Annotated in this window: 212 protein-coding genes, 3 rRNA genes and 4 pseudogenes (2 of these 219 cut by a window edge); 99 read left to right on the top strand and 120 right to left on the bottom strand. The window is 68.5% G+C overall.

Going from position 1 to position 224,968, the window contains the following annotated elements; all coding sequences use genetic code 11:
- Positions 1-114: the start of an alcohol dehydrogenase catalytic domain-containing protein gene (locus ACFMRZ_RS29395; protein ID WP_400181557.1), read on the bottom strand. The gene continues 1,089 nt to the left of window position 1, outside the view; 114 of the gene's 1,203 nt are visible here — the first part of the coding sequence; the start codon lies at positions 112-114; the stop codon falls past the left edge of the window.
- 198 nt (positions 115-312) lie between these two features.
- Here ACFMRZ_RS29395 and ACFMRZ_RS29390 point away from each other — a divergent pair, with 198 nt between their 5' ends.
- Positions 313-774 carry an SRPBCC family protein gene (locus tag ACFMRZ_RS29390; protein ID WP_280277033.1) on the top strand — a complete coding sequence of 154 codons (462 nt, stop codon included), beginning with the start codon at positions 313-315 and terminating at the stop codon, positions 772-774.
- Positions 775-822: 48 nt separating this feature from the next.
- On the opposite strand, the gene ACFMRZ_RS29385 is transcribed toward ACFMRZ_RS29390, so the two are convergent.
- The 3 genes and pseudogenes from ACFMRZ_RS29385 to ACFMRZ_RS29375 form a co-directional block, all read right to left on the bottom strand.
- Positions 823-1,560 (bottom strand): ATP-grasp domain-containing protein, encoded by a 738-nt coding sequence (locus ACFMRZ_RS29385; protein ID WP_400181556.1) that lies wholly within the window; start codon positions 1,558-1,560, stop codon positions 823-825.
- A gap of 7 nt (positions 1,561-1,567) precedes the next feature.
- Positions 1,568-1,888: pseudogene (locus tag ACFMRZ_RS29380) on the bottom strand (CocE/NonD family hydrolase); the annotation flags it as partial.
- Between the two features lie 286 nt (positions 1,889-2,174).
- The gene (locus tag ACFMRZ_RS29375) at positions 2,175-2,633 is read right to left on the bottom strand and encodes a MarR family winged helix-turn-helix transcriptional regulator (RefSeq protein ID WP_280365278.1); all 459 of its coding nucleotides are present in this window, start codon (positions 2,631-2,633) and stop codon (positions 2,175-2,177) included.
- A gap of 219 nt (positions 2,634-2,852) precedes the next feature.
- Between ACFMRZ_RS29375 and ACFMRZ_RS29370 the strand changes: the two genes are divergently transcribed.
- From ACFMRZ_RS29370 to ACFMRZ_RS29330, 9 genes are read left to right on the top strand one after another with little or no spacing between them, the layout of a single operon-like run.
- Positions 2,853-3,683, top strand: a complete 831-nt coding sequence (locus ACFMRZ_RS29370; protein WP_400181555.1) for an MlaE family ABC transporter permease — start codon at positions 2,853-2,855, stop codon at positions 3,681-3,683.
- Positions 3,683-4,546, top strand: a complete 864-nt coding sequence (locus tag ACFMRZ_RS29365) for an MlaE family ABC transporter permease (RefSeq protein WP_400181554.1) — start codon at positions 3,683-3,685, stop codon at positions 4,544-4,546. Before ACFMRZ_RS29370 ends, ACFMRZ_RS29365 begins: the two co-directional genes overlap by 1 nt.
- A gap of 4 nt (positions 4,547-4,550) precedes the next feature.
- Entirely contained in the window at positions 4,551-5,597 is a 1,047-nt protein-coding gene (locus ACFMRZ_RS29360) for an MlaD family protein (RefSeq protein ID WP_400181553.1), read from the top strand.
- On the top strand, positions 5,594-6,598 hold the full coding sequence (locus ACFMRZ_RS29355) for an MlaD family protein (protein ID WP_400181552.1): 1,005 nt from the start codon (positions 5,594-5,596) through the stop codon (positions 6,596-6,598). Before ACFMRZ_RS29360 ends, ACFMRZ_RS29355 begins: the two co-directional genes overlap by 4 nt.
- Entirely contained in the window at positions 6,586-7,623 is a 1,038-nt protein-coding gene (locus ACFMRZ_RS29350; protein ID WP_400181551.1) for an MlaD family protein, read from the top strand. The genes ACFMRZ_RS29355 and ACFMRZ_RS29350 overlap by 13 nt, the downstream gene beginning before the upstream one ends.
- A complete protein-coding gene (locus ACFMRZ_RS29345) occupies positions 7,623-8,726 on the top strand; it encodes an MlaD family protein (RefSeq protein ID WP_400181550.1) in 1,104 nt (367 codons plus the stop codon). Before ACFMRZ_RS29350 ends, ACFMRZ_RS29345 begins: the two co-directional genes overlap by 1 nt.
- Positions 8,723-9,754, top strand: coding sequence for an MlaD family protein (locus ACFMRZ_RS29340; RefSeq protein ID WP_400181549.1), 1,032 nt, complete (start codon positions 8,723-8,725; stop codon positions 9,752-9,754). The genes ACFMRZ_RS29345 and ACFMRZ_RS29340 overlap by 4 nt, the downstream gene beginning before the upstream one ends.
- The gene (locus tag ACFMRZ_RS29335; RefSeq protein WP_400181548.1) at positions 9,751-10,707 is read left to right on the top strand and encodes an MlaD family protein; all 957 of its coding nucleotides are present in this window, start codon (positions 9,751-9,753) and stop codon (positions 10,705-10,707) included. The genes ACFMRZ_RS29340 and ACFMRZ_RS29335 overlap by 4 nt, the downstream gene beginning before the upstream one ends.
- A 9-nt stretch (positions 10,708-10,716) precedes the next feature.
- Positions 10,717-11,313: a hypothetical protein gene (locus tag ACFMRZ_RS29330; RefSeq protein WP_280277045.1), complete on the top strand. Its 597-nt coding sequence runs from the start codon at positions 10,717-10,719 to the stop codon at positions 11,311-11,313.
- Between the two features lie 10 nt (positions 11,314-11,323).
- Here ACFMRZ_RS29330 and ACFMRZ_RS29325 read toward each other — a convergent pair whose 3' ends face one another.
- Both ACFMRZ_RS29325 and ACFMRZ_RS29320 read right to left on the bottom strand, forming a co-directional pair.
- Positions 11,324-12,244 carry an alpha/beta hydrolase gene (locus ACFMRZ_RS29325; RefSeq protein ID WP_400181547.1) on the bottom strand — a complete coding sequence of 307 codons (921 nt, stop codon included), beginning with the start codon at positions 12,242-12,244 and terminating at the stop codon, positions 11,324-11,326.
- A complete protein-coding gene (locus ACFMRZ_RS29320; protein ID WP_400181546.1) occupies positions 12,241-13,617 on the bottom strand; it encodes a flavin-containing monooxygenase in 1,377 nt (458 codons plus the stop codon). Before ACFMRZ_RS29320 ends, ACFMRZ_RS29325 begins: the two co-directional genes overlap by 4 nt.
- A 133-nt stretch (positions 13,618-13,750) precedes the next feature.
- Here ACFMRZ_RS29320 and ACFMRZ_RS29315 point away from each other — a divergent pair, with 133 nt between their 5' ends.
- Positions 13,751-14,353: a helix-turn-helix domain-containing protein gene (locus ACFMRZ_RS29315; protein ID WP_280277048.1), complete on the top strand. Its 603-nt coding sequence runs from the start codon at positions 13,751-13,753 to the stop codon at positions 14,351-14,353.
- 11 nt (positions 14,354-14,364) lie between these two features.
- On the opposite strand, the gene ACFMRZ_RS29310 is transcribed toward ACFMRZ_RS29315, so the two are convergent.
- Together ACFMRZ_RS29310 and ACFMRZ_RS29305 are read right to left on the bottom strand one after the other, a co-directional pair.
- The gene (locus ACFMRZ_RS29310; RefSeq protein WP_400181545.1) at positions 14,365-15,420 is read right to left on the bottom strand and encodes a phosphotransferase; all 1,056 of its coding nucleotides are present in this window, start codon (positions 15,418-15,420) and stop codon (positions 14,365-14,367) included.
- Between the two features lie 2 nt (positions 15,421-15,422).
- Positions 15,423-16,526, bottom strand: coding sequence for a TIGR03857 family LLM class F420-dependent oxidoreductase (locus ACFMRZ_RS29305; RefSeq protein WP_400181544.1), 1,104 nt, complete (start codon positions 16,524-16,526; stop codon positions 15,423-15,425).
- 74 nt (positions 16,527-16,600) lie between these two features.
- On the opposite strand from ACFMRZ_RS29305, the gene ACFMRZ_RS29300 reads away from it, so the two are divergent.
- Both ACFMRZ_RS29300 and ACFMRZ_RS29295 read left to right on the top strand, forming a co-directional pair.
- Positions 16,601-17,986: an FAD-dependent oxidoreductase gene (locus ACFMRZ_RS29300; RefSeq protein ID WP_400181543.1), complete on the top strand. Its 1,386-nt coding sequence runs from the start codon at positions 16,601-16,603 to the stop codon at positions 17,984-17,986.
- Positions 17,987-18,019: 33 nt separating this feature from the next.
- Complete coding sequence (locus ACFMRZ_RS29295; protein ID WP_400181542.1) at positions 18,020-18,934, top strand: universal stress protein; 915 nt, start codon at positions 18,020-18,022, stop codon at positions 18,932-18,934.
- Positions 18,935-18,941: 7 nt separating this feature from the next.
- Here the strand turns inward: ACFMRZ_RS29295 and ACFMRZ_RS29290 are convergent, their stop codons facing one another.
- Positions 18,942-19,751 (bottom strand): RES domain-containing protein, encoded by an 810-nt coding sequence (locus ACFMRZ_RS29290; RefSeq protein WP_280364499.1) that lies wholly within the window; start codon positions 19,749-19,751, stop codon positions 18,942-18,944.
- 78 nt (positions 19,752-19,829) lie between these two features.
- On the bottom strand, positions 19,830-20,213 hold the full coding sequence (locus ACFMRZ_RS29285) for a hypothetical protein (protein ID WP_280277054.1): 384 nt from the start codon (positions 20,211-20,213) through the stop codon (positions 19,830-19,832).
- Positions 20,214-20,359: 146 nt separating this feature from the next.
- Between ACFMRZ_RS29285 and ACFMRZ_RS29280 the strand changes: the two genes are divergently transcribed.
- Positions 20,360-20,905, top strand: a complete 546-nt coding sequence (locus tag ACFMRZ_RS29280; RefSeq protein ID WP_400181541.1) for an SLATT domain-containing protein — start codon at positions 20,360-20,362, stop codon at positions 20,903-20,905.
- Between the two features lie 21 nt (positions 20,906-20,926).
- Here ACFMRZ_RS29280 and ACFMRZ_RS29275 read toward each other — a convergent pair whose 3' ends face one another.
- A complete protein-coding gene (locus tag ACFMRZ_RS29275) occupies positions 20,927-21,865 on the bottom strand; it encodes a M48 family metalloprotease (protein WP_400181540.1) in 939 nt (312 codons plus the stop codon).
- Positions 21,866-22,008: 143 nt separating this feature from the next.
- Positions 22,009-22,533 (bottom strand): hypothetical protein, encoded by a 525-nt coding sequence (locus tag ACFMRZ_RS29270; protein WP_280277057.1) that lies wholly within the window; start codon positions 22,531-22,533, stop codon positions 22,009-22,011.
- A gap of 178 nt (positions 22,534-22,711) precedes the next feature.
- Here ACFMRZ_RS29270 and ACFMRZ_RS29265 point away from each other — a divergent pair, with 178 nt between their 5' ends.
- Positions 22,712-24,565 (top strand): VWA domain-containing protein, encoded by a 1,854-nt coding sequence (locus ACFMRZ_RS29265; protein ID WP_400181539.1) that lies wholly within the window; start codon positions 22,712-22,714, stop codon positions 24,563-24,565.
- Positions 24,566-24,579: 14 nt separating this feature from the next.
- On the opposite strand, the gene ACFMRZ_RS29260 is transcribed toward ACFMRZ_RS29265, so the two are convergent.
- From ACFMRZ_RS29260 to ACFMRZ_RS29245, 4 genes are read right to left on the bottom strand one after another with little or no spacing between them, the layout of a single operon-like run.
- On the bottom strand, positions 24,580-26,961 hold the full coding sequence (locus tag ACFMRZ_RS29260; protein ID WP_400181538.1) for an acetyl-CoA acetyltransferase: 2,382 nt from the start codon (positions 26,959-26,961) through the stop codon (positions 24,580-24,582).
- Between the two features lie 40 nt (positions 26,962-27,001).
- Positions 27,002-28,726 (bottom strand): DUF3556 domain-containing protein, encoded by a 1,725-nt coding sequence (locus ACFMRZ_RS29255; RefSeq protein ID WP_400181537.1) that lies wholly within the window; start codon positions 28,724-28,726, stop codon positions 27,002-27,004.
- A 60-nt stretch (positions 28,727-28,786) separates the two neighbouring features.
- Positions 28,787-29,818: an LLM class flavin-dependent oxidoreductase gene (locus ACFMRZ_RS29250; protein WP_400181536.1), complete on the bottom strand. Its 1,032-nt coding sequence runs from the start codon at positions 29,816-29,818 to the stop codon at positions 28,787-28,789.
- 37 nt (positions 29,819-29,855) lie between these two features.
- Positions 29,856-30,149, bottom strand: a complete 294-nt coding sequence (locus ACFMRZ_RS29245) for an ArsR/SmtB family transcription factor (protein WP_400181535.1) — start codon at positions 30,147-30,149, stop codon at positions 29,856-29,858.
- Between the two features lie 127 nt (positions 30,150-30,276).
- On the opposite strand from ACFMRZ_RS29245, the pseudogene ACFMRZ_RS29240 reads away from it, so the two are divergent.
- Positions 30,277-30,768 (top strand): annotated as a pseudogene (locus ACFMRZ_RS29240) (protein kinase); the annotation flags it as partial.
- 67 nt (positions 30,769-30,835) lie between these two features.
- The gene (locus tag ACFMRZ_RS29235) at positions 30,836-31,201 is read left to right on the top strand and encodes a hypothetical protein (RefSeq protein ID WP_400181534.1); all 366 of its coding nucleotides are present in this window, start codon (positions 30,836-30,838) and stop codon (positions 31,199-31,201) included.
- A gap of 15 nt (positions 31,202-31,216) precedes the next feature.
- Here the strand turns inward: ACFMRZ_RS29235 and ACFMRZ_RS29230 are convergent, their stop codons facing one another.
- The 3 genes from ACFMRZ_RS29230 to ACFMRZ_RS29220 form a co-directional block, all read right to left on the bottom strand.
- On the bottom strand, positions 31,217-31,858 hold the full coding sequence (locus ACFMRZ_RS29230; RefSeq protein WP_400181533.1) for a dihydrofolate reductase family protein: 642 nt from the start codon (positions 31,856-31,858) through the stop codon (positions 31,217-31,219).
- 68 nt (positions 31,859-31,926) lie between these two features.
- Positions 31,927-32,817 (bottom strand): NmrA/HSCARG family protein, encoded by an 891-nt coding sequence (locus tag ACFMRZ_RS29225; RefSeq protein WP_400181532.1) that lies wholly within the window; start codon positions 32,815-32,817, stop codon positions 31,927-31,929.
- A gap of 118 nt (positions 32,818-32,935) precedes the next feature.
- Complete coding sequence (locus tag ACFMRZ_RS29220) at positions 32,936-33,409, bottom strand: MarR family winged helix-turn-helix transcriptional regulator (RefSeq protein ID WP_400181531.1); 474 nt, start codon at positions 33,407-33,409, stop codon at positions 32,936-32,938.
- A gap of 431 nt (positions 33,410-33,840) precedes the next feature.
- On the opposite strand from ACFMRZ_RS29220, the gene ACFMRZ_RS29215 reads away from it, so the two are divergent.
- Positions 33,841-34,203, top strand: coding sequence for a hypothetical protein (locus tag ACFMRZ_RS29215; RefSeq protein WP_400181530.1), 363 nt, complete (start codon positions 33,841-33,843; stop codon positions 34,201-34,203).
- A gap of 94 nt (positions 34,204-34,297) precedes the next feature.
- On the opposite strand, the gene ACFMRZ_RS29210 is transcribed toward ACFMRZ_RS29215, so the two are convergent.
- Positions 34,298-34,996: a hypothetical protein gene (locus ACFMRZ_RS29210; RefSeq protein ID WP_400181529.1), complete on the bottom strand. Its 699-nt coding sequence runs from the start codon at positions 34,994-34,996 to the stop codon at positions 34,298-34,300.
- Positions 34,997-35,026: 30 nt separating this feature from the next.
- Here ACFMRZ_RS29210 and ACFMRZ_RS29205 point away from each other — a divergent pair, with 30 nt between their 5' ends.
- The gene (locus ACFMRZ_RS29205; protein ID WP_400181528.1) at positions 35,027-35,281 is read left to right on the top strand and encodes a hypothetical protein; all 255 of its coding nucleotides are present in this window, start codon (positions 35,027-35,029) and stop codon (positions 35,279-35,281) included.
- A 58-nt stretch (positions 35,282-35,339) separates the two neighbouring features.
- Here ACFMRZ_RS29205 and ACFMRZ_RS29200 read toward each other — a convergent pair whose 3' ends face one another.
- Positions 35,340-35,816 (bottom strand): hypothetical protein, encoded by a 477-nt coding sequence (locus ACFMRZ_RS29200; RefSeq protein ID WP_400181527.1) that lies wholly within the window; start codon positions 35,814-35,816, stop codon positions 35,340-35,342.
- 246 nt (positions 35,817-36,062) lie between these two features.
- On the bottom strand, positions 36,063-36,329 hold the full coding sequence (locus ACFMRZ_RS29195) for a hypothetical protein (RefSeq protein WP_400181526.1): 267 nt from the start codon (positions 36,327-36,329) through the stop codon (positions 36,063-36,065).
- A gap of 182 nt (positions 36,330-36,511) precedes the next feature.
- Between ACFMRZ_RS29195 and ACFMRZ_RS29190 the strand changes: the two genes are divergently transcribed.
- From ACFMRZ_RS29190 to ACFMRZ_RS29180, 3 genes are all read left to right on the top strand, one after another.
- Positions 36,512-37,624: a helix-turn-helix domain-containing protein gene (locus ACFMRZ_RS29190; RefSeq protein WP_400181525.1), complete on the top strand. Its 1,113-nt coding sequence runs from the start codon at positions 36,512-36,514 to the stop codon at positions 37,622-37,624.
- Between the two features lie 121 nt (positions 37,625-37,745).
- Positions 37,746-38,471, top strand: a complete 726-nt coding sequence (locus ACFMRZ_RS29185; protein ID WP_400181524.1) for a phosphodiesterase — start codon at positions 37,746-37,748, stop codon at positions 38,469-38,471.
- A gap of 61 nt (positions 38,472-38,532) precedes the next feature.
- Complete coding sequence (locus tag ACFMRZ_RS29180; RefSeq protein WP_400181523.1) at positions 38,533-39,000, top strand: hypothetical protein; 468 nt, start codon at positions 38,533-38,535, stop codon at positions 38,998-39,000.
- Between the two features lie 9 nt (positions 39,001-39,009).
- On the opposite strand, the gene ACFMRZ_RS29175 is transcribed toward ACFMRZ_RS29180, so the two are convergent.
- Both ACFMRZ_RS29175 and ACFMRZ_RS29170 read right to left on the bottom strand, forming a co-directional pair.
- Positions 39,010-39,627, bottom strand: coding sequence for a TetR/AcrR family transcriptional regulator (locus ACFMRZ_RS29175; RefSeq protein ID WP_400181522.1), 618 nt, complete (start codon positions 39,625-39,627; stop codon positions 39,010-39,012).
- Entirely contained in the window at positions 39,624-40,970 is a 1,347-nt protein-coding gene (locus ACFMRZ_RS29170; RefSeq protein WP_400181521.1) for a cytochrome P450, read from the bottom strand. The genes ACFMRZ_RS29175 and ACFMRZ_RS29170 overlap by 4 nt, the downstream gene beginning before the upstream one ends.
- A gap of 174 nt (positions 40,971-41,144) precedes the next feature.
- Here ACFMRZ_RS29170 and ACFMRZ_RS29165 point away from each other — a divergent pair, with 174 nt between their 5' ends.
- The 4 genes from ACFMRZ_RS29165 to ACFMRZ_RS29150 are packed head-to-tail and all read left to right on the top strand — an operon-like array spanning position 41,145 to position 45,137.
- The gene (locus ACFMRZ_RS29165) at positions 41,145-42,233 is read left to right on the top strand and encodes an ABC transporter substrate-binding protein (protein ID WP_400181520.1); all 1,089 of its coding nucleotides are present in this window, start codon (positions 41,145-41,147) and stop codon (positions 42,231-42,233) included.
- Positions 42,233-43,048: an ABC transporter permease gene (locus ACFMRZ_RS29160; protein ID WP_280277074.1), complete on the top strand. Its 816-nt coding sequence runs from the start codon at positions 42,233-42,235 to the stop codon at positions 43,046-43,048. The genes ACFMRZ_RS29165 and ACFMRZ_RS29160 overlap by 1 nt, the downstream gene beginning before the upstream one ends.
- A complete protein-coding gene (locus ACFMRZ_RS29155; protein ID WP_400181519.1) occupies positions 43,024-43,794 on the top strand; it encodes an ABC transporter ATP-binding protein in 771 nt (256 codons plus the stop codon). The genes ACFMRZ_RS29160 and ACFMRZ_RS29155 overlap by 25 nt, the downstream gene beginning before the upstream one ends.
- The gene (locus tag ACFMRZ_RS29150) at positions 43,791-45,137 is read left to right on the top strand and encodes an LLM class flavin-dependent oxidoreductase (protein WP_280277076.1); all 1,347 of its coding nucleotides are present in this window, start codon (positions 43,791-43,793) and stop codon (positions 45,135-45,137) included. Before ACFMRZ_RS29155 ends, ACFMRZ_RS29150 begins: the two co-directional genes overlap by 4 nt.
- Before the next feature lie 18 nt (positions 45,138-45,155).
- On the opposite strand, the gene ACFMRZ_RS29145 is transcribed toward ACFMRZ_RS29150, so the two are convergent.
- Positions 45,156-46,403, bottom strand: coding sequence for a TIGR03618 family F420-dependent PPOX class oxidoreductase (locus ACFMRZ_RS29145; protein WP_400181518.1), 1,248 nt, complete (start codon positions 46,401-46,403; stop codon positions 45,156-45,158).
- A gap of 55 nt (positions 46,404-46,458) precedes the next feature.
- Positions 46,459-47,040, bottom strand: a complete 582-nt coding sequence (locus tag ACFMRZ_RS29140) for a TetR/AcrR family transcriptional regulator (RefSeq protein WP_400181517.1) — start codon at positions 47,038-47,040, stop codon at positions 46,459-46,461.
- A 72-nt stretch (positions 47,041-47,112) separates the two neighbouring features.
- On the opposite strand from ACFMRZ_RS29140, the gene ACFMRZ_RS29135 reads away from it, so the two are divergent.
- Positions 47,113-47,997, top strand: coding sequence for an NAD(P)H-binding protein (locus tag ACFMRZ_RS29135; RefSeq protein WP_400181516.1), 885 nt, complete (start codon positions 47,113-47,115; stop codon positions 47,995-47,997).
- 33 nt (positions 47,998-48,030) lie between these two features.
- Here the strand turns inward: ACFMRZ_RS29135 and ACFMRZ_RS29130 are convergent, their stop codons facing one another.
- From ACFMRZ_RS29130 to ACFMRZ_RS29115, 4 genes are all read right to left on the bottom strand, one after another.
- Positions 48,031-48,390 carry a 4Fe-4S dicluster domain-containing protein gene (locus tag ACFMRZ_RS29130; RefSeq protein WP_400181515.1) on the bottom strand — a complete coding sequence of 120 codons (360 nt, stop codon included), beginning with the start codon at positions 48,388-48,390 and terminating at the stop codon, positions 48,031-48,033.
- Positions 48,387-49,982: an FAD-binding protein gene (locus ACFMRZ_RS29125; RefSeq protein ID WP_400181514.1), complete on the bottom strand. Its 1,596-nt coding sequence runs from the start codon at positions 49,980-49,982 to the stop codon at positions 48,387-48,389. Before ACFMRZ_RS29125 ends, ACFMRZ_RS29130 begins: the two co-directional genes overlap by 4 nt.
- Before the next feature lie 33 nt (positions 49,983-50,015).
- Positions 50,016-50,957 (bottom strand): TauD/TfdA dioxygenase family protein, encoded by a 942-nt coding sequence (locus tag ACFMRZ_RS29120; protein ID WP_400181513.1) that lies wholly within the window; start codon positions 50,955-50,957, stop codon positions 50,016-50,018.
- Positions 50,958-51,088: 131 nt separating this feature from the next.
- Complete coding sequence (locus ACFMRZ_RS29115; RefSeq protein WP_280277082.1) at positions 51,089-52,303, bottom strand: cation:proton antiporter; 1,215 nt, start codon at positions 52,301-52,303, stop codon at positions 51,089-51,091.
- 343 nt (positions 52,304-52,646) lie between these two features.
- On the opposite strand from ACFMRZ_RS29115, the gene ACFMRZ_RS29110 reads away from it, so the two are divergent.
- Positions 52,647-53,579, top strand: coding sequence for a helix-turn-helix domain-containing protein (locus tag ACFMRZ_RS29110; protein ID WP_400181512.1), 933 nt, complete (start codon positions 52,647-52,649; stop codon positions 53,577-53,579).
- Positions 53,576-53,785, top strand: a complete 210-nt coding sequence (locus ACFMRZ_RS29105; protein WP_400181511.1) for a DUF397 domain-containing protein — start codon at positions 53,576-53,578, stop codon at positions 53,783-53,785. The genes ACFMRZ_RS29110 and ACFMRZ_RS29105 overlap by 4 nt, the downstream gene beginning before the upstream one ends.
- A 90-nt stretch (positions 53,786-53,875) precedes the next feature.
- Here ACFMRZ_RS29105 and ACFMRZ_RS29100 read toward each other — a convergent pair whose 3' ends face one another.
- The gene (locus ACFMRZ_RS29100; protein WP_400181510.1) at positions 53,876-54,781 is read right to left on the bottom strand and encodes a LysR family transcriptional regulator; all 906 of its coding nucleotides are present in this window, start codon (positions 54,779-54,781) and stop codon (positions 53,876-53,878) included.
- 182 nt (positions 54,782-54,963) lie between these two features.
- Here ACFMRZ_RS29100 and ACFMRZ_RS29095 point away from each other — a divergent pair, with 182 nt between their 5' ends.
- The 3 genes from ACFMRZ_RS29095 to ACFMRZ_RS29085 are packed head-to-tail and all read left to right on the top strand — an operon-like array spanning position 54,964 to position 57,750.
- Complete coding sequence (locus tag ACFMRZ_RS29095) at positions 54,964-56,049, top strand: ABC transporter substrate-binding protein (RefSeq protein WP_400183000.1); 1,086 nt, start codon at positions 54,964-54,966, stop codon at positions 56,047-56,049.
- Positions 56,046-56,885, top strand: coding sequence for an ABC transporter ATP-binding protein (locus tag ACFMRZ_RS29090; protein WP_280277087.1), 840 nt, complete (start codon positions 56,046-56,048; stop codon positions 56,883-56,885). Before ACFMRZ_RS29095 ends, ACFMRZ_RS29090 begins: the two co-directional genes overlap by 4 nt.
- A complete protein-coding gene (locus ACFMRZ_RS29085; RefSeq protein ID WP_400181509.1) occupies positions 56,878-57,750 on the top strand; it encodes an ABC transporter permease in 873 nt (290 codons plus the stop codon). The genes ACFMRZ_RS29090 and ACFMRZ_RS29085 overlap by 8 nt, the downstream gene beginning before the upstream one ends.
- On the opposite strand, the gene ACFMRZ_RS29080 is transcribed toward ACFMRZ_RS29085, so the two are convergent.
- On the bottom strand, positions 57,701-58,018 hold the full coding sequence (locus ACFMRZ_RS29080; RefSeq protein ID WP_400181508.1) for a hypothetical protein: 318 nt from the start codon (positions 58,016-58,018) through the stop codon (positions 57,701-57,703). The two genes, ACFMRZ_RS29085 and ACFMRZ_RS29080, sit on opposite strands and share 50 nt — an antisense overlap.
- A 322-nt stretch (positions 58,019-58,340) precedes the next feature.
- Between ACFMRZ_RS29080 and ACFMRZ_RS29075 the strand changes: the two genes are divergently transcribed.
- From ACFMRZ_RS29075 to ACFMRZ_RS29055, 5 genes are read left to right on the top strand one after another with little or no spacing between them, the layout of a single operon-like run.
- Complete coding sequence (locus ACFMRZ_RS29075; protein WP_280277090.1) at positions 58,341-58,745, top strand: AMP-binding protein; 405 nt, start codon at positions 58,341-58,343, stop codon at positions 58,743-58,745.
- A 23-nt stretch (positions 58,746-58,768) separates the two neighbouring features.
- A complete protein-coding gene (locus ACFMRZ_RS29070) occupies positions 58,769-71,977 on the top strand; it encodes an amino acid adenylation domain-containing protein (RefSeq protein WP_400181507.1) in 13,209 nt (4,402 codons plus the stop codon).
- Positions 71,974-72,942, top strand: a complete 969-nt coding sequence (locus tag ACFMRZ_RS29065) for an ATP-binding cassette domain-containing protein (protein ID WP_280277092.1) — start codon at positions 71,974-71,976, stop codon at positions 72,940-72,942. Before ACFMRZ_RS29070 ends, ACFMRZ_RS29065 begins: the two co-directional genes overlap by 4 nt.
- Positions 72,939-73,748: an antibiotic transporter gene (locus tag ACFMRZ_RS29060; RefSeq protein WP_400181506.1), complete on the top strand. Its 810-nt coding sequence runs from the start codon at positions 72,939-72,941 to the stop codon at positions 73,746-73,748. Before ACFMRZ_RS29065 ends, ACFMRZ_RS29060 begins: the two co-directional genes overlap by 4 nt.
- Complete coding sequence (locus ACFMRZ_RS29055) at positions 73,745-74,563, top strand: ABC transporter permease (RefSeq protein WP_400181505.1); 819 nt, start codon at positions 73,745-73,747, stop codon at positions 74,561-74,563. The genes ACFMRZ_RS29060 and ACFMRZ_RS29055 overlap by 4 nt, the downstream gene beginning before the upstream one ends.
- A gap of 4 nt (positions 74,564-74,567) precedes the next feature.
- Here the strand turns inward: ACFMRZ_RS29055 and ACFMRZ_RS29050 are convergent, their stop codons facing one another.
- From ACFMRZ_RS29050 to ACFMRZ_RS29040, 3 genes are all read right to left on the bottom strand, one after another.
- Positions 74,568-75,770: a cation:proton antiporter gene (locus tag ACFMRZ_RS29050; protein ID WP_280271006.1), complete on the bottom strand. Its 1,203-nt coding sequence runs from the start codon at positions 75,768-75,770 to the stop codon at positions 74,568-74,570.
- Positions 75,771-75,774: 4 nt separating this feature from the next.
- Positions 75,775-76,257, bottom strand: a complete 483-nt coding sequence (locus tag ACFMRZ_RS29045; RefSeq protein WP_280271005.1) for a cation:proton antiporter regulatory subunit — start codon at positions 76,255-76,257, stop codon at positions 75,775-75,777.
- A gap of 132 nt (positions 76,258-76,389) precedes the next feature.
- Positions 76,390-77,307 carry a helix-turn-helix domain-containing protein gene (locus ACFMRZ_RS29040; protein ID WP_400181504.1) on the bottom strand — a complete coding sequence of 306 codons (918 nt, stop codon included), beginning with the start codon at positions 77,305-77,307 and terminating at the stop codon, positions 76,390-76,392.
- Positions 77,308-77,461: 154 nt separating this feature from the next.
- Here ACFMRZ_RS29040 and ACFMRZ_RS29035 point away from each other — a divergent pair, with 154 nt between their 5' ends.
- The gene (locus ACFMRZ_RS29035; RefSeq protein ID WP_280371455.1) at positions 77,462-77,668 is read left to right on the top strand and encodes a hypothetical protein; all 207 of its coding nucleotides are present in this window, start codon (positions 77,462-77,464) and stop codon (positions 77,666-77,668) included.
- Positions 77,669-77,732: 64 nt separating this feature from the next.
- The gene (locus ACFMRZ_RS29030) at positions 77,733-78,536 is read left to right on the top strand and encodes an SAM-dependent methyltransferase (protein WP_400181503.1); all 804 of its coding nucleotides are present in this window, start codon (positions 77,733-77,735) and stop codon (positions 78,534-78,536) included.
- A gap of 42 nt (positions 78,537-78,578) precedes the next feature.
- On the opposite strand, the gene ACFMRZ_RS29025 is transcribed toward ACFMRZ_RS29030, so the two are convergent.
- The 3 genes from ACFMRZ_RS29025 to ACFMRZ_RS29015 form a co-directional block, all read right to left on the bottom strand.
- Positions 78,579-79,250: a hypothetical protein gene (locus ACFMRZ_RS29025; protein ID WP_280271000.1), complete on the bottom strand. Its 672-nt coding sequence runs from the start codon at positions 79,248-79,250 to the stop codon at positions 78,579-78,581.
- A gap of 99 nt (positions 79,251-79,349) precedes the next feature.
- The gene (locus tag ACFMRZ_RS29020) at positions 79,350-80,696 is read right to left on the bottom strand and encodes a lipase family protein (RefSeq protein WP_400181502.1); all 1,347 of its coding nucleotides are present in this window, start codon (positions 80,694-80,696) and stop codon (positions 79,350-79,352) included.
- 150 nt (positions 80,697-80,846) lie between these two features.
- Positions 80,847-81,782 (bottom strand): oxygenase MpaB family protein, encoded by a 936-nt coding sequence (locus ACFMRZ_RS29015; protein ID WP_400181501.1) that lies wholly within the window; start codon positions 81,780-81,782, stop codon positions 80,847-80,849.
- Between the two features lie 160 nt (positions 81,783-81,942).
- Here ACFMRZ_RS29015 and ACFMRZ_RS29010 point away from each other — a divergent pair, with 160 nt between their 5' ends.
- The 6 genes from ACFMRZ_RS29010 to ACFMRZ_RS28985 all read left to right on the top strand — a co-directional run bounded on the left by ACFMRZ_RS29010 (position 81,943) and on the right by ACFMRZ_RS28985 (position 86,800).
- Positions 81,943-82,590 (top strand): TetR/AcrR family transcriptional regulator, encoded by a 648-nt coding sequence (locus tag ACFMRZ_RS29010; RefSeq protein WP_280270997.1) that lies wholly within the window; start codon positions 81,943-81,945, stop codon positions 82,588-82,590.
- Between the two features lie 173 nt (positions 82,591-82,763).
- Positions 82,764-84,194 (top strand): hypothetical protein, encoded by a 1,431-nt coding sequence (locus tag ACFMRZ_RS29005; RefSeq protein ID WP_400181500.1) that lies wholly within the window; start codon positions 82,764-82,766, stop codon positions 84,192-84,194.
- Positions 84,191-84,610 carry a FixH family protein gene (locus tag ACFMRZ_RS29000; protein WP_400181499.1) on the top strand — a complete coding sequence of 140 codons (420 nt, stop codon included), beginning with the start codon at positions 84,191-84,193 and terminating at the stop codon, positions 84,608-84,610. The genes ACFMRZ_RS29005 and ACFMRZ_RS29000 overlap by 4 nt, the downstream gene beginning before the upstream one ends.
- 40 nt (positions 84,611-84,650) lie before the next feature.
- A complete protein-coding gene (locus tag ACFMRZ_RS28995; RefSeq protein WP_400181498.1) occupies positions 84,651-85,766 on the top strand; it encodes a hypothetical protein in 1,116 nt (371 codons plus the stop codon).
- On the top strand, positions 85,766-86,314 hold the full coding sequence (locus ACFMRZ_RS28990) for a hypothetical protein (RefSeq protein ID WP_400182999.1): 549 nt from the start codon (positions 85,766-85,768) through the stop codon (positions 86,312-86,314). Before ACFMRZ_RS28995 ends, ACFMRZ_RS28990 begins: the two co-directional genes overlap by 1 nt.
- 33 nt (positions 86,315-86,347) lie before the next feature.
- Positions 86,348-86,800: a MarR family winged helix-turn-helix transcriptional regulator gene (locus ACFMRZ_RS28985; protein ID WP_400181497.1), complete on the top strand. Its 453-nt coding sequence runs from the start codon at positions 86,348-86,350 to the stop codon at positions 86,798-86,800.
- Positions 86,801-86,807: 7 nt separating this feature from the next.
- Here ACFMRZ_RS28985 and ACFMRZ_RS28980 read toward each other — a convergent pair whose 3' ends face one another.
- Positions 86,808-87,938, bottom strand: coding sequence for a lipase family protein (locus ACFMRZ_RS28980; RefSeq protein WP_400181496.1), 1,131 nt, complete (start codon positions 87,936-87,938; stop codon positions 86,808-86,810).
- Between the two features lie 366 nt (positions 87,939-88,304).
- Here ACFMRZ_RS28980 and ACFMRZ_RS28975 point away from each other — a divergent pair, with 366 nt between their 5' ends.
- Positions 88,305-90,047, top strand: coding sequence for a BCCT family transporter (locus ACFMRZ_RS28975; protein ID WP_400181495.1), 1,743 nt, complete (start codon positions 88,305-88,307; stop codon positions 90,045-90,047).
- Positions 90,048-90,063: 16 nt separating this feature from the next.
- Here the strand turns inward: ACFMRZ_RS28975 and ACFMRZ_RS28970 are convergent, their stop codons facing one another.
- Positions 90,064-90,894, bottom strand: a complete 831-nt coding sequence (locus ACFMRZ_RS28970; protein ID WP_280270990.1) for an SAM-dependent methyltransferase — start codon at positions 90,892-90,894, stop codon at positions 90,064-90,066.
- 158 nt (positions 90,895-91,052) lie between these two features.
- On the opposite strand from ACFMRZ_RS28970, the gene ACFMRZ_RS28965 reads away from it, so the two are divergent.
- From ACFMRZ_RS28965 to ACFMRZ_RS28955, 3 genes are all read left to right on the top strand, one after another.
- Positions 91,053-92,672: a DUF885 domain-containing protein gene (locus ACFMRZ_RS28965; RefSeq protein WP_400181494.1), complete on the top strand. Its 1,620-nt coding sequence runs from the start codon at positions 91,053-91,055 to the stop codon at positions 92,670-92,672.
- A gap of 119 nt (positions 92,673-92,791) precedes the next feature.
- The gene (locus tag ACFMRZ_RS28960; RefSeq protein ID WP_280270988.1) at positions 92,792-93,412 is read left to right on the top strand and encodes a transglycosylase SLT domain-containing protein; all 621 of its coding nucleotides are present in this window, start codon (positions 92,792-92,794) and stop codon (positions 93,410-93,412) included.
- A 171-nt stretch (positions 93,413-93,583) separates the two neighbouring features.
- Positions 93,584-94,711, top strand: coding sequence for a DUF475 domain-containing protein (locus ACFMRZ_RS28955; protein ID WP_280270987.1), 1,128 nt, complete (start codon positions 93,584-93,586; stop codon positions 94,709-94,711).
- Here ACFMRZ_RS28955 and ACFMRZ_RS28950 read toward each other — a convergent pair.
- Positions 94,692-95,201, bottom strand: a complete 510-nt coding sequence (locus ACFMRZ_RS28950; protein WP_400181493.1) for a DUF664 domain-containing protein — start codon at positions 95,199-95,201, stop codon at positions 94,692-94,694. The two genes, ACFMRZ_RS28955 and ACFMRZ_RS28950, sit on opposite strands and share 20 nt — an antisense overlap.
- 154 nt (positions 95,202-95,355) lie before the next feature.
- On the opposite strand from ACFMRZ_RS28950, the gene ACFMRZ_RS28945 reads away from it, so the two are divergent.
- Positions 95,356-95,703, top strand: a complete 348-nt coding sequence (locus ACFMRZ_RS28945; protein WP_280270985.1) for a DoxX family protein — start codon at positions 95,356-95,358, stop codon at positions 95,701-95,703.
- Positions 95,704-95,722: 19 nt separating this feature from the next.
- Positions 95,723-96,358, top strand: a complete 636-nt coding sequence (lipB, locus tag ACFMRZ_RS28940; RefSeq protein ID WP_280371486.1) for a lipoyl(octanoyl) transferase LipB — start codon at positions 95,723-95,725, stop codon at positions 96,356-96,358.
- 7 nt (positions 96,359-96,365) lie between these two features.
- Here the strand turns inward: lipB and ACFMRZ_RS28935 are convergent, their stop codons facing one another.
- The 3 genes from ACFMRZ_RS28935 to ACFMRZ_RS28925 all read right to left on the bottom strand — a co-directional run bounded on the left by ACFMRZ_RS28935 (position 96,366) and on the right by ACFMRZ_RS28925 (position 101,407).
- Complete coding sequence (locus ACFMRZ_RS28935; RefSeq protein WP_400181492.1) at positions 96,366-98,774, bottom strand: MFS transporter; 2,409 nt, start codon at positions 98,772-98,774, stop codon at positions 96,366-96,368.
- 256 nt (positions 98,775-99,030) lie between these two features.
- A complete protein-coding gene (locus ACFMRZ_RS28930; protein ID WP_400181491.1) occupies positions 99,031-99,870 on the bottom strand; it encodes a DUF72 domain-containing protein in 840 nt (279 codons plus the stop codon).
- Between the two features lie 31 nt (positions 99,871-99,901).
- On the bottom strand, positions 99,902-101,407 hold the full coding sequence (locus ACFMRZ_RS28925) for a hypothetical protein (protein WP_400181490.1): 1,506 nt from the start codon (positions 101,405-101,407) through the stop codon (positions 99,902-99,904).
- Between the two features lie 217 nt (positions 101,408-101,624).
- Between ACFMRZ_RS28925 and ACFMRZ_RS28920 the strand changes: the two genes are divergently transcribed.
- A complete protein-coding gene (locus ACFMRZ_RS28920) occupies positions 101,625-102,791 on the top strand; it encodes a thiolase family protein (protein WP_400181489.1) in 1,167 nt (388 codons plus the stop codon).
- Between the two features lie 71 nt (positions 102,792-102,862).
- A complete protein-coding gene (locus ACFMRZ_RS28915) occupies positions 102,863-103,192 on the top strand; it encodes a cupin domain-containing protein (RefSeq protein ID WP_280270979.1) in 330 nt (109 codons plus the stop codon).
- A 1-nt stretch (position 103,193) separates the two neighbouring features.
- On the opposite strand, the gene ACFMRZ_RS28910 is transcribed toward ACFMRZ_RS28915, so the two are convergent.
- The 3 genes from ACFMRZ_RS28910 to ACFMRZ_RS28900 form a co-directional block, all read right to left on the bottom strand.
- Positions 103,194-103,808: a hypothetical protein gene (locus ACFMRZ_RS28910; RefSeq protein ID WP_280270978.1), complete on the bottom strand. Its 615-nt coding sequence runs from the start codon at positions 103,806-103,808 to the stop codon at positions 103,194-103,196.
- 25 nt (positions 103,809-103,833) lie between these two features.
- Positions 103,834-105,702 carry a long-chain-fatty-acid--AMP ligase FadD32 gene (gene fadD32 / locus ACFMRZ_RS28905; RefSeq protein ID WP_400181488.1) on the bottom strand — a complete coding sequence of 623 codons (1,869 nt, stop codon included), beginning with the start codon at positions 105,700-105,702 and terminating at the stop codon, positions 103,834-103,836.
- A 103-nt stretch (positions 105,703-105,805) separates the two neighbouring features.
- A complete protein-coding gene (locus ACFMRZ_RS28900; protein WP_280270977.1) occupies positions 105,806-107,047 on the bottom strand; it encodes a KasA/KasB family beta-ketoacyl-ACP synthase in 1,242 nt (413 codons plus the stop codon).
- Between the two features lie 220 nt (positions 107,048-107,267).
- On the opposite strand from ACFMRZ_RS28900, the gene ACFMRZ_RS28895 reads away from it, so the two are divergent.
- The 3 genes from ACFMRZ_RS28895 (at position 107,268) to ACFMRZ_RS28885 (ending at position 109,559) form a co-directional block, all read left to right on the top strand.
- Positions 107,268-108,266 carry an acyl-ACP desaturase gene (locus ACFMRZ_RS28895; RefSeq protein ID WP_400181487.1) on the top strand — a complete coding sequence of 333 codons (999 nt, stop codon included), beginning with the start codon at positions 107,268-107,270 and terminating at the stop codon, positions 108,264-108,266.
- A gap of 334 nt (positions 108,267-108,600) precedes the next feature.
- Positions 108,601-108,762: a hypothetical protein gene (locus ACFMRZ_RS28890; protein ID WP_280270975.1), complete on the top strand. Its 162-nt coding sequence runs from the start codon at positions 108,601-108,603 to the stop codon at positions 108,760-108,762.
- Between the two features lie 299 nt (positions 108,763-109,061).
- Positions 109,062-109,559, top strand: coding sequence for an excalibur calcium-binding domain-containing protein (locus tag ACFMRZ_RS28885; protein ID WP_400181486.1), 498 nt, complete (start codon positions 109,062-109,064; stop codon positions 109,557-109,559).
- Positions 109,560-109,575: 16 nt separating this feature from the next.
- Here ACFMRZ_RS28885 and ACFMRZ_RS28880 read toward each other — a convergent pair whose 3' ends face one another.
- A complete protein-coding gene (locus tag ACFMRZ_RS28880; RefSeq protein ID WP_400181485.1) occupies positions 109,576-110,208 on the bottom strand; it encodes a TetR/AcrR family transcriptional regulator in 633 nt (210 codons plus the stop codon).
- A 98-nt stretch (positions 110,209-110,306) separates the two neighbouring features.
- On the opposite strand from ACFMRZ_RS28880, the gene ACFMRZ_RS28875 reads away from it, so the two are divergent.
- The 11 genes and pseudogenes from ACFMRZ_RS28875 to ACFMRZ_RS28825 all read left to right on the top strand — a co-directional run bounded on the left by ACFMRZ_RS28875 (position 110,307) and on the right by ACFMRZ_RS28825 (position 122,454).
- Entirely contained in the window at positions 110,307-111,200 is an 894-nt protein-coding gene (locus tag ACFMRZ_RS28875) for a metal-dependent hydrolase (RefSeq protein WP_280270973.1), read from the top strand.
- Entirely contained in the window at positions 111,200-112,240 is a 1,041-nt protein-coding gene (locus ACFMRZ_RS28870; protein ID WP_400181484.1) for a PDR/VanB family oxidoreductase, read from the top strand. Before ACFMRZ_RS28875 ends, ACFMRZ_RS28870 begins: the two co-directional genes overlap by 1 nt.
- A 41-nt stretch (positions 112,241-112,281) precedes the next feature.
- Positions 112,282-113,775 (top strand): aldehyde dehydrogenase family protein, encoded by a 1,494-nt coding sequence (locus ACFMRZ_RS28865; RefSeq protein WP_400181483.1) that lies wholly within the window; start codon positions 112,282-112,284, stop codon positions 113,773-113,775.
- Entirely contained in the window at positions 113,772-115,229 is a 1,458-nt protein-coding gene (locus ACFMRZ_RS28860; RefSeq protein ID WP_400181482.1) for a flavin-containing monooxygenase, read from the top strand. The genes ACFMRZ_RS28865 and ACFMRZ_RS28860 overlap by 4 nt, the downstream gene beginning before the upstream one ends.
- Positions 115,226-116,146, top strand: a complete 921-nt coding sequence (locus tag ACFMRZ_RS28855; RefSeq protein ID WP_400181481.1) for a short-chain dehydrogenase/reductase — start codon at positions 115,226-115,228, stop codon at positions 116,144-116,146. Before ACFMRZ_RS28860 ends, ACFMRZ_RS28855 begins: the two co-directional genes overlap by 4 nt.
- 7 nt (positions 116,147-116,153) lie before the next feature.
- Positions 116,154-117,920 carry a fatty acid--CoA ligase FadD11 gene (gene fadD11, locus ACFMRZ_RS28850; RefSeq protein ID WP_400181480.1) on the top strand — a complete coding sequence of 589 codons (1,767 nt, stop codon included), beginning with the start codon at positions 116,154-116,156 and terminating at the stop codon, positions 117,918-117,920.
- The gene (locus ACFMRZ_RS28845; protein ID WP_400181479.1) at positions 117,917-118,711 is read left to right on the top strand and encodes an inositol monophosphatase family protein; all 795 of its coding nucleotides are present in this window, start codon (positions 117,917-117,919) and stop codon (positions 118,709-118,711) included. The genes fadD11 and ACFMRZ_RS28845 overlap by 4 nt, the downstream gene beginning before the upstream one ends.
- A gap of 113 nt (positions 118,712-118,824) precedes the next feature.
- Positions 118,825-119,262, top strand: a complete 438-nt coding sequence (locus ACFMRZ_RS28840; RefSeq protein ID WP_400181478.1) for an excalibur calcium-binding domain-containing protein — start codon at positions 118,825-118,827, stop codon at positions 119,260-119,262.
- A gap of 179 nt (positions 119,263-119,441) precedes the next feature.
- Positions 119,442-120,345: pseudogene (locus tag ACFMRZ_RS28835) on the top strand (IS5 family transposase).
- Between the two features lie 177 nt (positions 120,346-120,522).
- Positions 120,523-121,704: a type I restriction endonuclease gene (locus ACFMRZ_RS28830; protein ID WP_400181477.1), complete on the top strand. Its 1,182-nt coding sequence runs from the start codon at positions 120,523-120,525 to the stop codon at positions 121,702-121,704.
- A 423-nt stretch (positions 121,705-122,127) separates the two neighbouring features.
- Positions 122,128-122,454, top strand: coding sequence for a DUF732 domain-containing protein (locus ACFMRZ_RS28825; protein WP_400181476.1), 327 nt, complete (start codon positions 122,128-122,130; stop codon positions 122,452-122,454).
- A gap of 16 nt (positions 122,455-122,470) precedes the next feature.
- On the opposite strand, the gene ACFMRZ_RS28820 is transcribed toward ACFMRZ_RS28825, so the two are convergent.
- On the bottom strand, positions 122,471-123,355 hold the full coding sequence (locus ACFMRZ_RS28820) for a DUF5995 family protein (RefSeq protein ID WP_400181475.1): 885 nt from the start codon (positions 123,353-123,355) through the stop codon (positions 122,471-122,473).
- A gap of 114 nt (positions 123,356-123,469) precedes the next feature.
- Between ACFMRZ_RS28820 and ACFMRZ_RS28815 the strand changes: the two genes are divergently transcribed.
- The 3 genes from ACFMRZ_RS28815 (at position 123,470) to ACFMRZ_RS28805 (ending at position 125,973) form a co-directional block, all read left to right on the top strand.
- Positions 123,470-124,387, top strand: coding sequence for a helix-turn-helix domain-containing protein (locus ACFMRZ_RS28815; protein ID WP_400181474.1), 918 nt, complete (start codon positions 123,470-123,472; stop codon positions 124,385-124,387).
- A gap of 2 nt (positions 124,388-124,389) precedes the next feature.
- Complete coding sequence (locus ACFMRZ_RS28810) at positions 124,390-124,917, top strand: dihydrofolate reductase family protein (protein ID WP_400181473.1); 528 nt, start codon at positions 124,390-124,392, stop codon at positions 124,915-124,917.
- Between the two features lie 90 nt (positions 124,918-125,007).
- Positions 125,008-125,973 carry an alpha/beta hydrolase gene (locus ACFMRZ_RS28805; protein WP_400181472.1) on the top strand — a complete coding sequence of 322 codons (966 nt, stop codon included), beginning with the start codon at positions 125,008-125,010 and terminating at the stop codon, positions 125,971-125,973.
- A gap of 6 nt (positions 125,974-125,979) precedes the next feature.
- On the opposite strand, the gene ACFMRZ_RS28800 is transcribed toward ACFMRZ_RS28805, so the two are convergent.
- The 3 genes from ACFMRZ_RS28800 to ACFMRZ_RS28790 are packed head-to-tail and all read right to left on the bottom strand — an operon-like array spanning position 125,980 to position 129,917.
- Positions 125,980-126,801, bottom strand: a complete 822-nt coding sequence (locus tag ACFMRZ_RS28800) for a YceI family protein (RefSeq protein WP_400181471.1) — start codon at positions 126,799-126,801, stop codon at positions 125,980-125,982.
- Positions 126,798-129,413 (bottom strand): MFS transporter, encoded by a 2,616-nt coding sequence (locus tag ACFMRZ_RS28795; RefSeq protein WP_400181470.1) that lies wholly within the window; start codon positions 129,411-129,413, stop codon positions 126,798-126,800. The genes ACFMRZ_RS28800 and ACFMRZ_RS28795 overlap by 4 nt, the downstream gene beginning before the upstream one ends.
- 3 nt (positions 129,414-129,416) lie before the next feature.
- Positions 129,417-129,917 (bottom strand): MarR family winged helix-turn-helix transcriptional regulator, encoded by a 501-nt coding sequence (locus ACFMRZ_RS28790; RefSeq protein ID WP_400181469.1) that lies wholly within the window; start codon positions 129,915-129,917, stop codon positions 129,417-129,419.
- Between the two features lie 367 nt (positions 129,918-130,284).
- On the opposite strand from ACFMRZ_RS28790, the gene ACFMRZ_RS28785 reads away from it, so the two are divergent.
- Together ACFMRZ_RS28785 and ACFMRZ_RS28780 are read left to right on the top strand one after the other, a co-directional pair.
- The gene (locus tag ACFMRZ_RS28785) at positions 130,285-130,665 is read left to right on the top strand and encodes a hypothetical protein (RefSeq protein WP_280272163.1); all 381 of its coding nucleotides are present in this window, start codon (positions 130,285-130,287) and stop codon (positions 130,663-130,665) included.
- Between the two features lie 27 nt (positions 130,666-130,692).
- The gene (locus ACFMRZ_RS28780) at positions 130,693-131,067 is read left to right on the top strand and encodes an ACT domain-containing protein (protein ID WP_400181468.1); all 375 of its coding nucleotides are present in this window, start codon (positions 130,693-130,695) and stop codon (positions 131,065-131,067) included.
- Positions 131,068-131,071: 4 nt separating this feature from the next.
- On the opposite strand, the gene ACFMRZ_RS28775 is transcribed toward ACFMRZ_RS28780, so the two are convergent.
- The 3 genes and pseudogenes from ACFMRZ_RS28775 to ACFMRZ_RS28765 form a co-directional block, all read right to left on the bottom strand.
- Positions 131,072-131,329: an Ada metal-binding domain-containing protein gene (locus ACFMRZ_RS28775; RefSeq protein ID WP_280371533.1), complete on the bottom strand. Its 258-nt coding sequence runs from the start codon at positions 131,327-131,329 to the stop codon at positions 131,072-131,074.
- Positions 131,329-132,051 carry a 2OG-Fe(II) oxygenase gene (locus ACFMRZ_RS28770; protein ID WP_400182998.1) on the bottom strand — a complete coding sequence of 241 codons (723 nt, stop codon included), beginning with the start codon at positions 132,049-132,051 and terminating at the stop codon, positions 131,329-131,331. Before ACFMRZ_RS28770 ends, ACFMRZ_RS28775 begins: the two co-directional genes overlap by 1 nt.
- A gap of 27 nt (positions 132,052-132,078) precedes the next feature.
- A pseudogene (locus tag ACFMRZ_RS28765) lies at positions 132,079-132,546 on the bottom strand (methylated-DNA--[protein]-cysteine S-methyltransferase); the annotation flags it as partial.
- 124 nt (positions 132,547-132,670) lie between these two features.
- Here ACFMRZ_RS28765 and ACFMRZ_RS28760 point away from each other — a divergent pair.
- Positions 132,671-133,276: a short chain dehydrogenase gene (locus ACFMRZ_RS28760; protein WP_400181467.1), complete on the top strand. Its 606-nt coding sequence runs from the start codon at positions 132,671-132,673 to the stop codon at positions 133,274-133,276.
- Here the strand turns inward: ACFMRZ_RS28760 and ACFMRZ_RS28755 are convergent, their stop codons facing one another.
- A complete protein-coding gene (locus ACFMRZ_RS28755) occupies positions 133,277-134,755 on the bottom strand; it encodes a flavin-containing monooxygenase (RefSeq protein ID WP_400181466.1) in 1,479 nt (492 codons plus the stop codon).
- A gap of 33 nt (positions 134,756-134,788) precedes the next feature.
- Here ACFMRZ_RS28755 and ACFMRZ_RS28750 point away from each other — a divergent pair, with 33 nt between their 5' ends.
- Positions 134,789-135,850, top strand: a complete 1,062-nt coding sequence (locus tag ACFMRZ_RS28750) for an AraC family transcriptional regulator (RefSeq protein ID WP_400181465.1) — start codon at positions 134,789-134,791, stop codon at positions 135,848-135,850.
- A 39-nt stretch (positions 135,851-135,889) separates the two neighbouring features.
- Here the strand turns inward: ACFMRZ_RS28750 and ACFMRZ_RS28745 are convergent, their stop codons facing one another.
- Together ACFMRZ_RS28745 and ACFMRZ_RS28740 are read right to left on the bottom strand one after the other, a co-directional pair.
- Positions 135,890-136,366, bottom strand: a complete 477-nt coding sequence (locus ACFMRZ_RS28745; RefSeq protein WP_400181464.1) for a nuclear transport factor 2 family protein — start codon at positions 136,364-136,366, stop codon at positions 135,890-135,892.
- A 45-nt stretch (positions 136,367-136,411) separates the two neighbouring features.
- Positions 136,412-138,895 (bottom strand): ATP-dependent Clp protease ATP-binding subunit, encoded by a 2,484-nt coding sequence (locus tag ACFMRZ_RS28740; protein ID WP_400181463.1) that lies wholly within the window; start codon positions 138,893-138,895, stop codon positions 136,412-136,414.
- Between the two features lie 246 nt (positions 138,896-139,141).
- On the opposite strand from ACFMRZ_RS28740, the gene ctaD reads away from it, so the two are divergent.
- From ctaD to ACFMRZ_RS28720, 4 genes are all read left to right on the top strand, one after another.
- Complete coding sequence (gene ctaD, locus ACFMRZ_RS28735) at positions 139,142-140,842, top strand: cytochrome c oxidase subunit I (protein WP_400181462.1); 1,701 nt, start codon at positions 139,142-139,144, stop codon at positions 140,840-140,842.
- A 48-nt stretch (positions 140,843-140,890) separates the two neighbouring features.
- Complete coding sequence (locus tag ACFMRZ_RS28730; protein ID WP_400182997.1) at positions 140,891-141,415, top strand: YdcF family protein; 525 nt, start codon at positions 140,891-140,893, stop codon at positions 141,413-141,415.
- Positions 141,416-141,478: 63 nt separating this feature from the next.
- A complete protein-coding gene (locus ACFMRZ_RS28725) occupies positions 141,479-143,104 on the top strand; it encodes a GMC oxidoreductase (RefSeq protein ID WP_400181461.1) in 1,626 nt (541 codons plus the stop codon).
- A gap of 95 nt (positions 143,105-143,199) precedes the next feature.
- A complete protein-coding gene (locus ACFMRZ_RS28720; RefSeq protein WP_400181460.1) occupies positions 143,200-143,721 on the top strand; it encodes a hypothetical protein in 522 nt (173 codons plus the stop codon).
- Positions 143,722-143,933: 212 nt separating this feature from the next.
- Here ACFMRZ_RS28720 and yidC read toward each other — a convergent pair whose 3' ends face one another.
- From yidC to ACFMRZ_RS28650, 14 genes are all read right to left on the bottom strand, one after another.
- A complete protein-coding gene (gene yidC, locus ACFMRZ_RS28715) occupies positions 143,934-144,776 on the bottom strand; it encodes a membrane protein insertase YidC (RefSeq protein ID WP_400181459.1) in 843 nt (280 codons plus the stop codon).
- 86 nt (positions 144,777-144,862) lie between these two features.
- The gene (locus ACFMRZ_RS28710; protein WP_400181458.1) at positions 144,863-145,159 is read right to left on the bottom strand and encodes a DUF6412 domain-containing protein; all 297 of its coding nucleotides are present in this window, start codon (positions 145,157-145,159) and stop codon (positions 144,863-144,865) included.
- A 50-nt stretch (positions 145,160-145,209) separates the two neighbouring features.
- A complete protein-coding gene (locus ACFMRZ_RS28705) occupies positions 145,210-145,761 on the bottom strand; it encodes a hypothetical protein (protein WP_400181457.1) in 552 nt (183 codons plus the stop codon).
- Positions 145,762-145,771: 10 nt separating this feature from the next.
- Entirely contained in the window at positions 145,772-146,728 is a 957-nt protein-coding gene (locus ACFMRZ_RS28700) for an MlaD family protein (RefSeq protein WP_400181456.1), read from the bottom strand.
- Positions 146,725-147,786: an MlaD family protein gene (locus ACFMRZ_RS28695; protein WP_400181455.1), complete on the bottom strand. Its 1,062-nt coding sequence runs from the start codon at positions 147,784-147,786 to the stop codon at positions 146,725-146,727. The genes ACFMRZ_RS28700 and ACFMRZ_RS28695 overlap by 4 nt, the downstream gene beginning before the upstream one ends.
- A gap of 44 nt (positions 147,787-147,830) precedes the next feature.
- Positions 147,831-148,916, bottom strand: coding sequence for an MlaD family protein (locus tag ACFMRZ_RS28690; RefSeq protein WP_400181454.1), 1,086 nt, complete (start codon positions 148,914-148,916; stop codon positions 147,831-147,833).
- Entirely contained in the window at positions 148,916-149,959 is a 1,044-nt protein-coding gene (locus ACFMRZ_RS28685; protein ID WP_400181453.1) for an MlaD family protein, read from the bottom strand. Before ACFMRZ_RS28685 ends, ACFMRZ_RS28690 begins: the two co-directional genes overlap by 1 nt.
- Entirely contained in the window at positions 149,947-150,945 is a 999-nt protein-coding gene (locus ACFMRZ_RS28680) for an MlaD family protein (RefSeq protein ID WP_400181452.1), read from the bottom strand. Before ACFMRZ_RS28680 ends, ACFMRZ_RS28685 begins: the two co-directional genes overlap by 13 nt.
- Positions 150,942-151,967 (bottom strand): MlaD family protein, encoded by a 1,026-nt coding sequence (locus ACFMRZ_RS28675; protein ID WP_400181451.1) that lies wholly within the window; start codon positions 151,965-151,967, stop codon positions 150,942-150,944. The genes ACFMRZ_RS28680 and ACFMRZ_RS28675 overlap by 4 nt, the downstream gene beginning before the upstream one ends.
- 3 nt (positions 151,968-151,970) lie before the next feature.
- Positions 151,971-152,837, bottom strand: coding sequence for an ABC transporter permease (locus tag ACFMRZ_RS28670; RefSeq protein ID WP_400181450.1), 867 nt, complete (start codon positions 152,835-152,837; stop codon positions 151,971-151,973).
- Complete coding sequence (locus tag ACFMRZ_RS28665) at positions 152,837-153,697, bottom strand: ABC transporter permease (RefSeq protein ID WP_280272140.1); 861 nt, start codon at positions 153,695-153,697, stop codon at positions 152,837-152,839. The genes ACFMRZ_RS28670 and ACFMRZ_RS28665 overlap by 1 nt, the downstream gene beginning before the upstream one ends.
- Positions 153,698-153,970: 273 nt before the next feature.
- Entirely contained in the window at positions 153,971-155,062 is a 1,092-nt protein-coding gene (locus ACFMRZ_RS28660; protein ID WP_400182996.1) for a calcium:proton antiporter, read from the bottom strand.
- Between the two features lie 59 nt (positions 155,063-155,121).
- Complete coding sequence (locus ACFMRZ_RS28655) at positions 155,122-156,084, bottom strand: DUF389 domain-containing protein (RefSeq protein ID WP_400181449.1); 963 nt, start codon at positions 156,082-156,084, stop codon at positions 155,122-155,124.
- Between the two features lie 75 nt (positions 156,085-156,159).
- Positions 156,160-157,065 carry a LysR family transcriptional regulator gene (locus ACFMRZ_RS28650; protein ID WP_400181448.1) on the bottom strand — a complete coding sequence of 302 codons (906 nt, stop codon included), beginning with the start codon at positions 157,063-157,065 and terminating at the stop codon, positions 156,160-156,162.
- A gap of 69 nt (positions 157,066-157,134) precedes the next feature.
- Here ACFMRZ_RS28650 and ACFMRZ_RS28645 point away from each other — a divergent pair, with 69 nt between their 5' ends.
- The gene (locus tag ACFMRZ_RS28645; RefSeq protein WP_400181447.1) at positions 157,135-157,641 is read left to right on the top strand and encodes a GNAT family N-acetyltransferase; all 507 of its coding nucleotides are present in this window, start codon (positions 157,135-157,137) and stop codon (positions 157,639-157,641) included.
- On the opposite strand, the gene ACFMRZ_RS28640 is transcribed toward ACFMRZ_RS28645, so the two are convergent.
- The 3 genes from ACFMRZ_RS28640 to ACFMRZ_RS28630 form a co-directional block, all read right to left on the bottom strand.
- On the bottom strand, positions 157,619-158,413 hold the full coding sequence (locus tag ACFMRZ_RS28640) for an alpha/beta fold hydrolase (RefSeq protein ID WP_400181446.1): 795 nt from the start codon (positions 158,411-158,413) through the stop codon (positions 157,619-157,621). The two genes, ACFMRZ_RS28645 and ACFMRZ_RS28640, sit on opposite strands and share 23 nt — an antisense overlap.
- Positions 158,414-158,475: 62 nt before the next feature.
- The gene (locus tag ACFMRZ_RS28635) at positions 158,476-159,411 is read right to left on the bottom strand and encodes a phosphotransferase family protein (RefSeq protein WP_400181445.1); all 936 of its coding nucleotides are present in this window, start codon (positions 159,409-159,411) and stop codon (positions 158,476-158,478) included.
- A gap of 32 nt (positions 159,412-159,443) precedes the next feature.
- Entirely contained in the window at positions 159,444-160,091 is a 648-nt protein-coding gene (locus ACFMRZ_RS28630) for a class I SAM-dependent methyltransferase (protein WP_400181444.1), read from the bottom strand.
- Between the two features lie 51 nt (positions 160,092-160,142).
- On the opposite strand from ACFMRZ_RS28630, the gene ACFMRZ_RS28625 reads away from it, so the two are divergent.
- Genes ACFMRZ_RS28625 through ACFMRZ_RS28615 form a run of 3 tightly spaced genes read left to right on the top strand, consistent with a single transcriptional unit; the run spans position 160,143 to position 161,776 of the window.
- Positions 160,143-160,538, top strand: a complete 396-nt coding sequence (locus tag ACFMRZ_RS28625) for a MerR family transcriptional regulator (protein ID WP_280272132.1) — start codon at positions 160,143-160,145, stop codon at positions 160,536-160,538.
- Between the two features lie 48 nt (positions 160,539-160,586).
- On the top strand, positions 160,587-161,303 hold the full coding sequence (locus ACFMRZ_RS28620; protein ID WP_280369839.1) for a VIT family protein: 717 nt from the start codon (positions 160,587-160,589) through the stop codon (positions 161,301-161,303).
- 41 nt (positions 161,304-161,344) lie between these two features.
- Positions 161,345-161,776, top strand: a complete 432-nt coding sequence (locus ACFMRZ_RS28615; protein ID WP_400181443.1) for a PaaI family thioesterase — start codon at positions 161,345-161,347, stop codon at positions 161,774-161,776.
- 23 nt (positions 161,777-161,799) lie between these two features.
- Here the strand turns inward: ACFMRZ_RS28615 and ACFMRZ_RS28610 are convergent, their stop codons facing one another.
- Entirely contained in the window at positions 161,800-161,964 is a 165-nt protein-coding gene (locus ACFMRZ_RS28610) for a hypothetical protein (protein ID WP_400181442.1), read from the bottom strand.
- A gap of 524 nt (positions 161,965-162,488) precedes the next feature.
- On the opposite strand from ACFMRZ_RS28610, the gene ACFMRZ_RS28605 reads away from it, so the two are divergent.
- Positions 162,489-163,175, top strand: coding sequence for a YitT family protein (locus ACFMRZ_RS28605; protein WP_400181441.1), 687 nt, complete (start codon positions 162,489-162,491; stop codon positions 163,173-163,175).
- On the opposite strand, the gene ACFMRZ_RS28600 is transcribed toward ACFMRZ_RS28605, so the two are convergent.
- Positions 163,086-163,733: a pentapeptide repeat-containing protein gene (locus ACFMRZ_RS28600; protein ID WP_400181440.1), complete on the bottom strand. Its 648-nt coding sequence runs from the start codon at positions 163,731-163,733 to the stop codon at positions 163,086-163,088. The two genes, ACFMRZ_RS28605 and ACFMRZ_RS28600, sit on opposite strands and share 90 nt — an antisense overlap.
- 32 nt (positions 163,734-163,765) lie before the next feature.
- Positions 163,766-164,158: a nitroreductase/quinone reductase family protein gene (locus tag ACFMRZ_RS28595; RefSeq protein ID WP_280272127.1), complete on the bottom strand. Its 393-nt coding sequence runs from the start codon at positions 164,156-164,158 to the stop codon at positions 163,766-163,768.
- A gap of 210 nt (positions 164,159-164,368) precedes the next feature.
- Between ACFMRZ_RS28595 and ACFMRZ_RS28590 the strand changes: the two genes are divergently transcribed.
- The gene (locus ACFMRZ_RS28590) at positions 164,369-165,196 is read left to right on the top strand and encodes a helix-turn-helix domain-containing protein (protein WP_400181439.1); all 828 of its coding nucleotides are present in this window, start codon (positions 164,369-164,371) and stop codon (positions 165,194-165,196) included.
- Positions 165,197-165,203: 7 nt separating this feature from the next.
- Here ACFMRZ_RS28590 and ACFMRZ_RS28585 read toward each other — a convergent pair whose 3' ends face one another.
- Positions 165,204-166,568, bottom strand: coding sequence for a cytochrome P450 (locus tag ACFMRZ_RS28585; protein ID WP_400181438.1), 1,365 nt, complete (start codon positions 166,566-166,568; stop codon positions 165,204-165,206).
- 371 nt (positions 166,569-166,939) lie between these two features.
- Between ACFMRZ_RS28585 and ACFMRZ_RS28580 the strand changes: the two genes are divergently transcribed.
- On the top strand, positions 166,940-167,413 hold the full coding sequence (locus ACFMRZ_RS28580) for a hypothetical protein (RefSeq protein ID WP_400181437.1): 474 nt from the start codon (positions 166,940-166,942) through the stop codon (positions 167,411-167,413).
- Positions 167,414-167,471: 58 nt separating this feature from the next.
- Here ACFMRZ_RS28580 and ACFMRZ_RS28575 read toward each other — a convergent pair whose 3' ends face one another.
- The 3 genes from ACFMRZ_RS28575 to ACFMRZ_RS28565 are packed head-to-tail and all read right to left on the bottom strand — an operon-like array spanning position 167,472 to position 169,498.
- On the bottom strand, positions 167,472-168,086 hold the full coding sequence (locus ACFMRZ_RS28575; RefSeq protein ID WP_280369854.1) for an NAD(P)H-binding protein: 615 nt from the start codon (positions 168,084-168,086) through the stop codon (positions 167,472-167,474).
- 37 nt (positions 168,087-168,123) lie between these two features.
- Positions 168,124-169,074 carry a M48 family metalloprotease gene (locus ACFMRZ_RS28570; protein WP_280272122.1) on the bottom strand — a complete coding sequence of 317 codons (951 nt, stop codon included), beginning with the start codon at positions 169,072-169,074 and terminating at the stop codon, positions 168,124-168,126.
- 52 nt (positions 169,075-169,126) lie between these two features.
- Entirely contained in the window at positions 169,127-169,498 is a 372-nt protein-coding gene (locus ACFMRZ_RS28565) for a BlaI/MecI/CopY family transcriptional regulator (RefSeq protein WP_187684930.1), read from the bottom strand.
- Positions 169,499-169,939: 441 nt separating this feature from the next.
- On the opposite strand from ACFMRZ_RS28565, the gene ACFMRZ_RS28560 reads away from it, so the two are divergent.
- On the top strand, positions 169,940-170,731 hold the full coding sequence (locus tag ACFMRZ_RS28560) for a helix-turn-helix domain-containing protein (protein ID WP_400181436.1): 792 nt from the start codon (positions 169,940-169,942) through the stop codon (positions 170,729-170,731).
- 22 nt (positions 170,732-170,753) lie between these two features.
- Here ACFMRZ_RS28560 and ACFMRZ_RS28555 read toward each other — a convergent pair whose 3' ends face one another.
- Positions 170,754-171,446 carry a class I SAM-dependent methyltransferase gene (locus ACFMRZ_RS28555; protein ID WP_400181435.1) on the bottom strand — a complete coding sequence of 231 codons (693 nt, stop codon included), beginning with the start codon at positions 171,444-171,446 and terminating at the stop codon, positions 170,754-170,756.
- 108 nt (positions 171,447-171,554) lie between these two features.
- Between ACFMRZ_RS28555 and ACFMRZ_RS28550 the strand changes: the two genes are divergently transcribed.
- From ACFMRZ_RS28550 to ACFMRZ_RS28540, 3 genes are all read left to right on the top strand, one after another.
- Positions 171,555-172,100, top strand: a complete 546-nt coding sequence (locus ACFMRZ_RS28550) for a TetR/AcrR family transcriptional regulator (RefSeq protein WP_400181434.1) — start codon at positions 171,555-171,557, stop codon at positions 172,098-172,100.
- Between the two features lie 59 nt (positions 172,101-172,159).
- Positions 172,160-172,819, top strand: coding sequence for a PadR family transcriptional regulator (locus ACFMRZ_RS28545; RefSeq protein ID WP_400181433.1), 660 nt, complete (start codon positions 172,160-172,162; stop codon positions 172,817-172,819).
- 183 nt (positions 172,820-173,002) lie between these two features.
- Complete coding sequence (locus ACFMRZ_RS28540) at positions 173,003-174,208, top strand: FAD-dependent oxidoreductase (RefSeq protein ID WP_400181432.1); 1,206 nt, start codon at positions 173,003-173,005, stop codon at positions 174,206-174,208.
- A gap of 48 nt (positions 174,209-174,256) precedes the next feature.
- Here the strand turns inward: ACFMRZ_RS28540 and ACFMRZ_RS28535 are convergent, their stop codons facing one another.
- Complete coding sequence (locus ACFMRZ_RS28535) at positions 174,257-176,296, bottom strand: MDR family MFS transporter (RefSeq protein WP_400181431.1); 2,040 nt, start codon at positions 176,294-176,296, stop codon at positions 174,257-174,259.
- Positions 176,297-176,497: 201 nt separating this feature from the next.
- Between ACFMRZ_RS28535 and ACFMRZ_RS28530 the strand changes: the two genes are divergently transcribed.
- The 3 genes from ACFMRZ_RS28530 (at position 176,498) to ACFMRZ_RS28520 (ending at position 178,404) form a co-directional block, all read left to right on the top strand.
- On the top strand, positions 176,498-177,373 hold the full coding sequence (locus ACFMRZ_RS28530) for an oxidoreductase (RefSeq protein ID WP_400181430.1): 876 nt from the start codon (positions 176,498-176,500) through the stop codon (positions 177,371-177,373).
- Positions 177,374-177,436: 63 nt separating this feature from the next.
- On the top strand, positions 177,437-177,916 hold the full coding sequence (locus ACFMRZ_RS28525; RefSeq protein WP_400181429.1) for a transcriptional regulator: 480 nt from the start codon (positions 177,437-177,439) through the stop codon (positions 177,914-177,916).
- A gap of 170 nt (positions 177,917-178,086) precedes the next feature.
- Positions 178,087-178,404 carry a DUF3817 domain-containing protein gene (locus ACFMRZ_RS28520; protein ID WP_400182995.1) on the top strand — a complete coding sequence of 106 codons (318 nt, stop codon included), beginning with the start codon at positions 178,087-178,089 and terminating at the stop codon, positions 178,402-178,404.
- 72 nt (positions 178,405-178,476) lie between these two features.
- Here ACFMRZ_RS28520 and rdgB read toward each other — a convergent pair whose 3' ends face one another.
- The 9 genes from rdgB to clpS form a co-directional block, all read right to left on the bottom strand.
- The gene (gene rdgB / locus ACFMRZ_RS28515) at positions 178,477-179,091 is read right to left on the bottom strand and encodes an RdgB/HAM1 family non-canonical purine NTP pyrophosphatase (protein ID WP_400181428.1); all 615 of its coding nucleotides are present in this window, start codon (positions 179,089-179,091) and stop codon (positions 178,477-178,479) included.
- On the bottom strand, positions 179,088-179,852 hold the full coding sequence (gene rph, locus ACFMRZ_RS28510; protein WP_280272112.1) for a ribonuclease PH: 765 nt from the start codon (positions 179,850-179,852) through the stop codon (positions 179,088-179,090). The genes rdgB and rph overlap by 4 nt, the downstream gene beginning before the upstream one ends.
- 22 nt (positions 179,853-179,874) lie before the next feature.
- Entirely contained in the window at positions 179,875-180,639 is a 765-nt protein-coding gene (locus ACFMRZ_RS28505) for a cyclic nucleotide-degrading phosphodiesterase (RefSeq protein WP_400181427.1), read from the bottom strand.
- Between the two features lie 68 nt (positions 180,640-180,707).
- A complete protein-coding gene (locus ACFMRZ_RS28500) occupies positions 180,708-181,400 on the bottom strand; it encodes a rhomboid family intramembrane serine protease (protein ID WP_400182994.1) in 693 nt (230 codons plus the stop codon).
- Positions 181,401-181,545: 145 nt separating this feature from the next.
- A complete protein-coding gene (locus tag ACFMRZ_RS28495; RefSeq protein ID WP_400181426.1) occupies positions 181,546-182,508 on the bottom strand; it encodes a PLP-dependent cysteine synthase family protein in 963 nt (320 codons plus the stop codon).
- Positions 182,509-182,514: 6 nt separating this feature from the next.
- Positions 182,515-182,787: a MoaD/ThiS family protein gene (locus ACFMRZ_RS28490; protein ID WP_280272108.1), complete on the bottom strand. Its 273-nt coding sequence runs from the start codon at positions 182,785-182,787 to the stop codon at positions 182,515-182,517.
- A gap of 49 nt (positions 182,788-182,836) precedes the next feature.
- Positions 182,837-183,259 carry a Mov34/MPN/PAD-1 family protein gene (locus tag ACFMRZ_RS28485; protein WP_400181425.1) on the bottom strand — a complete coding sequence of 141 codons (423 nt, stop codon included), beginning with the start codon at positions 183,257-183,259 and terminating at the stop codon, positions 182,837-182,839.
- Between the two features lie 186 nt (positions 183,260-183,445).
- Entirely contained in the window at positions 183,446-184,015 is a 570-nt protein-coding gene (locus tag ACFMRZ_RS28480) for a DUF2017 domain-containing protein (RefSeq protein ID WP_280272106.1), read from the bottom strand.
- Positions 184,016-184,037: 22 nt separating this feature from the next.
- Entirely contained in the window at positions 184,038-184,424 is a 387-nt protein-coding gene (gene clpS / locus ACFMRZ_RS28475; RefSeq protein ID WP_280272105.1) for an ATP-dependent Clp protease adapter ClpS, read from the bottom strand.
- Between the two features lie 129 nt (positions 184,425-184,553).
- On the opposite strand from clpS, the gene ACFMRZ_RS28470 reads away from it, so the two are divergent.
- Entirely contained in the window at positions 184,554-185,864 is a 1,311-nt protein-coding gene (locus tag ACFMRZ_RS28470; protein ID WP_400181424.1) for a nicotinate phosphoribosyltransferase, read from the top strand.
- 25 nt (positions 185,865-185,889) lie between these two features.
- Complete coding sequence (locus ACFMRZ_RS28465; protein WP_400181423.1) at positions 185,890-186,456, top strand: nicotinamidase; 567 nt, start codon at positions 185,890-185,892, stop codon at positions 186,454-186,456.
- Between the two features lie 4 nt (positions 186,457-186,460).
- Here ACFMRZ_RS28465 and ACFMRZ_RS28460 read toward each other — a convergent pair whose 3' ends face one another.
- Both ACFMRZ_RS28460 and ACFMRZ_RS28455 read right to left on the bottom strand, forming a co-directional pair.
- Positions 186,461-187,579 (bottom strand): epoxide hydrolase family protein, encoded by a 1,119-nt coding sequence (locus ACFMRZ_RS28460; protein WP_400181422.1) that lies wholly within the window; start codon positions 187,577-187,579, stop codon positions 186,461-186,463.
- Between the two features lie 150 nt (positions 187,580-187,729).
- Entirely contained in the window at positions 187,730-188,590 is an 861-nt protein-coding gene (locus ACFMRZ_RS28455; protein WP_400181421.1) for an alpha/beta fold hydrolase, read from the bottom strand.
- Positions 188,591-188,739: 149 nt separating this feature from the next.
- Here ACFMRZ_RS28455 and ACFMRZ_RS28450 point away from each other — a divergent pair, with 149 nt between their 5' ends.
- Positions 188,740-190,800 carry an ATP-dependent DNA helicase gene (locus tag ACFMRZ_RS28450; RefSeq protein WP_400181420.1) on the top strand — a complete coding sequence of 687 codons (2,061 nt, stop codon included), beginning with the start codon at positions 188,740-188,742 and terminating at the stop codon, positions 190,798-190,800.
- 171 nt (positions 190,801-190,971) lie between these two features.
- Here ACFMRZ_RS28450 and ACFMRZ_RS28445 read toward each other — a convergent pair whose 3' ends face one another.
- Positions 190,972-191,520 carry a DoxX family protein gene (locus tag ACFMRZ_RS28445; RefSeq protein ID WP_400181419.1) on the bottom strand — a complete coding sequence of 183 codons (549 nt, stop codon included), beginning with the start codon at positions 191,518-191,520 and terminating at the stop codon, positions 190,972-190,974.
- A gap of 117 nt (positions 191,521-191,637) precedes the next feature.
- A complete protein-coding gene (locus ACFMRZ_RS28440) occupies positions 191,638-192,999 on the bottom strand; it encodes an NCS2 family permease (protein ID WP_400181418.1) in 1,362 nt (453 codons plus the stop codon).
- Between the two features lie 267 nt (positions 193,000-193,266).
- Here ACFMRZ_RS28440 and ACFMRZ_RS28435 point away from each other — a divergent pair, with 267 nt between their 5' ends.
- A complete protein-coding gene (locus ACFMRZ_RS28435; RefSeq protein WP_400181417.1) occupies positions 193,267-195,321 on the top strand; it encodes an AMP-binding protein in 2,055 nt (684 codons plus the stop codon).
- 21 nt (positions 195,322-195,342) lie between these two features.
- On the opposite strand, the gene glgP is transcribed toward ACFMRZ_RS28435, so the two are convergent.
- The 3 genes from glgP to ACFMRZ_RS28420 all read right to left on the bottom strand — a co-directional run bounded on the left by glgP (position 195,343) and on the right by ACFMRZ_RS28420 (position 202,169).
- A complete protein-coding gene (glgP, locus tag ACFMRZ_RS28430) occupies positions 195,343-197,928 on the bottom strand; it encodes an alpha-glucan family phosphorylase (protein WP_400181416.1) in 2,586 nt (861 codons plus the stop codon).
- 76 nt (positions 197,929-198,004) lie between these two features.
- Positions 198,005-200,158 (bottom strand): 1,4-alpha-glucan branching protein GlgB, encoded by a 2,154-nt coding sequence (gene glgB / locus ACFMRZ_RS28425; RefSeq protein WP_400181415.1) that lies wholly within the window; start codon positions 200,156-200,158, stop codon positions 198,005-198,007.
- Between the two features lie 7 nt (positions 200,159-200,165).
- Entirely contained in the window at positions 200,166-202,169 is a 2,004-nt protein-coding gene (locus ACFMRZ_RS28420; protein ID WP_400181414.1) for an alpha-1,4-glucan--maltose-1-phosphate maltosyltransferase, read from the bottom strand.
- A 155-nt stretch (positions 202,170-202,324) separates the two neighbouring features.
- Between ACFMRZ_RS28420 and ACFMRZ_RS28415 the strand changes: the two genes are divergently transcribed.
- Positions 202,325-203,092, top strand: coding sequence for a dienelactone hydrolase family protein (locus tag ACFMRZ_RS28415; RefSeq protein WP_400181413.1), 768 nt, complete (start codon positions 202,325-202,327; stop codon positions 203,090-203,092).
- 79 nt (positions 203,093-203,171) lie between these two features.
- Here the strand turns inward: ACFMRZ_RS28415 and ACFMRZ_RS28410 are convergent, their stop codons facing one another.
- The 4 genes from ACFMRZ_RS28410 to ACFMRZ_RS28395 all read right to left on the bottom strand — a co-directional run bounded on the left by ACFMRZ_RS28410 (position 203,172) and on the right by ACFMRZ_RS28395 (position 206,211).
- The gene (locus ACFMRZ_RS28410) at positions 203,172-203,552 is read right to left on the bottom strand and encodes an SSI family serine proteinase inhibitor (protein WP_400181412.1); all 381 of its coding nucleotides are present in this window, start codon (positions 203,550-203,552) and stop codon (positions 203,172-203,174) included.
- Positions 203,553-203,688: 136 nt separating this feature from the next.
- Positions 203,689-204,540 carry a tetratricopeptide repeat protein gene (locus ACFMRZ_RS28405; protein ID WP_400182993.1) on the bottom strand — a complete coding sequence of 284 codons (852 nt, stop codon included), beginning with the start codon at positions 204,538-204,540 and terminating at the stop codon, positions 203,689-203,691.
- Between the two features lie 61 nt (positions 204,541-204,601).
- The gene (locus ACFMRZ_RS28400; protein ID WP_280272579.1) at positions 204,602-204,955 is read right to left on the bottom strand and encodes a DUF3817 domain-containing protein; all 354 of its coding nucleotides are present in this window, start codon (positions 204,953-204,955) and stop codon (positions 204,602-204,604) included.
- Positions 204,956-205,029: 74 nt separating this feature from the next.
- Positions 205,030-206,211 (bottom strand): acetyl-CoA C-acetyltransferase, encoded by a 1,182-nt coding sequence (locus ACFMRZ_RS28395; protein ID WP_400181411.1) that lies wholly within the window; start codon positions 206,209-206,211, stop codon positions 205,030-205,032.
- Between the two features lie 93 nt (positions 206,212-206,304).
- On the opposite strand from ACFMRZ_RS28395, the gene mce reads away from it, so the two are divergent.
- Positions 206,305-206,775 (top strand): methylmalonyl-CoA epimerase, encoded by a 471-nt coding sequence (gene mce / locus ACFMRZ_RS28390; RefSeq protein WP_280272577.1) that lies wholly within the window; start codon positions 206,305-206,307, stop codon positions 206,773-206,775.
- Positions 206,776-206,861: 86 nt separating this feature from the next.
- Positions 206,862-207,857 (top strand): hypothetical protein, encoded by a 996-nt coding sequence (locus tag ACFMRZ_RS28385; RefSeq protein WP_280370287.1) that lies wholly within the window; start codon positions 206,862-206,864, stop codon positions 207,855-207,857.
- A gap of 328 nt (positions 207,858-208,185) precedes the next feature.
- Here the strand turns inward: ACFMRZ_RS28385 and ACFMRZ_RS28380 are convergent, their stop codons facing one another.
- From ACFMRZ_RS28380 to ACFMRZ_RS28305, 16 genes are all read right to left on the bottom strand, one after another.
- A complete protein-coding gene (locus tag ACFMRZ_RS28380; protein ID WP_280276634.1) occupies positions 208,186-208,491 on the bottom strand; it encodes an ATP/GTP-binding protein in 306 nt (101 codons plus the stop codon).
- A 9-nt stretch (positions 208,492-208,500) separates the two neighbouring features.
- Positions 208,501-209,178 carry an endonuclease NucS gene (gene nucS / locus ACFMRZ_RS28375; RefSeq protein ID WP_400181410.1) on the bottom strand — a complete coding sequence of 226 codons (678 nt, stop codon included), beginning with the start codon at positions 209,176-209,178 and terminating at the stop codon, positions 208,501-208,503.
- Positions 209,179-209,216: 38 nt separating this feature from the next.
- Positions 209,217-209,948 carry a rhomboid-like protein gene (locus ACFMRZ_RS28370; RefSeq protein ID WP_280276636.1) on the bottom strand — a complete coding sequence of 244 codons (732 nt, stop codon included), beginning with the start codon at positions 209,946-209,948 and terminating at the stop codon, positions 209,217-209,219.
- A gap of 247 nt (positions 209,949-210,195) precedes the next feature.
- Positions 210,196-210,312, bottom strand: a 5S ribosomal RNA gene (gene rrf, locus ACFMRZ_RS28365).
- Positions 210,313-210,425: 113 nt separating this feature from the next.
- Positions 210,426-213,536 (bottom strand): 23S ribosomal RNA (locus ACFMRZ_RS28360).
- 304 nt (positions 213,537-213,840) lie between these two features.
- Positions 213,841-215,359: ribosomal RNA gene (locus tag ACFMRZ_RS28355) — 16S ribosomal RNA — on the bottom strand.
- The 16S, 23S and 5S rRNA genes sit together here, the layout of an rRNA operon.
- A gap of 452 nt (positions 215,360-215,811) precedes the next feature.
- The gene (murA, locus tag ACFMRZ_RS28350; protein ID WP_280276018.1) at positions 215,812-217,065 is read right to left on the bottom strand and encodes a UDP-N-acetylglucosamine 1-carboxyvinyltransferase; all 1,254 of its coding nucleotides are present in this window, start codon (positions 217,063-217,065) and stop codon (positions 215,812-215,814) included.
- 52 nt (positions 217,066-217,117) lie between these two features.
- Complete coding sequence (locus ACFMRZ_RS28345) at positions 217,118-217,702, bottom strand: cob(I)yrinic acid a,c-diamide adenosyltransferase (RefSeq protein WP_280363992.1); 585 nt, start codon at positions 217,700-217,702, stop codon at positions 217,118-217,120.
- Between the two features lie 26 nt (positions 217,703-217,728).
- A complete protein-coding gene (locus ACFMRZ_RS28340; RefSeq protein ID WP_280276020.1) occupies positions 217,729-218,145 on the bottom strand; it encodes a DUF2550 domain-containing protein in 417 nt (138 codons plus the stop codon).
- Positions 218,146-218,349: 204 nt separating this feature from the next.
- Entirely contained in the window at positions 218,350-219,033 is a 684-nt protein-coding gene (locus ACFMRZ_RS28335) for an MspA family porin (RefSeq protein WP_400181409.1), read from the bottom strand.
- 11 nt (positions 219,034-219,044) lie between these two features.
- Positions 219,045-219,704, bottom strand: a complete 660-nt coding sequence (locus ACFMRZ_RS28330; protein ID WP_400181408.1) for an MspA family porin — start codon at positions 219,702-219,704, stop codon at positions 219,045-219,047.
- A gap of 296 nt (positions 219,705-220,000) precedes the next feature.
- Positions 220,001-220,375 (bottom strand): F0F1 ATP synthase subunit epsilon, encoded by a 375-nt coding sequence (locus ACFMRZ_RS28325; protein WP_400181407.1) that lies wholly within the window; start codon positions 220,373-220,375, stop codon positions 220,001-220,003.
- Positions 220,376-220,381: 6 nt separating this feature from the next.
- Entirely contained in the window at positions 220,382-221,830 is a 1,449-nt protein-coding gene (gene atpD, locus ACFMRZ_RS28320) for a F0F1 ATP synthase subunit beta (protein WP_280276083.1), read from the bottom strand.
- Between the two features lie 27 nt (positions 221,831-221,857).
- On the bottom strand, positions 221,858-222,823 hold the full coding sequence (locus ACFMRZ_RS28315; RefSeq protein WP_400181406.1) for a F0F1 ATP synthase subunit gamma: 966 nt from the start codon (positions 222,821-222,823) through the stop codon (positions 221,858-221,860).
- A gap of 49 nt (positions 222,824-222,872) precedes the next feature.
- Positions 222,873-224,510: a F0F1 ATP synthase subunit alpha gene (atpA, locus tag ACFMRZ_RS28310; protein ID WP_400181405.1), complete on the bottom strand. Its 1,638-nt coding sequence runs from the start codon at positions 224,508-224,510 to the stop codon at positions 222,873-222,875.
- A gap of 58 nt (positions 224,511-224,568) precedes the next feature.
- Positions 224,569-224,968, bottom strand: the end of a protein-coding gene (locus ACFMRZ_RS28305; protein WP_400181404.1) for a F0F1 ATP synthase subunit delta. It continues 410 nt past the right edge of the window; only the last 400 of its 810 coding nucleotides appear in the window; its start codon lies off the right edge, out of view; its stop codon occupies positions 224,569-224,571.

The raw sequence follows: 224,968 nt of genomic DNA, 5'->3' as shown, positions 1-224,968 counted from the left end.
GCAGATCGCGGTCGAGGTGACCTCCACGATCGCGTCCGTGGGCTGCTCGATACGGGGATCGGGCACGTTCTCTACGGCGACATTGCGGCGTCCCTGCCAGGTCACGGCTCTCATCTGCGCTCCTCACCGAGATCGTTCGAGTCCTTCCCGCGCTACCCGCCTCCGGGCCGCGCAAACTGCGGAACGGCCCGCATACCCCGGCGACAGCCGGGTAGTGCCGCAGACGTGGTCGCAACCGCGCCACCTCGTCGAGCCGGAGCGCTCGCCGAGCCACACGGCCGCCGAGGCGCCCGAACACGAAGGAGAGCAATCATGGGTACCGTGACAGCCGCCGTGGACGTCGAAGTCCCGATCCGGACCGCCTACGACCAGTGGACCCAGTTCGAGACGTTCCCCGAGTTCATGGAGGGCGTCGAACGGATCGAGCAGCGCGACGACACACATACGCACTGGAAGGTGCAGGTCGGCCCGGCCACCCGGGAATTCGACGCCACCATCAGCGAACAGCATCCCGACGAGCGGATCGCGTGGCATTCGGATTCCGGGCCGACGCATGCCGGTGTGGTCACCTTCCACCGCCTCGACCCGAACACCACCCGCGTCACCGCGCAGATGGACATCGATCCCGACGGGTTCGTGGAGAACGTCGGCGACAAACTCGGCGTGATCGATCGCCGGGTGCACGGCGACCTGAAGCGCTTCAAGAACTTCATCGAGCAGCGCGGGGCGGAGACCGGGCAGTGGCGTGGCGACGTCCCCCGCTCGCAACCCTGACCCGGAAGTACAGTGAGGCCCCCACGGAATCCCGTGGGGGCCTTGCCCTCAGCCCTGTTCCTCCTCGTCGAATTCGAAACGCAGGGCTTCGACGCAGCGCTCGTATTTGCGGGTCATCTCGGCTTCGCTGTCCGCGCCGATGAAGATGTCCGCCAGTTCGAAACTGTAGCTGTCCTGGGCGGGCGCATCCGATAGCCGGGCGCCCTCGGTGGCGACGACTTCGATTGTGACGCCGGGTATCTCGTTCTGCAGCGCCTCGATCTCGGCGTCGGTCGGCACCCGGGTGACGACGGCGTCGGAGAATCGGCGGTAGTACCACTTGGCGGCGATGTCGTACGGTCCCTCGTTGCGGGGCAGGCTCGGGTCCATGCCCAGACCCAACCGGACCATGCAGTGGTGATTGGGAATGCCGTCCACGGCCATGAACATGTCCGCGTGCGATTGCGAGTGCCGCGCGTTGATCTCCAGCACCGAGACCCGCCCGGTATCCAGATCGCAGAAGAACTCGATGCTGAACGTCGAATTCGTCAGGCCCACCTGCTTGATCACCCGCTCGGAGATGTCGGTCATCCGGGCGACGATCTCGCGCGGCAGCTGGGACGGATACTGATGGCGCAGGAAACTCGACGTATCGGGGTAATTGATGGAGTCGAGCGCGCCGTTGACGGTGACCTTGCCCTGGTACACATACCCTTCGGTCGCCGCCTGCACCCCAGTGAGCGCCTCCTCGGCCAGGCACGCCTGCCCGCCGATCCCCGCGATTTCCGGCGGCAATTTGGAGCGCATTGAATCCGCCCCAGGAAATTCCCATCATGCCGATTTTCCCATTGCACCAAGGCTGTTCGGCCATCCATTTCAGGACATCTTCGGCATCGAGATGTTCCTGCTCGAGATATTCATCGGCGAGGATGCCCTCCGATTCTCCGGTACCACGCAGATCGACCCGGACACAGGCGTAACCGTGCCCGGCCAGATAGGGATGGTGGATCGAATCCCGCACCGCGGTGAGATCCCGCTTGCGATAGGGAATGTATTCCAGAATCCCGGGCACGGGCTCGTCGTCGGCGGCGGTCGGCCGCCAGATCTTCGCCGCCAGCCGGGTGCCGTCCGACATCGGGATCCACACGTGTTCCGCCACGGTGATCTGCTGGGGAAACGAGGTCACCGTCCGCATGCCAGGTCCTTTCTCTCGCCGTCCGCGACCGCATTGGCAGCGCTACCCGTTTGCACCTCGACTACACGGTGCGACGGGCCACGGACGGTCCCGGAGAGGAGTCGACCTGCCGGTCATCGCCGAAAACGCTTGCCCTGGACCCTCGACTGAAATAGTATCCAGACACATGTCCGAGAGTGTGTCCACAACTGCCGACGCGGCTGCCCGCCGGGTCGGTGGCGACGGCTCACCAGGTGTCGCGCGCGGAATCGAGAAAGTTCTCCCACTTCGTGACCAGCCGCAGGTAGCTGTCCAGTTCCGCCCGCGAGGTGCGGAAGAGTTCGGCGGCCATCCGGCGGCCGTAGTCGTCGGCCACAGCCGCCGCCCGCTGCCCCGGCGCGGTGACGAAAAGTTTCTTACGCTTGCTATCGGAGGGATCCGGCAATTCGGAAACAAGACCTTTTTGCTTCAGCTTTGCAATGTTCTGCGACATCGCCGAACGCGTGACGCCGAGGCGCTGCGCGAGCTCGCTGCCGGTAATGCCGGAATGATGCGAGATCAGAAAGCACATCTCGGCCTCCAACATGGTCAGCGGCGGCCCCTCGCCATAACGGCGCGGCGTCCTGCGGCCCTGGTTGATTTTGTTGACGACACGCAGGAGGCCGACGGCGATCTCCCGCGCGATGTCGGCATCGCTTTCGGCCACGGCGCACCTCTCCTGGTATTTCCGTCGAAGTCGTTGACAGCCCGGAACGCCGAGTGTACCTTGCCTGTTAAGTTGCTTAACAAGCGACCACCATCCGATTCTCGGTCCCGAACGCATCAGTAATAGCGCACCCAGCCTCGGCAGACGAAGAATAAGCGGTGCCGAACTCTGAACAATCGGCCCGCGTAATGCGGCACTTTCGTCGAACAAGGAGGTTCGGTGTCGACGACAGACCTGGCCATTCGCACGGCACTCCGCCGCAATTTCTCCGAGACGGTGCTGTCCAGCCTCGCCACGCTCGGACGGGCGATCCACATGGGCGCGCAGGCGCTGCGCATCGGCGTGCTGGACGTGGTGCGGCTGCGCTTCCAGGTCCACGAGACGCTCGCGCAGGCCTGGTTTCTGATCAAGGTCACCGCGATCCCCAGCATTCTGATGGCCATCCCGTTCGGCGTCATCGTCTCGGCCCAGGTCGGCAATATCGTGTCGCAGCTCGGCGCGGATTCGATGATCGGCGCGGCCGGCGGGCTGGGGGTGATCAAGCAGGGGGCGCCGATGGCGGCCGCGATGCTGCTCGGCGGCGCGGGCTCGGCGGCCATCGCGGCCGACCTCGGCGCCCGCACCATCCGGGAGGAGGTCGACGCCATGCGGGTCATGGGCGTCGATCCGGTGCAGCGCCTGGTGGTTCCGCGCATCGCCGCCATGATGCTGGTGGCGCCGATGCTCACCAGCCTGATCATCGTCGTCGGCATCGCCTCCGGATTCGCGGTCGCGGTCACCGCGCTGGATGTGACCCCGGGCAGCTACTGGGATTCGTTCGGCTCGTTCACCACTCCGATCAATCTCTGGGTGGCGGTGCTCAAGTCGTTCGTGTTCGGCTTCCTGGTCGTCGTCATCGCCTGCCAGCGCGGGCTCGAGGCCAAGGGTGGCCCGCGCGGCGTGGCCGACGGGGTCAACGCCGCGGTCGTCATGTCGATCGCCGCCGTCACCGTCCTCAACACCGCGATCACTCAGGTGGTCACCATGTTCATCCCGGTGAGGATGGCGTGATGACCGCGACGCCGTACCTGCCGGCCGGACTGCGGTGGGCCAACCGGTTGCGCGGCCGGATACATCCGCTGGGCCCGATCGAGTCGATCGGCTTCGCGATCGGGTTCGGCTGGCAGGTCTTCGCTTCGCTGCCCTACACGCTGCGGCGGTACCGGCGCGAGACGATCACGGTGATCACCGACATGACCTGGGGCCGCGGCTCGGTCATCATCGGCGGCGGGGTGGTGCCGCTGATGCTGCTGCTGGGCGCGGCGATGGGCGCGTCCATCGGCATCGAGGCCTACAGCGCGCTCAATCTGCTCTCGCTCGGACAGCTCAGCGGCCTCATCTCGGCCTTCGGCGTCACCCGGGAACTGGCGCCGATCGCGGCGGGGGTGGGATTCGCCGCGCAGGCCGGGTGCCGAATGACGGCCGAGATCGGCTCCATGCGCATCTCCGAGGAGATCGACGCCCTCGAATCGCTCGGCATCCGGTCGGTGCCGTTCGTCGTGACGACCCGGGTCGTCGCCGGAATCGTCGCGGTCGCACCGGCTTTCGTGGTGGCGCTGATCCTCAGCTACCTGTCCTGCGAGGTGATCGTGACGACCATCCACGGCACCCCCACCGGCACCTACGACCACTACTTCGACCAGTTCGTGCTGGGCTGGGACGTGATCGCCGCGACGGTCAAGGTGATGATCTTCGCCATCGCCGTCGTGCTGATCCATTGCTACCAGGGCTATTTCGCGACGGGCGGCCCCGAGGGCGTCGGCATCGGTTCCGGCCGCGCGATCCGCGCCAGCCTGGTGTCGATCATCGCGCTCGACATGTTCGCCACCATCGTCCTGTGGGGCTTCCAGTCCCCCATCACGTTCACCGGGTGACCGCATGCCTCCCTACATCCTGCCCGGCACCGAGGTCGGACCGCGCCGCGCCCGCATCCTCGGCGCCTGCGCCGTGCTGCTGGCGCTGGCCCTCCTCATCGGCTGGCGCGTGCAGCCGGATCGCCGGCCGGCCGACGAGATCCGGGTCGCACTGCTCACCGGCCACGTCGGCGAGGGCATCGAACCGGGCACCGATGTCCGGCTCGACGGCGTGCGGATCGGGTCGGTCACCTCGATCGACACCGCGGCGCCGGGTCGCCAGCGCGTCGAATTGGGGCTGCTGCGGTCGCAGCTGTTCGGCCTGTCCGACACGCTGACCGTCGACTACGCACCCGGCAATCTCTTCGGAATCAGTGCGGTGCAACTACATTCGCGCGGCGGCGGGGCGATCCTGGCCGACGGGTCCACGGTCGACCTGACCGGCCGCAACGCCGACCGCGTGCAGGACGCCACGCTCTCGGCGCTGCTGCGCTCGACCGGACAGCTCACCAACGACGTCCTCACCCCGCAGCTGTCCGAACTGCTGCACAAGACCTCACAGGACCTCACGGCCTTCACCCCACTGCTGCAGGCGATGGGCACGACGATCCGTTCGTACACCGAGACGCGGCAGTTGCCGGCGTCGCTGCTGTTCGACCGGTACGGCTCGGTGCTGACCGGCCTGCCGCCCATGCTGACCGGCGCGATCACCCTGCTCTACGGCGACCTGACCAACGCCTACCTCGCGAATCCGGACAACCTGACCCGGTACGGCAACCTGTGGACCAACGTGCAGAACCTGTTGCTGCCCGCGGCGACTCGAACGCTCAGCACCGCCCGGGGATACTTCGGTGAGTTGCTGCCCATCGCCCCGCTGATTCTCGACCGGCTGTCCGCGTCGGTCAGCACACCGGACCGTTCCGCGGGACAGCTGAGCGAACTGCTCGACCGGCTCGACACGGCGTTCCACGATTCGCCCACGGGCCCGGTACTGCACGCCGGCGTCGAATTCGATTCCATACCAGGGCTTTCCGCGCCGCTGTCGGCGACGCTCGGCGGAGGGCAGCGATGACGAGCCGATCCCTGCTGCTCCGCCTCGCCGTGGCCGCGGCGCTCACGATCGTGGTGCTGATCGGGGTGCTACGGGTGATCGAACGGCCGGTCCGGGGCGACACCGACACCTACACGGCGATGTTCACCGACGCCAACGGCCTCCGCACCGGCGACGACGTGCGCCTCTACGGCGTCCAGGTCGGCAAGGTCCGCGATGTCGAGCTGGCCGGAGCGCTCGCTCGCGTGCACTTCACCGTGACCCGCGATCATCCGCTGTTCGACGGCGGCAAGGTCGCCATCCGATATCAAAACCTCACCGGCTTCCGCTATCTGGACATCCAGCAGCCCGAACGACCCGAGCGCCACCGCGATCCGAAGACCGTCTTCGAGATCGCCGACACCATCCCGGCTTTCGACATCACCACCCTGTTCAAGGGCTTGCAGCCGGTGCTGGCCGAGCTGTCCCCCGTCGAGATCAATCAATTCGCGACCAGCATGCTCGCGGTCATCCAGGGCGACGGCACGGGCCTGGGCCCGGCGCTGGACGCCGTCGACAAGCTGAGCCGTCACGTCTCGGACCGCCAGGCGGTGGTGTCGACGCTGGTGTCGAACCTCGCCACCATCTCCGATCACCTCGGCGGCAAGTCGGGAAACACCATGGAGCTGATGGCGAATCTGACCAACCTGTTCGTCAACATCACCGACAAGCTCCCGGGACTGGTCCAGTTCTCCCGCACCATCCCGCCGATCTTGAAACCGCTCCGGAGCACGCTGGCCACCCTGGGCGTGAGCGGTGACCGCGGTCAGGACCTGGATGCCTTGTTGCAGAACGCGATTCCCGATCCGCACGAGGCCGCGGTGGTGTTCGGGCGGCTGCCCGGCCTGCTCCAGACGATGGCGGCGGCGGTCCCGCCCAGCGGCCCCGACGCCGCGCTCACCTGTTCGCGCGGCACCGCCGCGGCGCCCGAGCCGCTGCAACTGCTCATCTCCGGACAGAGGATCACGCTATGCAACAGGTGAGTTTCGCTTCCCTGCGCGCGGCGCTCCGGGGCAAGGGCCGGGCCGTTGATCCGCGCGGCACCGAACTACGCTGGGGCATAGCGGGTTTGGTCGCGGCAGTGCTGCTGATCATCGCGATCGGCGCGGTCTACGTCACCGGCACCACCCCCGAGCGGGAGTATTCCGCCGATCTGGCGCAGGCCGGTTCGATCCGGACCGGCGACGACGTGCGGGTCGCGGGGATTCCGGTCGGCAAGGTGAAATCGCTGACGCTGCTGCCGGATCGGGTCCGGATGAAGTTCACGGTCGACGACAAGGTCTTCGTCGGGGACCAGACCGCGCTCGGCATCCGCATGCTGACCGTGGTCGGCGGCTACTACCTCGCCGTGCAGCCCGCGGGCACCCGGCCGCTGGGCTCGGCGATCATCCCGCGGGAACGAGTCACGCTGCCGTACAACCTCACTCAGGTCTTCCAGGATGCCGTGCAACCGGTCCGGGACATCGACGGCAACGTGCTCCGCGAGACACTCTCCTCGCTGTCCACCGCGGTCGACGGCGGCCCGGATTCCTTCCGCGCGGCGCTCCGGGCGGTCGGTGACCTGACCGGGATCATGGACCGGCAGAACGCCGACATCTCGCGCACGCTCGCGCTGGCCGACGAATATCTGACGGCCCTGCGCGAGAACGCCGACGTGCTGGTGCGCCTGATCACCGCGCTGGCGGGCATGGAGGATGTCATCCGCAACAACAAGACGGAGATCTCGGAGGCGCTGGACGACCTGGGGACGGTCCTGCACGGCCTGTCCCCCTTGGGCCGCGCGTGGGACACGAAGCTGAAGGAGCGGGCCCAGCCACTCGCCGACGAGGCGATCCCGAAGCTCCAGGAACTCGGCGCCCGCCTGGGCACACTGCTCGATGCCGTGCGCGATCTGGAGCAGCGGCTGCTGCCCCTGCTGCCCGGTGGCGGCGGCGTAACCGTCGACCAGTCCGCGGCGACGATCGCGCTGCCGGCCGTCTGCGTTCCCGTTCCGGGCGGAGGTTGTTGATGCTCGCGAAGATTCTCGGCTCGCGGGGGCTGATGTCGGCGGCGGTGGTGATCGTCCTCGTCGCGGCGGCCGCGGCGGCTCTGCAACTGACCCGATCCGGCCCCGGCTCGCGCGCCTACTGCGCGGAGCTGCCCGACAGCATCGGCCTGTACGAGGGCAGCGCCGTCACCGTCATGGGCGTGCAGGTCGGCGAGGTCACCGATATCCGGCCCGACGGCGCCCGGACCCGCGTCGGGTTCACCGTGCGATCCGACCGCAAGCTCCCGCCCGATGTCGGGGCGGTGACCGTGAGCGAGAACCTGATCGCCGACCGGAATCTGGCGCTCATCGGCGCCGAACCCGCCGGGCCGGGCTGGGATCCCGGCGCCTGCATCACCAGAACCCTGACGCCCAAGAGCCTTTCGGAAACCTTCGACGCCCTCGCCGGGCTCGCCGACAAACTCAACGGCGCGGGAGATCCCGCGCAGCACAACGCGTTCGGCGCCGGACTCGACGCGGTCGATCGCGCGACCGCGGGCACCGGGGATCAACTCAACGCCGTCATCCAGCAGCTCGGCAAGGCGCTCGCCGCGCCCGACGCGGCCATCGGGCACATCGGGCAGTTGCTCGACGCCCTCAGCGAACTCGCGCACCGCGCCGTCGGCGGCTGGGCACAGGTGAAGGACACGGTGATTCGGCTGCCGCAGGCCTTCAACGACATCAACGTCCTCGCGTTCCCGCCGGTCGTGGAGATCGTCGCGGCCCTCGCCGACGTGCTCCCGCAGCTCAACGACGTGTTCATGATGTTCGGTACCCCGGCGGTGCGCGCGCTCGACGCCACTCCCGGTCTGCCCCAGCTGCTCGCGGCCGGGGTCGGCTCCCTCACCGATCTCATCCGCATGACCCCGGCCGTCGCCACGGGCTTCGCCGGTGCCGTGGACCCGGTCAGCGGCCGCCTGACGATCGGCTACGCGCCGCCGAAACTCGCTCTGCCGCAACACGATGCCGATCGGGTCTGTACCGCCGTACAGGCCGTCACCGGACAGCGTTGTGCCGCAACGGAGAACGGCACGGTCGCCGTGCCCGCCCTGCCCGCGCTGCTTGCGGGGGTGAGTGCGCGATGAGGCGCCTGGTCGCCCGGGCGGCGTTCGGTCTCGCGGTGGTGCTGGCCGCCGCGGGCTGCGATGTCCAGCCCGCCGACGTCCCGGTGCCGGGGGTCGGCGTCGACGGCCCGACCTACCGTCTGCGCATCGAGTTCGCCGATGTGCTCAATCTTCCGCAGGGCGCCAAGGTCATCGCCGATGGTGTCCGGGTGGGGCAGCTGCGCGGAGTCACCGTCGTGGACCCGGACCCGTCCCGGAGCAAGGGGTACGTGGTCGCCGACGTCGACATCCGCGACTCGGTGCGGCTGCCGATCGGCACCACTGCCGAACTGCGCCAGGAGACTCCGCTCGGCGACGTGCACATCGCCCTCACCGAACCCGCCGCACCCGCGGCGGACCGGCTGCGACCGGGCGCGACCATCCCGCTCGCCGACACCACCCAGTCACCGCCCATCGAGGACATCCTGGCCGGACTGTCCACCTTCGTCGGCAGCGGCGCCGTCACCGATGTGCAGGACATCGTCCGCAAGATGAACGGCATCCTCCCGAAGGACCCCCGCGACACCACCCGGATCGCGGCCACGCTCGGCGCCGACCTCACCGGCCTGGGAGCCGACCTCGACTCCGTCGACCATGTCCTGGACGGCCTGCAGGCCACCGTGACCGACGGATTGGCCGCCAACACACCGTATTTCGACGAACTGCTCACCCCCTACGGCGTCGAGCAGACCACCGCGTCGGTGAATGCCCAGATCGGCGTCATTCTCGTGCTGACCGCGCTGGGCCCGATCGGGCCCGCCTCCGCCTGGCTGGGCCCGCTGCTGCAGTCGGTCGACGGCACCGCCCGCGCCGTGGTGCCCATGCTGTTCGGCAACCACCCCTTCGACACCGGTTCGCCGTCGAACATGAAAAAGCTGCTCGACCTGATCAACACCAAGATCATTCCGTTCGCCGACCACGGACCGAAGGTCGACCTGGTGGAACTGAACCCGCAGGAGCAGACCGGCCGCATCGTCGACAGCCTCCGCATGATCGGAGTGGTGCGATGAATATCCGTGCGGCCGTGTCACTTTCGGCGATCGCGGCGGTGCTGATCCTCGGCATCACCTATATGACGGTCGGTGTGCTGCACCTGGATCCGCGTCGCTCGCACATCACGGCCGAGATGCGGCTCGCCGATTCGGGCGGGCTCGGGCCGAATGCCCCGGTACTGCTGCGCGGCGTGCAGGTCGGCCTCACGAAGGAGGTGCGCAAACAGGCCACCGGTGTGCTCGTGCGGCTCGAGATCGATGACCGATACCGGATTCCGGTCGCCAGCGATGTCGTCATCGAACAGTTGTCGGCACTCGGCGAGCCCTATATCGAATTCGAGCCGGCCGACGGCGGCGGACCGTACCTGGAGAACGGCCAGACCGTGCCGACCGACCGGATCCGCACGCCGATGACGATCACGGCGCTGTCGTCGCGGCTGGTCGAACTCATGAACCAGATTCATCCGGAGGTGATGGGCCGCCTGGTCGACACCTTCGGCCGCGCGCTGTCCGGCACGGATACCACGATGCAGACCCTGCAACGGTCGACCACGCTGCTGGCCACCACCCTGCTCAGCCGCACACCCACCATCCGCCGGCTGTTCAGCGATATCCAGGCGATGGGCGGCGACATCGACTGGCTCGGGCCCTCGCTCGCCGCGGCCGGTCCCGAATTCGGCGAGTTCGGCCGCTACCTGAACCGGATCGTCGAACAGGGGTCGGGGCTGGTCGATGCCCGGCCGACCTCGGTGTACTTCACCGGCGACGGGGTGGTGCCCTTCCTCGACAACACCACCGCGCTGCTGAACAAGATCGGCCCGAGCATCGCCCCGCTGGGTCCGGTCCTGCAGCCCGTGGTCGCCGACGCGGTCCACCGCACACCACACATCAATATCAGCACCTTGATCGATCAGGCGCTCTCCAGCGTCGACACCGACGGGACGGTACGTTTCCGAATCAACGTCAAATAGGGACAGAGCATGACCACAGCAACAGACGAAGACACCACCCGCACCACGCCGGAGGACCGGCCCGAACCGTCCGCGCCGCAACCACGCACGCTCTCGATCCGGCTGTCGACGGTGCTGCTCACCGCGGCGATCGCCGGGCTCCTCATCGCCACGGTGGTGTTCGCGGGACTCTACTGGTCGGCGCGGTCCACCCTCGCCGACCGCGACGCCCGCGCCGCCGACGACCGCCGCGCCGAGCAGATCGCCACCGACTACGCGGTCGGCGCGTCCACCATCGACTTCCACGACGTCAAGGGCTGGATCACGCGGTTGCAGGCCGGGACCACACCGCAGCTCTCCGCCAAATTCGACGCCACCGCACCGCAATTGGAGCAGATCCTGCTGCCGCTGCAATGGACCTCGAAGGCGACGCCGCTGTCGGCGGCCGTGACCTCCGAATCGGGCGGCATCTACAAGGTCAACGCCTACCTCAACGTGAATTCGACCAGCGCGCAGACGCCCGACGGCGCGCAGACCACCGTCACCTACTCGCTCACCATCGACCGCAACGACGGCTGGAAGATCACCGACGTCGGCGGCCTGCAGAACGCGCTACCGACGAAGTAGGGGCGCGTCCTCATCGGGTATCGGCGAGATGCCTTCGGAGGAAACGGGTCTGGTGCTCGACCGCCGCGGCGAAGCACGGCCGGTCCGGAAAGAGATCGAAGTGGTCGCCGGGATAGTGCCGGACCTCCGCGCGCGCCTTGAACGCCACCTTCGCCGCGGCGTGCGGCGGCGCCACTCGATCGAAATCGGCGATCTGCACCAGCACGGGGGCCGTGATGCGACCGGCGTGCCTGCCGACCCGATAGCCGCCGAGTTCCAGGGCGACCGCGGCGTCCACCTCGTTGCGCCAGGTCGGTCCCGCCAGGGCGAGATAACTCTCCCGGTAGCCGTCGGCGGTCAGCGCGGCGCGGTCCCCGGGGTTGCCGACCAGTGGCATGGTCACGGGCTCGCGGCCCAGCCGGGCGGACAGCGCGCTGCGCACGGCGGTGACCGTGGACCCGGCAATCGCCTTGGCTCCCAGCTCTTTCCAAGCCAGCACCCCGGCAGCGGGTCCAGAGACCAACGGGACCATCGCGATGACCGCGCACACGTCGGACCGGTCCGCGGCCAGGGTCAGCGCGTGGCCGCCCGACATCGACACACCCCACAGCACCACGCGCCCGGGGTCCACGCCCGGTTGCCGCCCGGCCGCCTCGATCGCGGCGCGGTAGTCCGCCAGTTGCGCCGCCATCGACACCCGCTGCCGCGGCTGTCCGCCGGATGCGCCGAAACCCCGGTAGTCGAAGGCGAAGACGGCCAGTCCCAGCTCGCGCAGCGCGTCCGCGAACGGCATCAGCCCGGAATCCTTGGTGCCGCCGAAACCGTGCGCCATCACCACGACGGGGCAGCGCCCGGACCGTTCCAGCGGCCCGCCCGCGCCCGGATCGAAAAACCAAGCGTCGCAGTCGGTTCCGTGCGAGTCGAAACGAACGCGCCGATGGTCCGCGGTCATCGGACCACCTCCTGCCCGATCGGCCGCTCCCCCACCCGCGACCAGCGCGGCGGGCCCGCGCTCGCGGCCCGGCGGGCCCCTTCCGGTAGCTCGCGCACGCGCATGTCGTGCTCGTAGAGGAAGTAGTCCACCTGCTGGGTGTGCCGCGGGCGGTCGAGCATGTGCCCGGTGTAGCGCTGCTGGTCGGTCACGATCACCCGGCGCATCTCGGCCTCGGCGGGCAGCCGGTAGCGGCCGACCGCGTAGGCGCCGACGAGCCGGGCCTGGCATTCCACGAACGGGAACAGTGTCGGCGTCGCCTGCGCGAATCCGGCGAACACCAGATCCTCGAGGCCCGGCAGGAACATTCGCTTGTACAGGTCGATCCGGTTGCCCGGGGCGCTGATGAACTCGGGATCGAAGAACGGGAACGTGATGTTGTAGCCGGTGGCGTAGATGATCACATCGAAGTCGTCGCTGCTGCCGTCCCGGAAATGTACGGTGCGGCCGTCGAGCCGGGCGATATCCGGTTTGGGCAGCACGTCGCCGGAACCCAGCCGCAACGGCAGTTCCACCGATTGGGTCGGATGCGCCTCGAAGAACTTGTGATTGGGCGTCGGCAGGCCGTAGTTCTCCGGCCTTCCCGCCGTCAGCGGCTGGCCCCACTGGACCACCTTGCGCTGCCACGACGCAGGGATATACGGGAAGGTGCGGAAATACTTGTCGGCCGGGCGCCCGGCGATGTACTTCGGCACGATCCAGGCGCCCGAACGGGTCGACAGCGTGAGCCGGTTGCCCAGCGCCTTCGACGACAGCTCCACCGCGATGTCGGCCGCGCTGTTACCCAGGCCCACCACCAGGATTCGCTGGTCCCGGAAGTCCAGCGGGGTGCGGGGATCGATGTAGTGGTGCGCGTGCAGCGTCTCGCCGGTGAACTCGCCCGGGAAGTCGGGGTAGCGCGGATCCCAGTGGTGCCCGTTGGCCACCACCAGCAGATCGAACCGGCGCGACTCGCCGCGCTCGGTCTCGAGTTCCCAGCCGCCCCCGGGCAGCCGCCGCGCCGCGGTGACGCCGTTGCGGAACTCGATCGCCGCCGCGAGATCGAAAGCGGCGCAATAGTCGTCGAGATACCGCTTGATCTGCGTGTGGTGCGGGAAGTCCGGATAATCCGCAGGCATCGGGAAGTCCCGGAACGACAACTGATGCTTGGAGGTGTCGATGTGCAGCGACCGGTAGGCGCTGCTGTGGCCGTTCGGATTGCCGAACGCCCAGTTGCCGCCGACCCGGTCGGACGATTCGAAGCAGACGTAGGGCACGCCGTAGTCGGCGAGCATCTTGCCGGCCGTCAGCCCGCTGATGCCGGCGCCGATGACGGCCGTCCGCGGTAGATACATCGTCGGTCCCTTCCGAGGGTGTAGACAGTTTGAGAATTATGTCTACTGATGGACAGAATCTCAGATCTGTCCATAGGTTGCTATGGTTTTCGCGGAACCGGTGGCGATGGACCTTCGAGGGAGAGCGGGGCGTGTGACCGAGGCACCGACTACGCAGGTGGTGGACCGGCTGCTCGACGCCGCCCAGACGTTGCTGGCGCGCAAGGGGATTCGCGCCACCACCGTCATCGAGGTCGCCGAGGAAGCGGGGGTGTCGCGGGCCTGGCTGTACCGGCACTTCCCGGACAAGTCGGCGCTGCTGGGCGCGGCGATCGTCCGGCTGAGCGACTCGTTCTGGAACGACGCGCGCGCCCAGCTCGACACCTTCGAGACCTTCACCGAACAGCTCGTGGCGGGGGTGCGCATCGGCCGCCACGCCTACGAGGATCCGGGCGCCCTGCCCCTGCGGCTGCGCGTCACCGAGCCGGAGGAATTCGCCGCGTGCGCCGGCGCGGGGGTGTCGGGGCTGGTCCCGGATCTCGGGGCGTTCTGGCTGCCCTATGTCGAAGCGGCGGTCCGCCGGGGCGAGATCCATCGCGATCACGATCCCCGCGAGGTGTCGGAGTGGGTGGCGCGGGTGCTGATCAGCCTGGGCACCATGCCCGGCGAGACGGTCGACGCGGACGACCCCGCCGCCGTGCTGCGCCAGGTGCGCCGCTTCGTGATGCCCGCGCTGCGAACCGATCCCGGACGCTGACCGCCGACCGGTCAGCGCAGCCCGCCGGGGGCCAGATCGTCGATCGCGGCGGCGCTGCGGGTCAGCATGGTGTGGAACATCCGGTCCCCGCGTTCGGTGGATTGCGCCGCGCCGCAACCGAAGACGATGATCAGCGGGGCCTGGATCAGCTCGGTGGTGTAGTCGTGCCAGCACTGTTCGAGGGAGTAGTCCGTGACGCCGTGCCGCAGCAGCGCGGCGTGGTAGTCGCCGACGATCGCGCGTTCGTGCGCGCGGCGGTCCGCGACGGGCAGGCTGGTGGCGAGCAGAAAGCCGATGTCGCGCAACGGTTGTCCGGGTGTGATGGCCTGCCAGTCGATGAACGTCACCGACCCGTCGGGCCCGAACATCACATTGTCCACGCGCAGATCGCCGTGCAGTAGCGCGAAGTGCCGCACCGGGGTGACCAGCCAGTCCCCGGCCGTCGCCACGAGCCAGTCGAGGGCGGCCAGTTCCAGCGTGCTCAACCGGTCGGCGAAGCGGTCCCGGAAGGCGTCGGTCATCGGGGCGAGCACCGAATCCATCAGTTCGCGATCCGCTTGCGTCGGCAGCGCCAGGCCCGGCTCGGCGAACAGGGTGTCGTCGCACCAGCGCGGTCCGTGCAGGCCCGCCGCCGCGACGGCGATGGTCCGCGCCTGGTCGACGCCGCAACCGGCGATCTGATCGCCCTGCGTGGCGGGCGCGAGATCATCGAGCAGCAGCACGAATTCGGCGCCCGAGTCCGACAGCACCGAGCCGTAGCAGCGCGGCAGCGGTACCCGCACCGTGGCGGCGAGGTTGCGGTAGAACCGCACCTCGTTGCGGAACGCGCCGCTGCCGAAACTGCGCTGATCCGCCGAACCGGTGGCGAGCTTGGCGACCATCGTGGACGGCAGCGCGGTAGCGTCGCGGTAGCGCAGCGCCAGCCGGTAGCTGCCCGCCATCTGGCCGGAACCCACCGGTGTCGACGCGACACCCTCGACGGTCACGTCGTGGCCGTGCGACCGCAGCAGCGCGGTCAGCCACTTCGGGGTGAGTTCGGTTGCGCTGGTGGGGATATCGAGCGACATGGTCACCTCACTGCTGCGGCGGTGGCGCCGGGGTTCACGGGCGGACGGCGATCGGCCGGGCGGACGGCCCGGTAGGCGGCCACCACCGGAGCGAGTTCGGCGGGCGTGGCGCCGTGCAGGATGACCGAGTCGACGCCGAGGGTGAACTGCCGGGTCACGGCCGCGGCGCAGTCGGCGGCGGATCCGGTGGCGCAGTCGCGCACCCAGGCGTCCGGTATCACCGCGGCCAGTTCGCGCAGTTCGGCCGGTGTCGCGGTGGCGTCGATCGCGCCGCGCGCCCCGGAGAACGCGGCACTCGCCCGGACACGGTCGAGATCGCTTGCCCGCCAACGGTTCGCGCGCATCAGAGCGTCCGGGTAGCCCTGCAGGTAGGTGGCCAGCCGACCGTACAGGCGGCGCAGCCGTTCCATCTCGGCGTGCTGCTCGTCGACGGTCGCCAGCACCGCCCAGATCCGCACCGACGCCGGATCGCGCCCCGCGCGTTCGGCCGCCGCGCGCACGGCGCCGACCGCCGCCGCGGTCGCCTCGTCGCCGAGAAATGTGTGCAGGACCACCGCGTCGGCGATCCGACCGGCGAGAGCGAGCGTACGAGAACCCATGGTGGCCAACAGGATCGGCGGCGGCGTAGCCAGGGTGACACCGAGATGCAGCGCCGGGTACGCGCCGATCAGGCCGTCGTGCCCGATCACCGTCTCGCCGCGCCACAGGCGGCGCAGCAGGTCCGCGAATTCGGCCAGCTGCGCCCCGGTCACCGTGGGCAGGCCGAGCACCTGCCACTGAGCGGCGATCCCCCGCCCCAGCCCCAACGCGAACCGGCCGCCGGACAGCTCGGCGAGCGTCGCCCCCATCGTGGCCGTCACCAGCGGATGGCGGGTGTGGTGATTGGTCGCGGCGGTGGCGACCCCGAGCCGGGGCGCGGCCACGGCGAGCGCCCCCGACAGCACGGCGGCGTCCTTGACATTGAATCGCTCGGAGACGAACGCCGCCCCCAGCCCGATCCGCTCCGCCTCGGCCGCCTCCGCGACGAGTTCGGCGGGCCGCACCGGATGCCGCGACAGCGTGTAATACCCCAGCTCGGTGAGCAACTCGGGCCCGGGATCGATCATGCCCCAAATCTAGAACGAGCCCCGGGACTCGGTATACAGATTCGAAAAATTGTCTACTGCGTAACGTGACCCGCATGAGCGAACGTGTGGTGATCGTCGGCGCGGACGCGGCCGGGATGTCGGCGGCGTCGCAGGCCCGCAGGCTGCGGACGGCGAGCGAGTTGGACATCGTGGTGTTCGAGCGCGGGCACTTCACCTCCTACTCGGCGTGCGGTATCCCCTACTGGGTCGGCGGCGACGTGGACGACCGCGACGACCTGATCGCCCGCACGCCCGAGGAGCACCGGGCCCGCGAGATCGACCTGCGGCTGCGGACCGAGGTGCGCGAGATCGACGTGCCCGGTCGCCGGGTCCGTACACACGACCTCGAGACCGGCGCCGAAACCTGGACGGACTTCGACAAACTCGTGCTCGCCACCGGCGCGAGCCCGATCCGGCCGCCGCTGCCCGGCATCGACGCCGCCGGGGTGCACGGCGTGCAGACGCTCGACGACGGCCAGGCCCTCATCGACACGCTCGACTCCACCCGGGGCCGCCGCGCGGTGGTGGTGGGCGCCGGGTACATCGGCGTCGAGATGTCGGAGGCGCTGATCAACCGCGGCTACCAGGTGACGATGCTCAACCGCGGCGCCGAGCCCATGTCCACCCTCGACCCCGACATGGGCGTCCTGATCCGGAAAGCCATGCAGGGCCTGGGGATTCACGTCGTCGACGACACGGAGGTGACCGCCATCCACACCGACGCGCAGGGCCGGGTCCGCGCGGTCGCCGCCGACGACGCCGAATATCCGGCGGACGTCGTGGTACTCGGCCTCGGCGTCCGCCCCGCCACCGAACTGGCCCGCGCCGCGGGGCTGCCGCTGGGCGCATCCGGCGGGCTGCTGACCGACCTGGCGATGCGCGTACGTGGGCACGAGAACATCTGGGCCGGTGGCGATTGCGTGGAGGTACTGGATCTGGTGTCCGGCTCGCAGCGGCACATCCCGCTCGGCACCCACGCCAACAAGCACGGCCAGGTCATCGGCGCGGGTGTCGGCGGCGACTACGCCATCTTCCCCGGCGTGGTCGGCACCGCCGTCAGCAAGGTCTGCGATCTGGAGGTCGCGCGTACCGGCCTGCGCGAGAAGGACGCTCGCGCGGTCGGGCTGCAGTACGTCACCGTGGTCATCGAATCCACCAGCCGCGCAGGGTATTTCCCGGGCGCCGCGCCCATGACGGTGAAGATGCTCGCGGAGCGGCGCACCGGCCGGTTGCTCGGCGTGCAGATCGTGGGCCGGGAAGGCGCGGGCAAACGCATCAATATCGCCGCCGTGGCCCTGACCGCCCGGATGACCGTCGAACAGATGACCGCCCTCGATCTCGGCTACGCCCCGCCGTTCTCCCCGGTCTGGGATCCGGTGCTGGTGGCCGCCCGCAAGGCCGTGTCCGCGGTGCGGAAGGACGCAATTCCGATACCGTGAGCATACTTCTGGCAATCACAGGGAGGGATGCTCATGACGCACGGCACGAACCCCGCGGCGGATCCCCGGCCACCCGGAGACATCGTGGTCGGGGTGGACGGTTCCAGAGCGTCCGACAGCGCCGTCCGGTGGGCGGCCCGGACCGCCGCCGAGCGTGGACGACCGCTGCGCATCCTGCACGGACTCGGCCTCACGACGGCCGGGCTGCTCCTGGGATCGGATCGGATCGGCGCCTCCGACGCCCTCGAGAAGCTGCGGCGCAAGGCCGACGAGTGCGTGGCCGGCGCGGTCGCCCTGGCCCGCGAGACCGCCCCGGAACTGGATATCGACACCGAAGTCTCCGATCTGGGCCCGGCCCGGTTCCTGATCGAGCGGTCCGGGTCGGCCCATCTGGTGGTGCTCGGCGTCTCCGGCACCGGCGGCGCGCTGACCCGGCTGGGTTCCACGCTCATGGCAGTCGTCGCGCACGGGCACGGCGCGATCGTGGTCGTGCGCGGCACCGACGAAGAGGACCCGGACATGTCCGCGCGGCCGGTGGTGGTCGGCGTGGACGGGAATCCGGCCGGGCAGGCGGCGACACGGGTCGCCTTCGCCGAGGCCGCCGCCCTGGGCGTGCCGCTGGTGGCCGTGCACACCTGGAGCGATCTTCCCGTCGGCGGGCTGCCGGGCGCCCCGCCGGAACTCGACCCGATGACCGAGGCCGAGGCGCAACGCACCCTCCAGGAGCAGTTGGGCCGGTGTCAGGAGCAGTATCCGGACGTCGTGATCGTCCGCAAGGTCTATCTGTCCGGCCCGCGAGATCGCCTGATCGGGTGGTCGCGCTCGGCGCAGCTGCTGGTGGTCGGCAGTCGCGGGCGCGGCGGATTCCGCGGCCTGCTACTCGGCTCGACCAGCCAGACGCTGGTCCAGCAGTCGCACTGCCCGGTCATGGTCGTGCACCAGCGCTGAGGCCGGGCTACCAGGTACCCGTCAGGTCGTAGGTGGTCAGGATCGCCTCCAAGGGCGGATTGACAGCGGGCGGCAGTACCTCGACGCCGGGATCGGCGGCGGGAATGAGCCCCTTGGTCGCGCGGCCACTTCTGGTGCGGCGCAACCAGATCGCCCAGCAGCTCCATTCGCTGCCGTGCCGGGAGCCATACATGATGCCGTGCGCCAGGCTGTCGTCGTCGAGGGTGATCGGCCACAGCCGGGTGGCTATCGCCGTGGTGAGAGCGCGGTCGCTGCCGCGCAATTCGGCGACGGTGACCTCCGTGACGCCGCGCTCGATCAGACTCGGCGGCGGGTACTTGGCGATCGCCGACAGGCTCGACGCGGCCTCGACATCGATGAACCATCCCATGGTGGGCAACGTGATTCGGTACAGCCGGTATTCGGTCAGCCACGTCAGATCGATCTCGCGCGGCGCGCGGAAACCGGCGTTCTCCCATTCCTCCCTGATCAGGGAGTCCAATTCGGCATCGGGACCGACATCGTCGAAGTAGGTCGACGCGGCGACGGGCAGCCGCGGCTTGAGCGGTGCGAGCAGTTCGCCGTAGGCGCCCTCCTCGGTATCGGCGGCATAGACCGTCTGCTGCCCCGCCACGTCGTACCGATTCCAGGCCGCCGGGGAACTCTCACCGGCCAGCCCGCGCAGCAGCGGATTGAGCGGGCCGTAGGACGGTTTCGCCAGCCGGTACACCTCGCGGCTGGCCGACGGGACGAGCACCAGGCCGGTTTTCGAACAGGTCCGCCGGGCACTGGAGCGCCTGACATCCCTGATAGACACGAAGAATTCCCCTCACACCGCCGGCTCGGATCCGCATGCGAGAGTAGAGCTTAGTGGAGGGGAGGATCTCGGGGCTATTCAGTTGTCGCCGGAGCCATCGACGAAAGCGACTGCGGCAGCGATCACTTCGGGAAAACGACCCTCACGGATGGCCACCGCCGGCGACTCCTCGCCCAGCCGTGGATTGGCGCCGATGAACCAGGACCGGGCCACATCCTCACTCTCGGAGGTGGCGAGCAGGATCCAACAGCGGTGCGCGACCTGCAGCCGCGCCAGCGCCGCGTCACGCGGGCGGGGTCCGTCGGCATGAGCCCACTTGTGCGGCAGCTTGCGGTCGCGCACGCCGGCGACCAGCGCCACCATGGTGGGACCGAGGTGCTGCACCAACTGCCGGGCCAGCTCGGACGGCCGCAGCCGGGCCGTCTCCACGTGACTGGTGATCGCTCCGTTGAGGACTGCCATGACTGTCACCACTTCCGCTGCACCGAAGAACGGATCCATTGGAGCCGACCCGGTCAGCCTAACCAGAATGCCACCTCAATGCAACCACTGTGCTACCGTAACGCCCGCTGAATTCCGCACATCCCCTCGTCGAACGGCTGTTTTCCATGTGGCGATGGCTCCGCAGCGAGCAGACACCGGCGCACTCCACCGGCCTGCACAGCCCCCAGTCACCCCCGGCGGACGCCGATCCGCTCGGCGTCAGCCTGCACTACCTGCACCTTTTCCGCGACGAGTACGAGCGATCGCGGTTCGTGGTGAAGACCCGCGCCAAGCACGTCGTGGTGTGGACGGCCGTGGCCAACGGCCTCATCGCCGTGCTCGGCACCGCCATCGCCGTGGCCGACGCGCCGTGGCTCGGCCTGTTCAGCACCGGCCTGGCCGCCTCGATCGGCGTCATCACCGCGTGGGACGGCCTGTACCGGCATCGCGAGATGTGGGTGCAGCGCAGCGTGATCCTGGGCCAGCTGCAAACCCTGCTCCGCACCACCGAACTGCGGCAGGCGTCCGGCGAGGACCGCGACCTGCTGGCCCGCGAGACCATGCGGGAACTGAACGAGATCCTCGAGGAGGACCTCGAGGCGTGGACATCGCTGCGCCGCACGCAATCATCTGTTCGCGAACGGGGCGAGGACCCCGGGGACGCGTCGTAACGGGCGGCGCTCGGGTCGATGTCAGTCGGGCGGGCCACTGCGACCGGAATCGCCGTGACCATGCTGGGTTCGCAACGCGCGCAACCGATCGGCGATCGGCGGATGACCGCCGTACCAGCGCAACCGCACGGCGAGCAGGCCGGTCGGCGGCGAGTAGTCCCGTTGCCATCGGCGCAGGGCCACCGCGAGGTCGCGACCGTACCCGAGATCCGCGGCGAATCGGTCGGCGGCGAATTCCGCGCGGCGGGACCGCGCCGCGGCGGTGAGCGGCTCGACGGCGAACAGCGCGCACAGCGAGAGGGCGACCGGCCGGCCCGTGGTATCGGCCAGGACGAAATACAGCGCCGCCAGTAATCCCAGGGCGAGCACGAATCTGATCACGATCGCGGCGCGCCCCAGCGCACCGAACGGTCGACCCGCCGCGGCCGCAAGGCGTTTCACCACGGTGCCCGGAATCGCGCTCCAGGCGGCGAGCAATCGCAGACGCTGGTCGCCGGCGACATGATGGCCGAGTTCATGGGCGAGAACGGCTTCCAGCCGGCGCGGGCGCAGCGTCACGATCGCCCAGCTGGTCACGGCGACGATCCGGGTCGGTGCGGCATAGGCGTTCAGCGACGCGGACTGCTGCACCCACAGCGAATACGGCCAGCCGTCCAGGCCCGGTGCGCGGGTCACGTTTTCCCATGCGGCAGTGAGGATTTCCGACTCCCGCCCGATCGCCTTGCGGAATCCGTAGAAGGCGGCCCACGACTGCCGGTTCGGGGTGAACCACGCCGCGTCGAACAGTACGACGCCCGCGAACACCCAGATTCCGCCGAGCACGGCCGCCACCCACAGCCCGGCGCACCGCTCGACGACGAACACCAGCAGCGCACTCAACGCCACCGTCGGGACCGCGAGTACGGCGGTTACCCACCGCGACAGCGCATTTCGGAAGCGGTCATCGGATGTCGCGGACATCTCTCCCCCTGATCCCGTGCCCTCGGCCGCGCGCCCTGGGGTGGGCGGCGACCGGAACCGACGGCGCGGGGCGCCGCCGGTCGTCGGTCACGGTAGCCGAACAGGACGCTGTCGCCATGGGCGATAAGCGTCGGGGCCGAGACTTACGGCACGAAGACCTCGGCCGAGGCCGGGATATTCGGCTTGTCGGTCCGGAGGGTGAGCTGAACCCGGCCCGGACCGGTGTCCGCCACCAGGATGGCCGCGGTCAGGCGCTGCCCGGCCGGGACGAAACGGCTCACGCTGCCCGCCGCACCGGAGTCGAGATTGCGCCAGTCGAGAATCGCCGTCACGTCGCAGGCCAGCAACTGCGGTCCCCATTCCCCCACCGGCGAGAAGCCCTGGGTAATACGCAGTACCACCGAATGCTCGGCGCCGGGCGCCTCGGAATACTGGTAGAGCGGGCCGTCGAAGGCGGTGCCGCCGGCGTTCATCAGACCCGCGCACACACCGTTTCCGAGGGTGAACACCGGGCTGAGCTGGAAGTCGGTTTTCGCGCAGGTACGCGGCCCGACATTCGACCATCCGAGCTGACACGGCTCGCCGCCATCGGCCATGGCGGGCGCGGCGACGGCGACTCCCGCACCGAGAAATGCGGCGACCGCGGCGGCCGAAACCATACGTTTCATCGTCGAAACTCCCTAGTCTGGAAAAACTCCCGTTCGGAAAGTATTGCGATCCTAGCCATATCGACGGGTTGCGCGTGGTTGTCTCGCCGGCGAATGCAGTAGAGTCCGGCAACGCCGTTTCGCGACATACGCGACAAACACGGCAGCAGTGGAACGGAGTTCGGTCATCGTGTCGCGAGTGGCGAAAATCGTCGGACTAACCACCGCGGGGCTGATCGGCCTACTTCCCGCGGCCGCACCGGCGACGGCACAGCAGCCCGACTACGCGCCGACCATGCTGGTGCTCGACGCGTCCGGATCGATGCTGGCCGCAGACCCCGGCGGCGGCACGAAGATGGATGCCGCCAAGGACGCGGTGCGCGGCTTCGTCACCGCGGCGCCCGCGGCGTCGAAGGTCGGGCTGTCGGTGTACGGCACGGCGACCGGTTCCTCGGCCGCCGAGCAGGCCGCGGGCTGCCGCGATGTGCGGGTGCTGCGCGCGCCGGAGACCATCGACAAACCGGCGCTGATCGAGGCGGTCGATCGGATCGTCCCGAGCGGGTACACCCCCATCGGCGTCTCCCTCCGCGCGGCCGCGCAGGCCCTGCCCGCCTCGGGACCGCGGTCGATCGTGCTGGTCTCCGACGGCATCGACACCTGCGCGCCGCCGGATCCGTGCGAGGTCGCCCGCGAGCTGAGCCGCCAGGGCACGCGAATCGTCGTGCACGCCATCGGTTTCGGTGTCGACGAGGCCGCGCGGGCGCAGCTCGCCTGCATTGCGCAGACCACTGGCGGCACCTACACCGACGCGGCCGACGGCAAGATCCTCGAACAGGTGCTGCCTCGCGTCAGCGCCGCGGCCCTGCGCAACTACGCACCGGCGGGCGCGCGCATCACGGGCACGCCCACCTATCGCGACGCACCGGCGGCCGTGCCCGGACAGTATCTCGACACCATCGGCCGGAAGACGCCGCGCTACTACGCGGTCGATGTGCCGCAGGGCGCCACCGCCTATTTCAGCGGCACCGTGTCGTTCCCGCGCGGGGGCGAGGGGGCGTTGTCCAACAACCGCCTCGATCTGCGCGTCTACGGCGCCGAAGGGCAGGACTGCCACGTCTACGAGAACGAGTTGGCCACCCGCTCCTCCGACGGCGTGACGCTGACCGTGGCCGAGGTGTGGAAAGGCGCGACCGAAACGGCGACGGGCGGCAAGCGCAATTGCACGGGCGGCGGCCGCTACTACTTCAGCCTGGAATGGGCGCACGTCGCGGACAACGCGCCCGAAACGCTGCCACTGGAGATGAATGTCGGTGTGGAGCCGCCGGTTTCGGACGCCGGGCCCGCGGCCGCGGCGACGGAAATCGCATTCCACGACCCGGGCGGGACGGCCGTCCCGGTGACGGGTGGCGGCTCGTTCAACGTGGCGGCCCCGCTGGCGGGTTCCGGCAGCTATTCCGATACCTTGCAGCGCGGCGAATTCGTTTTCTACCGTGTGAAATTGGAGTGGGGTCAAGGCCTGGCGTACCGCGTGCGCTACGCCGCCACGCAGGGGCACGGCGTCGAATACATCTCGAATATCAATACCACCCTGTATGCCCCGTACCGCAAGGAAATCGCCTCGGACACCACCTCCTACGGCGGCGCGGAGAATGTCCTCCCGACCGGTAGACCGGCGCTCGCGACGGCGCCGGTGCGCTATGCCAATCGCACGGCGAACGACAACAAGCTCCGGGATCAGGCCCTCGCCGGCTGGTATTACATCGCGGTCGCGGTGGGCCCGCCGATCCACGACGAGGGCAAGGCCGGTCCGGTCCCGATCCGGCTGGAGCTGAACGTCACCGGCGAGCGGGAGCCGGGACCGTCCTACGGCGGCGCCGCGCAGCAGGAGACCTTCGGCTCCGAGGACCGCGCGCCCGGCGACAGCGCCGCACCGCTCACGGCATCCGACGACGCAATGCCGCTGGTGTGGATCCTGGCCGCGGCGCTCGGCGGCGTCGTCGTCGCGGGCGCGCTTGTCGCGGTGCTGCTGCGGAGGCGCACCCGCCGGTCCTGAGCGGAGCCCGCCGATCAGGGGTTGTGCCAGTGCGGAATTCGGCCCTCGCGTAGCGCGGCGAGTCCTTCGACCGGGTCGCGGTGGGCGATGAGCTTGTCCAGCAGCGGGGCGGGCTCCCCGATGGCGGCGAGCGGGTCGGCGGTCCGGTCGGCGTGCGCCATGAACGCCAGCGCGGCGCGGATGGCGACCGGTGAGCGGGCGGCGATATCGGCGGCGAGCTGGCGGGCCACGGTCCGGGCCTTGCCGGTCGGGGCCGTGCGCGCCACCAGTCCGGCGGCGACGGCCTCGGCCGCGTCGATGCGGCGGCCGGTGACGATCATGTCGTGCGCCAGCGCCCGGCCGACGATCCGGGGCAGACGCACCAGCACGCCGGGTCCCGGCGCCTGCCCGATCCCGGTGTCGGGCAACGCGAACGAGGCCGACTCGTCGGCGACGACGAGGTGACAGGCGAGCACGAGTTCCAGCCCGCCGCTGTCCGCGCGGCCGTTGACCGCCGCGATCACCGGCTTCGCCGACTCCCGCGCCGACAGTCCGCCGAACCCGCTGCGCGGCTGCGCCAGCAGTTGCAACGGCGACATGAGGTCGCTCAGATCGGTTCCGGTGCAGAAGGTTTCGTCACCCGCGCCGCTGAGAACCGCGACCCACAGCTCGTCGTCGTGCTGGAACGCGGTGAAGATCTCGTCGAGTTCGCGCTGCGCCTGGGCGTTCAGCGCGTTGCCCGCCTCGGGACGGTCGATCATCACCTCGAGCACATGCTCCGATCGCGTGACGACGACGTGCGTGTAGGACTCCCGCAGCACCGGCACCCGCGGCCCCAGGTGTGCGTCGAGCAGTTCCCGGGTGGACGCGACCCGGTTGCCGTCGGGGGTCGATCGGACGAAAACGTGTCCCCCGATGGGCTCGCTATCTCCGGTCAGCGCGTCGACCAGCTCCGTATCCTGTTCGAGCACATTGGCGATGAACCGGCTGCCGTCGTCGAGCCTGCCCACCACGATGGCGACGGCCGAACCCTCGCGTTCGAACCGCACGGCGCAGCTTTCCACGGTCGCCCGGCCGTCGGCGTGGTACACCGATCGCACACCCGGCACCGCGTCCAGTTCGGCCCGCGCCGCGGCGATACGCGCGGGACGCCAGGCACTCGGTGTCGTCGTGTAGACGCCCACCGAATGCTTGCTGAGCACTCCCCCGTTGGCGGCCACCATCCCGTAGCTGCCGGGCCGATCGCGCACGCGCGCAACGATTTCCGCGATGGCATGGGTGGTGTAGTTGTTGCCGGGACCACCGAAGTACGGCAGGCCGCCGGTGACCGTGAGACCACGCGGATCGTCGGGCGCCAGGCCCAGACCGTCGCAGAGATTGAACACCGCGATCGGGAAGCAGCTGTACAAGTCCAGCGCCGACAGCTGGTCGAGTTCGACCCCGGCCAGCTCCAGCGCGCAGCGGACGGCGGCGACGGCCGCGGGGCTGCGGCTCAGATCCGGCCGTGCGAGCAGCGGCCGCTCGGTCAGGTCGGCGTGCCCCGGCATGAACACCATGCGCGACTGGGGAATACCGAGCCGCCGCGCCGCCGCCAGCGACACGATCAGGACCGCTGCGGCCTGATTCACCTGTTCGCGAGCGACCAGCAGCCGGGTGTAGGCGTCGGTGATGCGGCGATTGCGGTCGTCCACCGCGATCAGCTCCTCGGCGTCGCGCGCGCTGGGCGCCGCCGCGTGCGGGTTACCGGCGGCGACCGCGCTGAACCGGCTGAACAGCTCGCCCATGGCCCGCGCGTACTCCCGCGGCAAGAGGCCCGAGCGCGCCCGGCGGGCATTCTCCAGCACCGTGTACGACACCGCCGGCTCCACCATCCGATGCAGCACACCCTGCGAGGGCGTCATCCCCTCGATGCCGTAACCGCGATCCTCCAGCGAACCGTCCACTCGCTCGGCGAAATCGGGACGCTCCGCGCGCGGCCGGGTCGCGAGGTCGCGGACCGTGGAGATCGCCTCGGCGCCGAAGACCACGGCGACCTCCGAGTTGCCCGCGGCTATCTCGCCGCACAACTCGGTGACCACTTGCTGCGGCGTCTGCCCGCCGGTCGGTGCGAGGATCGCCCGGCGCGGCCGGGCGCCGATCCGGCCTGCCACGGCGCGCGGCACATTGTCCGGAGCGCCCAGAGCGGCGCGGGCGAACGCGCTCGAATCGTCGAACGCGCGGATCGCGGCGACCGTATCCAGTTCCGCGACAATCCTTTCGGTCTCGCCTCCGGAATCGGCCACGGCGGCGCGCACCGCCGCGGCCGCCAGCTCGGCGGCGGACAAGCCGCGATAACCCGGCTCACCGATGCGCTCGGAGATCTGGCCGACGCCGACGATCACCGGTGTGTGCGGCGGCAAGCCCGCATCCGACCCCATGGAAGACACCTCACTGGACACTCGTCCGAACCTAACAGGATCACTTCGCGCCGTCGACGTGCACCGGCAGGTCGTCCGCCCACGGCTGCCGGGTCACCATGTCGGCCACCCGCACCACGCCGCGCTCGAATTCTCCGGTGGCCGCGTCGACCAAGCGGTACGCCTGCTCCTGCCGATGGATCGGCTGCGCGTCGAGCAGGATGACCCGCACCTCGCCGGGCTCGAATCGGCACCGGCGCTGCAGGGCCGCGATGAGCTGCTCGTTGTGCATGTGGCCGTCGCCGAAGTTCCAGCCGACGGCCGTGCTGCAGATGCGTTCGCCGTCGGTGATCGTGTACTCGTCCTCGCGGCCCTCCGGCAGGGCGCGGTGCACCAGGGTGAACAACGCGCGGCCGTGCGTGTTCATGGCGCGGAACGCGTAGCCGAGATAGAGCGGGATCTGCGCGCGGTCCTTGCCGTAGTACCGCTCCAGCTGAGCCTGCGGCATGCTGGCGATCGCGACGACGCCGGTCCCGATCTTCGCCGCGGCCGACGGTTTCACGCACCACAGGGTGGTGTCCCAGTTGCCGGCGTAGTACCGCATGCCCGGCAGGAAGGAAACCTTGCGCGGGAACAGGTTTCCGGCGGCGACGGTCCCCGCGAGCACCGCGAACAACACCGCCACCGGCACCGGATCGCCCAGATCGCCGAGCCCGATATCGGCGTGCGCGACGAACAGCGATCCCATGCCGAAGATCATGAAGACGTTCCACTCCAGCGGGACACCCATCGGGATGGCGGTCAGGATTCCCAGGTGGAACAGCAGCATGACCACCGCGGCCACCGTCGTGGGCCAGCCGCCGCCGGAGCAGAACAGCACCAGCGGCACCAGCATCTCCACCGCCGTGCTGGTGTGCGCCACGATTCGCGACCACCGCCCCGGTCGCAGGTCGTCGGGGAAGTTCTCGAAGAACTTCCGCTTGATCCACCGCGGCCGCATCACCGGACTGTTGGACATCATCGTGGACACCACGAACGGGAAGTGGTGGTTGAGCTTCGAGGTCGCCGCACCCATCCAGATGACCAGGAACACGACCTTGGACCCGACGAGCACATCGGCCCCGGCGAACAGGAAGGTAACCGCCAGCGTGGCGTACACCTCGCCGCGCGCCGCCAGGAAGATGACCTTGTCGCGCAGCCCGAGCACGGCCAGCACACCGAGGATCGCCACGATATGCCAGACCGGCAGCAGGCCGACGGTGGTGTCCAGCTCCGGTACCGGCCCGGTGCCGTCGGCCAGCAGCGCCCACACCAGCAGCGCCAGCAGCGCCGCGTAGAGGGCGACGTCCACCGGCGTCCGGGTGTCGCCCTCGGTCAACGGGATTCGGCCCGGCCAGGGCGGCAGCCGAATCGTCTTGGGGCGCAACCAATACAGGACCGACCCCATGGGCGGGAAGAACCGGTTGTTCAGCGGTCCGAAGCCGCAGCCGAGCCCGATCACCTCGAACAGCAGCGTGTACAGCACGACCTTCTCGAAGACGATCGGCTCCGACCACCACGAGCCCACCCGGGTGAATCCGTCGATGCCGCTGGTGGTCAGCGCGAACAACCACCCGCCGAGGATGTAGAGGCAGATCTTGCCGACATAGAACAGGTGCAGCACGACCGGAGTGCCGAAGCCCACCTCGGCCCAGTGCCGGGCCATCGGCCTGATTCGTTCGCTGCGACTGCCCCGGCTCCACTGCGCCATGTCGACCACGGGCAGATCGGGCTCGACAAACCCCATCGGACCCTCCGTTCCATCCTGCGGACGGGCGGTCACGCTATCACAGCGAACTAGAACTTGTTATAGAAATGCCTCGCGTTGCTGACCGGAACCGTGCACCGCCGCCGCGCCGTCGGCCGCCCCGGTCAATTCGACCGACCGCACGCGGTCGTCGATCCCGGTGGCGCCGTGGGCCAGGATGAGTTCGTCGGCCCGGATGGACGCGGCGAACTCGCCCAGGAACTCGTGCACCTCGGCGGGCGTGCCGACGGCGGTGTACCGGGTCATCGACGCGAGCGACTGCCCGTTGGGAGAGGCGAGGAACGCATCGATCTCGGCGTCGCTGAAATCGGGGCCGGCCGCGCCGCGCCGGATCATCATGCGGGCGCGGGCACGGTAGGCGATCGTCTTCTGCTCGACGGCCGCGTCGTGGTCCTCGGCGGCGAACACGTTGGCGCCGGCCATCACGTAGGGCTCGGCCAGTTGCCGCGACGGCCGGAAGGTATCCCGGTAGACCTCGACCGCCTGATGCAGCGCGTCGGGGGCGAAGTGGGAGGCGAAGGCGTAGGGCAGGCCCAGATGCGCCGCGAGCTGGGCGCCGAACAGCGACGATCCCAGAATGTAGAGCGGCACAACGCCTTCGGCGCGCGGCACCGCCTGCACGCCCGGCACCCGCGTCTCGCCCGTCAGGTAGCCCTGCAGTTCCAGCACGTCCTGGGGGAACGAATCCGCCGAGGAGGGATTGCGGCGCAGCGCCAGCATCGTCTTCTGATCACTGCCCGGCGCCCGGCCGAGGCCCAGATCTATCCGGCCGGGGAACAGGGTCTCCAAGGTGCCGAACTGTTCCGCGATCACCAGCGGCGAATGATTGGGCAGCATGATGCCGCCCGCGCCGAGCCGGATGGTGTCGGTATGCGCCGCGACGTAGCCGATGAGCACGCTGGTGGCGCTGGACGCGATCGAGCCCATGTTGTGGTGCTCGGCGTACCAGACCCGCCGGTACCCGCTGCGCTCACCGGCGCGTGCCAGCGCCACGCTGTTGGCGAAGCTGTCGCGAGCGGTGCGGCCGGGTTCTATCGATGCCAGGTCGAGAAGGGACAGGGCGGTGGCCATCGGACGCTGCCTTTCCTGTGGTCGGGGCACGCGCGGTTCAGAGCGCGTGGTGGAGTTGCTCGGTGAAGGCCCGGATTCGGGCCTCGTCGCGGCGGTAGTAGGTCCACTGCCCGCGCCGGGTGGCGGACAGGAATCCGGCGCGCTGCAGGATCGCCAGGTGCGCCGACATGGTCGACGCCGAGGTCCCCGCCTTCTGCTGGAGGAGGCCGACGCACACGCCGAGACCCGCCGTATCCGCGCCGCGCGCCGGGAAGTTCGCGTCCGGGTCCTTGAGCCACTCCAGGATGCGCAGCCGAGTCTCGTTCGACAGGGCCTTGCACTCGTCGAGCATCGTCACCACCGTTCGCTATTTCGCTAATAAACGAAATTACGCCCCCGGCGGCCATCGAGCACCATGACGATGCTCACTGCCCGACAGCTTTACCTGATGCGAAGGTCGAGGCCTGTCGACCCGGGGGGTGGCGGACTATGGTGAGGGTGTGGTACCGGAGCCAGGCGAGCGTTTCGCGGGATTTCTGCTGCGAACCCGGCTGGGCCGCGGCGGCAGCAGCGAGGTGTTCCTCGCCGAGGACATCGAACGGTCGCGCCCGGTGTCACTGAAGATTCTGGGGCCCGAGGCCAGCCGTTCCGCGTCGGCGCGGGCGCGGTTCGTGCACGAGTTCGACATCCTGTCGGCCTTGCGCCATCCCCATATCGTGCGCATGTACAACCACGGCGAAACCGCCGGGCGGCTCTGGTCGGCACACGAATACGTCGCGGGCACAACGGGTTTGGAACTCGTGCGGATGCCGCATCAGAATCCGCACCTGGCCCGGGTGCTACCGCTGCTGACCCGGGTGGCGGCGGGTCTGGACTTCGCGCACGCCAACGGCGTGGTTCATCTCGACGTCAAACCGGCGAACGTGCTCGTCGGCACGAATCGTCCTGCGACGGTGAAGATTTCCGACTTCGACCAGTCCCCGCTGGCTGGATCGGCCCGAGCCGCCGCTGGCCACCGACGGCTTCGTCGTCGTCTCGGTGCCGTATGCCGCACCCGAACTGCTGAAGGCGGGCACGGTCTCGCCCGCGACCGATCAGTATGCCCTGGCCTGTTCCGCGATCGAACTGCTCACCGGGAGACCGCCGTTCCCGCGCGGGGACCTGATGACCACCGCGCAGGCCCAGCTCCACGACGCGCCGCCCGACCTGTCCGAGCGCAAGCACTGGATTCCGCCCGAGGTCGACGCCGTTCTGCACCGCGCACTCGCCAAGGACCCCGCCGACCGCTATCCCACGTGCGCCGAACCGATCCGGCTGCTCACCGAGGCCCTCCGCGACATCGACCCGCGCCCCCTCGCTCCGCTGCGAAACCGCGTGACGGCCGCGTTCAGCCGAGTGGGCTAGGAGTATTTCGAAGGCTCAGCGGCGGACGCGATAGCGGATATGAGTAGCCGCGGGCGTATTGATCACCTCGACAACTTCCAGTTCGATCTCCGACGGCAACACATCGAACAAGCGATGCCCACGACCGAGCAACACCGGAATCAAATGGATCTGCACTTCATCCAGCACCCCGGCCGCCAACGCCTCCCGCACGGTGTACGCGCCGCCACGTATCTGCACATCCCGCTGCCCCGCAGCGGCTTTCGCCTGTGCCATCGCGCTTTCGATCCCGTCTCGCACGTAGGTCACCAGCGGATAGCCCCAGCGAGCCGCCGGCGAAGGCGGCCGGTGGCTGGGCACAAAGATCGGGCTACCGTTGTGATCACCACCCCAGTGATCCATCAGTTCGGCAGTCCGCCGGCCCGACAGAACCGCACCCGCAGCGTTCCACTCCTCCTGAAAACGCCCGACCGGCCCGGACACATCGGTCTCATCGGCCCACCGGTGCAACCGCTCACCGTCCTCGCCGCCGAGGAAGTCATCGGAATCTGCGATATACCCGTCGAGCGACATCGACATATCCAGCACTGATACAGACATAGTTGGCTCTTTCGTGTTCGGACTCGCACAGTCCACGCGGATGTATTCGATATGACGACGTCGCGCAGTCGAATTCATCGCCGCGCCTGGTACTCCAGCCGTCCGGGACCGCCACGCCGGCAAGATCACGGCCTACGGCTGGAGTGCTAGGAACGGACCCGGTCCGCGGGCGCGGTCCAGCCGGTGGAGCGGATCCACTCGGGCAGGTCCCGGGTGGTCGGCTCGATCGCCTTCACTGCTGCCAGGTCCGACGGGTTTTCGGACGCCTCGGCGAACTGACGGAACATCGCCTTGTCGAGGTCGTTGCCGAGGACGCTCAGTGGCAGGGTCTCGTAGCGTGACGGTAGCCCGGCTCGCGCGCCGAACGCGGCGGCGATCTGGGGGCCCGTCGGCTCGTCGCCGATGAGGTCGATGGCTCCGCCGGGCACGTCCGCGGTGTCGAGCAGGATCGCGGCGGCGACCTGGCCGATGTCCTTGATCGAGATCATCTTCAGGGGGATGTCGTTCGGCAGCGGCATCCTCACCACGATCGTTCCGTCCTCCAGGCTCGGCGCCATCACGGTCGCGAAGTTCTCCATGAAGGCGGTCGGGCGAACCATCGTGGCCCTCAGGCCGGAAAGCTTCAGGTATTCCTCGATCCGGTGCTTCGAGTCGTGGTGCGGCACACCCGTTTCGCGATCCGCTCCGAAGACCGAGTTGAACACGACGTGAGGCACGCGCGCTGCGGCCGCCGCATCGACGAGGGCGGTGCCCACTCGGACCTCCTCCTCGATCTCCTCGAGGCTGTTCGCCTCCGGGGTCATGAAGTAGAACGCGTCGACCGCCTCCAGCGCGGCGACCGTTGACGCCGGGTCGTCGATCCAGACGGTCGCCAGCTCGACGCCGCGGGCGGCCAGCGCCTGCGCTCGATCGGACTCGGGGGTGCGGACGAGGGCCCGCACCCGCGCTCCTCGGGCCAGGAGCGCGTCGACGACCGCCCCGCCCTGCTGTCCCGTCGCACCGAAGACCGCGATCGCACCGTTTTCCCGCGTGACCATGTCGTCACCTCTCGCTAGGGCATGGCATGAACCCAACTAGTTCATGCCATGAACAATACTAGTTCATGGCATGAACTGATGCCAAGCATGAGGGTGCCCAGGAGGACTGCGCGGTATGTCAGGACGAGGTGGACGCCGAGACATCCGACCTGTCCACGATGGCCGTGGCCAGGCGTTCGAGGTCGCGCTGGTCGTCGGCGTCGAGGTTCTCCGCGACGTCGGGCAGGCGCTTGGTGGTCTCGGCGAACACCGCCTCGGCGAGCACCTTCCCCGCGGGCGTCACGCTGAGCATGATGACCCGCCGGTCCTGCTCCGAACTCGCTCGGCTGACCAGGTCGCGCCGCTCGGTGCGATCGACGAGCTGGCTCAGCGCGTTCTTGGTCATGCCGAGCGCGGCGGCGAGGTACGCCATCTGCCGCGGCTCGTCCTTGATCGCGCACAGCAGCGTGGCCTGTAAGGAAGTCAGGTCGTACTCGGCGCAGATCTGCGCGTACCTCCGCTGGATCAGGACCGAGAGCCAGAAGAGCTTGTCGCCGTAGTCCACTCCCGCCGCCCCTCGTCTGGTGCCGAACGGCCAGTATACCGACGCCATGACACTGCGCAGCGGCGCCACCCGTCGTCAGCACCCGCCTCCCCGGCCCGGACGGTGCGGTCGCCCGTGGATAGCTGTGCGCGCTCTGATCGCCTCCGCGGCGTCGGCTACCGTTCGCCACGCCGCCGAAATCGTAACTCTACCGGTACCTTTCGCAAGGAATTGGTCGTTGTTGTCCGGTATTCTCGATCCAGCAAAAGACACGCCGAACGACTCGCCAGAGATTTGCTGAAAGTGGTTGCGGTGGCTCTAGAGTGCGTATGCGCCGCTGTGCACGGGTGTCTCCGGGGTGGAGTCGGCGAACTGCCCACCCGGGGTCGGTGGCGCCGCGTGCGGTGGGGAGGCCCCCGAGGAAGGCGGCTTCCCCACCGGCACCGAAGCTTTCGCGAAAGTCGTTGTGCGAGGCGGTAAACAGCTGGAGGAGTGGTGGTATGGGGTCGCAATCGGGTGCATTGGATTTCGTAGAGGAGGTGACCGCCCGCTACGGGTCGGTGGAGGCATACTTCGCCCAGTTACGCGCCGAGGTAGACGAGCCGGACGAGGAGCCCACCGAACAACTCCCGGTAATCGAACGACTACCCCGATCATCGAACGCAGCGACGCAACAGCAACCCGACATCGCCGCGCAACCCACTCCCCGGCAAGCGACGCAACCCACGGACCGGACAGCGTATTCGCAGCTACAGAACGCGCGAGTGCGGCAGGCGGCGCCTCCACAGCAGGCGGTGGCTGATTCAGGCCGGAAACGCAACGCGGCCGCGGCGGTATGGCGGCGCTTGACCGGTCGCGGTTGACACAACGCGCGGCCGCGCATGGGATTCGCCGCTCGCCGGCGGCCAATCGGGTGAGTCGACAGGGTGGGACGTTGGCCGGTGGAGAGTCATCGGCTCAGTCGCGGGTACGTTCTCGTCCACCGCGCTCTCGTTCCCGCCCTTCTCTGCCGCCGCGAGTCCTGCCCGCTTGCGGTGGTTCTCGGTGCGGCGATTCGATTCCGGGTGTCGGCTGACCGACCCGCATTATGTCTGCTACCTCACGGACCATCTCGCCAGGTTCTCTGTTAGTCGCCGCATCGCGTGCTCGCGTCGCGTGCTCCGCGAGCCGATCGGCCGCCTCACGCTGCTCCTGCCGCGCCTTCTCGTCGGCCCGGTCCCGTTCCCTCTGCTTCAATTTCTCGGCGGCGTCGGCTTCTTCGCGTGCCCTTGCCGGACTGTCTACGTTCGACTCCCGGCCGCGAGACAACAAAGCTCTGTACTTTTCCGCGAACTCCCGCGCCACTCGTTCGGCCACTTCCCTTTGGACTCGTGCCCGCTCCTCGCGGGCTTCTCGCTCACGCTCCGCCCTTTCCCTCTCGTCTCTCGCCTTGGCTTCCCTCTGGCGTACGATCTCCCGGATATTCGCGAGTCGTTTCCGGGCGCGGTCCGCACGATCCAGCTCATAGGCTCGTACCAATTCGAGCTGCTTGGAGACGAGCGACCGGCCTATTTCGATCGCTCGGAGTGCATCCGCGCGAGAAATTACTTCATGGCGGAATCTACCGGGGAAATCCCGCTGCATGGCGCGTAGATCCGCAAGTACCGTGGCGGGCATCCTCTCACCTGCCACAGTTTCCCAACCGCTGTGCGTAAGCTGACCAGTTTCGAGCGCTGTACGCTCTATACGGAGCTGCTTTCTGGTTTCAACTTCATTTATTCGTCCGGACTTTCGTTCGACGCTTCTCGTTCCCCGGCCCTCGGTGCGCGCCGAGTCGAGTCGTCGCCGTTCCTGGTCTGGACCGACTCGGATTTCAAACTGTCTGACCCAGCCTTTTTCGGCCGTCTCTCCGCGAATATGTGCGCGACCAAGCTCAAAATAAAGGCCGCGTTCATAATTTGATAGATCCCGTCGCGCGGCGTCGTACTCGTCCGACACAGTCCCCCCAGGCTGGGTTGAATCAGGCGGGCTTGCCCGCCGTTCGAATCTCATATTCGATCATTCGGATGCCGTCGTCATCGAATAGCCATTCGACAATGCGCTTCAATGACGCTCCGTTGTCGGTTTCGGGATAGTGCAGCGACGGGCCGAAACCGTTGTATATCGGCCAGTCGGACCCTGGCCTGTTCGTCCACGCCATACCTGCGTGGAGACGGATGCAACATTCGCCGATGAACCTGACGAACCCGTCGGCGCTCTCCCGGTTCTCCGGCGCGATAAAACCGGACCAGTCGCCGAACACCTGTTTCGATGCTTCGAGAAGACGAGTCAACAAGGGGCGTTTCCACCATTCATCCGAGTAGTCCGCGATGCCCGGAACGGTCTGGGTCAGGAATGCTCGAATCTGCGACTCCATGAGCTCGGGCGTAGCCCACTCCAAGAACGCCTGTGTCTTGTCATCGAATTGGATATCGAAACCGATTTGTTCGTCGCTCATTGTTTCCCCTCGCGTCGGCTGTACCGGTGTGCGGAGCCTATCGGGTGCGGCCTGAGTCCGGTTTGATCCGTCCGGCTTCGACCAACGACTGGAACGCGGCACGCTTGCGGGGGCAGTCGTCCACGCGGCACTCCACATGCATCTGCATAATCGCGTGGGCGCGATCAGGTGTCAGCGGACCCACCGGTGCGTCGTGTGTCCACCAGAGCGCGGACAGTTCCCGCCTGGACGCCGCAGGGTCGTTCGTCATGCGAATACCCCTTCACGGATCGGCGTCCAGCGAGCGAAACTCATTCGTGGAGAGATAGTTTCGATCTCCGCGACGTACAGAATCCCATTCACCTCGAGCGGGCTCAGGTGCTGCGGTGACGGCGTGATCACCACGTCCACGTCAGCGGCACGCACCTGATCGGCAAGTGGGATGAACGACGGCTCGGGCCAGATGACCAGGTATCCGAGATGCCGCGCCAAACGCTGCACCTGAGCGCGGTCCCACATCAGCGCATCGGACACCTCCGTATCTACCCATCCCAGCGCGGTCGGCCGGAATCTCATGATCGGTACCCCCTCCCGTTGTCAGCGTTGGTTTGTCGGCTACAACCCTCTACGGCGCGTCTTCGAGACTCGTCGCAATCCGGCTGTAACGACAGCGTTTTCGCATCTACAAGCGTCTACAACTGACCTACGCTTGGGCTGTGGACGACATCGCTGGTAGCCGCCTACGCGCGGCGCGGGAAGCCGCAGGACTCAGCTTGTCCGCGCTTGCGGCGCGTACGCACTACTCCAGAGCGCTACTCGGCTTGCTGGAGACCGGACAGCGACACATCACACCCGAACACGTCGCCGCGTACTCGAGGGCTCTCGGTGTCAGCGTCCGAACATTGGAATCACCCCCGGACGATCCCTTGCGCATCGCTCACGAATGGCTTGTGCTCGACACACCTTCGAAGGTTCACACCAGATCCGGACGACGGGTAGGCCACACCCTCGCAGCCGAGCTCGAGCGGCGCGTGATCGAACTTCGGCGACTGGATGATTCGATCGGCGGCCGTGACTTACACCCTGTCGTGTCCAAAGAACTGCGAGACGCGGAGGAAATAGTTCGGAACGGCAGTTACAGCACCGAGGTAGGCCGGAGGCTGCTGACTGTGGTCGGAGAGCTGGCACAACTTGCCGGGTGGGTCGCCTCCGATGCGGGTCGCTTCGAAGAAGCACGACGCATCTATCTGGACGGGCACCGGGCGGCGGCAGCGGCCGGTGCCCGCGCGCTTGCCGGACAACTGTTGTCGACGCTGGCCTATCAGGAGGCGAACGTCGGTAGCGCGGCCGACGCCGTTCTCATCGCCCGATCGGCGGTGGCAGGTGCCACGGATGCCACACCTACAGCTCGCGCTCTCCTACTGGAACGTGTGGCGTGGTCGAGTGCACGGGCACGAGACACAGACACCGTGCGGCGAACTCTGGACGCCGTGGACGACGCGTACGAAAACCGGTCGGACGGCGTTGTCGAGCCTGATTGGGTCTACTGGTTCAACCGCGACGAGATCGACGTGATGGCAGGCCGGTGCTTCGTGGAGCTCGGAGACGGCCGGAACGCACAACCGTTGTTGTCCCGCGCAATCGACGCATATCCATCCGACCATGCGCGGGAGGTAGCGCTCTACCGGACTTGGCTGGCGGAGGCGTACGCCAAAGGGGGACAGTTCGACGCCGCTGAACACACGCTAGCTCTGATAGACGGCGATGCAGGGTCCGATCGTGTCGACCGACGCGTGCGGGAAGTCACGCGCCTCATGAATCGTCGTTGATCCGCCGCGAAGGTCGCCCGGTGCGGGGTGGGATCGGTTCGAACACCGGGTACGGCTGCTGGTTGAGGTGTGGGCGGGCGGGTATTACGGGGGTGGATATTGCGGCGATGGGGGTGATGGCATGGTTTTCGATCGGGTGGTGAGTGGTGCGTTCGGTGCTGCGGCGTGGGTTCGGCGGGGCCGGGTGTTTCATCCGGTCGGTATGCCGTTGACCGGGGCGTTGCATGCGGTGGATGCCGATTACGCCCGTCTGGTCGGGGCGGCGGAGCGGCCGGTGCTGGCGCGGCTGTCCAAGGGGGTTGGTCTGCCGGGGCCGCTGCCCGATGTGCTCGGGTTGGCGGTGCGCGTGCTCGACCATCGCGAACGGCCCTGGGATCTGGCATTGGCTACGACCGGTGGCGGTCCGCTCGGTCGCCTGGTCGTCGTGCCCGCGCGCGGCTGGGCGCATGCCTGCTACGGCAGTCTCATGCCCTACCGTTTCCCGGGCCACGAAGCAGAATGGATTGTGGCCCAACCGCTTCCGGGGCAGCCGGGCACCGCCTCCGTGGACGATCTGAACACCCACCTGGAACACCATCGGCTCGATTTCGTGCTACGAGCGGTTCCGTGGCGGGGGCCGGCTCGCACGCTGGCCGAGATCACCTTGTCGAGGTGCGAGATAGGCGAGCACGCCGGACCGGGTTTCTACGACCCGGTGACCAACCGGCCCGAGGGCGTGGAACTGCTCCCCCGCCAAGTGGCCGAGATCCGCGAGCGCGCCTACGCGGGCAGCCGCCACGGCCGCGGCGAGCCGGACGATATCGCCACGGCGGGCACCTCGGCCCTGCAAGGCGCTACCGAGCCGTAGCGGCCGCCCCGGACATGCGGTGGGCCTTGCCCTATGACACGGGATCACCCATGATTCACTCATGAGTAAGGTAACCCTAACCACCGAGCTGCCGATCGCGGCCGAGACGGCGTGCAAGTTGGCGCGGACCCCGGAGCTGTTCGCCTATGTTGTGCGCCCGATCCTTTCGGTCCCCGGCCTGCTCGTCCCGGATCGTGTCGAGCCCGGCATGGAGACCTCCGCACGGCTCTGGTGGTTCGGCGTACTCCCCACCTGGCGCCATCACCTGCGCCTGATCCATCTCGCGCCGACGGAGATCTACACCAACGAGTGGGGCGGCCCGGTCCGCACCTGGAACCATCGACTCACCTTCACACCACTCACCGAGTCGAGCTGCCGCTACACCGACGAGGTCGAAATCGACGACGGCATAACCGGTTTCGGTACCCGCCTGTTCGTGCGCCTGATGTTCGCGCACCGTCAGCGCCGCTGGCGCGAACTCACGAGACTGCTGGCGAGCAGCGAACTCCTCGGCCCCCGGCCGCGGTGAGCGGCGGGCCTACCCGTCGCCCGATGCCCGCCGCGGACCGATCAGCGCGATCGCCGTTTCCACTGCGACATCGACTATTTCACCGAGATCACCACCGTCCTCGAACGTCGAGGCGATCAGCTCGCGGTAGCCGCCGTAGAGGATGGTCGCCACCTGCCGTGAGGGCGGATGCAGCTCGCCGGACTGGAATTCCGGTGTCGCGGTGAGGTTCTGGATCAAGGTCACGAAGGCCTCGCCGGTGTCGCGATGCAACTGCCGTCCGCTGTCCCCGAGCGCCGGGGTGTCGCGAATCCAGGCGAGCGTGATCGAGCTGTCGCGCTGCGACGCCACGATCCAGGCCTCGATCGCCTGACGCACCTGCGTACGCCAGGGCGCCGCGGGATCCACCGCCGCGTAGATCTGCCGGATGGTGTCGGCGTTGCGCTCGGCCAGCAGCGCGATGAAACAGTCCTGCTTCCCGCTGAAGTGCTCGTAGAACGTCCGGCGCGAGGTGCGGGCGTGCCGCACCACGTCGGCGACGGTGAGGTCCCGATAGCCCTGCCGGCGCACCGCTTCGGCCATGCCGTCGAGCAGGCGACGCCGGAACCCCGACTCCGGCTCGGCCGGGTCGTCGCGTAGCCCGCTCACCCGGGCATTTCCGCGGAACGGGCGGCACTGTCCGCGGCGGGTCGCGCGGTGCGACGGTGCACCACGGCGCGGCCCTTACCGGCGGGCACCAAGGCGACGCCGCGAAAGTGCGTGCGCTCGTCCGGCGCGGCGGTGGGCTCCAGCGTGAAATCCCTTAGCAGCGTGCGCAGCACGACGTTCATCTCCATGGTCGCGAACGCCGCACCGATGCAGCGACGCGCCCCGCCGCCGAACGGGATCCACGTGAACGTACCGGGCCGCGCGCCCAGGAACCGGTCCGGGTCGAACGCGCGCGCGTGGGGATACAGCTTCTCGTTGTCGTGCATCAGCCGGATATTGACCAGCACACTCTGCCCCTTCGGCAGCGTCCAGCGCCCCAGCGACAACGACTCGGCGTGCACCATGCGCCCGGTGATGTCGACGACCGGACGGACCCGCTGCACCTCCAGCAGCGTCGCCTCGCGCAGTGCGGAACCACCCGCGTCGACCTCGGAGACCAAGCGCCGCAACACCTCCGGATGCCGCCGCAACCGCTCGACGGTCCACGCGAGAGTCGCCGCGGTGGTCTCGTGCCCGGCGGTGAGCAGGGCCAGCAGTTCGTCGGCGATCTCGCCGCGCGTCATCGCCGACCCGTCGTCGTAGCGGGTCTGCAGCAGCATCGACAGCACGTCGTCCCGCTCGGCGAGGGCGTCGTCGGCCTGTGCGCGATCGATGAGCCGGCCGACGAGCGCGTCGTACTCACCGCGATAACGCGCGAACCTGGCCCAGGGACCGAAGCGGCCCAAGAACTTTCGCGGCACCGGGACCGCGGCCAGGGCCGAGGCGACGAGTACCAGCTTGGGCAGCAGCTCGCGCAACCGGTCGAATTCCACGCCCTCCGCGCCGAATACCGCCCGCAGGATCACGTTCAGGGTGATCCGCATCATCGAATCCATGGTCGCGAATTCCTGCCCGGTCGGCCACGACGCCATCTCCCGGACGGTCTCCTCCTCGATCAGCGCCTCGTACACCGGCAGCCGCCGACCGTGGAACGGCGGGGAGAGCAGCTTGCGGTGGCGGCGGTGCGCCGAACCGGTCAGGGCGAACAGGGAATTCGGACCCAGGAAATCGCCGAGGTTCACATCGCCGTTGTCCGCCACGTCGGGCCCGGCGGTGAACAGCGCCTTCACCTCCGCCGGATCGGACAGCACCACCATCCGGCCGAATCTGGGCACGTAGACGGTGAACGCCGAGCCGTAGCGGTCGTGCAGACGCCGCCACGCCCGGGTTCTCCCCGCGAGGATCTCCATGCCCTGGACGAGGACGGGCGACCTCGGCCCGTCCGGCAGCTTCACAGTGGTCATGCGCGCCTCCCACTCGGTACGGCCATGTACCACCGTACGGTACGCCGCCGTACCGACTGTGGCAAGGGTCACTCCCGAGACCTGCCGAGAATGGCCCGGTGATCGCGCGCGAGGGTTGAAATCATGCCGCGCACTAAGGTTTTCGTGCCCGTTTCGCCCTGATTCAATGACGCCATGTTTCGCCTGCGCACGGTCAAGGTTCGGTTCGGCCGGACAACGGCGCTACTGCTCGCCGCGTCGGTTGTCGCGGGCGCGGCCCTGACCGGCTGCGCGAACAACGACACCACGGTGAGCCGCGCGCCCGACGGCCCGCTCCCCGCCGAGATACCGCCGGGCACCAAACTCGTCGTCGCGGACCAGCAGGAACGCGTGCAAACCTGGCTGCGCGCCTCCGGTGAGCTGGACAAGCTGCCGTTCACCGTGGAGTTCGCCAATTTCGTCGGCGGCCCGGCCGTGCTCGAGGCGTTCCGCGCCGGTGCGGCCGACGTGGCACAGGTCGGTGACGTGCCGCCCATTCACGCCCTCGCCGCCAAGCAGGACGTGCCGATCGTCGCGGCCTATCAGAGCAATCCGCTGGCGATGAAACTCGCTGTCGCGCCGGGCCGTTCGATCACGCGGCTGGCGGATCTGAAGGGTAAGAAGATCGCGTACGCCGAGGGCACCGCGCAGCAGGCGGGGGTGCTGCGGGCGGTCGCCAAGGCCGGGCTGAAAACCTCCGACGTGCAACTGATCCGCCTGCAACTGAGCGATTTCCTCGACGCGGTGCGCACCGGGCAGGTGGACGTCGCGCCCCTCATCGAACCGAATGTGACTCGGCTGCTGCGTACTCCGGGCGCGTCGGTGCTCCCCGACTCCGAAGTCACCGGGATCTACGGCGGACTGGGGTACCTGTACGCGCGCCGGGCCGTCGTACAGGACCCGGCCAAGGCGGCGGCGACCCGCGCCCTGGTCGCCGCGTTCATCCGGGCGCAGCAGTGGTCGAACCTCCATCAGGACGAGTGGGCGCGCAAGTACTACATCGACAGCCAGAAGGTCAGCGCCGACGACGCGAAACGCATCATCGACTCACTGGGCGTGTACACCTTCCCGCACCTCGATCAGCAACTGGTGGACCGCCAGCAGGCCACCATCGACGTCATCGACGACGCCGGTGAGCTGCCCGCGAAGATTCGCGCCGCGGACGGTTTCGACCTGCGCTTCGACCAGGTTGTCACGCAGACGGTCACCGAGATCGGCGCGTCGTTCGGAACGGGAACCAACTGATGGCCGTCCTCGCCACGACCCGCCCGCACCGGGCGAAGCGCCCGAAACTCGGTCCGGGCAAACCGATTCCGTACGGCATCGCGCTCGGCCCGCTACTGCTCGTGGCCGTCTGGGTGATCGGCTCGGCCCTCGGCCGGATCGATCCGAATACGCTGCCCGCGCCGTGGACGGTCGCCGAGACCGCCGCAGACCTGCTGTCGGACGGCCGTTTGCAGTCGAACCTGCTCACCTCGCTGCGGCGCGCCGTGCTCGGCTTGGCCATCGGGGTGGTGGCCGGGCTGATCCTGGCCCTGTTCGCGGGCCTGAGCCGGATCGGGGAGGCACTGGTGGACGGGCCGATCCAGATCAAGCGCGCCATCCCCACGCTCGCGCTGATCCCGCTGTTCATCGTCTGGTTCGGCATCGGCGAACAGATGAAGATCCTCTGCATCGTCCTCAGCGTGCTGATCCCGATCTACATCAACACGCACGCGCACCTGCGCGGCGTCGACGCCCGCTACGTCGAGCTGGCGCAGACCGTGGGGCTGTCCCGCTGGGAGTTCATCCGGCGCGTGGCGCTACCCGGTTCGCTGCCCGGCTTCTTCACCGGATTGCGGCTGGCGGTGACGATCTCGTGGATCGCGCTCGTGGTGGTGGAGCAGGTCAATGCCACCAGCGGCATCGGCTACCTGATGACCCAGGCGCGCACCTACGGGCAGATCGACGTCATCGTCGTCGGCCTGGTGATCTACGGACTGCTCGGCCTGTTCGGCGACGTGGCGGTGCGACTGGTGGAACGGAGGGCCCTGACATGGCGGCAGACACTGGCGGACTGACGGTCGTGCACACCCGCGACCTGAGCCGCCGCTTCGGCGACCGGATCGTGCTGCGCGGCATAGATATCGAGATCGCCCGCGGCGAGTTCGTCGCGCTGCTGGGGCGCAGCGGTTCCGGTAAGAGCACATTGCTGCGCGCCCTCGCCGAACTCGACTACGGCGTCGAGGGCTCGGGCGAGCTGGCGGTACCGGTGAATCGGGCTGTCGTCTTCCAGGATTCGCGGCTGCTGCCGTGGATTCGCGTGCTGGACAACGTCATTCTCGGTCTGCGCGGAAACGGAGCCCGGGACCGGGGCCGCGCCGCGCTGGCGGAGGTGGGCCTGGCCGGGCGCGAAAAGGCTTGGCCCAAGGAGCTTTCCGGCGGCGAACAGCAGCGCGTGGCATTGGCCCGCTCGCTGGTGCGGGAACCGGCGCTGCTGCTGGCCGACGAGCCCTTCGGCGCCCTGGACGCGCTGACCCGCATCCGCATGCACGGCCTGCTACAGGACCTGTGCGCCCGGCACACGCCCGGCGTGCTGCTGGTCACCCACGACGTCGACGAGGCGGTGTTGCTGGCGGACCGGGTACTGGTGCTCGACGACGGCCGCATCGCGGTCGACCGGCGCATCGATCTGCCGCGGCCGCGCCGCCACAGCGACGCCGGGTTCGCCCGCCACCGGGAGTCCCTGCTGCACGACCTCGGCGTCACCCGCTCGGCGGGAACGGACAACCACATCGACATCACGAAGGCGGGCATACCGGCATGACCGAACGACAGCTACACCTCAACGCGTTCATCTACCCCGCCGGCCATCACGAGGCGGCCTGGCGGCACCCGGACAGCGGGCCGGACCGCATCTACGACGTCACCTACTACCAGGAGATCGGCCGGACCGCGGAGGCCGCGAAACTCGACGCCGTCTTCTTCGCCGACGGCCCGGCGTTGCGCACCAATGTGGAATACAACGCCGCGCCGGGGTTGGAGCCGATCACCCTGCTCACCGCGATCGCCTCCGCCACAACGCATCTAGGCCTGATCGCCACCGCTTCCACCACCTACTACGAGCCCTATAACCTGGCCCGGCTGTTCTCCTCGCTCGACCACATCTCCGGCGGCCGTGCCGGGTGGAACATCGTGACGACCGGAACCGACCTCGCCGCGGCGAATTTCGGCCTGGACCGCCACCCCGACCACGCCGCACGCTATGCCCGCGCCCGGGAATTCGTGGATGCCGTGGTCGCGCTGTGGGACAGCTGGGAGGACGACGCGATCCTGCTCGACCGGGCCGCCGGGCGGTACGCCGACCCGGACAAGATCCACCGCATCGACTTCGCGGGCGACCACCTGCGCGTGCGCGGCCCGTTCCAATCCGCCCGCACCCCACAGGGTTACCCCGTGCTCGTGCAGGCGGGCGCCTCCAACGACGGCCGGGCCTTCGCGGCCCGATACGCCGAGGCGATCTTCACCGCGCATCAGCGCCTCGCCGACGCCCAGGCGTTCTACTCCGATATCAAACGCCGCGCCCACGGCTTCGGGCGCAATCCCGACCACGTGCAGATCCTGCCCGGCATCAGCCCGTTCATCGGGGATACCGAGTCCGCAGCCAAGCGCCTGGAACGCGAATTCAACGAACTCACCGTGCCCGCATACGGGCTCGGGCAGCTCGAGGACCTCGCCGGAGAGAATCTGCGGCACCTGAAGCTGGACGAGCCGGTGCCGGTCGAATTGTTCGCCGGCGCGGGCGATGTCACCGACAATGCCGCCAGCCGCCGCCAGGTGGTGGCCGGGATCGTGCAGCGGGACCGGCCTACGCTGCGGGGTTTGCTGCACCGCCTGGCGGGCGCCCGCGGGCACCGGGTGTTCACAGGCACTCCCGAACAGGTCGCCGACACCATCGAGGAGTGGTTCCGCTCCGGTGCGGCCGACGGATTCAATGTCATGCCGCCCTACTACCCCGGCGGGCTCGAGGTCTTCGCCGAGACCGTGGTCCCGATCCTGCAGCAGCGCAAGCTGTTCCGCACCGAGTACACCGGCACGACCCTGCGGGACCACTTCGGCCTCCCCCGCCCGCAGAGCCGTTTCGCCCGAGAGCCCGAACCGGCGGTGTGAACTGCCCCGGACGATTGCTCAGAGTCGGCCGACCACGCGTTCGGGTGTGACGCGGACAGTCACCATCTCGACGTCGCCGTACCGCTCGGCGACGTCGGGGTTGTGCTCGGTGTAGGTCTGGCCGGTGTATTTCAGCGAGAGGCGGTCGCGTAGTTCGTGGCCGCCCTCGGCCACCAAGGTCGCGCGGCCGTGGAGGGCCGCGTAGGTGTAGGGCGCCTCGGGGGGATTGAGCAGCACGCTCACGCGCGGGTCGCGCCGGAGGTTGCGTTCCTTGCGACTCCCGGCCGCGACGGCGAACAGCACATCGTCACCGTCGCGGAGCACCCACACCACCGACTGGTGCGGGCCGCCGTCCGGCTGGACCGTCGCGACGGTGGCGAACACCGGGGTGTCGAGCACCTGCCGCAACCGGTTCGGATCGACGCCCCATGCCGCCGACTGGAGCCGTCCGAGTAATCGCACTGTCTCCGTGTGCAATCGGTCGGCGGCCTCGGGGTCGAAGGCGGGCCCGTGCACATCCAGGGGCCGTCCCTCCACGATCGCGGTGAGCGGTTCGGCGGGCGGATGGTCGAGTACGTCCAGGATCGGAACGATCGCCTCGTCGATCGACCGGGCACCGCGACGCATGCGCTCGATGTGCTCGGCGGTCGGCGCGTCGTAGTCGCCGGACAGCGCGGTGTTCACCACCCCGGGATGCAACAGCACGTACCGCGTCCTGGCCGATACCCGGGCGCTCGCGAACCGCACCCCGAGCAGGTCGTTGAGCTGGCCGCCCTGTGCGAGCGCGTGTCCGCCGTCGTACCCCCGCTCGCCCTCGAGGTCGTCCCAGCGGATCGCCCCCGTCCCACTCCCCGGCCCCGCCACGTTCACGATGACCGGATGCTCGGCACGGTCCAGCAGGTCGATCAGGTTGTGGCTGAACACGAATCGGCTCAGATAGAACAGCGCGAAGTTGTACTCGAACCCCTCCTCGGTAACCAGCCGCTCGGACCGGAAATGCCTGGCGCACAACAGTAATGCGTCGAGCGTGTCGAACCGTTCGCGGATCTCCGCGATGGCGGCGCGCGTGGCGACGATCGAACTCAGGTCGGCCGCGACGAAATGCGCGCGTCCTTCGGCCCCGAGCCCCGCGGCGTCCGCGAGGAACGCCTGTCCCTTCGCCGGGTCCCGCCCGACGACCACCACCGCGTCACCCTCGGCCAGTCGCCGCAGCGCCACGGCGCGGCCCATTCCGTCGGTGCCACCCGCCACAACAAGGTTCTTCATGGGCTCGATTTAACCAGCCAGTTCAATCAAATTGCAATGCTGGTTAAAATTCAGCTCAGTCACCGGACGCGCGCAGGCCGTTGAGGGCGTAGGTGAGCAGCCGGTCCGCCTGCGCGGAAGTGGCGTGTTCGCGAGTCCATGCCGCCGCGTTGACGAGGGTGAAGATGTCGGTGGCGGTGGTATCCGGGGCGAGTGCGCCGGCGCGGGTGGCTCCGGCGACGATTTGTTCGCCGATCTCGTTCATGCGCAGGCAGGAGGCGTGCAGTTCGCTGTCGTCGTCGTCCAGACTCCGCACGAGTACGGCCGCGAGCCCTCGATAGGTGGCGGCGTGCTCGACGACCGCGCGCACCCATTGGGCGACGATGTCGAGCGTGGGGGGCGCGTCGAGCAACCGGTCGCCGCGCTCGAACAGAGCCTCGTTGCGGTCGGCCAGCAGCGCGGCGATCAGCGCGCGACGAGTCGGGAAGTGCCCGTACAAGGTACCGACGCCGACACCGGCCCGCCGGGCCACGTGCTCCAGCGGGGCGTCCGCGCCGCCGGTGGCGAACACCTCGTCGGCCGCCGCCAGCAGCGCTTCCCGATTGCGCCGGGCGTCGGCGCGGGGACGACGGCGGCCCGGAGTTTCGCTCTCGCCCATCACAAACCCTTCTAAGTCGAGGCACCCTCGAGATATATTTCGAGGGTGCCTCGATTTTAGAAGGAGTGGGCGATGATCCTGGTGACGGGTGCGACCGGTTCGATCGGCCGCCATCTGGTGGGTGACTTGCGGCGGCGCGATCTGCCGTTTCGGGCGCTCGTGCGCGACCCCGTGCGGGGGCGAGCGCTGGGCTGTGATCTGGTGGTCGGCGATTTCGATGATCCGGACTCGATGGCGGCCGCCGTGTCCGGTGTCGATCAAGTGTTCCTCTGTTCCCCGGGCGCGGGACCCACGCCCGGACCGCAGCCGATGATCGCGCACCAGACCGCGGTGATCGACGCGGCCGCGCGGGCCGGAGTGCGGCGGGTGGTCAAGGTGTCGGTCTGGGGCGCGCGGCCCGGCGGTTTGCTCGCCGAAGGCGCGCACGCCGAGATCGAGGCGCACCTGGAGGCGTCCGGGCTGGACTGGTCGATCCTGCGGCCGAGCGGGTTCATGCAGAACTTCCGCACCGGCGCGGGCTCGTTCAGCGCCGACGGCAACCTGCTCGGGGCCTATGGGCAGGCGCGGGTGTCCTACATCGACTGCGCCGACATCGCGGCCTGCGCCGCGGTCCTGCTCGCCACCGAGCGCGGTAGCGGCGAACGATATGTGCTGACCGGGCCGGAGGCGCTGACCCACGCCGAGATCGCCGAGCAACTGTCCGCGGCGATCGGCCGCCCGATCTCGTATATCGACCTGCCACCAGGCGAATTCGCCGACAAGCTGGTCGCGCAGGGGATCCCCGCAGCCTTCGCCGCCGATGTGGCCGCGCTCTACGCCGAGGTGGCTGGCGGCTCGTTGGCCGAAACCACCTCGGCCGTACGCGATCTCACCGGCCGACCAGCTACCACGTTCGCCGAGTTCCTCACGCGGGAACGAGACCTGTTGCCGCAGTGGCCACCTCAGCTCTACGAATGACTCCCCGCGCCTCGTGCCTCGGAGCACGCCATGTCATCCCGACATGCCTCGAACCACCTGAGGTAACCGTGGCGGAGGTGCGCCGTGCGGCAGCGGCGGGCCGACCGCGAGCAGACTGCCCGGCGTGCGACCCCGGCCCCAGCCCAGCTTTTCGCGGTATCGGCCGATGTGCTCCTGCGGGATCGCGTCGTGGTCGGTCAGTGGGGTCGCTTCCGGGGCCACGTACAAGGCGTCGGTCGGGCAGTACGCCTCGCACATGAAGCACGTCTGGCAGTCGGATTGCCTTGCGATGACCGGAATTCCGTCCGGGGCGCGGTCGAAGACGTTGGTGGGGCAGACGTCGACGCACTTGTCGCAGCCGATGCAGTCGCCGGCACGCAGCAGTTCGATCACGACGCCACCGCCAGGGCGCTGTGCCGCGCGGGCGCGGTGGCCGTCCACACCTCGTCGAGCCCGCCGGACAGGATGTGATGGTGCTGGGCGGGATCCAGGTCGGGATGGTCGGCCCGCTTGCTCATACCGCGAGTCTCCGTGCGCGCCAAGGCGGATCGGTACATGAGTCGACCCACCGCGGTGATGGCGGCGGCCTCCCGGGCGCGCACCCGCTCCGCACCGCTGTCGCCACACAGTGCCTCGGAAGCCGTGTGCCACAACGTGTCCAGACTCGCCAGCGCCGGGCGGATCCGGTCACCGTGGCGCAGATAGTTCTTCTCGAACGGGATCAGTTCACGCTGGGCGGCGGCCAGCACATCGGCGGGCCGCACCCCCGCCGTGCCGTCCGGTCGCAATCCGGTGCGCCCGGCGCCCCGCAGATCGGTCACCGCGGGACGACCCGACCGCAGGGCGAAGCGAGCGGCGCCACCGCCTGCCCAGGTGCCCGACGACATCGCCCACGCCGAGTTGTGGCTGCCGCCGCCGGTGAACCCGCCGCAGATGCGCTCGCGCGTCGCGGCGTCGCCCGCGGCGTACAGCCCGGGAACCGTGGTGGCGCACTCGTCGTCGATCACGTCGATCCCGCCGGTGCCGCGCACCGTCCCCTCCGCGAGCAGGTCGACCTCGAACCGATCGGTGAACGGGTCGATGCCGCGCCGATCGAACTGGAGGAAGAAGTTCGGCTGCCCCAGTCGCATCTGCGCCCGGACCGTGGCGTCCGCGCGATCCAGCTGCGCGAAGACCTTCTCGTGCAACAGTGTTCGCGCGATCACCGAGCGGCCCTTGGTCGACCCCGCGCCCTCGAGCACGCGGCCGTCCTCGTGGAAGAAGGTGGCGTAGCCGTAATAGGCGGTCTTGGTGACGGTGGCGCCCTTCGGCACGATCGCGTACGCGTTGGAGAATTCCATGCCGGAGAAGCTCGCGCCGACCTCGGCGGCCATCAGGGCGCCGTCGCCGGTATCGACGTTGGTGCCCAGCGCCCTCGACAGGAACGCGCAGCCCCCGCTGGCGAGCACCACGGCTCCGGCGGCGATGCGGTAGTCCCCGTCGGCCTGCCGTCGATACCCGGCCGCGCCGCGCACCACGCCGTCGGCGTCGACCAGCAATTCCAGTGCGGGCGAGTGGTCGAGGATCCGCACTCCGGCGCGCCGCACCCACGCGCGCATCCGGCGCATGTACTCCGGCCCCTGCACGCCGGTGCGGATCTGCCGCCCGGTGCCGGGGTCGACCGGGAAGGGGTATCTGCCCTCGGTCGCAAGGCGATTCATGTTGGCGTAGGTCTGGTCGAGGACCCGGTCCATCCAGTAGTGGTCGGCGAGATATCCGCCCAGCGCCTCGCGACCGGCCTTGGCCTGTGCGCGGGCCGCCGGGTCGGGCGCGACGTACCAGACGCCGGTACCGGCCGGTGCGGTCGCGCCGCTGGTCCCGCAGTATCCCTTGTCGACGAGGATCACCTCGGCGCCCGCCGCCCGGGCGTGGATCGCCGCCCAGCAGGCGGCCGGGCCGCCGCCGATCACCAGCACATCGGTGTCGATCTGCCACGTTTCGGTCACGTCTCTGCTCCTGACATTCTCGGAAAGCACGAATCAGGAGCCGTGGAAGGGCTCGCCCTCCACCGATTCGGACCGGCGCCCGTCCACCCCCTGCGGGACGTCGCCCTCGATGGTGACCCGGTACAGCACTCGGTCGTGCCCGAGATGTCCGGCGTCGGGGATGGCGAGATGCGCGGTGGCCCGGTTGTCCCAGAACGCGACACTGCCCGGCTGCCAGCGGAAGCGGACGGTGTATTCGGTCCGGGTCGCCTCTTCCCACAGCGCGTCGAGCAGATACGAACTCAGCCGCGGACCCAGACCACGCAGGTTCTTGGCCGCTCGGGTGAATCCCGGGCTGACGAACAGCGCGCGCTCACCGGTCTCGGGATGGGCCCGGACCACCGGGTGGAAACTGCGCAGCGGCTTGCGGGCCACCGCGTTCGCTCGCGTACCGCCTTGTGCCGCACGCGATTCGAAGGTGTGCTCGGCATCGAGGGCGTCCACGAGGTCACGCACCGGGGCCGGCAGATTCTCGTACGCGGCGACCAGATTCGTCCACGCCGTATCGCCGCCGTACGGCGGCAGGATGTCCGCGCGCAGGATGGAGAAGGCCGGCGGGTTCACCAGCGCGGTCACATCGGTGTGCCAGCTGCTGTCGTAGGAGGTGCGCTTGCGGCCGTACTGCTCGCCGTAGCGCCTGCTGTCGATCGGGAAGATCTCCGGGAAACCCGGCGGCGGATTGTCCTCGTAGGGATGAGCCGGGGTGACCTTACCGAACCGCCGGGCGAACGCCACCTGCTCGGCGTGCCCGATGGTCTGGTCGCGGAAGAACACGACCTTCCATTTCAGCAGGGCCTGCCGGATCTCGGCGATGACCCGATCGGGCAGGTCCTCCGCCAGGTCCACGCCGGAGATCTCGGCTCCGGTGTAGCCGGACTGCGGGTGAATCGTAATCGTAGACTCGGACGAAAGAGACTGCGCTGCAACAGTTGTCATCGTGACCATCCATTCCCTCGGCACGACAATGTTCCCGTCACGGTACGTCGCGCGCCGCGGTATGCCACCGGTTGCGATCGGCAAGATTACCTGCACGATCGCTACAGCCGACCTTGATATCGAGAGAGCCGCTACGTAGAGACGCGGCTGGGTTCGGCGGGAACGGTTTCCGGTGACGATTTCAGCAGGGTGAGCAGCGGCGCCGTGAGCGCGGTGGTGATCAGGGCCATGACGACCAGCAGCGAGTACAGGTCCGGGCCGATGATGCCGGTGGACAAGCCCACGTCCAACAGGATCAGTTCGGTGAGGCCGCGCGTGTTCAGCAGGGCCGCGAGGACTCTGGCCGGGTGCTTGTCGATCCCCGCCAGCCGGGCGGAGAGATAGGTGCCGATTACCTTGCCCGCGACCGCGACCGCGATCACGACGACGAGTTCGAGGACGCCTGCCCGATCGATGCTGGAGAGGTCCACGCGGAGCCCGGCGATCACGAAGAAGCACGGCATGAACAGCGCTCCGAGCGGCTGGACCGCGGCCGTGACCTGCTCTCGGCCACCACGCGGAAATACCACGCCGAAAAGGAACGCGCCGAAGATCAGGTGCAGCCCCGACCATTCGGTCATCGCGCCCCACAGCAGCGCGCCGCACACCGCGACCAGCGTGAGGGACCGTTCGGTCGACATACCGCCGACGACGCGACCGAGCAGCGGCCGCACGAGCCACCACGTCCCCGCCGCCAGGGGCACCAGCAGCAGCAAGCGCCACGTCTGGCCCGCCTCGGTCCGGGTGGAGGCGATGACGCCCGCCAGCACCACCCATGCCAGCACGTCACCGACGGCCGCGCACCCGAGCGCCAGCTGCCCGACGGGAGTGCTGAACATTCCCCGGTCGTGCAGAATCCGCGCCAGCACCGGGAACGCGGTCACCGCCAGCGAGCAGCCGATGAACAGCACGAACGCGATCCGGCTGCCGGTCTGATGGCGCGCCAGAATCGTCAGGGCGGCAACGGAACCCAGCACGAACGGCAGCACGTACGCCGACAGCGACACCACCGGCACGGCACTGCGATTCTTGGCGAACCGCCCGAGATCGGTCTCCATGCCCGCGACGAACATGAACAGCGCGATTCCCACATTCGCCAGCGCGGTCAACGCCGGCCTCGTATCCATCGGAAAGACGAGAGTCGACAGGTGATGCCCGAGCACCGTCGGCCCGGCCAGAATCCCGGCCGCGATCTCGCCGACCACGGGCGGCTGCCCCACCTTCTCGGCCAACCACCCCAGCACCCGCGCCGCGGCCAGAATCAGAACAAGATCAATAAGAAGCATGGTGACGACGTGGCTGGGCACAAGCCCACCTCCTACCTTCCCGAACCCCGGCATCGGCGACACGAACCGATCCGGCCGAATAACCCTACCGGTGTCGGTCGCCGAAGTCGCCGCTTCAAATGTTTGCTCTCGTATCGCTCGTAAGTGAATGTCCATCCCGTTGTGGCAGTTGAGATCTCGGGCTTCCGCTACAGTTGAGGGGCATTTCGGGTTGCGCCGCAACGGCATCGGGTTCTACCGGCCGTTGTAAAGAACAGCAGGTGAGCAGCGGGGAGCGGCTCGATCACGGCGGATTGCGGCAGAAGAATCCGAAGTCCGCGGAGACGACCCACCACCGCCGCAGCGTCCGACCCACTTTCACAGGTTGATCCGACCCACATTTGCAGGGGGTATGCGCATGACCAATAACGGCGAACCGTCGACACTCGCCCGGCGGCAACTCGGCCGGATGCTCCGCGAGGCCCGCCAGGCGCTCGGCCTGACGATCGAAAGGGCCGCCCCGCTAGCGTCACTCAGCAAATCCGGACTGCAACGCCTCGAAGCGGGCGACGTGGTCAAGATCCGCACCCAGGACATCGAGCTGCTGTGCGAGCTGTACGAGCTGACACCCGACCAGACCGCGCGGCTGGTGGAACTCGCCAACCAAGCTCAGGAAAAGAGCTGGGTCACGGCGTTCGGCGGACTGTACAGCGACTCGACGTTCAATATGGTTGTCGGGCTGACGGAATCGGCGGCGCAGCTGTTCGTCTACGCCGAGATCGTTCCGGGGCTGCTACAGACCGCGGCCTATGCGCGCACGCTCATCAGCGCCTACTTCGCCAGCGATGAGCCCGACGACATCGAACGCCGCGTAGCGCTGAGAATGCAGCGGCAGAAGATCATCACACGCAAGGCCGATCCGGTGAAGCTCGATGTCCTACTTCACGAGTCCGCCCTCTATCGCGCCGTCGGGACGCCGCGAATCATGGCCCGCCAGCTCCACCACCTCGCGGAGATGAGCAAGCTGCCACACGTCTCCCTGCGCATCCAGCCGTTCTCATCCGGTTACCCGCAAGGCGCCTTCCTCCCGAACCTCTTCATGATCCTGGACTTCGGGACAGACGCCAAGGGACGACCGGTTGAACCACCGCTCGTCTACCTGGAAGGATCAGCAGGTATCAACGATCTGTTCTTGGAGAAGACCGACGACGTCGAGCGCTACCGTTCCCTCACCGCGGCAGTCCGAGCCGTCTCGCTCGACGACACGAATTCACGAGACCTGCTTCGCCAGGTGGCGACTAGGAGATACGAAACGTGAACACTGATCTATCCGTGGCGAATTGGTTCAAGAGTAGCTACAGCAGTGGCAAGACGGACTGCGTCGAAGTCGCCTGGCTCGATGGTGGGGCGGTGGGTGTCCGGGACTCGAAGAACCCCTCCGGTCCCGCGCTGATCTTCGCCCCCGGCGAGTGGGATGCGTTTACCGACAGCGTGCGCGGCGGGAGTTTCGGCCCGGTTCAGTAGGTTTCGGCCTGGGCGGACACAGATCGGGCCGGGATGGCAGTTTTCGCCGTCTCGGGCGGGATTGTGGATGCTCAGGCCGGGTCCAAGACTTCACGACGCGAGCCGCTCCGGACCCGCGACCGTCCGTAGTGCACCGATAGCCGCGGCGACGGCCGGGCGGTCCAGGGACGCCTGGCGGTAGGTCACGCCGATATGCCGGAAACCGCCCGGGACGGGCGAGGCGACCAGGTGGCGGTGGCGGTCGTCGACCGACATCTCCGGGACGACCGTCACGCCCAAGCCGTGATCCACCATTTCCGCCATCGCCGCGAAGCTGCCGCCGCGATGTTCGATTCGCGGCGCGAAACCCGCTTCGCGGCAAGCGAATACCACCGACACGATGGACGGCGCACCGTCGCGGGCGGCGATCCAGTCGGCGTCGCGGACGACGCTCAACCCGTGCTGGCGCACCCGGTCCCGCAGCGGCGGCGGGGCGAGCAGCACGAGGGGGTCGCTCAGGAGGGATTCCGAGGCCAGACCGAGCGGCAGATCCTGGGTGCGGAACGAATACGAGTACGTCACGGCGAGATCCACGTCCTGCTGGCGCACGGCCTGGACCGAATCCACCGGCACCATGTTCACCAGCCGGACGCGCAATCCCGGATACTCCGCCCGTAACCGCGCCGCCGCGGGCAGCGCCAGCTGCGAGAGCGCGGTGCGGAAGGTGGCCACGGTAAGCACCCCGGTGACGGCCGCGTCCGTAGCGGCCACCGCGCTCTCGGCCTCCTCCAGCGCCGCGATAATCCGCACCGTGTGGTCCACGAGCACCCGGCCGGCGTGGGTCAGCCGCAGCACCCGGCCCTCCCGCCGGGTCAGCGCCGCGCCCACCTCGTCCTCGAGAATCCGCAACTGCTGGGACACGGCCGAGGTCGTGATGCCGTGCAGTTCCGAGACGGCCGTCATGGTGGTGTGCTCCGCCAGGTCGCGCAGCAGGATCAGACGTCGAATGTCGTACATGCGTCCTCATTTCGACCGTCCCCGCACCGTCACCGGCGACCCACGGGCACGGTCATCGCCGAAACATTACGGCGCGGTGCGCTCGATGGTCGACCGATAAAAACTGCGTGATCGCAACAGCAGAGCCGGAGAATGCCGCCGGGCACACTCGACCACAATCCCCCCACTTCGCGAAAGATCGAATGATGTTGTCCCGCAGTAGAAGATTCATGCCGCTTCGCGTCCTCGCCGCAGCGCTCGCCCTCCCCGCCGCCGTCTCGCTGTCGGCCGGGTGCGGCAGCTCCGATCCCGGGCTCAGCGCGGATGGCAAGACCGTCCTGCGATATCAGGGACAGACCGGCCAGGTGTCGCCCTTCGAACTTGCCGCCGATCTGGGCTATTTCCAGAAGATCCAGCTGCGCTGGGAAAACGACAGCACCAGCGGCCCGGCCAATATCCAGGCCGCGGCCACCCGCCAGATCGAATTCGGCAGCGCGTTCAACGGGGCCGTCGTGAAACTGATCGCCGGTGGCGCGCCGGTGAAGTCCGTGCTGAGTTCCTATGGCGCCGACGAGTTGTCCTTCACCGGCTATTTCGTGCGCGACGATTCCGGTATCACCTCCGCGCGTGATCTGATCGGCAAGAAGGTCGGTGTCAACACCCTCGGCGCGCACCACGAATTCATCACCCGAGAATGGCTGCACCGCCAGGGGTTGAGCGAACCGGAGATCAAGCAGGTCCAGTTCGTGGTGCTGCCCCCGGTCAGCACCGAGGACGCGTTGCGCAAGGGTCAGATCGATGTGGCCGCGCTGGGTAGCGTCTTCCGCGATACCGCGGTGGCGCGAGGCGGGCTGCATCCGCTGTTCACCGACAAGGACCTCTTCGGCAAGTTCGATTACGGCACCTACGTGTTCCGTGACGATTACATCAAGCAGCATCCCGACGCCGTGCAGGATTTCGTGCAGGGCACCGCCCGCGCCATCCGCTGGTTGCAGATCACACCGCGCGACCAGGTCCTGGCCAAATTCGAGGCGATCATCAACCAGCGCGGCCGCAACGAGAACACCGAACTGCTGAAGTACTGGAAGAGTTCCGGAATCCCGGTGCCGGGCGGCGTCGTCGACGAGCGCGAATTGCAGATCTGGATCGAGTGGCTCGTGCGCAACGGCGAATTGAGCGAAGGAAAGCTCACGGCCAAGGACGTCTACACGAACAAGGACAACCCTTACGCCAACGGCACCTATGCGCCGACGAGCGGACCTGCCGGAGAGGTGGTGGCGGCGAAATGACCGGCACGGCAAAGCTTTCCCTGACCGGCGTGCGCAAGCAGTTCGCCGCCCGCGGCAGCCGGGAACCGTTCACGGCACTCGCCGACGTCACCCTGGACCTGCACGACGGTGAGTTCCTGGTGCTGGTCGGCCCCAGCGGTTCAGGCAAATCCACCCTGCTCGACCTGCTCGGCGGGCTCAGCAAGCCGACCGCGGGCCGGATCCTGCTCGACGGCAACCCGATCGAGGGCCCCGGCCTGGATCGCGGCATCGTCTTCCAGCAGTACGCGCTGCTCCCGTGGCGCACCGCCCGCGCGAATATCGAATTCGGTTTGGAAGCGAAGCGAGTGCGGCGGCGCGAGCGGCGCGAGATCGCCGAGCACTATCTGAATCTGGTGGGGCTGGACGGTTTCGGCGACCGGTACCCGCACGAGCTGTCGGGCGGCATGAAGCAGCGCGTCGCCATCGCCCGCAGCCTCGCCTTCGATCCGGAGGTGCTGCTGATGGACGAGCCGTTCGCCGCACTCGACGCGCAAACCCGAGAGTCGTTGCAGGACGAGCTGTTACGCATCTGGCGCACCACCGGCAAGACCATCCTGTTCATCACCCACGGCATCGACGAGGCGGTGTACCTGGGCCAGCGCGTCGCCGTGCTCACGTCGCGGCCGGGCCGGATCAAGGCGGTGTTCGATATCGACCTCGACCGGGATTCCGGCGCCGATGTCCGTTCCAGCGAGCGGTTCCGGGACTTCCGGCACCGCATCTGGGAGCAGTTGCAATCCGAGGTGAGCCGGGCCCAGGGCCTGGAACGCGCCGCGCTGACCACCCACACCGACCGGAGGCCCACCCATGTCTAGTGCCGTGCCACTCGCGGAGCAGGTGACCCGCTACCCGGCCACGCCCGGACCGGACGCCGCCGCACCCTCGGGCGCGCCGATCCGGGCGCTGCGCGCGGCCACCGGGCTGGGCTGGCGGCTGCTCAAGCCGGTCATCGTCATCGCGCTGTTCCTGGCGGTGTGGGAAACCGCTCCCCGATTCGGGTTGGTGGACGAGGTGTTCCTGCCGCCGTTCTCGGTGGTGCTCGACGCGTTCGTCGAACTGGTCCGCACCGGGGAGATGTGGAACCACGTGTCCACCAGCCTCACCCGATCACTGGCCGGTTTCGGGCTCGCCCTGATCAGCGCGGTCCCCGTCGGTATCGCCATCGCCTGGTACAAGCCCGTGGCGGACTTCCTCAATCCGATTCTCGAGCTGTTCCGCAACACCGCCGCACTGGCACTGCTGCCGGTGTTCGTGCTCATCCTCGGTATCGGCGAGACGTCGAAGGTGGCGCTGGTGGTCTACGCCAGTTTCTTCCCGATCCTGCTGAACACCATCACCGGTGTCCGCACGGTGGAGCCGCTGTTGATCAAATCGGCTGTGTCGCTGGGCTTCTCACCGATCGGACTGTTCCAGAAGGTGATCCTGCCGGCCGCCCTGCCGTCGATCTTCACCGGCCTGCGGATGGCGGCCTCGTCGTCGATCCTGGTGCTCATCGCCGCCGAAATGGTCGGCGCCCGAGCCGGTCTCGGCTATTTGATCACCGCGGCGCAACAGAACTTCCAGATTCCGAACATGTACGCCGGCATCCTCGCCATCTCGCTGGTCGGCCTGTCGTTCAACGGAGTTCTGGTCACGCTGGAGCGTCGCCTGTCTCGCTGGCGCCCTCGGACCGATCAGTGAGATAGTCCGCCACCCAGGCTTCCGCCGCGGCCTTGGCCGCCTCGACCGACATGACGGAGGCCTCGCGCAGCAGGCGGCCGTCCGGCCGTCCCACCCACCACGAGCAGGTGGTGGGTGTGGTGGCCCGGATCCGGGTGCGCACCGCACCGAAATCCTTGACCAGACGCGGTTTGCCCGGCGGGCCCGTCAGCTCCCACCCGTCGGTCGCGTGCTCGGGCAGGAGCGCCACGACTGCCCGTTCACCCCCGCCCGCGCCCTTGTCGTCCACCACCTCATCCTTCCGATCCCCCTCTGGCGCAATGAGAAAGAGCGCCAGGGACATATCGGTCGCCACGTTGCGCTCTCCGTCCCATCCTGCCCGACGCCACCGGTACCGGGTCGCGCATCGGGGATTCGAGCCGGGCCCCGCGGCCGGTGTCCGAGACACTCGCAAGTCTAGGTTACCGTTCAGCAATCTTCCACGGTTTCGCGATCGCCGTGCGACGGGAGCGGGTACCGACACCTTGGGGTGGTAACGCTCACCCCTGGGAGGCCGCCGGCCAGTACTGAGGTCGCTGTCGAGACGGGTCCGCAACCCCGACAGTTGATTCATGAGCAATTCCACCCGGCAGACCGACCCGACCACCATCGCCGTCCTCGCCGACGACTGCGAACTCACCTGGACCGACCTGGATCGCTGGTCGAATCGGTTGGCCCGGTTGCTCGTGCAGCGCGGCGCGCGGCGCGGCGTCCGGATCGTGATGGCGGTGCCCGCGCCGATCGAGGCGGCCGTGACGCGGGCGGCCATCACCAAAACCGGTGCGATCCCAGCCCTGGCGGCGGATGATGATTCCACTCCCCGGGCCGACCTCGGCGTGACCACGAGAGCGCAGCGCGGCCATCTCGGTGATGCGATCGACTGGCTGGTGCTCGACGACCGCTCGACCCTGCTGGGTTACCTGACCGGGTCCGACGCACCGCTCGGCGACGCCGGCGCCGTGAATCAGGCCGCCTGACAACTGAACACTCAGGACTCTCCATGCCTCAGCGCACAGCCACGGCCGCGGCCGACGCGATCGTCCCCGCCGGAGCCTTCCCCTTGTCGGCGGCCCAGCGCGGCATCTGGTTCGCCCAGCACTTCGCCGGCGCGACGCCGATCTCCATCGCGCAGTACGTCGAATTCGAGGGGGCGGTCGATGTCGATTTGCTCGCTACCGCGGCCCGGCGAGCCGGACGCGAGTTCGGCACCGGCTACCTGCGCCTGCTCGAGATCGACGGCGCGCCCTACCAGATCGTCGACACCGCGCTGGACGACCGCATCGGCACCGTCGACCTGCGCGGGGAGGCCGATCCCGAGGCGGCGGCCCTGGCGTGGATGCGCGCGGAGTACTCGGCGCCGCTGGATCCGGTGACCGACCGGCTTGTCCAGGTCGCCATGCTGCGCGTCGGCGCGGACCGCTGGTTCTGGTATTCCCGGATGCACCACATCGCACTGGACGGCGTGGGCGCGTTGACGATGATGCAGCGCACCGCCGAGATCTACAACTGCGCCGCGCGAGGCGAGGAGATACCGGCCGGGCGAGCGGAGGATCTGCGCCGGGTCGTGGCGGACGATCTGGCCTACCGGGATTCGCAGCGGCTGCACAGCGACCGCGAGTACTGGCGCGACCACCTGGCCGGCATGACGCCGCCGGTGACGCTGGCCGGGCGGGAAGCGGGGGTCGACGCCCAGCCGAATCTGGTGTCGGCCGAATTGCCCCGCGCGACAGCGGAATTGCTGGAACGCGTCGCCGCCCGGGAGTCCTCGAGCGCGGCGCCGATCATCGTGGCGGCCTTCGGCGCGTATCTCGGCGCCATGACCGGAGCGGGCGAGGTGGTGCTCGGGCTGCCCGTGTCGGGGCGCACCACGGCGACGCTGCGGCGATCGGGCGGGATGATCGCCAATGTCGTTCCGCTGCGGCTGCCGCTGACACCGACCCAGACGGTCGGTGATCTCATCCGGGCCACCCAGAGCGAGTTGACCGGCGCGCTGCGGCGGCAGCGCTACCGGCAGGAGGACATCGTCCGGGATCTGGGCTGGGCGATGGACGAGGTCACCTCGTTCGGGCCCACGGTGAACCTGATGATGGTCGACAGCCGGATTCGCCTCGGCTCGGTCACCGGACGGCTGCACGTGCTCACCTCCGGTTTGATCGACGACCTGTTCGTGAACGTCTACCCGGGGATGGGCGGCGAGAGCACCCACATCGACTTCCAGGCCAATCCGAACCTCTACGATGATCGCGAATTGGCCGGTCAGCACGCACGTTTCCAGGCCTTCCTGACGCGGTTCCTCTCGGCCGGTCCGAACGCGCCGCTGGTAACGCTCGCGGTGACCTCCGAGACCGAGCGCGGCGAGCTGGCGCCCGCTCGCGGGCCGGCCGGTACGACGGTCCGCACCCTGCCCGAGATCCTGGCGACCGGGCCGCGCACTCGGCCCGGGGCCGTGGCGATCCGGTCGGGGGAGACCACGATCACCTATCGCGAACTCGACGAGCGGACCGACCGGCTGGCCCGGCTGCTCCTCGCCGCGGGCGCGGGACCCGAACGCGCGGTGGCGATCTCGATTCCACGCTCAGCGGAGTCGGTGACGGCGATGTGGGCGGTCGCCAAGACCGGGGCGGCCTTCGTTCCGATCGATCCGACCTATCCGGCCGACCGCATCGACTACATGGTCTCCGACAGCGGTGTCGTCACCGGCGTGACCACGCGGGCCGCGCGGGCCGCGCTGCCGGATCGGCTCGACTGGCTCGTCCTCGACGACCCGGCCACCGAAGCGGCTGTCCGCGAACAGGATCCGAGGTCCGTGACCGATGCCGACCGCCACGCGGCCGTGCACTCAGACCAGATCGCCTACACGATCTACACCTCCGGCTCGACCGGGCTGCCCAAGGGCGTGCAGGTCTCACATCGCGGACTGTCCAACCTGGTGGCAAGCTCCGGGTCCGCGTTCGGTGTCGACGCGAATTCCGTGGTGGCGCACGCGGTCTCGCCGAGCTTCGATATCTCGGTGGAGGAGTTGCTGGTGACCTTCGCGGCCGCGGCCACCGTCGCGGTGGTGCCGCCGCGGGCCTATGCGGGCGATGAGCTGGCCGAGGTACTGCGCGCGCAGCGCGTCACCCATCTGAATGTCACTCCGGCCGTGGTGGGTTCGCTCGATCCGGCCACGCTGCCCGAGCTGCGCACGGTCGTGGTGGGCGGCGACGCGTGCCCGGCGGATCTGGTGTCGGCGTGGGCGGGGCGCAGGGTGCTCAACGGGTACGGCCCGACCGAGACGACGGTGACGGTCACGCTCAGCGCGCCGTTGTCCCCGGACGGTCCCGTGACGATCGGTGGTCCCGTGCGCGGTGTGTCCGCGCTGGTCCTCGACCCGTGGCTGCGGCCGGTGCCGCCCGGGACGACCGGTGAGCTGTACCTGAGCGGCGATTGCCTGGCCCGCGGCTACCACGGCCGGACCGGTCTCACCGCCGCGTGTTTCGTGGCCGACCCGTACACGCCGGGCGGACGCCTGTACCGCACCGGCGACCTCGTGCGCTGGACCCGGCACGACGACCGCTGGGTGCTGGAGTACGGCGGTCGCGGAGACGCGCAGGTGAAGGTGCGCGGATTCCGGATCGAACTCGGCGAGATCGACGCGGTGCTGCAACGGCTGCCGGAGATCGACTTCGCCCTCACCCTCGGCGCCGACTCCGGCTCGGGCACGGCCCTGGTGTCCTACGTGCGCGGCCGCGACGGTGTGCCGCTGGATCCCGAGACTGTGAGAACCGCTGCGGCACAAACCCTTCCCGCGTACATGGTGCCGTCGGTGATCATGGTGCTGGACCGGGTCCCGCTGACCCCGGTCGGCAAGGTGGACCGGCGGGCGCTGCCCGCCCCGATCTTCCGGTCCCGGGCGGCGGACGGCCGCCCGCCCGAGACGGATCGGGAGCGGACGCTGGCCGCCGTGTTCGCCGACGTGCTGCGGCTGGACGCCGTCACCGCCGACGACGACTTCTTCGCGCTCGGCGGCGACAGCATCGTGGCGATCCAGCTGGTCTCGCGGGCCAGGGCGGCAGGTCTGGGCCTCACCGCCCGCGACGTGTTCGAGCGCCGCACCGTCGCCGGCCTCGCGGCCGTCGCCGCCGACGCGACGGCCCCGGCCGTATCCGAACTGCCGGGCGGTGGAATCGGGCCTCTCGCACCGACACCGATCGTGCACGCCATGCTCGACGCCGGCGCCTGGCATCGATTCGCGCAGGCGGCCCTGATCGGAGTGCCCGCCGAGGTGGACCGGGACCGGCTGACGGCGGCGGTACGGGCGCTCCTCGACCACCACGACGTGCTCCGCGGTGCGGTGCGGCAGGCCGACGGCGGCTGGGAATGGACTGTGGGCGAACGCGGCTCGGTCGATGCCGCCGCCCTCGTCGACGTGGTGCGCGCCGACACGGACGAGGACCGGGAACGCGAACTGCACAGCGCCGCAGACCGTCTCGATCCGGCCGCCGGTGTGATGGCGCGCTTCGTTCTGATGGAATCCGGCGACGCCGCGCCGACGCTGTGGGTGGTGGTGCACCATCTCGCCGTCGACGGTGTGTCGTGGCGAATCCTGCTGCCCGATCTCGCCACCGCCTGTGCCGGTGGCGGACTCGCTCCGGTCGGCACGTCGTTCCGCCGGTGGGCGCACGCACAGCGCGAGCAGGCGGATCGCCGGGCGGTCGAACTGCCGCTGTGGCAGAGCATTCTCGACACCGCGGATCCGGCGCTCGGGTCCCGCGAGTTCGACCCGGCGGTGGATGTCGTGGCCACCGAGGCGCAGCTGCGTACCCGCGTGGATGCCGCCGTCGCCGAATCGGCGCTGACCACGGTGCCACACCGATTCCATTGCGGCCCCGACGAAGTCCTGCTCACCGCACTCGCGCTGGCCGTGGGCCGGTGGCGGCAACGCGGAACGACGCTGATCACCCTCGAAGGCCACGGGCGGGAGGAGGCGATCCTGCCCGGCGCGGACGTGGCGCGCACGGTGGGCTGGTTCACCGCCGCGTACCCGGTCGGGCTGGACCTCGCCGATCTCGACATCGACGACGCGTTCACCGGCGGCGCCGCGGCGGGCGCGGCGCTCAAGACGGTCAAGGACCAACTTCGCCGCATTCCGGACCGTGGGGTCGGCTACGGAATGCTCCGCTACCTGAATCCTGTAACCGTCCAGCGGCTTTCGCAGGCCCCGGCTCCGCAGCTCAGCTTCAACTATCTCGGCCGGACCGCCATCGGCGCGGACGGCGCGGGCTCGGCCTGGCTGCCGCGCCGGTTCGACGCCACCCGGGACGAGCGGGCTCCGCTGGCCGCCGTCGTGGACATCAACGCGATGATGGACGGCGACGGACTCGACGTGACGTGGTCCTATGCCGCGCGGATCCTCGGTGCGGCCGAGGTGCGGGAACTGTCGGAGCTGTGGGCCGCGGCGCTGAGCGCCCTTGTGGCGCACGCGGAGTCCGATAGCGCGGGCGGTCACTCTCCGTCGGATTTCGGCCTCGTCGAGGTCTCCCAGGACCAGGTCGACGCCTGGGAGCGCACCTATCCGACACTGACCGATGTGTGGCCGCTGTCGCCGCTGCAACAAGGGCTGCTGTTCCACGCCCGCTACGACACCGATACCGCCGACGACTACACCGTGCAGACCCGGCTGACGCTGACCGGCCGCGTCCACGCCGACCTGCTGCGCACGGCGGCCCAGGCATTGGTGGACCGGCACGAGAACCTCCGGGTGGCCTTCGTCGAAACCGCGGACGGACCCAGGCAATTGGTGGCGGGCACGGCCGAGGTGGCATGGCACGACGTGGATCTCACCGGCACGGCGGACCCCGCCCGCGAACTCGACCGGGTGATCGGCGTCGACGCGCGTACCCGATTCGATGTGGCGCGTCCCCCGCTGGTGCGCTTCACGCTGATTCGCACCGCCGCCGCGGAGTACACGCTGCTGATCACCAATCACCATCTGGTGCTGGACGGCTGGTCGACGCCGCTGCTGGTGCAGGAATTGCTCGGCGACTACGCCGGACTGGCCGCCGGGCACACCCCGGACCGGCCCGCGCCGCCGTCATATCGGGGGTTCCTGGCCTGGCTCGCCGAGCAGGATGCCGCGACTTCCGTTGCCGCCTGGGCCGATTCGTTGGCGGGCGTGGACTCCCCCACTCGCGCGGTGCCGTCGTTGGCGGGCATCGCGTCGGCCGAATCGGGCACGGTGACAGTGGATCTGCCCGCCGACACCGTCACGCGCCTCGAGGCCACCACCCTGGCGGCGGGCGCGACCGTCAATACCGCGGTGCAGGCGGCCTGGGCGCTGGTGCTGGCCATGCTCACCGGGCGTACCGATGTCGTCTTCGGCGGCACCGTTTCCGGACGGCCGCCACAGCTGCCGGGTATCGAACAGATGGTGGGCCTGTTCATCAATACGGTGCCGGTGCGGGTGCGGCTGGATCCCGCCGAGCGGGTTACCGATCTGCTCGGCCGCATCCAGTCGGAGCAGGCCCGGCTGCTCGACCATCAGCATGTGGGGCTGGCGGCCATTCACCAGGCTGTCGGGTTGCCCGAATTGTTCGACACCCTCACGGTTTTCGAGTCGTACCCGATCGATCGGGAAACGTTGTCGCAGTCCCCGGACATCGCGGGTATGCGCATCCTCGATATCGCCGGAACCGACGCGACGCCGTATCCGTTGAATCTCATGGTGATTCCGCAGCCGGGCGGCTTGCGGATCAGCGTCAAATATCTGGCCGACCACCTCGGCGCGTCCGCCGCACAGCGAATGCTCGACCGGTTCGTGCTGCTGCTCGGCCGAATCGCCGAGCGGCCGCAGCAGCTGCTCGCCCAAGTGCAGCACTGTGACCCCGAGGAATATCGCGAGCTGCTGCCGGTGCGCGGCGCGGAACCGGCTGCGCCACGGGCGCTTCCGGACATCCTGGCGGCCGGGGCGAGCGTGAATCCCGAGGCGATCGCCGTCAGTTCCGATCACCTCACCATGACCTACGGCGAACTCGACGCGTGGTCCAACCGGTTCGCCCGGGTACTGCTGCGGCGCGGCGTCGGCCGGGAGGTCTTCGTCGTGCTGGCGCTGACCCGGTCGGTGGAGTCGGTCGTCGCCGTGTGGGCCGTCGCCAAGGCCGGCGCGGCCTTCCTGCCGCTGGACCCGAACCATCCGGTCGAGCGCATCGAGCACATTCTCACCGACTCGCGGGCGCCGATCGGGATCACGGTGTGCGCGACCGGGGAAACGCTGCCCGGCAGCATCGACTGGCTGCTGCTGGACGACCTCAACACCATCCGCCGGGTGATGACGGTCTCCGACGCACCCGTCACCGACGCCGAGCGCGGCGGCCCGATCGCGCTGGACCAGACCGCGTACCTGATCTATACCTCCGGCTCCACGGGCAAGCCGAAAGCGGTGCTGCTCAGCCATCACGGCCTGGCCAATCTGACCGCCACCCAGGCGGAGTCGCTCGCCCTCGACGCCGATTCCGTTGTCCTGCAGGTGGCTTCGCCGAGCTTCGACGCGTCGGTGCACGAGTTGCTGAAGGCGCACTCCACCGGCGCGCGCCTGGTGCTGTCTCCGCCGGAGGTGTACGGCGGCGACGCTCTCGAACGGCTGCTGCGCACCGAACGGGTCACCCACGCCGTGATCACCCCGTCGGTGCTGGCGACCATGGATCCGCGCGGTCTGGAGGATCTGCGAGTGCTCTCGGTGGCCGGGGAGGCCGCCGGGCCGGAGCTGGTCGCCGACTGGTCGGCGGGGCGGCGCATGCTGAACCTGTACGGCCCCACCGAGTTCAGCATCTGGGCGACCGGGCCGGGCGAGTTGCGGCCGGGCGAGCAGATCACCATCGGCCGCCCGATTCGCGGCGCGGCCGCCGTGGTGCTCGACACCTGGCTGCGGCCGGTTCCGGTCGGCGCCACCGGTGAGCTGTACCTGTCCGGGCCCGCGCTGGCGCGCGGCTACTTCAACCGATTCGCCCTCACCGCAACGCGTTTCGTCGCCGACCCGTTCGGACCGCCCGGAGCGCGGATGTACCGCACCGGCGACATGGTGCGGTGGGTGCCCGCCGATCGGCCCGGCGGCACCGTCGTGGAGCTGGAGTACCTGGGACGCAGCGACTTCCAGGTCAAGATCCGCGGTCTGCGTATCGAACTCGGTGAGATCGACGCGGTGCTGGGCCGGGCGGAGGGCGTCGACTATGCCGTCACCGTCGGCCGCCCCGGGCCGGGCGGCGCCACGGTGCTGGTGTCCTATGTCGTTCCCGCGGCCGGGCACGACCTCCATCCCGAGGAACTGCGGACCCGCGTCGCGGCCGCGCTGCCGGGATACATGGTGCCCGCCTATCTCGTTGTGCTGGAAGATGTTCCGCTGACTCCCGTGGGGAAGCTGGATCGCGCCGCACTGCCCGAGCCCGACTACGCCGCGGCGGAGCAGCAGTACCTGGCGCCGCGGACCGCCGTGGAACACGCGGTCGCCGACGTGTTCGCCGAGGTGCTCGGGCGTGACCGGGTCAGTATCGACCGATCGTTCTTCGAACTTGGCGGCAATTCACTCAGCGCGACGCGGGTGGTCGCGCGGGTCAACGCGACGCTCGGATCGACGGTCGCGCTGCGCGACCTGTTCGACGCGCCCACGGTCGCGCTGCTGGCGGGTCGCGTCGTGCCCACCGCCGACGGCCACGGAAAGGCCGCGCTCGCACCGCGAATCCGGCCCGACCGCGTCCCCCTGTCGCCCGCGCAGCAACGCATGTGGGTGCTCAACCGGATGGATCCGGCGTCGGCCGCCTACAACATCGCCGCCGCGCTGCGGCTGACCGGTGACCTCGACGCGGCCGCGCTCGGGCGCGCGCTCACCGCGGTCGTCGCCCGGCACGAGAGCCTGCGCACCGTGTACCCGGCCGACGACCAGGGGCCGCGGCAGGTGGTGCTGACCACCGACACGGCGACGCCGGATCTGGTCGTCGCCGATGTGGACGACGGCGCGCCCCTGCGGGCCCGGATCGCCGAACTCGCCGGGATCGGCTTCGATCTGGCCGAACAGCCGCCGCTGCGGGTCGGGGTGTTCCGCGTGGCGGGCCGGCCCGTGCACGTCGTCGTGCTGGTGGTGCATCACATCAGCGCGGACGGTGTCTCGATGGCGCCGCTGGCCGCGGACCTCATGGCGGCCTACTCCGCACAGGTACACGGGACGGCCGCGGCGCTGCCGCCGCTGCCGGTGCAGTACGCCGATTTCGCGCTCTGGCATCGCGAACTGCTCGGCGCGGCGGCGGACCCGGAGTCCTTGGCGGCCAGGCAGATTCGATACTGGATCGAGACGCTGGCCGATCTGCCCGACGTGCTGGAGTTGCCGTCCGATCGGCCGCGCCCGGCCGTGCAGTCGATGCGCAGCGCCGCCCGGCCGTTCGGCATCGACGCCGAGGTGCATCGCGCGCTGACCGAGCTGGCCGCGGGATCGGGTGTCAGCCTGTTCATGGTCGTACACGCCGCCCTCGCCGTGCTGCTCGCGCGGCTGGGCGGGACCGGGGACGTGGTGGTCGGGACGGCCGTCGCCGGGCGCGGCGCGCAGGCCCTGGACGGGCTGGTCGGCATGTTCGTCAACACGCTGGCCCTGCGGACGACGGTCGATCCGGCGCTCCCCTTCCGCCGATTCCTGGCACAGGTGCGCGAGACCGACGTGGACGCGTTCGGCCACGCCGACGTGCCGTTCGAACAGCTGGTGCAGATCCTGAATCCGGCCCGGTCCACCGCCCACCATCCGGTGTTCCAGGTGTCACTGTCGTTGCAGAACTTCCAGGAGCCGGTGCTGGAGCTGCCGGGACTGCGAGTCGAGGTGGAGCCGTTCGACCTCGACTCCTCGCCGTTCGATCTCACACTGGATCTGCGCGAACGCTTCTCGGAGTCGGCGCCGGCCGGAGTGGACGCGGTGCTGACCTTCGCCACCGACCTGTTCGACGACGCCACCGCGGCGGCGTTCGCGCACCGGTGGGAGCGGATTCTGCGGGCCGTCATCGCCGACCCGGATCGGCCGATCGCCGATATCGACCTGCTCGGCGCGGCCGAGCGAGCCGCGCTGGTCCCGCGCCGACGTCCGGGTGGGGCCGCGGCCGTGACGCTCGCGGACCTGTTCGCGGCGTCGGCGCTGGCGCATCCCGACCGACCGGCCGTGGTCAGCGGCGGGACCGCGCTCACCTATCGCGAACTCGACGGGCGGTCCAATCGTCTGGCTCGCGTCCTGCTGGACGCCGGGGCCGGTCCGGAAACCGTTGTGGCGCTGGCGCTTACCCGCGGCGTCGAGCTGCTCACCGCGGTGTGGGCGGCGGCGAAGGCGGGCGCGGCGTTCCTGCCCGTCGACCCGGCCCATCCGATCGATCGGATCGAGCACCTGCTCGCCGACTCGGGCGCGGTGCTCGGGCTCACCGTCTCCGCGCATCGCGCACTGCTTCCCGGCGGCACCCGCTGGCTGACCCTCGACGAACCGGGGCTGGTGAGATCCCTGCGCGAGAGCGCGGATCACGCGGTGCGAGTGGATGTCCGGGCCGACCATCCGGCGTGGCTCATCTACACCTCGGGGTCCACGGGGACACCGAAGGGTGTCTCGGTGACCCATCGCGGGATCGCCGAACTGGCTGCGGCACAGCGGGATTCCCTGGGCTTGGATTCTTCGGCGCGAGTCCTGCAAGTGGCATCGCCCAGCTTCGACGCGTCGGTCTTCGAGGCGCTCATGGCGTTCGGCTGCGGCGGGGCCGCCGTGGTCGCGCCGCCGGAGGTGTTCGGCGGCGTCGCGCTCGCCGAGCTGATCGCCGCCGAGCGCGTCACCCACGCGGTCATCACCCCGTCCGCGCTGGCCACCGTCGCGCCCGACGCCGTACCCGGGCTCCGGGTGCTCGCCGTGGCCGGTGAGGCGGTAAGTGCCGAGCTGGTGCAGCGCTGGTCGCCGGGCCGGACGCTGGTGAATCTGTACGGGCCGACCGAATTCACCATCTGGGCAACCGGTTCCGGGCCGTTGCGGGACGCGGCCCGGATCACCATCGGGGCGCCGATTCCCGGTGCGGGCACCGTCGTGCTGGACGACCGGCTGCGCCCGGTGCCGTTCGGGGTCGCGGGAGAGCTGTATCTGTCCGGTCCCGCGCTGGCGCGCGGGTACCACGGACGGCCGGATCTGACCGCCGCACGGTTCGTCGCCGACCCGTTCGGCCGCCCCGGCGACCGCATGTATCGCACCGGCGACCTGGTGCGCTGGACCGGGTTGGTCGCCGCACCGGAGCTGGAGTACCTCGGCCGCACCGACTTCCAGGTCAAGGTTCGCGGTCGGCGGATCGAACTCGGCGAGATCGACGCCGTGCTGAACCGCGCGCCCGGGGTCGAATTCGCCGTCACGGTAGGCGTTTCCACGCCCGCGGGGTCGATGGCCCTCGCGGCCTACGTGGTTCCAGGCATGGTAGACAGACGCACCGCAGGCGCGTCGGCCACGCCCGCGCCGATGTCGGCCGAGGCCGCCGAGAGCGTCTCGAACGGCAGCTCAGCGGTGGCTCCCGCGTTCGATGTGCGCGCGCTGCGCGACTGGGCAGCCGAACTCCTGCCCAGTTATATGGTGCCGTCCGCCTTCGTGGTCCTCGACGCCATTCCGCTCAACGCGGTCGGCAAGCTCGATCGAAAAGCACTGCCGCAGCCGGTATTCGACGATGCGGGGACCGAGTACCAGGCACCGTCCACACCGACAGAGAGCGTTCTCGCCACGCTCGTCGCCGAACTGCTGGGCCGCGAGCGGGTGGGCACGCGCGACTCGTTCTTCGCGCTCGGCGGCGACAGTATCCTCGCGATCCAGCTGGTGTCGCGCGCCCGGCTGCACGGCCTCACGCTCACGCCGCTGCAGGTGTTCGAGCATCGCACCGTGGCGGCGCTGGCCGCGCTCGCGGACGCGGCCGGGACCGCCGTCACGCTGGACGAGCTGCCCGGCGGCGGGGTCGGCGAGTTGCCGCTCACGCCGATCGTCCGGTACATGATCGAACGCGGCGGAAATTTCGACCGCTTCGCCCAGACCGCGGTGCTGGAACTGCCCGTCGGCATCGAGCGCGCTCAGCTGGTGGCGACCGTCTCCGCCGTGGTCGACCGGCACGACATGCTGCGCGCGCGGCTGGCCCGCGACGACGACGGCGAGTGGCGACTGCGCACCGCCGAACCGGGCACGGTCGACGTCGACGCGCTGCTGCACCAGATCGAATACGCGGACACCACCGACGCCATCGAGCTGCGCGAATTCGCCCGCAGCGCGGTGGATTCCGCGATGAAGCGGCTGCATCCCGCGGACGGCACAGTGCTGCAACTGATCTGGCTGGACCCCGTCGGGGATTCCGGCGTGCACCGCCGGGCCGGACGGCTGATCATCGTCGCCCACCACCTCGCGGTGGACGGGGTGTCCTGGCGCATCCTGGTGCCCGACCTGATGACCGCCTGGGCACAGGTGTCGAGCGGCGCCGCGCCGGTACTGGAGGCATCGGGCACGTCGATGCGCCGCTGGGCGCACGCGCTCGCGGACGAGGCCCAGCACGAGGACCGAGTGGCCGAACTCGACTACTGGCGCACGGTCGTCGACGGCCCCGATCCGCTGCTGGGCGATCGAGAACTGGACCCCGCCGTCGACCGCGCGGGCACCCTCCGCACCGTTGAATTCGAACTCCCCCAACAGGTCACGGCCGACCTGCTCACCACCCTGCCCGGTCTCTTCGACGGCACCGTCGAGGATGCCCTGTTCGCCACGCTCGCCCTCGCGGTGGCACGGTGGCGCGGCGCCGCGGGTCCGGACAGCGTGCTGCTGCGGCTGGAAGGCCATGGCAGGCAGGAGGAAATCGTCCCGGGCGCCGATCTGTCGCACACCGTCGGCTGGTTCACCAGCATCTATCCGGTCCGGGTCGACCTCGCCGGAATCGATGTGGACGACGCTGTAGCGGGCGGCCCGGCCATGGGCGAGGCGATCCGCGCGACACGGCGACAGCTGTCCGCGGCGCCGGACAAGGGCATCGGGTTCGCGCTGCTGCGGTACCTGAACGAGGCTGCGGCACAGCGGCTTCCGGCGCGCCTGCCCGGCCGGATCGCCGTCAACTACCTCGGCAGGTACGCGCAGTCGGATATCCCCGCCGGATTCGAGGGGCTGGGCTGGCTGCCCACCGACGAACTCGGCGACCTGCACGCCGACGAGGACCCGCAGGTTCCGGTGACCGCCGAGATCGACATCAACGCCGTCGTCCTCAGCGATCGGCTGCACGTCGGTATCCGCTATCCCGAGCAGTTGCTGGACCGCCGCGAGGTCACCGCGCTGAGCGCGCACTGGCACGAAACCCTCTCGGCCGCCTCGCACTTCGCCCACACGCCCGCGGCGCGTGAGGTGGCGGCGCGGAAACCGGCGGCGGCCCCCGCCCCGGCGGGCCTGGGGCTGGACGTGGTCCTGCCGATCCGCGCCGACGGCGACGCACCGGCGCTGTTCTGCATCCATCCCTCGTCCGGAATCGCCTGGACCTACCTCGGATTCGCCGAACAGCTGCGTCCCGGACGGCCCGTCTACGGCTTGCAGGCACCGGATCTCAGCGGCGAGCCCTCGGCGCGGTCCATCGACGAATTCGCCGAACGCTACGCCCGCGAGATCCGGCGGCTCCAGCCCGAGGGCCCGTACCACCTGCTCGGCTGGTCGTTCGGTGGCCTCATCGCGCACGCCGTCGCGGCCCGGCTGGAGCGGTCGGGCGCGCGGGTCGGCGTGGTCGCCCTGCTGGACGCCGACACCGCCGACCTCGACGGCGACAGCATCGAGAAGCTCACGCCCGGCGCGTTCGTCAACGCCTTCGGCGCGGTGTTCGGCATCGAGGACGTCCCGGCGACGGCCACCGCACACGAAGCGGCCGAGCTGATCTGCGAGCGGATGGGCGGCCTGTCCCTCGTGGACGCGGCGACGCTGGAGCGAATGGCCGCCTCCTACAACGCTTCCGCGCGCACCCGCACCGGATACCGGCGGCCGGTCCATCACGGCGACATACTGTACTTCGCCGCCACCGTGGGCACCTCCGACATTTTCGGCGCGGCCGGGTGGCGGCCCTATGTCACCGGGGCCGTCACCACCCACGAGCTCGAGGTCACCCACGACGAGATGACCGCACCGCACGTGCTCCCGACCATCGCGCGGGTGCTCGACGAACACCTGGAAGGCTGGCAGTGAACAACTCTGGCGGAGTCCTCGTCGAGGGCATCGAGAAATCATTCGGCTCCGTGGCCGCGCTGCGCGGCATCCATTTCGAGGCCGTGCCGGGCGAGGTGCTCGGCGTGCTCGGCCCCAACGGCGCGGGCAAGACCACGACGGTGAACATCCTGTCCACCCTCATCGCCCCCGACCGCGGCCGCGCGCTGGTCGCCGGGCACGACGTGGTCGCCGATCCGGCCGCGGTCCGCCGATCCGTCATGCTCACCGGTCAATTCGCCGCCCTGGACGACATGCTCACCGGCGCAGAGAATCTCGTGTTGTTCGGCAGGTTGATGGGGTTGCGCAAACGCGCGGCGCGCGCCCGTGCGGAGGAACTGCTCACGGAATTCGATCTCGCCGCGGCCGCGGGCCGGAAGGTCGGCACCTATTCCGGCGGCATGCGGCGGCGCATCGACATCGCCTGCGGGCTGGTGGTCCGCCCTGACGTGGTCTTTCTCGACGAGCCGACGACCGGCCTGGACCCGCGCAGCCGCCAGGGCGTGTGGGACCTGGTCGGGAGCTTCCGGAAGGAGGGCATCACCACGCTGCTCACCACGCAGTATCTGGAGGAGGCGGACGCGCTGTGCGACCGCATCATCGTGATCGATCACGGCGTGGTCATCGCCGAGGGCACCGCCGACGAGCTGAAGTCGCGCACCGGCGGCAGCTACTGCGAGGTGGTGCCGCTGGACCTGAACGATCTCCCGGCGATCGCGGCCGCGCTCGGCACCCTGCTGCCCGAGCCCCATCGCACTGCGCTGTCGGGTGATTCGGACCGCATCACGATTCCGGCGCCCGACGGGCACAAGACCCTGGCCGAGGCACTGCGCCGCCTCGACGGCGCGGGCGTGGAACTGGTCGACATCGCGCTGCGCAGGCCCTCGCTCGACGACGTCTTCCTGCAACTCACCGGCCACCTCGCGGACGGCGGAGGCGAGCAATGACCGTGTGGCACACCGCGACCCGGCCCGCACCGGTGACCGTTCAGCAGTGGTGGGTGCTGACCACCCGGCTGATCGCGCCCTCGATGCGGACCGGTGAGGTGCTCGGCTCGATCCTCGCGCCCGCGGCGTTCACCGCCAGCTTCTATCTGCCGCTGGATCGGGTGATGTCGTTCTCCGGCACCGGATTCAGCAGTTACGCCCAGTTCATGATGCCGATCGTGATCCTGCAGGCCGCCGCGTTCACCGCCATCGGGGCCGCCTTCCGGGCCGCCACCGACGCGGTGTCCGGACTCGACCGCCGCTTCGGCACCATGCCGATCGGACCGCTGGTTCCGGTCGCGGCGCGCATGGCGGGCAACATCTTCCGGCTGTCGATCGCGCTCGCCGCCGCGCTGGCCTGTGGCCATGTCATCGGCTTCCGCTTCCACCTCGACGCCGCGCACACCACCGGATTCGTGCTGCTCGCCCTGTTCATCGGCGTCGCCTTCACGCTCGGCGCCGATGTGATCGGCACGGTGTCGAGGAGTCCGGAGGGCACCTCCCAGGCACTGGTGCTGCCGCCGCTGATCTTCGGCATGCTGTCCACCGGACTCGCTCCGGCACAGCAGTTCCCGCACTGGGTACAGCCTTTCGTGCGCAATCAACCCGTCTCGCAGTTCGCGATCGCGCTGCGCACCCTGGCCGGGGACACCTCCGCCACCGCCGCGGTGTCCTGGGCCACGCTGGGCCCGGCGCTGCTGTGGGTCGGCGGAATGCTGGTGGCGGGCCTGTTCTTCAGCGGCCGAGTCGATCGGAGCAGAGCATGACGATCTCGATGGCGGCCGCCCGCCGCGCACCGGCCGGGCCGGAGAACGCGCCCGCGGCGTTCCTGCGGCACACCGCGATCCAGACCCAGCGGCTGCTGCTGCGCTGGACCCGCAGCCCCATCACGCTGCTGGAGACGCTGATCATCCCCTGCCTGCTGCTGTTCATGCTCGACACCGTGATCGGCGGGCAGATCGAACGGTTCTCCGGGACCAGCGCGCTGTACGGTTCGGTGCCCATGGTCGCGATCGTCGGGGCGCTGTCGGGCGCGGTCGCGGGCGGGGTGATGCTCGGCCGCGAACGCGATTCCGGTCTGCTCGCCCGCTTCTGGGTGCTGCCGGTGCACCGCGCCTCCGGGCTGGCGGCCCGCATCCTGGCCGAAGGCTGCCGGATTCTCGTGGGCACCTGCGTGGTCGTCGCGCTCGGGTTCGTCCTCGGATTCCGTTTCCAGCAGGGCTTTTTCGCGGCGCTGGGGTTCGTGCTGATCCCCGTGCTGTTCGGTCTGGCCTTCGCGACCATCGTCACCGCCATCGCCGTGTTCACAGCGAAAGCGACTCTGGTGGAAGGGATTACGATCCTGTCCTCGCTGCTGATGTTCTTCGGCACCGGGTTCGTGCCGCTGGCGGCCTACCCCCGTTGGATTCAGCCGGTGGTGCGCAATCAGCCGATGTCGGTGGCGGTGGACGCGATGAAGGCGCTGTCGCTGGGCGGGCCGCTGGCCCATCCGCTCACCCTGACCGTGCTGTGGTGCGCCGGTGCGATCGCCGTGTTCGCGGTGCCCGCGGCGATCGGGTACCGGCGCACCAGCCGGCGGTGACCGCTCAGCCGGCCGGGCTGCGGTCCCCGACCCGCGCGGGACGACGACGGTCGACCCACACCAGGATCGGCTCCGTCACGCGGGCGGCGATCGGTCCGAGCACGGCCATCAGCAGCACATAGGTGGTGGCCAGCGCCGCGAACTCGTCCGGCACCGCCCCGGCGGCGACGGCCAGTCCGGCGATGACGATGGAGAACTCGCCGTGGGCCACCAGCGCCGTACCGGCTCGGGCCCGGCCGTAGCGGGAGGCTCCGGCGCGTTTGGCCGCCCACCAGCCCGTCGCCACCTTCGTCACCACGGTGACCACGGCGAGCACGACGGCCCAGCCCAGCACCGGCGGAATACTCTTCGGATCGGTGCTCAGGCCGAACAGCACGAAGAACAGCGCGGCGAACAGGTCGCGCAGCGGTTCGAGAATCTTCGCCGCTGTATGGGCCGTGGTGTCGGAGATGGCGATCCCGAGCAGGAACGCGCCGACCGCGGCCGAGATCTGCAGCGTGGAGGCGACCCCGGCGACCAGCAGCGCCGAGCCGAGCAACTTCAGCAGGAAGATCTCGCGATCCTCGCTGTCGACGATGGCGGAGACGAACCGGCCGTATCGCAGCGCGACCACCAGCACCACGGTCACCGCCACCAGCGCGATCCCGAGCGTCTTCAGTCCGGAGACGAAACCGACCCCCGCCAGCACCGCGGTCAGCACCGGCAGGTAGCCCGCCATCACGAGATCCTCGAACACCAGGATCGACAGAATCGTGGGCGTCTCCCGGTTGCCGACCCGGCCCAGATCGTTGAGCACCTTCGCGACGATCCCCGACGAGGAGATGTAGGTGACCCCGGCCATCGCCACCGCGCCGACGAATCCCCAGCCCAGCAGCAACGCGACCAGCACACCCGGGGTCGCGTTCAACACCAGATCCACGACGCCGGCCAGCCAGGAGGCCCGCATCCCGGTCACCAGTTCGGCGGCACTGTATTCCAGCCCGAGCAGCAGCAACAGCAGGACGACCCCGATCTCGGAGGCGAGGTGGATGAACTGGTCCACCTGATGCAGTTGCACCAGCCCGCCGGTGCCGAAGACCAGGCCGCCGATGAGGTACAGCGGGATGGGCGACATCCCGATCCGCGCCGCCAGCCGGCCCAGCAGTCCGAGCCCGAAAAATACCGCGCCCAACTGCACCAGTGCGAGCGCGGTGTCCTGTTCCACCACGGGCTCAGCCGTCCGCGAGGATATCGGCGGCCGCCGTCAGGCCCGCCACGGTACCGACGATCACCAGCGCGTCCCCGGCCGCCAGCACGAACTCCGGGCCGGGCGACGGGATGGGATGCCCGGAACGCACCACCGCGACGACGGAAACCTTTGTCCGCGTACGCATCCGGGTGTCGCCCAGCGGGCGGTCGACGAACGGGGAGCCGGTTCGGATGCCCAGCTGCCGAGTGGTGACACCGTCGAGATCGCGGTGCTCTTCCTGCAATTGCGCCACCAGTTGCGGCGCGCCGAGCAGGTTGGCCAGTACCGAGGCCTCGTGCGCCGACAGGGAGATCTGATCGGTCACATCGGGGTTGCTGGGCTTGCTCACGATCAGGTCGATCGTGCCGTCTTTATGATCGATGACCCCGACCCGCCGCCGGGAAGAAGCCGACAAAAATTCCTTACGCACACCGATACCAGGTAACGGTGTCACTTCAACATTCACACATCCACCCTAATCACGACACCGCAGTTCGTCGTGCCGCTCTAGTGCGCGAATGCCGCGTGGAGGCCGAAAGTTGTTGGTATACACCGCTTTTCGCAGAATGCCCACGCAGCCTGCGGCGATACCCTTCCGCTATCGGGCAGCGCGCGCGGATCGGCCGGTGGCCAGCGCGGTGATCAGCTCCAGGCTCTGGTCGGGCGGACTGGCGTGCACGCACAATCGGTCCCAGATCGCGTGGTAGGCGTCCAGGTCGGCGCGGCGGTCGAGGAACTGCGCGCCCGTGGCGTGATGCAGGTGGACGATGTCCCCCAGGTCCTGTTCGGCGAAGCGCAGCAGCGTGAACGGGACCGAGCTGATCGCCGGACCGCCGACGTGATCGGGCACGATCTGCACGATGGCGTCACCGGCGGCCGCGATCGCGGCCACGTGGTCCAGCTGGTCCTGCCACACCCCCGTGCCGCCGAACGGCCGGCGCAGCACGGCCTCCTCGATCACCAGCCAGACCTTGGGCGCGCCCGGACGCTGCAACAGGCGCTGCCGCCGCATCAGCAGCTCGACGCGGCGCTGGATATCCGCGGTCGGACCCGGCCGGGCGATCGCGGCCACCGCGTGCGCGTAGGCCGCCGTCTGCAGCAGGTCCGGCAGCACGCCCGGCGAATACGAGCGCAGCAGCGCGGCCGCGTCCTCCAGCGCCAGGTACGTGTCCAGCCGCTGGGCCCCCAGGTCGCCGTCGACCTGCCAGCGGCCGGTGGCGTTGGCCCGCTTCGCGAGACGGAGGAAGTCGGCCCGGGTGTCGGGGTCTTCGACTCCGTACAGCGACAGCAGATCGTCGATGTCGATGGCCCGGAACCCGACCCGCCCGGCCTCCAGGCGGCTGATCTTCGAATGCGACGCGCGAATGGCCCGGCCGGCGGCCTGCCCGCTGATCCCCGCGGCCTCGCGCAACCGCCGCAGCCGCGTGCCCAGCACCAGCCGCAGCAGGGCCGGGTCCGTCCCCGGCTCGGTTCCACTCCCCGGAACCGCCGCCCGGGCGGCATTACTCTCGATCACAGGCGCCTCCTGTCGCGTCGCGGTAACGCGTCATCGAGTGTGCCACAACAGCTTAAGTGATACCTACGTACGTACGCACGTGCTTCTGCACGTGCATATGCACGGTAGAATGGAGACGCACATATCGGGACCGCGCCATGCGAGGGGGACACCCGTGACCGAGGCCATCGGCACCACCGCGGCGGCCGCGCACTCGCGCACCGGCCGCGTCGGAATACTCGACGTAACAAGGGAATACGGACTCACCGCCGTGCGCGATCGGATCGCGCAGTTGCGGGCGGCCGGGCAGCGGCACGCCGCGCTGGCCATCGAGCGCGAACTCGAACTCGCCGGTGTCCTCACCACGCCGGACGCCGCGTGAATCCGAGTACGGAAAGCGCGTAAAGCCTTGCGTGCGAAAGGAGCCCGCCGGGTAGCATGAGCCGATGACCCAGGACCGGGATGTGCTCGCCGCGATCGACATCGATACGCCCCACGCGGCACGCATCTGGAACTACTGGATGGGCGGCAGCGACAACTACCCGGCCGACCGCACCGCCGGAGACGCGGTCGCCGCGGTCTATCCGGACATCGTCCGAATGGCCCGGCTGTCGCGGGAGTTCCTGGTCCAGGTGGTGAGCTATCTCGCCGGGGAGGCGGGCATCCGCCAGTTCATCAATGTCGGCACCGGCCTGCCCACCATGCAGAACACCCACGAGGTGGCCCAGCAGCTCGCCCCCGAGTCCCGCATCGTCTACGTCGACAACGACACGCTGGTCCTCGCCCACGCCCGCGCCCTGCTGACCAACACCAGCCCACAGGGTGTGACCACGTACGTGCACGCCGACTACCACGACCCCGATCGGATTCTGGCCGAGGCGGAAAAGGTCCTCGACTTCACTCAGCCGACGGCGGTGCTGTTCATGGGCGTCCTCGGCTACGAACCCGAACTGGACACCGTCCGCGATATCGTCGCGCGCCTGATCGCCCCGACCCCCGCGGGCAGCTACCTGGTGCTGTGGGACGGCACCGACACCGGATCCGCCGTGGTCGCCGGGAGCGAACGGCTGGTCCAAGCCGGCGGCGCCCCCTACATATTGCGCAGTCCCGAGGAGCTTTCCCGCTGCTTCGCGGGGCTGGAACTGGTGGAGCCCGGCATGGTGCCGATCACCGAGTGGCGGCCGCTGCGGCACCGCATCGGCATGACCGAACCACTCGACGCCTACGGCGCCGTCGGCCGCAAGCCATAGCGCGACACGTCCTCACCACCCTGCGGTTCCATTCACTCCGCGCTAGTCGGTGGGCTCCTCGCTCAGGCGGGTGGCGAAGGTGCGGAAATGTTCGGTGGGGTTCAGGTCGGTTTCGCCGTTTCGGTGGGTGGTGGTGGCGGCCAGGTCGAGGGTTCCGTTGTGCCACCAGTAGACCCAGGGGTTGAGGGGGTGGGGGTCTTCGGCGTGGCAGACACGGGCGAGTTGGGCGAGGACGGTTGCGGCGGCGGCCAGTTCGGGGCCGATGATCGGGTAGGCGTAGATGTGCTGTTCGGAGGGGAGGATCAGGACGGCGCCGTGGGGGCCGGTGACCGGGTGGTCGCCGAGCCAGCGGGCGTGGGCGGTCAGGTATTCGGGGCCGGACAGGATGGACATCGGGGGCAGGCCCTCGGCGAGCGGGACATCGAAGTCGCCGTGGCGGATTCGGACGCCGCCCGCGGCGCGGACATTGTGTTCGGCGAGGGTGAACAGGTCGAATTCGCCGATCGGCCAACTCCGCAGCATGTCGAACGTGACGGGGGTGACCGCGCCGGCGCGGTCGACCACGACCCGTTGGATCAGGCCCGGCGCGACCACCCGCCGCACCACCTCGGGCCCGGCGGCGGCGGTGGAATACAGCCGGGTCCGGAGCAGCGGCCGCACCGTCGCGAAATCGGTGTGGTCGAGCCGCAGCCGATCATGGTGTGCGACAGACATTTCGCTGCTCCCCGTTCCGTGACTCGGTGCCGCGGACGCGAGACACGTCCACCCGAGACCTCGATTGTGACCTACCGCGCCGACAAATCGGGGACCCGGTCAGGCGCCGGGGAAGTCCGGCGGCAGCGGCGACGGGTAGTCCAGCTTGAACTTCGGCCCCGGGGGCAGGCCGCGCAGGAGCGCGCTGATCCACGCCGTCGCCGGTAGCCAGCCCGCGACCGCGTTGGTGAGGTGCTCGGGCAGCGGCATGGTGTAGTAACGCAGATCCGCGCCCCGCCGCCAGTAGTCGTTCACCGTCGGCAGCACGATCGACGACGGAATCAGCTCGTCCCACACCCCGTTCCACCACAGCAGCGGGATATCCGGAATGTGCTTACCGAGGCTCTGACTGCGCAGCACCTCCTGGATCGCCGGATCGTTCAGACCCTGCGAGCCGGGCGCGTAGTACTCGCTGATCGGCCGATACATTCCGGTGAGCGCGGCCGAATAAACGCAGCGGCTGTTCAAATCCGCGATGATCTGCTGCCCTTCGGCATTCAGCAAACGGCGAGGATCGAACTCGACGGGGAATTCCCGGGCGAGTGCGGCCGCGCCGAGCCACATGGTGAAACTGCTGATCCCGGTGACGCCGGGCCGCGGCACCGTGGCGTAGTCGGCGATGGCGGCGAGATCCGGTGGCGCACCGCCGAATGCGGCGCCCGCTATACGCACGTCCGGCGCATAACTCTGGCGCAGCTCAGCCGCGCGGGCGGTCGCCGACCCGCCCCCGGAGAAGCCGTACATGGCGATCGCGGAATCGCGCAGCCCCAGCGCCGCGTCGTTCTTCATCGCGCGCAGGCTGTCGAGCACCATCCGGCCCTCGTCATAGGTGTTGAAGGTGTTGAACTTGCCGTCGAAATCGGGCACGTTGAACGCGAAGCCCTGTGCGATCCAAAACTGCGCCAGCGCAATCTCTTTGAACGTGCCGGTCTGCAGCGTGTGCGACGGATTGCAGGCCGAGTCGGTGGAGTCGATGGCCTCCTGGAACGACACCACCGGCCGCGGGCTGCCCACCCAGGGAATCCCCGGAACGATGACGGTGGTGGCGGTCGCGATCGGATTGCCGTGCACGTCGGTGGACCGGAACAGCAATTGCTTGCTGAACACCGGTACCGGAATACCCAGCAGCCGCGTCTGCACCTCGCGGGTGCGAATGATGTCGCCCGGTTGCAATTCCGCCAGATTCGGCGGATCGGCGTACCAGGAATCGTTGTCGGGCGCCGGAATCGGCAACGCGTCGTAGATATCCGGCTCGCGCGGCAACTGCGGCAGCTGATTCTGATCCGGCGGGAACGAGGGCGGGAAGCCGGGATCGGCGAATGCCGCCCCGCTCCCGCCGACCACGCTCGCCACCAGCGCACACGCCGCGGCCAGCGGCAGCACTCGACGACCCAGAGCTGTCCTCATCGACAACACACCCCATCCACCGTCCCGTATTCCGGAAGGTTGCTCGACCGCGGCCGATATAACCGCTGACTGCACCCTACGATCGCCGCTTCCGCGCCACTATCGGCAGAAATTCGACTTCGGCGAGACCCCTTTGTTCGAATGCACAACCTAGCTCGCGCGGGCGACGGCGCGGCGGCCGTAGCGGGCGCGCGCCTCGGCCGGCGTGATGGTCTCCGGCTCGGCCGGATGCTCCATTTTCAGGTGCTGTTCGAGGATCGCACCGGCCATGGGTGCGATCAGCGGGGCGCTCTTGATCAAGCCGTAGGACTTGAAAAGGGTTGCCGACCAGACGATTACGCGGGCGGGCAGCTTCACCGCGAGGTCCACGATGCCCGGCCGGTCGTAGCGGCCCAATCGGCGCATCCAGCGCGGCGTGATCGCGACCGAGGCCAGCGACAGCAGACGGCTGCCGAAGTAGTAGGTCCAGCCCGAGCCGTTGGCCCGCGAGGTCCACAGCAGATGATGCATGCCCTCCTCCGCTCGCTCGGAGGTGCACAGCCGCGGTCGCACCCGCTCGAAGTACTCCCGGAGCTCGGCGCGGGAACGGGGCACGTCCTCCGCCCGGCAGGTCTGTAGCTCGGCCGCGATCGCGCATTCCGCCCAGTAGCGCGCCTCTTCCTCCGGACTCAGTCCGGGCCCGAACTCCTCGTAGGCCTTCAACACCGAATGCCAGCCGGTGAGATGGATCCACAGCTGGGTCTCGGGGCTGTTCGCGCTGTAGCGCTGCCCGCTGATCGGCTCGGCGCCGGTCATCTTCGCGTGCACCTGCCGCAGATGCTCCGACGCCTGGATCGCGGTCCGGCCGTCGCCGACCGCCACGATCAGGAAGTAGGCGAAGGTGTTGTCGAGCCGGCTGCGCGGATCGGTGTAGATGCCGCGCGAGTCGGCGACCGCCGCGGTGAGGAACGGGTCGAAGTGCTCGAGCACCACCGCGCGCTGGAAACCGATCACCGCGGTCGGTGCGGTCCAGACCTTCCAACTCGGCGAGCCGGGCCCGAAGAACCCGTAGTCGTCCCGGCGAAGGGTGGTCGGATCGAAGCCCATGGCTCCTCCTTCGTGCGCTGACCCGCCCCGACGGCGAATACAACGCCACCGTAGCAATCGCGGCGATGGAATACAACGGCATCGTAATATTCGATTTCGCGACGGTTACCCTCACCGGCGGCCGAGCTGACACTATGGACCGCGTGGAGGTGAGACGGCAGTGACGAAACCGCGCCCGGCGACCGATCGACCGCGCCGCCGCTACGCGCCGCGCCTGCCTCCGGAGCAACGCCGCGAACAGGTGCTGGACGCCGCGTTGGCGGTGCTCGGCCGGGTCGAGTTGCACGAGCTGAGCATGGAGGCCGTCGCCCAGGCGGCGGGCGTGGGAAAACCCGTGCTGTACACGGTGTTCAAGACCCGCGCCGAATTGGTCACGGCGCTGCTGGAACGCGAACGCGAACGCGGTCTGGAACAAGTGGCCGACACGCTACCGGCGGACCTCGTCGGCGCGGACCCGGTGGTCGCCGCCTCGGCGGCGGTGGAGACGTTCGTCGGTGTGGTACTGGCGAATCCGACGCGCTGGCGCCTGATCCTGACCAGTCCGGGTAGCGCGCCCGACGAATACCGAGCGGCCCTGCGCAGTTCCCGGACCGGCATCTTCGACCAAGCCGAGGCGCTGGTGCGGATGGGCGCGGCCCTCGACTCGCGCTGGGCGGACGTGGATTCCGCGCTGCTGGTCAACGCGCTGCTCACCGTGGCCGAGATGCTCGGCCGCCTCGCGGTCTCCGACCCCGACGAATACCCCAGGCAGCGGCTGGAGGACTTCGTCCGGTCCATCGTCGGCCTGCTGCTGCGCCCCGAATCCTGAACCGCCGGCTCCTGGCGGGAATCGGCCGGTGAAACCGCTTGCCGGGCACGGCATAATCGGTTTGGTGCAGCCGCTGTCGACATCTCGCGTCACTCGTATCCGCTGGTCGACAGCCGTGCGGTGGTCGGGGACGAGGCGTGCGATGCCCGCGGCAGTTCGCAGATCTCGCTGACATGCGGTGCGTGCGCGCCGCGGTGGCGGTGATCGGTGTCTGCCTGCTGACGGCGCTGCTCGGCGGACCGGTGGCCCACGCCGATGGCGCTGCCGCCGGAGCCGATCTCGCCGTCGCGCAATCGCTGGGCGACCGGGAATTGACGGTGATCGTGCGGCGGGCGCAGCCGGTTCCCGGGCCCTTGCGCGTCGACGTCCTGACCCACACCGGTACTGCCCCAGGCACTCTCGCGCTCGGTGTCGTTCCCGTCGACCGCGCGGGGCCCGGCTCGTCCACCACCGTCGAACTGGGCGAGCGCGCCGGTCCCTATCCGGCGACGCTGCGCGTGGACCATGCGGGACCGTGGGAGCTGAGCGTCGGCGACGGCGTGCGCACCGCCCGGATTCCGTTCGTGGTGGCGGCGCAGGTCGTGACACCGTGGGAACGCGCGGCGTACGGCGGCTTCTTCACGGCGGGCGCGCTGCTGCTGGTCTCCGTCGGCACCGCACTGGTGTCCAAGCGGGGATGGATCACCCTGCTGCCGGCCGGTGCGACGGTGGCGGCGCTGACGGTGGGCATCACCGGCGCCGTCCTCTCCGCGAGCGCCCCGCCGCCACGGCCCACGGGCAGCCTGCTGGATCCGACCTCGGCCACCGTCGGCGATCCCTATCCCGAACGCGATCTGCCGATGACGACGAATTACTCACGGCCGCCGGTCAATCTGACCTCGAGCGTCCGGGGCGAAGCGGTCGCGGGGCGGCCCCTCGATCTCGTCTTGTCGCTGACCGACAGCGCCACCGGCCGTCCGGTCGACGATCTGCTGGTCGCCGACGACGCCCTGGTGCATCTCATGATCGTCGGCCCGGCCGAGCGGCTCTGGCACCGGCATCCGATCCGCACGGCGCCCGGTGTTTTCGAGGTCCGCATCGTGCTACCGGAATCCGGCGACTACGCCGTCGCCGCCGAACTCTCGCGCCGCGGCGGCGGAGTCCAATTGCTGCGGTCCGCGATTCGCGTCTCGGGCTCGGCCGCATCGCCATCGCGAAACCCGGCGCCCGCACCGTCCGAGGCACGAAACACCTTGACCGCAACCGATCTCAGCGCAGGCGTCCCCGGCACCCTCACCGCCCGATTCGGCGGACCCGCGGATCTCCAGCTCTGGCTGGGCATGCTCGGCCACCTCATCGCCGTGGGACCGCTGCCCGCGGACGTCCCCGCGGGCGCGGCCGCCGCCACCGCACCGATCTGGGCACACGCGCACGCCATGGCGCCGATGCTCGGCCCGGGCGCCCAGCCGCCGGACGAGACCGTCGCCGCCTACGGCCCCGATATCTCCTTCACCTACACCTTCCCCCTGCCCGGCCGATACCTGGTCTGGGCCCAGGCCGAACGCGGCTACTCCGTACTGACCGCCCCGGCCGTGGTCGACGTGAAAGCCGGTGCGCCGCAATGACAATCGACCATCCCCGCCGGAAGAGACGAGACATCCTCCTCGCCACGGCCGTATTCGCCGTGATCGCGGGCGTCGCCACCTGGCTACTGTGGCCCGGCGGCGAGGACGTGACGCAGCGTATCCCGGCGGGGCCCTACTCGATACGGCTGGCGAGCACGCTGCATCCGGGGGCCAACGCGGTCGAATTCGACATCACCGACCGGCAATCCACTCCCGCGCAACCGACCCGGGTGACCGTGGCCCCCGCCATGCCGCAGATGGGCCACGCCGTGCCGCCCGTCGCGGCCACGGCGACCGGACCGGGACGCTATCGCGCCGACCTGGACCTGCCGATGTCCGGACAGTGGGAGATCACCGTCGACCTGGCCGGCCCGGACGGTTCCGGCACGGCCACCTTCTCCGTCAGCGCCACCTGAAGTCATCCGAGTCGTCACGAGAGAAAACGGGAGCAGCCCAATGGATCTGACCGTCTCCGCAGCGGGGGTGAGCGCGCCGGTCGCCGCCCGCGGCACCGGCATCCGGCCCTGGCTGCCCGCGTCCGTGCTATTTTTCGCCACCATGACCTGGGCGGTCGGCGCCACCTGGGACATCCAGTGGCACGCCGACGTGGGCCCGGACACCTTCTTCACCCTGCCGCACCTGTTCATCTACGCCAGCGCCGCGATCGCCGGATTCACCGGTCTCGCGGTCATTCTCGCCACCACCGCGGCCGGACGCGGTGGGCGCCCGGTGGATTCGGCGCTCGGCGGGCCGGGCATCGGGGTCTTCGGCCGCACCTTCACCGCACCGCTCGGCTACCTCGTGACCTGTCTCGGCGCGGCGTCGTTCCTGCTGTACGGGCTGTGGGATCTGTGGTGGCATTCGCTCTACGGCTTCGACGCGGTGATCGACTCGCCGCCGCACATCGGACTGTTCCTGTCCAGCACGGTCACCTCGGTGGGCACGGTGATCGTGTTCGCCGCCGCCCGCGAGCACCGGTGGGGACGGCTCGGCACGCTCGCGAGCCTCGGGCATCTGGTGGTGTCCAGCGTGATCACCGCGCTGGCCGTGCAGCAGCTGTCCACCGGCACGGTGCGGTGGACCACGGCGGTCACCGCCTTCATCGTCGTGCTGCTGCTGACGACCGGCGCGGGCTTCGGCCGCTGGGGGGCGACCGGGGTGGCCGCCACCGCGGCGCTGGTGCAGGGCGTGTTCTGGTGGTTCGCGCCGTGGGCGGCCCAGGCCTACGCCGATTTCGTGGATCTGCCGCTGCGCGAGAACATTCGGATCATCCCCTCTACACCGTCACTGGTGCCGCTGTGCCTGCTGCCCGTGGGCGTCGGCATCGACCTGCTGCTGCGCAACGGACGGGCCGGGTGGCTTCCCAGCCTGGCCGGTGGGCTGGGCGGGCTGGTCATCGCGATCTGCGCGCCCTGGCAGACCGTCCTCATCCGCGACGCCCGGCTGCCCGCCGTAGCGGTCATCGTCGCCACCGCGATCGCCGGTGGCGCGCTCGGCGCCCTCGGCGGCTTCCTCGGCCGACGGTTCGGCGTCATGCTTCGGCTCGCCGCCGCGGAAGGAGACCGCGCGTGATCACCAGACTGCTGTCGGCCGCGGCCACCCTGCTGCTCGCCGTGGGCCTGGCCACCATTCCCGCCGGAAGCGCGGGCGCGTACGAACCGGTCGACATCGTGCACACCGAGCACGTCCAGGCCGGGCCGTACGCGATCACCGTCGGGTTCAGCACCTGGCCGCTGCGCGCGCTGCAATCGCTGGACTTCACCTTCATCCCCGACGGCGGCATCGAGGACAAGACCGGCACGCTCACCGGAATCAGGCCCGACGGCCACGCCTTTCGGCCCAACCCGCTGTCGCGGCATCCCCGCAAGCGCGATGTCTGGGGTCTGGACGTGCAATCCCTGGAGCAGGAGGGCAACTGGACCTTCCGCTTCGAGATCGACGGCCCGCAGGGGCACGGCGTCGGGGAACTGCGCGACCTGACCGTCCTCCGCCAGCCGGGCCCGCCCCTCGGTCTGAGCTGGGCGCTGAGCACCCTCCCCCTGCTCGGGCTGGTGTTCTTCCTGGCCTACGCCTGGCGTCGCACCCGCCGCCACGACCGCGAACCGGTGTCGGTGGCCTAGGGACGTCCGCGGGCGATGCGCGAAACTGAAGGGATGCCGACCGACGACGGCCGCCCCGGGCCACCCGCGACCAGCGCCTCCATTCTCGTGCTCACGCTGGCCAAGCGGGTCGAGAGCGAACTCGGCGCCGCGCTCGCGCCGCTGGACCTCACCATCGCCCGGCTCGGGCTGCTCGGCCACATCGCCGGGGTCCCCGGGGCCTCGTTCAGCGATCTCGCGCGCATGTCGGGCATCAGCGTGCAGAGCGTGCACACCGCGGTGAAAGGCCTGGTGAGCGCGGGCCTGGTGCGTGATCGCACGGCGCGCGCCGGATCGGCGTCGACGATCGAACTCACCGCCGCGGGCGCCCGGCTGCTGCGGTCGGCCGAGCGGGTCGTCACGGAGGTGGACGAGCGGTTGTTCGGCGCGCAGGCGGAGCCGAGACAACGGCGGGCAGGGCAGGCCATGGTCGCCGCGTTCTTCGAAAAGACGCCCGGCACAGGCTGATCAGCGGTCAGGCGGTGCGCTGCCGGACCGGTGCCCGCTCGGCGAAACGCTCGGCGAGGAACTGAAAAGCCTTGGGGGCGAAGGAGAACGCGCCGCCGATATGCTCCCGCGCCATGGTCACGAAGGTGACATCGACGCCGAGACCGCGCCAGTCCCGGTACAGCGCGGTCATCTGCTCGAACGGGATGACCTGTTCCTTGGTGCCACCGGCGATCAGCACCGGGGCCGCGGGCGGGATCGCGCCCAGCCGATTCTCCCGCAGCCGCGCCAGCACCTCGGGCACCTCCAGCGGGTGACGGCGCACGTACCGGGCCGAGCGCGTCGGCAGCACCAGGCTGCCCGCGATACCCAGCGCCGCGCCCGGCAGCACATGGGTGCGGCGCAGCACCGCGGCCAGCGCCCGCCCGGCCGGGTTCAGCAGGTCCAGCACGTCCAGTTCCGGATAGGCGGCGTCGATGCCGAGCAGAGCGTAGAACAGCAGGAACGCGTAGCGGCCGCCGTCATGATGCTCGAACATCCCCTCCAGATCGGCCGGCGCGGAGCCGACCGCGCCGCCGTCCAGCGTCAGTTCCGGTGCGTAGCCGGGCTGGAGTTGCAGCGCCCAGCCCGCGGCGCAGCCGCCCTCGGAGTAACCGAAGATCCCCAGCGGCCCATCGGATTCCAGGCCCGCCTCGTCCACTTGCCGTGCGGCGCGGATGCTGTCGAGCACTGCCGGCCCCAGCGCGCGTCCCATTACGTAGGGATGCGAGCCCGGATTACCCAGCCCCGGATAGTCGGAGATCGCGACCGCCCAGCCTCGCCGCAACGCCTGAGCCAGGAACAGCGACTCGTACTCCAGCCCGCACCGCAGCTGCCACGACGCCGCGGAGACATCGGCGAGACCCTGAGTGCCGACGGCGTATCCGATCAGCGGGCGCGGACCGTCGGGGTAGGGCGTCGACGGCACCAGCACGGTGCCGGTGACCTCGGCAGGTTCGCCCTGCGCGGTGGTGGTGAGATAGCGGATCCACCAGGCTCGGGCCGGAAGGCGAAGTCCCGGAACAAGATACGCGCGGATCGGCCGGGCCTCCAACAGCAGGCCGGGTCGGCCCTCGCCGACCGTCGCGATCGGTCCCGTCACGGCATGTGCGGTCACCATTGACCCGCCTTTCGACTCCGGGTAGCCGACTACGCCGATCTGACCCATTCACGATCATGATGGCACAGTGCCAACAAGAAGACGAGACACCGACCGGCATACCGTCTCGCACGATGCGATCACGGACGGGCAAACGGCCGCGAGAATGCGCCACAATCAACAACATTCGCGGTGATGAATTCGCCATTACCCAATTCACGCATCCACGAAACCCCCGAGCGCCAAATTTTTCCGCCGAATATTCCCGCTCGCGATTCGGAGGCGGTACCCGCTGCGCCGCCAACTCGAACGCTGTACGGTTGCTCGAGCCAGTAATGGGGGCTATAGCAAGCCTGCGCCCATACTCTGTGAAAGGACTCGGATCTGATGTCGATAGACACCGACCGCATATCCGACGGATCAGATGACAGTGCCGGGAAACCGATTCGCGAGCGACGTCCCGAACGCGGCTTGGATCGGGTGGTTTTCGGCATCACCGCACTCGGCTCGTTGGCCTTCGTCGCCTGGGGCATCCTCGATCAGGCGAGCCTCGGGTCCGCCGCGTCGGATGCGCAGTCGTGGGTCATCACCAATACCGGTTGGCTGTTCGTCCTGATCGCGTCGGCCTTCGTTGTATACGTCATCTGGCTCGCGGCCAGTCGGTACGGGAAGATCCCGCTCGGCGACGACGACGAGCAGCCGGAGTTCAAGACCGTGTCCTGGATCGCGATGATGTTCAGCGCGGGCATGGGCATCGGCCTGATGTTCTGGGGTGTCGCCGAACCTCTGACCCACTTCGTGAAACCGCCACCGGGGACGGCCCAGGCCGAATCCGACGCCGCGGCCGAGGTGGCGATGGCGCAGACGCTGTTCCACTGGACGCTGCACCCGTGGGCCATCTACGCCGTCGCGGGCCTGGCCATCGCGTACGGCACCTTCCGCAAGGGCCGGTCGCAGCTGATCTCCTCGGTGTTCCGCCCGATTCTCGGCCGGCATGCCAAGGGCCCGGCCGGCCGCATCATCGACATGATGGCGATCTTCGCGACGCTGTTCGGGTCGGCCGCCTCACTCGGTCTGGGCGCCTTGCAGATCGGCGCCGGCATGGAGTTCAACGGCTGGGTCGATTCCATCGGCAAGGTCGGGCTCGTCCTCATCATCACCGTCCTGACCATCGCGTTCATCGCGTCGGCGGTGTCGGGCATCGACCGCGGCATCCAGTGGCTGTCGAACATCAACATGGTGCTGGCGCTGATCATCGCGCTGTTCGTGTTCGTGCTCGGCCCGACGCTGTTCATGCTCAATCTGCTGCCGACCACGTTCGGCGACTACATCGCCCGGCTGCCGGAGATGGCCTCGCGCACCGCGGCCAGCGGCGGCGACCCCGAGAAGGCGTGGCTGTCGACCTGGACGATCTTCTACTGGGCGTGGTGGATCTCCTGGACGCCGTTCGTCGGCATGTTCATCGCCCGCATCAGCCGCGGACGCACCATCCGGCAGTTCGTGACCGGCGTGCTGCTGGTGCCCAGCCTGGTGAGCCTGGTGTGGTTCGTCATCTTCGGCGGCGCGGCCATCTTCCAGCAGCGCGAGACCCACGACCTGACCGAGCCGAACGGCTCGGTGGACTCGAACTTCGCGCTGTTCCACCTGCTCGACCACTATCCGATCGCCTCGGCGACCGCGGCCCTGGTGATGGTGCTGGTCGCGATCTTCTTCGTGTCCGGCGCCGACGCCGCCTCCATCGTGATGGGCACGCTGTCGGAACGCGGCAGCCTGGAACCGTCCAAGGTGACGGTGACGTTCTGGGGCGCCGCCACCGGCGCGGTCGCCGCGATCATGCTGGTCATCGCGGACGCCGAGAAATTGGACGGCGCGCTGAACGGGCTCCAGGCCTTGACGACGGTGGTCTCCTTGCCGTTCGCCGTCGTGATGGGCCTGATGTGTGTGGCGCTGTACAAGGACGTGCGCTCGGACCCCATCATCCTGCGCGAACAGCACGGCGCCCTGCTGATCGAGAACGCCGTGCTCAGCGGCACCGAACAGCACGATGCCGAGTTCGGCCTGGTCACCGAGCCGGTGGTGGTGACGCCGGTGACGGACGAGGATCCGCCGGAGACCGCGAAACCCGCCTAGGCGGGGCCGGGCGGGCCTACCGCTTGCGTCCGACGCCGCCCATGATGCAGTGGCGCGGCGGCGACAGCGGCTCCAGGCGGGGTCCGTCCGGCCACCACTCGTCGCAGAGCACCAGACCCGGCTCGATCATCTCGAGGTCACCGAAGAAGGCGCGGATCTCCCGCGGCGTGCGGAAACGTCCGCTGCCCAGCGGGCTGTGCACGAATTTGTCTTCCATCTGCTTGGCCAGTTCGCCGTGTTCGGGCGTCTCCGGGTTGCAGAAATGGGCAATGGCGACAAAGGAACCCGACGGCAGCGCGTCGATGTAGGTCTGCATCAGCGCGGCGCCGTCGTCCGCCAGATAGTGGTGCAGCGTGCCGATCTGGAACAGGGCCACGGGGCGGTCGAAATCCAGCTCGCTGCGGACCACTCGATTCCCGAGCACCTCGAGCGGGCGGAAGATGTCGGCGCCCACGATGCTGGTGTCCGGGTTGCCGTCCAGCAGCGCCCGCGCGTGCGTCAGCACCATCGGATCGTTGTCCACGTAGACCACGCGCGCCGTGGGCAGGACCCGCTGCACGGCCTGATGCGTGTTCTCCGCCGTGGGCAGGCCCGAACCCAGATCCAGGTACTGATCGATGCCCGCGTGACCGGACAGGAAGCGGCAGACCCGGATGAGGAAATCCCGGTTGGCCCAAGCCAAGTCGTTGACCTGCGGGGCCACCGTGCGGACCTGCGCGAGCACCTCGCGGTCCACCTCGAAATTGTCCTTGCCGTTGAGCGCCGCGTCGTAGACGCGGGCGGCACTGGCTCTGCTGGTATCGACACCGACCGGCACGACACTGGGGTAGGCGGAAGACTGGGACATCGCAAACTCCCCTGACGTGGTCGGTCCGGTCACCGACACCGAGTTTCTCGCATTTGCGCGTATTTCGGATCGGTACCGCACTTTTCGGGTGATGACCACTCGCGGATACACGAGCCGGAGCGGGCGAGTTACATGCTACGGCAGGTACCGTGGCCCGCATGTCGGAGACCTTCGTGCAGCGGGCGGAACGCATCGTGGACGCGGTGCTGCGGGCCGATCCGGCGACGGCCGCGTTCGCAGGTGACCACCGGGTCGACGACCTGCTGCCGGACTGGTCACCGGGCGCGGTGCGCGCGCAGACGGCGATGCTGCGGGACGCGTCGCACGCGCTGGCCGAGGTGGACGAGCTGGAATTGCCGCCCGAGGACCGCGTCGATCACGCGCTGCTGCACCAGGGCGTCGACAGCCGCCTGTTCGCGCTCACCGAATTGCGCGAACACGAATGGAATCCGTTGTCGCACAACCCGGGACCGCTGCTGCACGGATTGCTGGCGCGGCCGTTCGCCCCGGCGCCGGAGCGCCTGGAACTGCTCGCCGCCCGCCTGGCGGCGCTCCCCGACGCGCTCGCGACCGCACGCGGCATGCTGCGGGAATGCCCGCGCGTCCACGTCGAGACCGCGATCGGGCAGTTCGGCGGGGTCGCCACCCTGATCCGCGACCAGGTGCCGGAGCTGGTCGCGCAGGTGCCCGGCGCGGACCTCGGTGCGGAGACCGCGGCGGCGATCGCGGCACTGCGGGAATTCACCGCCTGGCTGGCCGAACAGCTCGATCGATCCACCCGCGACCCCCGCCTGGGCAGGCGGCTGTGGGAGGGAAAACTGTGGCACACCCTCGACACCGAACTGACCGCGGCCGAACTGCTCGACCGCGCCCGCCGCCACCTGGACCTGGTCTCCGACGAAATCCGCGATGCCGCAGGCGAATTGCTCGGCGTCGCCGCCCCGGACGACGACACCGTCCGCACCGCACTGGCCCGGTTGGCGGCCGAGCGCCCGGACAACGGCACCGTCGTCGACGTCGCGAAGGCCGCGCTGGCCGAGGCCGAATCCTTCGTCGCCGCACACGATCTGGCGACGACGGTCGACGACAGCCTGGTCGTGCAGGAGATGCCGGAATTCGCCCGGGGTGTGGCCGTCGCCTACTGCGATCCCGTCGGCCCGCTCGAAACGGGCGATCTGCCAACCTTTTTCGCGATCGCTCCGGCACCGCCCCACTGGCCGGCGGAGCGCGTGACGTCGTTCTACCGCGAATACAACAATCACATGCTGCGCAACCTCACCGTGCACGAGGCCGTGCCGGGACACTTCCTGCAACTGGCGCACGCCCGCCGCTTCCGTAGCGCCACCGCGGTGCGGGCGATGTGCGCCAGCGGCACCTTCGTCGAGGGTTGGGCCGTATACGCCGAGCGGCTGATGTCCGAACGCGGGTTCGGTGGTGTGCCGGTGCGGCTGCAGCGGTTGAAGTCGCTGCTGCGCACGACCATCAACGCCATCCTGGATCAGGGCGCGCACTGCGACGGCCTGGACGAGGCCGAGGCGATGGACTTGATGGTGCGCCGCGGCTTCCAGGAGGAGGGCGAGGCGGCGGGCAAGTGGCGGCGCGCCCGGCTGAGTTCCACGCAACTGTCGACCTACTTCGTCGGCTACACCGAGATGTCCGCCATCGCCGCCGCCCGGCCCGCCGCCGTCTCGGTGCGCGGCTGGCACGACGCCATGCTGGCGCACGGCTCGCCGGCGCCCCGCCATCTGCGGACGCTGCTCGGCATGACCGAGTCCTGATCGCAACCATGGACACGCCGGGCGTCTTGGCCGTCCGGATCGCTAACTAGTGGTTTGCTCATTTCGCATAACCGGCTTTTCGCCGAGTCGCAGGTTGACGCGAAAGGAGCGTGTTCGCGATGCCGAAGCCGAGATCACGCACCATGCGCTGGGTCGGACGGATCGCCGTTGCCGCGCTGCTGACCGGTGCGCTGACGGTGTGCGCCGCCGTTGCCGCAGCCGATGATGGAGTCTTCCTCTCGCCCCGCGCACCCGCCTGCGCGGCCGTCGGCGACCCGCACGCCCCCGTGCCGGCGGCCGAAGTGGCGGAAAGCCTCGCGGCCGCCGCCGCACGACCCGCCGACACGGCGGCCGGTGCACCCGGTCCGGACATCTGCGCCGGACGTACCCCGGCGGGGTCGTCGGTCACCGACCTGATCGGCATGGGCCTGGGCGTGGTGCTGCCGGCCTTCCGCCTCGCCCCGAAGACCATGGCCCGCTTCATCGTCCCGCCCCACCAGTTCCCGGCGTTCGACAACATCATCACGAGGGAAAGCGGCTGGAACACCTTCGCGATCAACCCGGAGTCGGGCGCGTACGGCCTGGGCCAGGCCCTGCCGGGACACAAGATGAGCACCCACGGCCCGGACTGGTGCTGCAATCCGGTCACCCAGATCCGCTGGACCTACGACTACATGAACCAGCGCTACGGCGGACCGGACGGCGCGTGGGCGTTCTGGCAGTCCCACGGCTGGTACTGAGCACTGCTACAGGTTCCAGGTAGGCTGACCCGGGCGCGCAAACTGTACCGATTGTCGTTTCTTCCATTCGGCTGCAACAATCGAGTGAGGGTTGCGGGCACTCTGGCTTCCGCTACTCGTGGAGATCCACAAGACCCCCGCGGGTGTCGGGCTACAGCGAAAGGCATCGGCATGTTCGTGCGTGTGTTCGCCCTGTCATTCATCGTCACAGTGGTATCGCTGGTGGCCGCGCTGATCTACGGCGGGCCGGAAGCGTTGCTCCTGGCGGCGATCCTCGGTGTCCTCGAGGTGTCGCTCTCCTTCGACAACGCCGTGGTCAACGCCAGTGTCCTGCAACGCCTCAGCGCGTTCTGGCAACGGATGTTCCTGACCGTGGGCGTGGTGATCGCGGTGTTCGGCATGCGATTGCTGTTCCCGCTGGTCATCGTCGCCATCACCGCCCACCTGGATCCGGTGAAGGCATTCGAGCTGGCCCTGAACCCGCCGCCGGACGGCGCGGCCTACTTCTCCGACGGCCGGCCGAGCTACGAGACGCTGCTCAACGAGGCCAATCCGAAGATCGCCGCGTTCGGCGGGATGTTCCTGCTGATGCTGTTCCTGGACTTCGTCACCAGCGCTCGCGAGATCACCTGGCTCACCTGGATCGAACGGCCGCTGGCGCGCCTGGGCCGGTTCCCGATGTTCTCGACCGTCGTGTCGCTGCTGGTGCTCGTCGCCATCGCGGGCTTCACCGCACCCGACGACCGGGCCGACGTCGTGATGGTCGCGGGCGCGCTCGGCATGGTGACCTACATCCTCGTCAACGGCCTGAGCGAGGCGCTGGACAACGAGCACGAGGAGGAGCTGGAACGCACCGGCCCGGGGCCGATCGTCGTCGCCACCGGCAAGGCGGCCTTCTTCGTCTTCCTCTACCTGGAGGTGCTGGACGCGTCGTTCTCCTTCGACGGCGTCATCGGCGCGTTCGCCATCACCGCCGACCCGATCATCATCGCCCTGGGGCTGGGGTTGATCGGCTCGATGTTCGTGCGCTCGATCACCGTGTACCTGGTGCGGCAAGGCACCCTGGCGGAGTACGTGCACCTGGAGCACGGCGCGCACTGGGCCATCGGCGCCCTCGCCGTCGTGCTGCTGTACTCCACCGGGCATCACCTCAACGAGGTGGTCACCGGCATGGTCGGCGTCACGATCATCGCGGCGGCGTTCGTCACCAGCGTCGTCTACAACCGCCGCCGCCGGGCGCCCGACGACGACTCGTCGACGGAGCCCAGCCTGACCACGGCTACCTCGTCCGCCCGATGACGCCCCGCAGGAACGCCGCCTGACCCGCGTGCTGTAGATCGTCGGAGACCACGCTCACCAGCCGCACGCCGAGAGTCACCGGCGGATCCCAGTTCGGGTCGACCACGCGGGCCAGATCCGCGTCGGTGAGGCCGCGGACGTATCGCAGCGTCTGCTCGTGGACGGCATCGTAGTAACCGGTCAGCAGGTCGGCCGGGGCCCGCACGCGGGCCACGTCGGCGGGGCTGTCGCCGTAGCCGGTGGCGCCCTTGCCGATCGGCAGCGCGAACCGGTCGTACCAGCCCTGCGCGGTCCATACCTGCTCGATCTCCGCGGCGTCGGCGACATGGTCGTCCTGGACCCGGGTCAGGTGCCAGATCAGCCAGGCGATGGTGTTCGCCGCGGGGTCGACCCGGTAGGTCAGGGCCCGCTCGTCCAAGCCGTCGGCCGCTTCGTGCACCACCTCGCGGATTCGCTCGTAGGCGTCGGCCAGCACGTCCGCACTCGTCATCGTCGAATCTCCGTTCCACGTTGAGTGATTCCCGGCATTCGCGACCGTACTCCGCGGCACCGACAAGGCGATGTCACACTCGCCGCCGCCGCGTCGTCATCCAGTCGAACCGGCCCGCCGGTGAACGAATCCGTGTGAGAAAGAAGGCAATTCGATGACCATCGCCTACTACATCGTCGCTGTCCTGGCCGCCCTGTGGATCGGCTTCTCGTCGTTCTCGCTGCTCACTCGGAAGCAGTTCGTCGTCGATCCGCTGATCGAGTACGGCGTGCCGCGGTCGTGGTGGAACTGGCTCGGCGTGGCCAAGGGCGCCGGCGCGCTGGGCCTGATCGTGGGCCTGTTCGTCCCGGCCGTCGGCATCGCCGCCGCGGTCGCCCTCATCCTCTACTTCATCGGCGCGGTCATCACCACCCTGCGCGCCCGCTCGTACAAAACCACCCCATTCCCCGTCCTGTACATGGTGCCCGCCGCGGCCGCCCTGGCCCTGCAACTCGCAGCCTGAGCGTCGGTATTGTCACAATGTGAAGTCCAGGGCGTTGACGTTGATTCGGGATGAGCTCGTCGATTACGACAAGGCGATGGAACGCATGGCCGGGATGGTGGAGGAGCGGCAGCGCGACGAGCGGCCGGACACGCTGTGGCTGCTCAGCCATCCGCAGGTCTACACCATCGGCCGGCGCACTCCGGTGGAGCATCTGCCCGATCCGGCGCGCCATATTCCGGTGGTCGAGACCAACCGCGGCGGTCAGCTCACCTACCACGGCCCCGGGCAGTTGGTCGGCTACCTGATCGTCCGGCTGCGGACCGACGAGGGCGTGGTCGACTACATCCGTGAGGTCGAGCACCGGCTCGTGGACGCGCTGGGCGCCTTGGGCGTCGCCGCCGAGCGCCGCGACACCCCGCCTGGAGCCGAACTGCTCACCGGCGTCTGGACGGTCGCGACGGGCCGGAAGATCGTCTCCATCGGCATGCGGCAGAGCCGCGGCGTCACCAGTCACGGCTTCGCGCTGAACGTGGACGGCGATCTGGCGCCCTGGCACTGGGCCGTCGCCTGTGGCCTGCCGGAGGTCGACATGACCTCCGTCGCCCGCGAAACCGGTGCGGCCACAATGGATCAGGTCCGTCCGGTGGTGGCCGCCGCCTTCGAGGCCGCCTGACTCCCGGTCAGGGCAGGTCGGCCGGTTCCTCGTAGCTCAGTCGCACATCGTGGGTGAGTTCGCCACCGTCGACCACCACGCGACTGGTCGCGGGTGGGTAGCCACGGGCCACCACCGTGTACTCGCCCTGCGGCAGATCGGTCACCACGTACTGGCCGTCGGTGTCGGTGCGCGCCGAGGCCACCGGATTGCCGCGGCCGTCGAGCACCAGGACCTGCGCGTCCGGCACGGCGTGCCCGTCGGCCCACGCCAGACCGGCCAGCGCACCGGTCGATCCGAGTTCGACGTCGTGACGCAGCAGCCCGCTGTCGGGCACGGTCAAAGTCGTTGCGGTGGGCCGCCTGTGGTCGGTGACAGCGACCAGCGTGTAGGCGCCCGGAACCACGCCGCGGCACACGTACCGGCCGTTGCCGTCGGTGACGGCCGACCCGACGACCTCGCCGCCCGCGTCGGTCAGCGTGACGGTCACCCCGGGCAGCGGTTCGCCGCGACCGGTCGCGCGGACCACTCCGGACACCTCCCCGGTGCCCAGCAACGTGATGTCCAGCGCCTGCGGCCACTCCCCCACGGTGACGTTGACCGCGGCCGGCTGGTACCCGGTGGCCGACACGATCAGCACGTATCCGCCCGCTCCCGGCGCCTCGATCCGGTAGCCACCGTCCGGCCCGCCGGTGGCGCGCGAAACCTGGTGCCCGCGTTGGTCGATCAGCGTCAGCGCGGCCGCGGCGATCGAGTGGCCGTCCTCGCGCTGGACCCGGCCGTCGAGCGAATGTCCTTCGCCCTCACCGTATTCGGCCGACAGCAGCACCGCCGTCGCGGTACCGGACGCCGAGAACGCCGCGCCGCCATCGGTTTCGGCGAGCACGCCGGGACCCACGACCGTTTCCGAAGGATCCTGCAGCGGAATCTCTTTCATGAACATCAGCACCACGCAGGCCAGTAGCGACACCGCCGCGCCCACATAGAACACCCCGGCGAGCGAATCGGTGAAGCCGGTGAGGATCGGCGCCTTCACCTCCGCGGGCAACGCGCCGATACCCGCTGTGTTGCTTTGCAATTCGGTGAGCGCGCCGGTGTCGAAGCCGGGCGGCAGCTGGCCGCCGAAGGCGTCCATGATCCGCCGCGGCAGCAGGTTGAACAGGATGGTCAGGAATACCGTGACGCCGAGCGTGCCGCCCATCTGCCGGAAGAACGTCGCCGCGGCCGTGGATACGCCCATGTCGGTCTTCGGACCGGCGGCCTGCGCGGCGATGATCAGGGTCTGCATACAGCCGCCCAGCCCGACGCCGATCACCGCGCTGTAGGCCAGCGGCTGCCACAGCGGGCTGTCGAATTTCACCTGCGCGAACAGCACCGCGCCGACGGCGATGACGAAGGTGCCCAGCACGGGCAGGATCTTGTACCGGCCGGTGGCCTTCGTGACCGCTCCGGCGACCGACGAGCCGACCATGATGCCCAGCACCAGCGGCAGCATCATCAACCCCGACCTGGTCGGCGAATACTCCCGCACCACCTGGAGATACAGCGGCACCATGGAGATCGCCCCGAACATGGCGATGCCGACGATGAACCCGCCGAGAATCGTGATCGAGAACGTCGAACTCCGGAACAGCCGCAACGGGATCAGCGCGGCATCCTTCATCAGGGCCTCGACGATCAGGAACAGCACCAGCCCCGCCGCGCCGAGCCCGTAGCACAGCAGCGCCCGATCCGACTGCCAGCCCCAGGCACGGCCCTGCTCGGCCACGAGCAGCAGCGGCACCACACAGATGGCCAGCGCGACCGCGCCGAACCAGTCGACACGATGACGCTGCCGCTCGTGCGGCACGTTGAGCACCTTCGCCACCACCAGCAGCGCGAGCACCCCGACCGGCACATTCACCAGGAACACCCAGCGCCAGCCCTCGAGACCCCACAGGTGGTCGTAATCGGAGAAGAATCCGCCCAGCACCGGACCCAGCACCGTCGAGGTACCGAACACCATCATGAAATAGCCCTGATAGCGCACCTGCTGACGCGGCGGCACGATATCGCCGATGATGGTGAACGCCAACGACATCAGGCCACCCGCACCGAGACCCTGGAACGCCCGGAACCCGGCGAGCTGATACATGGACGTGGCGAAGGTGCACGCCGCCGAGCCGATCACGAACAGGCCGATCGCGATCAGATAGAACGGCTTCCGGCCGTAGATGTCGGCCAGCTTGCCGTACAGCGGGGTGCTGATCGTGGCCGTGATCAGATACGCCGTCGTCGCCCACGCCTGCTGATCGAAACCGTGCAGGCTGTTGGCGATCCGCACGATCGCCACCGTCACGATGTTCTGATCCAGCGCCGCCAGGAACAATCCCAGCAGCAAGCCGGACATGATGGTGAGAATCTGCCGGTGCGACAGCGACGCGCCCGCATTGGTCATGTTCAAGCCCTGATTCGGTTCGGCCGATCGTGAATGAGTTTTCGCTACTGCCAGTCGATCCGGTGGAGCACGGCAAATATGGCGCTGCCGGTAACGGACCGCGCGCGGTGACTCGGCGACGGCCGCGGGGGAACCCCTTCTCCCACACCAGCAGACGTGTTTAGCCCGTAAAACGAGTTGCCCGCGCCAACTATACATAGCACCGCACCGGGCATCGCAAGCCGTTTGCCCGGTTACCGCCGCACCGCGGAACCGGTCAGAACAGCGTCATGGGCGCGGTGGGCGCGGGCTCCGGTAACGGTTCCAGATCCGGCACGCGCTCCCGGACCTCCGCGTGGAAGCGACGGGCCAGCATCATCAATTCGGCGTTGTCGGGGGTGTGGACGAAGACCGTCGGAGAGCGGCCCTCCCGCAGCCAGCCGGTGACGATTTCCAGCCAGGGGCGCCAGCCCGCGATGGTGGCGGCGCTGTCGTCACGGCCGTGGTAGCGCACGATCGGGTGGTCGGTGAGGGCGTGCGTGCGGCGCGGCAGGCGGGGTTTCTTCGACCACGCCTCGCGCTCACCGGGACTCGTCGGCCGGGCGGCGAACAAGGTGGTGGTGTCGAAGGGCAGCCATTCGGCCCCGGCGCGTTCGAGCACATGCTCGAGTTGCCGCGCGGATCGCTCCTCTTCGAAGAAGGCGCGGTGGCGCACCTCGACCGCGTAGCGGTACCGCTCGGGCAGCTCGCGCAGCAGCCCGGCCAGAGGGCCGAGTTCGCCGGGGCCGAAGGAGGCCGGTAGCTGCACCCAGAGCGCGTGGACGCGCGGCCCCAGTGGCTCTATCGCCGTGAGGAATTCGCGCAACGGGTCGTCGGCGCCGGACATTCGGCGTTCGTGGGTAACGGGTTTCGGCAACTTCGGAACGAAACGGAACTCCGGGTCGGTCTGCGCCGCCCACGATCGGACCGTGTTCGGCGCGGGCGTCGCGTAGAAGGTGGTGTTGCCCTCCACGGCGTTGCACCACTGCGCGTAGGACCGCAGCCGCTCCCGCGGATTCGGCTGCCGATCCGCCCAGGCCGAGTGCGTCCACTGCGCACAACCCACGTGAAGCCGCATGGCTTCGAGGTTAGTCGCGGCGACCGGGTGATCAGTCCCGGCCCTGCTGGAAGAACAGGACCTGGTCGCCGTAGTCGGCCAGCGGGCGGGACTGCCCGGCCTGCCGGATGCCACTGACCGGCAGGTGGGTCAGCTTGGCGAACATCGGGCTGTTGCCGAATGCCGAACGGACCTGGGTCTCGGAGGCGTAGTCGGCGCCGTAATCGGCGAGCGCCGCGAAATCCAATGGCGCGAGCGGTTCTTCGGTCGGCGGCTGCCCGGCGGGGCGGCCGAGCGCGGCGTACTGGGTGGCGACACCGTCTACGTACCAGCACAACTCGTAAGACATGTTCTCGGTGGTATTCACCGCGATCACGGGCCAGCGCTGCGAAAGCCGCTGCGCCAGCGGGTGTCTGCCGACCGGCGTGAGTTCCCAGTGCAGGCTCATCACCGAGATCCAGCTGCCGCCGGAGCGTTCGATGAGCACCACGTCGTCACCGAGGCGCTCGGCCAGGTTGAGTTCGGGATCGGGGATGTGCCAATGGGTTTCGTGCACGCCCTGGAACACCGCGCTGTCGGCCGGGAAGGCGCCGTCGGCCTCGTAGGCCGCGACCACCGCCGCGCGCACCTGCAGCAGCGCGTCGGGCGCGGCGCAGCGCACGCTCAGCGCGCCGAAGGAACTGCCGATCTCCACCGGCTTCGACGGCGGGTCGGCCAGCGCGCCGGCCGCCAGCGGTTTCAGACCGACCAGGCCGAGCTTCCAGTTGATCTCCTCGATCGTGGTCAGATCTCCGGAGGTCTGGTACAAGATCTGCTGCTGGGTCAGATAACCGGCCCGTTCCAGCGTCGGGCATTCCAGCTTGACCAGCGCGGCCCGGGTCTTGCTGGTGAAATCCACGTCTTCGATGCGGATTTCCCGCAAGCGGGTCGCCATCGCCTGGGTGGTCCACGCGGAGTAGCGCTCGCGATACATCGCCAGCGCCTGCTTGCGCGGCCGGCCGATCATCAAGGTGCGCAACAACATGTTCAGGCTGGCCAGGTAACGACCGGCGGAATCCGGTTCGGTGGCGAAGAGTCCGGCGCGAATGCGCACGGCCTCGGAGCTGGCGGCGACGGCGGACTCGGGATCCAAGCGGCACAGCCAGACGCCACACTTGGACAATCCGTCGGCGCACACTCCGGCCGCCATCGGATAGCGCTGGGCCACGTGGTGGTAGGCGTCGCAGGCCTGGCGGATGGTCGAGGTGGCCAGCTCGCGGTGCCCGATGGTGCGCGCGGCCTGCTCGAACAGTCGCAGCGCCTCCTGCACCTGCCCGGCGAACTGCGCGCTCACATGCCCGTTGGCCAGCCAGCGCAAGCGGATCAGCACGGCCTCCTGGGCCGGCTCCAGCGCGGCCGGTGCGCGATCGCGGCCCGCGCCCTGCTCCTTGGTGGCCAGGAAGGCCCGTGCCAGTTCGCACAGTGAGGTGGCCAAACGCAGCTCGGCCTCGGGTGATCGCTCGGCGGCGGCGGTCCGTCTGTCGTCGGATACCTGCTGCTCGATGGCGCTCAACTCCATCGCAACCTCAACTCCCGCATCACCTTCCACACACGGTCGTCGAGCGGCCGCATCTACCGTGGCGAGTCTGCCACAGATTGCCTTCGACCGGTGACCGGATGGGCGGACAGCGGGCGGACACCTGCCGCGCCGCGGCGGCACTCCCTCGCGACGCGTTTTCACAACGAGAATCCGTGTTAACTTAATGGAATATCTCTCGCGAATGATCGGAGTGGCTATGACCTCGGCTGTGATCGTCGACGTGGTCCGGACCCCGTCCGGCAAGGGCAAGGCCGGGGGCGGCTTGTCGCAGGTACACCCGGCGACGCTGCTGGCCGGCGTGCTGGGTGAGCTGGTGTCGCGCAACGACCTGGATCCGGCGCTGGTCGACGACGTGGTCACCGGCTGCGTCACACAGAGTGGCGAACAGGCGTTCAACATCGGCCGGACCGCGGTGCTGGCGGCCGGGTTCCCGGAGTCGGTTCCGGCCACCACGGTCGACCGGCAGTGCGGGTCCAGCCAGCAGGCCGCGCATTTCGCCGCCCAGGGCGTCATCGCCGGCGCCTACGACATCGCGATCGCCTGCGGCGTGGAGTCGATGAGCCGGGTGCCGATGTTCTCCAACGCGCAGGGCGCCGACGCCAACCGCGGCCCGATCGCCCACCGATACCGATACGGTCTTGTGCAACAGGGCATTTCGGCGGAGCTGATCGCGGCGCGCTGGAAGCTGGACCGGACCACGCTGGACGAATTCGCCGCCCGCTCCCACCGGCTGGCCGCCGAGACCGCGGCCTCCGGCGGCTTCGCGAGCGAACTCGTCGCGGCCGGCGAGCTGACCGCCGACGAGACCATCCGGCCCTCGACCACGGTCGAGAAGCTGGCCGGGCTGCGGCCCGCCTTTGCCGACGACGAGTACCAGGCGCGCTTCCCGGAGATCGAATGGTCCATCACGCCGGGCAATTCGTCGCCGCTGACCGACGGCGCCTCGGCGGCGCTGATCATGAGCGAGGAGAAGGCGAACCGGCTCGGGCTGCGCCCGCGGGCGCGGTTCCACTCCTTCGCGGTGACCGGCGACGATCCGCTGCTGATGCTCACCGCCGTCGTCCCCGCGACCCGAAAGGTGCTGGCGCGCGGCGGTGTGTCGATCGACGACATCGACGCCTACGAGGTGAACGAGGCGTTCGCCCCGGTGCCGCTGCTGTGGGCGCACGAACTCGGCGCGGACCCCGCCCGGCTGAACCCGCGCGGCGGCGCCATCGCGCTGGGTCATCCGCTGGGCGCGTCGGGCACCCGCATCCTCGCCACCCTCGTCAACCACCTCGAACACACCGGCGGCCGCTACGGCCTGATGACCATGTGCGAGGCCGGCGGGCTGGCCAACGCCACCGTCATCGAGCGCCTCTGAACCGCTCCGCCAGTCACGACAGACCCGACTATGTCGGAATAAAGCCAGCAAGCGACCTGGTTGCTGCTGACATGGCTATTACCGAACACCCTGGCTACGAGTGGAATTCCGTCGCGAACGCGCCCGCGCGCGAGCTGTTCCCCGGCATTCGGCTGCACCCGCTGTGGTCCGGGAGCAACGGCGCGAAGGCGTTCGTACTGCAGATGGACCCGGGCGCCTCCTGGTCGGGCATCGACGTGCACCAGCCCGGCCCCGAGGAGGTGTACGTGGTCGCGGGCACTTTCAACGACGGATTCCGCGACTACCCGGCGGGGTCGTTCATCCACGCCCCCGCCGGTTCGTCGCACGTGCCGCAGACGACCGAGGGCTGCACGCTGTTCCTCTTCTATCCCGAGGGCTGAGCTAGTCGCCGGCCGCCGGTGGGGCCGCGTCCGCCGTTCCGGCCAGCGCGGCGGCGAGTTCGTCGTACCGGCGGCCGGTGAGTTCGGCGAGATCGGTGTGCAGCGTGCCGAGGTGGTCGAGGGTTTCCCGGTCGAGTCCGCGCCGGATCTCCGGACGCCGCAGGAAATCCACGCCCGCCCGGACCCACCCGTCGAGCGTCCACCACGACAGCACGACCTCCACCGCGCCCATGTCGAGCAGTTCCTCCGGCAGCTCGCCGTCGGGATCCGGCAGTTCACCGCCCACCCGGTCCAGCCAGGCCCGCGCGAAACCCTTGGCGTAGCCGAGGTTCACGATCAGATGGGTGAGCACCGGCGGGCCGCAGACGGTCGCGTCGGCCCCGTTGTCCACGCACGCGCCGATCAGGACCGCGATATTCGCCTGCCCGCCCAGCGGCACGGCGTCGAGTACGGCCGCCAGCCGCGGACCGGCCACCGCCAACTCCTCCGGCGTCACGGTGTCCAGGGCCCGCGCCAGCGCCTCGTGGGCGGCCCTGGTCGCCCGGACGTCGTCGGCCCGCACCGTGCGTTCGAAATCGGTCAGCGCGGCCAGGAATGGGCTAGTCCCCGAGGTCATGAGGGGGCACGCTACCGCACGGCCCTCAGTCGTCGCTCGCGTCCGGGAACGCCTGCTGGCGGTAACCGCCGCGCAGCGTCCCCGTCAGGTAGGCAGCCTTGCAGGCCCGGCGGGCGATCTTGCCGCTGGAGGTGCGCGGAATCGAGCCCGCGGGCACCAGCAGCAGGTCCCGCACGGTCACCCCGTGCCGTTTGGCGATGGCGCCGCGGACCGTCTCGGCGATCGGCTCGGGATCGAGTTTGGCCGCCCCACTGCCCCTTTCGGCGACGATCACCAAATGTTCGGTGCCCGAAGCCCCTTCGAGCGCCGAGCCGGGTACCTCGTTGGCGCCCACCGAGAATGCCGCCACGAACCCGGGCCGCAGCGCGCCCGACGACTCCTGCGCCGACAGCTCCAGATCCTGCGGGTAGTGATTGCGGCCGTCGACGATCACCAGGTCCTTGACCCGGCCGGTGATGTACAGCTCGTCGTCGTGATAGACGCCGAAATCACCGGTGCGCATCCATTTCGCGTCCGGCGCGGCGCCTTCCGCGTGGCTACGGGCCTGCCGGTCGGTGAGCCGGTTGCCGAAGGTGGCCGCGGTCTCCTCCGGCCGTCCCCAATAGCCGATGCCCATGTTCTCACCGTGCAGCCAGATCTCGCCGACCTCGCCGTCGGGCCGCTCGGCCCCCGTCTCCGGATCGACGATGACCGCCCACTGCGAGCGGGCCACGTGGCCGCAGGACACTTGCGCCACAGCGTCTTCCGCGTCCGGATCCACCTCGACCATGCGGCCCGCGTTGAGTTCGCCGCGGTCGACGTAGACCACCTTCGCCTGGTCGTCCCGCTTGGTCGCCGAGACGAACAGCGTCGCCTCCGCCATCCCGTAGCAGGGTTTGATCGCCGTCTTCGGCAGGCCGTAGGGCGCGAACGCGTCGTTGAACTTCTGCATCGACGACACCGAGACCGGCTCGCTGCCGTTGATCAACCCGATCACGTTCGACAGGTCCAGGTCTTCCCCGGCCTTCGGACGCCCGCGCACCGCGGCGTGCTCGAACGCGAAATTCGGTGCGGCGGCATAGGTTCCGGCGCCGTCGGAGTGCGCGGCCAATTCCTTGATCCACCGGTAGGGCCGACGCACGAACGCGCTCGGCGACATGATGGTGATGAACTTGCCGCCGATGGCGGGCAGGATCACACACAGCAGACCCATGTCGTGGAACAGCGGCAGCCACGTGACGCCGCGCGTGTCCTCCTCGATGCCCAGCGCGTCGATCATCTGCAGCAGATTCGTCCCGACCGCGCGGTGGGTGATCTCGACACCGGCCGGGGTCCGGGTGGACCCGGAGGTGTACTGCAGATAGGCCACGCTGTCGATATTGATCTCGGGCTCGGACCAGCTCGCGCCGACACTGTCGGGGATCGCGTCCACGGCGATGATGCGGGGGCGCTGCGCGGGCGGCAGCGCGCGGAAGAATTCCCGCACCCCGGCCGCCGCCGAACTGGCCGTGAGGATCGCCGTCGGCTCGCAGTCCCCGAGCACCGCGTGCAGGCGATCGGTGTGCCCCGGCTCGTCCGGATCGAACAGCGGCACAGCGATATTGCCCGCGTACACGGCGGCGAACATGCCGACCACGTAGTCCAGCCCCTGGGGCGCCAGGATCGCCACGCGGTCACGCGGCCGCGTCACCTGTTGCAGCCGCGCGGCCACCGCCCGCAATCGCACGCCGAACTGCCGCCAGGTGAGTTCGTGATACTCCCCGTCGCGCTCGCGTGAATAGTCGATGTAGCGGTAGGCCAGCTCGTCCCCGTTCGCCGCGCTGTGCTTGTCGACGAAATCGATCAGGGTCGCGTCGCCCAGGATCTTGATGTTGCCTTGCTCGTCCAGATAGTCATCGAAGGTCTCGCCGATCATTCCCTATCCTTTTTCACGCACGTACCCGAGGTCGTGCGATGACCGAACACACAGATCGACACCGAAGCACGCGCAGATTAGCAGGCGCTCCGGCCGGGGCCGTTCAGTATCGTCCGAAAGCCAGGGACACGTTGTGCCCGCCGAATCCGAACGAGTTCTTCACCGCGTAATCGATGCGGCCCGACCGCGCCTGCCCGCTCACGACATCGAGATCGATCTCCGGATCGAGCTTGTCCAGATTGAGTGTGGGCGGGACGACGCCGTCGCGGATCGACAGCACGGTGAGCACCGCCTCCAGCGCCCCGACCGCCCCGATCGAGTGGCCGAGCGCGGATTTCGGCGCGTAGACCGAGGCGTGATTGCCGATGGACGCGTTGATCGCCTTCGCCTCGGCGGTGTCGCCGATCGGGGTGGCGGTCGCATGCGCATTCACATGTGTCACATCGGTTTTCGACAGACCCGCGGTTTCCAGCGCGCGGGTGATGGCCCGCGCCGCGCCCTTGCCCTCCAGGTCCGGCGCCACCAGATGGAACGCGTCGGAGGTGATGCCGGCGCCCATCAGGCGCGCGTGGATGGTGGCGCCGCGTGCCCGGGCGTGCTCCTCGGTCTCGATCACCATCATCGCGCCCGCCTCACCGAAGACGAAGCCGTCGCGGTCGGCGTCGAACGGCCGGGAGGCGCGCTTGGGTTCCTCGTTGCGCGTGCTCATGGCCCGCATCATGGTGAACGCCGCGATCGGCAGCGCCTGGATGGAACCCTCGACGCCGCCGGTGACGACCATGTCGGCGTCGTCCATCACGATCATCCGCCAGGCGTTCGCGATCGCCTCGGATCCGGACGAACACGCCGAGACCGGCGTCGTGATACCCGCTTTCGCGCCCAGCTCCACCCCGACCACCGCGGCCGCGCCGTTGGGCATGATCATCTGGATGGCCAACGGCGTCACCCGCCGATATCCGGCGTTGTGCATCTTCTTCTTGACGTCGACCAGCATCTCCGCGCCGCCGAGCCCGGTGCCGATCGCCACCCCGAGCCGTTCCCGGTCGACGTCCGGACTCCCGGCGTTGCGCCAGGCCTCGCGGCCGAGCACCAGCGCCATCTGCTCCACGTAGGAGAGCCTGCGGGTCTCCTCGCGGGTGAGGCCCTGCTCCGGCTTGACCTTCAGGTGCCCGCCGATGCGCACCGGCAACTCGAACTGCTCGATGAACTCGTCCTCGAGGACGTCGATACCGCTCTCACCGTGGAGTAGGCCCTTCCACGTCGAATCGACGTCGCCGGCGATCGAGGTGGTCGCCGCGAGACTGGTGACGACGACATCGGGGTACCTGCGACTGGAACTCGTCATTCTCGGCTCACTTTCGGTGGCAACACTGCGGTTCTGGGCAACACTGCGGCGAATACAAGCGGGAGTGACACCTGCCTCGAGCGCCCTGCCGAGGCGGGTCTAGATTATCGAGGCGAAGCCGACCGGCTCGGCCGCTGAACACACAGCTACCCGGTCGCAATTGCACTGTACCGGTTTCCATCCGCAACGTCTCACCCGCACAGCGAGGAAGGGCATCACCGTGGCGAGGAATCTGACGCAGCTCGAACTGCTCCTCGAACTCGAACCGGTCGCCGAGCAGAACGTCGATCGGCATCTCTCGATGGCGAAGGACTGGCACCCGCACGACTACGTCCCGTGGGACGAGGGCCGCAATTTCGCGGCGATGGGCGGGCTCGATTGGGAGCCGGGGCAATCACGGCTGAACGAGGTCGCGCGCGCCGCGATGATCACCAATCTGCTCACCGAGGACAATCTGCCCTCCTACCACCGCGAGATCGCCGAGAACTTCTCCCAGGACGGCGCCTGGGGCACCTGGGTCGGCCGCTGGACCGCCGAGGAAAATCGTCACGGCATCGTGATCCGCGACTACCTGGTGGTCACCCGCGGCGTGGACCCGGTCGCGCTCGAAAAGGCCCGGATGACGCATATGACGAACGGCTACAACGCCATGAAGCTGCTCCGGGAGAGTGGCCGGGTCACCAACGAAATGCTCGCCGACACCGGGTTACTGCACTCGGTGGCGTACGTGACCTTCCAGGAGCTGGCCACTCGCGTCTCGCACCGCAACACCGGCCGGGTGTGCGACGATCCCGTCGCCGACCGCATGTTGCAGCGCATCGCCGCCGACGAGAACCTGCACATGATCTTCTACCGCAACATGTGCGGCGCCGCCCTGGATCTGGCGCCCGACCAAGCGATCGAGGCGATCAACGACATCGTGCAGCACTTCCAGATGCCCGGCGCCGGCATGCCCGATTGGCGGCGCAACGGCGTGCTGATGGCCAAGCACGGCATCTACGATCTGCGCCAGCACCTGGAGGAGGTGCTGCTGCCGGTGCTGCGGAAGTGGAACGTGTTCGACCGCAATGACTTCACCGCGCGGGGCGACCGGGTGCGCAACGACCTCGGCGCGTTCCTCGACAAGCTCCAGCAGGACTGCGTGCGGTTCGAGGAGCAGCGTGACCGGGCGCTGGCGCGGGAGGCCCGCAAGCGGGAACTGGTGAGCGCCGAGGGGTGACGGATCGGGCGCGGCCGCAAGCGGACTCACCGCCTCCGTTCCCGATTGACGCCGCCGGTCCGGCCGTTCGCGCCCGCGCCCTCTGATTCCCCGCTGCCCGTGGCATTTCCGCCGCTCGCAGCCCGTTTTTCGGGCTCTTGGACGCACTTCCAGAACAGCCCCGCGAGCACGAATTACACGCTCGAGTTAGCTGGCGACGGCCCCCGATTTCCGCCCGTGAGCCGTCGCCCCGGCGTAAGAGACTGCCTCTCCGAGCATTTCGAATTGGTATCACAGCGAAAAAGCGCCGCAACACACATTGCCAGGAAATAGCCGTTCGGTGCACACTGTAGGCATGACTGCTCTACCCCGCGCTACTCGTGCCACGGATCGCGATTCCGTAGCGCTGATCGGCGCACCCAAGGACACCGTGCACTTCGAGTTCCGCGTCTCCGACCCGCAGCGCCTCACCAAGGTCCGCGAGGCCCTGGCCCGCATCCACGCCAACCACCACTGACGCCCACCCGCAACGCGCACAACTTCGGTACTTCCGGTCGGCCGCAACCGCCGCCGGAACCGCCCCCTGGCTCTCTCCCAGCCCGGCGCCCTGCGCCGGGCTTCGCCATTCCGAGCACCTTCGGACGTCCGCCCGCAGGTCGAGACGGCAGAAGAGGACAAGGGCACATACGGACAAGGACGTAAGTCTTCGTAGCCGACCACCGAGGTCACCACTTTCACGCACCGGCGATCAACGAGCTAACAGGCTCTCCATCATTCTCGATCTGCAAGGTATCCACGGGATATCTCGATCCCGAAATGCCAGTTGCAGCAGGAGAATTCGTGTCCACGCTCCGCCCCGCCCTCGCCGTCGCCGCAGTCGGCCTCGGGCTGCTCACCGCCTGCGGTGGCAGTCCGCAGCACCCTCCGACCGCGGATACCACGAGGCCCGCCGCCACCACCAGACTCCCCACACTCGCGCCTACCACCACAACTACATCGAGGGCCGCCATCGCCCCAACGCCGACACCCATCGTTCCCGCATTGCCTACCACAGCACCTCGCGCGGTCCAGCCGTCCGCTCCGCCGGCGCCCACCGTCCCCGCGTTGCCTACCACAACAGCTCGCGCGGTCCAGCCGCCCGCTCCGCCGGCGCCCGCTCTCCCCGCGATCCCACCACCCACCGCGGAAACACCCGGGTCCTATTACAGTTCCTGCAAAGAAGCCAAGGCGGCAGGCGCGGCCCCGCTACACCGCGGTGAATCCGGCTACCGGCCGGGCCTCGACCGTGACAACGACGGCGTCGCTTGCGAATAGCGCCTCGGAGCCAGGGTCAGCGAGCCGTTCCGGGCGGGCCGGTGATGATCGGGGTCAGGTATGTGCGGGCGAAGGTCGACAGGTCGGCGTCGGTGGATAGGTGGGCTACGCCTTCGGGGGCGAGGACCATGGAATGGACGATGCGGCAGACTATCTCGGCGCGGGTCATGAGGTCCGGTGAGGGCTCGAGCAGGCCGCGCTGGACTGCCGCGTCGAGTGCCGCGGCCGTGGCGGAGACGCACATGGCGAAGGTGGTGGCGCCGTCGACGGTGAGTTTCATGACGACGCGCTCGGGCTCGACGGCCAGCATGCGCTCCACGAGCGGGTTGGTGCGCCAGCGCGTGACCACGGTGACGAAGACATCGGCGACCAGATCCGAGATGTCGTCGTGCCGCTCGGGAATCTCCGCGAGCTCGGTGAGTACCGCGGCGACTTCGCGATTGATGACCGCTTGGACCAGATCGTCGCGCGAGCCCATCCTGCGATAGACCGTCACGCGGTCCACGCCCGCCTGGCGGGCGACATCCTCGATCGTCGTCTTCTTGACACCGACCTTCTGGAATTGGATCAGCGCCGCATCCAGGATCCGAGTCTCGCTCTCGTCCACGGCATCGACGCGGCTCAGCGAGGGTTTCGATGCGGTGGCCACGGCTTCAACGGTAGCAGGCACGACGCCTCCTGCAACAAATCAGTCCGATTTGTTGCCGCAACATTGCAATGGATTTTGTTGCGATGTACGGTCTGGGCATGGTTGTACAGGTCGGCCCGGCGGAGCATCGCTACCGCGACGAAGCACACGCGATCAACGCGCGAGACGTTCACTTCGACTTCGACTCGGTGCCGATGCATTACATTCCGGGCGAGGTGCTGGCCACCCACATCGTCAACGTCATGCATCTGGTCCTTCCGGAGGGCGAGCGGGCCATGGCCGAAGCGCTCAGCGAGGCGCTGCCGCAGATCGAGGACGAGCGGCTGCGCGAGGCGGTGCGCGGTTTCGTCGGCCAGGAGACCATGCACGCCGGCAGTCACGAGGCGGCGCGCAAGCATCTGCAGTCCATCGGCCTGGACGTCGACTCCTACATCGACAAGATCTCCTGGCTCGTGGACCGCCTGCTGGGCGGCCACGGTCTCACCGGCCGCGCCGAGCAGGAGTGGTTGAAGGAACGGCTCGGGCTGTTCGCCGGCATGGAGCACTACACGGCCGTGCTCGGCGAATGGCTGCTCAACGCCGACATTCTCGAGGCCAAGGGCATGCATCCGGCGATGCTGGACCTGGTCCGCTGGCACGGCGCGGAGGAAGTGGAGCACCGCAGCGTCGTCTACGACGCGTTCATGCACCTCGACGGCAGCTACGCGCGCCGGGCGCGGACCGCCGTCCTGGCCGGCGTGACCCTGCTGCCGCTGTTCGTCGTCTCGGCGGGCTATCTGTACCGCAAGGATCCGTCGGCGGACAAGGGACGGTTCTGGGGGCTGCAATTCCTCAATGCCACGCGGCGTGGCGTCATCCCCAGCTGGACGGTGTTCCTCACCGAACTCCCGCGCTACCTGCGCCCCGGATTCCATCCGTCCCAGCTCGGCTCGATGGACAAGGCGCTGCGGTACCTGGCGCAGTCTCCGGCGGCCCGGGCGGCGAGTCACTGATGCACACCGTGCTGGCGGCCGAGCCGTCACCGAGCCTGCGGATCCTCGGCGGGGTCATGGACCTCTACAAGCGGATGTTCGTCAGCGGACCCACCGCGCCACTGCTGTCGCGGCCGAACCCGGTGCGCCGCAGTGGTTTCGACATCGAGCTGGCCGTGGCGGCGGTCGAGCGGCGCGCCACCGATGTGGTGAGCCTCGAGTTGCGGTCGCCCGACGGGTCGCCGCTGCCGACTTGGCGGCCCGGTGCGCACCTCGATCTGTTCCTCCCGTCCGGGCGGCAGCGGCAGTATTCGCTGTGCGGCGACCCCGCCGACCGGTTCCGGTACCGGATCGCGGTGCGCCTGATCCCCGGGGGCGGCGGTTCCCGTGAGGTGCACGAGGTGCTGAAAGCCGGTGACCGCGTGCGTGTTCGCGGTCCCCGCAACGCCTTCGCCCTCGTGGACGCGCCGTCGTATCTGTTCATCGCCGGGGGGATCGGCATCACGCCGATCCTGCCGATGGTCAAGGCCGCGAAAGCGCGCGGGCATCTGGTGTACACCGGGCGCTCCCGCGAGACGATGCCGTTCCTGGACGAACTGCCCGGCGCGGACGTCCGGCCCGACGACGAATGCGGGCCGCCCGACGTCCCCGCCCTGATCTCCCTCGCCAACCCCGGTGCGGCCGTGTACGTCTGCGGTCCGCCGCCGATGCTCGCCGCCGCCCAGAACTGCCTGTTCGACCTGAATCCCACCGGCTCCCTGCACACCGAGCGGTTCTCCGCGCCGCCGGTGGTCGACGGCAAGGAGTTCGACTTGCGGCTGGCGCACAGCGGCAAGACGATCCGCGTCGGGGCCGACGAGACCGCACTGTCCGCGATCCACCGCGAGCTCCCCGACGTCGCCTATTCGTGTCGGCAGGGCTACTGCGGCACCTGCGAGGTGCGAGTGCTGGCCGGAGCCGTCGACCATCGCGATCACACCCTCACCGACCAGGCCCGGCGCGACCGGATGCTGGTCTGCGTCTCCCGCGCCGCCGGGAACGAACTGGTGGTCGACCTGTGAATCCCACGACGGACACCGACGTCCGGACAGGAGGTGCGCCGATGACGGCATCGACGAAGCTCAGCGCCGCAACGACATTCGAGGTGCGCAACCCCGCCGACGGCGAACTCACCGGAGTCTATCCCGTCCACACCCGCGCCGAGGTCGACGCGGCCGTCGCCGCGGCGCACCCGGCCGGGACCTGGTGGGCCGCTCTCGGTTTCGCCGAGCGCGCCCGTCGCCTGGACGCGTGGCGCGGCGAGATCGCCCGGGACCGTGCGGGACTCGCCGAGCTGATCCATGTGGAGATGGGCAAGCCGGTGCCGGACGCCAAGCTCGAGATCGCCATGGCCCTGGAGCATCTGCGCTGGGCGGGCCGCCACGCCGAGCGCGTGCTGGGGCGCAGGTCGGTCCGTCCGAGCCTGCTCACCGCCAACCACGCCGCGAGCGTCGAATACCGGCCGTACGGCGTGGTGGGGGTGATCGGGCCCTGGAACTATCCGGTATTCACGCCGCTGGGCTCTCTGTCGTTCGCGCTGGCCGCCGGGAACGCCGTGGTGTTCAAGCCGAGCGAGTACACGCCCGGCGTGGGCCTCCGGCTGGCGGAGGCGTTCGCCCGGGTCGTGCCCGAGCAGCCGGTGTTCCAGGTCGTCACCGGGCTCGGTGAAACCGGAAACGCCTTGTGCCGCAGTGCGGTCGGAAAGATCGGCTTCACCGGGTCGACGGCCACCGGCAAGCGGGTGATGGCCGCCTGCGCCGAGAACCTGACCCCGCTGCTGATGGAATGCGGCGGCAAGGACGCGCTGATCGTCGACGCCGACGCCGATCTGGAGGCGGCCGCCGACGCCGCCGTCTGGGGCGGGCTGTCCAATGCCGGGCAGACCTGCCTGGCCGTCGAGCGCGTCTATGTGCACACGTCGGTGTACGAACGCTTCGTCACCGAACTGGTCGCGCGGGCCCGAGCCATCGAGGCGGGTACGCCCGGGTCGAAGATCGGTCCCATCACCATGCCCAAGCAGGTGGACACCATCCGTCGCCACATCGAGGACGCGCTCGCCCGCGGCGCGCGCCTCCTGCTGGGCGGAACCGAGGGCATCCGTGGGCAATTCGTGCAGCCGACCATCCTCGCCGACGTGCCGGAGGACGCCGCCGCGATCACCGAGGAGACCTTCGGCCCCACGCTGACCGTCACCCGCGTCCGCGATATGGACGAGGCCGTCGAGCTGGTGAACGCCGGATCGTACGGGCTGGGCAGCACCGTGTTCGCCCGGCGCGACGGTGAGCGAATCGCCGCGCGCCTCCGCGCCGGCGGGACATCGATCAACGCGTTCGTCGCGCACGCCACGATTCCCACACTGCCGCTGGGCGGTGTCGGAGGATCCGGGTTCGGCAGGGTGCACGGGCCGGACGGTCTGAAGGAATTCGCGTACGCCAAAGCCACTACGCGGCAACGCTTTCCGTCGCCGCTGCCGCTGACCACGTTCCGTCGTACCGAACGGATCGACGCCGTGGTCGACACCCTGGTGGCGGTCCTGCACGGAAGGGCCCGCCGATGAGTACCGAGCACACCCACATCGCCGTCGTCGGCGCCGGATTCGGCGGCCTCGGGCTCGCGGTCAAGCTCCGAGAAGCCGGTTTCACCGACTTCGTAGTTTTGGAGCGGGCCGCCGACCTCGGCGGAACCTGGCAGGCGAACACCTACCCCGGCTGCGCGTGCGACGTGCCCTCACAGCTGTACAGCTACTCCTTCGCCCCCAACCCGGACTGGTCCCGCACCTACGGCAAGCAGCGGGAGATCCTCGATTACCTCCGCGGGGTCGCCACCGAGCACGATGTGTTGCGGCACATCCGATTCGAGACCGAAGTGCTCGAGGCGCGCTGGGACGACGAGCACTCGGTGTGGCGCATCGAGACACCGCACGGGCGAATGACCGCGGACTTCCTGATCTCGGCCGCCGGAATCTTCGCGGAGGCCAAGTATCCCGAGCTGCCCGGCTTGGATTCGTTTGAGGGCAAGGCTTTCCACTCGCTGCACTGGGATCACGAGCACGACCTCACCGGAGAACGGGTGGCGGTGATCGGAACAGGCGCCTCCGCCGTGCAATTCGTGCCCGAGATCCAGCCGAAGGTCGGCAAGCTGCTGGTTTTCCAGCGCTCCGCGCCGTGGATCGTGCCTCGGATGGACCGGGCGACAGGGGCATTGGAGCGGTCGCTGCTGCGGCGTATCCCGCTGGCGCAGCGGGCCGTTCGCGGTGGCTGGTACGCGGCGATCGAGTCCTTCGGACTGATCTCCCTGGTGGACAAGCGTTTCCGGCACCCTTACGAGGCGCTGGGCCGCTTGCAGCTGCGGCGGCAGGTGCGCGACTCGGCGTTGCGCCGGAAACTGACCCCGGACTATGTGATCGGCTGCAAGCGGGCCATCTTCTCCGACGCCTACTTCCCCGCGCTGGACCAGTCCAATGTGGAGGTGATCACCGCGGGCATCGCCGAGGTGCGGCCGCGCTCGATCGTGCTGCGCGACGGGACCGAGCATCCGGTGGACACCCTCATCTTCGGCACCGGATTCACACCCATTCCCACGGTGTACGAGCGTTATGTCGGGCGCGACGGGCTGTCGGTGGCGGAGCTGTATCACAAGCAGCCGCAAAGCTATCTGGGCGTGGCGATCTCGGGCTTCCCGAACTTCTTCATGACACTCGGGCCGTTCGGCGCGGCCGGGAACCAGTCGGCGATCTATATGATCGAATCGCAGATCGCCTACATCGTCGACGCCTTGCGGACGGTGCGCCGCACGGGTGCGCGCCGGGTGGAGGTGCGCCCGAACGTGCAGGAGAAGTTCCTCGACGAGATGGCCCGGCGCAGTTCGAACAGCGTCTGGCTCACCGGTGGCTGCAAGAGCTACTACACCACGCCCGACGGGCTGAACGCCGGACTGTATCCCAACTGGAGCTTCGAATATCGCAGTCGTACAGCGAAATTCGACACACGATCCTACGAGGTGGCGCAATGACGGGTCGCTCGGCACTCGATCCCCGCTCCGTTCTCGCGGGGGCACGCGGACAGCTGGCGCGTGCGCTCGGAGATCGCCCGGACTATTCCGTGGCGGGCAAGGTCGTCGCGATCACCGGCGCGGGCCAGGGCATCGGCCGTGAACTCGCGGTATTGCTGTATCGCCGCGGCGCGTCGGTCGCGATCATCGACATCGACAAGGACGGCGCGGCGGCGGTGGCCGATCGGCTGGGCGTCCGTGCGGCCGCCTTCGCCGCCGATGTCGCCGACCGCGACGGGATGCGTGACGTGATCGGCAGGGTCGCAGAGGATTTCGGCCGTTTGGATGTCGTCGTGGCCAATGCGGGGGTGGTGCCGCGGCCCGCGACCCTGCGCACCATGGACGGCCGCGACTTCGACCGTGTTCTCGACATCAATCTCACCGGGGTGTTCAACACCGTGCGTCCGGCGCTGGATCATGTGATCGCCGCGCACGGGCACGTCGTGGTGGTGTCGTCGTGCGCCGCGTTCGCGCCCGGCATGGCCGGGTCGCCCTACATGATCAGCAAGGCCGCGGTCGAGCAGCTGGGCCGGGCGCTGCGCGTGGAACTCGCCGCCGTCGGGGCGAGTGCGGGTATCGCGTATTTCGGCGTCGTCGACACCGAGATGACGCACGACACCCTCGACCGTGACGACCTCGGCCAGGCCCTCACGGAGATGCTTCCCTGGCCGCTGAACGTCCGTATCACGGCCGGTCAGGCCGCCGAGGTGATCGCCGAAGGCATCGAACGCCGGGCTCCCCGCACCATCGCGCCCGCCGGCTGGGAGCTGTACGCGCTGTTGCGCGGGGCGATCAACGTAGTGCTGGACAATCGGCTGGCGAACGATCCGCGCATCCACGAGTTGGTGCGCAAGGTCGAGCAACGGGTGCGTGGGTGATATCTGTATGACTGCCCGCTTCGAAACCCTCTGTGCCGCTTTCCAGCACAATGCCGCGCAGGAGCCCGATGCGGTGGCGCTGCGCTCGCCGGGCGATGCCGCCACGCTCACCTGGCGCGAGTACGCCGATCAGGTGCGCGCGGTCGCCGCCGGACTGTCGGCGCTCGGGGTCCGCCGTGGTGACACCGTCGCGCTGATGATGGCCAATCGCATCGAGTTCTATCCGCTGGAGGTCGGCGCCCAACATCTCGGCGCCACTTCGTTTTCCGTCTACAACACGCTGCCCGCGGAGCAGATCGCGCACGTGCTCACGAATTCCGGTGCGCGCGTGGTGATGTGCGAGCCGCAGTACGTCGATCGGGTGCGGGCGAGCGGCGTGCCGTTGGATCGCATCGTCTGCGTGGACGACGCTCCGGCCGGAACGATGTCCGTCGCCGAGCTGATGTGTTCCGGCGCACCGGATTTCGACTTCGAAAGCAGCTGGCGCGCGGTTCGGCCCGACGACGTGGCGACCCTGATCTACACCTCGGGCACCACCGGGGCGCCGAAGGGGGTCGAAACCACCCATGCCAACCTGCTGTTCGAGTGTTATGCCGTCGAGGAGGTGCTCGGCATCCGGTTCGGCGACACCATCACGTCGTACATGCCCTCCGCCCACATCGCCGACCGGCTCACCGCGCTGTACTTCCAGCTCGTCTTCGGCACGCAGATCACCTGCGTCGACGACCCCGGCCGGATCGGCCCCGCACTCGCCGAGCTGCGGCCCACGATCTGGGGCGCCGTCCCGCGGGTGTGGGAGAAGCTGCGCGCCGCAATCGGTTTCGCGGTGGCGGCCGAGCCGGAGGCGACTCGCACCGCCATCGAGTGGGCACTCGGGGTCGGGAGCCGCTACGCCGAGCACAAGATCTCCGGTTCCCCCGTCCCCGCCGATCTTCAGGACGAATGGACTCGCGCCGACGAACTGGTGCTCTCGGGTCTGCGCGCCAAGCTGGGCCTGGACCGGGTCCGCTGGGCCCTCTCCGGCGCCGCGCCCATCCCGCGCGACACCCTCGCCTTCTTCGCCGGTCTCGGCATCCCCATCACCGAGATCTGGGGCATGTCCGAACTCACCTGCATCTGCAGCATCAGCCACCCCGCGCAGGCCCGGCTGGGGACGGTCGGAACGCTGCTCCCCGGCATGACGGCCCGCCTCGCCGACGACGGCGAACTCCTCGTCCGCGGCCCCCTTGTCATGAAGGGCTACCGCGGCGAGCCGGAAAAGACCGCCGAGGCAATCGATTCCGACGGCTGGCTGCACACCGGCGACATCATCACGATCGACGACAACGGTTATTTCACCGTCGTCGACCGCAAGAAGGAACTCATCATCAACGCGGCAGGCAAGAACATGTCGCCCGCACACATCGAGAACACCATCAAGGCCCACTGCCCCTCGATCGGCGCCATCGCGACCATCGGCGACGCCCGCCCCTACAACACCGCCCTCATAGTCCTCGACACCGAACCCGCCCAGGCCACCGACCCCGAACTCCTCGACCGAATCGCCCGAGGCATCGCCGCAGGAAACGCAGCCCTATCCCGCGTAGAACAAATCAAACGCTTCCGAATCCTCCCCGAATCCTGGGAACCAGGCGGCGACGAACTAACCCTCACCATGAAGCTCAAGCGCCGGGTGATCGGGGAAAAGTACGCCAAGGAGATCGAGGATTTGTACGCCCCCGATCCGAGCCCCGAGGTACACGAACCGAGTGCGCAGGAGGCGGCCACTAGTTGACGGACTATCGGGACGAGCTGGCGATCGCCCGTGCCGCGGTTGCCGAGGGTGCTGAACTGCTTGCCAGCGCCGAACGAGGGGCCGTTCATCTTAAAGGTGATCGCGACTTCGTTACTGATCTCGATCGACGTATCGAGGAGCACATCCGGGGGTTTCTCGATCGGGAGGCGCCTGGGGTCAGCTTTCTCGGGGAGGAGAGCGACGACGGTTCGGTCGACCCGGGGACAGGCCGGGTGTGGGCGCTGGACCCCATCGATGGGACGTCGAATTACGTCCACGGTCTACCGCTGTGCGCGGTGTCGCTGGGGTTGATTCAGGACGGTGTTCCGACGGTCGGTGTTGTCTCGGCTCCGTTTCTGGGGCTGGAATATTTCGCGGCGGAAGGTGGCGGCGGGTTCTGCAACGGACGGCGGATTCACGCCAGCGACTGCGGAAAGCTGCGTGATGCAATCGTTTCGATCGGCGACTACGCCACCGGTGCTGATGCCGAGCCGAAGAACGTGCGGCGCCTTGGCATTACGACGGCGCTGGCCGCCGGAGTCGAGCGCGTACGTATGTTCGGTTCGGCCGCACTCGATCTGGTGTGGGTGGCGGAGGGTCGTACCGACGCGTGTGTCAGCCTCTCCAACAAGCCTTGGGACACTGCGGCTGGCGTGGTCATCGCCCGCGAAAGCGGTGCAGTGGTAGTCGAACTGGGAGGCGGCGCACATAATTTGAGGTCGGACAGCACGATAGCCGTCGGTCGTCCGCTCGCGGCTCAGCTTCTGGGATTGATCGAACGGGTCGCGTAGCGGGCCTGGTAGAAGCGTCGCCGGTCGGCTTGCTGTTGCGTAACTCGCTGTCGCACTGTAACAACAGCGGCGCCACACAAAGCCCCAAAACGTCGCTTCGACAGGAAATTTCGTTGTCCCTATCGCGCACCGCCCTCGCCATCGCCGCTGTCGGGCTCGGCTTCCTCACCGCATGCAGCAACACCGTCACTCCCAACGCACTACCCGCGGAATCCGCAACCTCCAGCACCTCCGCAATCCCCTCGGCCCCGGAACCCACCACACTCGCCCCCGCCGACGGCCCCCTCGACACCAACGCCCCCGCAGCCGAACCACCCCCACCGGCCGCACCCCCACAACCCGCCGCCCCACCCGAACCCGCACCAACCACCACCCCACCACCTCCCGCTCCCAAACCCACCAAACCGCCCGCCCCAACCTCCACCCCGAAGCCCTATTACAAATCCTGCAAGGAAGCCAAAGCCGCAGGCGCAACCCCACTACACAAGGGCGACCCGGGCTACCGCCCAGGCCTCGACGGTGACAACAACGGCATCGCTTGCGAGAAGTGAGCGCGCAGTTCCCTCACCGCATCCAACTCGTCATAGAAAGCGAACGGCACTCGGACGCAGCAGAGGCCAGTCGGGTTCCCGGCCGTGGCTGTCGATCGGGCGCCGCCGGTAGAGCACTAGGTCGTGTCTCCTAATGAGGCCGGTTGATCGGCCCCGCTGCGCGGGCCCGATCATGCATCATGTTCGCTGTGGTGACGGTGGCTGGCGATCGGTATCGAGTCCTGACGGATAGGCAGTGGGAGCTGTTGGAGTTGCTGCTGCCGAAATCCGAAGGGCGCGTGGGTCGTAACTTCGGAGACAACCGCCGGGTCGTGGAGGGGATGCTGTACCGGCTGCGCACGGGCGTGCCGTGGCGGGATCTGCCGGAGGTGTTCGGGCCGTGGCAGACGGTGTGGAAACGGCACCGGCGCTACGCCGCCGACGGCACCTGGGACAGGGTGCTCACCGCGCTGCTGGCGCTGGCTGACACCACCGGCGATCTGGACTGGGTGGTGTCGATCGACTCGACGGTCGTACGAGCCCACCAGCACGCTGCCGGTGCCCGCACCGACGGCCCGGAGGGTGGGTTATGAACCGGCCGACCACGGGCTGGGCCGCTCGCGAGGCGGGCTGAGCACCAAGGCCCATGTCGCGACGGACGGCAGCGGTCGCGGTCTGGCCGTGTTGATCACGCCTGGGCAGGCTGCGGACTCACCCATGCTCCCGGCAGTGCTCGAGCAGTTGGCGGTACCCCGTCTCGAGGGCGGCCCACCCCGGCGCAACCCGGACACCGTGATCGCGGACAAGGCGTACTCCGCGAGGTCCAACCGGAACTTGTTGCGGCGCAGGCATATCCGGGCGGTAATCCCCGAACGCGCCGATCAGATCGCCAACCGCAAGCGCCGGGGACGTGCAGGCGGGCGGCCGACAGGTTTCGACACAATCGTCTACAAACGCCGCAACGTCGTCGAGCGCGCGTTCAACAAAGCCAAACACTGGCGCGCAGTCGCCACCCGCTACGACAAGCTCGCCACCACCTACCGTGGCGGATTCACGCTGGCCCTCATCGTGGAATGGCTCAAATCATTGGGAGACACAACCTAAGCCCTCGAACGAAGGGCAGGGTGGCTGTCGGCGCAATGGCGGATGTCACCATTTCGGGCGCATTTCAGTCGGGGCGTAACTTCCGGCGCAGAAGAGTCGATCTGCTGAGTGTTCGCTGCTCGGGTTGGCAGCAAACACCACATTCGTCATATCTGACGCCGGAAGGAAGGTGGTTTCATGTCGAGCACGTCCACCATCGACCGAATCAATATTATTGCGAACAAGCTGCGATCGTCACAAGCGGCGATAGTCACCGAGGAGGCAACCAAGAATGCCTTGGTGATGCCTTTCATTTCACAGGTTCTCGGCTACGACGTGTTCGATCCCTCGGAGGTTGTGCCGGAGTTCGTGGCCGATGTGGGCACCAAGAAGGGCGAGAAGATAGATTACGCGATCAAGCGGGAGGGAGTTATCCAGATACTGGTCGAGTGTAAGAAGATATCCGAAACGCTCAGTATCAATCACGCATCTCAGTTGTATCGGTATTTTTCGGTCACATCGGCTCGCATCGCCATACTCACCAACGGTCGCGAGTACCAGGTCTTCACCGATGGCGACAGGCCGAACGTGATGGACTCGAAGCCGTTTCTCGTGTTCGACCTGCTCGACATGGACAAGGTACTCGTCCCGGAAGTAGCGAAGCTCTCCAAGGAATCGTTCGACCTCGACTCGATCCTCAGCGCCGCTGAAGAACTCAAGTACATCGGTCAGATCAAGCGCCTGATCGCCGCCGAGTTCAAGAGCCCATCGGACGAGTGGGTCCGATTCTGCACGGCGCGAGTATACGAAGGAAAGGCCACCCAGCGGATAGTCGAGCAGTTTCGCACGCTGACAGCGAGGGCAGTGGCACAGTACATCGCAGATCAGGTGAGCGACCGACTGAACACCGCATTGCGCGACAATGACAGTGCGGTTGTCGCCACTCCTGCACAGCCAATTCACACAGCACCGTCTTCACCGCAGGACTCGGCTGTTCCGAGCAAGGAGGCAGATATTGTCACCACGGAGGAAGAGCTGTATGGATTCCATATCGTACGGGCCATACTCGCCAAGGATGTAGACCCCACCAGGGTCTCCTACCGAGACGGGAAGGCATACTTCGCGATCCTCCTCGATGACAACAATCGCAAACCGATCATACGACTTCATCTCAACGGCAAGTCCGTAAAGTTTATTACCACCTTCGAGAACGGCAGAGAAGGGGAACGCCATGACCTCGGCACTGTCGTCGACCTGTACCGCCATGTCGACAAGATCCGTGCTACGGCAGATCTTTACACACTGTCGCCCCGAAGCAACGATGTATCAACCAGTGTGCAGCCGGTCGGATCCGAAGGCCCGGGATCGGGTTCGTGGTGACCCGCGAGCCCGGCGGGCGAGTAGTGCGTGGCGGTGGGGTAGCGGGGCCTTAGCGGTACCCAGGGCTGGGAAGGTGCTGGGTGTGGGAGGGGTGGGATAGAGTCCAAATCCCCCAGTTGCCTGCGACTGGTCGTCAACCCCGCTGCCCAAGGTCACCTTCTCTCCGATCCCGCATCCGCCCGGCTACCGAACGGTGAAGAATGACAGATCTGTGGGGTGTTGCGGAGTGACGGAATACATTGCTGCTGTCAACAACTCGATGATGAGATCGGACCATGAACGGGGGCCGGTGGTGGCTAAGCCGATACCGGATGCTCGGCACCGCTCGGTCGCCGACTCGGCCTAGTAGACGAAGACACCGGAAATACCATGCACAACAGGATTTTTCGCGCCGTTGCGGTAGCTGCTGTCACGAGTGCGCTCATGTCCCTCGGTATCGTATCGGCCCATGCGGACCCGGGCGATCCCACCTCGGCCAGTCGGGGAGTCCGCCCGGATCGCAGTCCGGTCGACAGCCAATTCCTGGACAAGAGCCATCTGAAGGATGCCGACCATGTGCGGCAGGATGCCGCCATCCAGTTGGCGCACGCGGAGTGCGGGTGGCTGGACGCCAACGGCAATTCGGCCGCCAATCAGGTTCGGCTGGCGGAGAACCTCCGGGACTCGGTGGAGTATCCGTACACCTTCCTGGCGGCCACCATCGACACCTACTGCCCGTGGCATCAACTACAACGGCCCCACGGCGGCTGAACCAGCCCACGACGACTCACAACCCGCGCAGCGCCGCCAACACCTCGAAGGCGACGTTCGCGGTGCCGTACAGCGCCCGAATCTCCACCGCCGCGGCCTCGCGGGTGTTCGGATCCTGTAGCGCCAGCCCGTTCCCGAAGACGACGACGTTGTATCCCAGGTCGACAATCCGCAGCAGCGGCCTGGTCGCGACCCCTTGACCCGCCAGCAGATCCAGCCCTTCCCCGACGAAATAGAGCCGCCACAGCGGTCCGAGATCGCCGCCGTACACGGCCTTCGTCAGGTCGACGATCACGAAACCGGCCGAGGCGATACCGTCCACGATCTTGAAGAAGTCGCCCGCGTTGTCGGGCCGGGTACGCACTGCCGCAACGGAATACGCCAGATCGACGGTGAGATGCGCGTTGTACCCCACCATCGCGAGCCGAGCGGCCGAGATCTCGCACTGCCGAGCGAGGTCGAAGTACGGCGCCCAGTGTGGCTCGACCACGCCGCCGCCGAACTCCGCGTGCACGTTGACCAGATAGCGGCGTAGCAGCTCCAGGCTGATCGCATGGGCGTAGTCGGCGTCGGCGAACGCCGCGGGGTCGCGCTGCATCGGCATGACCGAGAGCTGCTCGACGGCGTCGAGACCGAGCGAGAACACGCCGCGCCGATCGCCGTGCGCCACCAGGATCTCCGTGATCCGCCGATGCCGCTCGACCGCGTCCTCCAGCCGAGGCAGCGGCGCTCCGGCCAGCGTCGACGTATCGGAAAGCGCGGTGATGGTCTCGATCTCGGAATCCGAGAGCGGAGTGCCACACGCGACGGCCGGAACACCCGCACCGAACGCGGCGGCGGGCGCCACACTCACCGCGAGGACACCGGCCAGGACGACTATCAGGCTTCGAATTGCCCCCATGGGGGGAGCCTAGGGCATGAGGAGGTGGCTCGCAGGGTCCGCGAAACGCGACTCGACCGACCTGCGCAAGATCGGTCAAGCGCGGGCTCACCTGCACGTACCAGACTGTCAACCGTGACCAACGGACGTGACCGCCTGCGCGAACTCCTCGACGCCGTTCTGGACGAGGACAACGCCACGCTGAGCGCGATGGCCCAGCACGCTTTCGCCTCGCCCTACCACTTCGCCCGCCAGTTCTCCCGCGGGACCGGGGAATCGCCGGTCGCGTTGCGGCGCCGGGTGTTGCTGGAGCGGGCGGCGTGGCAGCTGAGTACCGGCTCCTCCGTGACCGACGTGGCGTTCGCGGCCGGCTACGACTCGGTGGAGGGTTTCAGCCGGGCCTTCAGCCGCGCGTACGGGCATCCGCCCAGCGCCACCTCCGCCACCGCGCGGCGCCACTGGCTGACCGCGGCGAACGGCATTCACTTCCATCCGCCGATGTCGCTGTGGGTGGAGCGGGAACCGAAAGGCAGGCACGACATGGACCCGACCTCGCTGCTCGTACACCACGATCTCGACGACACCCGGGCACTGTTGCGGCTGGCCGGCGGCCTCGACGAGGAGCAGTACCGGCGCGACCGGGGCCCCCACGCCGTGCTCGACTGGGACGGCCCGGACGATTCGATCGCCACCGCCCTGGACCACCTGATCTGGACGAAGGAGGCCTGGCTGGCCTCCATCGACGGCGACGACACCCCGCACCGGCAGCCCGACGACCTGCCGACCCTGATACGCCGGCTCGACGAGGTGGGTCCGCGCTGGCTCGAGACGATCCGCGGCATCGACCGCCGCGGCGGCTGGGGCGACACCCTCATCGACGCGCTGTGCGAGCCGCCCGAGAGCTTCGTGCTGGGGAGCGTCGTCGCACACGTACTCACCTTCTCCGCGCACCGCAGGCAACTGGTCCGGCATTGGCTGCGCGGCGAATTATCCGGCAGCACAACAGAAATAGACAGCGGCGACCCCATCATGTGGCTACGAGAGCGAGGCTGACCATGCCCTACACCACCTACTACACAGCGACCACCCTCGACGGTTTCATCGCGACACCCGACCATTCATTGGACTGGTTGCTGTCACGCATCGTGGAGGGCGACGGGCCGATGGGCTACGACGAATTCATCAAGGACATCGGCGCGATCTGTATGGGCGCCAGCACCTATCAATGGGTTCTCGACAGCGGCGAACCCTGGGTCTACGACATGCCCGCATGGGTCTTCACCCACCGCACGTTCCCGCCCCGCACCGACGCCGATGTGCGCTTCACGCAGGACCCGGTGCCCGCCGTGTACAAGGAGATGGCGGAGGCGGCCGGCGCGAAGAACCTGTGGGTGGTCGGCGGCGGCGACCTCGCCGGTCAGTTCGCCGATCACGGACTCCTGGACGAGGTGTGCGTCTCCATCGCACCCGTCACCCTCGGCGCGGGCGCGCCCCTGCTCCCCCGCCACATCGAGCTGAAGCTCACCGAGTTGGCGACCAACGGCGAATTCGCCTGTGCCCGTTACGCGGTGGTGCGGGACTGACCCCCGCGAAATTTGCTGTGTCGCAACAATATTTGTGGCCCAGCACAAACCGCTTACCCGTAGGACCGGTCGTTGGTTAGCATCCGCCAGATGAACCATAGCTCGGTACGGGCGGGTACGCAGACGCCCACGTTCGCGAAGGTCGTCCTCGCCGTATTCGCTGTCGTCGCCGCTCTGGCCGTGCCGTTCACCGCGGCCCCGCGGGCCCACGCCGCCGGGACGGTGGTGTGGGAGACCCGGGTCAGCGACCGGATCCTCGACTTCGGGGTGTCCTCACCGAATCTCGACGCACCGATCAAGGTGGTGCGTCTGGTGGTGCCGCCGGGATGGTCGAAGGACGCCACACGGACCTGGCCCACCGTCTGGGTGCTGCACGGCGGATTCGACGATCACAAGTCCTGGACCGACAAGGGCAACCTGGAGGCGCTGACGGCGGGCTCCGACGCCATCTTCGTGCTCCCCGAAACCAGTTGGTGCAGTGCGTATTCCGACTGGTACAACGGTGGCCGGGGCGGCGCTCCGGCGTGGGAGACCTACCTGACCGACGACCTGCGCACCATCCTGGAGAACCAGTACCGGGCCAGTGACGTCCGGGCCGTCGCGGGCAACTCCATGGGCGGACTGGGCTCGATGAAGCTGGCCGCCGCCCACCCGGGGATGTTCCGGTCGGCGGCGTCGTTCAGCGGCAACGTCGATCCGCTGCACGCCTCCGGCGCGCCCGGCGAACCCGACAAGCCGGGCCAGGGCTGCGGCGCCAACTGGAAACTGGTCTGGGGCGACTACACCGTGCCCAAAGAGCTCGAGGTCTGGCAGGCCAACGACCCCTATGTGCAGGCCGACAAGCTCACCGGCATACCGCTGTTCGTCTCCTACGGCCGCAACGATCTGGTCGAACAGGGCGCCTACGAACAGAACTACCGCTTCGTCGACCGCCTGCAACAGCTCGGCGCCACGGTCGACGAACGCTACGAGCCCGGCCAGGGCCACAACTGGGACGCCTGGACGGCCCAGATGCGCAATGCCCTGCCGATGCTGCTGAATTCGGTGGTCGGCTGAGGGCGGCTACATCTCCGGCAGCCGGTCGCCCTGCACCAATTCCATGTCGAGGTCGATCTTCACGGTGGTGCCGACCGCGGCCACGCCCGCCCGCACCACCGCGTTGTAGTCGATGGCGAAATCATCACGGCGCAACAGGGTTTCGGCGTGGAAGGCGGCGCGCACGCCACCCCACGGATCGGGGCCGTAGCCGCCGTAGGTGAGGGTGAGATCGATCGGGCGGCGCTCGCCGTGCAGTTCCAGCTCGCCCGCCATGATCCAGCTGTCGGCGCCGGTGCGGCGCAGGCCGTTACCGGTGAATCCGATGACCGGATACCGCTCCACGTCGAGAAAGTCGGCCGTGCGCAGGTGGTCGTCGCGCATGCCGACGCCGGTGTCGATGCTGGCCGCCTTGATCTCGGCGTATCCCGTTGTGTGCTCGAAGTTCTCGGCGACGTCCAGCCGCCCGCCGACATCGGCGAAGCGGGCCTTGATGCTCGCGATGCCGAGGTGGCGCGCGGTGGCGACGACCGTCGAATGCACCGGGTCGATGGTCCAGGGACCGGCGGGCGGCAGCTCGACCGAGCCCGCCTCCGGCTCGAGCCGGATGTCCCCGAGTGTCCCGGCGCCCGCCTCGGACACGCGAGCGATCTGCGCGATCGGCCTGTGGCCGGGCGCGGTGACCACGGCGGTGTGCATGCCGGCGGGCAGTGCCTCGGTGGTGGCCGCCCCCGTCTCGTCGGCCACCGCCCGAGCCAGCTGCCGGCCGTCGAGGCCGGTGACGGTCAGTACCGCCCCGGCCACGGGCCATCCGTCGGCGTTTCGAATCTGTGCGGTCAATCCACTCATGACAGCTCCACATGCTGGTCGTCGTAGCCGAGGCGCACGTCGTGGTCGACGTCGCCGCCGCTGACGTGCACCCGGCCGGTCACCGGCGGGTAGCCGCGGGCCACGACCGTGTAGTCGCCCTCGGGCAGGTCGGTCACGCAGTAGCGGCCCTCGGCGTCGGTGCGGGCGGAGCCGACCGCGGTTCCGCTCGCGTCGAGCACCGTGACCTGCGCGTCCTGCACCGGCCGTCCCGCGGCCCGGACCGCGCCGGACAGCCGCGCCATGGACGCCAGCTCGACGTCGAAGCGCAACTGGCCGCTGTCGGGGATGGTCAGCGTGGTCGCCGTGGGCCGCATGTGCGGGGCGACCGCGACGAGGGTGTAGGTCCCGGACACCACGCCGTGGCAGACGTATCCGCCGTCGGCGGCGGTGACGGCCGCGCCGACCACATCGCCGCGCAGGTCGGTCACCGTCACCGTGGCGCCGCCGACCGGCTCGCGGCGGCCGGCGGTGCGCACCGTGCCGGTCAGCTCGCCGGAACCCTGCAGCGTCAGATCCAGGTGCTGCGGGCTGCCGTCGACGGTGACGTTGACGGCCGTGGGCTGATGCCCGCTCGCCGACACGATCAGCACGTAGCCGCCGGGTGTGGGCGGCTCGATGGTGTAGGTGCCGCCGCCGTCGCCGGTGGCACGCGAAACCTGATGTCCGCGTTGGTCGATCAGGGTCAGCGCCGCACCGGCCACCGCCCGGCCGTCCTCGCGGCGAACGCGCCCGCTGATCGAGCGCCCACCCACGGAGGCCGTCGCACGAGGCGTCGAGATCGCCGACACCCGGTGCGCCACATGACCGTTGGCGACCGCGTGGCGGCCACCGGTGGCGGCGAGCACCGGTTCGGGTTCGAAGATCACGGGCGCGGGGTCCTCCCGGACCCGGTCCACGGTCCGTTCGGGCTCGGCCCGGTTCGCCGCCGCGACGGGCTCGACCTCGACCGGCACGGCGGCGGCCGCCGCGCTCTGATCCGTTGTGGCATTGTCCGTTTCGGGTTTCGGCTGGGCCGTCGATGGGTCCTGCAACGGAATCTCCTTCATGAACATGAGCACGATGCATGCCAGCAGGGCCACGGCCGCGCCGAGGAAGAACACGCCGTGCATCGCGTTGGTGAAGCCGATCAGGATGGGCTCACGCACCTGGTCGGGCAGCGCGGCGATACCGGCGGTGTCGGCCTGCAACTGGTCGAGCTTGTCGGTATCGAATCCGGCGGGCAGCCGTCCGCCGAAGGCATCGAGGATCTTGGTCGGCAGCATGTTGAACAGGATCGTCAGGAACACCGCCACCCCGAGCGTGCCGCCGACCTGCCGGAAGAAGGTCGCCGACGCGGTCGAGACGCCCATGTCCCGGCGCGGTCCGGCGTTCTGGGCCGCGATGATCAGGGTCTGCATGCAGAAGCCCAGCCCGAGGCCGATGATGCCGCCGAAGATCAGCGGCTGCCACAGCGGGCTGTCGAATTTCACCTGGGCGTAGAGCAGCGCGCCGATCGTGATGATGAAGGTGCCGAGCACGGGCAGGATCTTGTAGCGGCCGGTGCGCTTGGTGACCTGACCGGCGATCACCGAACCGCTCATGATGCCCAGCACCAGCGGCAGCATCAGCAGACCCGCCTCGGTCGGCGAATATCCGCGCACCACTTGGAGATACAGCGGCACCATGGTGATGGAGCCGAACATGGCGATGCCGACGATGGTCCCGCCGCCGATGGCCACCGAGAAGGTGGAGTTCTTGAACAGCCGCAGCGGGATCAGCGCGGAGTCCTTCATCACGGCCTCGATGACCAGGAACAGCACCAGCCCGACCGCGCCCACGCCGTAGCAGAGCAGCGCCTTGCTCGAGTCCCAGCCCCAGCTGCGGCCCTGCTCGGCCACGATCAGCAGCGGCACCACGCAGATGGCCAGCGCGACCGCGCCGAACCAGTCGACGCGCAGCTTCTGCCGCTGATGCGGCACATTGAGCACCTTCGCCACCACGAGCAGCGCGAGCGCGCCGACCGGCACGTTCACCAGGAACACCCAACGCCAGCCGTCCAGGCCCCACAGGTGGTCGTAGTCGGAGAACAGCCCGCCCAGCACGGGGCCCAGCACCGTCGAGGTGCCGAACACCATCATGAAGTAGCCCTGATAACGGGCGCGCTCCCGCGGCGGGACGATATCGCCGATGATGGTGAGCGCCAACGACATCAGGCCGCCCGCACCGAGACCCTGGAAGGCACGGAATCCCGCCAGCATGTACATCGAGGTCGCGAATGTGCACGCCGCCGAGCCGATGACGAACAGCGCGATCGCGGTGAGGTAGAACGGCTTTCGGCCGTAGATGTCGGCGAGCTTGCCGTACAGCGGAGTGCTGATCGTGGCCGTGATCAGATACGCGGTCGTCGCCCACGCCTGCTGATCGAAGCCGTGCAGGTCGTTGGCGATCCGCACGATCGCCACGCTGACGATGTTCTGGTCGAGCGCGGCCAGGAACATGCCCAGCAGCAAGCCGGACAGAATCGTCAGAACCTGCCGGTGCGTCAGCGACGGTTGCGCACCGGCGTCCAGGACCGGCTGCGCCGCCGGTGCCCGGGTGGTCGAAGTTGTCATCAATCAAGCCCTATTCGAATCGGCTGTGGCAGTGGTCTTCTCGATCCCGGTGACGAGCCGCTCGACCAGGTCGGTCAGCGTCGTACGCTCGTCCTCGGACCAGTCGGTCAGTAGTCCGGCCAGCACGTGGTTGCGGATGCGGCGGTTCTCCTCGAACACCCGCACCCCCTCCGCGGTGGGGGCCAGGACGCAGGCTCGCCCGTCGATCGGGTCGGCGCGGCGTTCCACCAGTCCGTGCGACACCAGATTCCTGGTCTGCCGGCTGATGGTGGAGGTCTCGGCATGCAGCAGTTCGGCGAGTCTGCCGGTCCGCTGCGGGCCGTCGTGGACCAGGCAGAACAGTACAGCGTAGGCCAGCCGCTCGAGCCCGTCCGGTCCGAGCGGGGCCAGCTGCGATTTGGTTCTGCCGATCGCCCGCATGAGCCGGACCAGTTGGGCGCCGAGTTGGTCGGCGACGTCGAGTTCGGCCTTCGTAGCACCGCGATCACGGGCAGCAACGACCATGATCAGCTTTCCTTTTCCCCGCAACACATTTGTTTAGCACTTACAACTAGTTGCTGAGGCCAACTATACAGACCGGAGGTAGCACCTCCGCAAGCGGTATTTCGCCTGGGACAGAGCGGGCGACGCCCGGCCCGACCGAAATCATCCCAGGTCTGCACCCTCAGCGCCACGACGGGCATACACCGCCGACGACAGCTGTGGCCAGGAACACACCACCGAGGCCTTCCGTCCCGTCCGGTTTGCCCGTATTGCCAGATAATCCCACGTTCCGGGAGTGCCGCGACGACCACCCGCCTTCCCGTCAGCGGAACCATTGCCCGCCCCGGCGCTTAGAATCTGCGGGACCGACTCGAAAGGGACCCGCAGCATGGACGCGGTCATCACGGAAGTCGCCGAAGAGGGCAAGCGGCTCATCGACGAGGCCTGGCTGGGCAGGATCACGCGCGACCAGGCGGTACACCGGTTCGTTCAGGTCGGCGACGGCTTGGTCGAACTCACCACCGCCGAGGACATCGTCGACGACGGCCTGGCCTGGCTGGATTCGCATTCCACCCGGCTGCGCCTGCTGGGCTGGTGCGCGGTGCTGGAGCTGCCGGTTTTCGGTGGTCTGGCGGTGGTCGGCGTGATCACCGGGGACTATCCGGCCGCGGCCGTCGCCGCGCTGCTGCTGGCGGGGCTGCAGTACGTGCACCGCCGGTTCGCGCCGCATCCGACCCCGATCCGCCGCCCGTCGCGCGCCGGGCGCTGAGTCGGACGCGCCGAATACCATGACCGGATGACCAAGGCGCAGCGACTGCACATCGTCCCGTCGCGGTTCGCGGTGGAGCATCTGCCCACCGCGACCTTCCCCGAGGACGACGAGTGGATCGCGCTGGTGCGCGCGCCGGAGGGGCTGACCATGGTCCGCGAGGCGCCGCCGTGGGAGCGGGGCGAGGTGTGGGTGGGTTTCTACGCCGGGGCGGCCGCGCGCGGACCGCACGACTCCGGCGCACTGGCCGCGCTGGTGGGTCCGCTCGCCGACGCGTCGATCCCGGTCTTCGTCACCTCGACCTGGCACGCCGATCTGGTGCTGGTGCCGCAGGAGCGGCAGGAGGAGGCGATCGCAGCGCTGAAGTCGGCCGGGCACGAGGTCGCGGAGTCGTCGGCATAGTTGCTCAGGCCCCGCGGTCCCGCTTCCATTCGAGGTACTCGTGCCGAAGGCAGACCGCGCACGGCCGGTAGCCCGCGGCGACGGCCGTTCGCTCGTCGGCGAAGAAGACGCGGTGCAGCGCGTAGCGGCCTCGCGGCAGTGCGCGCAGGGCGGCCGGGCAGTCCAGACGGCCGTAGACGCGCAGTCGCCGGTGACCGCCCAGCGTGCCGGGAGTCGTACTGCGGTAAGGCTTTCCGTCCGCGCCGAGCAGGGTGTAAGACATCAGGCGTCGTGGAAGACCAGGCCGAGGGTGTGCCGCCGTCCGGAGCGGACCACGCTCACACCGTGCCGCATGGGCGCGGCCGACCAGCCGCGCGAGCTGCGCACCGGGCGTTCCCTGGTCGTGAAGACCAGCCCGTGGCCCTGTGGCAGCGTGACCGACGCGCCGCGGGATTGGGCCCTGGGACGCTGCTCGACCATAAGGAATTCGCCGCCGGTGTAGTCGTCGCCGGGCGCATCCAGCCCGATGACGACCTGCAGTGGAAATATCATGTCGCCGAACAGGTCCCGATGCAGCGCGTTCCAGTCACCCGGCCCGTAGCGCAACAGGATCTGCGCCGACTTGGACTGACCGGCCTGATGACACTGGGCGATCCAGTCGTCGAGCCGGGGCGGCCACGAGCCCGGCCGCCCCAGTCGCGCCGCCCAATCCCGCGCTATGGGAAGCAATTTCGGGTAGAACGCCGCCCGCAGGTCCCACACGAGATCGGGGAGAGCGTGGGTGAAGTACCGGTATTCGCCGGAGCCGAACCGGTGCCGCGCCATCACGATCGTGCTGCGGAACCGTTCGGCGTCGCCGTACAGCGCTGCGAGTGAACGACATTCGCCCGGCGTCAGCAGGGGGCCGGTCAGCGCGTGGCCGTGCTCGTCGAGCTCGCCGGCGAGCGCGGCCCAATCCTGTTCTGCCACACGCCCGGCGGGGGCCGTCGACAATCCGGTCGCCATCACGCCGCCCGGCGGGCCTGCTCGAGCTTCGAGCAGGCGCTGCTTGCGTTCCACTCCCCCGGCGTACCCGGTGAGCGACCCGTCCGCGCCGATGACACGATGGCACGGCCGGAGGATCAGCAGCGGGTTCGCCCCGATGGCCGTTCCCACCGCGCGCACCGCGGCGCGCGGCGCTCCGATGCTCGCCGCGATCTCGCCATAGGTCACGGTGGCGCCGTACGGTATGCGCTCCAGGGCCTGCCACACCCGGCGCTGGAAATCGCTACCGGCAGTGGCGAATTCGATGTCGAACTCGGTGCGGTCGCCCTTGAAGTAGTCGTGCAGCTGGGCGGCGACCGCGCCGAACGCCGTCGCATCCTCGATCCAGTCATCCTGCGCCGCAACGGCTTTGGCGCCGCCCATGGACAGGGCGGTGAGCACCACACCCGCGGCCGACGGCTCCCCCGCCAGCCGCAGCTCGCCGATCGGGCTGTCGATCGTCGTGTACACGGTCATGAGAATCCTTCCGTTGTTCCCACGATCCAATGTGCCCCGGTCCCCGAGCCGATACCGGCGGGAATCGGACATGCCATTCGCGGTCGCCGGAATATCGCCGCGACCTCGCATGGTTACGAGACCCATGCGAATCATCATCATCGGCGCGACCGGGACCATCGGATCGGAGGTCGCCGCCGAACTGGAACGCGGCGGCCACGAGGTGGTCCGCGCGGCACGCGGCGGCGCGGTCCGCGTGGACATGGACGATCCCGCCTCGATCGATGAGCTGTTCGCCACGGTGCCGGACGTCGACGCGGTGATCTGCTGCGCGGCCAGTGGCAAACTCACGCCGCTGGATTCCGACGACGACTTCTACCGTGGCATTCAGGGCAAGCTGTTCGGCCAGGTCCACCTGGTCCGCACCGCGTTGCGCCGGCTGCGCGACGGCGGCTCGATCACCGTGACCTCGGGCGTCTTCGAGCGGGTGGAGACCGGGATGTCGTTCGGCGCGCTGGTCAATGCCGGGCTGGAGTCGTTCGTGCGGGCGGCGGCCGTCGAGATGACGCGCGGAGTGCGGGTCAACGCCGTCAGCCCGGGCTGGGTGGCCGAGACCCTCGAGTCGATGGGTCGCGACGGCGCCGACGGCACTCCGGTCCGCGACGTGGCCCGGGCGTACGTCGAGGCGGTCGAGGGATCGGGGCAGGGAGAGGTGCTGCGTCCGAGCCGGACCGGCGTGCGGGTGGTCTGATCAGCCTCGGACGCGCTGCAACTTCGGTGCGTGGCGCACCGGCCGGAGCGTCTTGTCCAGGTTGGTTCGCATGGTGGTGGCCGAGTCGATCAGATAGTTCTGACGCACTCGCCACGGGTGCCGGTCGCCCTGGCGCGGGAAATCGCCGATCGAACGCTGGATGTAGCCCGACGCCAGATCGAGCAGCGGATGCTGCTCCAGGTGGCCCTGCGGCTCGGGCACGACCGCCCGATAGCCGCGACGGTCCATGTGCGCCAGCACTTTACAGACCAGCCGCGAGGTGAGGTCGGCGCGCAGCGTCCAGGACGCGTTGGTGTAGCCGATGCACACGGCGAAGTTCGGCACGCCCGTGAGCATGGCGCCCTGCCAGACGAACTGGTCGGACAGCTCCACGGGCACACCGTCGACGGTCAGCGCGATACCGCCGAACGCCAGCAGTTTCAGCCCGGTGGCCGACACCACCACATCCGCCGGCAGCACCCGGCCCGAGCGCAACCGAATCCCTTCTGGCACAAAGGTTTCGATGTGATCGGTGACCACCTCGGCCTTCCCCTTCTTCATCAATTTGAAGAAGTCGGCGTCGGGGACGGCGCAGAGCCGCTGATCCCACGGGTTGTACGAGGGCGTGAAATGCTCGGCGACCAGCCGCTCGTCTTTCAGGATGCGGGTGGACAGGTCCGTCAGCAGCTTGCGCGCCGCCTCCGGCCGCCGTCGGCAGTACTGGTAGAAACCCACATTGAACAGGATGTTCTTGGTGCGGATGAGCCGATGCGCGAGCTGCGGGGGCAGCAGATCGCGGATCCGGTCGGCGTATTTGTCGCGACCCGGGACCGGGGAGATCCAGGAGGGCGAGCGCTGCAGCATGGTGACCAGTTCGGCCTGCTCGGCCATCGCCGGGACCAGGGTCACCGCCGTCGCGCCGCTGCCGATCACGACCACGCGCTTACCGGCGTAGTCGAGATCCTCCGGCCAGAACTGCGGGTAGATCACCTGACCGGAGAACGATTCCACACCGGGGAATTCCGGCGCGTGGCCCTCGTCGTAGTCGTAGTAACCGGCGCAGCAGTAGAGGAAGCCGCAGGTCAGGGTGTGCCGCTCGGCGCCCTGCTGAATGGTGACCGTCCACCGGGCGTCGTCGCTGGACCATTCGGCCCCGACCACCTTGGTGCCGTAGCGGATGTGCTGCCCGATGCCGTACTGGTCGGCGGTCTCCTCGATGTAGCGCAGGATCGACGGGCCGTCGGCGATGGACTTGGCGTCGCGCCAGGGCTTGAACGGGTAGCCGAGGGTGAACATGTCCGAATCGGAGCGAATGCCGGGGTACCGGAACAGGTCCCAGGTACCGCCCAGCGCCTCACGCGCCTCGAGGATGGCATAGCTGCGATCGGGGTGTTCGGACTGCAGCCGATAGGCCGCGCCGATCCCCGAGAGACCCGCCCCCACGATCACGACGTCGAGATGTTCACCTGCCACGGTCATGGTTCCAGTGTGCGCGGCGCAACGGCGTGCTTCTTGACTTCACACGACAACTATTTGATTCTGGACGACATGTCGGTGATCCGGTCCGCGGGCCTGCGCGGCTTCCGCGCCACAGTGGCCGAGCTGGGCGGCGACGCCGAGGAGTTCGCCGCCGCGGCCGGGCTGCCGATCGCCGCGCTCGACGCCGACGATCTGCTGGTCGCCGACGAGGCGATGGCGCTGGTGCTGGAAATCGCGGCGGAGCAATTGCGCTGCCCGGATCTCGGATTGCGCATCGCGAGGCGGCAGGACCTCGGCATGCTCGGCCCGCTCGCGCTGGCCATCCGCAGCTCCCCCACCCTCGCCGACGCGCTGGAGTGCACGTCCCGCTACCTTTTCGTGCACGCCCGGTCGCTGAGTCTCACCCTGGAACCCGATCCGTACGGCGACCGCGGCGTCACGGCGCTGCACTACGGCGTACGGCCGGGGCTGCCGATTCCCGTGCAGGGCACCGATCTCGGGCTGGGTTTCCTGCACCGGGCGCTGTGGCGGCTGGCGGACGGGCCGTACGGGCTGCGCACGGTGGAACTGCCCTACCGGCCGGTGGCGGCGCGCGGGGTGTACGAGGAGTTCTTCGGCGCTCCGGCGCGATTCGAGCGTCCGGCCGCCGTGCTCCGGGTGCCCAGCAGCCTCACCTCGATGGCCGTGGCAGGCAGCGACGAGACGCTGCGCCGGTTGGCGATGGCCTTCCTCGCCGAGCTGTCGACCGGCGCGGGATCGGCCTACGAACCCAGGGTGCGCGCGGCCGTGCGCCAGCTGCTCGGCACGACGACGCCCGAATTGACCGCTGTGGCAAGACTTCTCACCACCCATCCGCGGACCCTGCAGCGCCGCCTCACCGCCGAGGGCACGTCGTTCGCCACCATCCTCGACGATGTCCGCCGCACCGAGGCCCGTCGCTACCTCACCACGACCGATCTGCCCATGAGCCAGATCGCCTCCCTCATCGGACTGGCCGAGCAGTCCACTTTCACCCGCACCTGCCGCCGCTGGTTCCGCACCACCCCCACCGCGCTCCGCCGCGGGCAGCACACGGCGAACAACACGGTGTGGTGAGCCGCGAAGTCCTTGCAGGCCAGGCAAATTCACGTGAGGTCAGGACGCGGCGGGCGCCCAGTGGTTGGCGGTGAGGGTGAAGCCGGGTAGGGCGGACAGCGACATGGTGGCCTCGTACAGCCGTTCGTAGCCGGTATGCGCGATGCGCCACTGCCCGTCCGTCTTCCGGTAGCGGTCTTGATAGTAGGCCGCGCCCCGGATCGCCACGTCGAACTCCGGCACGATCACCGTGTCCTCCATACACCAACTGCCCGTGGCATTTTCGCCGTCCACCACGATCTCCGGATGGCTGCTCACATGCACGGTGATGATGTTGCGGTCCAGTGTGCCGCGCATGTAGTCCACAATGGCGGCGCGCCCGGTGAATTGCAGCGGCCGACCGCCCGACGGCGACCCGTAGTCACCGGTCGCGTCCTCGGTGAGCGTGTCCCCGAACTCGTCCCACCGCTTCAGGTCCAGCGCCCGCAGATAGCGGTATTTGACCGCACGAATCTCTTCCAGCGCGATCAGATCCACGCACCACCTCCTAGTATTGCCCGCCGCCCACTCTAGAACACGTTCTCATTCCACTCGGGCGGTTTCGCCGACGGCGAGCGATTCCTCGCGGCCGTTCGAGACCGCGGAGACCAGCAGACCGGCGTCGTCGGCGGTGACGCGGACGGTGTCGCCGGGTTCGAGCTCCCCGCCGAGGACGAGGGTGGAGACGCGGTTCTCCAGCTCCTTCTGGACGGTGCGCCGGAGCGGGCGGGCGCCGAATTCGGGCTGATAGCCGTTGTCCGCCAGCCAGTCCCGGGCCGTGTCCGAGACGTCCAGCTCGATGTCCTGGGCACGCAGGCGCCGACGCGGGCCGTCGAGCACCAGATCGACGATGTGGCGCAATTGCTCCTGATTCAGCCGGTGGAAGACGATGGTCTCGTCGATGCGGTTGAGGAATTCCGGCCGGAAGTGCTGCCGCAGCCGCTCCATCAGCTTCGGGGTGAGCGAATCGACGTCTCCCGCAGGGGCGTTCAGGATCAGGTCCGAGCCGATATTGCTGGTCATGATGACGATGGTGTTCTTGAAATCCACCGTCCGGCCCTTGGCGTCGGTGACGCGGCCGTCGTCGAGAAGTTGCAGCAGCACATTGAACACGTCGGGGTGCGCCTTCTCCACCTCGTCGAACAGGATCACCGAATACGGCTGCCGCCGCACCTTGTCGGTCAGCTGGGCGGCGTCGTCGTAGCCGACGTATCCGGGCGGCGCGCCGACCAGCCGCGACACCGTGTGCTTCTCCTGGAACTCGCTCATGTCGAAGCGGATCATCCGGTCCTCATCGCCGAATACCGCCTCCGCCAACGCTTTCGCCAGCTCGGTCTTGCCGACGCCGGTGGGCCCCAGAAACAGGAACGAGCCGATCGGCCGGTTCGGGTCCTGCATGCCGGCCCGGGCCCGGCGCACCGCCTCGGCGACCGCGGTGATCGCCTCCTCCTGCCCGACCACCCGCTTGTGCAGCACGTCCTCCAGGCGCAGCAGCCGCTGCTTCTCCTCCACCGTCAGCTCCGACACCGGGATGCCGGTCTGCTTCGACACCACCGCGGCGATGTCGTCGACGGTGACGTGCGGGAGATCGTCCGCGTCGTTCCCGAGGTGATCGACCCGTTCCCGCGCGGCGGCGATCTGATCCTTGAGTGAGTCGGCCCGCGCGTAGTCCTCGGCGGCGACGGCGGCGTCCTTCTCCCGCTTCAACCGGGCCAGCTCCTCCTCCGCCTCGCGCCGGTCCGGTCCGGGCATGCGGGTGCGCAACCGGACCCGGGCCCCGGCCTGATCGACCAGATCGATGGCCTTGTCGGGCATGAAGCGGTCGGTGAGGTAGCGATCCGAGAGTTCGGCCGCGGCGATCAGCGCCTCGTCGTCGTAGCGGACCTGGTGGTGCTCCTCGTAGACATCGGCCAGCCCGCGCAGGATCTCGACCGTGTCGGAGACGGAGGGCTCGGCCACCAGCACCGGCTGGAAGCGGCGCTCCAGGGCGGCGTCCTTCTCGATGTACCGGCGGTACTCGTCCACCGTGGTCGCGCCGATGGCGTGCAGCTCACCGCGCGCCAACGCCGGTTTCAGCAGGTTCCCGGCGTCCATCGAGCCCTCGCCACCGGACCCGGCGCCGACGATGGTGTGCAACTCGTCGATGAACAGGATCAGCTCGCCGGAATGTTCGCGCACCTCGTCGAGGATCTTGGTCAGCCGTTCCTCGAACTCGCCGCGATACTTGCTGCCCGCCACCAGCGATCCCACATCCAGCGCGATGACCCGGCGGTCGGCGAGGGTCGAGGGGACGTCGCCGTTGACGATCCGCTGCGCCAGCCCCTCGACGATCGCCGTCTTGCCGACACCCGGATCGCCGATCAGCACCGGATTGTTCTTGCGCCGCCGCGACAGGATCTCGACGGTCTGTTCGATCTCCTCGGCGCGGCCCACGACCGGATCCACCTTCCCCGCGCGGGCCTCGGCGGTGAGATCGCGGCCGTACTCGTCCAGGGTCGGCGTATCGCTGGACGGCTGCTGACCTTCGGCCTGCGGCAGTTTCGCCCCCGACAGCGCCTGCGCGGCGGCGCTGTCGCCGGCGGCGAGGCCGAGCAGGATGTGCTCCGGACCGATGTAGCTGGACCCGGCCTCGGCGGCGCTGCGCTGGGCGTTGCGCAGCACGAGCTTGGCGGCCGGACTCAGCACGATGCCCCCGCCCGCCGTCGTGGCGGAGGCCGCGCCGCTGCCCGCCGCACCCCGCATCTGCGCCCCGACCCGGTCCGGATCGAGATCCAGCTGGGCGATGACACTGCGCGACGGCTCCACCTCGGTCGCCGCGTAGAGCAGGTGCTCGGGTGTGATCTCGGCATTGCCCCACTCCCGCGCCGCGTCGCGGGCCTCGGCGACCAAGGTCTTGGCGTTGTCGCTGAGCAGGCGCCCGAGGTCGATGCGCTGCACCGGAGGCTGGGCGGTCAGCCCCGACGAGCCGAAGAATTGATCGAAGATGTCGTCGAACGAACCGAGAGAACCAGGCCACGCTGCGGTCATATCCACACCTCGTCGTCTGTCGGCGCCGCGCCTGCGACGCACTGCCAAGGGCATCGGGCACCGGTGAATCCTCGGCTACCGTGGCACCCGGCGATCGAACTCCACCGTACTCCGCGATGCAACCCTCACAGCCAGGCACCGAATCGCTGTCCAGCGAACTTTTGGCGACCGACCGGGCTCGCCATTCGGGCCAATTGATCTCCGCGCGGTGCCACACTCGAAACCGGTTGGGCTCGAGGAGGATCTGTGGCTACAGCATCGTCTCGCGGCGCCGCCGAGATCGCCGCCGTCAGGCCGTTTCCCAGGCGCGTCGCACCGAAGGGTTCCTACGTCTGGAGCGTCGTGACCACCACCGACCCCAAGCTGCTCGGGGTCATGTACATCGTCACCTCGATGGCGTTCTTCCTCGTCGGCGGCCTGATGGCGCTGCTGATGCGCTCCGAGCTGGCCCGGCCGGGACTACAGTTCCTGTCCGCCGAGCAGTTCAACCAGCTGTTCACCATGCACGGCACGATCATGCTGCTGTTCTATGCGACGCCGATCGTGTTCGGCTTCGCCAACTGCGTGCTGCCGCTGCAGATCGGGGCGCCGGACGTGGCCTTCCCCCGGCTGAACGCGCTGAGCTACTGGCTGTACCTGTTCGGCGCGACCATCGCCACGGCGGGTTTCCTCACGCCGGGCGGCGCGGCCGACTTCGGCTGGACCGCCTACACCTCGCTGAGCCTGAGCACCCATGCCCCGGGCGTGGGCGCGGACCTGTGGATCATGGGTGTGGCCGTATCCGGCGTGGGCACCATCCTCGGCGGCGTCAACATGATCACCACCGTGGTGTGCCTGCGCTGCCCCGGCATGACCATGTTCCGGATGCCGATCTTCACCTGGAACATCCTGGTCACCAGCGTCCTTGTGCTGCTGGCATTTCCGATCCTGACCGCGGCGCTGATGGGGCTGGCGGTGGACCGGCACCTGGGCGGGCACCTCTACGATCCGGCCAACGGCGGGACCATTCTGTTCCAGCACCTGTTCTGGTTCTTCGGGCATCCCGAGGTCTATATCGTGGCGCTGCCGTTCTTCGGGATCATCACCGAGATCGTGCCGGTGTTCAGCCGCAAGCCGCTGTTCGGCTACACCACGCTGGTCTACGCGACATTGTCGATCGCGGCGCTGTCGGTGGCGGTGTGGGCGCACCACATGTTCGTCACCGGATCGGTACTGCTGCCGTTCTTTTCGCTGATGACCTTCCTGATCGCGGTGCCGACGGGAGTGAAGTTCTTCAACTGGATCGGCACCATGTGGCGCGGGCAGCTGACATTCGAGACGCCCATGCTGTGGGCGCTCGGCTTCATCGTGACGTTCCTGTTCGGTGGCCTGTCCGGGGTGATCCTCGCCAGCCCGCCGCTGGACTTCCACGTCTCCGACACCTATTTCGTGGTCGCCCACTTCCATTACGTACTGTTCGGCACCATCGTGTTCGCCACCTTCGGCGGCATCTACTTCTGGTTCCCCAAGATGACCGGGCGCTTCCTGGACGAACGGCTGGGCAGGCTGCATTTCTGGTCCACGTTCTTCGGTTTCCACCTGACCTTCCTGGTGCAGCACTGGCTGGGCGCGCAGGGCATGCCGCGCCGGTACGCCGATTACCTGCCGACGGACGGATTCACCACGCTGAACACCATTTCCACCATCGGGTCGTTCGTGCTGGGGTTCTCGATGATCACGTTCGTGTGGAACGTCTTCAAGAGCTACCGCTACGGCGAGGTGGTGCACGCCGACGACCCGTGGGGGCACGGCAATTCGCTGGAGTGGGCGACGACCTGCCCGCCGCCGCGGCACAACTTCCTCGAACTGCCTCGAATACGTTCCGAGCGACCGGCTTTCGAGCTGCACTATCCGCACATGGTGGAGCGGATGCGGACCGAGGCACAGGTGGGCTGGGGCGCGAAGTGATCGGGTGAAGATCGGTATCGTCGACGTGTGCGCGCACTCCGACGAGCCGTGGTGACGCTCGTCGTCCTCGCCGCTGCGATCGCGGCGCTCGCGGTGGCGGGCGTGCCGGTGTACGTCCATCCGCATATCGACCCGCTGCGCCCCGCCGACGCCATCGTCGTGCTGGGCGGAACGGCCTACGAGCGCTTCGACATCGGGCTCGACCTGGCCGCGCGCGGCTTGGCGCCCGAACTGCTGATCTCGCGGTCGACCGGCGCCGACGACTCCGTCATGGACCGCTACTGCGACGGCGGTTATCCGTTCCACGTCGACTGCTTCGTGCCGGACCCGTGGACGACGCAGGGTGAGGCGCAGGAGATCGCCCGGCGCGCAGAGCGTTTCGGCTGGCATCATCTCATCGTCGTGACCAACACACCGCACGTCTCGCGCGCCCGCTACATCGTCGGCAACTGCTTCCACGGCGAGCTGACCATGGTCGCCAGTCCCGCGGAATCGGGTGTGCGGTACTGGGCGTGGATGTATGTGCGCCAATCGGCGAGCTATGTGCGCGCCTTCTTCGCCTCGGCGTGCTGACGCGGCGGTTACGCTGTTGCGGAGCGTCCTTGTCGGGGTGGATGCGGGCGGAAGGACGCTGGCATGCGCATCGACTCCCTGCGCGAGGTCCCGGACATCGACCTCGAGACCGACATCTGCATCGTGGGCTCCGGTCCGGCGGGGCTCACCATAGCCGCGGAACTGGCCGGAACTCCTTGGCGGGTACTGGTTTTGGAGAGTGGTGGGCGCCTCCGCGATCCGGACATCGACCAGCTCAACGACATCGAGAACGTCGGCGCGGCGCGGGCGCGACCGCATCGCGACGCCCGCAACCGGGTGCTGGGCGGCAGCTCCGATACCTGGAGCGGTCGCTGCGGGTATCTCGATGAGATCGACTTCGCCTGTCGGCCCTGGGTTCCCGGGTCCGGCTGGCCGATCCGGGCCGAGGAGGTGCGGCCGTATCTGGACCGCGCGGCCGGGCACATCGGCATCGGGAACGGCTCCGGGTTCAACGACGACTCGTTCTGGGAGCTGTCCGGACGGCCGCGCCCGCCCGGCGACGTGGACGCCGGGCTGCTGCGGCCGTACTTCTGGCAGATCAGCAAGGATCCGGCGGACCCGTTCGACGCCAAGCGATTCGGTGCGCACGTCGCGGCGACCGCGGCGGCCAATGTGCGGGTGGTGGTCGGCGCCACCGTCACCCACATCGACACCGACCCGCTCGGCACGCGGGTGGAGTCGCTGGAGGTCACCGGCGACGATCTGCGGCGGCGCACCGTGCGCGCGGGCCGCGTGGTGCTGGCCGCCGGGGGAATCGAGAACGCCCGGCTGCTGCTGGCGTCGCGGCGCGTCGTGCCGCACGGCGTGGGCAACCGCAACGACCTCGTCGGGCGCTATCTGATGGATCACCGCTGCGGCGCGGTGGGCGCCTTCGACACCACCACGTCGGCCGCCGTGCGCGACCGCTTCGGCAAGTACGTCGTGCGGTCGCCGCGAGGCACCCACACCTTCCTGCACGGCCTGGCGCTGTCGGAACGAGTCCAACGCGCGGAGGGACTGCTGCACTGCGCCTTGTGGATTCAGGAGACGCCCGCCGACGATGACCCGTGGGACGCGCTGAAGCGGATGCTGCGCGGGCGGGCCGACCGGCACGACGCGCGGGTCGTGCTGGGCAACCCCGGCCTGCTGCTGGCGGGCGCCCGGCGGCGGTGGATCCAGCGCGCCGGTCTGCCACATCGGCTCGCGGGCGTGGAATTGCGCTGCATGGTCGAGCAGCGGCCCGATCGCGACAGCCGGATCACCCTCGCCGACCACGATGACCGGCTCGGAACGCCCGTGGCCCGGATCGATTGGCGGACCAGCGCGCTCGAGGACGCCACGGTGCGCCGGGCGGCCGAGCTGGCGGTGCGCGAATTCGCGCGACTCGGGTACGCCACTCCCGTCCTGTCCGACTGGGCTCGGACCGGCAGCACGGCGCCGGTGCGGCTCACCGACTGGGCGCACCCCACCGGGACCACCCGCATGTCCGCGGATCCCCGGCACGGCGTCGTCGATCCCGGCTGCCGCGTGCACGGTGTCGACAATCTTTATGTGGCAGGCAGTTCCGTGTTCCCCACCAACGGCCACGTCAACCCGACCCTGACGATCCTCGCCCTGGCCGTGCGCCTCGCCGACACGCTCGCGACAGGATCCGGGCCCCTGCGCACCCCGCCCGCCCGGGCTTCCTAGCCGAAACTTGTCGTACCCCTCCGGCATACTGATCTCGTCGGACGCCGATCCGGTTGCACCGCAGAGTAATCCGCAACCTGAGGAGAGGCATGTACATGGCCGAGTTCTACTCGTCGACGTCCGACGACCGCGCCGACGATCGGCTGGCAGCCGAGATCGAGCGGCATCGGGAACTGCTGCGCAAACCCGTCGCGGAGCACTGGCGACGGGTGGACCTGCGGATCCGATCCGCCGCGCCGGCGGTGCAGTACCTGCTGGTGAAGCAGGCGGGGCGGCTCGTCGACGGTCTGCTGATCGACGCCGAGCGGCATCGCGACCTCGACGTGGACGCCTACCGGGCCGTCCGCGACGGGGTGCCGCTGCGCTACGACGCGCGGCGGCGGGTCTTCGTCGCCCTGCGCGGGCGGCAGGAGATCCTGATCCGTCCCGACAGCAGGGAGCGGCGGCTGGGCATCATCGCCCGGTTGGCCGCCGACGGCGTGGACGTGGACCAGATCCTCACCGTGGCCACGGTGGTGGTCTCCCACCCCGCGTACCCGGGCGTAGCGCCCGCCCGGGCACCCCGCCGTGACGACCCGATCCGGCAGGCGCACAGCCGGGCCACCACCGGCCGGTGAGCCGAGCGCCGGGGCGCATTGCTGGACTGCGCCCCGGCCCCCGGTGCGAACGCGGGAGGGTGAGCGCGGGTGCGGGCTTTGCCAGGCACGGTGGGGATTTCGTCGTTCCGGCGTGTTTGTGGCCGGAACCCGGGTGGTGGATCCCGGCCACAAACATGCCGGGATGACGTCTGGAGAACAGGCGGGCGTGGGGTGGATCGGTGTGCGTGGGTTCAGTCGGGGGCGCTTTCGGGGCGGGGGGACGGGGTGGGGAGGGGGCCGAGGCGGCGGTGGATCAGGTGTTGTTGCGCGAAGGTCCAGGTGTTGCTGGTGGCGAAGTAGACCAGGATGCCGACCGGCATGAGCACACCGGCGAGCGCCGCGCCCAAAGGGAACACCCAGAGGGTCAGCCAGTTGATCACGCGGGTCTGCGGGGTGGTCTCGGCCTGCCGGGCGATGGCGGAACGCGCGGTGAAATGGGTGGCGACACCAGCGATCAGAACCAGCGGAATCACCACGGCGAGAACGGCGGTCAACGATCCGCCGGAGGTCGCGAGCGTCGCCGACAGCGGCGCGTCGAGCAGTTTCGCCTGGAGGAACGATTGCACCTGTTCGGGCGAGAACACATAGTTGGCGGTGGCCGCGTTCTCGGCGGCGGTCATCGAGGTGGAGTTGCCGAGCAACGGCACCTGTGAGACCGGCCCGGTGCGGTCGAACGAGCGCAGCACGTGGTACAGCCCGAGGAACAGCAGCAGCTGCCCGACCATCGGCAGGCAGCCGCGCAGCAGGCTGAAGTTGTGCTCCTGCTGCAATTTCCGGGTTTCGGCGACCAGTTTCTCGCGGTCGTCGGCGTACTTGGCCTGCAACTCGCGCACCTGCGGTTGCAGCACCGCCATGGTCCGGGAGAACCGCACCTGTGCCAGGAACGGCCGGATCAGCAGCATCCGCACGGTGACGACGAGCAGGACGATCGCCAGCACCCAGGCCAGGCTGCTGCCGGCGCCCAGCACGGCGGCGAATCCGGTGTGCCACAACCACAGCACGGCGGACACGGGGTAATACACGAAATCGAGCATGGGACAGCACCTCACGGCGAGGCGCCCCGCGGAGGGGCGAGGGGGAACAGGGTCAGCGGAGTCGCCGACCGCGTCCTACGACGCGGTCAGGCCCCGTGCCCCGGCGCCCTGGGCCGCGCCCGGCCCGCGGTGTCCGGATTGCTCTGGCGCAGAAAAGATCCCCGGCGGCGGCGCTGCGCGGAAACCGGCGGCCCGGCGTGGACGACGACCGGCAGCATCGTGGCCCGCGCGGTGTGCGCGGCCACCACGGCCAGTGCCACCACGGCGGCCGCGCCCACGGCCACCAGCGCGTTCGGCTCCCCGACCGGCATCACCAGGGCCGCCAGCGCGGATACGACCAGCGCGCACAGCACCAGCGCGGCCGACCGGATCCGGGAAGTCATGCCACGAGAGTACCGAACCCGTGCCGCCCCACCATGTCCTATCGCTCGGTCTACTGCTTGGGCAGTGCGCCGTTCATGCCGCCGACGTCGGTGACCTTCCAGCCGTCGGCCGGGTCGATGTCGACGGTGTAGGTGACGGTGGTCTGCGCGCCCTCGGGGGTCTGGGAACTGGTGGAGGTGACGTTCAGGAAGACGTTCACCCGGTAGTGGCCGTTGTCGGTCGACATCACCTTGGCGGTGATCGGTGTCGCGCTGGAGGTCCACTTCAGCGGGACCAGAATCTCCTGGAGTTTCGGTGCGGTGGCGTCGAATTTGGTCGCCAACTGTGGACTGGTGTTCGCCTTCAATTTCGCGACCCAGCCGTTCACGTCCTGGAAATTGATGTTGGACGCCCCGACCGAGTAGTCGGTGGCGACCTGCTCGGCGTGCCGCTCGTCGGCGGCCCGGGCATCGCGGTCGTGCAGCGTGCCGCGCGCCGAAAGCCACAGCGCTCCGAACACGGCGGCCAGCGCGATCAGCGCCACGCCCGCGAGGGCGGTCGCGACCGTCGACAGCCGGACGGACACCGTGCGCGGATTCTCGGTACCACTGTCGTTCGCCATCGGTTCTCCTCTACTTGACGTTCACTCGCACGCGCACGGCCCCGTCGCTGTCGACGTCGTCGAGGGCCTGCGTGATCAGGCTGGAAATATCAATGCGCGGCGCCGCCGAGGTCGCCGCGTCGGTCAGCGGTTGCAGCGCCGGCGCCAGGGATTTCAGCTCCGGCCCCAGTTCCCGCAGCGCCGCGGTGAGCCGGTCCAGGAACGGGACCAGGCCGCTGCCCTCGGTGTAGGCCGTGGCCGGCTGGGTGTCCACGAGCCTGCCGACCGCGCCCACCAGGTCGTTCAGGGTCTGCGTGAACCGCACGAATTCGGGGGCGGCGGCGCTGGTCGCCGGTCCCGCCCAGTCGATGTCGGCGGCCGCGGCCTGGAAACTGTTGAGCAGGTCGGCGATTCGCGGGCTGCGGCTCATGATCGCCGCCGCGAGCAGGTCGCCGGAGCGGGCCAGATTCGGGATCGCGGCGTCGGTGTCCTCGAACACCTGGCTCGCCGTGCCGACCAGGGAGCCGACGACCTTCGGGTCGAGCTGGTTCATCGTCTTGGTGACCAGTCGCGCGACCTCCGGGATCGACAGCGGCGTACGGACATTCGCACTCGCCAGCCGCTGCCCGTCGCGCAGATACGGTCCGGCGCCGGTGCGTGGCCGGAATTCGACGTAGGGCTCACCCAGCGCGGACAGGTGCTCGATGGTGACCACGCTGTCGGTCGGCACGTTGCGGTCGGCGTCCATCCGCAGCCCGACCTCCACGCCGTCGGCGCTCTTGCGCACCGAGGTCACGCGGCCGACCTCGATGCCGGACAACAGGATCGGCGAATCGGCGCCCAGCCCGCCGGAATCGGCGAGCACCATGGTGGCGCGGGTGTACTCGGCGAACGGATCGGCGCGCACCACGCCGAATGTCAGGTAGCTCGCGCCGAGCACGGTGATGGCGGCGATACCGCCGAGCGAGGCCAGCGCACCGATCCTCATCGCACCGCTCCGATCATCCGGAGGGTGCCGACGATCCGATCCGCCTGATCCGCGGCCGAAACATCGTTCGCGGCATCGTTTTTCACGCCGACGATATTCACCTTGGGACCGTGCTCGAGAAATGGGATCACCTTGTCGCGCAGCAGTGCCACCAGCGTCTGGAGATTCGACGGCCGACTCAGATCCAGGGGTTGCGAGGACGTGAGCAGCGGCAGGAACGCCTGCGCCGCCCCGTCGGCGCCCTGCAGCACCGGACCGAGCCAGGTGAGCGACGTGCCGACCGGCCCGAGCAGGTCGAAGATCTTCGTCACGCCCACGATGGAGGCGACGATGCCGTTCATTTCCGCCACCGACTTCTCGCTCAGGATATTGTCCAGTTCGGGCCGGATGTCATGCAGCACTTGGGCATTGGTCCCGAGTCCGTCGAGCAGGGCATCGACGCTGTCGAGGTCGGCGGCCAGATCGACCACGTCGTCGGCCATGGTCTTCGAGATCTGTGCGGTGCGCGCGGGATCACGCGGCAGGACGCCGTTGATCTGGTTGATGGTGTCCTGCAACTGCGTCACCGCGCCGCCCTGCGTGAACGTGGCGATGGCGGCCATCGTGTCCTCCAGCTGAACCGGCGGCTTGGTCTGTGCCAGTGGGATGGTGGCGCCGTCGGACAGCACCGTGCCGAACCCGTCCGGCGGAGTGAGGAGAGCGACGTGGATATCGCCGAGCACCGTGTTCTGTCGCAGTTCGGCGCGGGTGGTCGCGGGCAGCCGCACCGATTCGGAGAGGTCGGCGTCGACCACCACGTAACCGCCACGCCCGGCCGACTGCGCCGCGCTCACCACGGAGACCCCGGAGACCGTGCCCACCTGCGCCCCGTTGGCCATGATCTTGGCCCGCGCGGGCAGATTCAGCGCATTCGCGAACTCGATCCGCACGTGATAGGTCGGCCCCGACACGGTGGTGCCGGGCACGGGCACCGAGGAGGGATCGAACGCGCATCCCGCGGCGGTCGGAGTCGCGGCGAGCGCCACCGCGAGGCACACGACGAGACGCCGCCTCGCCACCCGGCCACACGCATGAGATGTCGGTTTCGCGATCCGAATCCAGCTCATCGGGCACCCGCCAATCCGAATACGAGGGTGGCGGCGTCCATCTTCACCATGCCGCCCTCGGCGGTGCACCTACCCGGCGCGAGGGCCTCGACAGCCGCGCACACCTGGTCCGCATTCTGTTGCGGCACCGCCACTTTGGGCGGCGCGAAGGAGATGCCCTCGCCCGCCACCGCGCGGAAGGCCTGGGTGAGCACGGGCGTCATGCCGATCACCTGGGTCAGCGAACCGACGTGCGCGCGCAGGAACTTGACCAAGGGCACCGTCGCGTCGAGCGTCTTCATGATCGGGTCACCGAGGATCGTGGTGAGGTCGTTGAGCATGGGCACGACCTGCTGTAGCCCGTCGAACAGCCGCGCGCCCGGTCCGATCAGGTCGGTGGCGGCGTGGTCCAGCACCGGAGCCAGCCGGGTGAGCATGGATTTCAGGTCGCCCCAGTGCTGTTCGACCTTCTTCGACACCGAGGCGAAGGCATCGAAGATGCCGACCAGGTGCGCGATATCGGCGTCGGGCGTCGCCAACGCCGCACTCAGTTTTTTCACGATGGCGTTGATCTGCGGCCCCGTGCCGACGGTCGCGGAGTCCAGCGCGGACAGCCCGCGGGCCAGCGCGTCCGGCGAATCCGGGTCGGGCCCTTGGATTTCCGAGGACAACTGCGCGAGCGCGTTCAACGTCTCGCTGATGCTCTTGGGTGTGAGGGTCTTGGTGATGCACCGGGCGGGATTCCAGCGCGCGGTGTCCTTGCCGCTGGACACCACGGCGAGTTGCCGCGCGGCGACGATGCTGTCCGACAGCGTGGTGGCGCCGGCGTCGGCGTACACGGGCTTGTCGGCCTCGACATCGAACTCGACCAGCACCGAATCACCCTGCGGTGCAATCGAAGTGACCGTACCGACGGGAATGCCACGCATGGTGACCTGGTTCCCGGTGTACAGCCCGACACTGTCGGGCATGATCGCGCAGTAGCTCGCGGTCGGCTTCGCCGGATCGAACGCGACGAAATATCCGACGACGGTGAGCGCGACCAGCACCACGGCGCCACCGATCGACATCAGCCAGCGCGAGCCGAGCACACGATGCAACATCAGCAGTCCTTCCCCGGCACCGGCACACACACCCGCGCCTCGGGAGCGGGCGTCGGCACGGTGATCGTCGAACCGGATCGGTCGATCGTCACGCCGCCGTCGGTCAGCTCGACCAGCTTCTGCCCGAGGCTCTGCACCGCCGCGAGCACCGGTTCGAGCTGCGCGCCGAGGTTCTCCAATTGCGGTACGGCGTCGATCAATTGCCGCAGTTTCGGCTCCAGCGCCGAGTCCCAGGTAGGCGCCAGTCCGGCCACCCGATCGACGACCACGCGCAGCAACCGCACCCCTTCGCGCAGTTCGGCGCGCTTGTCCAGGACCAGGGTCTCCATCAGATTCACGTTGTCCATCAACCGGCCCAGATCGGTCTTGGCGCCGTCGTACATGGTCACGTACTCGTCGGCCACGGCGACCGCGTTCGACACCTGGGTGCGCTGCCGGTTGAGCGCGTCGATGTAGGTGCCGAGGGTGTCCAGGGTGGTGCGCAGCGCATCGGGCGCCTGCTCGATGGAGCTGTCCAGCGCGGACAGATTGCGCCGCAACGTGTCTCCGTCGATCTGCTGCAACGGCTGTGCGGCGTCCTGAAAGGTCTGCACCAGGCTGTAGGGCAGGCGGACGCGCTCCGCCGGAATCGGCTTGTCGCCCAGCGGTTCACCGCCGGACGGGAACAGCGCGACATAGTTGCCGCCGACGATGGTCAGCATGCGCACGTCCAGCGACGACTCGCTGCCGACGAACACCTTCGAGTCGACGGTGAATCGCATCAGCACCCGATCCGGTTTCAGCTCCAGCGATTTCACGTTGCCTACCGGTACCCCCGCCACCCGGATGTCGTCGCCCGCCTTGACCGACTGGGCCTCCGACAGTTCGGCGGTGTAGGTCTTCTTGCCGACCGGCACGACGTACAGCACACCCGCCGCGATCGCGAGTGCCGCCACCAGCACCACACCGATTATCCCGTAACGGATTTCGCGCCGATGCCGGGTCGCCTCGTCGGCCACCGCCCGGTCCCGGGGCAGGAACCGGCCCAGTCTCAGCCGTTGCATATCGCCACCTGCTGTCCCGCGATCAGCACGCCGAACACCTGCGGCACATCGGCGGTTCCCTTGGAGCACTGCGGTTTCCAGCCCGCCACGGACTTCGGGGTGGCGGCGTCGAGCCCGGCCAGCAGACCCGGCAGCCGGTCGAGCACCTCCAGCGCCTGCTGCGGGTCCGGGAACAGGTTGCGCAGCAAGGCATCCACGTCGTCGCCGGTCTGCAGGCCCAGGGCGTCGAACAGGTTGTCCAGCGGCCCGAGCACCGACGGTGCGGCCATGGCGAACTGCGCCAGTCCGCCGATATTGGTCTGCAACGCCTGGAAGATGTCGGTGAGCCGGGCCAGCAGCGGCACCAGGTGGTGCACGCGGCCGCCGACCTTCTCCGACAGATCGGACATGTTGTGGATGAGCGTGCCGATCACCTGCTGCCGATTGTCGACATAGGCGGCCAGCTTGCCGATCGCGTCCAGCGCCGGTCCGACACCGCTGCCGTCGCCCTCGATGAGCGCGACCATGCTCGCGCTGAACTGGTTGATCGCCTCGGGAGATATGGTGGCCAGCACCGGTTTCAGGCCGTTGAACATGCTGGTGACGTCGAAGGAGGGCACGGTGCGCTCGGTGCCGATCGTCGCCCCGGCCGGGATGCGCGCACCCGGCTGCGGCTGCTGTTGCAGGTCGATGTAGCGCTGCCCGGTGAGGTTCTGATACCGGATGGCGAGCCGGGAGTTGTCGTAGACGGGCGCATCGGTCTTGAGCGACAAGTGGATTCGCGCCTGCGCGCCGTCGAGCGAGACGCCCTCCACCTTGCCGACCTGCACCCCGAACAGGCGCACATCGTCACCCACCTTGAGCCCGTTGGCGTCGGTGAACAGGGCGTCGTGGGCCTCGGTGTCCCCCGACACGGGCCGCTTGATGGCCGTGAACACCAGGGCGAGGACGACGACCATCACTCCGGCGAACAGCACCAGCCGCCACGCCGCGGCCCCGACCTTCATCGCGCACCTCCCAGCAGTGGCGCCAGCACGGGGACGCCGCGCAGGTCGATCTCGGTGTCGAGGACGGGGCCGTCCGGGGTGTCGGGCATCGCCGCGCGCAATCGCCGCATCAGTTCGGCCAGGTCGGTTCCCGACTGCTGCGGACGCGGCACCATCTGCCCGAGCAGTGCGAGGACGGGCGCCAGTAGGTCGGTGGTGCCGGACAGACCGGCCCCCGCGGCCCCGCCGAGGTTCGCCAGTCCGGGTAGCAGCTGATCGGTCAGGACCCGCACCCCGGCGTCATAGGGCTGCCGATTGTCTTGCAGCCGTGGGAGATCGCGGATCAGATCGAGCACCTGGATGGTGGCGCCGGCGAACTTGCCGCCGCCGTCGAAGGCGGGCCCGAGGCGGCCCACCAGTTCGGAAGGGGGCATCTTCTGGTTGTCGGTGATGGTCTGGGCGACGGTGATCATCGCCTGCGCCAGCGGGGTGAAGGCCTCGACATCGGTGGAGAGCTGCGCGATCACGGTGGCCATCTGCGGTGTCAGCACCGCGTCGCCGGTCTGCGACAAGCTGCGCAGCAGACTGCCCATGGTGGCGTCGAAGACTGCGGCGGAACGCTTTCCGGTCAGGTCGACGGTGCCGTTCTCGCGCAGCGGCGCGCCACCGGGTCCGCGCCGCAGCTCGATCTCGCTGATACCGAACAGATTCGCCGGTGCGTAGTCGAGCTGGAGACTGTCGTCGATGCCGAACAGCTGAGAACGGTCCAGCCGCAACGAGATTCGCTGAGTGCCGCGCTCGTCGGGCACGATCTCGGTGACCTTGCCGACCTGCACCCCGTCCACTCGCACCGGGGTGCCGGCCAGCACGCCGTCGCCGATCTGCTCGGTATGCAGGGCGATGTGCAGTCCGTCGTCGTCGCGCAGTCCGCGATACAGCGACACCGCGACCACCACGGCCGCGATCACGCCGAGCGCGACCGCGCCGATCAGCAGCGACCTCTTCTTGTCCACGGCGACGCCGGGCATTCCGTATTTCGGCATTCGCTATCCCGTGAAACTGATCGTCGCGTTGAAGCCCCACAGCGCGAGGGTGAGGACCATATCGATGGCGACGATCGCGACCGACGAGGCCCGCACCGCGCGACCGGAGGCGATGCCGACGCCCTCGGGGCCGCCGGTGGCGAAGAAGCCGTAGTAGCTGTGGATGAGGATCACCACGGTCGCGAACACGGCGACCTTGAGCACCGCCGCGATCACGTCGAAGCCGGAGACGAACTGGAAGAAGTAGTGGTCGTACACGCCCGCGGACTGGCCGTGCACCAGCGTGATCAGGCCGCGGCAGGCCAGATACGACAGGATCAGCCCGATCAGGAAGGTCGGCACGATCGAGATGGCGCCCGCGATGACGCGGGTCGTCACCACGAACGGCACCGACCGCAGCCCGAGCGCCTCGATGGCATCGATCTCCTCCGAGATGCGCATCGACCCGATCTCGGCGGTCATCCGGCAGCCCGCCTGCGCGGCGAAACCGATCGCGGCCACGATCGGGGCCAGCTCACGGGTGGTGGCGTAGGCCGACACGATGCCGGTGACAGGGCCCATGCCCAGCATGTTCAGGATCGTGAAGGACTCCACGGCGACCGAGGCGCCCATCACCAGGCCGAGCACGATCATCATCGGCACGGTGCCGCCGCCGACGATCACCGAGCCGCGACCCCAGGTCATATCGGAGATGAGCCGCAGTGCCTCGTCGCGATATCGCCTGAGCGTCAAGGGAATCGACGACAGCACCTGCCACACGAACGCCAGCACGAAGCCGACGCCCTCGATCCGCGCCGAGACCAGTCCGCGTCGCCGGTAGAGGCGCGCGAACCAGCCCAGCCCTTTCGGGAAGTAGGTGGAGACGGCCATCAGACCAGCCTCGTGGGCAGGAACATCTCGACCACCTGGGTGACGCCGAGATTGACGATCGCGATGGACACCACCGACAGCACCACGGCCGCGTTGACGGCGTCGGCCACGCCGCGCGGCCCGCCCTTGGCCTCCAGCCCGCGCTGGCAGGCGATGACCACCACCAGGAAGCCGAAGACGACCGCTTTCAGCAGCGACACCCACACGTCGGCGGCCGTGGTGAACGACCCGAACGTCGCCCAGTAGCTGCCGGGCGTGACGTTCTGCCCGCCGACGGCGACCGCGTACCCGGCCACGATGCCGACGAAGATGATCAGGATATTCAGCAGCGGCGCGACGAAGATCATCGCCGCCAGCCGCGGGATCACCAGCCGGTGAATCGGGCTGATGCCCATGGTGTTCAGCGCGTCGATCTCCTCGCGGATGGTGCGCGCGCCCAGGTCGGCGGCGATCGCGGCCGCGCCCGCCCCGCCGAGCAGGAAGCCGGTGGCCAGCGGGGCGCCCTGTTTGATGACGCCGAGGCCGCCGGTGGCGCCCAGCAGCGAGTCCGCGCCGAGGGTGTGGATGAGATTGCCGACCTGCACCGAGACGATGACGCCGAACGGTATCGCGATGAGCACCGCCGGAATGGCGGTGACGGTCACCAGCCGCCACGCCTGCAGAACGGCCTCGCGCCACTGGAATTCGCGCCGCGCGACATCGCTCGCGGTACCGACCACCGATTCGCGGGCGATATCCACGGCGCGGCCGAAGGTCCGCAGCGCCGACACCAGCGTGTCGGAGAAGTTCTTGCGAACGATACGAACGGCTGCTCGCTTGTCGGATATCGCGCTCGAGGGAGCCCGAGTCACCGGCGCCATGGGCGGTTCCGGTGTGGTCGATGTGTCTCGGGATTCAAGTCGCTCTCTCCGTGATCGGCAACACTGCCAACATGAAGCTAATCGTTACAACTAGTTACAGTAAAGTCGATCACGGTGTGAGCATCGCCTCGAAAGCGATCGCTCGAAGCTTGCCTAACCGGCAGGTCGGAGCGCGACAACGGCCTGCCGACAACGATTCTGAAACGTGTTATCAGCGCAGATCCGCTATCGCTATGACGGCCGACACAGCCATGCAGTTAACGGATAGCGCACTCACGGGCTGACGGCCAGGAAGACGAATCCGGCGAACAACACGAGGTGAACGCCGCCCTGCAGCAGGGTGGCACGGCCCGGGACAACGGTCAGCACACCGACCACCACGGTCAGCGCCAGCAACACCATCTGGGTGGCCCCGAGCCCGAGCGTCAGCGGGCCGGAGATCCAGATCGAGGCCAGGGCGATGGCCGGAATGGTCAGTCCGATACTGGCCATGGCCGAGCCGAGAGCCAGATTGAGGCTGGTCTGCACGCGGTCGCGGCGGGCGGCGCGCACAGCGGCCAGCGTCTCCGGCAGCAGGACCAGCAGCGCGATCACCACGCCCACCGCCGATCGCGGCAGACCGGCGGCCGCGACACCGTGCTCGATCGACGGCGACACCAGCTTGGCCAGTCCGACCACCCCGATCAGGGCGACCACCAGCAGCACCAGGCTGCGCACGGCCGTCCGCGCCGACGGGCGATCCTCGTGCTCGACGTCGGCTCCGCCGGATTCCACCGGCAGGAAGTCGTCGCGATGCCGGACCGTCTGCACCATCACGAACAGCCCGTACAGCAGCAGCGAGGCCACCGCCGCGAAGGCCAATTGCGAGCCGGAGAACTCCGGCCCCGGCTTGCTCGTGGTGAACGTGGGCAGCACCAGGCTCAAGGTCGCCAGCGTCGCGACGGTCGCCAGCGCCGCGCCGGTGCCCTCGGCATTGAATACCGCCACGCGCCGCCGCAGGGCTCCGACCAGCAATGACAGCCCGAAAATGCCGTTGCAGGTGATCATGACCGCGGCGAATACGGTGTCGCGGGCGAGTGCCGCCGCGTCCTCGCCGCCGGAGGTCATCAGCATGACGATGAGCCCGACCTCGATGACCGTGACCGCGATCGCCAGGATCAGCGAACCGAACGGGTCACCCACCCGGTGGGCCACGACCTCGGCGTGCTGCACCGCCGACAGCACCGCGCCCGCCAGCGCGGCCGCGAGAAGGATGGACATCGGTCCGGTCGGGTGCGTCACCCAGGAAATCGCCAGAACCACGGCGGCGAGAAGGGGAACAACGGTCGTCCAATGTCTGTCGATCGCGCGCACCACGCCCTCCATGATCCCAGCGGAATCGGGCATTTCACGCAAAGGAGACAAGCCTCTCGGTCGGCCGGGACTCAGAGCATGCGGCGCGGGTGCAGCATGAGTCTGGCGCGGCGCACCGAGATCCGCGACCACACCGCCTGCTGTACGGCCAGCGTCGCCCAACCGGCCAGGGCCATGCCCGCCACGTTCACCAGCAATTGCAGGGAACTCTCCGCGATCGCCGAGCCGACGCCGAAGGCGATGCCCAGCGCGATATTTCCCGCGGCCGGAACCGTCGTCACGGAGATGAACACACCGGCCAGTCCGGTCGCTTTCGCGGAGGTCAGCGACAGCACCCCGGCGGCGCCGGCGACCAGCGCCACGATGAACGACCACTTGTCCGGGGAGTAGATGAAGGCCGTACCCGGCCGCGGGCCGACCACATCGTCGAGGGTGATCCAGCCCAGCGCCCGGCCGAGGACCGCCAGCAGCAGTGTGACGGCGATGGCCGCGACGAAGCCGAGCACCAATGTCCGGAACGCGAGCACGCCGAGCACGAACCGCCGCCGCACCATCGCCACGCCCAGTGCGGCGATGGCGCCGAACTCCGGTCCCAGCACCATCGCCCCGATGACGAGCACCTGCGAGTCGTTGACGATGGCGATACTCGCGATCACCGTCGCCAGGGTCATGAAACTCAGGTACGTCCAGTTGAGTTCGGTGGCCTCGTAGGAACGCTGCGCGACATCCGCCCACACCACCGAATCGGCGGCGCTACCCGGACAGCGCACCTCGGCCTCGAACCCGCCGCGCGACAACCAGGTGGGCACCGACTGGATCTCGATGCTCCCGCGCTGATGCACACCGAGGCCGCGCAGCCGGTCGACGATGTCGTTGGCCGCTTCCCGCGCGACATCCGCCATCACGACATCACCGGCCGGCCGCAGCGCCGCACCGCGCATGACCGCCAGACCGCTGACGCCGTCGTCACTGTCGAGAACACCGAGCACCCCGTCGGTCAGATCGGCCGGCGCCAGAATTCGCAGGTGGAGCATGCCCCCAGTCTGCCGCCCAAACACCCGCACCGCGCCGAACTTCGACCGCCGACGCGCCGCCGAGACCGGTGCGGCTCAGGCCAACTCGGCCATGTCGCCGGTGGGTAGCAGCGCCAGGAAGTTGCGGACCAGGGGGCGGTCGTCGGCTACTCGGTGGGCGACGTAAACCGTTGTGGTGGCTTCGGTTTCGGTCAGGGGCACGATGCGGACGGTCTGTGGGGCGGTGAAGGTCGCGCTGCGCGGTGCGACCGTGACGCCCAGGCCCTCACCGACGAGGTAGAGGATGGTGGTCCAGTTGTTGCCCTCCTGCACGATGCGGGGGCGGTGACCGGCTTCGATGAGGGGTCGGAGGTTCTTGTCGTGGGCGTGGCCACCGGCGGCGCGCGGGAAGAACACCAGTGGCTCGTCGGCGAGTTCGGCGCCGGTGAGCGCGTCGCGGCCCGCGAGCGGATGGTCGACGGGCAGCACCGCCATGAACGGCTCGGTGGCCAGCGGGAACACCACGGCGCCGGATTGCTCGTCGGGGTCGCGCACGATCACCATGTCGAGTGCGCCGTGCCCGAGCTGCGCCATCATGTGCGTGGTGTAGCCCTCGACCAGGTCGATCTGCACCAGCGGATAGCGATCCCGGAACCGCCGCACGCTGCGCAGTGGCTGCAGCGGCAGCACCGACGGAACGAAGCCGAGATAGAGCCGCCCCTGGCTGCCCTGGCCGATCCGCGCCACCTCGTCGAGGTCGCGGCTCGCGTGCCCGAGGATCGCCGCGGCCCGTTCGCGCAGCACCTCCCCGGCCGGAGTGAGCGCGACGCTGCGGGAGGTGCGGTCGAACAGCCGGGTCGCCAGCAGTGTCTCCAATCGCTGGATCTGCTGGGTCAGGGCGGGCTGGGCGATGTGTAGGCGAGCGGCCGCCCGGCCGAAGTGCAGTTCCTCCGCGACCGCCAGGAAGTAACGCAGATGACGCAGCTCCACACCGTCGTTCATAAGTTCAACGTATCAATCCGACCTATCAAGTATTGGACGTGATGATTCACGCGCGGGCATGCTGGCGGCGTGACACAGCAGATCGAATCATCCGAAGGGACCGGCACGATCGTGGTCGAGCCGATGTCGGGCCCGGCCGACGCCCGCGCGTTCAAGGAACTCAACGAGGCGTGGATCGTCGAGTTGTTCGCCCTGGAACCCGCCGACTCCGTCAAGCTCGACGATCCCGAACGCGAGATCGTCGGCAAGGGCGGGCAGGTGCTCATCGCCCGCGACGGCGCCGACATCGTCGGCTGCGTGGCACTGGTGCCGGAGGGGGACGGCGTCTTCGAGCTGTCGAAGATGGCGGTGGCCCGGGAGCGGCGCGGGCGCGGCCTCGGGCGCGTCATCCTGCGGGCGGCGATCGATTACGCCCGTCGCAGTGGGGCCACGGCGCTGTTCCTGGGCAGCAACAGCAAGCTGGCCGATGCCGTGCACCTCTACGAATCCATGGGTTTCGTGCACGTACCGAGCGACCGGATCGGGCCGATGCCCTACGCGCGGGCCGACGTGTTCATGAGTTACGACCTGGTCTGAGCTCGTCCAGGAAGTCGGCGATCGCGCGGGCCGTCCCGGCCGGGTCGTCGTCGTGAATCCAGTGGCCCGCGCCCGGGAACTCCACCAGACGGCTGCCGGGGCGGCGGGCGACCATCCGGGTCGCCAGGTCCGCGGGCAGCAGAGGGCTGTGCTCGCCGTGCAGAACCAGTGCGGGACAACTGGATTCGAGCCAGTCCGGCCACCAGTCGCCGACTCCCCCGGTCTGCACGGCCATCATGTCGTCCCAGTCGAACAGCAGCCGCCAGCCGTCGTCCGCGGGTTCGGCGCTCTGCATGAAGTAGCCGGGATCGGGGACTCCGCGAGCCCGGATCGCCTCGGCCAGTTGCTCTTTCGTGGGCGCGGCGGCGGGCCAGCCGCGCACGTCGAGCACCGGGTGGGCGATCTCCGGCGCGCGCATCACCGGGCCGACATCCTCGATGATCAACGCCGACACCAGGTCCGGGCGGCGCGCGGCCAGCCGGTAGGCGGTGATGCCGCCGTGCGAATGCCCGAGCACCACCATCGGTCCCAGACCGAGGCGCTCGATCAGCGCGGCGGCGTCCGCGACGAAGTCATCGGCGGTGTAGGTGGCGGTGCGGCCGCTGTGCCCGTGGCCGCGCTGGTCGGGGGCGAGCAGCCGGGCCCGGCCGTCCAGTTCGCGGGTCAGCCCGGCGAATACCGCAGCGCGCCCGAAACTTCCGTGCAGTGCGAGCACCGGCGGTCCGTCGCCGCCGAAGTCCGTCACCCTGATCGGAACGCCGTCGACGGTCATCGTCGCAGAATCACACACCCGACCATCCTCACCGCCGGCGCAAGCGAATTTCGCCCCGGCGGTCAGCGGTTCTGGTACCGCGCAAGGGCTTCGGACAGAACTCGCAGGCGTTGGTGCCGGAACTCGGGCATGTCGTGCTCCTGGGCGTGCAGCACGTCGAGGGCGGGATCGGCGCAGGCCCAGAAGCGCAGTTTGGCCTCCGTGCGCGGGGTGAGTTCGGTACCGCGGCAACGTTGTACGCGGTCGACGAAGTCGTGCCCGGCCTCCGGGTACAGGTAGCACAGGTCGTAATCCGGGTCGCCGATCGTCACGTCGCCGAAGTCGATCAACCCGGTGATCTCGGAGCCGGTGACGAGCAGGTGGTCCAGGCTCACATCGGCGTGGATCAGCGTGGGGCGATAGCCGAAGTTCGCGTCGTCGTCGAGGTAGCGCTCCCAGGCGGCCAGCAGCAGCGCCGCGTCGGACCGATCGAGCAACGGGATCACCTCGGCGCGAATGGTTTTCAGATCGTCGGCGAATTCGCCGCGCAGATCCCAGGTTCGGATGCCCAGCTCGCGCGCCCGGTCGACCGAGAAGGCGTGCACACCCTCGAGCGATTCCGCGATGCGCCGGTGGATCTCGGGCCGGTCCAGCAGTCCCCGCTCATGCCACTGCTCCTCGGACAGCGATTCGCCCGGGACGGCCGGGTAGACACAGAACTCGCCGGGGCCCAGTGGATTCGGCGCGGTGAACAGAAACCGCGGGATCGGCAGCGGCAGCCGAGCGGCCAACTCCGGCAGCAATCGGTGCTCCCGCGCGATGCCCTCGGCTCCGTGCGGATCCTGCGGCAACCGCAACACATACTCGCCCTCACCCCATTCGACCAGCAATGCCACGCTGTCCATCCCGGCGCCCAGCAGCTGCAACTCCCCGTCCGCCAACTCCGGCCGCGGCGACCCGGCCAGCGCCTCCCGAACCCGACCCGCCCAGCCGTCGGGAAGCACCACACTCGCACTCATATCCACCCCCGAATCCTACGGGCCGGTGGGGCTCAGGCTGGGCGGGCGACGAGTAGGTGAGCGGGGATGGGGCCGTTGCCGAGGGGGCGGTCCTCGACGGTGAAGCCGGCCCGTTCCAGGGCGTCGATCAGCTCCGGGACGGGGCGCAGCCGGAAACCGTAGGCGGTGAACGGCATTCGCGCCATAGCCGCGGGGTCGCCGATGCCCACGACGAGACGGCCCTCGGGGCGCAGCACGCGCGCGAGTTCCGCACAGGCGCGGTCCAGTTCGGTGACGAAGTACACCGTGTTCACGGTGATCGCGGCGTCCAAGCTCGCATCCGCCAGCGGCAGGTCGGTCAGTGAGCCCTCGAGGGCGCGCAGGCGGCCCGTGCCGACATCGGCGGAGAAGCGGGACTTGGCCCGCGCCAGCATGTCCGGTGAGATCTCCACCCCGTGCACGGTGCCGTTCGCACCGACGCGTTCGAGCAGCAGCGACAGTCCGACGCCGCCACCGAAGCCGATATCGGCCGCGGCCGCGCCCGAGCCGACCTCCGCGGCCGCCACAGCCGCCTCGATGACCGGACGATTGCCGCGATTGAGCATCGCCGCCACACCCTTGCCCAGCACTCCGTGCGGATTGCCGAGCTGACCTGCGACGGTGGACAACACGCGACCGACAAGGGGATTCACTCCACGCATGCTACCGGTGCCGCCCGCACGAGCGGTTCCGCGCGGCTTAGAGTCCGGTGCATGACGGATCTGTCGATCGGCGATCTGGCCGCACGATTCGGGATCGCCACCCACGTACTGCGGCATTGGGAGGACATGGGCCTGTTGTCGCCGCGGCGCGACTCCGGCGGCCGCCGCCGCTACAGCCCCGCGGATACCGAGACGGTGGGGCTGATCCTGGTCGCCAAGCGGGTCGGGATGTCGTTGGACGAGATTCGCGCCCTGTCCACCGCCACCGCGGATCGCGAGTCCCGCCGGAAACTGCTTCGCGCCCACCAGGACCGGCTCGAGGAGCAGATCGCCTGGGCACAGGCGGCGATGGCGACCATCGGGCACGCCGCGGACTGCACCGCGGAGAACCTGCGCGAGTGCCCCAACTTCCGCGCGCTGCTGGCGCGGGCCGTGCCCGAGCGCTGAACCGTCCCCTCCCCGGCGCCGCTGCCGCGCCCGCCTACTGTTTCGGTCGTGGACGACAACCGCACGCATCCGCACGAACCGCACACCGAGGGGCTCGCGTCGAGGCTGAACTGGCTGCGCGCCGGGGTGCTCGGCGCCAACGACGGCATCGTGTCCACCGCCGGGCTGGTCGTCGGTGTCGCGTCGGCCACCACCAGCACCGGGCCGATCCTCACCGCGGGCGTGGCCGGGCTGGTCGCGGGGGCGATCTCGATGGCGGCCGGGGAGTACGTCTCGGTGAGCACCCAGCGCGATTCCGAGAAGGCGCTGCTGTCGAAGGAGAAGCGGGAGCTGGCCACGGAACCGGACTACGAGCTGGCCGAACTCGCCGAGATCTACCGGCGCAAGGGCCTGTCCACGGCGACCGCGCGCAAGGTCGCCGAGGAACTCACCGCCTACGACGCCTTCGCCGCGCACGCCGAAGCCGAGCTCGGGCTGAACCCGAACGAGCTGACCAACCCGTGGCAGGCGGCGCTCTCCTCGGCGGTGGCCTTCACCTGCGGCGCCCTGCTGCCGCTGCTGGCGATCCTGCTGCCCCCGGCGACGTGGCGGGTGCCGGTGACGTTCACGGCGGTGCTGATCGCCCTCGCCGTCACGGGCTCGGTCAGCGCCCGGCTCGGCGGCAGCAACCCCCTGCGCGCCACCGCCCGCGTGGTCGTGGGCGGAGCGCTCGCCATGGCGATCACCTACGCCGTCGGCCAGATCCCCGGCATGTCGGGCCACTGAATCACTGGCCCGGCCCCCGCCCCACTGCCAGAGTGGAGGCCATGACCGAGCGAAAAGGACTGTTCTGGGACGGCGTCGAGGGCCGCGCACCGATCCCGCGGGCGGCGCAGACCCTCGGCTTCGAATTCCTTGAGGCCGATATCCCCAGTGGCACAATCGAACTCGCCTTCACCGCGACCGAGGCGTTCACCAACCCGCTCGGCGAGGTGCTGGGCGCCTTCGTCGCCGCGATGCTGTACGACACCGTGGGTCCCGCCCTGCTGGCAACGCTGGGTCCCGACGAGTTCCAGTCCACCCTCGACCTGCAGGTGAGTTTTCTGCGCCCGGCCCGCACCGGCCGGTTGCGCGGCACCGGCCGGGTAGTGCACCGCAACGGCGACATCGCCTTCCTCGCAGGCGAATTGCGCAACCCGGACGGTGAATTGATCGGCACCGCCACGGCCACCGCCCGGGTAATTCCCTTGGACCACTGAGCTCCCGGCTTGTCCGCCGACCGTCAGTCACGCAGCGGGAGCAGGCCGATCTCTCGTTTCGCCAGGTCCACCTTCGCCCTCGCCCGCCCGCGAGCCCGATTTGCGCCCTGCCGCAACAGTTCTCGTACCCGCTCCGGCTCGCGTGACAACTCGGCGTACCGCCGCTGGGCCGGGTCCAGCACAGCCACCACAGCATCCGCCACCGCCCGCTTCAGATCGCCGTAGCCGTCGAACTTCTCGGCCAGCAGCCCCGGTGCGGTACCGGCGCAGGCGCTCAGGATGGTCAGCAGGTTGCTCGGGCACCTGCGACTGCACCATGAACAAGCCGCCGTCCGGGTCTACGCCCGCGGCAAGGAGCAGCGTCGCGAATTCCAGTGTGCGCCTGCGTACTTCGTCGGGCTCGTGATGCAGGGTCAGGGCGTGCAGATCGCCGGAGGGGGTGAAGGCGGTGAGCCGGGGCATCGGAGGTTCCTTTCGGGTGGTGCCACCCGATCAGGCCACCGGTATGCGAAACGGCCGCCCGATCGGGGCGGCCGCAAGGGAGGAGACATGCGGGAGTGGGGCCGCCCTAGGGCAGCCACCAGGCCGGGAACGTGTCGGTCCGCATGGTCCCGAGGTTACCACCGCGGCATCGCGGCGACCAACCGATTAAGGACCAGTGATCCTGTATTGGATCTGTTTCGGGGGTCCAGTTGTGGACCATGCTGGTGCGATGTTGTTCCGCCGACTGTGTGCACTGTATGCCGGGCTGTGGTTGTACGGGTTCTCGATGGCCGTGATGATCCGAGCGGGGCTCGGGCTCGATCCGTGGGATGTGTTCCATCAGGGGGTGGCCGGGCAGGTGCCGCTGAGCTTCGGGACCGTCACCGCCGTGACCGGCGTGGCGGTGCTGCTGGCCTGGATCCCGTTGCGGCAGAAGCCGGGTCTGGGCACGATCAGCAATGTCGTGGTGATCGCGATCTCGGTCGACGCCGGGCTGTGGTTGCTCCCACAGCTCCACGCGCCGGCCGTGCGGGTGGGCGCGATGGCGGCGGCCGTGCTGCTCAACGCGGTCGCGACCGTGCTCTACATCGGGGCGGGCATGGGCCCGGGACCCCGCGACGGCCTGATGACCGGCCTGGTCCGGCGCACCGGGAAACCGGTGTGGGCCATCCGCACCGGCATCGAGGCAACGGTACTGGTGACGGGCTGGCTGCTAGGCGGCAGCGTCGGAATCGGCACCCTGGTGTACGCCTTCGGCATCGGGCCGCTGATCCACCTGCTGATCCCACTCGCCGACCGCTGGCTGCCCGGCTTCCGCACCCCGGAATCAGTTGTCGCGCACGATGATTCCAGCCGCCCGCGCGAAGGCCGGGGCCAGGTCGAACAGCTGCACGGGGCTGATGGTGGCGCCTCGTAGCGCCTCGATTCCGGCCGTGATGTCCAGGGTGACCGCGCCGCGCAGATCGACCTCGCGCAGCGTCGCCCTGTGCAGCGCGACCTGATCCAGCCGCGACCCGGGGAAACTGACGCGAGTGAGCTTGGCCTCGCCGAAATCGGTGTCGCGCAGGACGCAATCGGCGAAGGTGACATCCTGCAGCGCGGCATTACGCAGGTTCACCGAATCGAATTTGCAGCCCTCGAACCGGATCCGCCGCAGCCCGGCGCCGACGGCCTCCACGCCCGCCAGCGCGGAATCCACGAATTCACTGTTCAGCCAACTGGTTTGGCCGAGATTGGTGCCGATCAACCGGACATTGCGGAACCAGACGTCATCGAAGCGGGCATACCGCAGCATGCCGCCGCTGAACACGGCCTGGGTGAACGCCGACTCGGTGAATCTGGCGCCACGGGCGTCGATCGCCTCGAAGGCGGCCGAGTCGACGTGCACGCTCTCGTACTCGGTGTCGGATTCGGGTTCGGCGTCGAAGCCTTCCAGGAAGCGGGCGTACGGCAGATCGGCTAGGTCGCGGGGCACCCCTGCACCCTAGGCGACCCGCCGTTTCGCGCTCAGTCCAGATCGACGCGCACGGTGAGCAGGTCGGTGCCCATGATCCCGACGACCGCGCTGTTGCCGCGCGGCAATTCGCGCAGCCGCGCGCGGGCGTCGTCGTCGGGTACCGGATGGGCAGTGCCGGTGTGCCAGTGGCCGTGCAGCCGCAGCCGCACCCGGTTGTCGGCCCGGATGTTGCGGACGTACTGGGAGCGCTCGCCGAATTCAGAAACGAACCAGAACGAGTTGCCGACACGTCGCCCGCCGATCGGGGTCGTGCGCGGCTCGCCGCTCACTCGGCCGGTCGTCTCCAGCAGGGTCTGCGCACCCAGTCGCCGCAGGAGGGGATTGCCGATGTTGCGCTGGAAGGTCGTCACTACTCGGTGCTGGATATCGCGACGATTCGCCATGCGCCGACGGTAACACCGGCACCCGGAACGGGCATCCCGACACGGTGTGCGCGATTGCCCGGATTCCGGCCCCGGCGCACCGCCAAACATGCAGCGTGGCAACGTGTTCGGCCTCAGTCGCCCCGCGCCGCGGGCTTGACCACCGCGAGCACGTGCGTAGGATCAGTACCTCGACAGGCCCGGCCGATGTCGGGACAGGAGGGGCGGACGATGGGGAGACAGGCGGGCGGTCCCCGGCGAGGGAGCGCGCACGAGCCCCTGCCGGTCGGACGGATCCTCCAGCGCTGGCGTCAGGACGCGGCCCTGGATGTGACGGAACTGGCCGCCGCGGCGCATCTGTCCGAATCCCTGCTGCGCAAGGTCGAGTCGGGGCACCGGCCCGCGACCAGGAACACGATCGCCGCGCTCGCGCCGGTACTGCGGATCCCGGCGGCCGACACCCGGCAACTGCTGTCGCTGGTCGACCCCGCGCAGGCCCCGGCGTCCCGGCCCGAGGCGCCACGCGCACCGACGCCACGGGAACTGACCGTGCTGGACACCGATCCGTTCCCGGCCTGCTACATGATCACCCCGGCGGGACGGGATCTGATCGAGGGCGCGCTGCACCGGGTCGTCGCGACCAACGAGGCCTTCGACCGGTTCTTCCCCGGTCTCGGGCCCGGTGCAGGCGTGGTCGAGTACGAGGTGCTCACCCCGGCGGCGCGGGACGTGTTCGTGCGCTGGGAGGAGGACACCCACCATCTCGTGCGCGCGTGCCGCACGCAGCTGACCGGCTTCGCCCCCGAGATCCGGATCGAGGAGGTCAAGGCCCTGCTGCGGCAGAACCCGGACTTCGAGAACATGTGGGACACACCGTATCCCGCCGACCTGGACGATCGGGACACGGTGTGGGTGCGGGACATCTCCGACGGCACCGATTTCGAGATGGTGTTCCGGATGTCGCACGACGGGAGCCCGTTCCTGCACTGGGCGCTGCGGCCGGTCCGGCTCGCGGAGTACCTGAAGCGCTACCCGCCCGAGATCTACATGCCCCGCTGACCGCCGCTCACTCGGACGTTCTGCGGGTGAGGAGCATCGGCAGCGGCGGCGGGCGCAGACTGGCGGCGAGCCGAGGCCGCGGCGGGCGCTCCACCAGAGCTGGGGTGGGCCGCAAACGCCAGCGCGCGGCGATCGACGCCAGCGCGAGAGTCAGCTCGGTCATGGCGAAGTGCTCGCCGATACAGCGCCGGGCACCCTGGCCGAACGGCAGGTACGCCCCCGCGGGCAGGTCGCGGTCCCATTCCCACCGGCCGGGATCGAACCGGGCCGGACCCGGGTACAGGTCGGGCCGGTGGTGCACCAGATACGGGCTGACCACGAGCGTGGCCCCGGCGGGGATCCGATACCCGCCGAGCACCGTATCGGTCATCGCGGTCCGGGTGAGGATCCACACCGGCGGATACTTGCGCAGCGTCTCCACGGCCACCTGCCGGGTGTAGACCAGGCGCGGCAGGTGCTCGTGCGTGGCCACGTGGCCGGACAGCACGGCGTCGACCTCGGCGTGTAATTGCCGCTCGACGTCGGGGCGGGTGCCGATCAGCCAGAGCGCCCAGGCGAGAGCGGTTGCGGTGGTGTCGATTCCGGCGATCTGGAACAGCAGCAGCTGGTCGACGATCTCGGTGTCGGACAGGCCGGTCTGCCCGTCGCGGGCCGCCAGCAGCACCGACAGCAGATCGGCGGTGTCATCGCCCGCGGCCCGTCCCTCGGTCGCGGCGGTGGCGATCAGGGTGCGCAGCCGCAGGCTCGCCGCGTGGTAGCGGCGGTTGTCCGGCGTCGGCAGGCGGCCCAGCGCGGCGGGCAGCACCATGCGTTTGGCCGCGACCGCGACCAGGGTGTCGATATCCTCGAGAACCTGCCGCAGTTCGGCGGGCGCGAGCGCGGCGCGCTGAAACATCGTGCGGGCGAGGATCTTCGCCACCACGGTCATGGTCTCGGCGGTGACGTCGACGGTGGTCTCCGGCTGCCACCCCGCACACATCCCGGCGATCTCGTCGCTCATGTGCGCCGCGTAGGCGACCAGGCGCTGCTTGTGGAATGCCGGTTGCACCAGGCGTCGCTGCCGCCGGTGTTCGTCGTGCCGGCAGGTGGTCAGGCTGTTGCCGACCACCTCCTTGGCGCGCTCGAAGAATTGCCCGCCCTTGTCGAAATCCTCGCCGCGGCGCAGGATCTCGTGCGCCAGGTGTGCCGTGCACGCCACCAGGACCTCGGCCGGACCCATTCGCAGCGATACGAGATCGCCGGACGCGGGCAGGGTGGTCAGGAAGTCCAGGAAGTGCCGCATCCGGGGCAGATGACCGAGTACGGGGACCGCGCCGGGAGCGGCCGGAACAGCGGAAACGGCCGGTTCGGCCGCCGGAAAACGTTCGGACACTGCACTACTCCCAGAATTTCACGCCGAGCGTGGAAAACACTCGGCAATCGCCCTCCGCCCCGCCGGAAACCACTTGCCTTCCTTGCCGGATCAGTCAACCGCCGACGTTTCCGGGGTGTCAATTCACACCTTGTGCAAATCGTGCACCCGATTGCCGAACCGGGGTTCCCCCAGGCATTTTCACAAGATGTGCATTGACGTCCCGATGGTCGCGGCAGTTGACTGGTAACGCACGGACGGTAGCGATTTCGCGGTTCCGGAAGTGGGACCGTCCGGCCTCGGTACAGCCGTCTCGCCCGACGAGCCACACCGGCCTTTCCTACCGCACCCTCGGCGATTCGAGGGGTTTGCCGAAGACGTGGAGTGCAACCATGACCGTGTCCGATACGCTGCCCGGCCACCGCGCCGCGCAGACCGCCACTCTCGCGCTGCCCACGCGGCGCGAACAACCGTTCGTCATCGGTTACCTGCGCACCGATCTCTGCCCGCCGCGCACCAGCCTGCGCTGGGGCGCGGCCGAAGACGACGCGGAACAAGCGATCCGGGCCACGGCGGCCCGGCACGACTGGCACCTGCTGTACATCCTGCGGGTGCAACCGCAGCCCGATGTCATCGCCGAGCCGATCGAGCATCTGCTGAACTTCGCGCACATGATCGCGCCCGACGCGATCGTCGTGCCGAAACGGCTGCACCTGCGCGACGCCGGGGGTTCGGACTGTCTCGACGAGGTGTGCCGCGTGTGCCGGGTGGTGACGGCCGCACCGGAGAAGCTGTGGCCCTGCACGGGATCCGACCTCGCGTTCGACGACGTTGCCGACACCGATCCGACGGGGACCGCGTGGTGATCGGCTCACCGTTCGGCTGTCCGGAGGGGAACAGCCGAACGTCCGGGCGGGCCGAAAGTTATTGCACCGGTTCGAAGTCCGTCTTGCCGGTGTCGGTGAGGGCGTAGATTCCCGAGGCCAGGTCCAGCGCCGTCACGGTGCGGGCCGCCGCCTCGTCGATGTGGATGCGCGGCGGGTCCGGGTAGTCGCTCGGATCCGGGTAATAGGTGTCGGGACCGTAGAACTGGCCGTAGCGCAGGACCACGCCGCCCGCGCCGAGCACGGCCTCCTCCAGATATTCCTGGCCGGCCTTGCCCTCTCCGGTCATCTCCCACGCGACGCTTTGCGCCAGTACGCGTTTCGTGCCCGCGGCCCGCGCCGCCGCCAATAGGTTGGCGGTGCCCTCCCGCCGGATGCGCGCGTTCGCCGACCGTCCGGCGGGGAGGTCGGCGCGGTCGTCGGGAAGGTCCGTGAGCTGATGGATCACCATGTCGGGGGCGAAGGCGCGCACCGCCTGCTCCAGCCCCGCCGCGTCGTACACGTCACACACGACCGGCTCGGCCCCGAGTTCGGCCAGCTTCGACGCCTTGGCCGGGGATCTCGTCATCCCCGCGACCTCGCAGCCCACCGCGACCAACAGCGGCGTCAGCCGCACACCCAGCACACCACTGGCACCCGCCAAGAAGACTCGCACAGTCGCCACCATAACCGGTCGCACTCCGGCGACATCTTCACAGCAGGCAGAGCAGGATCCCCGACGCCGCGGTGGCGGCGATCAGCAAGGGGCCGCTGACACCCAGCGCGATCCCGGTGAGCAGCCCGGCGCGGGCCTGGACGTGCCATCCGGCGCGCGGCGCGGCCAGGCGTTCGGCGCGGGCCAGCACGTCGGCGCCGCTCGCGGCGAGCGCACCCGTGGGCGCCGTGCCGGAGAGCGCGAGCAGCCCCGACAGCAGCGGGGCGCGGCCGTGCCGGCGCACGGCAGAGTCGTCGGCGCACATCTCCAGCAGCCGGGCCACCTCGCGCGCGCCGACGGTGCACAACCGCAGCCGCGGGAACGTCGTCGCCAGGCCGCGCATGATCGTCAGCAGCAGCGGATGCCGGTGCCGCAGGTGCGCGTGTTCGTGCGCGAGCACCGCGGCCAGCTCGTCGTCGGCCAGCGCCGCCAGCGCGCCGCTGGTCACCACGACGACATTCGGGACGCCTTCCACGCAGTAGGCCGCGCGCTCCTCGGACTCCAGCACCACCACATCGGCGACCTCGTGCCGGTGCACCCGGCGACCGGTCAGCCGCAGCGCCTCGGCGTGTTCCCGCGCGCGCAGCCGCATCCGCCGATGCAGCCGGGTCAATCGGACGCCGAGCACCAGCGCCGCCACCGTCAGCGCGCCGGTCACCGCCATCAGGCCGAGCTGGGCCGCGAAACCGGCGTGGCCGACCGCGATCTCCTCGGCCTCGTGCAGTCCGGACAGCACCGGCCCGTCCGGCCGGAACCAGGAGTGTGTGAGATCGGCCAGCGCCACGACCAGCGCGACGCTCCACGAGCCCAGCACGCTCACGATCAATGTCAGCCAGGCCAGCACGCCCAGCCGCGGCAGCACCCCGTGCCGCGTCAGTCGCGGCAGCAGCCGGGGCGCGGCCGTCGCCACCACGACGGCGTAGAGAAACAGCCCGATCGCGACGCTCACGCCCGCACCTCACCGGTCGGCGCGACCATCCATCGGACGGTTCCGAGCGAATTCATGTTCCCCTCGCCAATCTCCGCAGTGCCGCACGCAGCCGATCGGACTCCTCGGGCCCGATCTGCTCGACGAAGTGGGCCAGCACCAGTTCCGAGCGGCCGCCGTCGTCCAGCGCTTCCCGCATCAGCCGCGCGCTGTGTTGCTCGCGGGTCAGGGTGGGCCAGTAGCGGAACGCCTTGCCCTCGCGGCGGCGCTTCAGCCAGCCCTTCCGGTGCAGGTTGTCCATGGTCGACATGACGGTCGTGTACGCGATATCGCGTTCCCGCGTCAGTTCGTCGAACAGTTCCCGGACGGTGGTCGGATCGCCGTCCCGATTCCAGAGACGGTCCATGACCACCGACTCGAGTTCCCCGAATCCGCGCGTGCGCACCGTACCTCCTCGTCGTGCCGCCGCTCCGGCGACCGGACGGCTTACTGGACATAGTATCTACGTACTTAGACAGTAAATAGGCCCGCGAAACCGGCGATGTCACTTGACCCACCCGGAAACCGTCATCTACTGTCTACGTACGTAGATAGTAGAACATGCTTCGGCGGATCGCTCCCTCAGGCGACCGCCGGGGGTCACGACGCGACCGGCCGGTCGTGCACGGTATTCCGGGCTTCCCTCATCGTCCCGGGCCGCCGTCGGCGCCAGGGGACAACCAATGCGCCGCACACCCGGTCACCGCGCTCGCGACCAGCACCGCCCCGGGCTCCCGCGCCGGCACGCCGGACCCCGGGGCGGTCGCATGCCTGGACCACTGTGCGCCCCCGCGCGATTCCCCGCAGGGAATGGCGCCGCCCCCGCGCGACGGTGAGGATGGGCTCCATGACAACCACCGTGGCCGATCCCGGCCCGTTCGCCCGGGAGTTGCGCCGGTGGCGCGGACTGCGCCGCTGGAGTCAGCTGGACCTGGCGCTGCGCGCCGACACCACCCAGCGCTACCTGAGCTTCCTCGAACAGGGACGGTCCCGGCCGGGCCGCGAGATGGTGGTCCGGCTGGCCGAATCGCTGGAACTGTCACTGCGCGAACGCAATGCGCTGCTGATGTCGGCCGGCTACGCCCCCGCCTTCGATGAAACCGAGTGGCGCGCACCGCGACTGGAGCCGGTGCGGGAGGCGCTGCGCGGCATCCTCGACGGGCACATGCCGTATCCCGCGCTGATCGTGGACCGGCACAGCACGCTGATCGAATCCAACGCCGCCTTCGACATCTTCTTCGACTACTGCGCGCCCGAACTGCTGCGGCCGCCGGTCAATGTGCGGCGCCTGGCCCTGCACCCGGACGGCCTCGCACCGCGGGTGCTCAATCTGCCCGAATGGGGCCGGCACGTCACCGAGTCGCTGCACCGCCGCCTGCGCACCAGTCCCGACCCGGAACTCGAGGCCTTGCTCACCGAGCTGGAGAGCTATCTGCCGCCGGTCACGCCCGGCCCCGGCTACCTCGGTTTCGCGGTGCCGCTGCGGCTGCGCGGCGACGACGGCGAATTGCGGCTCATCACCACCCTCACCTCGTTCGCCACCGCGACCGATGTCTCCCTGTCGGAATTGCACCTGGAGGCGTTCCTGCCCGCGGACGCGGAGACCGCGCGAATACTGCGCGAGCGCGCCGCGCGGTGAGGCGACGGCCGGGCAGCCGCGCTCACCGCGGCTTCCGCGCGGTCAGGATTCCCGCGCCGTACCGGCTCGCGCGGAATTCCGGCGTCTGGAATCCCACACCGACGAGGGTGTCGGCGTAGCGGCGGATATCCACGTCGAGAAACGGGTCACGCTGCGCCGCAGCCTTTTCGGAGCCGTTGCGTGCGCGCGACACCCGGCCCATGACGTCGGCGACGGCCCGCATCAGACCGGTCGGATGGGCATCGGCGAGCAGCAATCGTCCGCCGGGTCGCAGCACCCGGTACATCTCGGCGAGCGCGTCCGCCCGCCGCTCGGCCGCGACGTGGTGCATGACGAAAGTGCAGGTCACTACGTCGAATTCGGCATCGGGCACCGGGAGTGACTGCGCCGCACCGACTTCGAAGCCGGTATTCCCCGCGGCCGCGTGCACCCGGGCGTAGTCGACCATTGCCCGGGACGCATCGATGCCGAGCACGCTGCCGTCCGGGCCGACCGCCGCGGCCAGCGCGGCAGCCAATTTGCCAGGCCCACTGCCGATATCGAGTACGCGATCACCGGGTACCGCGCCGCCGACGGCGACCAACTCGGACAGCAGGCGACGGTGCCGCCCGCCGAAGAGCACCGCGGTCAAGGCGTTGTAGCGGCGCGGACTGGTGATCAGCAGCCCGTTGTCGTCGGAAACGGTCACGGGGAACAGCTGTATGTTTCGGGACATGTGTTCATCATCGGAACGGCGTGGCGGCCGGACCAGAACCGAAACCCACGGATCCGTCCGGTTCGGCACGATTCCTCGAATTCTGTCCGGGAACACCGGGAGACAGCGATGACCGAGCCCGCCGACCGGCGTGTGCGCCGCACCCGCCGGGCGCTGCACCAGGCCTTGATCGGCCTCATGCTCGAGCGCGGTTACGCCCGAATCACGGTGCAGGACATCCTCGATCGCGCCGATGTCGGCCGCTCCACGTTCTACGCCCACTTCCGGAACAAGGACGACCTGCTGGTGGGCAGCAGCACCGACTACCTGCGCCAGGCGGTGGCCGAGACCGTGCCGCGCACCGCGCCGCCGCTGGCTCCGGCGCGCACCCTGCTGCGGCTCGCGGCCGAACATCCGGACCTCTATCGCGCGCTGATCGGCCCCAAGAGCGGCGCCGTCCCGTTGCGCGCGACCCAGCAGATGATCGCCGGAATGCTGGACGACCACCTGCGCGAGCGCCTCGACCTGCCCGACGCCGAATTCGCCGACACCGTGGCATTCCTGTCCTGGGGACTGCTCGGGTTGATCGGCGCGGTGATCGACCCCCGGCATCCCACCCCGCCCGACACGGCGTTCCGCCGCCTCGAAGGACTGGTAGGGCGCGGCCTGGGATAAACGCATACTTGCCCGCGAATACTCGTAGACGTATATTCGTACACGAGTAAGGAGGTGTGATGGCCAAGAAGCGGAAGGTGGGAAACCTGCTCGCGCTGGCGGTGCTCGCGGTGCTGTTCGAGCGGCCGATGCACCGCTACGAGATCGCGGCCACGCTGAAACAGCGCGGCAAAGAGCGCGACATGGACATCAAGTGGGGCTCGCTCTACACCGTGGTGCAGAACCTGGAGAAGCACGGCTTCCTCGAGGTCGTCGGCAGCGAGCGCGACGGCGCCCGGCCCGAGCGCATCATCTACCGCATCACCGAGGCGGGCCGCGCCGAACTCGACGACTGGACCCGCGAACTGGTCGCCACACCCGAACCCGAGCACCACCGGTTCGTCGCCGGCCTGTCCATCCTGGGACTGCTGCCGCCCGATGACGTGATCGCCCTGCTGAGCGAGCGGCTGCGTCGGCTGGAGACCATCATCGCCGGTGAGCGCGAGTCGATCGCGGCGCAGCGCGCGGTCATTCCCCGCTTGTTCATCGTCGAATCCGAATTCCAGCTCGCGATGCTGGAGGCCGAGGCCCGCTGGGCGGCGGCACTGCGCGACGAGCTGACCGCGGGCGCTTTTCCCGATATGGACCTGTGGCGGCGCATGCACGCCGAGGGCGTCGAACCCGCCGAGATCGTCGAAATGGTCGAAAGGGGGGACTTCACGCTGTCGACGGACACCTGATCACCAGGCGTCCCTACCGAACCGGGCCCGGAGAGGTGCGGCAACACCCCGCCGAGCCCGATCTTTTCACCCTCTCGAACCGCATTCGCGCAGGCGAACCCGGCCCAAGTGTGGCAACTACAGGATAACGGGGCACCCTGCGCGGATCGGTTCGGGCAACCGAACCCACCAGGGAGAACACTTATGTCCATTCGGACCGCACTGGTCATCGGCGGCGGCATCGCCGGTCCGGTGACCGCCACCGCGTTGCAGCGAGTAGGCATCGAGGCCCGCGTCTACGAGGCGTATCCGGGCCCGGCATTCAATATCGGCAGCGCGCTCGGTTTCGCACCCAACGGGCTGACCGCGCTCGACATCATCGGCGCCGGCGACGCCGTGCGCAAGGTCGCGCTGCCGATGACCGACACCGTGATGTCGCTGGGGCGCAAGCAGATCACCATGCCCGCGCTGCCCGGCGTGGAGCCGTTGCAGGTGGTCGACCGCAGCAGTCTGCACGAGGTGCTGCACGACGCCGCGGTCGCGGCGGGCGTGGCGTTCGAGTACGGCAAGCGGCTGGTCGGCGTCGACGAGCACGCCGACGGCGTGACCGCCCGCTTCGCCGACGGCTCCACCGCCACCGCCGACATCCTGGTCGGCGCGGACGGCATCAAGTCGCTGGTGCGCACCCTGATCGACCCGCAGGCCCCGGCCGCCGACTATCTCGGCATGCTCGGCTTCGGCGCCTACACCCGCTGTTCGTTCGATCTGGCGCCGCAGACCATGGTGTTCGCGTTCGGCAAGAACGCCTACTACCTGTACTGGTCGCTGCCCGACGGCCGGATCGGCTGGGGCGTGAATCTGCCCCACAAGCAGTATCTTTCGCTGTCGGAGGCCCGCCAGGTGCCTGCCGAACAGTGGTTGCGGATCCTGCGCGAGACCTACGCCGACGACGTCCCGGGCGGCGAGCTGGCCCGCAGCACGGCTCCGGAGGATCTGGCCGTGACCGGCGCCCTGCACATCATGCCGCCGGTGCCGACCTGGCATCGCGGCCGGATGGTGCTGGTCGGCGACTCGGTGCACGCGCCGTCGAACAGCACCGGGCAGGGCGCGTCCCTGGCCATCGAGAGCGGCATCCAGCTGGCGCGCTGCCTGCGCGACTGCGACGATCCCGCAACGGCTTTCGCCACCTACGAGCGGATCCGGCGGCCCCGGGTGGAGCGCATCGCGGCCCGGGGCGCGAAGATCAGCCACAGCAAGACCGTCGGCCCGGTCATGCGCCGGATGATGCCGGTGCTGATGCCGCTGGCGGGCAAGCTGATGAAGCTGGAGAAGACCATGATCCGGGAGCAGAGCTACGCCATCGACTGGGACGCGCCGGTCGATGTCGGGGACGAACTCGCCCGCGCCTGAGCATGATTCGCGTATCCCGCCCGCTTCTAGCGGCGGGCGGGATCGCGGTCAGCGCGCGTGGGCGGCCGGGAGCACGTCGGGGCGCTCGGTCTCGTCGAGCAGTTTCGCCACGATGTTGTCCAGCGCCCGGTCCAGCAGGACCCGGTCGTCGGGATCGGCGCAATCCCAGTCGTCGACGTATTCGCACAACCAGCGGCGCCAGGCAGCGAAGATCCGATCGAATTCCGCCTGCCCGGCGTCGGTGAGATCCAGCAGCGCACCGTCGAATTCGACGTAGCCGTTGCGAACGGCCTTGTCGTACACCGGTTCCAGCACCTCGGGCGGCATCCAGTGGGCGCGGGCGATCGCCGCCAGCGTCGCACCGCCCCGCACCCGGTTCAGCATCTCCACCTGCCCGATCGCCCACGCCTGATCGCGCGAGAGAGTGCTGTCGGCGGCGGCCAGGATGCGCGGATCGGGTAGCTCGTCGTCGCGCAGCCGGCGCAGCACGCTGGCCAGCGAATGTTCCAGCCGCACCGCGCGATCCGTGGAATCCGGCACGGCGAAGCCGCCGCCCACGTCGGTGGCCTCGGCGCGGGCGCTGTCGCGCAGCGGCACCTGCCGCAGGAACCACGCGACGAGAAATCCGAGCACCGCCACCGGAACCACCCAGCGGAACACGTAATCGATGGTCTGGGCGTAGGCGTCGACGATCGGGATGCGCTGCGCCTCCGGAAGTTTGTGCAGCAGTTGGGGACTGCCCGCCGCGGCCGGCGGCACCCCCGGATCCTGCGCGAGCGCCCGCTCCAGGTTCGGCCCGATCCGGCCGCTGTAGAGGGTCCCGAAGATCGCGGTGCCGAAGGTGCTGCCGACGGTCCGGAAGAAGGTCACGCCCGAGGTCGCGGTGCCGAGATCGGTGTAGGGCACGGTGTTCTGGACCACGATGGTGAGCACCTGCATGGCCAGCCCGATACCCAGACCAAGGATCAGCATGTACAGCGACTCCAGCCAGACGCCCGTGGTGCGGTCCATGGTCGACATCAGATACAGCCCCAGCGCCATGACGGCGGTGCCTGCGACCGGAAAGTACTTGTACTTACCGGTTTTCCCGACCACCTGGCCGGAGATGATCGACGTCGTGAACAACCCCACCACCAGCGGCAGCGTGCGCACGCCCGACGCGGTCGCCGACACTCCGTTCACATACTGCAGATACGCGGGCAGATAGGTCATCGCGCCGAGCATCGCGAAGCCGACGATGAAGCTGAGGATCGAGCAGACGGTGAACACGTTGCTGCGGAACAGGTGCATCGGCAGCATGGGCTCCGCCGCCCGCAACTCCACGAAGACGAAACCGGCCAGCAGCGCCACCGCCGCCGCGAACAGCCCGATGATCGTCGCCGAGCCCCACGGATACTCCTGCCCGCCCCATTCCAGCCCCAGAATCAGGCAGCTCACCCCGACCGCCACCAGCGCGATCCCGGCATAGTCGACCACCGGCCGCACCGCCGCGCGCACTGCCGGAATCGCCCGCGCCGCAACGACAATCATCAGGATCGCGAGCGGCACGTTCACATAGAAGCACCAGCGCCAGCTGGCGTGGTCGGTGAACAATCCGCCCAGCGTCGGGCCGACCACGGTGGTGACGCCGAAGACCGCGCCCAGCGCGCCCTGGTATTTCCCGCGCTCCCGCAGCGGGATGACATCGGCGATCAACGCCATCGACGTCACCATCAGCCCGCCCGCGCCGACGCCCTGAATCGCGCGCGCGATCACCAGCAGCGTCATGCCGTGCGCCAGCCCGGCCACCATCGAACCGATGATGAAGACCAGCCCGCTGAGCTGGAACACCAGCTTGCGGCCGAACAGGTCGCCGAACTTTCCGGCCAGCGCGGTCGCCACCGCCTCCGCCAGCAGATACGAGGTGACCACCCAGGCCATGTGCCCGGCGCCGCCGAGGTCGGCGACGATCGTCGGCAGCGCGGTGGACACGATGGTCTGATCGAGCGCGGCCATGAGCATGCCCAGCACGACGGTGCCGAAGACCACATTGGCGCGGGCGTGGCTCACGGGTTCGGGGGCGTCGGCGACTGCGGCGGCAGCGGTCATTAGCTCAGTATGTGCCGGGAGGCCGTATTCTTCCCGCAGACACGGCAGCGAGCCAGCTCGACGCGGGTCAGGGATGTTAGCCATGAAGTATCGGCACGTCAGCCGTGTCGGATGCTGTTCCCGGAACTTACTCTGGAGTAAGGTCGGGGTGAGAGAATGCACCGACGCTTCTCGTACACGGTAGGGCAGTGAGGTCTCGACATGGCGTGGAACCCCAGCGAAATTCCGGACCTGACCGGGCGGACGTTCGTGATCACCGGAGCCAACGGCGGCATCGGCAAGCACACCAGTCGGGTGCTGGCCGCCAAGGGCGGCACCGTGATCATGGCCTGCCGCAACACCACCAAGGCTCAGCAGATCGCCGACGGCCTCGCGGGCGATGTCCGGGTGGCCGCGCTGGATCTGGCCGACCTCGCCTCGGTGCGCGAATTCGCCGACCGGACGGGTGAATTCGATGTGCTGATCAACAACGCCGGGCTGATGAACATCCCGTTCTCCCGCACCAAGGACGGCTTCGAAACCCAGTGGGGCGTCAATCATCTCGGCCACTTCGCGCTGACCGGCCTGCTGCTGGACCGCATCGGGGACCGGGTGGTGTCGCTGTCCAGCATCGCGCACAAGCAGACCCCGAAGCTCTGGGTCGACGACCTGAACTACGAGCAGCGCAAGTACCAGCGCAACCTCGCCTACGCGCAGGCCAAGCTGTCGAATCTGATGTTCGCCCGCGAGCTGCAGCGGCGGCTGGCCGAGTCCGGCTCGGCGAAGAAGTCCTACGCGGTGCACCCGGGTGTCTCGGCGACCGACCTCTTCACCCGGACCGAGACGCCGATCGACAAGGTCGCCAAGCCGTTCATCGCGACGGTCGGGCACTCCCCCGCCAAGGCCGCCGAGTCGAGCCTGTTCGCCGCCACCACGCCCGACGCCGATCCGAACACCTATTGGGGTCCGACCTGGATGTTCGGCGCACGCGGCCCGGTCAAGCCCTCGCCGTCGAACAAGCTGTCGCAGGACCGCGAGTTGTGGCGGCGACTGTGGGAGGAATCCGAGCGGCTGACGGGCGTCACCTACAAGTTCTGACGGCCTCGGACTCGGGAGGGCCTGCCACTACGTACCGCGTAGTAGACGAGTACCGTGGTAGGCGTGTCCGCTCCACACCGCCGCCCGGCTCTGATCATCCTGGTGATCGTCGCCGCGCTGGTCTGCCTGGCGCTCGGCTGGTGGCAGTGGGGCCGGTTCGAATCGTCGACCGGCACGGCGCAGAACCTCGGTTACGCCCTGCAATGGCCGCTGTTCGCGGGGTTCGTGGTGTTCGCCTACTTCCGGTTCGTGCGCCTGGAGCGGGAGACCGCGGCGGAGGAGGCGGGCGAGGAGAGCATTGCCACGCCGACCGACAAGAGCGTGAAACCCCTACCGCCACGCGAGATTCCGCCCGGCATCCTGCCCGCACGGCCGACCGCGCGCCGCGACGACGACCCGGTCCTCGCCGAATACAACCGCTATCTGGCGGAGCTGAACGCTCAGGACATGCGGCAGCAGCTCGACAGCGGCTCACCCGGCGCGAGGTCCACGCCGTCTCCTCACCCTTCATCCATCGCCTCATTCGAGAGGAGCGCCGGTTGAGCGCCGCCGAGAACTCCACCGACACCACCCCGGACACCGAGCCCGCCGACGCCACTCCGGGCGCCACCGACACGTCAGCAGTGACGACCGCGGCCGCTGCGACGTCCGCCGACAATCCCGCCACCGGCACGACGGCGCAGCCGCGCGCCGCTGCTGCGAGCACGGCGCGGATCCGTTCGGCGCTCACCCGCTACCGGGTGCTGGCCTACATCACCGGTGTGTGGCTGCTGCTTCTCTGCGCCGAGATGGTCTACAAGTACCTGCTGCTCGAGGACAGCAGCACGGCGCCGCACTGGTTGTTCTACGTCGGCCAGATCCACGGCATCTTCTACATGCTGTACCTGGTGTTCACCATTGATCTGGCGATCAAGACCCGCTGGAAGCCCGGCACCACGGTCGTCACCGCCCTCGCCGGCACCATCCCGTTCCTGTCCTTCGTATGCGAGCACTACCGCACCCGCCAGGTCCGAGCCGCCCACAACCTCTGAGCGTTCAGGCCCGAGCCTGCTACAACCTCTGAGCATTCAGGCCCGAGCCGCCTACGGCCTTTGTATTGCCCGTCAGGGCCCGGCGAGTTCGGCGAGGGCGGGGAGCAAGGCGCGCAGGGCGCGGCCGCGGTGGGATGCGGCATCCTTTTCGGCGGCGGTGAGCTGGGCCGAGGTGCGAGTCTCGGCTTCCGGGACGAACAGGGGGTCGTAGCCGAAACCGTTGTCGCCCAGGGGCTCTCGGCGGATCACCCCGGGCCATTCGCCGACCGTGACGACCTCGCGGCCCTCGGCGACCAGGGCACACGCGGAGACGAACCGCGCCCCGCGGCGCTCGTCGGGAACGTCGGACAACTGCGCCAGGAGCAGGTTGTTGTTGGCGGCGTCGTCGCCGTGGCCCCCCGACCAGCGCGCCGACAGCACCCCGGGCATGCCGTTGAGCGCGTCCACCGCGAGACCGGAATCGTCCGCGACACAGGCCAACCCGGTGGCCGCGGCGCCGTCGCGCGCCTTGGCCAGTGCGTTCTCCTCGAAGGTCGCGCCCGTCTCGGGGGCCTCCGGGTAGGGCGGCACCTCGTTCAGGCCCACGATCTCCAGGCCCTCGATACCGGCTTCGGCGAGGATGCGCCGCAATTCGTCGAGCTTCTTGGCATTGCGGCTGGCGACCAGCACGCGCCGCCGCTCGGTCATTTCCGCTTCTCCGGCTCCGGCAGCACACCGGGATACGGCAGCGCCAGCGCCTCCTTCTGCACTGCGAACAACTGCTCGCAACCGGCCAGCGCGGAATCGAGCAGTTTGTCCAGCGTGGAGCGGGGGAAAGTAGCGCCCTCACCAGTGCCTTGGATCTCCACCAGCGTTCCGGTATCGGTGGCCACCACGTTCATGTCGACCTCGGCGCGCGAGTCCTCCTCGTACGGCAGGTCCAGCCGCACCCGGCCGTCGACCACGCCCACGCTGACCGCGGCGATCATGCACGAGATCGGTTGCGGGTCGGCCAGTTGCCCGGCCGCGCCCAAGTAGGTGACGGCGTCGGCCAGCGCCACGTACGCGCCGGTGATGGCGGCCGTGCGGGTACCGCCGTCGGCCTGCAGCACGTCGCAGTCGAGGGCGATGGTGTTCTCGCCGATCGCGGCCAGGTCGATGCAGGCGCGCAGCGACCGCCCGACCAACCGGCTGATCTCCTGCGTGCGCCCACCGACCTTGCCCTTCACCGACTCTCGTCCGCTGCGGGTGTGGGTGGCCGCGGGCAACATCGCGTATTCGGCTGTGAGCCAGCCCAATCCGGAGTCACGCCGCCACGGCGGCACGCCCTCGGTGACGCTCGCGGTGCACATCACCCGCGTCTGCCCGAACTCCACCAGCACCGATCCCGCTGGATGCGTGGTGAACCCACGGGTGATCCGGACCTCGCGGAGTTCGTCGTCCGCCCTGCCATCGGCTCGTCTCGACACGAGGAGCAGCCTAGTGGGCCGGTTAAATCTCGAAGACCTCGCCCGGCGACACGGCGTGCACGGGCCCGCTGAACTGTTCCTTCGCCTCCGCGATCACGTCCTCGCGCGAGGTCCACGGCGGGATGTGGGTCAGCAGCAGTTCGCCGACGCCGGCGCGGGTGGCGATCTCCCCGGCCTCGGCGCCCGAGAGGTGAATACCCGGCGGGCGATTGGCCGGGTCGTGCGTCCACGACGCCTCGGACAGCAGGACGTCGGCGCCCTGCGCGAGTTCGAAGACGGCCGGGCACAGCGCGGTGTCGCCGGTGTAGACCAGGACCCGGCCGGACGCGGTGGTGAGCCGCAGGCCATAGGACTCCGGCGGGTGGAACATGCGCCGGGCGAGCACGGTATGCCCCTGGCCGAAGGGGATCTGCTCGCCCTCCGACCACGGCCGCATATCGATGACATCGGACCAGTCGTCGCATTCGCCGCCGACCTCGGCCGAGGCGTTGCCGATGCGCAGCGCGGAATCCGACGGCCCGTACACGACCGCGCGACCACTCGGCGGATTCGGATGATAACGCCGCCAGACCAGCAGGCCCGGCAGATCCAGGCAGTGGTCGGCGTGCAGATGGGTGAGGAAGATGTTCACCTCACCGGGATCCAGATGGCGCTGCAGCGCGCCCAGGATGCCGGGACCGAAATCGATCACCGTCGGTGTCATGTCCGGACCGGTGAGCAGATAACCCGACGCGGGGGAATCCGGGCCGGACACACTGCCCGAACACCCGAGGACGGTGAGGCGCATTCCCCCATGCTGCCACGCTGAATTCTCACTCAAGAGGGGATCCCCCAAACACCGGCCGGGCTCCGCGATCATCCCGGCGACGCGGGGCGGCCGACACTACCCCCGCGGCGACGACGACGTTCATCCCCAGAGAGTACCCAGCCGGCAACCAGTCCACCCACCGCCCCGAAAAGATGCCCTTGCCAAGAGATTCCGGGCTGCCCGGGCAGTACTCCCCACAGAATCGACCCGTACAGCAATCCCACGACCAGGCCGATCAGTATCTGCCAGAGGTTACGCGCGAAGAACCCGCGGGAGATCAGATAGGTGAGCCACCCGAAGACCAGCACCGACGCGCCGACGTGTATCGAGTTCGGATCCGCGATCAGCCAGGTCCCGAAACCGCCGATCAACCAGACGATGGCGGTGGCCGCCAGACCGCGGCCGATCCCGGTGAGCAGTGTCAGCAGGCCGAGCACGAGCACCGGCAGGGTGTTGCCGATCAGGTGCGCCCAATCGCCGTGCAGCAGCGGCGCGAACAGGATTCCGGTCAGCCCGTCGGTGCTGCGCGGGTGCACGCCCTCCTGCTCGAGCCGGTCACCGGTGGCGGTGTCGACGCCCTCGATGCCGTAGAGCAGCACGACGAAACCGAGCGTGATCGCGATAGCGCGCTGCCACAACAACTTCAGCGCCGCCGACGAGGTTCCCCGCTGCGCGAGCGGCGATTTCCCCTGTTGCCCGCGCCAGGCCGCGATCCGATCGGGATCGAACGACGAGCCCATTCCTGCGGTCACCGGCCATCACCTCCTCGCGAAGACCTCGGGCCGGTAGCGGCCCACACGCGACCGGACTCCGCACCCCCGAGCGTACCGATGAACCCGCCGGACCCGCCGCGTCCTCGTGCCGAGACGGGCCTGCCGACTCGGCTCAGGCCCAGAGCTGCCCGTCCAATTTGTCCTCGGCCTCTTCGAGCGTGCCCTCATATGCCCCGGTCGACAGGTATTTCCAGCCGCCGTCGGCGACCACGAACGCGATGTCGGCCCGCTTCCCCGCCTTCAGCGCCTTGGCGCCCACGCCGAGCGCGGCGTGCAGGATCGCGCCCGTGGAGATACCCGCGAAAATGCCCTCCTCGCCGACCAGTTCCCGGGTGCGCCGCACGGCGTCGTAGGGGCCGACGGAGAATCTCGAGGTCAGCACGGATTCGTCGTACAGCTCGGGCACGAATCCCTCGTCGAGGTTGCGCAGCCCGTAGACGAGTTCGCCGTAGCGCGGCTCGGCGGCGACGATATTGATGGACGGCACCTTCTCACGCAGGAAGCGCCCGGTGCCCATCAGCGTTCCGGTGGTGCCCAGCCCCGCGACGAAGTGCGTGATCTCCGGCAGGTCGGCCAGGATCTCGGGGCCGGTCCCCTCGTAGTGCGCCAGCGCGTTCGCGGGATTGCCGTACTGGTACAGCATCACCCAGTCGGGATTCTCCGCCGCGATCCGCTTCGCTTGCGCCACTGCCTGATTGGAGCCGCCGGCCGCGGGCGAGTCGATGATCTCGGCGCCGAACATGGTCAGCAGCTGACGCCGCTCCACCGAGGTGTTCTCCGGCATCACGCAGACCAGGCGGTAACCCTTCAGCTTGGCCGCCATGGCCAGCGAGATACCGGTGTTGCCACTGGTCGGCTCCAGAATCGTGCAGCCTGGCCGCAGCGTCCCGTCGGCCTCGGCGCGCTCGATCATCCGCAGCGCCGGGCGGTCCTTGATGGACCCGGTCGGATTGTGGTCCTCGAGTTTGGCCCACAGCCGCACGTGGTCGTCGCCGTCCCATTTCGGCGACAACCGGCGCAAGCCCACCAGCGGCGTATTGCCGAGGGTGTCGATCAGGGATTCGTAGCGCGCCACGGGAAATCAGCCGCCGGCGACGGCGGGCAGGATCGTCACGGTGCCGCCCTCGGGCACCTCGGCCGCGAGACCGCCGGCGAACCGCACGTCCTCGTCGTCGACGTAGATGTTGACGTAGCGGTTCAGCTTGCCGTCCGACAGCAACCGCTCCTTCAGCCCGGAGTAGTTGTTCTCCAGGTCGTCGATCACCGCGGCGAGGGTGGCGCCGGTGGCCTGCACGCGCTTCTCGCCACCGGTGTGGGTGCGCATGATGGTCGGGATGGACACGGTTACCGGCATGAGGTACTCCTTGCTTCCTGTCGGGACGGTGTTCCTGGTGCGGACGGGCTCAGACGGTCGAGTACTCGGGCACGATCCGCACCGGTTCCTCGGTCACCACCCCGTCCACGATCCGGTAGCTGCGCAGTTCGTGCACTTCCGGGTCGCGGGTGGAGACCAGTACGTAGTGGGCGTTCGGCTCGGCGGCGTAGGAGATGTCGGTGCGGCTGGGATAGGCCTCGGTCGCGGTGTGCGAGTGGTAGACGACCACCGGTTCCTCGTCGCGATCGTCCATCTCGCGCCAGACCCGCAGTTGCTCGCCGGAGTCGAACCGGTAGAACGTGGGCGATCGTTCGGCGTTCAGCATTGCCACGAATCGCTCGGGGCGGTCGGATCCCTCGGGCCCGGCGATGATGCCGCAGGCCTCGTCCGGGTGGTCGGCGCGAGCGTGCCCCACCATCGCGTCGACGAGGTCGGCCCTGATCACCAGCACAGTCGAAATCCTTCCGCTCACACCCGACGCACGCGCCACGAGGTCGAAACGCTGTCGTCAACGGCCCAGAATATGCACCTATTCCCCGACCGACGGCCGCAGCCCCCGAATTTCCCGCGCCGGATCGGGAAATGTGCTAGTCGACGTTGCTGTCAATAGTTATCCGCAGTGAGATTCGAATTCTGGTCACGGCGCGAGGGCTTGCAAGAGGGAATCCTGCATCCAGGTGAGCCAGTGATAGACGTCCAGATGCGGGGCCCGCGGGTCGTCGGGAGCGAGTTGCTCCGGGGTGTCGTTCTCGATGCCGAGGGCGGTGCCCAGCGCCAGCCGGACATCGTTGAGGGCACTCAGCCAGGCATCGGCCTGCTCGGGGGTGAGCACGACCTTGCCGCCCGTCGCGGGCAGCGTCTCGAGCACCACGCTGCCCGCCGCCACCTTGGCCTCGATGATGTCGGGTTCGTGCAGGCCGCGCAGGGCGCTGTTGAGATCGGCGCGGTCGGCGTCGGGCGAGCCGGGCTCGGGCCGGTGGAAGTCCGGCAGCAGTCGCGCCAGCCGCGGATCGTCCGGGGGACTCGTGTTGCCGCTGCGTAGCCCGGTCAGCTCGGCGAGATCGTCCTCGGGCGCGGACTGCGCCCGGTCGCTCAGCAGGCCGGTCACCGCGCCCACCAGCGAGCGCAGCACCTCGGCCTCCCGCGCTTCCATCTCCGACCGCAGCTTGAGCCCGCTCAGCGAGTTCTTCCTGCTCCACTTGCGCACGGGGCTACGGTAGTCGTCCCGGTCAGTCGTCACGCTGCATGGTGGCCCACAGTCCGGCCGCGTGTAGTCGCTGCACGTCGTGTTCCATCTTGTCGCGTGAACCGGACGAAACCACCGCCTTACCCTCGTTGTGCACCTTGAGCATCAACTCGGTTGCCTTGGCTTTGCTGTAGCCGAACAGCTTCTGAAATATGTAGGTGACGTAGTGCATCAGGTTCACCGGATCGTCCCAGACCACCGTGACCCACGGCCGGTCCTCGGCCTCCAGGATCTCGGTGGCCTCGACGGTTTCCGGAGTCGCCTGCGGCGCCGACAGCCGCACGGTGGCGATGCTCCCGGGGCCCGGCGTGTGCACCGCGGTCACGTTCGCGCCGACCGGACCGGCAGCGACCCGGACAGCGTGGTTCATGCACAGACCCATAACCCTCAGGGTACGACTCGACCCCGGATAAACAACACCCGCCGGTAGCCGATTCGGCCCTGTCCCCAGCCACATCCGGGGCGCCGCGCGGGCGAGCCGCCTGGCTACAGTGGCGACGTGGACACCGCCTCGGCACCCAGCACCGCGCTGCTGACCGACCAGTACGAACTGACCATGCTGGCGGCCGCGCTGGCCGACGACTCGGCCCGGCGGCAGTGCACCTTCGAAGTGTTCGCCAGAAGATTGCCACACGGCCGGCGCTACGGCGTGGTCGCGGGCACCGGCCGGTTGCTCGAGGCCCTGGCCGAATTCCGTTTCGGCCCCGCCGAACTCGACGTCGCCGCCGGTTTCCTGGACGACCGCACGCTGGAGTGGCTGCGCGACTACCGGTTCTCGGGCGATATCGACGGCTACCGCGAGGGCGACCTGTACTTCCCGGGCTCGCCGATTCTCTCGGTGCGGGGCGAGTTCGCCGAATGCGTCGTCCTGGAGACGCTGATCCTGTCGATCCTCAACCACGACAGCGCGATCGCGTCCGCGGCCGCCCGCATGGTCAGCGTCGCGGACGGCCGCCGGATGATCGAGATGGGCTCCCGGCGCACCCACGAACTGGCCGCGCCGGCCTGCGCCCGCGCCGCCTATCTGGCCGGTTTCGACGCCACCTCGAATCTGGAAGCGGTGCGCCGCTACGGCGTTCCCGGAGCGGGCACCAGCGCGCACGCGTTCACCCTGCTGCACAGCGGGCCGGACGGCCAGCACGAGGCGGCGGCGTTCCGCAGCCAGCTCGACGCGCTCGGCATCGGCACCACACTGCTGGTCGACACCTTCGACATCACGCAGGGGGTGGCCACCGCGATCAAGGTGGCCGGACCCGGACTCGGTGGGGTGCGGATCGATTCGGGCGATCTCGGCGTGCTGGCCCGGCAGGTGCGCGACCAGCTCGACGCGCTCGGGGCGACCCGGACCCGGATCGTGGTGTCGGGCGATCTGGACGAGTACTCGATCGCCGGGCTGCGCGCCGAGCCGGTGGACGCGTACGGCGTCGGCACCTCTCTGGTCACCGGGTCCGGCGCGCCGACCGCCGGAATGGTCTACAAGCTGGTCGAGGTGGAGGGCGTGCCGGTCGCCAAGCGCAGCAGTCACAAGGAGTCGCGCGGCGGCACCAAACTGGCGATGCGGTTGTCGCGCGAGACCGGGACGATCGTGGAGGAGATCGTGTATCCGGCCGCCGGGCCACGCCCGGATCCCGGCGGCTTCGAGGCGCGCGAGCTGCTGGTTCCGCTGGTCCGCGCGGGTGCGATCGCCGACGATCGGCCCGGCCTGCGGGAGGGGCGGGAGCTGGTCGCGCAGGGCCGGGTCAGCCTGCCCTGGGAGGGTTTGAAACTGTCGGCCGGGGAACCCGCGATCCCGACCACCTTCCTACAATGAGAGCACCGAGCCAGAGGTGCGAAATATGACCAGAGCACTCATCGTCGTCGACGTGCAGAACGATTTCTGCGAGGGCGGTTCGCTGGCGGTCGCGGGCGGCGCCGCGGTGGCCCGGCGGATCAGCGACTACCTGGACGTCTCCGACTACGCCGCCGTCGTGGCGACCCGCGACCACCACATCGATCCGGGCGCGCACTTCTCCGACAATCCGGACTATGTCGCCACCTGGCCCCCGCACTGCCGCGTCGGGACGCCCGGCGCCGAGTTCCATCCGAACCTGAATCTCGCCCCGATCGAGGAAATCTTCTCCAAAGGCGAATACAGCGCGGCCTATTCGGGTTTCGAGGGCGCCGCCGCGGACGGCACTCCCCTCGCGGACTGGTTGCGCGCCAACGACATCGATACCGTGGACGTCTGCGGCATCGCCACCGATCACTGCGTGCGCGCCACCGCCCTGGACGCCCGCGCCGCGGGCTTCGAGACCCGGGTGCTGCTGGGTCTCACCGCCGCCGTCGCCCCCGGCACGGCCGAGCAGGCGCTCGACCGGATGCGCGGGGCCGGCGTGGAACTCGCGGGCGAGCTGGAGCACTGACGGTCTACGTCAGCTTCGCGAAGAATCCGCGAATGTCGGCGGCCAGGATTTCGGGCACCTCGTAGGCGGCCCAGTGGCCGCCCTCGCTGTACTCGTTCCACTGGACGATATTGGCGTGGTCGCGTTCGGCGAACTTGCGGGGCGCCCGGAAGTCGTATCCGAACGAGGCGAGGCCGAGCGGGACCGTGGTCGGTTCGGTGGCGTGCGCGCCGTGCCCGTCCTCGAAGTAGAACCGCGCCGAGGACGCCGAGGTGTTGGTGAACCAGTAGAGCGCGACATTGGTGAGGATGTCGTCGGGATCCAGCGTGCCCAGCAGCTGACCGCTCCAGGCCAGCTGGCCGACCGGGGAATCCGAGAGCCCGTGCGCCAGCGTCTGCGGCTGTGCCCGCTGCGCGAAGTCGTGGATGGAGTGTTCCAGGAACTTCTGCCCGAACCGCACACCCATCAGTTCCTGCTCGCTGAGTCCGTCCAGTTCGCCCGGCTCGCCCTGCGGGAAGGAGAAGATCTGGTTGACGTGCACGCCGATCACGTTGTCCGGGGCCAGGCGGCCGATTTCCGGGGAGACGATCGCGCCGCCGTCGTTGCCGTGCACGCCGTAGCGCTCATATCCCAGCCGCCGCATCAGTTCGACGTAGGCGGCGGCCATCCGCTCACGCGCCCATCCGATGTCGGCGGTCGGACCGGAGCAGGTGAAGCCCGGGTACGACGGGATCACCAGGTGGAACTCGTCGGTGAGCAGTTCCACCAAGCCCAGGAACTCCACGAACGAACTCGGCCAGCCGTGCGTCAGCATCAGCGGCGTCGCCGCCGGATTCGCCGAGCGGATGTGCAGGAAGTGAACGCTCTGCCCGTCGATCTCGGTGACGAAGTGCGGGTACGCGTTCAGCTTCTCTTCCACTGCCCGCCAATCGAATTCGTCGCGCCACCGCTGAACCAGCGTGCGCACGAACTCCCCCGGCACCCCGTACTCCCACCCCGCCGGCACCGGAATGCCCACATCGACCTTCCCCGCCACCCGCTCCGCCGGCAGTTCGTTCGCGAACCGCGCATGCGCCAGCCGATAGCTCAGGTCATCCAGCTCGGCCTGCGGAATCTCGATCCGGAAGGAACGAATCTCACTCATACTCTTCTCCTCACTCACCAGAACGGAATGCTTCGTTCTACTCTACGACCAGAGTATCAGAATAGATCGTTCCGTTCCAACTCCAATCCGAAGAAGTCTCACCCACCGGGCGCTACACCAGCCGTGTACAGGGACCGGATCGACAGATTGCTACGGCGAACCCGGCGCCAGGAACTCTGTCAGGGCTGTGGCGGTGGCGTCGGGGTTTTCGAGTTGGGGGTAGTGGCCGGTGTCGTCGAGGACTGTGAAGGTGGCTCGGGGGAGGCGTTGGCGGAGGCGTGGGAGGAGGTGGGCGCCGCTGATCGGGTCGGCAGGGCCCCAGAGGAACAGGGTTGGGGCGGAACAGGATTCGAGGGCGTGTTGCCAGCGGGTGGCGTTGGCGCGGCGCTCGTCGTGGTAGCGGTTGAGGCGCCATTGGATGCGTTTGCCGCCGTCGCTCGACGTGGCGAGCCACATCTGGTGGAGGTCCGAGTCGGCGAGGGGGCGACCGAGGATGCGGCGCAGGGACATGCGGTACGTGGACTCGGTCATCAAGGGCCCCAGGACTTTTCCGAGCCTGGTGTAGAGCAGGCGCTGCACCGGCAGCGGCCGGTACAGGTCGGGGTAGAGGCCGCCGTTCAGCCACGCCATCCGGGTGACGCGGTCCGGATCTCGGGTCAGTAGTTCCTGCGCGACGCTGACGCCGTAATCGTGTGCGACCAAGGCGGTTTCGCGGATGTCGAGATACCGCCACAGCTCCTCGACCAGGGTGGCCTGTTCGGTGAGACGGTAGTCGTGCCGCCGCGGCTTGGCGCTGGCGCCGAAACCGAGAAAGTCCAGAGTCGTTACCCGGCAACCGGATTCGACCAATGCGGGCAGTACCGGCGCCCAGTCGTGCGAGGAGGTCGGATACCCGTGCAGCAGCGTGACCGGGCGACCGTCGACCGGACCGTCCTGGCGGTGAAAGATCCGATGCCCGGCCACCTCGACATGGTCGCCCCCGGCAATCCAGTCCGCCCGCGACGGATGCATCGGATACTCCCTTCCCCGGCGACCGGCCCCGGCGAGCGCCGACGCCCGCCCGTTGCCGATACCGTACAACCCGGACGGTTCGCCCCACCCGCCCCGCATTCCGCGAGAGTCCGCGCGTGACTGTCGGACCGGCGCAGTAATCTGCCTGAGTGCCCGAACTCCCGCCCGTCCCCACCCTGCTGGCGACCGCTGTCGACGCGCTCGGCGGCGCGGCGCGCAAGGGTCAGCAGACCATGGCGGCCGCGGTCGCGCACTCCATCGACACCAAGGAGCACTTGGCCGTGCAGGCCGGTACCGGTACCGGCAAGTCGCTGGCCTACCTGATACCGAGCCTGCGGCACGCCGTGCAGACCGGCCGCACGGTGGTGGTCTCCACGGCCACCATCGCCCTGCAACGCCAGCTGGTGGACCGCGACCTGCCGCGCCTGGCCGAGGCGCTGGAGCAGCCGCTCGGCCGCCGGGCGCGGTTCGCGATCCTCAAGGGCCGCAACAACTATCTGTGCCTGAACAAGATCAACAGCGCCGTCCCGGACGAACCGGCCGACGCCGAACTGTTCGACGCGTTCGCGGTGTCCCGCCTCGGCCGCGAGGTGCAGCGGCTCAACGACTGGGCCTCCGACACCGAGACCGGCGACCGCGACGAGGTCGCGCCGGGCGTCACCGACCGGGCGTGGCGGCAGGTCAGCGTGTCCTCGCGAGAATGCCTGGGCAAATCGCGCTGCCCGTTCGGCACCGACTGCTTCGCCGAACGTGCCCGCAGCGAATCCGGCCAGGCCGATGTGGTCGTCACCAACCATGCGCTGCTGGCCATCGATGCCATCAGCGGCATCCAGGTGCTCCCGGAACACGATGTGGTCGTCATCGACGAGGCCCACGAACTGGTGGACCGCGTCACCGGCGTGGCGACCGCCGAGCTGTCCACCGCCGCCATCACCGCCGCCGCCAAACGCTGCGCCAAACTCGCCGACGAACAAGAGGTCGACCGGCTCGAGGGCGCCGCCGACGCCTGGCACGACCTGCTCGAGGATCTGCCGCCGGGCCGCTGGGACGCCCTGCCCGACGGCGTCTCCCCCGTGCTCGCGCTGGTCCGCGATGCCGCCTGGAATCTCCGCACCGCGCTGGCGCCGCCGGGTGTGTCCGTCCCGCAAGGTGATCCGGAGTCCGCCGCGGCCCGCAATCAGGCGGTGGCCGCGGTCGAGGAGGTGCACGACACGGCGGTGCGGGCGCTGACGGCGTTCGAGGAGCCCGACCCGGCGGTGCGCCGCGACGTGCTCTGGCTGTCCGCCGACGAGGTGCGCGGCGTCGCGCGGCGCAGCCTGCACATGGCCCCGCTCTCGGTCGGCGGGTTGTTGCGCAGCCGCCTGTTCGGCACCGCCACCGTCGTCCTGACCTCGGCGACACTGCAGGTGGGCGGCTCGTTCGACGGGCTGGCCGTCACCTGGGGCCTGCCGCCGCAATCGGCGAACCGGGTCGACGCGGCCCTGGCCAACGGCGCCGAGGCCCCCTCGGACAACGCCGCGGTGCGGTGGAATTCGCTGGACGTCGGCTCCCCGTTCGACCATGCCAAATCCGGAATCCTCTACGTCGCCAAGCATTTGCCGCCGCCGGGCCGCGACGGCATGGCCCCGGCCGCCCTGGACGAGATCGAGCGGCTGATCCGCGCCGCCGGTGGCCGCACCCTCGGGCTGTTCTCCTCGATGCGCGCGGCCAAGGCCGCCACCGAGGTGCTGCGTCAGCGACTGGACACGCCGCTGCTGTGCCAGGGCGACGATGCCACCGGCGCCCTGGTCCGCCGCTTCGCCGAGGACGCGGAGACCTCGCTGTTCGGCACGCTGTCGCTGTGGCAGGGCGTCGATGTGCCCGGCCCGTCGCTGAGCCTGGTCATCCTGGACCGCATCCCGTTCCCCCGCCCGGACGATCCGCTGCTGGTGGCCCGGCAGCGCGCGGTGGAATCGCGCGGCGGCAACGGCTTCATGGCGATCGCGGCCAATCACGCCGCGCTGCTCCTGGCCCAGGGCACCGGCCGATTGCTGCGCAGCACCGACGACCGCGGCGTGGTCGCGGTGCTGGATTCGCGCCTGGTGACCGCGCGCTACGGCGCCTACCTGCGCGCCTCGCTGCCGCCGTACTGGGAGACCTTCGACCCGGAGGTGGTGGCCAAGGCGCTGCAACGCCTGACCGCGACCGCGCCGACACCGACCGGCGGCTAAACCTCACGCCGGTGTGAATTGACTCTCAGCCCTTGGCCAAGCTTCTATGCGGAACTAAATTGGGCATCGGTACTCCGATGAACCCCCAATTCCCACATCGGATGTGCCTGTTGCCCCCGCGCCAAGCCCTGCACACGGTGCGGGGGCCCCACTCTTCCGCCGCGGCAGAGGTCAGAGCGCCCATTTGAGAATCAGGGTGACGACGCCGGCGACGACGGCCAGAACCACCGCGCCGGTTCCCCAGACGACACCCTGCCGCTGCCACGGGCGGCCGTAGTCGAGCGAGTAACGGCCCGGTCCGGTGAACGCCAGCGCGGCCGCGGCCACCGCGAACAACAGACCCATCTCGTAGCCCGGCCCCTCGGCGCCACCGAACAGACCGCTGTGCCAGGTCGCGTTGATCGCGTTGATCATGGTGCCGAGCGCGATGGCGGCGGCGAGCGGTGTCAGCAGGCCCAGCACCAGCAGGCCGCCGCCCACCATTTCACTCAGGCCGGCCAGGGTCCCGAAGAACTTGCCGGGGTTGTACCCCATCTGGTCGAAGCCGGATGTGGTGGCGTCCCAACCCATTCCGTCGAACCAGCCGAATAATTTCTGGGTCCCGTGTACGAACAGCAGGCCGCCGAAAAATATCCGCAGGACCAGCAGGCCGATATCGGCGGCGGCGATACCGCCGGTGCGCTGGTCGAGGTCGGTCGAAGCGGTGGTGTGGGCTGTCATGGTCTGTCTCCGAGTCCTCGTTCGTTAGTTTGCGCAAGCAAACCGGACTATGGTCCGGTTTGTTCACGGGACACAACTCTAAGCGGTTCAATCGATATTCCGCGCGACGACGGAACGTTATTCGGCGAGGAAGAAGAAGTACCCGAGGAATACCGCCATGAGCACCCACATCACCCAGTGCACCTCGCGCCCGCGCCCGCGCGCGACCATCACCACCGGGTAGAACAGCAGTCCCATGGCGATGCCGTTGGCGATCGAGTAGGTCAGCGGCATCATGACCACCGTGAGGAACGCGGGAATCGCGTATTCCAGCTTGTGCCAGTCGATTTCGCCGAGCGCGCGGGCCATCAGCACCCCGACCACCACGAGCGCCGGCGCGGTCACCGCGGGAGCGCCCGCGACGACGGCGAACAGCGGGAAGAAGAACATCGCGACCAGGAACCACGCCGCCGTCGACACCGCCGTCAGCCCGGTGCGCCCGCCCGCGCTCACGCCCGCGGTGGATTCGACGTACGCGGTGGTGGTCGAGGTGCCGATGATCGCGCCCGCCGTGGTACCCACCGAATCGGCGGCCAGCGCCTGCGCCGCCCGCGGCAGCCGTCCGTCCGGACCGAGCAGCCCCGCCTGGTTGGCAATGCCGATCAACGTGCCCGAGGCGTCGAAGAAGTCGACGAACAGCATGGTCAGTACGACGATCACCATCTGCCCGGTGAACGCGTCCGGCAGGTGGACGATGGCCTGCCCGAAGGTCTGATCGAGCCCGTGCGGCATGGCGACGACCGAATCCGGCAGCTCCACCAGCCCGCTCACGACACCGACGACGGTGGTGGCGACGATCCCGTACAGCACCGCGCCGTGCCAGCCGAGCACCATGAAGATCACCGTCAGCAGCAACCCGAACAGCGCCAGCAGCGTACTGCCCTTGGTGAAGTCGCCGAGATGCACCAGGGTGGCGTCGCTGGCGACCACGACACCGGCGTTCTTGAGCCCGAGGAAGGCCACGAACATGCCGATGCCCGCGCCGACGGCCAGTTTCATCTGCATCGGGATGGCGTCGATGATCTTTTCGCGGACCTTGGTCACGGCCAGCACGAAGAAGATCACGCCCGACAGGAACGTCCCCGACAACGCCTCCTGCCACGGGATGCCCATGCCGAGCACCACCGAGTACGCGAAGAAGGCGTTGAGCCCCATGCCCGGCGCGAGCGCGACCGGGTAACGCGCCCACAGCCCCATGACCAGCGTGCCGAATACCGCCGCGACGGCCGTGGCGGTGAACACGGCCTGCGTCGGAATGCCGAGCGGCCCGAGTTGTCCCTGGTCGCCGAGAACCGACGGATTCACCGCGAGCACATACGACATCGCGAGGAAGGTGACCGTGCCGGCCATGATCTCGCGCTTGTAGGTCGACCCGAGCCGGGTGACCCCGAAGTAGGAGTCGAGGCGACTCTCTGGTCGCGGCTGCGCGTCGGTACTCATCGTGATGTCTCCACCTCGGCCGGAGGAACAATGCCCAGGGCACCGTAGCTGCCACGACACACCCGTGCCATTTCAGGACGGGCTAACCGATAGCAATCCATAGCCGCACCGGTCGGGCGTTACTTGAAGTAACACGCAATCACCGGGCAATTTAACGAAGAGTTCGCCTTCAATATGGAGGTTCTTGACCTGCGAAGTGGTGGCCGTTACAAATATGTTATCCGCCGAATCGAGCTGTCGTGGCGGCCGAGCGAGAAGTGCAAGCTGTTGGTTACCGATATCGTCGAAGCGGCCGCGGAGCTGTCCGCCGACCGCCGCGCCCTATGGGATCTGCTCCTCGATCCCGAGACCTATCCTCGGCTGTTCCCCGGCATCGGCGCCTGCGAACAATTCGACACCGACGAGGGGCCCGCGCTGCTGCGGATGCGACTCGGTGGCGACACCGGCGAGATCCGCACCATCGACGTCCACCTGATCCCCGGGCGCACCCACGAATTCCTCGAATTGCAATGTCCCACACAGGGTTGCTTCGCCGCGATCCGGCTGCGCGGCGATCACGAGCAGACCCGCGTCAACGTCACCTTCTTCACCCCGGGCCGCGCGCACCCGCTGGTGGCGACACTGCCGAACGAGGCCGTGATCGACTGGACGCTGGCCGGGCTGCGGCGGGTGGCCGACGTCGTCACCGGCGCCCCGACCTCGGTCGCGATCAACGGCGAGGACTCCCCCATGCGGTTGCAGGTCGACGTCGCCCGCCAGATGATCTCGACCGGCGTGGTGCGCACCTACCGATTCGACAAGGGCGTGAAACAGCTACGCCGCCTGGCGAGATGGGGTTTCACGCTGGCGGGTGGGTATGCCGCGGCGGCCGCCTACGAGCCCCATCGCCCGGCCGTGATCGACGACCGCGGCATACGGACCTTCGCCGAGATCCACGCGCGGACACACGCACTGGCGAGTGCGCTCGCCGACCTCGACATCCGCGCGGGTGACGCGATCGGCCTGCTGTCGCGCAATCACGCCGAGATGGTCGAAATCATGGTCGCCGCGGGGAAACTCGGCGTCGACGTGGTACTGCTCAACACCGGCCTGGCCGCCGGGCGGATCGCCGAAATCGCCGAAAAGCACCAGATCGCAGCGGTATTCGCTGATCCGGCACTGGCCGACCTGATCCGTTATGTGCCGCCGGAGATCCCGCGCTTCCCCGCCTCGGCGGATCCCGACGAACCCGGCCGCGCCGCCGTCGACGACCTGATCGCCATGGGGCGCGGCAGTTTCGGGAAACCCTCGCGGCCGGGTCGGCTGATCGTGCTGACCTCCGGGACCAGCGGGACGCCCAAGGGCGCGCGCCGCCCGCATCCGAAGGGATTCGGCACGGTGGCGGCGCTGCTGTCGCGAATCCCGTTGCGGATGAACGAGACCATGCTGATCCCCGCGCCGCTGTTCCACACCTGGGGGCTGGCCGCACTGCAGATCAGCACGCCGATCCGGGCGACGGTGGTGCTGCCGGAGCGCTTCGACGCCGAGGACTGCCTGCGGCTGATCGCCGAGCACCGGGTCACGTCGCTGATCGTGGTGCCCATCATGGTGAACCGAATTCTGGACCTGCCCAGCACCGTTCGCGCCCGCTACGACACCTCCAGCCTGCACGTGGTGGCGAGTTGCGGTGCGCCGCTGTCCGGTGCGGCGGTGCTGCGGTTCGCCGAGGTCTTCGGCGCCACCCTCTACAACGTGTACGGGTCCACCGAGGTGTCCTGGGCGACCATCGCCGACCCGGCCGACCTCCGGCTGTCCCCGACGACCGCCGGGCGGCCGCCACTGGGCACGAAAGTCGCTGTGCTGGGCCCGGATTCCCGGCCGGTGCCGGTCGGCGCGACCGGCCGCATCTTCGTCGGCAACCACATGCTCTTCGACGGCTACACCGACGCGGCGCCGCCCGGCGAGGCCGACGGCATGCTCGACACCGGCGACGTCGGCTACCTCGATGCCACCGGCCGCCTGTTCGTCGCCGGCCGCGACGACGAGATGATCATCTCCGGCGGCGAGAACGTCTTCCCGCGCCCGGTCGAGGAGGCCCTGTCCCACCTCCCGCAGGTGAGCGAGGTGGCGGTGATCGGCGTGCCGGACCACGAATTCGGCCAGCGCCTGGCCGCTTTCGTCGTCAAGCGCGACGATTCCGGCCTGGACCCCGACATGATCCGCACCTATATCCGCAACCGTCTCGGCCGCTTCTCGGTCCCCCGCGACGTCCACTTCCTGGACGCCCTCCCCCGCAACCCGACCGGCAAGATCATGAAACGCGCTCTCGCCCAACCGAGCTGAGCCAATTCCACGAATCCGAGATTACGGGGTCGGTGCGGCGACCAGGCCCAGTTCGGCGTCGCTGGACAGCAGGCGGTGGCGGGGCAGGATGCGGACGGTGTAGCCGACCGCGCCGGAGAGCGGGACCGGGGTGTCCGCAGTGTAGATCTCTACCCCGGAATCGGTTGTGGTGTGGGTCATCTCGATGGAGGTGACATCGGAGAGGTCGTCATCGGGCGACACCCGGCCCAGCACTGCCTGCACCACCACGTCCGAAGGCGCCAGGCCCGCCAGGTCGATGCGGGCGCGCAACGACAGATCCGCGCCGATCACCGGGGTGTCGGGCAGGCCCGCGCTGTCCACCTGGATCACCTTCACCTGCGGCCACGCCGACTCGACCCGGCGACGGTACTCCGCCAGCACCCGCGCTCCGGCGAAATCATCCTGTGCCACAGCGGAATACGAGGCCGCGGCCGGTATGTAGTAGTCGACGGCGTAGTCGCGCACCATGCGCGAGGCCAGCACCTGCGGACCGAGCGTCTGCAGGGTGTGCCGGACCATCTCCATCCAGCGCACCGGCAGGCCGTCGCCGTCGCGATCGTAGAACCGCGGCAGCACAGCGCGATCCAGCGTCTCGTACAGGGCGGCGGCCTCGAGATCGTCGCGGCGGTGGTCGTCGCGGACACCGTCGGCGGTGGGAATGGCCCAGCCGTTCTCGCCGTCGTACATCTCGTCCCACCAGCCGTCGCGGATCGACAGATTCAGCGAGCCGTTGAGCGCGGCCTTCATGCCCGAGGTGCCGCATGCTTCCAGCGGGCGCAGCGGATTGTTCAGCCACACATCGCATCCCCAGTACAGGTAGCGGGCCATCGACATGTCGTAGTCGGGCAGGAAGACGATGCGATGCCGCACCGCCGGATCGTCGGCGAAGCGCACCACCTGCTGGATCAGCGCCTTGCCGCCGTCGTCGGCCGGGTGACTCTTGCCCGCCACCACCAACTGCACCGGGCGTTCCGGATCCAGCAGCAGCGACCGCAGCCGTTCCGGGTCGCGCAGCATCAGCGTCAGCCGCTTGTAGGTCGGCACCCGGCGCGCGAAGCCGACGGTGAGCACGTTCGGGTCGAAAACGTCGTCCACCCAGGTCAATTCGGCGGGAGCGGCGCCGCGCTCCAGCCACGATGCGTGCACCCGTCGGCGCACCTCGGCAACCAGCTTGCCGCGCAGGGTGTTTCGGGTCGACCACAGTTCGCGCAGATCGATGTCGCGCAACCGCTCCCAGCCGCGCGCCTCCTCCACCAGTTCGGGTCCGACGAATTCCCGGGCCTTCTCGATCCACTCCCGCGCCGCCCAGGTCGGGGCGTGCACGCCGTTGGTGACCGAGCCGATGGGCACCTCGGCGGCATCGAAACCGGGCCACAGCGACGCGAACATGGCGCGGCTGACCTCGCCGTGCAACCGCGATACGCCGTTGGCGCGCTGGGCCAGCCGCAGTCCGAGGTGGGCCATGTTGAACACCGACGGATCGGCCTCCCGGCCCAGCGCCACGATGCGGTCCACGGAAACACCCGGCAGCAGCGGAGATTCGCGCTCGCCGTGCGCTCCGCCGAAGTAGCGCCGCACCAGGGCGCCGGCGAACCGATCGATCCCCGCGGGCACCGGGGTGTGCGTGGTGAATACCGTGCCCGCCCGGACCGCGGCCAGGGCGGCGTCGAAATCCATTCCGGCGGTCATGAATTCGCGGATCCGCTCGATGCCCAGGAAACCGGCGTGGCCCTCGTTCATGTGGAAGACATCCGGGTCGGGCAGCCCGTGGGCATGGGTGTAGGCGCGCACCGCCCGCACGCCGCCGATGCCCGCCAGGATCTCCTGTTTGATGCGGTGATCCTGATCGCCGCCGTAGAGGCGATCGGTCACCGACCGCAGCTCCGGATCGTTGTCGGCGATATCGGAATCCAACAGCAGCAACGGAATCCGGCCGACCTGCGCGATCCACACCCGCGCCCGCAGCACCCGGCCCTCCGGCATCGGCACGTGCACGAGCACCGGCGCACCCGACTCGGTGAGCAACCGCAGCGGCAGGCCCTGCGGATCCAGATCCGGGTAACGCTCGGCCTGCCAGCCGTCGGCGGTCAGGGATTGGCGGAAATATCCGGACCGGTACAGCAGTCCGACGCCGATGAGCGGCAGCCCCAGATCGGACGCGGCCTTCAGATGGTCGCCCGCGAGAATCCCGAGCCCACCCGAATAGTTCGGCAGCACCTCGGTCACACCGAACTCCATCGAGAAGTAGGCGATCGCCCGCGGCAGATGCTCGGCACGGTCCCCGTCCGACTGCCGATCGAACCAGCTCGGCCGCTCCAGATAGTCCCGCAGATCGGCCGCGGCACCATCCACCGCGCGGGTGTAGGCGTCGTCGGCAGCCAACTCGTCGAGACGCCCCGCCGGCACCTCCCCCAACATCCGCACCGGATCCCGCCCGACCTCCACCCACAGCCCCGGATCCAACTCCGCAAACAGATCCTGCGTCGGCCCATGCCACGACCACCGCAGATTCGTAGCGAGTTCAGCGAGCGCCGACAGCCGCTCGGGCAGATGGGCACGGACCGTGAACCGACGCAATGCCTTCACCCGAATGACCCTACCTCACGCCGTATGCTCCACCACGAGCTGGATAGGTGCCCTGACCTGCGGGTCTGCCGCACACTCAGTCCGGCGCCAGCCACACCGCGCTGTTGGGCGCCAGCGTGACGGCCGCGGAGAACGGGCGGCCGTGCCATGGTTCCGCGACCGATCGCACGCCGCCGAGGTTGCCTACGCCGCTGCCGGCGTAGTCGGCGGCGTCGGTGTTGAGGATCTCGCGCCAGTGGCCGGCGGACGGGAGGCCGATGCGGTAGTCGCGGTGTTGGGTGCCGGAGAAGTTGTAGACGCAGGCCACCAGCGAGTTGTCGGAGCCGTAGCGGAGGAAGGCGACGACGTTGCCGGCGCGGTCGTCGGCGTCGATCCAGGCGTAGCCGCCCGGCGAGGCGTCCTGCGACCACAGCGCCGGGTGGGCGCGATAGGCCGCGTTGAGGTCGCGGACGAGCCGCCGGATGCCGTCGTGCAGCGGATTCTCCAGCTCCTGCCAGTCCAGTCCGCGATCGTGCGACCACTCCCGGAACTGGCCGAAGTCCTGGCCCATGAACAGCAACTGCTTGCCCGGGTGGGCCCACTGATAGGCCAGCAGCGTGCGCACCCCGCAGGCCTTCACCCAGTCGTCGCCGGGCATCCGGGTCCACAGCGTGCCCTTGCCGTGCACTACCTCGTCGTGGCTGATCGGCAGCACGTAGTTCTCGCTCCACGCGTACACCGTCGAAAAGGTGATCTCGTTGTGGTGCCAGCTGCGGTGGATCTGGTCGCGCCCCAGGTAGCCCAGGGTGTCGTGCATCCAGCCCATGTTCCACTTCATGGTGAAACCCAGGCCGCCGACATCGGTGGACCGGGTGACGCCCGGCCAGGTGGTGGATTCCTCGGCGATGGTGACCACGCCCGGATGATGCTTGTGCACCATCGCGTTCATCTCCTGCAGGAACGCCACGGCCTCCAGATTCTCGCGCCCGCCAAGGATATTCGGCTCCCAGCCGCCCTCCGGCCGCGAGTAGTCCAGGTACAGCATCGAGGCCACGGCGTCGACGCGCAGCCCGTCGATGTGGAACTCCTCGATCCAGTAGCGGGCGTTGGCGACCAGGAAGTTCCGCACCTCGTTCCGTCCGAAGTCGAAAACGTAGGTGCCCCAGTCCAATTGCTCACCGCGCCGCGGATCGGGATGCTCGTAGAGCGCGGTGCCGCCGAAACGGCCCAGCGCCCATTCGTCGCGCGGGAAGTGCGCGGGCACCCAGTCCAGCAGGACGCCGATGCCCGCGGCGTGCAGGTGATCCACGAACGCCCGGAAGTCGTCGGGAGTGCCGAAGCGGGCCGTCGGCGCGTAGTAGGAGGTGACCTGATAACCCCACGAGCCGCCGAACGGATGTTCCGCGACGGGCAGCAGCTCGACATGCGTATAGCCCTGCGCCAGAATGTATTCGGCGAGTTGCGCGGCGGCCTCGCGGTAGTCGAGCCCCGGCCGCCACGAGCCGAGATGCACCTCGTAGACGCTCATCGGCGACCGCACGGGGTCCGTGCGGGTACGTGTCGCGATCCAATCGTCGTCGCGCCAGGTGTAGCGGCTCTCGGTGACCACCGATGCGGTCGCCGGGGGCACCTCCGTGGCGAACGCCATGGGATCGGCGTGATCGACCGTGCGGCCGTCCGCGCCGTGCACCCGGAACTTGTATTTCGCCCCCACGCCGACCCCCGGCACGAACAGTTCCCACACCCCGGAACCTCCCAATTGCCGCATGGGCGCGGTGTTTCCGCTCCACCCGTCGAAGTCGCCGATCACCGCGACCCCGCGGGCATTGGGCGCCCACACCGCGAACGACGTCCCCGCCACCTCGCCGTCGAGCGTGGTGTAGCGGCGCGGATGCGCGCCCAGCACCTCCCACAGCCGACCGTGGTTGCCCTCGCCGATCAGGTGCAGGTCGAGTTCGCCGACCGTCGGCAGGAACCGATACCCGTCCGCGTCGAGAACGGTGCGGCTGCCCGGATACGACACCAATAGCCGGTAGTCCCAGAGGTCCGGGAAGGGCACGACGCCTTCGAACACACCGTGCTCCACGTGGGCCAGCGGATAGTCCGTGTCGCCGATCCGCGCCGCCACCGAATTCGCGTGCGGGCGAAGGGCTCTGATCACCGTACCGGTCGGATGCGGATGCGCGCCGAGCACCGTGTGCGGATCACGGTGAGTACCCGCAACCAGCAGCAGCAGATCGCGACGGTTCATCGGCGCCTCACCGGAACGACCTCCGATAGGCCAATTCCGTGCGCGCCGCCGCCGACACCGGCGGCAGCGTGAGGATGTGGGCGACCGCGCGCACCGGATCCAGCCGCACGTAATTGGTTTGGCCCCAGTGGTATTCCTCGCCACTCACCTCATCGAACACCACCGGATGGTCGTGCCATTCGCGGCCGATCGCCGGCATGTCCAGTGAGATCATGCCGTCCTCGGCGCCGAACGGGTCGAGGTTCACCACCACCAGCATGGCGTCGCCGGTACCGGGATCCACCTTCGAGTACGCCAGCAGGGCGTCGTTGTCGATGTGATGAAAGGTAATGCAGCGCAACTGTTGTAAGGCCGGGTGGGCGCGGCGGATCTCGTTGAGCCGAGTCAGCCACGGCTCCAGCGACTCGCCGCGAGCGACCGCCTCGGTGAAGGGACGCGGGCGCAGCTGGTACTTCTCCGAGTCCAGATACTCCTCGCTGCCCGGCCGCACCGCCTGATGCTCGAACAACTCGAATCCGGAGTACACCCCCCACGCCGGGGCCAGCGTCGCCGCCAGCACCGCGCGGATCGCGAACATGCCCGGACCGCCGTGCTGCAGGCTCTCGTGCAGGATGTCGGGAGTATTGACGAACAGGTTGGGCCGTGCCTCGTCGGCCTTCGCGGCCAGCTCGAGCCCGAACTCGGCCAGCTCGTGTTTGCCTGTGCGCCAAGTGAAATAGGTGTAGGACTGGGCGAAGCCGCGCCGCGCCAGCCCATACAGCCGGGCGGGGCGGGTGAACGCCTCGGACAGGAACAACACGTCGGGGTCGGTACGGCGGACCTGCGCGAGCAGCCACTCCCAGAAGTCGGCGGGCTTGGTGTGCGGATTGTCGACCCGGAATATGGTGACGCCCAGCGAGATCCAGTACCGCACCACCCGCAGCACCTCGGCGTAGAGCCCGTCCGGATCGTTGTCGAAATCGATCGGATAGATGTCCTGGTACTTCTTGGGCGGGTTCTCGGCGTAGGCGATGGTGCCGTCCGGCAGCGTGGTGAACCACTCCGGATGCTCGCGGACCCACGGATGGTCGGGGGCGCACTGCAACGCCAGGTCCAGCGCCACCTCCATACCGAGTTGCCGTGCGGCGCCGACGAATTGGACGAAATCCGCCTCGGTGCCGAGCAGCGGATGGAAGGCGTCGTGACCGCCCTCGTCCGAGCCGATCGCCCAGGGGGAGCCCACGTCGCCGGGCTCGGCGGTCAGGGAGTTGTTGCGGCCCTTGCGATTCACCTTGCCGATCGGATGCACCGGCGGCAGATACACCACGTCGAAACCCATTGCGGCGATGCGCGGCAGCTCCTTCGCGGCGGTGGCGAAGGTGCCGTGCACCGGGTTGCCGTCGACATCCCAGCCGCCGGTCGAGCGGGGGAAGAACTCGTACCACGAGCCGTACAGCGCCTGACGGCGCTCCACCAGCACCGTGTGCTGCGGGCCGCGCGTCACCAGATCGCGCAACGGATTCGCGCGCAGGATCTCGCCGACCTCCGCACCGAACGCCGGCGCCACCCGCGCGGGCAACTGCCCCTTCCCGCGCAGCGCGGCCGCGGCCGCCCGCAACCGCTCCCACTGCCGCTTCGGCACCTGCTGTGCCGCGCGGTCCAGCAGTCGCGCACCGAGTTCGAGATCGTTGGCGAGGTCGGCGGCACTCTGGCCGACGGCGAGCTTGGCCTCCACGGCCGCCCGCCACGTCGCGATCGGATCGCCCCAGCCCTCGATGCGGTAGGTCCATGTCCCCGGTTCGTTCGGGGTGAACACGGCATTGAACACATCGGGCTCGTAGTCCGGCGACATCCGGATCCGGCGGGCGCGCGAGGCGCCGGGCGGGCGCACGGCCAGCGTCGCGCCGACCACGCCGTGGCCCTCGCGCCACACCACGGCCCGCACCGGGAACACCTCGCCCACCACGGCTTTGGCCGGGCGGCCACCGGGTATGGCCGGAGCGGTGTCATCGATGGCGATGCGACCCGTCACGAGACCAACCGTACCGGGCATTGACCGCATGATCATGAAATGCCGCCGCCGGGCCTGTACCCGGGCCCGGACGGCATGGCAGGCTGGTGACCGACCTCGAAGCGGAGACATTCTCCGCTCCGGTCGGTCCGCCGATACTCCAGGAGGGATCATTCATGACCGCAGTGCAAGGCCTGTCCGTCGACGTCCCGACGCCCGGCGGCGTCGCCGACTCCTATCTGGCCGCCCCCGCCGACGGCGCGCCACATCCGGGCGTGCTGCTGTACATGGACGCCTTCGGACTGCGGCCGAGCCTGCGAGCCATGGCCGACCGCATCGCCGCACACGGATATACGGTGCTCGCCCCGAATGTGTTCTACCGGCACGGGCGGGCGCCGGTGGTCGAGCTGCCCGATTTCATCGACCAGGGACAGCGGCCGGACATCTTTCAGCGGTTGCTGCCGATGATCCAGGAACTCACGCCGGAGATCGCGGCCGCCGACGCCGCCGCGTATCTCGAGTGGCTGGCGGCGCACGACCGCACGGCCGCCGGTCCCGTGGGCCTCACCGGCTACTGCATGGGCGCCCGGTTGGTCGTGTACACCGCCGCCGCCTTTCCGGATCGCGTGGCGGCGGCCGCCGGATTCCACGGCGGCGGCCTGGTCACCGACACCCCCGACAGCCCGCACCACGCCCTCGAAAACGTCACGGCGGCACTGTATTTCGGGCACGCGGACAACGACCGGTCCATGACGGCGGAGCAGATCGAACGCCTCGAGAAGACCCTCACCGACGCGGGCATCCGCTACCGCAGCGAGACCTACCCGGGCGCCCACCACGGCTACACCCAAACCGACACCGCCGCCTACAACGAACAAGCCGCCGAACGCCACTGGCACGAACTATTGGCCCTACTCGACCGCAACCTCACCCCGGCCCGCTGATCCCAGCAAGCCCCGCCAGATCGTTTCCGCGGCCCGCGGCTGACACGGCGGCCCGGCCGTTGCTCGGGGGTTCGGTGAATCAGACTGCCCAGAGGGTGGGGAGGTCTGGGATCAGGCAGCCGTAGGTGCGTTCTACTGAGATGGGAGTGCCGTGGAGGGTGCCCTCCGCCCGGTACACCACGGGGTGATAGCGGAAGCAGCGAACGCCCGGATCTTCCTCGGGGAGGGTGAGTTCGCCGAGCGGGGCGAGGAAACCGCAGGCTGTGGCCGCGGCGGGGTGCGAGCCGCCGACCGGATCGCAGGTCAGTGTGACCGTCCGGGTCGGCTGATCGGAGTCCTCGCGGGTGAGCACGAGCCGCGTGACGGGCTCCTCCGCCACGGCGCTGCCCGCGGAAAGCAGGACCGCCGCGGCGGCGACGGTCCCCGCCGCGATCCGAGCGGCCTTCCTGGCAATACGCATCTGTTCGCCTCTCCCCCGACCCGGTTCGTGCCCGGGCACACCGAATGGTAGCCCGGTGCGCGACATTCCGGCCCGGGCGCTCAGCGCACCCAAGCTCCGCACTCGGCAGACCCGAGGGCCGCTCGGCCGCCTCCTCTTAATACAGCGCGGTGGCCAGCTTGCGGCGCGCGGCGACCACTACCGGATCGGCCGTGTCGTACAGCTCGAACAGCTCCACCAGGCGGGTGCGCACGCGGTTGCGGTCGTCGCCCGCGGTGCGCTTGATCAGAGTGATGAGGCGGGTGAAGGCGGCCTCGGGCTGCTGGTTGAAGCACTCCATATCGGCGGCCGCGAAAGCGGCATCGATATCGTCCGGAGCGGCGTCGGCGCGCGCGATCGCGTCCGCGGGCAGGCCCTGCGCCCGGCCGAAGAAGCGCACCTGACGCAGAGCGGCCTTGGCCTCGGCATTGGCCGGCTCCTCGGCGAGGATCTTCTCGTAGGCGGCCTCGGCGCCGGCGATGTCGCCGCGGTCGAGCGCCTCCTCGGCGGCGGTGAAGCGGGGGTCCTCCGGCACGGCCGGAGCCTCTTCACCCTCGACACCACCTTCGAGCTTGCCGCGCACCGCGTCGACCACGGCCGCCAACCACTGCTTCACCTGTGGCTCGGGTTGAGCGCCTTGGAAATCGGCGAGCGGCTGGCCCCCGGCCACCGCGATGACGGTCGGGATGCCCTGCACCCCGAGCGCCTGCGCGATGCGCATATTCGGCTCGGCCTCGACGGTGGCCAGGTCCCAACCGCCATCGTCCTCACCCACCAGGCGCTCGAACAGCTTCACCAGCTCCACACTGCCGGGACTGCGCTGCGAGTACAGGACGATGACCACCGGAACCTGCATCGATCGACGCAGCACCTTGGTCTCGAAATCGGCCTCGGTGACCGCGTGACCGGTCGGCGCATCCGCGGCGACGGCCGGCTGTTTCAGGCTGGACAGATCCACCGCACCGGACATAGCAGCGGCGACGGCGGGCGAAGGACGACGTGCAGCAGGTCGAGTCACGGTTTCCAGTTTGTCACGAACGGGCAGCGGCAGGTGCCGCGGCCGTGCTCAGTTCGCCCAATTGCCCGCTCCGAATCGCCCACCGCTCGAACCATGCCGAGGTGAACGGGACGACCGAGGACAGCAGACCGAGGAGCAGGGTCTTACCCGGCCACTCGAACTCCCGGGAGGCCAGGAAAACATTCAGCACGAACAGCAGGAAGAGGAGGCCGTGCAGCATGCCGAACACCATCACCGGCCAGGTGATGGGTTCCGGCAGGCGCTTGAGTACGGAGCCGGTGAGGAGCAGCGCCCATGAGAATGCTTCCAGCGTGCCGAACAAACGCACGCGCTTGGCTACGGTGCTCACATCGAAGAATTCGCCCATGGGGTTATTGTGCCCAACGGCTGCATGGCTACGACAGCGGGTAGTTGGTGTGGGATGCGCCACAGGGGGTGGGTTTACACCCGGATGAGGAGGGCGTCGCCTTGGCCTCCGCCGCCACATAGGGCGGCTGCGCCGATGCCTCCGCCTCGGCGCTTCAGTTCGAGGGCCAGGTGTAGGACTATGCGGGCGCCGGACATGCCCAGGGGGTGGCCGATGGCGATGGCGCCGCCGTTGACGTTCACCTTTTCGGGGGAGATCCCCAGCTGGCGGGTGGAGGCTATGCCTACCGCGGCGAAGGCCTCGTTGATTTCCACCACGTCCAGGTCGGTGGGCGAAATGCCTTCTTTCGCACAGGCTTTGGCGATGGCGTTGGCCGGTTGCTGCTGCAGGGTGGAGTCGGGGCCTGCTACTACGCCCGCGGCGCCGATTTCGGCGATCCAGCTCAGGCCGAGTTCCTGCGCCTTGGCCTTGCTCATCACGACTACCGCGGCGGCGCCGTCGGAGATCTGCGAGGCCGAGCCGGCGGTGATGGTGCCGTCCTTGCGGAACGCGGGGCGCAGCTTGCCGAGCGATTCCACCGTGGTGTCGGCGCGGATGCCCTCGTCCTCGGATACCAGGACCGGGTCGCCCTTGCGTTGCGGCACCGCCACCGGTACCACCTCATCCTCGAACAGGCCGTTCTTCCAGGCCGCGGCGGCCTTCTGGTGCGACGCGGCGGCGAAGACGTCCTGATCCTCGCGGCTGATGTGGTCGTCGTCGTTGCGGGTCTCGGTCAGCGCGCCCATGGCCTGATCGGTGAAGATGTCGTGCAGGCCGTCGAAGGCCATGTGGTCGCGCAGCGTCACGTCGCCGTACTTGAAGCCCTCGCGGCTCTTCTCCAGCAGGTGCGGCGCCCGGCTCATCGACTCCTGGCCGCCGGCCACCACGATCTCGTACTCACCGGCGCGAATCAGCTGGTCCGCCAAGGCAATTGCGTTGATGCCGGACAGGCACACCTTGTTCAGCGTCAGCGCGGGCACATCCATCGGGATGCCACCGGCGACCGCGGCCTGCCGGGCCGGGATCTGCCCCGCACCGGCGGTGAGCACTTGGCCCATGATCACGTAATCGACCTGGTCGGGCCGCACGCCGCTCTTCTCCAGCGCCGCCTTGATCGCGAAACCGCCCAGATCCGAACCGCTGAAGCCCTTCAGGCCACCCAGCAGCCGGCCGACCGGAGTACGCGCGCCGGAGACGATGACGGAGGTGGTAGTCACGATGTACCTCGCTTCGTAAGTGAGAACGCCGTACTCCACGGTAACCGGTGCCGTCCCGGCAGCACCATGCAGGTCCGCGCTACCGTTCGAAGGGTGAGTACTACCGATACGCCCGAATTCATCCCCGCCGATTACGTGATCGCCGTAGACCACGTCGGCGTCGCCGTTCCCGACCTGGACACCGCCGTCGAGTGGTACTCCGAACATCTCGGAATGGTCGAAACCCACCGCGAGGTCAATGAGGCCCAAGGGGTACACGAGGCGATGCTGTCGCTGCCCGGCGCCGGCGACGACTCGACTGCTCTGCAGTTGCTGGCCCCGGTCGACGAGACGTCCACGATCGCCAAGTTCATCGATCGCAACGGCCCCGGACTCCAGCAACTCGCGTATCGCGTCACCGACATCGAGGCCGTGGCTACTTTCCTGCGCTCGCGAGGTCTGCGTTTGCTGTACGACGCGCCTCGCCGCGGAACCGCCGATTCCCGGATAAACTTCGTACACCCGAAGGATGCTGGAGGTGTGCTCATCGAGCTCGTCGAGCCGGCGCCGAATCCTACTCACTAGTATCGGATTCCGACCGGGGAAACTTGTCGTAACGACATTCGCGGTCGGCTCACCATCGTGGGCCGACAGGCTGTAGTTTGTGGGGCATGTCGTCCACTGAGCCCGATCGCAATCGCTTCGTCGCGTTGCCGTTTACCGTAGTCCGAAAGGGCTACGACCGCGATGAGGTGCGCAATTACTTTGACCGATTCGATGCTGAACTAAGGGTCACCGCCACAGATCGCGACGCCGCCGCAGCCCAGGCCCGAAATCTCGCCGCCCAGCTGGAGGACGCGCGCGACGAAATCGATGAGCTGCGTAAGGAAGTCGACCGGTTGTCGGTGCCCCCGACCACCGCCGAGGGCATGAGCGATCGCATCTCGCGCATGCTCCGCCTCGCTTCCGACGAGGCCTCCGAGGTCCGCGCGCAGGCGCAGGCCGAGGCCGCCGAGATGATCTCGATCGCCGAGCAGCAGGCCACCGAGATGCGTGGCAAGTACGAGTCGCTGCTCGCCGAGACCAAGGAGAAGCGCGAAGCGCTCGAGGTCGAGTTCGAGCAGACCCTCGCCAACGCGCGCTCGGAGTCCAAGAAGATCCTCGAGGCCGCCAACGCCGAGGCCGAGCGGATCACCAAGGAGGCCGAGGCCAAGCGCAAGGCCGCCCAGCAGGACTTCGAGGTCACCATGGCGGAGCGGCGCACCAAGCTCACCCGCGCCATGGAGGAGCTCGAGGCCAGCAGCCGCTCCGAGGCCGCCCAGCGCATCAAGGACGCGACCGACGAGTCGAACCGTCTGGTCACCTCCGCCACCCAGCAGGCCGATCGCAAGATCGCCCACGCCAAGGAGCTGGCCGAGGAAATGCGCGTCCTGCGCGGCCGAGTCCTGGCCCAGCTCTTGGGAATTCGCGGCCAGCTCGATTCCGTCCCGGCCATGCTCGCCGCGGTCAACCGCGAGAGCGAGCTGCTCGACGGCGCTCCGGAGCAGCGTTCGCTGTCCGGCAAGCAGTCGGGTTCCGGACGCCAGAAGGCCATCCCCGAGGTCAAGACCGAGGAGGACGAGCTCGTCGACGACGAAGAGCGCGAGAACGCAGAAGTCTCGAGCTGACGCCGATCCTGCCGGGCGACACTACATCGACCGTCCGAAGGCCGCCTCCCTGACGTGGAGGCGGCCTTCTCTATATTTTTGGCCTCCGCTTCGCTCCGGCGGGTTTTCGGCGCCCTTGGTCTCGGTTTTCGGGTGCCGCTGCTGGCTCCTTCGTCGCTTCGCAGCGGCACCCGAAAACCGAGACGCGCCGAAAACCTTGGGGGGTGGGCGATTTGAGGGTGTTTTGTGGCGATGAGTGGTGGATGGGCGCGCGATCGGTTCTACGCGGGTGGGTGGGCGAGCGATGGTGTCCTAGGCGGGCGGGTGTATTGCGTTGGCGGGGTTGGGGTCAGGACCAGCGGCGGGTGATGGTTCTGGTGTGGCGGCCTCGCCAGCAGCCTGTGTGCCAGTGGCGGCGGTCGTCTTCGCCGCCTTGTTCTCGCCAGGCTACGAGATGGGGTGTGCGGGGGCGGATTTCGTGGTCGCAGCCGGGGCAGCGGTAGGTCTTGGTGGCGCGGGAGCCGGGGATGGTGCGGACGATGTAGGTTTCGCCGTCGGGGCCGGGCTCGGTGCGGCCGAAGACGTCGCCGATCGGGCGCAGATCCCGTTGGGATCGTGCCGGCGGCTGGTGGGGACGCGGTTTCCGGCGGGGCATGGCGAAGGGTTAGAACAGCCGGAATTCGGTGCTGTCCGTGCCGCGCAGAGCGTTGTAATCCAATGTCAGGCAACGGATTCCGCGGTCGGTGGCGAGGGTCTTGGCTTGCGGCTTGATCTGCTGGGCGGCGAACACGCCGGTGACGGGGGCCAGCAGCGGGTCTCGGTTCAGCAGTTCCAGGTAGCGGGTCAGCTGCTCGACGCCGTCGATCTCGCCGCGGCGCTTGATCTCCACCGCCACCGTCGCGCCGTCGGCATTGCGGCACAGGATGTCCACGGGGCCGATCGCGGTCATGTATTCGCGCCGGATGAGCGAGAAGCCGGGGCCGAGGGTTTCGATGTGCTCGGCCAGCAACTCCTGCAGATGCGCCTCCACACCGTCTTTCACCAAGCCCGGGTCGATGCCGAGATCGTGCTCGGAGTCGTGCTCGATGTCGGCGATGGTGATCCGCAGTTCCTCACCGGCCTTGTTGGTCACCACCCACAGCTTCGCCGCCTCGGTCTCGCTGTCCCGTTCCTCCAGCCAGCAGGGCGGGCTCATCCAGTTCAGCGGCTTGTACGAGCCGCCGTCGGAATGCACCAACACCGAACCGTCGGCTTTCATCATCAACAGCCGGCGAGCCATCGGGAGGTGAGCGGTGAGCCGACCCACGTAGTCGACCTGGCAGCGAGCAATCACGAGGCGCACCCCCGGCACTTTAGGCGAGCCCGTGCGGGCCGCGTAATTCAGCCCACGAGCAACAGGTAGCCGAGCGCGGAAGCCACCGCGAGCAGACCACATTCGAACCGGGTCATGCGGTGCAACCGCGGCAGCCGTACCCGCTGGGTACGCAGCAGCCAGAAGGCGACCACCAGGCCGATGGCGAGGGCCAGCAGATGCCCCACATTGGTGAACGTGCGCCCCATCGCGACACCCGACACCGCGACGGCCAGCCAGGTGATCGACCAGGTCGCGCGCCAGCGGCGGGGCAGCAGTACGACGAACGCGCCGATCACGGCCATCGCGCCATAGCTGATGCCGACGTCCTCGGCCGTCGTCGTGCTGACCGGAACCCAGTCCGCCGTCACCGCCACCCACAGGCCCGCGGCGACCAGCAGCGTGGCGCCGATGTGCCCGGCGACGAAGATGCGGATCGTGGTGAGCGCGCCGAACCGACGTTCGGCCAAGGCGAGCAGGCAGACGAGCAGCGGAATGAGCAGTGCCGCGGCGGCGCCATCCCCCACCACGAGGGCGCTGGAGACGAGGGTGCCGTAGTTGCCCCGCAGCAGGTTGCTCAGGTTGGTGCTGGCGCGCAGGATCACCTGGGTCTGCGCGGCATCGCTCAAGGCGGCGAGCAGGGCCGCGACCGTGATGAGCATGGCAGCGTAGCCGTAGGTCACCGGTAGGAAGAACCGACGCCAACCGGTGCGCGCGGCACCGAGCGTGGGGGCCGTGTCAGCCGTTGCCTCGCCGACCATCCGTACCTCGTCCTTCCCGCACGGCTCGCGTGTGCCGGGCTACCCGTCCATCATCCAGCGAACCGGCGCCGCGCGGGTTGCCATACCTTGTGAACTGACTGTGAATCCGGCCCGCCGGCCGGGTGTACAACGAGTTTGCCCCGATCCGCCCGTTCTACACCTGTCCGGCCCACATTGTCCGGTACGCCGCTTCGGTCCGGATACGACGAAGGCCCCCAACGGTGTTGGGGGCCTTCGTGAAGGTATGTTCCGGCGGTGTCCTACTCTCCCACACCCTGTCGAGTGCAGTACCATCGGCGCAGGTGAGCTTAGCTTCCGGGTTCGGAATGGGACCGGGCGTTTCCCCACCGCTATAACCGCCGTAACTCTATGAAACTATCCACACAACCCCCTGCGAGGGGGCCACATTCCCGGCATGCTTTCCGCCGGGATCCGTGTGTTGTTTCAGATACCGCACAGTGGACGCGTAACATCTTCGTTGGTAAGCCCTCGGCCTATTAGTACCGGTCACCTCCACACATTACTGCGCTTCCAGTTCCGGCCTATCAACCCAATAATCTGTTGGGGGCCTTACCCACTCGAAGGTGGTGAGAAACCTCATCTAGGAACAGGCTTCCCGCTTAGATGCTTTCAGCGGTTATCCCTTCCGAACGTAGCCAACCAGCCATGCCCCTGGCGGAACAACTGGCACACCAGAGGTTCGTCCGTCCCGGTCCTCTCGTACTAGGGACAGCCTTCCTCAAGTTTCTAACGCGCGCGGCGGATAGAGACCGAACTGTCTCACGACGTTCTAAACCCAGCTCGCGTGCCGCTTTAATGGGCGAACAGCCCAACCCTTGGGACCTACTCCAGCCCCAGGATGCGACGAGCCGACATCGAGGTGCCAAACCATCCCGTCGATATGGACTCTTGGGGAAGATCAGCCTGTTATCCCCGGGGTACCTTTTATCCGTTGAGCGACACCGCTTCCACACGCCGGTGCCGGATCACTAGTCCCGACTTTCGTCCCTGCTCGACATGTCTGTCTCACAGTCAAGCTCCCTTGTGCACTTACACTCAACACCTGATTACCAACCAGGCTGAGGGAACCTTTGGGCGCCTCCGTTACCATTTAGGAGGCAACCGCCCCAGTTAAACTACCCACCAGGCACTGTCCCTGAACCGGATCACGGTCCGAGGTTAGAAGTCCAATACGACCAGAGTGGTATTTCAACGACGACTCCCACGACACTAGCGTGCCGCTTTCACAGTCTCCCACCTATCCTACACAAACCGTACCGAACACCAATACCAAGCTATAGTGAAGGTCCCGGGGTCTTTTCGTCCTGCCGCGCGTAACGAGCATCTTTACTCGTACTGCAATTTCGCCGAGTCTGTGGTGGAGACAGCAGAGAAGTCGTTACGCCATTCGTGCAGGTCGGAACTTACCCGACAAGGAATTTCGCTACCTTAGGATGGTTATAGTTACCACCGCCGTTTACCGGGGCTTAAATTCTCAGCTTCGCCCCCGAAAGGGCTAACCGGTCCTCTTAACCTTCCGGCACCGGGCAGGCGTCAGTCCGTATACCTCGTCTTACGACTTCGCACGGACCTGTGTTTTTAGTAAACAGTCGCTTCTCTCTGGTCTCTGCGACCCAACCCAGCTCGAGGAGTAAATCCTGTCACCGGACCGGGCCCTCCTTCTCCCGAAGTTACGGAGGTATTTTGCCGAGTTCCTTCACCACAGTTCTCTCGATCGCCTCGGTATTCTCTACCTGACCACCTGTGTCGGTTTGGGGTACGGGCCGTGTACCAACTCACTAGAGGCTTTTCTCGGCAGCATAGGATCACTGAATTCACCTCAACGGCTACGCATCACCTCTCAGGCACATGCTGTGCGGATTTGCCTACACAACGCCCTACAGGCTTACACCCGGTAATCCACCACCGGGCCCAGCTACCTTCCTGCGTCACCCCATCGCTTGACTACTACCACAGGGGTCCCATGCATCCCCCTCCAGCTTCCCGAAGGAAGTCCATTGGGTTCAGGATGGTTAGCACCATGGATTCGCCATTGGGCGCGGATACACGGGTACGGGAATATCAACCCGTTGTCCATCGACTACGCCTGTCGGCCTCGCCTTAGGTCCCGACTCACCCTGGGCGGATTAACCTGGCCCAGGAACCCTTGGTCATCCGGCGGACGAGTTTCTCACTCGTCTTTCGCTACTCATGCCTGCATTCTCACTCCCACAGCCTCCACACCTGGATCACTCCGGCGCTTCCCCGGCTGCAGGACGCTCCCCTACCCACCCAGACTCCTGGCCCGAAGGCAAGATAATGTCTGAGTGCCGCGGCTTCGGCGGTGTACTTGAGCCCCGCTACATTGTCGGCGCAAGACCACTTGACCAGTGAGCTATTACGCACTCTTTCAAGGGTGGCTGCTTCTAAGCCAACCTCCTGGTTGTCTCAGCGATCTCACATCCTTTTCCACTTAGTACACGCTTAGGGGCCTTAGCCGGCGATCTGGGCTGTTTCCCTCTCGACTACGAAGCTTATCCCCCGCAGTCTCACTGCCACGCTCTCACACACCGGCATTCGGAGTTTGGCTGACTTCGGTAAGCTTGTAGGCCCCCTAGGCCATCCAGTAGCTCTACCTCCAGTGTGAAACACGTGACGCTGCACCTAAATGCATTTCGGGGAGAACCAGCTATCACGGAGTTTGATTGGCCTTTCACCCCTACCCACAGCTCATCCCCTCAGTTTTCAACCTAAGTGGGTTCGGGCCTCCACGTCGTCTTACCGACGCTTCACCCTGGCCATGGGTAGATCACTCCGCTTCGGGTCCATGACATGCGACTCAGGACGCCCTATTCGGACTCGCTTTCGCTACGGCTCCCCCACACGGGTTAACCTCGCCACACACCGATGACTCGCAGGCTCATTCTTCAAAAGGCACGCCATCACCCCACAACAAAGGAGGCTCTGACGGATTGTAAGCGTCCGGTTTCAGGTACTATTTCACTCCCCTCCCGGGGTACTTTTCACCTTTCCCTCACGGTACTAGTCCGCTATCGGTCACCAGGGAGTATTCAGGCTTACCGGGTGGTCCCGGCAGATTCACAGCAGATTTCACGGGCCCGCTGCTACTCGGGTACTCACTACGAGAGAGCACGTGTTTTCGTCTACGGGATTCTCACCCTCTACGACGGACCGTCCCAGGCCACTTCGACTAACACGAACTTTTCTGACTCTCGCTCCCCACGGCAGTAGGAAGAAAATGAGCCCCACGACCCCACACGTGCAACCCCTGCCGGGTATCACACACGCATGGTTTAGCCTCATCCGCTTTCGCTCGCCACTACTCACGGAATCACAATTGTTTTCTCTTCCTGTGGGTACTGAGATGTTTCACTTCCCCACGTTCCCTCCACACCGTCTATATATTCAACGGCGGGTAACACGACATCACTCGTGCTGGGTTTCCCCATTCGGAAATCCTCGGATCTCAGCTCGGTTGACAGCTCCCCGAGGCATATCGCAGCCTCCCACGTCCTTCATCGGCTCCTGGTGCCAAGGCATCCACCGAACGCTCTTAAACACTTACAAACAAAGATGCTCGCGTCCACTGTGCAGTTCTCAAACAACACACCCACACCGAATCCAACCAAGGACCAGCACTCCCGAAGAAGCCGGTATCACAAGAGATCCGAGCAGATCGTTATCTTTCGCCTAGAAAGAAACACTCGCGTGTTCTTTCAGGACCCAACAGTGTGCCGATATATCCCCACCGAAACAGGGAAGTAGCCAGTGTTCCACCCATGAGCGTCCACCGGGCTACATTCGAGCCCGAAATGGTCTCTGACACAACCGCTCTCGACTGTTCGAGGCAGCGTGTAGAAGTGCTCCTTAGAAAGGAGGTGATCCAGCCGCACCTTCCGGTACGGCTACCTTGTTACGACTTCGTCCCAATCGCCAATCCCACCTTCGACGGCTCCCTCCCACAAGGGGTTAGGCCACCGGCTTCGGGTGTTACCGACTTTCATGACGTGACGGGCGGTGTGTACAAGGCCCGGGAACGTATTCACCGCAGCGTTGCTGATCTGCGATTACTAGCGACTCCAACTTCACGGGGTCGAGTTGCAGACCCCGATCCGAACTGAGACCGGCTTTAAGGGATTCGCTCCACCTCACGGTATCGCAGCCCTCTGTACCGGCCATTGTAGCATGTGTGAAGCCCTGGACATAAGGGGCATGATGACTTGACGTCGTCCCCACCTTCCTCCGAGTTGACCCCGGCAGTCTCCTGCGAGTCCCCACCATGACGTGCTGGCAACACAGGACAAGGGTTGCGCTCGTTGCGGGACTTAACCCAACATCTCACGACACGAGCTGACGACAGCCATGCACCACCTGTACACCAGCCACAAGGGAACCGACATCTCTGCCGGCGTCTGGTGTATGTCAAACCCAGGTAAGGTTCTTCGCGTTGCATCGAATTAATCCACATGCTCCGCCGCTTGTGCGGGCCCCCGTCAATTCCTTTGAGTTTTAGCCTTGCGGCCGTACTCCCCAGGCGGGGTACTTAATGCGTTAGCTACGGCACGGATCCCGTGGAAGGAAACCCACACCTAGTACCCACCGTTTACGGCGTGGACTACCAGGGTATCTAATCCTGTTCGCTACCCACGCTTTCGCTTCTCAGCGTCAGTTACTGCCCAGAGACCCGCCTTCGCCACCGGTGTTCCTCCTGATATCTGCGCATTTCACCGCTACACCAGGAATTCCAGTCTCCCCTGCAGTACTCTAGTCTGCCCGTATCGCCCGCAAGCTTGGGGTTGAGCCCCAAGTTTTCACGAACGACGCGACAAACCGCCTACAAGCTCTTTACGCCCAGTAATTCCGGACAACGCTCGCACCCTACGTATTACCGCGGCTGCTGGCACGTAGTTGGCCGGTGCTTCTTCTACAGGTACCGTCACTTGCGCTTCGTCCCTGTCGAAAGCGGTTTACAACCCGAAGGCCGTCATCCCGCACGCGGCGTCGCTGCATCAGGCTTCCGCCCATTGTGCAATATTCCCCACTGCTGCCTCCCGTAGGAGTCTGGGCCGTGTCTCAGTCCCAGTGTGGCCGGTCGCCCTCTCAGGCCGGCTACCCGTCGTCGCCTTGGTAGGCCATTACCCCACCAACAAGCTGATAGGCCGCGGGCCCATCTCGCACCGATAAATCTTTCCACCACAAACCATGCGATTCGTGGTCATATCCGGTATTAGACCCAGTTTCCCAGGCTTATCCCAGAGTACGAGGCAGATCACCCACGTGTTACTCACCCGTTCGCCGCTCGTGTACCCCGAAGGGCCTTACCGCTCGACTTGCATGTGTTAAGCACGCCGCCAGCGTTCGTCCTGAGCCAGGATCAAACTCTCCGTTGAAGACTCACAAACCACGAAACCCGATCACTCGGGCCCCGCAATCAGAAGTAATCTCGAACCAGAGTCCGAAAACCTAACCAAAATAACGCCAGCCGGAAAAATAGCTGACAAAAAATGCCCGACCCTCACACGGGGGTGTAGAGAGCCGGAACCAAAATAATTGGCACTGACATTCATCGACACACTATTGAGTTCTCAAAGAACACACGCACCAGTAATCTCACGGGAGTATCCCGGTCGATCGGCTGGGCAACTTTTACAGCTTAGCCCGACCATGAACACGGAACCAAATCCGGGTTCGAAGTAGAGCCAGTGTGATCGTCAGGCGCTCATCGTCCAACCTCGTGTCCCCGGCCTCTCGGCCCGGGTCGGTGTCCGTGTCGCTCTGACCTGGAATAAGTTACGTGTCGGTGGAATCGATGTCAAATCGCCTGGTCAACAGGGTTACGTGATCAGCTCACGCGCTCGACTCCGGCGCCCAGCGCGCGCAGGTTCTCCACGAAGTCGGGGTATCCGCGGTCGATGTGGAAGACGTCGTGCACCTCCGTCACGCCGTCGGCGACCAGACCCGCGAGCACCAGACCGGCGCCCGCGCGAATGTCCGAGGACCAGACCGGCGCGCTCGACAACCGCGGAATACCACGCACCACGGCATGGTGACCATCGGTGCGGGCGTCGGCGCCCAGGCGAATCATCTCCTCCACGAACCGGAATCGGGCCTCGAAGACGTTCTCGGTGATCATCGAGGTGCCGTCCGCGATGGCCGCGAGGCCGATGGCCATCGGCTGCAGGTCGGTCGGGAAGCCGGGGAACGGCAGCGTCGAGAAGTTCACCGCACGCGGACGTTCGGCCTGCAGAACACGAAACCCGTCCGGCTCGAACGAGATTCGCGCGCCGGCGGAGCGCAGCTTGTCCAGCACGAGCGACAGATGTTTGGGGTTGATCCCCGTCACCCGGACGTCGCCCAGCGTCATGGCGGCGGCGATCCCCCACGTGGCGGCGACGATACGGTCGCCGATCACCTGGTGCGTGGTCGGCGAGAGCTTGCGCACCCCGTCGATGGTCAGGACCGAGGTGCCCGCACCGCTGATGCGTGCGCCCATCCTGGTCAGCATCGTGCACAGGTCGACGATCTCCGGTTCGCGCGCGGCGTTGTCGATGACCGTCTCGCCCTCGGCCAGCACCGCCGCCATCAGGATGTTCTCGGTCGCGCCGACCGAGGGGAAGTCCAACCGGATGCGCGCGCCCTGCAACTCGTCGGCACGGGCGACCAGGCAACCGTGCTCGATCTCGCTGGTCGCGCCGAGCAATCGCAACCCCGTCTGGTGCATGTCGAGCGGCCGGGAACCGATCGCGTCACCGCCGGGCAACGCCACCACCGCGCGCTTGCACCGGGCCATCAACGGCCCGAGCACGCAGACCGAGGCCCGGAACTGCGTGACCGCAGGGAAATCCGCGTGGTACTTCGGCTCGGTAGGGGTATCGATGGTCACCACGGAGCCGTCGACCGTCACATCGCAGCCGAGACCTCGCAGCACCTCGGCCATCAGCGGGACATCGAGGATGTCCGGGCAGTTGGTGATCGTCGTCGTGCCCTCGGCCAGCAGTGCGGCGGCCATCAGCTTGAGCACGCTGTTCTTGGCACCACCGACCGCCACCTCGCCGGCGAGCCGACTGCCCCCGGTCACCAGAAACCGTTCACTCACGGGGGTCAGCCTAGTGGGCGCGACGAACGATGGTGACCACTCCGCCCGCCCGCTACTCCGCGTTCTCGTCCGAAACGCCCGGGCGCCACAGCACATCGCCGTCCGGATTGGCCACCCGGCCGAGGATGAACAGCAGATCCGACAGCCGATTCAGGTACTTCGCGGGCAATACCGAGGTGTCGTCGGGATGCGCGGCTACCGCCGACCAAGCAGACCGCTCGGTCCGGCGCGCCACCGTCCGCGCGGTGTGCAGCAGCGCCGCCAGCGGTGTGCCGCCCGGCAGAATGAACGAATTCAGCGGCGCCAGACCATCATTGAACCGATCGCACCAGCGCTCCAGCCGGTCGATGTAGTCCTGGGTGATGCGCAGCGGCGGGTACTTCGGCTCGGCGACCACCGGAGTGGACAGGTCGGCGCCGGCGTCGAAGAGGTCGTTCTGTATCTGCCGCAGTACCCGTTCGATCTCGGGATCGGGTGCGCCGAGCGCGATTGCGACGCCGATCGCGGCGTTGGTCTCGTCACAGTCGGCATAGGCGACCAGCCGCGCGTCGGTCTTGGACACCCGGGAGAAGTCGCTCAGGCCCGTGGTGCCGTCGTCGCCGGTTCGCGTATAGATCCGAGTCAGGTGCACGCTCACACCACAACCCTAGCGTCGGACGACGATCACCTGCGGCGGCGGATTCGCTCCGAGGGACGGGACTCGACCCACGACAGGAAGGCCGCCAACGCCCCGCGGTCCAGCGCCAGCTCGTAACTGCCGTCGCCGTCGGAGACCGCGATGACGATGATGTCGTCGGTCATGATGTCGTATTCGTCGCCGACCGGGCCGCGGCGATCGGTGACCTCGATGCCCAGGCGCCGAATCGTGGCGTCGGCGCCCAGTTTCACGCTCGTCAACTTGAAGAAGACCAAGCGGTCTTCGTCGTAGCGGATCAGACCGTGCCGCCAGCCCTGCCCGCCCTTGGCCGGCAGCACGCGCAGAATCGCGGCCGTCCCGCCGCGGCGCAGCATGACGAATCGGTAGATCGAAACCAGCGCCAGGCCGACGAGCAGCAGCACCAGAATGATCAGAAGCACCATCCCGGTCCGCAATCCAGGTCCGTCCCTTCGCCTTTGCCCCTGTGCTGGTGCGGGTGCCGTGCCATCCCCGAACAAGGTCACCGTTGGGGCGAGTCTACAAACAGTCCCATAACGCAGAGCGCCAGCCTAATCGGGCCGGGTGCCCGGGACGCGTGAACGGCGGATTCCGCGTCCCGGGCGATGCGATTCGGGAGTGTGGGCGGCTCAGCCCATGGTGAACGGCTGGCCCCAGACGGTGAGCATGCTCTCGCCGGCTTCGGTCGAGACATCGGCCATCGTGAACGCCCTCGCCTGGGCATAGCCGCCGCACCCGTTGACGGCGAAGGTCTCGTCGGTCCAGCTGACGCTGGCGTGCGAACCGTCGACCGTGGGGTGCTTCTTGTGAATCTCGTTGCCGTAGTCGTCCGGTTGCTCGATGTCGAGGACATAGCGCGTCACGGCCTGGCCGGGGGCGATGGTGAGGGTTTCGGTGACTCCGATGACCGGTGCCGCCAGCCCCGCGCCACCGGTCTGGGTGCCCTGAGTGTCCGTATCCTCCGAGTTCAGCGACCCGATGTCCACCTGACAGCCGACCACGTAACCCGGATTCAGCTGAATACTCGCCGAATCCGCGCCGGGGCCGGACACATCGGCGACCACCCGGCCCGATGTCCAGACGTTGCGATGGGTCGGCGTCGCGCCCATGGATCCGCTGATCGTCGCCGACTCGTCCACGATCGACAGCGTCACCACGGTGCCGTCGCCCAGGGTGCGGGTGATCGAACCGCCTTGCAGCGGAACGAACGTATCGGCATTCGCGGCGCCGGAGGAACACAATCCCAGCCCGACGGTCACCGCCGCCAGCAGCCCGACCGCCCGGCCACGTCGCAGAGTTCTACTGCGGTACATGCGTTTTCCTTTCAGCCGATGCTGAACGGCTGGCCGTACAGCGTGACTTTGTGATAGTCGGGGCCGATGACCTCGACCACGGCGAAACTGCGTGCCTGCGCATAACCGGCGCAGCCCTGCACATCCATCGGAACGTCTTGGTAATTGAGGAAATACCGGCCCGATTTGGTCATGTCCTTGTTGTTGATCTGCACCCATTTCACCTCGCCGGGGCTGATCGGAAAGGACACGCCGGCGGTGATGGACGGAGTCGAGGACAGCGTCGCGCCGAGCGAGGGACCGAACGATCCGAGCGCCACCTGGCAACCGACGAGATAGCCGACCGTCAACCCGGAGGAGCCGTGTGTCGACGAATCATTGGTGCCCGGCTCGTTCAACGCGCCATTGTTGGGGCCGATCACACCGGGCGGTGTATCGATGTCGACCGTCACATCGCCGCTGACCCAGGCCGTGCGGCCGGCGCCGTTGGCCGCCAGCGACGGTGCCAGCACGGCATGTTCGCCGGAACTGTGAATAACGACCCCCGCCCGCTCGATATGTCCGTCGGACAGCGGCACGAAAGTATCCGCCCGCGCGCCCGGCGACCACAGGCCGAATACCGTCGCGATTGTCGCCGCCGCGGCGGTGATACGCAGGAGCCATCGCGTTCCGTTTACCTGATTCTTGATCATCCACCCCTCGCTCATCGTGACGCTTGCGCCGACCAGACAGTGCTGAGGTAATGCTCGGTACTTCAGGTGAAGCTGAAACCTTCGAAAATGCCGAAAGATCGTCGGCGAGTTCGGTCACGAGTGGACCGGTGCTCGATACTAACCCGGGCCGGGTAATTGATTCGTAGCCGGGCAACTGTGTCGCGAATTCGAATCGGACATCGGCGAAAAGACTTGTGCCGTCCGGAAAATCGGCACAAAAACGACGGCGGCCCCCGGGAATCGTCCCGGGGGCCGCCGTTCGTTCGACGTGCCGGTCAGGCTCGCACGGCCTCCGCCGCCCGCACCTGTCCGCGCGCCACGTTCTGCGCCTGCTCCGACGCGTTCGGGTCGGCGAGCACCGCCCGCGCGGCGTCGATATCCACATCGTCCGCGAATTCCGCCGATTCGGCGAGAATCCGCACGCTCGAGGCCGTCACCGAGAAGAACCCGCCGTGCACGGCGGCGACGATGCGCTCACCCTCGGTGCTGTCGATGATCACGGTGCCGCCCTCGACCAGCTGGCCGAGCAGCGGCTCGTGGCCGTGCAGAATACCGATCTGACCCTCGGTGGTCTCGGCGACGACGAAACTCGCCTGCCCCGACCACAGCCGCCTCTCGATGGCGACCAGATCAACTGACATATCTGCCATGGTGGACTACTTCCCGGCGATCTTCTTCGCGGCCGCCTCGACGTCGTCCAGGCCACCGCAGGAGTTGAACGCCTGCTCCGGCAGGTGGTCGAATTCGCCCTTGCAGACCCGGTCGAAGTCGTCGATGGTCTGCTCCAGCGGCACGACCGAACCCGGCTGACCGGTGAACTTCTCGGCCACGATGAAGTTCTGGCCGAGGAACTTCTCCAGGCGACGGGCGCGGCCGACGAGAACCTTGTCCTCTTCGGACAGTTCGTCCATGCCCAGAATCGCGATGATGTCCTGAAGTTCCTTGTACTTCTGCAGGATTCGCTTCACCTCGTTGGCTACCGCGAAGTGCCGGTCGCCGACGATCGAAGCCTCGAGAATACGAGAGGTCGAGGTCAGCGGGTCGACGGCCGGGTAGATGCCCTTCTGCGAAATCGGGCGCGAGAGCTCGGTGGTCGCGTCCAGGTGGGCGAAGGTGGTGGCCGGCGCCGGGTCGGTGTAGTCGTCGGCGGGCACGTAGATCGCCTGCATCGAGGTGATCGAGCGCCCGCGGGTCGAGGTGATCCGCTCCTGCAGCTGGCCCATCTCGTCGGCCAGGGTCGGCTGGTAACCGACGGCCGAGGGCATGCGGCCCAGCAGGGTCGACACCTCGGAACCGGCCTGGGTGAAACGGAAGATGTTGTCGATGAACAGCAGCACGTCCTGGCCCTGCACATCGCGGAAGTACTCCGCCATGGTCAGCGCGGACAGGGCCACCCGCATACGGGTCCCCGGCGGTTCGTCCATCTGGCCGAAGACGAGCGCGGTGTCCTGCAGGACGCCCATCTCCTCCATTTCCAGGTGCAGGTCGGTGCCCTCACGGGTGCGCTCACCGACGCCCGCGAACACCGAGGTGCCGGAGAATTCGCGCGCGATACGGGTGATCATCTCCTGGATCAGCACGGTCTTGCCGACACCGGCGCCACCGAACAGGCCGATCTTGCCACCCTTCACGTACGGGGTGAGCAGGTCGAGGACCTTGACGCCGGTCTCCAGGATCTCGGTCTTGCCCTCGAGCTGGTCGAACGGCGGCGGCGTGCGGTGAATGCCCCACTGCTCGCCGTCGCGGCCGGTGCCCGGCGCGTCCAGGCAGTCGCCCAGGGCGTTGAACACGTGACCCTTGACGACATCGCCGACGGGTACCGAGATCGGCTTGCCGGTGTCCTGCACGGCCGCGCCGCGGGTCAGGCCGTCGGTCGGCTGCATCGAGATGGTGCGAACGATGTTGTCGCCCAGGTGCTGTGCCACCTCGAGGGTCAGGGTCTTGGCCACCGAGGGCAGCGAGATCTCGGCGTGCAGGGCGTTGTACAGCTCGGGGATGGCGCCACGCGGGAACTCGACGTCCACGACGGGGCCGATGACCCGGGCGACGCGGCCTGTACCAGCGCCGGCCCGGCTCTTGTTTTCTGCAGAAACTGCTGCGGTCATTTGTCTACTTCCTGGGTGGGCTCGGGCTCAGTCGCCAGTGGCTGCCAGCGCGTTCGCGCCGCCGACGATTTCACTGATTTCCTGCGTGATGTTGGCCTGCCGGATCGAGTTCGCCTGGCGGGTCAGGGTATTCACCAGATCCGTGGCGTTGTCGGTGGCGGCCTTCATTGCGGTGCGGCGCGCGGCCGACTCCGAGGCGGCGGCCTCGAGCAATGACGAGTAGATCCGGGTGTTCACGTACTTCGGCAGCAGCGCGCCGAGCAGCGTGTCCGCGTCCGGCTCGAACTCGTACTGCGCGGTGACGTTCGCGTCGGGGCTGTCCGACACGAAATCCTCACCCAGCTCGTAGTTCTCGTCGACGAAGCTCACCTGGATCGGCGCCAGCCGGCGCACCTCCGGAACCTGCGACAGCATCGACACGAAGCGCGTGTAGACGATGTGAATCTCGTCGACGCCCGCGATGGTGCCCGTGCCGTCCACCGTCGGCACCTCCCCCTCGGCGCCGGCCATGAAGGCCTCGACCAGGTGATTGCACGCGGCCGACGCGTCGGTGTAGTGCGGCTGCTGCGAGAACCCGACCCACGACCCGTGCGGGCGGCGGTTGCGGAAGGTGTAGTACGTCAGGCCCTTGGAACCCATCACGTACAGCACCGGCTCTTTGCCCTCGGAGCGCAGCGTCGTGAACAGTTCCTCGGTGCGCTTGAGCACGTTCGAGTTGTAGCCGCCGCACTGGCCGCTGTCGCTGGTGATGACCAGCACCGCGGCCCGGCTCGGGTTAGGCCGCTCGGTCAGCAGCGGATGCGCGAGATTGGTCGAGGCGGCGGCCAACTCGCCGAGCACCTTGGTGATCTCCTCGGCGAACGGCTTCGCGGCGGCGACACGAGCCTGCGCCTTCGTGATGCGCGAAGTGGCGATCAGCTCCTGGGCCTTGGTGATCTTCTTGATCGAATTGACACTACGAATGCGGGAGCGCAGTTCGCGGGTGCTGGCCATGAGTCACACTCCCTTCATTCCGTAGTCGATTGCGGCGCTCACGAGTCGCCTACTTCTCGACGTGCTTGCGGGTGACCGACAGCGACTCGACCTCTTCGTGACCCAGCTCGCCGGCGGCGGCCTCGTTCACGACGCGGCTGCCGTCGGAGGCCAGGAAGCCCTGCTTGAACTTCTCGGTCGCGGCCTTGAACTGATCGGCCGCCTCGCCCTCGATCCGCTTACCGCCCTCGATCGACTTGAACGCGTCGGCGGCGTTGCGGTGCAGGTCCTCCAGCAGCTCGACATTGAAGCGGCGGACGTCGCCCACCGGCACCGAGTCGTAGTAGCCGCCGTCGACCAGGAAGATCGACACGATCTGGTCCTCGACCGAGACCGGGGAGTACTGGTCCTGCTTGAGCAACTCGACCCAGCGGGCACCGCGCTCAAGCTGCGCCAGCGAGGCGGCATCCAGGTCGGAGGCGAAGGCGGAGAACGCCTCCAGCTCGCGGTACTGGGCCAGCTCGAGGCGCAGCGAACCGGCGACCGTCTTCATGCCCTTGGTCTGCGCGGCGCCACCGACACGGGAGACGGAGGTACCGACGTTGATCGCCGGGCGCACACCCTTGTTGAACAGGTCGGACTCGAGGAAGACCTGGCCGTCGGTGATGGAGATGACGTTGGTCGGGATGAATGCCGAGACGTCACCGGCCTTGGTCTCGATGATCGGCAGGCCGGTCATCGAGCCGGCGCCCATCTCGTCGGACAGCTTCGCGCAACGCTCCAGCAGGCGCGAGTGCAGGTAGAACACGTCGCCGGGGTACGCCTCGCGGCCCGGCGGGCGGCGCAGCAGCAGCGAGATGGCGCGGTAGGCCTCGGCCTGCTTGGACAGGTCGTCGAACACGATCAGGACGTGCTTGCCCTGGTACATCCAGTGCTGGCCGATGGCCGAGCCGGTGTAGGGGGCCAGCCACTTGAAGCCCGCGGAGTCCGACGCCGGGGCGGCGACGATGGTGGTGTAGTCCATCGCGCCGTGCGCCTCGAGGGCGGTCTTGACGCCGGCGATGGTCGAACCCTTCTGACCGATGGCGACGTAGATGCAGCGCATCTGCTTGCTGGGATCGCCCGACTCCCAGTTCGCCTTCTGGTTCAGGATGGCGTCGATGCAGACCGCGGTCTTGCCGGTCTTGCGGTCGCCGATGATCAGCTGACGCTGACCGCGGCCGATCGCGGTCAGCGCGTCGATGGCGGTGATGCCGGTGGCCATCGGCTCACCGACCGGCTGACGCTCCAGCACGGTCGCGGCCTGCAGTTCCAGCACGCGGCGTTCGTCGGTCTCGATGTCGCCCAGGCCATCGATCGGCTGACCGAGCGGGTTGACCACGCGGCCGAGGAAGTTGTCGCCGACCGGCACCGAGAGCACGTCACCGGTGCGGCGGACCTGCTGGCCCTCCTCGAGGGTGTCGAACTCACCCAGGATGACCGCGCCGATCGCGTTGTCCTCGAGGTTCAGCGCGACGCCCAGCACGCCGCCCGGGAATTCGAGCAGCTCGTTGGCCATCGCCGACGGCAGGCCACTGACGTGGGCGATACCGTCGCTGGTGTCGGTGACGACACCGATTTCCTCGATGGAGGTCTCGGGGGTGTAGCTCTGGGTGTAGCTCTCGATCGCGCTACGGATCTCATCGGGGGAGATCGTCAGCTCCGCCATGTTCTTCCTGCTCTCGCTGTCTGGTCTGGTATGTCGGGGGTTGCGGTGCTCGGGTGACTCACCCGAGGGACTGGCGCAAGCGCTGCAGTCGGCCGACGGCGCTACCGTCGATCACGTCGTCGCCGATCCGCACGACGACACCGGCCAGCAGGGCCGGGTCGACCTGGACGTGCACCGTGACCGGCTTGTCGTAGATGCGCTGCAGCGAGGCCGCCAGGTGCTCCCGCTGCTGCGGTGTCAGGGCGGTGGCGGCCCGCACGTGCGCGACGATCTGCTTGCGCAGCGACGCCGCCAGGTCGGACAGCTCGTCGAAGACGATGCCGATATCACCGTGCGCGCGACCGACCGCCTGCTCGGCCAGCTGCAGGGTGATGTCCTCGACCTTGCCGGTGAGCAGCCGCTGGAGCAGGCTCCGCTTGTCCGCCGCGGTCTTGCCGCGATCGGCCAGCGCCTGTTCC

This window comes from Nocardia sp. N2S4-5 (genome assembly GCF_044628355.1).
In the GTDB taxonomy this organism is placed as follows: Bacteria; Actinomycetota; Actinomycetes; order Mycobacteriales; family Mycobacteriaceae; genus Nocardia; species Nocardia wallacei_B.
This window is presented reverse-complemented; position numbering and strand designations above follow the sequence as displayed.

Bases quoted from the DNA above. Each gene is read 5' to 3' on its own strand.
- ACFMRZ_RS29390 (WP_280277033.1), top strand. From the start codon at position 313: ATGGGTACCGTGACAGCCGCCGTGGACGTCGAAGTCCCGATCCGGACC.
- ACFMRZ_RS29385 (WP_400181556.1), bottom strand. From the start codon at position 1,560: ATGCGCTCCAAATTGCCGCCGGAAATCGCGGGGATCGGCGGGCAGGCG.
- ACFMRZ_RS29365 (WP_400181554.1), top strand. From the start codon at position 3,683: ATGACCGCGACGCCGTACCTGCCGGCCGGACTGCGGTGGGCCAACCGG.
- ACFMRZ_RS29360 (WP_400181553.1), top strand. From the start codon at position 4,551: ATGCCTCCCTACATCCTGCCCGGCACCGAGGTCGGACCGCGCCGCGCC.
- ACFMRZ_RS29355 (WP_400181552.1), top strand. From the start codon at position 5,594: ATGACGAGCCGATCCCTGCTGCTCCGCCTCGCCGTGGCCGCGGCGCTC.
- ACFMRZ_RS29350 (WP_400181551.1), top strand. From the start codon at position 6,586: ATGCAACAGGTGAGTTTCGCTTCCCTGCGCGCGGCGCTCCGGGGCAAG.
- ACFMRZ_RS29345 (WP_400181550.1), top strand. From the start codon at position 7,623: ATGCTCGCGAAGATTCTCGGCTCGCGGGGGCTGATGTCGGCGGCGGTG.
- ACFMRZ_RS29340 (WP_400181549.1), top strand. From the start codon at position 8,723: ATGAGGCGCCTGGTCGCCCGGGCGGCGTTCGGTCTCGCGGTGGTGCTG.
- ACFMRZ_RS29335 (WP_400181548.1), top strand. From the start codon at position 9,751: ATGAATATCCGTGCGGCCGTGTCACTTTCGGCGATCGCGGCGGTGCTG.
- ACFMRZ_RS29330 (WP_280277045.1), top strand. From the start codon at position 10,717: ATGACCACAGCAACAGACGAAGACACCACCCGCACCACGCCGGAGGAC.
- ACFMRZ_RS29325 (WP_400181547.1), bottom strand. From the start codon at position 12,244: ATGACCGCGGACCATCGGCGCGTTCGTTTCGACTCGCACGGAACCGAC.
- ACFMRZ_RS29320 (WP_400181546.1), bottom strand. From the start codon at position 13,617: ATGTATCTACCGCGGACGGCCGTCATCGGCGCCGGCATCAGCGGGCTG.
- ACFMRZ_RS29310 (WP_400181545.1), bottom strand. From the start codon at position 15,420: ATGTCGCTCGATATCCCCACCAGCGCAACCGAACTCACCCCGAAGTGG.
- ACFMRZ_RS29305 (WP_400181544.1), bottom strand. From the start codon at position 16,526: ATGATCGATCCCGGGCCCGAGTTGCTCACCGAGCTGGGGTATTACACG.
- ACFMRZ_RS29300 (WP_400181543.1), top strand. From the start codon at position 16,601: ATGAGCGAACGTGTGGTGATCGTCGGCGCGGACGCGGCCGGGATGTCG.
- ACFMRZ_RS29295 (WP_400181542.1), top strand. From the start codon at position 18,020: ATGACGCACGGCACGAACCCCGCGGCGGATCCCCGGCCACCCGGAGAC.
- ACFMRZ_RS29285 (WP_280277054.1), bottom strand. From the start codon at position 20,213: ATGGCAGTCCTCAACGGAGCGATCACCAGTCACGTGGAGACGGCCCGG.
- ACFMRZ_RS29280 (WP_400181541.1), top strand. From the start codon at position 20,360: ATGTGGCGATGGCTCCGCAGCGAGCAGACACCGGCGCACTCCACCGGC.
- ACFMRZ_RS29275 (WP_400181540.1), bottom strand. From the start codon at position 21,865: ATGTCCGCGACATCCGATGACCGCTTCCGAAATGCGCTGTCGCGGTGG.
- ACFMRZ_RS29270 (WP_280277057.1), bottom strand. From the start codon at position 22,533: ATGAAACGTATGGTTTCGGCCGCCGCGGTCGCCGCATTTCTCGGTGCG.
- ACFMRZ_RS29260 (WP_400181538.1), bottom strand. From the start codon at position 26,961: ATGGGGTCGGATGCGGGCTTGCCGCCGCACACACCGGTGATCGTCGGC.
- ACFMRZ_RS29255 (WP_400181537.1), bottom strand. From the start codon at position 28,726: ATGGGGTTTGTCGAGCCCGATCTGCCCGTGGTCGACATGGCGCAGTGG.
- ACFMRZ_RS29250 (WP_400181536.1), bottom strand. From the start codon at position 29,818: ATGGCCACCGCCCTGTCCCTTCTCGACCTGGCATCGATAGAACCCGGC.
- ACFMRZ_RS29245 (WP_400181535.1), bottom strand. From the start codon at position 30,149: ATGCTCGACGAGTGCAAGGCCCTGTCGAACGAGACTCGGCTGCGCATC.
- ACFMRZ_RS29230 (WP_400181533.1), bottom strand. From the start codon at position 31,858: ATGAATTCGACTGCGCGACGTCGTCATATCGAATACATCCGCGTGGAC.
- ACFMRZ_RS29225 (WP_400181532.1), bottom strand. From the start codon at position 32,817: ATGGTCACGCGGGAAAACGGTGCGATCGCGGTCTTCGGTGCGACGGGA.
- ACFMRZ_RS29220 (WP_400181531.1), bottom strand. From the start codon at position 33,409: ATGGCGTCGGTATACTGGCCGTTCGGCACCAGACGAGGGGCGGCGGGA.
- ACFMRZ_RS29215 (WP_400181530.1), top strand. From the start codon at position 33,841: ATGGGGTCGCAATCGGGTGCATTGGATTTCGTAGAGGAGGTGACCGCC.
- ACFMRZ_RS29210 (WP_400181529.1), bottom strand. From the start codon at position 34,996: ATGCCCGCCACGGTACTTGCGGATCTACGCGCCATGCAGCGGGATTTC.
- ACFMRZ_RS29200 (WP_400181527.1), bottom strand. From the start codon at position 35,816: ATGAGCGACGAACAAATCGGTTTCGATATCCAATTCGATGACAAGACA.
- ACFMRZ_RS29185 (WP_400181524.1), top strand. From the start codon at position 37,746: ATGGTTTTCGATCGGGTGGTGAGTGGTGCGTTCGGTGCTGCGGCGTGG.
- ACFMRZ_RS29180 (WP_400181523.1), top strand. From the start codon at position 38,533: ATGAGTAAGGTAACCCTAACCACCGAGCTGCCGATCGCGGCCGAGACG.
- ACFMRZ_RS29170 (WP_400181521.1), bottom strand. From the start codon at position 40,970: ATGACCACTGTGAAGCTGCCGGACGGGCCGAGGTCGCCCGTCCTCGTC.
- ACFMRZ_RS29165 (WP_400181520.1), top strand. From the start codon at position 41,145: ATGTTTCGCCTGCGCACGGTCAAGGTTCGGTTCGGCCGGACAACGGCG.
- ACFMRZ_RS29160 (WP_280277074.1), top strand. From the start codon at position 42,233: ATGGCCGTCCTCGCCACGACCCGCCCGCACCGGGCGAAGCGCCCGAAA.
- ACFMRZ_RS29155 (WP_400181519.1), top strand. From the start codon at position 43,024: ATGGCGGCAGACACTGGCGGACTGACGGTCGTGCACACCCGCGACCTG.
- ACFMRZ_RS29150 (WP_280277076.1), top strand. From the start codon at position 43,791: ATGACCGAACGACAGCTACACCTCAACGCGTTCATCTACCCCGCCGGC.
- ACFMRZ_RS29145 (WP_400181518.1), bottom strand. From the start codon at position 46,403: ATGAAGAACCTTGTTGTGGCGGGTGGCACCGACGGAATGGGCCGCGCC.
- ACFMRZ_RS29140 (WP_400181517.1), bottom strand. From the start codon at position 47,040: ATGGGCGAGAGCGAAACTCCGGGCCGCCGTCGTCCCCGCGCCGACGCC.
- ACFMRZ_RS29135 (WP_400181516.1), top strand. From the start codon at position 47,113: ATGATCCTGGTGACGGGTGCGACCGGTTCGATCGGCCGCCATCTGGTG.
- ACFMRZ_RS29120 (WP_400181513.1), bottom strand. From the start codon at position 50,957: ATGACAACTGTTGCAGCGCAGTCTCTTTCGTCCGAGTCTACGATTACG.
- ACFMRZ_RS29100 (WP_400181510.1), bottom strand. From the start codon at position 54,781: ATGTACGACATTCGACGTCTGATCCTGCTGCGCGACCTGGCGGAGCAC.
- ACFMRZ_RS29095 (WP_400183000.1), top strand. From the start codon at position 54,964: ATGATGTTGTCCCGCAGTAGAAGATTCATGCCGCTTCGCGTCCTCGCC.
- ACFMRZ_RS29090 (WP_280277087.1), top strand. From the start codon at position 56,046: ATGACCGGCACGGCAAAGCTTTCCCTGACCGGCGTGCGCAAGCAGTTC.
- ACFMRZ_RS29085 (WP_400181509.1), top strand. From the start codon at position 56,878: ATGTCTAGTGCCGTGCCACTCGCGGAGCAGGTGACCCGCTACCCGGCC.
- ACFMRZ_RS29075 (WP_280277090.1), top strand. From the start codon at position 58,341: ATGAGCAATTCCACCCGGCAGACCGACCCGACCACCATCGCCGTCCTC.
- ACFMRZ_RS29070 (WP_400181507.1), top strand. From the start codon at position 58,769: ATGCCTCAGCGCACAGCCACGGCCGCGGCCGACGCGATCGTCCCCGCC.
- ACFMRZ_RS29060 (WP_400181506.1), top strand. From the start codon at position 72,939: ATGACCGTGTGGCACACCGCGACCCGGCCCGCACCGGTGACCGTTCAG.
- ACFMRZ_RS29055 (WP_400181505.1), top strand. From the start codon at position 73,745: ATGACGATCTCGATGGCGGCCGCCCGCCGCGCACCGGCCGGGCCGGAG.
- ACFMRZ_RS29030 (WP_400181503.1), top strand. From the start codon at position 77,733: ATGACCCAGGACCGGGATGTGCTCGCCGCGATCGACATCGATACGCCC.
- ACFMRZ_RS29025 (WP_280271000.1), bottom strand. From the start codon at position 79,250: ATGTCTGTCGCACACCATGATCGGCTGCGGCTCGACCACACCGATTTC.
- ACFMRZ_RS29020 (WP_400181502.1), bottom strand. From the start codon at position 80,696: ATGAGGACAGCTCTGGGTCGTCGAGTGCTGCCGCTGGCCGCGGCGTGT.
- ACFMRZ_RS29015 (WP_400181501.1), bottom strand. From the start codon at position 81,782: ATGGGCTTCGATCCGACCACCCTTCGCCGGGACGACTACGGGTTCTTC.
- ACFMRZ_RS29005 (WP_400181500.1), top strand. From the start codon at position 82,764: ATGCGGTGCGTGCGCGCCGCGGTGGCGGTGATCGGTGTCTGCCTGCTG.
- ACFMRZ_RS29000 (WP_400181499.1), top strand. From the start codon at position 84,191: ATGACAATCGACCATCCCCGCCGGAAGAGACGAGACATCCTCCTCGCC.
- ACFMRZ_RS28995 (WP_400181498.1), top strand. From the start codon at position 84,651: ATGGATCTGACCGTCTCCGCAGCGGGGGTGAGCGCGCCGGTCGCCGCC.
- ACFMRZ_RS28985 (WP_400181497.1), top strand. From the start codon at position 86,348: ATGCCGACCGACGACGGCCGCCCCGGGCCACCCGCGACCAGCGCCTCC.
- ACFMRZ_RS28980 (WP_400181496.1), bottom strand. From the start codon at position 87,938: ATGGTGACCGCACATGCCGTGACGGGACCGATCGCGACGGTCGGCGAG.
- ACFMRZ_RS28975 (WP_400181495.1), top strand. From the start codon at position 88,305: ATGTCGATAGACACCGACCGCATATCCGACGGATCAGATGACAGTGCC.
- ACFMRZ_RS28970 (WP_280270990.1), bottom strand. From the start codon at position 90,894: ATGTCCCAGTCTTCCGCCTACCCCAGTGTCGTGCCGGTCGGTGTCGAT.
- ACFMRZ_RS28965 (WP_400181494.1), top strand. From the start codon at position 91,053: ATGTCGGAGACCTTCGTGCAGCGGGCGGAACGCATCGTGGACGCGGTG.
- ACFMRZ_RS28960 (WP_280270988.1), top strand. From the start codon at position 92,792: ATGCCGAAGCCGAGATCACGCACCATGCGCTGGGTCGGACGGATCGCC.
- ACFMRZ_RS28955 (WP_280270987.1), top strand. From the start codon at position 93,584: ATGTTCGTGCGTGTGTTCGCCCTGTCATTCATCGTCACAGTGGTATCG.
- ACFMRZ_RS28950 (WP_400181493.1), bottom strand. From the start codon at position 95,201: ATGACGAGTGCGGACGTGCTGGCCGACGCCTACGAGCGAATCCGCGAG.
- ACFMRZ_RS28945 (WP_280270985.1), top strand. From the start codon at position 95,356: ATGACCATCGCCTACTACATCGTCGCTGTCCTGGCCGCCCTGTGGATC.
- ACFMRZ_RS28935 (WP_400181492.1), bottom strand. From the start codon at position 98,774: ATGACCAATGCGGGCGCGTCGCTGTCGCACCGGCAGATTCTCACCATC.
- ACFMRZ_RS28930 (WP_400181491.1), bottom strand. From the start codon at position 99,870: ATGCGGCTTCACGTGGGTTGTGCGCAGTGGACGCACTCGGCCTGGGCG.
- ACFMRZ_RS28925 (WP_400181490.1), bottom strand. From the start codon at position 101,407: ATGGAGTTGAGCGCCATCGAGCAGCAGGTATCCGACGACAGACGGACC.
- ACFMRZ_RS28920 (WP_400181489.1), top strand. From the start codon at position 101,625: ATGACCTCGGCTGTGATCGTCGACGTGGTCCGGACCCCGTCCGGCAAG.
- ACFMRZ_RS28915 (WP_280270979.1), top strand. From the start codon at position 102,863: ATGGCTATTACCGAACACCCTGGCTACGAGTGGAATTCCGTCGCGAAC.
- ACFMRZ_RS28910 (WP_280270978.1), bottom strand. From the start codon at position 103,808: ATGACCTCGGGGACTAGCCCATTCCTGGCCGCGCTGACCGATTTCGAA.
- fadD32 (WP_400181488.1), bottom strand. From the start codon at position 105,702: ATGATCGGCGAGACCTTCGATGACTATCTGGACGAGCAAGGCAACATC.
- ACFMRZ_RS28900 (WP_280270977.1), bottom strand. From the start codon at position 107,047: ATGACGAGTTCCAGTCGCAGGTACCCCGATGTCGTCGTCACCAGTCTC.
- ACFMRZ_RS28890 (WP_280270975.1), top strand. From the start codon at position 108,601: ATGACTGCTCTACCCCGCGCTACTCGTGCCACGGATCGCGATTCCGTA.
- ACFMRZ_RS28885 (WP_400181486.1), top strand. From the start codon at position 109,062: ATGCCAGTTGCAGCAGGAGAATTCGTGTCCACGCTCCGCCCCGCCCTC.
- ACFMRZ_RS28875 (WP_280270973.1), top strand. From the start codon at position 110,307: ATGGTTGTACAGGTCGGCCCGGCGGAGCATCGCTACCGCGACGAAGCA.
- ACFMRZ_RS28870 (WP_400181484.1), top strand. From the start codon at position 111,200: ATGCACACCGTGCTGGCGGCCGAGCCGTCACCGAGCCTGCGGATCCTC.
- ACFMRZ_RS28865 (WP_400181483.1), top strand. From the start codon at position 112,282: ATGACGGCATCGACGAAGCTCAGCGCCGCAACGACATTCGAGGTGCGC.
- ACFMRZ_RS28860 (WP_400181482.1), top strand. From the start codon at position 113,772: ATGAGTACCGAGCACACCCACATCGCCGTCGTCGGCGCCGGATTCGGC.
- ACFMRZ_RS28855 (WP_400181481.1), top strand. From the start codon at position 115,226: ATGACGGGTCGCTCGGCACTCGATCCCCGCTCCGTTCTCGCGGGGGCA.
- fadD11 (WP_400181480.1), top strand. From the start codon at position 116,154: ATGACTGCCCGCTTCGAAACCCTCTGTGCCGCTTTCCAGCACAATGCC.
- ACFMRZ_RS28830 (WP_400181477.1), top strand. From the start codon at position 120,523: ATGTCGAGCACGTCCACCATCGACCGAATCAATATTATTGCGAACAAG.
- ACFMRZ_RS28825 (WP_400181476.1), top strand. From the start codon at position 122,128: ATGTCCCTCGGTATCGTATCGGCCCATGCGGACCCGGGCGATCCCACC.
- ACFMRZ_RS28820 (WP_400181475.1), bottom strand. From the start codon at position 123,355: ATGGGGGCAATTCGAAGCCTGATAGTCGTCCTGGCCGGTGTCCTCGCG.
- ACFMRZ_RS28810 (WP_400181473.1), top strand. From the start codon at position 124,390: ATGCCCTACACCACCTACTACACAGCGACCACCCTCGACGGTTTCATC.
- ACFMRZ_RS28805 (WP_400181472.1), top strand. From the start codon at position 125,008: ATGAACCATAGCTCGGTACGGGCGGGTACGCAGACGCCCACGTTCGCG.
- ACFMRZ_RS28800 (WP_400181471.1), bottom strand. From the start codon at position 126,801: ATGAGTGGATTGACCGCACAGATTCGAAACGCCGACGGATGGCCCGTG.
- ACFMRZ_RS28795 (WP_400181470.1), bottom strand. From the start codon at position 129,413: ATGACAACTTCGACCACCCGGGCACCGGCGGCGCAGCCGGTCCTGGAC.
- ACFMRZ_RS28790 (WP_400181469.1), bottom strand. From the start codon at position 129,917: ATGGTCGTTGCTGCCCGTGATCGCGGTGCTACGAAGGCCGAACTCGAC.
- ACFMRZ_RS28785 (WP_280272163.1), top strand. From the start codon at position 130,285: ATGGACGCGGTCATCACGGAAGTCGCCGAAGAGGGCAAGCGGCTCATC.
- ACFMRZ_RS28780 (WP_400181468.1), top strand. From the start codon at position 130,693: ATGACCAAGGCGCAGCGACTGCACATCGTCCCGTCGCGGTTCGCGGTG.
- ACFMRZ_RS28775 (WP_280371533.1), bottom strand. From the start codon at position 131,329: ATGTCTTACACCCTGCTCGGCGCGGACGGAAAGCCTTACCGCAGTACG.
- ACFMRZ_RS28770 (WP_400182998.1), bottom strand. From the start codon at position 132,051: ATGGCGACCGGATTGTCGACGGCCCCCGCCGGGCGTGTGGCAGAACAG.
- ACFMRZ_RS28760 (WP_400181467.1), top strand. From the start codon at position 132,671: ATGCGAATCATCATCATCGGCGCGACCGGGACCATCGGATCGGAGGTC.
- ACFMRZ_RS28755 (WP_400181466.1), bottom strand. From the start codon at position 134,755: ATGACCGTGGCAGGTGAACATCTCGACGTCGTGATCGTGGGGGCGGGT.
- ACFMRZ_RS28740 (WP_400181463.1), bottom strand. From the start codon at position 138,895: ATGACCGCAGCGTGGCCTGGTTCTCTCGGTTCGTTCGACGACATCTTC.
- ACFMRZ_RS28725 (WP_400181461.1), top strand. From the start codon at position 141,479: ATGCGCATCGACTCCCTGCGCGAGGTCCCGGACATCGACCTCGAGACC.
- ACFMRZ_RS28720 (WP_400181460.1), top strand. From the start codon at position 143,200: ATGGCCGAGTTCTACTCGTCGACGTCCGACGACCGCGCCGACGATCGG.
- yidC (WP_400181459.1), bottom strand. From the start codon at position 144,776: ATGCTCGATTTCGTGTATTACCCCGTGTCCGCCGTGCTGTGGTTGTGG.
- ACFMRZ_RS28710 (WP_400181458.1), bottom strand. From the start codon at position 145,159: ATGACTTCCCGGATCCGGTCGGCCGCGCTGGTGCTGTGCGCGCTGGTC.
- ACFMRZ_RS28705 (WP_400181457.1), bottom strand. From the start codon at position 145,761: ATGGCGAACGACAGTGGTACCGAGAATCCGCGCACGGTGTCCGTCCGG.
- ACFMRZ_RS28700 (WP_400181456.1), bottom strand. From the start codon at position 146,728: ATGAGGATCGGTGCGCTGGCCTCGCTCGGCGGTATCGCCGCCATCACC.
- ACFMRZ_RS28690 (WP_400181454.1), bottom strand. From the start codon at position 148,916: ATGTTGCATCGTGTGCTCGGCTCGCGCTGGCTGATGTCGATCGGTGGC.
- ACFMRZ_RS28685 (WP_400181453.1), bottom strand. From the start codon at position 149,959: ATGCAACGGCTGAGACTGGGCCGGTTCCTGCCCCGGGACCGGGCGGTG.
- ACFMRZ_RS28680 (WP_400181452.1), bottom strand. From the start codon at position 150,945: ATGAAGGTCGGGGCCGCGGCGTGGCGGCTGGTGCTGTTCGCCGGAGTG.
- ACFMRZ_RS28675 (WP_400181451.1), bottom strand. From the start codon at position 151,967: ATGCCGAAATACGGAATGCCCGGCGTCGCCGTGGACAAGAAGAGGTCG.
- ACFMRZ_RS28670 (WP_400181450.1), bottom strand. From the start codon at position 152,837: ATGGCCGTCTCCACCTACTTCCCGAAAGGGCTGGGCTGGTTCGCGCGC.
- ACFMRZ_RS28665 (WP_280272140.1), bottom strand. From the start codon at position 153,697: ATGGCGCCGGTGACTCGGGCTCCCTCGAGCGCGATATCCGACAAGCGA.
- ACFMRZ_RS28660 (WP_400182996.1), bottom strand. From the start codon at position 155,062: ATGGAGGGCGTGGTGCGCGCGATCGACAGACATTGGACGACCGTTGTT.
- ACFMRZ_RS28655 (WP_400181449.1), bottom strand. From the start codon at position 156,084: ATGCTCCACCTGCGAATTCTGGCGCCGGCCGATCTGACCGACGGGGTG.
- ACFMRZ_RS28650 (WP_400181448.1), bottom strand. From the start codon at position 157,065: ATGAACGACGGTGTGGAGCTGCGTCATCTGCGTTACTTCCTGGCGGTC.
- ACFMRZ_RS28640 (WP_400181446.1), bottom strand. From the start codon at position 158,413: ATGACCGTCGACGGCGTTCCGATCAGGGTGACGGACTTCGGCGGCGAC.
- ACFMRZ_RS28635 (WP_400181445.1), bottom strand. From the start codon at position 159,411: ATGAGTGCGAGTGTGGTGCTTCCCGACGGCTGGGCGGGTCGGGTTCGG.
- ACFMRZ_RS28630 (WP_400181444.1), bottom strand. From the start codon at position 160,091: ATGCGTGGAGTGAATCCCCTTGTCGGTCGCGTGTTGTCCACCGTCGCA.
- ACFMRZ_RS28625 (WP_280272132.1), top strand. From the start codon at position 160,143: ATGACGGATCTGTCGATCGGCGATCTGGCCGCACGATTCGGGATCGCC.
- ACFMRZ_RS28615 (WP_400181443.1), top strand. From the start codon at position 161,345: ATGACCGAGCGAAAAGGACTGTTCTGGGACGGCGTCGAGGGCCGCGCA.
- ACFMRZ_RS28605 (WP_400181441.1), top strand. From the start codon at position 162,489: ATGTTGTTCCGCCGACTGTGTGCACTGTATGCCGGGCTGTGGTTGTAC.
- ACFMRZ_RS28595 (WP_280272127.1), bottom strand. From the start codon at position 164,158: ATGGCGAATCGTCGCGATATCCAGCACCGAGTAGTGACGACCTTCCAG.
- ACFMRZ_RS28590 (WP_400181439.1), top strand. From the start codon at position 164,369: ATGGGGAGACAGGCGGGCGGTCCCCGGCGAGGGAGCGCGCACGAGCCC.
- ACFMRZ_RS28580 (WP_400181437.1), top strand. From the start codon at position 166,940: ATGACCGTGTCCGATACGCTGCCCGGCCACCGCGCCGCGCAGACCGCC.
- ACFMRZ_RS28560 (WP_400181436.1), top strand. From the start codon at position 169,940: ATGACAACCACCGTGGCCGATCCCGGCCCGTTCGCCCGGGAGTTGCGC.
- ACFMRZ_RS28555 (WP_400181435.1), bottom strand. From the start codon at position 171,446: ATGTCCCGAAACATACAGCTGTTCCCCGTGACCGTTTCCGACGACAAC.
- ACFMRZ_RS28550 (WP_400181434.1), top strand. From the start codon at position 171,555: ATGACCGAGCCCGCCGACCGGCGTGTGCGCCGCACCCGCCGGGCGCTG.
- ACFMRZ_RS28545 (WP_400181433.1), top strand. From the start codon at position 172,160: ATGGCCAAGAAGCGGAAGGTGGGAAACCTGCTCGCGCTGGCGGTGCTC.
- ACFMRZ_RS28540 (WP_400181432.1), top strand. From the start codon at position 173,003: ATGTCCATTCGGACCGCACTGGTCATCGGCGGCGGCATCGCCGGTCCG.
- ACFMRZ_RS28535 (WP_400181431.1), bottom strand. From the start codon at position 176,296: ATGACCGCTGCCGCCGCAGTCGCCGACGCCCCCGAACCCGTGAGCCAC.
- ACFMRZ_RS28530 (WP_400181430.1), top strand. From the start codon at position 176,498: ATGGCGTGGAACCCCAGCGAAATTCCGGACCTGACCGGGCGGACGTTC.
- rdgB (WP_400181428.1), bottom strand. From the start codon at position 179,091: ATGACCGAGCGGCGGCGCGTGCTGGTCGCCAGCCGCAATGCCAAGAAG.
- ACFMRZ_RS28505 (WP_400181427.1), bottom strand. From the start codon at position 180,639: ATGCGCCTCACCGTCCTCGGGTGTTCGGGCAGTGTGTCCGGCCCGGAT.
- ACFMRZ_RS28500 (WP_400182994.1), bottom strand. From the start codon at position 181,400: ATGGGCTCGTCGTTCGATCCCGATCGGATCGCGGCCTGGCGCGGGCAA.
- ACFMRZ_RS28490 (WP_280272108.1), bottom strand. From the start codon at position 182,787: ATGCCGGTAACCGTGTCCATCCCGACCATCATGCGCACCCACACCGGT.
- clpS (WP_280272105.1), bottom strand. From the start codon at position 184,424: ATGAACCACGCTGTCCGGGTCGCTGCCGGTCCGGTCGGCGCGAACGTG.
- ACFMRZ_RS28465 (WP_400181423.1), top strand. From the start codon at position 185,890: ATGACCAGAGCACTCATCGTCGTCGACGTGCAGAACGATTTCTGCGAG.
- ACFMRZ_RS28460 (WP_400181422.1), bottom strand. From the start codon at position 187,579: ATGAGTGAGATTCGTTCCTTCCGGATCGAGATTCCGCAGGCCGAGCTG.
- ACFMRZ_RS28455 (WP_400181421.1), bottom strand. From the start codon at position 188,590: ATGCATCCGTCGCGGGCGGACTGGATTGCCGGGGGCGACCATGTCGAG.
- ACFMRZ_RS28445 (WP_400181419.1), bottom strand. From the start codon at position 191,520: ATGACAGCCCACACCACCGCTTCGACCGACCTCGACCAGCGCACCGGC.
- ACFMRZ_RS28440 (WP_400181418.1), bottom strand. From the start codon at position 192,999: ATGAGTACCGACGCGCAGCCGCGACCAGAGAGTCGCCTCGACTCCTAC.
- glgB (WP_400181415.1), bottom strand. From the start codon at position 200,158: ATGAACCGTCGCGATCTGCTGCTGCTGGTTGCGGGTACTCACCGTGAT.
- ACFMRZ_RS28415 (WP_400181413.1), top strand. From the start codon at position 202,325: ATGACCGCAGTGCAAGGCCTGTCCGTCGACGTCCCGACGCCCGGCGGC.
- ACFMRZ_RS28410 (WP_400181412.1), bottom strand. From the start codon at position 203,552: ATGCGTATTGCCAGGAAGGCCGCTCGGATCGCGGCGGGGACCGTCGCC.
- ACFMRZ_RS28405 (WP_400182993.1), bottom strand. From the start codon at position 204,540: ATGTCCGGTGCGGTGGATCTGTCCAGCCTGAAACAGCCGGCCGTCGCC.
- ACFMRZ_RS28400 (WP_280272579.1), bottom strand. From the start codon at position 204,955: ATGGGCGAATTCTTCGATGTGAGCACCGTAGCCAAGCGCGTGCGTTTG.
- ACFMRZ_RS28385 (WP_280370287.1), top strand. From the start codon at position 206,862: ATGTCGTCCACTGAGCCCGATCGCAATCGCTTCGTCGCGTTGCCGTTT.
- ACFMRZ_RS28380 (WP_280276634.1), bottom strand. From the start codon at position 208,491: ATGCCCCGCCGGAAACCGCGTCCCCACCAGCCGCCGGCACGATCCCAA.
- ACFMRZ_RS28370 (WP_280276636.1), bottom strand. From the start codon at position 209,948: ATGGTCGGCGAGGCAACGGCTGACACGGCCCCCACGCTCGGTGCCGCG.
- ACFMRZ_RS28340 (WP_280276020.1), bottom strand. From the start codon at position 218,145: ATGGTGCTTCTGATCATTCTGGTGCTGCTGCTCGTCGGCCTGGCGCTG.
- ACFMRZ_RS28335 (WP_400181409.1), bottom strand. From the start codon at position 219,033: ATGTACCGCAGTAGAACTCTGCGACGTGGCCGGGCGGTCGGGCTGCTG.
- ACFMRZ_RS28330 (WP_400181408.1), bottom strand. From the start codon at position 219,704: ATGATCAAGAATCAGGTAAACGGAACGCGATGGCTCCTGCGTATCACC.
- ACFMRZ_RS28325 (WP_400181407.1), bottom strand. From the start codon at position 220,375: ATGGCAGATATGTCAGTTGATCTGGTCGCCATCGAGAGGCGGCTGTGG.
- atpD (WP_280276083.1), bottom strand. From the start codon at position 221,830: ATGACCGCAGCAGTTTCTGCAGAAAACAAGAGCCGGGCCGGCGCTGGT.
- ACFMRZ_RS28315 (WP_400181406.1), bottom strand. From the start codon at position 222,823: ATGGCCAGCACCCGCGAACTGCGCTCCCGCATTCGTAGTGTCAATTCG.
- atpA (WP_400181405.1), bottom strand. From the start codon at position 224,510: ATGGCGGAGCTGACGATCTCCCCCGATGAGATCCGTAGCGCGATCGAG.